Raw genomic sequence first — 230,686 nt, forward strand, 5'->3', positions numbered from 1 at the left:
CTCGCGACTGTTCGACCCGCACACCCGGCGCAGTGCCGTGCTGCTGTATGCCTGGTGTCGGCATTGCGACGACGTCATCGACGGCCAGGAAGCCGGCCATGGCGCGGTGGTGATCGCGGTCGAGGAAGCCCAGCGGCGCCTGGCCGAGCTGCGCCGCCAGACCGATGTCGCCTTGTCGGCCGGTGAATTGCACGACCCAGCCTTCGCCGCCTTGCGGGACGTGGCGCGGCGCCATGGCTTCGACCCGCACGAGCCCTTCGACCTGCTCGAAGGTTTCGATCAGGACGTGCGCGGCCAGCGCTACCGCAGCCTCGACGACCTGCTCGGCTACTGCTATCACGTGGCCGGGGTGGTGGGCCTGATGATGGCCCGGGTGATGGGCGTGCGCGAGGCTGCTGTCCTCGACCGCGCCTGCGACCTGGGCCTGGCCATGCAACTGACCAACATCGCCCGCGATATCGTCGAGGACGCCGGCGTGCAGCGCTGTTACCTGCCCGAAGATTGGTTGCAGGCCCGGGGCATCGCCCCAGGTCAGATCGCCGCGCCCGAGCAGCGCGAGGCGTTAGCGCGTATCGCCGGTGACTTGATCGCGGCAGCCGAACCTTACTACGCCAGCGCCGAAGCCGGGCTCGCCGCCCTGCCCTGGCGCTCGGCCTGGGCCGTGGCCACGGCGGCGCGAGTCTACCGCGGCATCGGCTTGAAGGTACGCGCCCGTGGCCGCCACGCCTGGGACGTGCGCTGCTCGACCGGCAAGGCGGAAAAACTGCTGGCGGTGGCCTCAGGCCTGTGGCTGGCGCTCAGCGCTCGCTGGCGGCGCGATCGACCACGCGATCCGGGGCTGTGGCAGCGTCCACGGCGGGACGCTTCAACGGCCCGCCCTGACGCGTCCGCAGTTGCTCGCGCAGCCGCGCGATAGGCGGGGCATAGAGAAAGCCGAACGACACGCAGCCCTCGCGGCCTTTGACGGCGTGATGCATCAAGTGAGCCTGATACAGGCGCTTGGCGTAGCCACGCCGCGGGACGATACGCAGCGGCCAGCGGTGGTGCACCAGGCCGTCATGGGCGACGAAGTACAGCACGCCATAGGCGGTCATGCCGGCGCCGATCCACTGCAACGGATACCACCCGCCTGTGCCCAGGGCGATCAGCACGATGGCCAGCACGGCGAACACGACCGCGTACAGGTCGTTCTTCTCGAACCAGCCAGTGCGCGGCTCGTGGTGCGAGCGGTGCCAGCCCCAGCCGAAGCCATGCATCACATGCTTGTGCGCGAAGTACGCCACGCCTTCCATGGCGGCCAGAGTGACCAGGAAGGTCAGCAGGCTGGTGAACATCGTCGGGCTCTCCGGGTGGGTGATGGACGCAGCTTGGAGTATGGACCGGCGCGAGGCGTTCCGTGCGCACCTGGGTCAATTGGAATGAACGTCGCGCCGCGAGCATGACCCTAACCGATGACACCCACCCAGGAGGTGCACCATGGCAACGCTCCATCAACCGACCCCCGAGCACCCGCTCGACCCTTACGTCGATCCGATTCCGCACAATCCCGGAGATGAAGTACCCGTGCCGGAGCCTGAGCCGGAGGCGCCAGAATGGCCGGACGGCCAAGTGCCGCCTGAAGAGCAATCGGACGGTTGATCCGGACGCTGTGGCGGGCTCAGCGCCGCCGCCGTAGCGTCTGGCTCGGCAGTTCCTTGAACAACTGGCGATAACTTTCGGAAAACCGCCCCAGGTGCCAGAAGGACCAGCGCATCGCCACCTCTGCCACCGTCACGTCTCCCGCGTCCGGTCGCAGCAGGTCTCGGCGCGCGCCGTTGAGACGGCGCAAGCGCAGCCACTGCGCCGGCGGCATGCCCGTGAAGGCTTTGAAGGCGTGCTGCAACTGGCGCAGCGACACCCCCGCCACCTGCGCCAACCCCAGTAAATTGAGGGTCTCTTCGGGGCAGTCGGCCGCCCAGTCGCCGACCCGCTGCATGATCGCCCGCGCCTGCTCGCGTTGATCCTGCGCCGGGCCCTGCAGCCGTTGGCAGGCGCTGTCGAGGATGAACAGGCAGTCTTCGAGCAGTTGCTCGGCCAGCGCCTGCCCTTGCATGGGACAGTCGGCCTGGGTGAGGCGGGTCAGCGTGGTGCTGAGCCAGCGGCCGAACAGGGCGTTCTGTCCACTGCCCAGCGGCACCATGAACAAGCCCTGCAGATGCTCGAGGTCCAGACCATGCCGTTGCAGGAAGGCCTGGTCGAACACCACGGCGACCTCGCGGTAGTTCTCCGGCGTGATCCACAGGTTGCGGCTGTGTTCGTTGAGCAGGTAGAGGCTGTGCTCGACCTGGTCGAAACAGAAGGTCAGCGAGCCGGGCGGCGCGCGAAAGAACTGCTCGACGCGGGTGTTGAGCGATTCTTCGTAGACCTCCACGCCCTCGAGCGCCAGGCAGCGCAACTGGCCGCTGAAATGCCCGGGCGACATCTGCCGATAGTGCTGCTGCCATCCAGGAGTGGCGCGCACTTGCTCACCGACATCGGAGGTGCTGTAAGCCTGGACCTGCAAGGCGGGTTGCCTGTTCACGCGGCGTCCTTCTTGCACTCTTATGGTGCATTTTCTGACGAACAAAACGGATAGATCGCCCTGACGGGCTGCGCCCAAGATAGTCCCCAGCGTGCCCCGTGGGAAGGGGCTTGGCGATGGACGTTCGGCGTTCCACTGCACAGGCAAGCCCGCACCCACCACCAAAACCCAACCAAGAGGTCTGTATGAACGCCCCTTTCGATCAGCTGTCCGCCTGGCTGAAAGAACACCGCATCACCGAAGTGGAATGCGTGGTCAGCGACCTGACCGGCATCGCCCGTGGCAAGATCGCGCCGACCAACAAGTTCCTAAACGAGCGCGGCATGCGCCTGCCTGAAAGTGTGCTGTTGCAGACGGTCACCGGCGACTTCGTCGACGACGACCTCTACTACGCCCTGCTCGACCCGGCCGACATCGACATGATCTGTCGCCCGGACCCTACGGCGGTGTATCAGATTCCCTGGGCGATCGAGCCGACCGCCATCGTCATTCATGACACCTTCGACAAACACGGCAACCCCATCGAGCTGTCGCCGCGCAACGTCTTGAAGAAGGTGCTCAAACTGTACGCCGACAAGGGCTGGCAGCCGATCGTGGCGCCGGAAATGGAGTTCTACCTGACCCAGCGCTGCGAAGACCCGGACTTGCCCTTGCAGGTGCCCGTGGGACGCTCAGGCCGCGCCGAGAGCGGTCGGCAGTCGTTCTCCATCGATGCCGCCAACGAATTCGACCCGCTGTTCGAGGATGTCTACGACTGGTGCGAAATCCAGTGCCTGGACCTGGACACGCTGATCCACGAGGACGGCCCGGCGCAGATGGAAATCAACTTCCGTCACGGCGATGCGCTGGACCTGGCCGACCAGATCACCGTGTTCAAACGCACCATGCGCGAGGCTGCCCTCAAGCACAACGTCACCGCCACCTTCATGGCCAAGCCGATCACCGACGAGCCGGGCAGTGCCATGCACCTGCACCAGAGCGTGGTCGACATCGCCACCGGCAAACCGGTGTTCGCCAACGAGGATGGCAGCATGAGCGAGCTGTTCCTGCACCACATCGGCGGGCTGCAGAAGTACATCCCTCAGGTGTTGCCGATGTTCGCGCCGAACGTCAATTCGTTCCGCCGCTTTCTGCCGGACACCTCGGCCCCGGTGAACGTCGAGTGGGGCGAGGAAAACCGCACCGCCGGCCTGCGCGTACCCACCTCCAGTCCCGAGGCGATGCGGGTGGAGAACCGCCTGCCAGGCGCTGACGCCAACCCCTACCTGGCCATCGCCGCCAGCTTGCTGTGCGGCTACCTGGGCATGGTCGAGCGCATCGCACCGAGCGCGCCGGTGCAGGGTCGCGCCTACGAGCGGCGCAACCTGCGCCTGCCGATCACCATCGAGGATGCGTTGCAGCACATGGAGGACTGCCAGGTGCTGGAACAGTACCTGGGTCGCCAGTTTGTGCAGGGCTACGTGGCGGTCAAGCGCGCCGAGCACGAAAACTTCAAGCGGGTGATCAGTTCCTGGGAGCGGGAGTTCCTGCTGCTGAGCGTTTGAGCCGGCAGATCCCGCGCTCTCCTCCATTCGAATAACAAGAGGTGTCGACATGCGTCATCTGCAAACCCTGATTCCTACCGCCTTCGCCTTGCTGTTCGGTGCGGCGGCCCAGGCCGAGCCGACGGTCAGCGTCTACAACTGGACCGACTATATCGGTGACACCACCCTGGCCGACTTCCAAGCCAGCACCGGCATCAAGGTGGTCTATGACGTGTTCGACTCCAACGAGACCCTCGAAGGCAAGTTGCTGGCCGGACGCACCGGGTACGACGTGGTGGTGCCCTCGAACCACTTCCTCGCCCGCCAAGCCCAGGCCGGGGCCTTCCTCCCGCTGGACCGCAGCAAGCTGCCGAACTGGAAACACCTGGACCCGAAGCTGCTCAAGCAACTGGAGCAGAACGATCCGGGCAACCGCTATGCGGTGCCTTACCTGTGGGGCACCAACGGCATCGGCTACAACGTGGACAAGGTCAAGGCCGTGCTGGGCATCGACAAGATCGATTCCTGGGCGGTGCTGTTCGAGCCCGAGAACCTGAAGAAGCTCAAGCAGTGCGGCGTGGCGTTCATGGACTCGCCCGACGAACTCTTCCCAGCGGTCCTCAACTACCTGGGCATGAACCCGCGTAGCGAAAACCCCAAGGACTTCGCCAAGGCCGAAGCGCGCCTGCTGCAGTTGCGGCCCTACATCACCTACTTCCATTCCTCCAAGTACGTTTCGGACCTGGCCAATGGCGACGTCTGCGTGGCCTTCGGCTACTCCGGCGACGTGTTCCAGGCTGCCCACCGTGCCGAGGAAGCCCATAACGGGGTGAAGATCGCCTACAGCATTCCCAAGGAAGGCAGCAACCTGTGGTTCGACCTGCTGGCCATTCCCAAGGACGCCAGCAACCCGGAGCAGGCCCTGGCCATCATCAACTACCTGCTCGACCCGCAGGTGATCGCCAAGGTCAGCACCACCGTCGGCTATGCCAACGCCAATCCGCAGGCCAAGGCGTTCATGGACAAGTCGCTGGTCGACAACCCCGAGATCTACCCGCCCCAGGAAGTGCTGGATCGTTTGTACGTGTCCAGCATGCAGAGTCCGCCGATCATGCGGCTCATGACCCGTTCCTGGAGCAAGATCAAGTCCAACCGCTGATTTCGAGTGTCGCCGATGCCCCCTCAAACCGAACACACTGCTTCCTACTACGCGGCCACCGCCCGGGCCAAAACCCACTACCCCACGCTCCAGGGCGATCTGCACGCGGACGTGTGCGTGGTCGGTGGCGGTCTGACCGGCGTCAACACCGCACTGGAGCTGGCCGAGCGCGGTCTCTCGGTGATCCTGCTCGAAGCCCGCCGCATCGGCTGGGGCGCCAGCGGACGCAATGGCGGGCAATTGATCCGTGGCATCGGTCACGACGTATCGGGTTTCGCCCGGCATGTCGGCCAGGACGGTGTGCGCTACCTCAAGCAGGCAGGCTTGGACTCGGTGACGCTGGTGGCCGAGCGCATCGCCCGCTATGGCATCGAGTGCGACCTGCGCTGGGGCTTCTGCGAGCTGGCCAATACCCCGGCGCAGTTCGCCGCGTTCGACGGCGAACTGCGCGACCTCACCGACTTGGAATACGCCCACGAAACCCGCCTGATCGGCCCGCAGGATATCCACGAGATCGTCGCCAGCGACCAGTATGCGGGCGGTCTGGTGGACATGGGCTCAGGCCATCTGCATCCGCTTGACCTGGTCCAAGGCGAGGCGCGTGCGGCCAGCACCCTGGGGGTAAGGGTGTTCGAGCAGAGTCCGGTGCAGCGGATCGAGCACGGCGACACCGTCACCCTGCACTGTTCCGGGGGGACGGTGCGGGCCGAGCGTCTGGTGCTGGGGTGCAATGCGCATCTGGATGAGCTGGAACCGCGGCTCAGCGGCAAGGTGCTGCCAGCCGGCAGCTACGTGGTGGCCACCGAACGGCTATCCGAGGCACGGGCGCGCAGCCTGATCCCGCAGAATATGGCGCTGTGCGACCAGAAGGTCGGCCTGGACTACTACCGCCTCACCGCGGACCGGCGCCTGCTGTTCGGCGGCGCCTGTCACTATTCAGGCCGCGATCCGCAGGACATCGCCGCCTACATGCGTCCGAAGGTGCTCAAGGTGTTCCCGCAGTTGGCCGATGTGCGCCTGGACTTCCAATGGGGCGGCATGATCGGCATCACCGCCAACCGCTTTCCCCAAGTCGGCAGGCTGCGACAGCAGCCGAACGTCTACTACGCCCAGGGCTATTCAGGCCATGGTCTGAACGTCACCCACTGGACCGCGCGCCTGCTGGCCGAAGCCATCGCCACCGGTCACAGCACCGGCCTGGACATCTTCAGCGCCGTGCCGCACCTGACCTTCCCCGGCGGCAAGGCCCTGCGCTCGCCGCTGCTGGCGTTGGGCATGTTGTGGTATCGGATGCGGGAGCGATTGGGGTGATTCACACGAGGTTGCTCAGGCGTTGGCCATGAGTGCCCTCAACACTCGACGAACGCCACCGCCAATCCACCGCGCGAGGTTTCCTTGTAGTTGGCGTGCATATCAGCCCCGGTGTCGCGCATGGTGCGGATGACCCGGTCGAGGGAGATGAAGTGCTCGCCATCGCCACGCAGCGCCATCTGCACGGCGTTGATGGCCTTCACCGCGGCGATGGCATTGCGCTCGATGCACGGCACTTGGACCAGGCCGCCGACCGGGTCGCAGGTCAGGCCGAGGTTGTGTTCCAGGGCGATCTCGGCAGCGTTTTCCAGCTGCGGTGGCGTGGCGCCGAGCACCTCGGCCAAGCCTGCGGCCGCCATCGAGCAGGCCGAGCCGACCTCGCCCTGGCAGCCGACTTCCGCCCCGGAAATCGATGCGTTCTTCTTGCACAGGATGCCGACTGCAGCGGCGGCCAGCAGGAAAGTCACCACGTCGTCATCGCAGACGGTGGGGTTGAATTTCATGTAGTAGTGCAGCACCGCAGGGATGATTCCGGCAGCACCATTGGTGGGCGCAGTGACCATGCGCCCGCCCGCGGCGTTCTCTTCGTTGACCGCCAGGGCGAACAGGTTCACCCACTCCATGGCACTGAGCGTTGAGCCGATCACGTTGGGCTTGCCCAGTTCCTGCAAGCTTCGATGCAGGCGCGCAGCCCGGCGCTTGACCTTCAGGCCGCCCGGCAGGATGCCTTCGTTGCGCAGGCCGTTTTCCACGCACTCACGCATGGCCGCCCAGATGGCCAGCAGACCTGCGCGAATGTCTTCGTCACTGCGCCAGGCACGCTCATTGGCCATCATCAGCTGGCTGACGCTCAGGCCATGGGTCTTGCACAGCGCCAGCAGTTCGGCGCCGGAGGAAAACTCGTAGGGCAGCGTGACCTCGCCCTCGGCGCGGGCCGGTGCATCGATCTCGCGCTGCTCGACGATGAATCCGCCACCGACGGAGTAGTAGGTCTCGGTCAACAGACTGCCCGCCTCGCCCTGGGCCTCCAGGCTCATGGCATTGGGGTGGTAGGCCAGGTTCTCGTCGAGCAGGCGCATGTCGCGCGCATAGTCGAAGGGTATGGGATGCGTGCCATCGAGGATCAAGCACTGCTCCTGCAGCAATTGCTCGATACGCGGCTCGATGCTGTGCGGATCGATCCGGTCCGGCCATTGGCCCATCAACCCAAGCAAACAGGCGCGGTCGGTGGCATGGCCCACGCCGGTGGCCGACAACGAGCCGTACAGGCGCACCTCGACCCGCGTCACCTGGGCCAGCAGACCCGCTTCGCGCAGGTGCTGGGCGAAGGTCGCAGCAGCGCGCATTGGCCCCACGGTGTGGGAGCTGGACGGGCCGATGCCGATCTTGAAGAGGTCGAAAACGCTGATAGCCATACTAATATCTGGCCAGTGCGCGGATAGTCGGCACTGTCCAGTCCTCGCGGGTAATTGGTGAGAATTGCTTGTATGAGCAATACTGACGCGCGGGTCGCAGCATGACCAACGAAACTTTCTACACAAGCCATTAGCAGGACTAAACGATGAAAGGCCAATTGAATGGTCAGGTGTTCGTCTGGCTCCACGTGTTCGCCTGCGCAGCCCGGCACCTGTCGTTCACCCGATGCGCCGAAGAGCTGCACATCACGCCCGGCGCGGTGAGCCAGCAGATGCGCCAGCTCGAGGAGCGCTTGGGGTTTGCGCTGTTCCTGCGGCGCGCCCGGGGGGTGGAGCTGACCGCCGAGGGTCAGCGACTGGCGCTGACGGTTGCCGAGGCCTATGGCAGCATCGAGGCCGAACTGTTGCGCCTGGACGCAGGCGAGATCCGTGGCACCCTGCGCTTGCGCTCGATTCCCTCATTCTTGGCCAAATGGCTCACGCCGCGCCTGCCGCGCTTCCAGCAGCGCTATCCGGACATCGAACTGCGCTTGGTGGCCGAGGACAGTAAACAGGCGCTGAACGAAGGTGACTTCGACCTGGCCATCGACCTCAATGACGGCAGCTACCCAGGCATGCTCTCAACGCCGTTGCTGGACGAGCAGATCTTTCCAGTGTGCTCGCCAAGCCTGCTGCGCGGTCGCCCACCGCTGCACGGGCCGGCGGACCTGGTGCACTATCCGTTGCTGCATGACATCACGGCTTGGCGGGGGAGTTCGGAATACGCGGAGTGGGAGTTCTATCTCGAGGGGATTGGGGCCGGAGGGCTGGATGTGCGGCGGGGGCATACCTTCAATCGCAACCATCTCACCATCGAGGCGGCGATTGCCGGGATTGGGGTGGCGATTGCCAGGCGCACGTTGCTCAACGATGAGCTTGAGCGGGGGGCGTTGATCGTGCCGTTTGGGGTGGCCATTCCTAATCACAAGCGGTATGTGCTGCTGTATCCGCCTGGGGGGTTGACTCAGCCAGGGGCACGGGCGGTGCATGATTGGCTGGTGGAGGAGGCTCGGGTTTTTCGGGGGGGTGGGGTTTTGGGGTGATCTGGTTTTTTTTGAGGGGTGGTTTTGATTTGTGGGCTTATCCGGTGGCTGTGGTGAGGCTGATTCACCTTTTCGCCCTTACGGCGACCCTCTTTTTTTCTAGGAAAAAAGAGGGGCAAAAACCGCTTGCTCCCGCATACGGCCCCTGCGCTGCGCGCAGGGGTTCCCTCGCGCCGGCGTCGCTCCGGGAGGACCGCGCTTAGGGGCCTTCCTGGCCCCAAGCGCTTGACGGGCATCCATGCCCGTCACCTCCCTGCGCAACGCCTCTGCTCGGCCTCCTGAGGTCGCGGTTGGCGGTGTTTGAGCTACCGCGCACTAAGATCAAAAGCAACGGCAACGGCAACGGCAACGGCAACGGCAACGGCAACGGCGATTTGATCGCGCAGCGCTCCAGAACATCTGCCCCACCGCCCCGCTTCTAAGCGCGCAATCGTGCAGACGCCGCCACTCGCGACCTCAGGAGGCCGAGCAGAGGTGGCATGGAGGGGGTTGACGGGCAGGGATGCCCGTCAAGCGCTTGGGGCCATGGATGGCCCCTAAGCGCGGTACCCCCGGAGTGCCACCGGCGCGAGGGAACCCCGCAGCGCAGCGCAGGGGCCGGATGCGGGAGCAAGCGGTTTTTGCCCCCTTTTTTCCAAGAAAAAAGGGGGTCGCCGTAAGGGCGAAAAGGTGAATCAGCCTCACCACAGCCACCGGATATTCACCCAAACCCAGCAGCAGCAGCCCTCCAAAAAAGGCCAAAGCGCCGAGTTAGCACACCCAACCCCACCCAAGATGAATTTTTCTTAAATTCCTGCTTTTCTATTCTTTGGCACAATCCCTCCATCCACCCGCCGATCAGGTTATTAGCATGCCCCGCGTACTGACCATCGAAGACGACGCCGTCACCGCCCAGGAAATCGTCGCCGAGCTCTCCAGCCACGGCCTGGAAGTCGACTGGGCAGACAACGGCCGCGAAGGCCTGGCCAAAGCCATCGCCGGAGGCTACGACATGATCACCGTCGACCGCATGCTCCCGGAGGTCGATGGCCTGACCATCGTCACCACCCTGCGCAGCCTGAAGATCGCCACCCCCATCCTCATGATCAGCGCCCTCTCGGATGTCGACGAACGCGTGCGCGGCCTGCGTGCCGGCGGTGACGACTACCTGACCAAACCCTTCGCCTCCGATGAAATGGCCGCCCGCGTCGAAGTGCTGTTGCGTCGCAACAGCGTGCCCATGACTCAGACCCGCCTGCAGGTCGCCGACTTGGAGCTGGACCTGATCAGCCACGAAGCCCGCCGCGGCGAAAGCAGCCTCAACCTGCTGCCCACCGAATACAAATTGCTCGAGTTTCTCATGCGCCATTCCGGCCAGGTGATCACCCGGATGATGATCTTCGAAGAAGTCTGGGGCTATCACTTCGACCCCGGCACCAACCTGATCGACGTGCACATCGGCCGCCTGCGCAAGAAAATCGATCCCCCCGGCCAGACGCCCCTGATCCGCACCGTACGGGGCTCCGGCTATGCCATTGCCGAACCCGTCTAAAGGCTGGAGTTCCTCCACCAGCCGCCTGCTGGCGCTGTACAGCTTCCTGTTCGTGGCCTGGAGCAGCATCCTCATGGGCGTGCTGTACTTCGAGGTCACCAGCTACCTGAACAAGCTGACCCGCCACTCGATGCTGCAACGTCAGCACCTGTTCGTGCACATGTCCGGCAAGCAACTCGATGACGCCCTTATCGCCAGCCAGGCCTTCGAAGAGCGCAGCTTCGATGCCTATGGCCTGTTCGATGCACAACTCAATCCGCTGGGCGGGCGCATACGCTCGGTCCCGTCCGAGCTCGCCCTCGATGGCAAGGTCCACGAACTCAAGCGCTGCCTGGACGCCGACGATCCGCACCTGCCGCGCGACAGTTGCGATGCCGTGGGCCTGCGGGTGGCCGATGGCCGCTGGTTGGTCCTGGTGCGCGATAACGGCTCGCTGTTCGTGGTCACGCGGATCATCCTGCATGCGCTGCTGTGGGGTATCTCGCTGACGTTGATCCCAGGCTTCGCGGGCTGGTACCTGCTGCGCAGACGGCCGCTCAAGCGCATTCGCGCGGTGCAGGCCAGCGCTGAGCTGATCGTCGCCGGCGACCTCACCCACCGCTTGCCGCTGTCGGCGCGACGCGACGAGCTGGACATGCTGGCCGCCATCGTCAACGCCATGCTCGACCGCATCGAACGACTGATGCACGAGGTCAAGGGCGTGTGCGACAACATCGCTCACGACCTGCGCACCCCGCTGACCCGCCTGCGCGCCCAGCTCTACCGCATCCGCCAGCAAAGCGGTGCCGACTCCGCCCAGGCCGAGGCTCTCGACCAGGCCATCGGTGAGACCGACACGCTCATGGCGCGCTTTCGCGGGCTGCTGCGCATCAGTGAGCTGGAAGACCGCCAACGCCGCGCCGGCTTCGTCGAGCTCGATCCGCACAACCTGCTGGTCGAACTGCACGACTTCTACCTGCCCCTGGCCGAAGACGGCGGTATTCGCCTGACACTGCAACAGCCCGCGCACCTGCCCGCATTGCACGGCGACCGCGAACTGCTGTTCGAGGCCCTGGCCAATCTGGTCGGCAATGCCATCAAGTTCACTCCCGAAGGCGGACAGGTGCGCATCCAGGCCGTGCAGGACGCCGCGGGCGTGCATGTGGCCATCGAGGACAGCGGTCCGGGCATCCCTGAACAGGAACGGACCGCCGTGCTCAAACGCTTCTACCGCAGCGAAGAAGGCCATCGTCATCCAGGCTTCGGCCTCGGGCTGTCGATCGTGGCGGCGATCGTCGACCTGCATGGCTTCACCCTCGAAGTCGGTGGCAGCGAATGGGGCGGCGCACGTCTGGTGCTGCATTGCCTACCCGCCGACGCGCGCGCCTAGACCCAGCGTCGGTCTGATGGCCTCTGGCAAGCCTTGGACCCCTCATCCAGGCTTGCCAGGGGCCAGCCACGCCGCCAGACTTGCCTGCCCAGCCCTAGCAGGAACCCCCATGATCCAGCTCCGCCCCATGACCGCCGAGGACTTCGAGCGCTTCTGGCCGACCTTCCAGCACGTCGTCCACGCGCGCGAAACCTACGCCTACGACCCGCAACTGACCCAGCAGCAGGCTCGCCAGCTTTGGCTCGACCTGCCGCTGCACACCTACGTGGCCGAGGCCGACGGTCAGTTGCTCGGTTCCTACTACCTCAAGGCCAATGCCGCAGGCCCCGGCGCCCATGTGGGCAACTGCGGTTACATGGTCACCGAGCAGGCGCGCAGGCGCGGCGTGGCCCGGGCGATGTGCGAGCACTCGCAGAAGCTGGCGCGCCAGGAAGGATTTCTGGCCTTGCAGTTCAATTCGGTGGTGTCGAGCAACGAGGTGGCGGTGGCGCTGTGGCAAAAGCTGGGCTTCGAGATTGTCGGGCGCCTGCCCAAGGCCTATCGCCATGCCCACCTGGGACTGGTGGACTGCCTGGTGATGTACAAGTGGTTGGCCGATGAGCCGGTCACGGAAAAACCTGCGCTGCTGATCGGACGCAAGAACATCGAGGCAAAAGTGTCGCGGCGACGCGGTCGGTAAGGGCTGTCGCACAGCCCCTACCGATCACGCACATTGCGCCCCTGCCGGACGGCGGGGGCACGCGGGGGTCAGAACGCCAGACCGACCTTCACGCCAAACTCGTCACGCTTGAGCTTGGTGTTGTCGGCAGCCGGCGAATCTTCGTCGATCTTGTATTCGGTGCGGGTGTAGTAGAGGCCGGCCTGAATCGGCATGGCGCCTTGCTGGTTCATCAACAGCGACACTTCGGCGTACGGGTTGGTACGGTCCTTCATGTCGACGCTGTCGCTCTCGAAGTCCTCGACCTTCAGACGCGCGCGGCCGTCGATGCTGCGACGAGCGCCCACTTCCACACGCAGGGTGGAGGCGTCGAACTGGTGGTTGTAACCCAGCGCGGCTTTGGCGAACGGCGACTTGTAGGTCAGCTTGGTGTCCAGATCGTTGATCTCGGGTTCGAAGCGGGTCCAGCTGTAGCCGCCACCGATGATCACGTCGACGAAGTTGCGCGCATCCAGCGCGGCGCGCCAGCCCAGGTCCAGGTCAGCCTGAGCTTCCTTGAGCTTGTCGTCGTTTTTCTTACCGTACTTGGCTTCGGCACCCACTTGGTAGATGAAGCCGGATTCGGCGGTCATCTTGTTGCCAAAGTTGGCGAACACGCCGCCTTGACCCATATGCTCCTTGTCGGAGTCGCTGCCGCCTTCGAATTTGAACTTGTTGTACGAGCCCAGCAGACCGAAGGTGAACAGAGGATCGGTGCTAGGCGCAGCCATCGCTGCCAGAGGCGTGCCGACCAGGGCCAATGCGCAAGCGTGACGCAGCAGTTTTGCAGTAAACATTCGCAGAAGTCTCCATGACTGAATAAATAGGGCGAACGGTCGTTTCGAGACAACGTGCAGCAGAAAAGTTCGAAAAAAATATGAGAAAAAAGCGTGAATTTGCGGTCTGTCACATCGCCATCCCCTCAAACGATTGACTCGCCCACAGGCAGGTGGTCATATGCGCGCCAGTTTCAGGTGTCCTGCGCCGCCGTGCGCAGGGTGAAACGGGAAGCCGGTGCGTCCATGCGGACAAGTCCGGCGCTGCCCCCGCAACGGTAAGCGAGCGAATCCTTCAACACACCACTGTGCATCGGCATTGCACCCGCAATGCATCGGCATGGGAAGGTGAAGGCTTCACGATCCTCGCAAGCCCGGAGACCGGCCTGAAGCTTCAGTTGGCAAACCCGCGGTGGGCGGGCGCAGGCCGGTGTCCCGCGCTTGCGTGCGGGGCCGCGCGTCTTTGCGTTGTTTCCACCGGGATCCATTCATTCCTGCAACAGTGGAACGACATGTCCCGACACTTCACGCTTCACACCCTGGCCGCCTGCATGGCCGTCTCCTTGCCGTCCCTGGCCGAAACCTCCACCAGCGGCGTGCTCGCACTGCCGGCAACGGCCGTCACTGACACGCTGGAAGAGCCGCGCATCGACCTGGCCACCCCGACCCAGGCCGGCTCGCGCCTGAACCTCAGCGCCTTGGACACCCCGGCCAGCACCAGCAGCCTGACCGCCGAGCAGATCCAGCAGCGCGCCAACCGTACCGTACAGGACGCCGTGACCCGCACGCCGGGCATCACCTCGATCGGCACGCCCGGCAACGGTAACACCGCCCTCTCCGCCCGAGGCTTCACCGGCCACAGCTCGGTGATGACCCTGTTCGACGGCTCGCGCCTGTACACCGGTGCCGGCACCCAGAGTTTTCCGGTCGACCCGTGGATGGTCGAGCGCATCGACGTGATTCGTGGTCCGGCCTCGGTGTTGTACGGCGAAGGTGCCACCGGCGCGGTCATCAATGTAATCCCGAAAAAGCCCCTGGCAGGCGAAGTTCGCAACCACCTGCGCCTGGGCTACGGTTCCTGGGACCGCCAACAGATGGGCCTGGACAGCGGCGGTAGCCTGAGCGAGCGGCTCAGCTACCGCCTGATCCTCGATCAGCAGCAGGGCAATGGCTGGGTTGATCGCACCGATTCGCGCAGCCTCGCGGTGAACGCGGCGCTGCGCTTCGACGCCAGCGACGACCTGAGCTTCACCCTCGCCCACGACCGTGGCGATGACCAGCCGGCGAACTATTTCGGCACCCCGCTGATCGACGGCCGCCTGCACGGCAGCCTGCGCGACAAGAACTACAACATCCGCAACGACGTGCAGCGCTACCACGACGAGTGGACGCGACTGAACACCGACTGGACCATCAACGACAGCGTCAGTGCCAGCAACCAGCTGTACTACGTCAAGAGTCGTCGGCACTGGCGCAATGCCGAGGACTACCGCTGGGACCCGGATCGTGACCTGCTGGCCCGGCAGAGCTACCTTGAAATCCGCCACAACCAGGAACAGATAGGCGACCGCCAGAGCTTGAGTTTCGATCACAGCCTGTTCGGTTTGACCAGCAAGACCGTGGTCGGCGCCGAGTACAACCGGATCCGCTTCAACGTCGACAGCAATTCGCCCTACGACGACCTGCAACCCGGCGACTTCATCGACCCCTGGAGTCCAGCGCCGGGACGTTTCCAGAGCGCCAGCGCGACCCGCCCGCAAACCCTGTCCACGACTCGCACCTTCGCCCTGTTCGCCGAAAACCGTACCCAACTCAGCGAGCGCTTGTCGCTGGTCACCGGCATCCGCCGCGACCAGAACCATATCGAGCGCGACAACCTGGTGGACGACAGCCGCGTCGATCGCAGCCTGAACGGCGGCAACTGGCGTGCAGGACTGGTGTTCGCGGTCAGCGACGACCTGTCGCTGTACGGCCAGTTTTCGACCAGCAAGGACGGCGTGGGCGACCTGATCAGCCTCAGTGCCAGCCGTATCGGCTACGACCTCACCGAGTCCAAGCAAACCGAGCTAGGGCTCAAGCAGCGCTTCTGGGAGGGGCGTGGCGAGTGGACCCTGGCGGCGTACCACATCGTCAAGAAGAAGCTGCTGGTGGACGATCCGCTGACCCATGACAAGCAGCAGGCCGGCCAGCAGCGCGCGGACGGGCTGGAAGCCAGCCTGGAACTGGACCTGGGCCAGCAATGGCAACTGTCGGCTAACGCCGCAGTGGTGCGCGCCCGGTACGACGATTTCGATGAAAGCGTCGATGGCGTGTTCCAGGATCGTGCCGGCAATCGACCGGCCAATGTGCCTCGGCGCACCGCCAATCTGTGGCTGAGCAAAGGCTTCGGCGAGCGCGTCGATGCCGGCGTCGGCCTGCGCTATGTCGATCAGCGTTACGCCGACACTGCCAACCTGGCCAGCGTACCGGGCTATACCGTTGTGGACGCCAACCTTGGCTGGCAGGTGCTGCCCGAGGTGCGTCTTGGCCTGCAACTGAACAACCTGTTCGACCGCCAGTATGTGGTCGCGGCCCACAGTGGCGAGCAGTGGCTGCTGGGCACGCCGCGGTCGTATTTCGCGACGCTGGACTACCGCTTCTGAGGTCGTGCCGCTTCGCTGGCAAAAGTCTGCGAAGCGGCAAGACAACGCCACACCGCCAAAAGAAATAAGATAACATCTCGCTTTTTTCAGACTTCCCCCATGCCAACTTCACACATCCCTTCTACTCGCCTGCACAGCATCGACGCCCTGCGTGGCCTGGTCATGCTGTTCATGCTGCTGGACCACGTGCGCGAGACTTTCCTGCTGCACCGCCAGGTCGGCGACCCGATGGACATCGACACCACGGAGCCTGCGCTGTTTTTCAGCCGCACCCTGGCGCACCTGTGCGCGCCGGTGTTCGTGCTGCTGACCGGTCTGAGCGCCTGGCTGTATGGCGAAAAATATCAGGGCCGGGGCGACGTTTCGGCGTTCCTGTTCAAGCGCGGCCTGTTTCTGGTGGTGCTCGAACTGACCTTGGTGAACCTCGCCTGGAGCCTGCAACTGCCGCCCAGCGTGATCTACCTGCAGGTGATCTGGGCCATCGGCCTGAGCATGATCGCCCTGTCGCTGCTGATCTGGCTGCCACGCCCGATGCTGCTGGTACTGGGTGTGCTCATCGTGGCCGGACACAACCTGCTCGACGGCCTGCATGTCGCCCCCGACTCGCTGTGGCATGCACCCTGGGCGGTGCTGCATGAGCGCAGTTGGCTCGAGGTGGCGCCACAACTGCGCCTGCGCGTCACCTACCCGCTGCTGCCCTGGATCGGCGTGATCGCCCTGGGCTACGGCCTCGGCCCCTGGTTCGCGCACGGCAGCGATGCCGCATCGCGCGCCAGCAAATTGCTGATGGCCGGCTGCGGCGCTTTGTTGGGCTTCGTTGTGTTGCGCGCGATCAACGCTTACGGCGAAGCGGCCTGGCGAGTGCATGATGACCTCACGCACACCGTCATGAGCCTGCTCAACATCACCAAGTACCCACCGTCGCTGCTGTTCCTGCTGCTCACCCTCGGCATCGGTCTGCTATTGCTGCGCGCGTTCGAGCGCGTGGGTGATACACGCTGGATAACTGTGCTGACGGTGCTGGGCAGCGCGCCGATGTTCTTCTATCTATTGCACCTTTATGTGCTGAAAGTGCTGTATCTGATCGCCCTCGGCATGTTCGGGCGCAATCACGGCGATTACTTCGGCTTCGATAGCGTCGCAGACGTCTGGGTGATGACGGTGCTGCTGGCCGTGGCCTTGTATCCGCCGGTGCAGCGTTTCGCCCGGTTCAAGGCGCGGCGCCGCGACATTCGCTGGCTCAAGTACTTGTGAGCCGGGGCGACGGCAGACGGGCGATGGGGTTACCATCGCCCTCCCGCAAACAACCGAGGCCGGTCAGATGAGCAGAATGATTCAATTCCTGGTGGTCGTCGTGCTGTGTACGGCCATCGGCGTGCTGTGCGAACGCTTCGCCGTGAACCAGTACCTGAAGTGGCTGCTGATGGCCTTGCCCGCCATCGTCTGGGTGCGCCTGCGCAATCCACTGAAGGAATGAGACGCGCCGCCCGGCGGCATCAGTACGCGGCGCGGTCGTAGCCTGAACCGTTGGTGGCACGCAGGAACGCGTCGTAGTAGCTGGCCAGATTGCTGCCTTTTTCGTACAGGATGGTGGCGAAGTCGGCCGGAACAATGGAGTCCTGTTCCCACAGCCGGTTCATCTGCCCAGAGCGCAGGTACGGCAGGAAGTCCTCGTTGACGCAGTCGCTGCCCAAGTGCGAGCGGCCGAAATACAGGGCCGAGATCAGTGCGATCTGATCGTCAGGCGCCAGGGTCGAGAGAAAGGCTTGCGCGGCCTCCACCGAATGGAAAGGCAGATGCGGGGCAATGGCGTCAATCAGTTCGTCGATGTGCATGAAGCGCTCCTTTTGAAAGTCGAGCTGCATTAATCCGGCGCACCGCTCTGTGCGTCAAAAACGCGGTGTCGAGCAGCACGGCAGCGCTGCCAGTCGATTCTCAAGGACATTTCCCACGCTGTCGTCCGTACTGCCTTGCAGTACACTGTCGAGAACTTAGCCGAGCCTCTTCCATGCCCCGCCTGCCGAAACTGCTGCTGCCCCTGCTGCTGCTCGCCGCCCTCACCGCCTGCGACCAGAAACCCACCCGCGAAGAGCGGATCCTGGCCAACCTGCCGCTGCAGCAAGCCTACGACCACAACATCGAGCGCATGGCCCAATTGCTGGCGATGACCCACCCGTCCGTGCCGCAGGACACCATCAAGCAGGTGCTGCGCAAGCACCTGACTGTCGAAGACCAGCGCAACGACCTGTTCAAGCTCTACAGCGAAAAGAACTTCACCGACGCCGAATTCGACAGCATCGTCGCAGCCACCCAGGACCCGGCCAAGGCACGGGCGCTGGGGGAAAGCGAAGAAGGCAAGCGTCTGAGCGAAAAGCTCACCGCGTTGATGCGCGCCACCGCCCAGGACAAGCAGGTCCAGGCCCTGGCCGCGCAGCGCATGCAACAGGTGCAGGATGAACTGGCGAACCTCGCAGCGCCCGCTACTGAAGATCGCTGAAAGTCGGCGAGGCATTTTCGCGGCCTATTCGCCACGCCCCATAGCTGCCACCGCACATTCCGAGTAAGGTTATTCCGACCACCCAGTCAGCGAGCCTAGGATTGCCAAACGCTAAAAAAGGCCTGCGCATGGATCTGCGCACGCTCATCCTCCTGCTGTCGGCGCTCACCGCCGTTGTGATGCTTCTGAGCAGCTACTTCGCCAGCTACCGAGTGCAGCGCCAGTTGCTCATCGATCACGCGCTGGAGTCCAACCGGGTCTACGCGGCCAAGTTGGCATCGATTACCGAGCTGTTCATGCAGAACGCGCTCAAGCAATTGGCCTTCAGTGCCCGCAACCTACCGCAGGCCCTGAACGACGACACCCCGGTGCGAGCGGAAACCGAACGGCTGCTGGCCCAAAGCAGCGCCTTCAACTCCACCTTCGTCGTCGACAACCAGGGCGTGCTGCGCGCAATCTCACCCGCGCCCCTGCGCAGCATCGTCGGCCAGCGCATCGACAGCCCAGGCACCCTCGAGGCGTTGCGGGTCAAACGGCCGATGGTGTCGTCGCCGTTCGTCTCCGCTGCCAACAACCTCATCGTGGTCGCCTCCCAGCCGATCTTCAGTGAAGACGGCCGTTACCTGGGTTACGTCGGCGGCAGCCTGTACCTGCGCCAGCACAACATTCTCGAGAAACTGCTGGGCGAGCATTTCTACCAGGACGGCTCGTACATCTACGTGGTCGATGCCGAGCGCCGCATGCTCTACCACCCTGACCCCAACCGCGTGGGCATGCTGATCAAGACCAACAGCCTGATCAACGAACTGCACAGCCGCGGCAATGGCGTGCAGCAGGTGACCAACAGTTTCGGCGTGGACATGCTCGCCGGCTTCGCCACAGTGCCCAGCACCGGCTGGGGCATCGTTGCACAGCAGCCGTTGACGCAGACCCTGGCGCCCACCAAGCGCTTGATCCTCGATGTAGTGGAAATCTCCGTGCCTCTGGCCCTGCTTGCCGGTATCGCCCTGTGGTGGCTGGCGCTGACCATCACCCGGCCCCTCTGGGAGCTGGCCGCAGGCGCGCGCGCATTCGACCGACCTGACACCCTGGAACGTATCCATGGCGTGCGCGCCTGGTACTTCGAGGCCGCCGAGCTCAAGCGCGCTCTGCTGTTCAGCCTGAACTTGCTGCAGGAGCGCATCGGTCGTCTCAATCAAGATGTGCAGACCGATCCGCTGACGGGCCTGGGCAACCGCCGTCGACTGGACTTCACCCTGTCGCTGCTGCAGGCCGACGAGCGCCCGTTCTGCGCCATCGTGCTCGACATCGACCATTTCAAGCGGGTCAACGACCAGCACGGCCACGATGTCGGCGACCAGGTGCTGCGCGCACTGGCCGGTCTCATGCGCACCTGCTGCCGCGAAGGCGACGTGCTGTGCCGTACCGGCGGCGAGGAATTTCTCATGCTGCTGCCAGGCGCCAGCCTGGAAGTCGCAGCCGCGGTGGCCGAGCGCCTGCGACTGGTGGTGCAGGACACGCCCATCGAGCCTGTCGGCGCGGTGACCATTTCTCTGGGGGTGGCGCGTTGGAGCGGTGGCGTCGACGATCCCGCGCAAGCCCTGAGCCATGCCGACCGAGCCCTCTACCTGGCCAAGCACAGCGGACGCAATCGCGTGCAGGTCAGCGAGAGTTGACCCGCAATCTCAGTGGATCGACTGACCCCGCTGCGCTGTCCTAGACAAAGACCTCCTCGCCCCGCTCAGGACACAGTTCATGCCGCGCCTCGGTTTTGCCTGCCAGTACCGCCATCCCCACCGCGACCAGTCAATCAAGGTACTGGAAGCCATCGAACGCGCCTTCAACCCGCGCACCACCACCCTGCGCTGGCTGTCAGGCGCCAGCCAGGAGGCGGCGCGGGCCAAATTGCTGGAACTGGTGGAGCACAACCTCGACGCCCAAATGCGCCTGCTGGCCCATGTCGCCGAGTTGCCGCCGATGCTGCACATGCTGCGCCTGTCCAGCGACCTGCTGCCGCTGTACAGCCATCCCGACGTCGCCGCGTTCTATCAGGACGCCGACGTGCAAACGCTGTTGCAGCAACGCTTCGCTGCCCTCGGCGCCTTCGCCCGTGCCCATGACATCCGCCTTTCGTTTCACCCAGGTCAGTACTGCGTGCTCGGCTCGGACCGTCCCGAGGTGGTCGAGAACAGCCTGGCGGAGTTCGAGTACCACGCCGACATGATCCGCTGGATGGGCTACGGCCAGCGTTTCCAGGATTTCAAATGCAACCTCCACATCGCCGGTCGCCTCGGCGCCGACGGCATCCGCGCCGTGTGGCCACGGTTGTCCAGCGAAGCGCGCAACGTCATCACCTTCGAGAACGATGAGAAGACCTACGGCGTCGACGATTGCCTGGGCCTGGCCGACCTCGCGCCGGTGGTGCTCGACATCCATCATTGCTGGATCCACGAGAACGACTACATCGAACCGCACGCGCCCAGGGTCGCGCAGATCATCGACAGTTGGCGCGGCGTGCGGCCGACCATGCACTACTCGCAACCGCCCGAGCGTCTGCAAGCACTGGGCTTCAGCGCCACCGAGAAACTGACCATTCCGGCGTTGCTGGAGCACGTGCCCAAGCGTGACCTGTACCAGCACAGCGAATGCATGTGGAACGACTGGACCAACCGCTATGCACTGCAGTTCATCGATCGATTCGACATCATGTTCGAAGCCAAGCACAAGAACCTTGCCACCCAGGACTTCTTCGAGCGCTACATACAGGCGCCCCAGACACGGCGACCTTCGGTCGATCCGGCAGCACCCCTGGACTGAAGCGCTGCCCGATCAAGGGCATCCCTTCAGCAACAGGAGATCCATCATGATCGGCAAACGCATTCACGCAGGTCTCTTCGTCCTGTGCCTGGCCGCAGGCACACCCTTCGCCATGGCCGCTACGGACATGAATGACCAGCGCACGCCGGGCCAACAGACCCCCGGTATGGGCACCCAGCAAGGGGGCGCCAGCGGCATGGGCACGCCGGGTGACAGCATGGGTTCGGGCAGCGGCACCACCCGCGAAAACGGCACCCATGGCACCGGTGGCGATGGCACCGGAACCGGTAGCATGGGCAACGGCTCAGGCACCACGGGCAATGGCTCGGGCAGCATGGGTAACGGTTCCGGCACCACAGGCAACGGTTCCGGCAGCATGGGCAATGGCTCGGGTTCCACGGGCAATGGCGGCGGCATGGGTGGCGGCACAGGCTCCGGTGGTAGCGGCGCTGGCGGTGGTGGTGCTGGCGGCGGCAGCTAAGGTCGCGCCGCTCAAGGGCCGATACGCGAGCTATCGGCCCAGCGACCAGCGCTCAGCGACACGCGAGGTTTTCTCAGTAGCGTTGTGGTTGTATCCTCTGGGGCTCTGACACGGCACTTCCAGGACAGCGCGCATGACCAGGCCCCTCCTGTTGCTGAGCGCGACGCTGCTTTTCAGCGCCCCTCTCGCGGCCCAGCAGATCCAACGACAACTGGGCGATTTCGACTTCAAGCTTGGCACCACGCCCTCGCGCAGCATGGCCCAGGGGCTGATCTCACCCAGCGCGTCCGGCGCCTTTCATGGCGGCCTGGACCTCACCCACCGCAGCGGCTGGTACGTCGGCCAGTACGCTCCCAGCATGGGCCTGAGTGCGGCCTCGACCTTCAAGCTCGACAGTTACTTGGGTTACAAGCAGCGCTTCACCGACAGCCTCGGCTATGAAGCGGGCCTGATCCGCTACAGCTACCCCACGCTCTCGCGCCCCGACAGCCACGCGCTGTACGGCGGCCTGTCCCTGCTCGGCACGCGCTTGGGCGGCGCGCTGAACGACAACCCGAGCAATCGCACCGGCACCCTGTTCGCCGATTTCGGCCACGTGCCGCTGATCCAGGCAAGCGTCACCCTCAAGGTGGCCCACCATCGCCTGGGCACGCCATACACCATTGGCGACGGCAGCCAGGTCGACAGCTTCAATGATTGGTCGCTGCAACTGTCACGGCCCTGGCTGGGCATGGACCTCGACCTGATCTACAGCAACTCCGACCTCAGTGGCGGCGGCTGTGGGGCGTACTCGGGCATGAATACCTTCTGCGACGGCATGGTCACGCTCAAGGCCCAGCGCAGCTTCTTCTGAACGTCTCTCCGGCGCATGCCTAGCGCAATCCACCTGAATCCTTGCCTGATCCTCTGAACTTGCTGACCGATGGATAGGAAACATCCCTGCCACGGTCTAGAGTTTTCAGGTCAGGAATCCGCCTCGCTGCCCAGCACAGGTCATCCTGCCAGTGCCGCGCCTCGCCGCGCCGTGCTGCCTATAACGACGACACAAGAACCGATGATCAGCGGGTGAACGCCATGGAACTACGCATCAACCAGAAGACCTACCAGGTCGACGCCGACGACGACACGCCCCTGCTGTGGGTGATCCGCGACGACCTCGGCCTGACCGGCACCAAGTACGGCTGCGGCCTGGCGCAATGCGGCGCCTGCTCAGTGCTGGTGGACGGCAATGTGGTGCGCGCCTGCGTCACCCCGGTGGCCGGCGTGGTCGGCCGTGAAGTCACCACCATCGAAGCGATCGAAGCTGACCCAGTCGGCCAGCGCGTGGTCGCCACTTGGGTCGACCAGCAGGTGGCGCAGTGTGGCTACTGCCAGTCCGGCCAGGTCATGGCCGCCACGGCGCTGCTCAAGCACACGCCGGCGCCCAGCGATGAGCAGATCAGCGCGGCGATGGTCAACCTGTGCCGCTGCGGCACCTACAATGCGATCCATGCCGCCGTGCACGCGCTTGCCACCCAGCCCGCCGGGAAGGAGAGCGCCTGATGAATGCCCTGTTCGAACGTCCCCTGGCCCTGCCGGACCTGCCGCTGGATCGTCCACTGAACCTGTCGCGCCGACGCTTCCTGGCCGGCAGCGCCATCGGCGCCTTGGTGCTCGGCTTCGGCCTGCCGCTGGGCTCGGCGCGGGTTCAAGCGGCAACGGCCGCCGCCGATCAACGCGGCACCCAGGTGCCGGCGTTCCTGGAACTGCGCCCCGACGGCAGCGTGCGCCTGCTGTGCCCGTTCATGGAGGGCGGCCAAGGCACCCATACCGCCATGGCGCAGATCGTCGGTGAAGAACTCGACCTGGACCCTGCCCGCTTCGTGGTCCAGAGCGCGCCGCCCGGCGAAGCCTACGTGGTCATGGAAAACGGCATGCGCATCACCGGCGGCAGCATGTCGGTGCGCATGAGCTACCCGACCATGCGCCGCCTCGGTGCCCTGGCCCGCGCCATGCTGCTGCAGGCCGCGGCCGAGAAACTGACGGTGCCGGTCGGCGAGCTCACCACCGAGCCGGGCAAAGTGCTGCACGCCGCCTCGGGGCGCTCGCTGGACTATGGCGAACTGGCCAGCGGTGCCCTGGACCTGCCCGTGCCGGACCCGAGCACCGTCAAGCTGCGCGACCCCAGCCAGTTCCGCTGGATCGGCAAACCCGTGCGGCGTCTGGATGCCTATGACAAATCCACCGGCAAGGCGCAGTACTGCATCGACATCGCCGTCGACGACATGCTCCACGCTGCCGTGCAACACGCCCCGCGCCTGGGCATGAGTGTCGCCAGCCTGCGCAACGAGGCGCAGGTCAAAGCCATGAAAGGCGTGCACTCGGTGCATGTACTGCCCGGCGCCGTGGCCGTGGTGGCCGAGCGTTGGTGGCACGCCAAGCGGGGCGCCGAAGCCGTGCAAGTGGACTGGCAAGAACCTGGCGCCGACGTGAAGGTGCGTACGATGCCGGCCGACTTCTCCAGCGACGCCTGGCGCGATCACCTGGCCGCGCAGACCGGCCCGTCACGCGACGACGAGCATGAAGGCGATGTGGCCGAGGCGCTCAAGGGCGCCAAGACCCAGGTAGAAGCCACCTACCACAATCAATACCTCAACCACGCCCAGCTCGAGCCGCCGTCAGCCCTGGCCCGCTTCAATGCCGACGGCTCGCTGGAGGTGTGGCTGCCGAACCAGGCGCCGGACATGTTCCGCGACGACATCGCCCAGCGCACCGGCCTGACCAAGGAGCAGATCATTCTGCACTCGCCGCTGTTGGGCGGGTTCTTCGGTCGCCACTTCCTCTACGAATCGGCCAACCCTTATCCCCAAGCCATTGCCCTGGCCAAGGCGGTCGGCCGTCCGGTGAAGCTGATCTGGACTCGCGAGGAAGAATTCCTGCGTGACGTGCTGCGCCCGGTGGCAGTGGTTAAATTCCGCGCTGGACTCGACGACAAAGGCCTGCCGGTGGCCATCGAGGCGATCAGTGCCACTGAAGGCCCGACCGAAGCCCTGGCCGGCAAACAGGGTGAAAAGATCGATCCGACCGCGCTGGAAGGGCTGTCGGGCAAAGCCTACGCCATCGCCAACAAACGCATCGCGCAGATCTACGTCAAAGGCCCGGCCATGCTCGGCTACTGGCGCTCGGTGGGCAACTCGCTGAACGACTTCTTCTACGAGTCGTTCCTCGACGAGTTGGCCGACAAAGGCGGCCAGGATCCCTTCGAGTTGCGTTTGCACCTGCTGCGCGACAATGCACGCCTGACCACCCTGCTCAAGGCCGTGGGCGAGCTGTCCGGTGGCTGGAAGCCGGGCCCCTTCACCGCCGAGGACGGCTCCCGACGCGCCCGTGGCGTGGCCATGGCCTCGCCGTTCGGCTCGGAGGCGGCGGTGATCGCCGAGGTGTCGCTGGAGAACGGCCAGGTCAAAGTGCATGACATCTGGCAGGCGATCGACCCAGGCAGCATCGTCAACCCGTCGATCATCGAGCATCAGGTCAACGGCGCCGTGGCCCTGGGCCTTTCGCAGACGCTGGTGGAGGAAGCGGTGTACGTCAATGGCCTGCCGCGCGCGCGCAACTACGATCTGTACCCGATCCTGCCGCCGTCGCGCATGGCCCGGGTGCATGTGCGCATCGTCGAGAGCGGCGCGAAGATGGGCGGCATCGGCGAGCCGCCGTTGCCGGCCGTGGCGCCTGCAGTGGCCAACGCCGTCGCGCGGCTGACCGGCCAGCGCGTACGCAGCCTGCCCCTGAGCCGCCATACCTTCGCCTGACACGGAAGCCGCCATGAACAATCGATTGTCCACCACCCTCCGCTGGTTGGCGCTGCCGTGCCTGGTCGCTGCCGGTTTCACCGCCTGGTACGTCAACCGCGAGATCGCCTCACCGTTCGAGCAGCAGGCGGCCGAGCAGGATCGCGCCTTGGTCAGCCGCGGCGAGTACGTCGCGCGCCTGAGCGACTGCGTGGCCTGCCATAGCCTGCCTGGCCAGGCGCCGTTCGCCGGCGGGCTGGAAATGGCCACCCCACTGGGCGCGATCCATGCCACCAACATCACCCCCGACCGTGACAGCGGTATCGGCGCCTATAGCCTGGCCGACTTCGACCGCGCCGTCCGCCATGGCGTCGCACCCGGTGGGCGGCGGCTGTACCCGGCCATGCCCTACCCGTCTTACGCCAAGCTCAGCGATGACGACGTGCGCGCGCTGTACGCCTTCTTCATGCAAGGTGTACAGCCGGTCCAGCAGGCCAATATCCCCAGCGACATTCCCTGGCCATTGAACATGCGCTGGCCGATCGCCCTGTGGAACGGGCTGTTCGCGGCCGATACGCCGTACGCGCAGCAGGCTACCGAAGACCCGCTGTGGAACCGGGGCGCCTACATCGTCCAGGGTCCAGGGCACTGCGGCAGTTGTCATACGCCGCGGGGCCTGGCGTTCAACGAAAAGGCGCTCGACGAGTCTGGCCAGGCGTTTCTCGCCGGTGCCCTGCTCGACGGCTGGTATGCGCCGAGCCTGCGCCAAGACCCCAACACCGGGTTGGGCCGCTGGAGCGAGGCGGACATGGTGCAGTTCCTCAAAACCGGGCGTAACCAGCACGCGGTGGTCTACGGCTCGATGACCGAGGCCTTCAACAACTCCACGCAGTTCATGAGCGACGACGACCTGAGCGCCATCGCCCGCTACCTCAAGTCGCTGCCAGGCGACCCTGCGCGCGACGGCACGCCCTGGCAGTACCAGGCGGTATCGGCGGCCAGCGAGCTGGACAAGCCCGGCGCGCACAGCTATGTCACCCGCTGTGCGTCGTGCCACGGGCTTCAAGGCCAGGGCCAGGCCGAATGGATTCCGCCGTTGGCCGGCGCCAGCTCGATGCTGGCCAAGGAGAACGCTTCGGCGATCAACATCACCTTGAACGGCTCGCAGCGCATCGTCGCGGCCGGGGTGCCGGACGCCTACCGCATGCCGGCGCTGCGTCAGCAGATGAGCGACGAGGAAATCGCCCAGGTGCTGAGCTACGTGCGCAGCGCCTGGGGGAACCACGGCGGCGCCGTCGATGCCAAAGACGTTGCCAAGCTGCGTGAGCACACCGACCCGGCCAGCAGCAGCCCGATCGTGCTGCACATGCGCTGAAACTCACCCGCTGCGTTAGACGCAGCGGGTCTCGAATCGCTCAAGGAGTGCCCATGGAAAGTATCGACCTGCTGGTGCTGCGCACGGCGCGGGACTGGCTGCAGGCCGGCCACCGCGTGCTGTTGGCCACGGTCGCCCACACCTGGGGTTCCTCGCCGCGCCCGGTGGGCTCGATGATGGCCCTGCGCGCCGACGGCCGGGTGGTTGGCAGCGTCTCCGGCGGCTGCATCGAGGACGACCTGATCCATCGATACACCGACGCCTACGGCGGCCCTGGCTTGCCCGACAGCCCGCCGCAGCAGGTGCGCTATGGCGTCAGCGCCGATGAAGCGCACCGCTTCGGCCTGCCCTGTGGCGGCACGCTGGAACTGATCCTGGAATTCTCGCCCTGCTGGCAGTCGTTGTCCCACCTGCTCGTGCAGCTCGACAGCGGTCACCTAGTGCGCCGCCAAGTGGCCCTGCATGACGGAGAAGCGACGTTGCTGGTCACCGCCACGCCCGAGCAGTTCAGCTGCGATGGCCAGTACCTGGTCAACACCCTCGGTCCCGGGTATCGCCTGCTGTTGATCGGTGCCGGCGCGCTGGCCGAATACCTGGCGACCATGGCCCTGTTCAACGGTTTTCGCGTGTCGGTGTGCGACCCACGGCCGGAGTACATCGCCGGCTGGAACGTGGCCGGGGTGGACTGCCGGGTGGGCATGCCCGACGACGTGGTGCGCGACTTCGCCGCCGACCTGCGCACCTGCATCGTCGCCGTCAGCCACGACCCCAAGCTCGATGACCTGGCCCTGCTCGAAGCCCTGCAGGGCCCGGCATTCTACATCGGCGCCATCGGTTCGCGGCGCAACAGCCAGCAGCGTCGGGCACGGCTGATCGAGCATTTCGAGCAGACCTCGGCAAGCCTCGCCCGCCTGCGCGGGCCCATCGGAATCTACATCGGCAGCAAGACCCCTGCGGAAATCGCTGTGAGCGTGATGGCCGAAATCCTCGCGGCAAAGAATGGTGTGGAGCTGCCGGGGGCGGTCAGCGTGACCAAGGCCAAGCAGGCCCAGGAACTGGCGCAGCCGGCGGCATGACTGGAACTCACCACCGTACGCGCTGCGCCGCGCTGGTACTGGCGGCCGGACAAGGGTCGCGGTTCGGCAGCGACAAGCGCCAGGCGCAGCTCGATGACACGCACACCGTCCTGCAGGCGACGCTGGCGCGGGCGCTGGAAAGCTTCGACAGGGTCTACGTGGTGCTGCGCCCCGGTGACGACCCGTCTACGCTCGGCATCGGGAGTCGGGTACGCACCGTGCACGCCGAACACGCGCTCGACGGCATGGGCGCCAGCCTTGCCGCCGGCATCGACGCCATGGCGGCCAGCGATGCTCACGCCGTCGCCGTGTTGCTCGGCGACATGCCATGGATTGCAACGGCAACGCTGACGACACTGGTCTGCCAGGCCGATCAGCAGTCGATTGTGCTGCCGTGTTATCAAGGCCGACGCGGCCATCCGGTGATCTTCGGCCGACGCTTCTGGCCCGCACTGGCGCGCCTGGACGGCGACCACGGTGGGCGCGCGCTCATCGAGGCCAATCCTCACGCCTGCCAGGTGATCGAGGTCGACGATCCCGGCATCCTGCACGACATCGATACCCCAGGCGACCTTCAGCGCCATTGAAGGCTTGTCATCACCCTTTGCGGCGCCCCCGCGCACAGGTACGCTAGCGGCCTTGCCCACAACCTGGAGCTGCGCCGGTGACCGATACCCAGACCGTCTACTACCTGGAGATGACCTCCCCTGACCAGTTGCGCGCCAAGCCAGCACGCGACGATCTGAACGTGGTCGAGTGCGAAATCGTACAGCCGGCGTTCAATCGCTTTCTCTACCAACTGGTGGGTAGCGACTGGTCGTGGACCGACCTGGATCACTGGACAGACGAACAATGGCAGGCCGAGATCGGTCAGGCGTGCCACCGCACCTGGGTGGCCTACCACCGCGGGGCCATCGCCGGGTATTACGAGCTGCAACGGCCTGATGGCGAGAACGTCGAGATTCGCTATTTCGGCCTGGCGCCGCAGTTCCTCGACCGAGGCTTCGGTGGCCCCCTGTTGAGCCAGGCCCTGCGCGACGCCTGGAGCTGGCCGGGCACTCGACGCGTCTGGCTGCACACCTGCAGCCTCGACCACCCGGCCGCCCTGGCCAACTACCAGGCACGCGGCATGCGCCTGTACAAGCAGGAAGTGGAACCGGTCTAGTCGGTCGATCGCGCCCTGCACGCGCAGGGCGCGCAGCCTCACGCCAACGACGCCTGCCGGGCCACCCGCGCGCCGACCATCCCCGACAGCGACACCAGCAGCAGCACACCGAACACCCCGGCGATCGCCAGGTTGCTTTCCACGTCCAGGCCACTGACGCTGGCCGAGGCCAGCGAGCCGAACACCAGCATCAAACAACCCTGCAGGCTCGCCGCCACTCCAGCGCGGTCGGGAAACAACGCCATCGAGCGGGCCATGGCGTTGGAGAAGATGAAGCCCTGGCCAAAGGCGATGAGCATGATGCCACCGAGCAGCGGCGTCAGGCTCAAGGTCTGGGGCGCGGCGGTGATGCACAGTACGCCGCCGAGGAACAGCGCCAGCCCGCTCCACATCAGGGTGTCCGGCGACAGCCTGCGAATCAGCGCGCGATTGACCAAGGTGCCGGTCAGGTAGCAGCAGCCCACGCCCAGCGCCGTACTGCCGAAGTAGTGGGCATCGTGGCCGAGCACGTCCTGCACGATGTGCGGGCCGAACACATTCCACAGCAGGAACGCGGAAAAGCTCGAGCCCAGCACCACGACGGCGGCGCGAAAGCCTCGGTCGGCCAGAATCACCCGGTAGCCGCCCAGCGTCTGCAACGGACGGCGTCGCGACTCGACGGGCAGCGACTCCTTGAGCCCGGCGACCACGAACGTCAGTACCAGCAGCGCATAGGCGGCGTAGAGCACGAAGTTGTATCGCCAGCCGAAGTGCACTTCGATCAAGCCGCCGATATAGGGCGCGATCACCGGGCCCAGGCCAAAGGCCAGGCTCAGGTAGATGATCGCCACGTAGAAACGCGGCCCCTTGACCACGTCCACCAGCACCGCGCGCGCCACCACCTGGCAGGCGCCAATGGCGAAGCCTTGCAGGGCGCGGGCCAACAGCAGCATCTCGATGGAGGTGGCGGCGGTCGCCAGCAGGCTGCCGACCAGGAACACCCCAAGCCCGAGCAGCACCGCCGGGCGCCGGCCCCGGGCGTCGGCCATGATGCCGAAGAACAACTGCCCCAGCGCATAGAACAGCAAGGTGATGGTGATGGTGTTTTGCATCAGCGCCGGGCCTGCACCCAATTCGCGACCGATGGATGGCAGGCTCGGCGCGTACAGGTCGATGGCGATGCCGCCGAGGCTGTTGACCAGCGGGGCCAGGAACACGATGAAGTTTTCGTAACGCTTGGTGGCGTGCATAAGCTCTCCGACAGACCGGGCACTCCAGCCCGGTCTGCTCATGGGTCAGACAGACGCCGTTGGGGCGTGCTGCGGTGAGGGTGAAAGCAGGGTCGGCGCCTTCAGCCAGGCACTGGGCGAGGACAGGCGCGAAGCCAATACTCGCGGTGCCTGCTGGTAGTAGCGGCCCCAGTTGACGGCGGGATCCTTGACCCGCCGGGGATCGGCCGCGCCCAGGTCGTCGAGGTTATCGACGATGGGCGCCAGCAGTTGGCGCACCTGCGGCGTGGCAGTCAGCACCACCAGGCCGAAATTGCGCAAGGCCAGGGTGCGGATGACGTTGTCCAGCAAGTACTTGCCGGCACCGCTGCCGCTCTGGAACGAGGCGAACGCGCCGATTTCAGCGATACGCCCGCGGTCCAGCGCGTAGCGCTGATCCAGCGACGTATCCAGGTAGTACTCGCTGAACAGCTTGCCGGAATCGCCGTAGCTGATGCCGGCGCAGGCATAGCCCGGCGCACCGCCACTGGAGCCGGTCAGGCAGACGAACAGGTCCGGCTGCGGCTCAGGCGTGGCGTCGTAGTGCTTGAGGTAGTGGGCGCGCACCGCCTCCTGCAGGCAACGGTAGCCGGGACGTCCCTTGTAGAAATTGCGCACGATGTACATGGCTGACGTCCTGTCTTAGGTGTACAAACGGTCGATGAAGTGCGCTTCGATCTCGGCCCGGCGTGGGCGACCGGTCACGGTGTAGAAGCGCTCACGGAACGTGGCGATGTCGTCGATCACACGCAGCCGCCTGACCCGCGCGAAATCAGCCAGGCGTGGCTCCAGACGGGTCATCTCGTTCCGTACGGCCGCCTCGTCGGCAGTGCTCAGCACCAGCGCGCACGGCTCGTCACGGCCCTCGCCCATGACGATCATGTCGTCGATCAGCGGGCTCTCCTTGTAGACGTTCTCCACCCATTCCGGCGAAATGTTGCGCGCCGTCGAGAGGATGATCACGTGCTTCTTGCGCCCGGTGATGTACAGGAAACCCTCGCGCAACTCGGCGATGTCGCCGGTGTGCAAGTAGCCGTCGGACAGGTCGCAGGCGGTGTCGTCGGCGTTGTAGTAGCCGGCGCACAGGGTCGGGGTCTTCACCAGCAACTCGCCATCGACCAGTTTCGGCTCGATGCCGTCGAGCAGCGTGCCGGCCGAGCCGATGCGGCGTTGGGCGGGAGAGTTGAGCGAGATGATCGACGAGTTTTCGCTCAGGCCGTAGGCCTCGAACACCTGAACCCCGTGCGCGTCCAGCGCGTGCAACACACTGGCAGGCATCTTCGCGCCGCCGGTGATGATGTGTGGCGCGCCGGGACCGAACAGTTGCTCGACGCTGGCGCCCTGCTCCAGCAACAGATTGGCCTCCTCCAGCAACTTGGGCGGCAGGTACAGGAAGTTGGGCCGGTTCGGTGCGATCAACTCCAGATAGTGACGGGCATTGCCGCTGGCCGCACCGTACTCGGCCACCCCTTCGGGCATCAGGGTCAGGCTGCCGCCGGAAAGCAGTGGGATGAACACCCCCAATACCTGTTCGATCAACAGGCTCATGGGCACGATGGAAAAGTAGTGCAGCGGCTGCGGCGGTAGGCGCTTGAACACGTTGTCCACCAGCAGACCGACCGCTTCGTCGCGGATCATCACGCCCTTGGGCCGCGAGGTGGTGCCGGAGGTATGAATCACCGAGACGATGCCGGCGGGCAGCAACTCGTCGTCCTGCGTCCAGGGCTCGCCAGGCCCCTGTGCCATCAACTGGCGGGGAATGAAGCTGGGTTTTTCCGGCAGGATGCGTTGCAGGCGCCCGGCAGTGCCCTGGTCGCTGACGAACACCGCCGCTGCTTTGCCGAGCAAGCTGCCGATCTGGTCGTCGGAGAACTCGATTGGCACCGGCAACAGCACACCACCAACTTTCTGAATCGCCAGCAGGGTGTAGACCCACTCATAGCTCGAGCGCATGGCGATGCCGAAGACCTTGCGCTGGCAGTCGCCGACCCGCGCTTGCAGGGCATCGGCCAAGCGCTGCACGTCGTCGCGCAGGCCGTGCAGGGTGTAGCTGCGCCCGTGCATTTCGCGGATCGCCACGCGATCAGGGGTGCTGGCCAGGTAGCGTTGCATCATCTGGCTGATCATTGCTCGGCTCCTGCCAGACGGTAGCTCTGGGCGCCGAAGATGCGCCGGGCAAGATCGTCCAGACGGCGACGGCCATGCATGACCCGGGTGTTGTCGACGACCATGATGTCGCCCTTTTTCCAGAAGTGACTGTAGGTGTTGCGGGCAGTCACTTCCTTGATTTCGTCCCAGATCTCCAATGCGATGGCCTCGCCGTCAGCCCAGGTGATGCGTGGCGGCTCGTAGTTGACGCTGGGGCCGAGCATGGAGTTGCAGAACGCCTGACGGCCGCTGAAGGCGCTGGTTTCCACGGCGCTGATGATCAGTTGCGAGGCGATCAGGTTCTGGTCGATGCGCCGATAGGTCTGGCCGGCCACCTGCTGGTTGACCTGCTCCAGGTGCTCGTCGGTGATGCTCTCCAGCGGCAGTTGCAATTCGATGCTCAGGAACCGTCGCACGTTGTTCCAGGGAATGCGCCGGGCGTAGCGGATGGGCTGGGTCTGGAAGCGCTTGCGGGTACTCGGCGACAGGTCGAACAGCACCCGCTCGCCGTCGCACAGCGTGGTTTCGGAGCCGACGGCGGCCGCCTCCAGGCAGTAGAACCACTGCAGGTCCGGGTTGAACGGCAGGTTGCCGTTCTCCCGGTGCAGACCCATTTCGTGAACGCCGGCGTCGATTTCGGCGGTATTGGTCGTGGCCGCCTGGCGTGCTGGATCGAAGGTCACGCGCGAGGAATGGGCGCTGACGAAGTCGTTGAAGTGCTCGAGCGAATCGGCGAAATCGCGGTAGATCACCGCGCCGCTGTGGGCCAGATCCTCATAGAGGTCCGCCGTGCTCATCGAGTCGAAGACGCGCAGTCCCGGTTCGACGGCATGAATGCACTCGAAGCCGTAGCACGGGGTGGGCTGACGGTAGAAGGGTAGGATTCTCGGTTGTGTATAGGCCAGCATCTGACATCTTCCTTGGGAAATGGATTACAGACAGGCGAGCAATCCGCCGCCTGACCAGACCAAGGTAGGGGAAATGCCGGGTGGGCTGGTTTCAAGAAACCGAAAGCCCTGATCAAAAATTAAAACCCTCTGCGCAACAGGGAACGTGCCTGCGCCGACGGTGGTCGGGGCGCACGACGGGGAGTTGTTCATTTTCGGTTCACTCATCCTGAGCACCTGTAGTCCTTGTTCGTCAGCGCCTCAACTGGCCCGAAGCAACTCGCTCGCCACATCCTGGATCAGGGTGCGCAGGCTGGCGACGTCGCCGCTGAGGCTGCGGTCGCGCGACCAGATCATGTCCACCGTGAACACCGGAAAGCCCATCGGCGGCTGGCATTGCATCACCCCCTCGGGGATACGCAAGTGCGCGAGCAGACGCGCCGGCAGCGACACGGTGGCGGGCACCGCCGCGAGTATGTTGACGCAGGCCTGGTAGCCATTGGCGCGCACCAGCACGTTGCGGGTGCGACCGATCTTCTCCAGCCAGCCATCGACCATGTTTTTTTCCGAGATCCACGGCGTGGGAAAAACGTGCGCCGATTGACAGAATTCGTCCAGGCTCATGACCCCCGGCTGAGCCAGGCCCCGCTCGCTGGTCAAGCAGACGAATCCGTCACTGAGCACCGGCTGCCATTGCAGTTCCGGATGCAACTGGTGGTAGCTGGGGCCAAAGCCGATGGCCAGGTCGATATCACCGGCGATCAGCCGATCCACCGGCAGGTCGCGACTCAGCCGCTCCAGGTGCAGCGAGGTGTTGGCGTGGCTGCGCGACAGGCTGGCCAAGGCCTGTGGCAGAAAGGCCAACTCGAAGTACTCCGGCGCGCACAGACGCCAGATCCGTGGCATGGCCACCCCATCGGCGGATGCATCGGCTTCGGCGCAGCGGTTGACCGATTCGATCACCACGCGCAGGTACGGGGCGATCTTTTCTGCCTTGGCCGTGGGCTGCAGCAAGCCTTGCGACGAGGCGAACAGGGTGTCGTCGAAGCATCCGCGCAGGCGCTTGAGGCAGTAGCTCACGGTCGGTTGGCTGACATTCATCAGTTCGGCCGTGCGCTTGGCGCTGCGGTGTTCCAGCAGGTTGAGAAACACCACGATGTCCTGCAGGTCGAGCTGCTTCAGGTAATTGCTGTGCAGCACGCACAGGTCTCCTCGCCAATGGGATTCATGGGATGGGTTCGCCATCTTCGGGCAGCGCCGCCAGCATGCGCTTGAGCATGCGTGCCAACGCCTCGCGCTCCTCCGGCGCCAGGGAAGAGAGAAACTGGTTCTGCAGCGCGGTATGGCTGCCGACAGCCTGCTCGATGCTGTGCAGGCCCTGGGCGGTGAGCGCCACCTTGTAGCTGCGCTTGTCGGCGGCGTCATGGAGTTGTTCGATCATGCCGGCGTCCTTGAGCCGGTTGAGGCGGTTGGTCATCGCCCCAGAGGTGATCAGCAGTGAGTTGTACAGTTCGGTCGGCGTGAGTTGATAGGGCGCACCGGCACGGCGCAGCGTCGCCATTACATCGAACTCACCCTCCTTGAAACCGTATTGTTCCAGCACCGCGCCGCGCCGGCGCTCCAGGTGCTTCTGCAGGCGCGCCATGCGCCCGAACACCTCCATGGACGAGGCGTCCACCGAGGGCATCGCCTGCGCCCACTGCGCGACGACGAAATCGACATGATCTTTCATTGCGTCACCGTTCGTTCACCCTGAACTGTATGGGCCATATCCCTGCCATCACCTGGCGCTTCCCAAGTATCTTAACGTTAAGTTATCTTGATATGCACGAGTTATGAACCGGGAGAGGACATGGCGTTCTTCGAACACGACCGAAATCGCGATCGCGACATTCACGCCGGGTCCGGCGTCACTGCGCGATTGCCGCGCGGCCGGGGCACTACCGACCGGCCTGGGCGCAATGCGCTGGCGGTGCCGCTGAGCCTGGGGCGCCGCGCAATCGTACCCGACCTGCGCGTCGACAGCGCGCCCATCGCCTCGAAGTACGCTCGACCGCTCTCCCGGGACAGTGCCCACGTACACCTCAATACCCTTGCAGGTCACCCTCATGTCTTCAACGTTTCCCATGCCCCGGCAGTCCACCGGGCACGTTCTGGTTTCCTGCAGGAGTTGCACTGAAATGGGCGATACCCCTTCCAAAGCCTGCGTGGTGGTCCTGGCGCTGCTGGTGGGCATCAACCTGCGGCCGATCATGGCCTCGATCGGACCGTTGCTCGATGTGCTGCAGGCCGACCTGGGCCTGAGCAACCTGCAGGGCGGCCTGCTGACCACGCTGCCGGTGATGATGATGGGCCTGTTCGCCCTCGCCGGTCCGTGGCTGCAACGCCGGGTCGGCGAGGTCAGGGGCGTGGCCATGGGCATGACCCTGATCGCGGCGGCCTGCGCGGTGCGCACCTATGTCGAGTCGTCCGCCGCGCTGATCGCCAGCGCCGCTGTGGGCGGGATTGGCATCGCCGTGATCCAGTCGCTGATGCCGGCCTACATCAAGCGCAATCATCCGCACAGCGCCGGTATGCTCATGGGCCTGTTCACCACGGGCATCATGGCCGGGGCGGCGCTGGCCGCAGCCCTGGCCGCCCCCAGCGCCGGCATGCTGGGCTGGAACCTGACCCTGGGCTATGCCGCGTTGCCGGCGATGATCGCCTTGATCGCCTGGCTGCTGGCGGCCGGCCATGTACATGGCCAGGCGTCGGCCGCTGCACTGCCCTGGCGCAGCGGCCGTGCCTGGTTGCTGTTGGTGTTCTTCGGGATCGGCACCGGGGCCTACACGCTGGTGCTGGCCTGGCTGCCACCGTTCTTCGTCGAGCTGGGCTGGCCGGCGAGAAGCGCCGGTTATCTGCTGGGCGCGCTGACCATCACCGAGGTCATCGCCGGGCTGTTGGTGTCGGCGCTGATTCACCGTTATCCGGATCGCCGCCGGCCTTTGGCACTGGTGATCCTGCTGCTGATCGGCGGCCTGCTGTGCCTGATGACCGCGCCGCTGACGCTGTACCTGCTGGCCGTGCTGTGCCTGGGGCTGGGCATCGGCGCACTGTTCCCACTGTCGCTGATCGTGACCCTCGACCGCGCCCGCTCGCCGGCCGAAGCCGGATCGCTGCTGGCCTTCGTGCAAGGCGGCGGCTACCTCATCGCCGCGAGCATGCCCGTGGTGGCCGGGGTGGTACGCGACCAACTCAGCTCCTTGCATTGGGCCTGGGCAGTGATGGCGATGGCTGCCGGGCTGCTGCTGGTCCTGAGCACCTGGCTACGCCCGGTGAGGCCTGAGCGCACCCTGGCACACGCCTGACGCCGAGCGATCAGGGCCACTCGCGGTCCTGATCGCCTGGCACTGAAATCGCTCACCTGGGCACCCGCGCGGTGCATAGCGTGGAGCCAACCCCGCCACGGCGCCCTCTCCTGCACGCTCGCCACGTCGAATCCTGCCCCATTCGCGAACGTAGCTTTTTTAACGTTCGTAAGCACAAATTTACTAATTTCTCCTTCCCCCTCCGCGCTCCATGATCGCTTCCAACAAGAACGCGCCGCCTTCTGCCGGCGCGCATCCGGGCACCCGTGAAGTGCCCATCCTTGCCTTGGAGTTCCTCATGACCAGCGCAGCGCCTGCGGCCCCCCTCATCGAAAAACACACGATCGGATACGTGCCCCCCGAAGACCGCCATGGAAAGGTCAAGGACCTGTTCACCCTGTGGTTCGGCGGCAACATCGCGCCGCTGCCCATCGTCACCGGCGCCCTGGGCGTGCAGTTGTTCCACCTGAACCTGGTGTGGGGCATCGTCGCCATTCTGGTCGGTCACCTGCTCGGCGGCGTGCTGATGGCGCTGCACTCGGCGCAAGGCCCGCAAATGGGGATTCCGCAGATGATCCAGAGCCGCGCCCAGTTCGGCAGCCTTGGCGCATTGCTGGTGGTGGTGATCGCCGGGGTGATGTACATCGGTTTCTTCGCTTCCAACATCGTGCTGGCGGGCAAGTCGCTGCACGGCGTGGTCGACAGTGTGCCGGTGCCGGTGGGGATCGTCATCGGCGCGCTGGGCTCGGGCATCATCGGCATCATCGGCTACCGCTTCATCCACGTGCTCAATCGCATCGGCACCTGGGTGTTGGGCGCGGGCATCGGGATCGGCTTCGTCTACATCTTCACCCATGTTCAGAGCGACGACTTCCTCACCCGCGGCGGCTTCAACCTCTCCGGCTGGCTGGCCACCGTGTCGCTGGCAGCGCTATGGCAGATCGCCTTCGCGCCCTATGTGTCGGACTACTCGCGCTACCTGCCGGCCGATGTGAAAGTGTCCTCGACCTTCTGGACCACCTACCTGGGCTCGGTCTTGGGCTCGAGCCTGTCGTTCATCTTTGGGGCCGTGGCGGTGCTGGCGATTCCCGCAGGCATGGACACCATGGACGCGGTCAAGCTGGCCACCGGCACCCTCGGTCCACTGATGCTGGTGCTGTTCCTGCTCAGCGTAATCAGCCACAACGCCCTCAACCTGTATGGTGCGGTGCTGTCGATCATCACCCTGGTGCAGACCTTCGCCTACCGCTGGATCCCCACTGCCCGCGCGCGCGCCGTGCTGTCGCTGATGGTGCTGGCGGCGTGCAGCGTGGTGGCGGTGTTCGCCTCCTCGGACTTCATCGGCCACTTCGTCGACATGGTCCTGGTGCTGCTGGTGGTACTGGTGCCGTGGACGGCGATCAACCTCATCGACTTCTACGCGATCCACAAAGGCCAATACGACATCCAGTCGATCTTCCAGGTCGATGGCGGCCGCTATGGGCGCTACAACCCGCAGGCGCTGATTGCCTACACGATTGGCATCCTGGTGCAGATCCCGTTCATGAACACGCCGCTGTACGTCGGCCCGGTCTCGGCGCACATCGACGGCGCCGACCTGTCCTGGCTGGTCGGGCTGGCGGTGACCACACCGCTGTACGCGTGGCTGGCGAGCCGCGACAGTGCCTACCGCCGCCGCCAACGTGGCACCGAGCTGGCCACAGGACACTGAGACTGACCCGTAGCCATCGCGCCTGCTTGGCAGGCGCATCCACCGAAGACTACGGCTCGAACCCTTCCACGATGATGACCTCGGCCATGGCCGCGCCGTGCCGATACTGGCAGGCGTCCTGATAGAGATCCGACCGATAGCAGGCCAACGCCTGCTCGTACGAATCGAACTCGATCACCACGCTGCGTTGCGGCGTGGTCCTTCCCTCCAACGCCTCGCTCTGGCCCCCCCGGGCCAGAAAACGTCCGCCGTAAGCCGCGAACGCCGCAGGCGCGCGCTGGGTGTACTGCTGATACTGCTGCGGGTCGGTGACCTCTACGTGGGCGATCCAATAGGCCTTCATCCAGCGCGCTCCTCTTAGGGTGATTTATGTATTATGGTATACCACAATACTCCACCGATCATCGCGAGCGTGCAACATGGCCTTCAACCGCATCGAAGAACTTCTCGAAGACTACCGCCAGGGCAAGATGGTCCTGCTGGTGGACGATGAAGACCGGGAAAACGAAGGCGACCTGCTGATCGCCGCCGAATGCTGCAGCGCCCAGGTCATCAACTTCATGGCGCGCGAAGCACGCGGGCTGATCTGCCTGACCCTCACCGACGAGCACTGCCAACGCCTGGGCCTGGAGCAGATGGTGCCCAGCAACGCCAGCGCCTTTGGCACGGCGTTCACGGTGTCGATCGAGGCGGCCAACGGCGTCACCACCGGCATCTCCGCCGCCGACCGGGCGCGCACCGTGGCCGCCGCCATGGCCGCCGATGCCCGCCCTGAAGACCTGGTGCAGCCCGGTCATATCTTTCCCCTGCGGGCCCGCGAGGGCGGTGTGCTGACCCGCGCGGGCCACACCGAAGCCGGCTGCGACCTGGCGCGCCTGGCCGGCTTCGCCCCAGCCTCGGTAATCGTCGAAGTGCTCAACGACGACGGCAGCATGGCGCGGCGCCCGGACCTGGAGCGCTTCGCCGCCCAGCACGGCATCAAGATCGGCACCATCGCCGACCTGATCCACTACCGCCTGAGCACCGAGCAGACCGTCAAACGCATCGGCGAACGCGAACTGCCGACCGTGCATGGCACCTTCCGCCTGGTCACCTTCGAGGACCGCATCGAAGGCGGCGTGCACATGGCCATGGTCATGGGCCAGATTCACCGCGAGCAACCGACCCTGGTGCGTGTGCATGTCATCGATCCCCTGCGCGACCTGGTCGGCGCCGAGTATGCCGGCCCTGCCAACTGGACCTTGTGGGCAGCGTTGCAACGGGTGGCCGCCGAAGGCAGCGGTGTGGTGGTGGTGCTGGCCAATCACGAATCGTCCCAGGCCCTGCTCGAACGGGTGCCGCACCTCATCCAGGCGCCGCGGCCGTACCAGCGTGGGCAAACCAAGGTGTACTCGGAGGTCGGCACCGGGGCGCAGATCCTGCAGGACCTGGGCGTGGGCAAGCTGCGCCATCTGGGGCCGCCGCTCAAATATGCCGGGCTGGCCGGGTATGAACTGGAAGTCGTGGAGAGCGTGCCATTCGAGCCCACTGTGCTCGCGTGAGGGGGTGACGCAGTGATGGCCGGTCGCCAACTCCCTCTTGCGAAAAGTTTGGAATACCATAATATGATATCCCGTAGACCTTAATGCTACCGGCCGTGCCTACACTCACACCACGGCCAGATTCCACTCGAAATAGCGGCTCCCGAATACAATGGGCGGGCGCGACACAGCCCCGCCTCGAATAACAAAAGTCACGAGGGCGTAACCATGCTGTTGAGTAAACGCGTCACCGCAGTGCTGTCCGCCAGCCTGCTGTCCCTGGCCTGCCAGACCACCCAGGCCGCCGACAGCCTGAACTTCGTCAGTTGGGGCGGGACCACCCAGGACGCCCAGAAACAGGCATGGGCCGACCCCTTCAGCAAGAGCAGCAACATCAAGGTCGTGCAGGACGGCCCCACCGACTACGGCAAGCTCAAGGCCATGGTCGAAAGCGGCAACGTGCAGTGGGACGTGGTCGATGTGGAAGCGGATTTCGCCTTGCGCGCGGCCAGCGAAGGCCTGCTCGAACCGCTGGACTTCAACACCCTCCAGCGCGACAAGATCGACCCGCGCTTCGTCTCCGACCACGGCGTCGGTTCGTTCTTCTTCTCCTTCGTGCTCGGCTACAACGAAGGCAAGCTCGGCGCCAACAAGCCGGTGGACTGGAGCGCGCTGTTCGACACCCAGACCTATCCAGGCAAACGCGCCCTGTACAAGTGGCCAAGCCCCGGCGTGCTGGAGCTGGCCCTGCTGGCCGATGGCGTCCCGGCCGACAAGCTCTACCCGCTCGATCTGGACCGCGCCTTCAAGAAGCTCGACACCATCAAGAAAGACATCGTCTGGTGGGGCGGCGGTGCCCAGTCACAGCAACTGCTGGCCTCCGGCGAAGCGACCCTGGGGCAGTTCTGGAATGGCCGGCTCTATGCCCTGCAGCAAGACGGCGCGCCGGTGGGCGTGAGCTGGAAACAGAACCTGGTCATGGCCGACTTCCTGGTCATTCCCAAAGGCGCCAAGAACAAGGACGCGGCCATGAAGTTCCTGGCCAACGCCAGCAGTGCCAAAGGCCAGGCCGACTTCGCCAACGCCACCGCCTACGCCCCGGTCAACCTCGACAGCATCCAGCGCCTGGACCCGCAACTGGCACCTAACCTGCCGACCGCCCACGCCCAGGATCAGGTGACCCTCGACTTCGCCTACTGGGCCAAGAACGGCCAGGCCATCGCCGCGCGCTGGAACGAGTGGCTGGTCAAATGAAAGTCGCCATCAATGCCCTGCATAACGCCCAAGGTGCCGACCCCGGCACCCCGCGGGCGGCCTTGCGCCGCGTGCCCCTGAGCCAGCGCTGGCGGGGCAGCGGCAACCTGCTGCCGGCGCTGCTGTTCCTCGGCCTGTTCTTCTTCGTGCCGCTGATCGGCCTGCTGCTGCGCGGCGTGCTGGAGCCGGTGCCGGGGCTGGGCAACTACGAACAACTGTTCGCCAACTCCGCCTACGCACGGGTGCTGTTCAACACCTTCTCAGTGGCCGGCCTGGTGACGTTGATCAGCGTGCTGCTGGGCTTTCCGCTGGCCTGGGCGATCACCCTGGTGCCGCGTGGCTGGGGTCGCTGGCTGCTGAACATCGTGCTGCTGTCGATGTGGACCAGCCTGCTGGCGCGGACCTACTCCTGGCTGGTGCTGCTGCAGGGCTCGGGGGTGGTCAACAAGCTGCTGATGGCCCTGGGCATCATCGACGCCCCGCTGGAGATGGTGCACAACCTCACCGGCGTGGTGATCGGCATGAGCTACATCATGATCCCGTTCATCGTCCTGCCCTTGCAGGCGACCATGCAGGCCTTGGACCCGATGGTGCTGCAGGCCGGTTCGATCTGCGGCGCCAGCCCCTGGACCAACTTCTGGCGGGTGTTCATTCCGCTGTGCCGCTCGGGGCTGTTCTCCGGTGCGCTGATGGTGTTCGTGATGTCGCTCGGTTACTACGTCACCCCGGCCCTGCTGGGCGGTGCGCAGAACATGATGCTGCCTGAGTTCATCATCCAGCAGGTGCAGTCGTTCCTGAACTGGGGCCTGGCCAGCGCCGCGGCGGCACTGCTGGTGGCCATCACCCTGGTGCTCTTCTACCTGTACCTGAAGCTGCAGCCGGAATCCCCGGTCGGCAATGCGAGGTAATCCGTCATGCTCCTGTCCCCCAACGCCATGGGTCGTCCGCTGCGCACGGGCCTGTACCTGACCACCGGGATCATCGCCGCCTTCCTGCTGCTGCCGGTGGTGTTCATCGTGCTGCTGTCGTTCGGTTCCTCGCAGTGGCTGGTGTTCCCGCCGCCCGGCTGGACCGTCAAGTGGTACACCCAGTTCTTCTCCAACCCCGAGTGGATGGACGCCGCCCTGGCCAGCCTCAAGGTCGCCGTGCTCACCACCATCGCCGCCGTGGCCCTGGGCCTGCCCACCGCCTTCGCCTTGGTGCGTGGGCGTTTCCCCGGGCGCGAAATGCTCTACGGTCTGTTCACCCTGCCCATGATCGTGCCTTTGGTGATCATCGCCGTGGCGGTCTACGCGCTGTTTCTCAAGCTCGGCTACACCGGCACGCTGTTCGCCTTCGTGGTCAGCCATGTGATCGTCGCCCTGCCCTTCACCATCATCTCGATCATCAACTCGCTGAAGCTGTTCGATCAGTCGATCGAGGATGCAGCGGTGATCTGTGGCGCCTCGCGACTGCAGGCGGTGTTCAAGGTGACCTTCCCGGCGATTCGCCCCGGCATGATCGCCGGCGGACTGTTCGCCTTCCTGGTGTCCTGGGATGAAGTGGTGCTCAGCGTGATGATGGCCAGCCCTGACCTGCAGACCCTGCCGGTGAAGATGTGGACCACCCTGCGCCAGGACCTGAGCCCGGTGATCGCCGTGGCTTCGACCCTGCTGATCGGCCTGTCGATCCTGGTCATGGTCATCGCCAGCGCCCTGCGCCGTCGCAACGAAATCAACGCCTGAGTGCCGGAGACAACAACCATGAGTGCAGTCATCCAAGACACCGCGCAGGGCAAGACCCTGGTCAGCCTGCGCAACCTGAACAAGCACTACGGCGACTTCGCCGCGGTCGACGACATCAGCCTGGACATCCAGGACGGCGAGTTCCTCACCTTCCTCGGCTCCAGCGGCTCGGGCAAGTCCACCACGCTGTCGATGCTGGCCGGTTTCGAGACGCCCAGCAGCGGGCAGATCCTGGTCGACGGCCAGTCGCTGGTCAACGTGCCGCCGCACAAGCGCGACATCGGCATGGTGTTCCAGCGCTACTCGCTGTTCCCGCACCTGAGCGTGCGCGACAACATCGCGTTCCCGCTGACCATCCGCAAGCTGGCCAGCACCGAGATCGCCAAGCGCGTGGACGCCATGCTCAAGCTGGTGCAATTGGAATCGTTCGCCCATCGGCGCCCGGCGCAACTGTCCGGCGGCCAGCAACAGCGCGTGGCCATTGCTCGGGCGCTGGTGTACGAGCCGCGCATCCTGCTGATGGACGAACCGCTCGGCGCGCTGGACAAGAAACTGCGCGAGGACCTGCAGGACGAGTTGCGCCAGTTGCACCGGCGCCTGGGCATCACCATCGTCTACGTGACCCACGACCAGGAGGAGGCCATGCGCCTGTCCCAGCGCATCGCCATCTTCAGCCACGGCAAGATCGTCGGCCTGGGCAGCGGCTATGACCTCTACCAGAATCCGCCCAATGCGTTCGTTGCGTCGTTCCTGGGCAACTCCAACTTCCTGCGGGTCAGCGCCACCGGTCATGGTGCGGCGACCTTCGAAGGCCAACCCTTGGCGATCCGCCTGACCGCCGGGCTCGCCGCCGGTCAGCCGGCGCTGGTGATGGTGAGGCCGGAGAAGGCGTTGGCACTGAGCAGCGAGCAGGCGAGCCGCGAGCCACTGCCAGCAGGCTGGAACGAGGTCGAGGCCAAGGTCGGCGAACTGCTGTTCCTCGGCGAGAGCCAGACCTGCCATGTGCACACCGACGGTGGTACAGCGATGACGGTCAAGGCGCTGTCGGCGGCCGGCATGCCGATGCGCCCCGGTGACCGGGTGAAGGTGCGCTGGGCGGTGGCCGATGCGTGCGTCTACACCCAATGGGCCGAGAGCGACCTGAGCAAAGCGGCCGGCGCACACTGATCCGCACGAGGCCTGAAGCTGAAAGACGGCGCGCGCGGGTAAGCACCGTCTTTCAGATCACCGCTGCACTGCTACGGCAAGACTTCCCAGCACCGCTCATCCTGCCCTAGTCTTGTGCACCGAACCCTGATCGCATCCGGCGATCGCACAGGGATCGAAGACACTCAGGAGATGAGATCGGATGAGCAAAAGCCCCTACGTTCCCCCGAAGGTGTGGAAGAACGATGCCGCCTCAGGTGGCCAGTTCGCCAGCACCAACCGCCCGATCGCCGGCCCCACCCATGAACGCGAGTTGCCCGTGGGCGAGCAGCCGCTGCAACTGTATTCGTTGGCCACGCCCAATGGCGTGAAGGTCACCATCATGCTCGAAGAGCTGCTGGCTCTAGGGCATGCCGGCGCGGAGTACGACGCCTGGCTGATCCGCATCGGCGAGGGCGATCAGTTCTCCAGCGGCTTCGTGCAGGTCAACCCGAACTCGAAGATCCCCGCCCTGCTCGACCGCAGCGTCGAGCCGCCCGTGCGGGTGTTCGAATCCGGCTCGATCCTGCTGCACCTGGCGGAAAAATTCGGCGCCTTGCTGCCTGCCCACCCGGCAGCGCGCACCGAAACCTTGAACTGGCTGTTCTGGCAGATGGGCTCGGCGCCTTACCTGGGCGGCGGTTTCGGGCATTTCTACGTGTATGCACCGGAGAAGATCGAATACGCCATCAACCGCTTCAGCATGGAAGCCAAGCGTCAGTTGGACGTCCTGGAACGCCGCCTCGCCGAAAGCCCGTTCCTGGGCGGGGAACACTACAGCATCGCCGACATCGCGGTGTGGCCGTGGTACGGGCAATTGGTGCGTGGCAACTTGTATGGCGCGGCCGAATTCCTCTCGGTGCAGGACTACCCCAACGTGCAGCGCTGGGCCGACAGCATCGCCGCACGCCCGGCAGTGCAGCGTGGCACCCGGGTCAATCGCACCTGGGGCGAGCAAGACAGCCAGGTACCGGAGCGCCATTCGGCGGCCGACCTGGACTGAGTCACCCGCCAGGGCCGCACCGGCGGCCCTGGTTGTGTCACTTCACCCCAGGCGGTGCCATTCGCGCTTATCGCGGGTGAGCAATTCGTCACCCGCCTCCGGGCCGTCTTCGCCCGCCGCGTATTCGTGCACCTCACCGCCCTTGGCCCAGGCGTCGAGGAAGGGCTGCACCGCACGCCAACCGTTCTCGATGTTGTCGGCGCGCTGGAACAGCGTCTGGTCACCGGTCAGGCAGTCGTAGATCAGGGTTTCGTAGCCGGTGGCCGGGGTCATCTTGAAGAAATCCTTGTAGGCGAAACCCAGCTCGACGTTCTCCATCACCAGCTCCGGGCCGGGGCGCTTGGCCTGCAGATCGAACCACATGCCCTCGTTCGGCTGGATCTGGATCTTCAGGTAGTTGGGCTTGGGCCGCTCCAGCGCCGACTCGCGGAACTGCGCATACGGGGCCGGCTTGAAGCAGATGGCGATCTCGGTGTCGCGCACGCTCATGCGCTTGCCGGTGCGCAGGTAGAACGGCACGCCGGCCCAGCGCCAGTTGTCGATCATCACCTTCAGCGCCACGTAGGTCTCGGTACGGCTGTCCTTGTCGACGTTGCTTTCCTGGCGGTAACCGGCCAGGCGCTTGCCAGCGCCGTACTGCCCGCGCACCGAGTTCTTCAGGGCCAGCTTCGGCGTCCAGGGTCGGATCGCGCCAATCACCTTGGCCTTTTCACCGCGAACCGCATCGGCGCCAAACGCCGCGGGCGGCTCCATCGCCACCATCGCCAGCAACTGGAACAGGTGGTTGGGCACCATGTCGCGCAACGCGCCGGTGCTGTCATAGAACGCCCCGCGCGTCTCGACGCCAACGGTTTCGGCGGCGGTGATCTGCACATGGTCGATGTAATGGTTGTTCCAGAACGATTCGAACAGCCCGTTGGAGAAGCGGCTGACCAGAATGTTCTGCACCGTTTCCTTGCCCAGGTAATGGTCGATGCGGTAGATCTGCCGCTCGCTCATCACCTTCAGCAGGCACGCGTTGAGCGCCTCGGCGCTGGCCAGGTCGGTGCCGAAGGGTTTTTCCACCACCACCCGGCGGAAACCACCGCCGGACTCGTCGAGCAGCCCCGCTTCGCCCAGGCGCTGCGCCACTTCCGGGAAGAAGCGCGGCGAGGTGGCGAGGTAGAAAATGGCATTGCCGTGGCGGGTCTTGTCGATGCGCTTGCCCAGGGCCTGGTAAGTGGCCGGGTCGAGGAAGTCGCCGGTCTGGTAGTCGAGGCGCTTGGCCAGGCGCGCCCAGAGGTCGGGATCGAGGCTGGGCGGTGCGCCCTCGCCGCCTTTGTCGCGGCCAGCCATGAAGGCATGCAGGCGTTCGGCGAATTGTTCGGCGCTGGCTTCGTTGTGGTCGACGCCGACGATGCGCAGGTTGCGGTCCAACAGGCCGTCGCGGCTGAGGTTGTACAGCGCCGGCATCAACAGGCGCTTGACCAGGTCGCCATTGGCGCCGAAGAGGAACAGCGTGCAGGGCGGTGCAGCGGGCGTGGTTCGTTTGCTCATGGGCGTTTGTTCTCGACGTGGCCACCGAAGCCCAGGCGCATGGCAGACAGCACCTTGTCACCGAAGGTGCCTTGCTGCTGGCGTGAGCGGAAGCGCGCGAACAGCGCGCTGGACAGCACCGGAACCGGCACCGCCTGTTCCACGGCGGCGTCCACCGTCCAGCGACCTTCGCCGCTGTCGGACACCGAGCCGCTGAACTGGGCCAATTGCGGGTCGGCCACCAAGGCGTCGGCGGTCAGGTCCAGCAGCCACGAGGTGACCACGCTGCCGCGCCGCCACACCTCGGCGATCTCGGCCACGTTCAGGTCGAAGCGCTGGTCTTCCGGCAGCTCGTTGCCACCCTTGCTGCGCAGCAGGTCGAAGCCTTCGGCGTAGGCCTGCATCAAGCCGTACTCGATGCCGTTGTGCACCATCTTCACGTAGTGCCCGGCACCAGGTGGACCGGCGTGGATGTAACCATGTTCGGCACGCACCGGCTCGCCGCTGCGCCCGTGAGTGCGGGGAATGTCGCCGACGCCTGGGGCCAAGGCAGCGAACAGCGGCTCCAGACGCTCGAACACCTCACGCTCGCCGCCGATCATCATGCAGTAGCCGCGCTCCAGGCCCCAGACGCCGCCGGAGGTGCCCACGTCCAGGTAATGCAGGCCGCGCGTGGCCAGTTCGGCGGCGCGGCGCATGTCATCTTTGTAGAACGTATTGCCACCGTCGATGATCGCATCGCCCGGCTCGAGCAGGTCGGCCAACTGCGCGATGGTCTGCTCGGTCGGCTCGCCGGCCGGCAGCATCACCCAGACGGCACGCGGCGCCTGCAGCGCCTGGACCATGGCGGCGAGGTCGTCAACGCCTTGCGCGCCGTCGCCGGCCAAGGCCGTGACCGCGTCGCGGTTGCGATCGTGCACCACCGTCTGGTGGCCGGCGCGCATCAGGCGCCTTGCAATGTTGCCGCCCATGCGGCCCAGCCCGACGATTCCCAGTTGCATGTGCCGATGCTCCCTCTTTGCGAATGAATGACAACGCGGTTCGGTGATTCAGGTTAGTCCAGCGCGCCGCCCGAGGGTTCACCGACGAACGGCATGACCACGATAAACAAAAAAGTTCCCATCGCTTGGCAAAGAATTCAAAATGCGCGCCGCACGAAGCGTCTACGCTTACTACCGTCACCAGCCAAACTGCGAGGTGTACTCATGGGTACCGTCATGCCTGCCACCGCCACCCAGACCCTCTACGTCACCGTACGCCGCGACGAACTGCGTCAGCTTCGCGACGAGCGTGATCAATTGCGCGCGCAGGTGGCCCAGCTCAACCTGATGCTCGAAGAAGCTCGCCTGAACGGCAAACTGCCCCAGTTCTGATCCTTACGCACTGTTTCGGGGCCTGATCAGGCCCCATCGCTCGACTTTACGCCCTCCTCCCGCGCCTCGTTCTGCTCCCTTTCCTGGCACCGCCAACGACGCGTGCTCTGCCGCCAACGTTTGCGCAGATCAACGGTCATGGAAAATGTGACCGGCGGGTCACCGCCGCTACCTTTCGTCACCTACACTCAGGCTCGGCCCGTGTTTTGCTGTGTCAGACGGTGAGTGCCACCCCTCGGCCCTCCCTCGACAACCAGTGAAGGCAGCTACTCCAAAATAAGTAGAACTTTCCAAAACATGGGTAGGTCAGCAACTAAGTAGGCCGCGCAAGAGGATCACCTCACGCGCCAGCCCGCCCACCCCAATCAGTCCAAACGCCCGCTCGACCGGACTTTCGAGCGCGCGGCGTTGCTGTGCACGACTCAGGGGCAAGGATCGCATCACGAACACCTGTAACAAAAGGCGAGAACCAATACGAGATAACGCGATGGGTGACGCACCCACCAGCGAAAGGGATGGAGAGAAGTAATGATCAGTGCCGCTGTCGAGCCTCATGTAGAATTGTTCAACCCCGATAATAGCGGGCCCCTGCCACCAGGGTTCGTCACGACAGGCAAGGCACCCGGTATCCAGCGCGGTCAGAACCCGCTCAAGCGCAAGGTGTTGTTCGTCACCTCGGAATTCGCCGACCTGGTCAAGACCGGCGGACTGGGCGATGTGTCCGCTGCCCTGCCCCGCGCCATGGCCCACCTGCACGACGTCCGCGTGCTGATTCCCGGCTATCCGCAAGTGGTCGACAGTGACAACCCCATCCATATCGTTGGCGAACTGGCTGGCCATGCCGCGTTGCCACCGTGCAAGATCGGCCGCATGGACCTGCCCGATGGCCTGGTCATCTATGTGCTGATCTGCCCCGAGTTGTACGAGCGTGAAGGCACCCCCTACGGCGCCAACAACGGTCGCGACTGGCCAGACAACCATATTCGCTTCGCCCGCCTGGGCCTGGCGGCCGCCGATATCGCCGCAGGCGAAGGCATGATGCACTGGCGCCCGGACCTGGTGCACGCCCACGACTGGCCAGCAGGCCTGGCGCCGGCGTACATGCACTGGCGCGGCCTGAATACCGCAACCTTGTTCACCATTCATAACCTGGCCTACCAGGGGGTGTTCAGCCGCGCCTGCAGCCCCGAGCTGGCCATCCCCGACCATGCCATGCAGCAGGAAGGCATGGAGTTCTACGGCAAGCTGTCGTTCCTCAAGGCGGGCCTGGCCTACTCCAGTCACATCACTACCGTGAGCGCCACCTACGCCCAGGAAATCACCACACCCGAGTTCGGCTGCGGCCTGGACGGCTTCCTGGCCAGCAAGGCCCAGCAAGGCTTGCTCGGTGGGATCCCCAACGGTATCGACGAGAGCTGGGATTCGGCCACCGATACTCACCTGGAGCACAATTTCAGCCTCAACGACTGGGAAGGCAAGGCACGCAACGCCGATCAGGTGCGTGAACTGTTCGGCCTCGAACCGTCCGAAGGTCCGCTGTTCGCTGTGGTATCGCGCCTGGTCTACCAGAAAGGTCTGGACCTGACCTTGGGTGTGGCCGAAGACATCGTCCGTCAGGGCGGACAGATCGCGATCATCGGTCGCGGCGAGCCAGAGGAAGAGCAGGCCATGCGCGAGCTGGCTCTGCGTCACCCGGGCCGCATCGGCGTGCGCATCGGCTTCAACGAAACCGACGCCCGTCGCATGTTCGCCGGCAGCGACTTCCTGCTCATGCCGTCGCGCTACGAGCCATGCGGACTCAGCCAAATGTACGCCCAGCGCTTCGGCTCGCTGCCGGTGGCGCGCAACACCGGTGGCCTGGCTGACACCATCGAAGATGGCGTCACGGGCTTCCTGTTCAACGAGTCGACCGTGGACAGCTACCGCGAAGCGCTGAGCCGGGCATTTTACGTGCATGCCCATAAAGACCTGCTCAACGCCATGCGCTGCCTGTCCATGACTCAACCCTTCAATTGGTGCCAGGCGGTGGAACCCTATGCCCGCCTGTACGAGGAACTGGTCTGCCAGGCACACGCCGGCGCCTACTGACAACGAGGTATGAAGATGCACAGGCATGGCGCACATTCAATGGACGCCACGTCGGCGCGCTTCGCCCTCTGGGCGCCGGACGCGCGCAACGTGAGCGTGGAAATCCAAGGGCAGCCAGCGGTCACGCTGCTGCCCGAGCACGATGGCTGGTTCGCCGGCATCGCCCCTTGCACACCGGGTGACCGTTACTTCTTCAAGATCGACGATGAGCTGAAAGTGGCCGATCCGGCCTCTCGCTATCAGCCTGAAGGCGTACACGGCCCCAGTGAAATCGTCGAATTGTCTCACTACTCCTGGGAGCACCCCTGGCAAGGCCGGCCTTGGCACGAGGCAGTGATTCAGGAACTGCACGTGGGCGTGCTGGGTGGGTACAAAGGCGTGGCCCAGCAACTGCCGCGCCTGGCCGAACTGGGTATCACCGCTATTGAGTTAATGCCCGTCAACCAGTTTCCCGGCGAGCGCAACTGGGGTTACGACGGCGCCCTGCCCTTCGCTGCGCAGCATACCTACGGTTCGCCCGCCGAACTCTGCCACTTGGTCGACCAGGCCCACGGCCACGGCCTGATGGTCATGCTCGACGTGGTCTACAACCACTTCGGCCCCGATGGCAATTTCCTGCCCCAGTACGCCAGCACCTTCTTCCGTGAGGATCGTCAGACCCCCTGGGGCGCGGCCATTGATTTCCGCCGCCCAGAAGTGCGCGAATTCTTCATTCAGAACGCGCTGATGTGGCTATGCGACTACCGCATCGATGGTCTACGCCTTGACGCCGTACACGCGATCGACCAACCCGACTTCCTCGTCGAACTGGCCGCGCGCGTGCGCGAAGCGGTCGAACCAGGCCGACAGGTCTGGCTGGTGCTGGAGAACGAACATAATCAGGCAGCGCTACTGGAAAAGGGCTTCGACGCCCAGTGGAACGACGATGGCCACAATGCCTTACATGTGCTGCTCACCGATGAAACCGAGGGCTACTACGAAGACTACAAGGACCAGCCCATCGCCAAGCTCGCGCGCTGCCTGGGCGAAGGCTTCGTGTTCCAGGGCCAGCCCAACCGCAAGGGCGAACCGCGAGGCGAGCCCAGCGGCCATTTGCCACCCAGCGCCTTCGTGCTGTTCCTGCAAAACCACGACCAGATCGGCAACCGGGCGCTGGGCGAGCGCTTGACGCGGCTGTGCCCGCCCCAGGCACTGCGCGCCGCGACAGGGCTGTTGCTGTTGTCGCCGATGATCCCGCTGCTGTTCATGGGCGACGAGGAAGGCAGTTGCCGACCCTTCCTGTTCTTCACCGACTTCCACGACGAACTGGCCGATGCCGTTCGCGAAGGCCGTCGCGCCGAATTCGAACACTTCGCCGCGTTCGCCGACCCGGAAAAACGCGAGCATATTCCCGACCCCAATGCATTGGACACCTTCACCGCCTCGCATCCCGCCGGCATGCAGGTGCTCGCCGGCTGGCATGGTCTGTATCACCAACTGCTGCATATCCGCCAGCGCACGCTGATGCCGCGCCTGGTCGGCAGTCGCGCCCTGGGCGCTGAGGTCATCGGCGAAAAGGCCCTCACAGCGCGCTGGCGCCTGGGCGATGGCAGTGAGCTGCGAATCGATCTGAACCTTGGGCCAGCGGCGCAGCCCATAACCTTACCGGGCGCCGACTCGCGCCTGTTCGACAGCAGCGACAACGCCCACCCGGATTCCACCCTGGCCGCCTATAGCTGTGTGGTCAGTCTGCTTCCCCTTCGCCAGGAGACGCCATGAGCGATACGCCGCTGCACCGCCTCGCCGCCCGCGCAGGCCTGGCCCGTGACTGGACCGATGCCAACGATCGCCCGCAACGCGTTACCGATGAAGCCCTGCGCGGTGTTCTGCAGGGCCTGGGATTGCCTGCCGAAGACGACGCCGCCATCGAGCGCAGCCTGGCTGCGCTGGATGAAGCACATGACAGCGACCATCTCCCGCCCCTGCTGACGGTGGACCTGGAAAAGCCCTTGGCGCTCAAGCGCTGGTTCACGGCCGACAGCGCGGTGCGCTGTTCGCTCGAAGACGGCACCTCGCGCACGCTCACGCTCGACGCCCAGGCGCAGTTGCCTGGCGAGCTGCCGATCGGCTATCACCGTCTCGACATCGACGGGCGCACCTTGACCGTGGCCGTCGCCCCTGCACGCTGCTATAGCCTCACGGACGTGGTCGAGCAACAGCCCCCCCGCTGCTGGGGATTGTCGGCGCAACTCTACAGCTTGCGTCGCCCGGGCGATGGCGGCTTCGGCGACTGCCTGGCACTGGAGCAATTTGCCCGCTGTGCCGCCGAGCGCGGCGCCGATGCCTTGGCGATCAGCCCGATTCACGCCCTGTCGCTGTTCGACCAACAACATTTCAGCCCCTATTCCCCCTCCAGCCGCCTGCTGCTCAACTATCTCTACGCCAGCCCTTCGGTGGTGCTGGGCGAACGTGAGGTGCGCATGGCCGCTGAGATGGCTGGGCTCACCGAAAGTCTGGAAGACCTGGAACAGCAAGCGCTGGTCGATTGGCCGCGTGCCGCCGACGTGCGGCACAAGCTGCTCAGGACGCTCTACGAAGAGTTCAGCAAGGGTAACCATCCCCTGCGTTCGGACTTCGACAGTTTCCGCGAGGCTGCAGGCGATGCCCTGGAGCAGCATTGCCGTTTCGAAGTGCTGCAGGCCGAAGCCGTGGAGCAGGGTCTGGGCGCCGATTGGCGTGAGTGGCCCGATGCCTGGAGTCAGCCCGACGCCGCCGAAGTCGAGGCGATGGCCGCGGCGTATCCTGCGCAAGTGGAATTTCAAGCGTTCTGCCAATGGTTGACCGAGCGCAGCCTGCAACGCGCCCAACAAGCGGCCAACGGCGGTGGCATGCGCGTGGGCCTGATCGCCGATCTGGCGGTCGGTGCCGACGGCGGGGGCAGCCAGGCCTGGAGCCGTCAGGACGAATTGCTCGCCGAGCTCACGGTCGGCGCACCGCCGGACATTCTCAATCGCTCCGGGCAGGACTGGGGCATCAGCGGCTTCTCGCCCGAAGGCCTCAAGCGCAACGGCTTTCGCGCCTTCATCGAAATGCTGCGGGCCAACATGGCCCATGCCGGCGGCCTGCGCATCGATCATGTCATGGGCTTGCGCAGGCTGTGGCTGATCCCCAGAGGCGCCACACCCAAGCAAGGCGCCTACGTCGACTACCCGTTCGACGACATGCTGCGGCTGCTGGCGCTCGAATCGGTGCGCAACCAGACGATCATCCTCGGCGAAGACCTGGGCACCGTGCCTGAAGGCCTGCGCGAGCGCCTGGCCGACAAGGCCGTGCTGGGCATGCGCGTACTGCCCTTCGAGCAGAGTTCCACGGGCCATTTCAAACCGCTGTTGGACTGGCCCGATTCAGCCCTGGCCACCACCGGCACCCACGATCTGTCACCGCTGGCCGGCTGGCTCAAGGCCCGCGACATCGACTGGAATCATCGCCTGGAACTGATCGACGCCGCCACCGAGTCGCATTGGCGGCAGGATCGCGAACAGGAAATTCATGGCCTGCGCCGTACCTTGGAATCCAACTACGGTCACTTGAAGGATAACGACGCCTTGATCGACGCTGCCATCCGCTATGTCGGCCACACCCGCGCCCCGCTGGTGCTGGTTCCGCTCGAAGACCTGCTGGGCTTGGAAGAGCAGCCCAACCTGCCCGGCACCACCGATGGGCACCCTAACTGGCGACGGCGCTTCGAGCGTCCGGTAACCGAATTGCTGGATGACGAACACGCCGCCCGCCGCCTGGAATTGCTGGCCCAAGCGCGGGTCCAGGCCGGGGAGCGCGACCGATGAACGCCTTGACTGCGACCCAACGCCTGCAATTTCACAGCGACTTCACCCTCGACGATGCCGTGCCCTTGGTGCCCTACTTCGCCCGATTGGGCATCAGCCACCTGTACGCCTCGCCCATTCTCAAAGCCCGCGCCGGTTCCCGGCACGGTTACGATGTGGTCGACCCGACCCTGGTCAATCCGGAACTGGGCGGCGAGGCCGCACTGTTGCGCCTGGTGGCTGCCCTGCGCGAGCACGGCATGGGGCTGATCCTCGACACCGTGTCCAACCACATGGCGGTCGGCGGCGCCGACAATCCTTGGTGGCAAGACTTGCTGGCCTGGGGGCGGCGCAGTCCCTACGCCGAGTTCTTCGATATCCAGTGGCATTCAAGCGATCCGCTGCTAGCGGGCCAGTTGCTGCTGCCATTCCTGGGCAGCGACTACGGCGTCGCCCTGCAAAACGGCGAGCTGCCTCTGACCTTCGACGCCGAACGCGGCGTGCTGGAAGTCGAGCATCACGAGCACCGCTTCCCGATCTGCCCACTGGATTACGGACGCGTCCTCGGCCACAGCGACGACGCAGCGCTGCAAGCGCTGGGCAAGCGTTTCGACGCCCTGAACGACTCCACCCAACCGCTGGCCGAGGCAGCGCCTTTGCAAGCCGAGCTGGCCCAGTGCGTCAACCAAGGCGCCAGTCTCGACCGGGCGCTAAAAGCCTTCGACAGTCACACCGAAGACGGTTTCCAGCGCCTGCACTTGCTGCTCGAACGCCAGAGCTATCGCCTGGCTAGCTGGCGCACCGCTGCCGATGACATCAACTGGCGGCGCTTCTTCGACATTAATGAACTGGGCGGCCTGCGCGTGGAGCGCTCGGCGGTGTTCGAAGCCACCCATGCCAAGCTCTTCGAGCTGATCGAACGCGGCTTGGTGGACGGCTTGCGCATCGACCACATCGACGGCCTGGCCGATCCGCGCCGTTATTGCCGCAACCTGCGCCGTCGAGTCGATACCCTGCTGGCCAAGCGCCCTACCGAAGCGACGCTGCAGCACTTCCCGATCTATGTGGAGAAGATCCTCGGCACGGGCGAACACCTGCACCCGGATTGGCTCACCGACGGAACCACCGGCTATGAGTTCATGAACCAGGTGTCGCTGGTACAGCACGATCCGGCGGGCGAAGCGCCCTTGACCGAGCTCTGGCGCAGCGTGGCCGAGCGCCCCGAGTTCGACGAAGAAGTGCGCATTGCCCGGCGCCTGGTACTTAACGCCAGCCTGGCCGGCGACTGCGAGTCGGTGGCCCAGGCCTTGTTGCAGGTGGCGCGCGACGACCTGATGACCCGTGACCTGACCCTGGGCGCGATCCGCCGGGGCGTGCAGGCGCTGGTCGAGCATTACCCGGTCTATCGTACCTACATCAGCGCGTGTGGCCGTCCCGAGCAGGACGAACCCTTCTTCCAGCAGGCCATGGAAGGCGCCCGGCAATCGCTCAGCGAGGCCGATTGGCCGCTGCTGGAGCAGTTGCAACGCTGGCTCGGCGGCCAATCCTGGCGCGAACTGCCCGTTGGCCGTGCGCGCAAGCGCCTGCGTCACGCCTGCGTGCGCTTCCAGCAACTCACCGCCCCCAGCGCGGCCAAGGCCGTGGAGGACACCGCGTTCTACCGCAGCGCACGACTGCTCTCGCGCAACGATGTAGGCTTCGAGGCCGAGCGCTTCAGCGCCTCGCCGGCCGAGTTCCATAACGAGGCGCAGCGCCGCCTGCGCGACTTTCCCGACAATCTGCTGGCCACCGCGACCCACGATCACAAACGCGGCGAAGACTGCCGCGCGCGCCTGGCCGTGCTCAGCGAGCGCGGGCCATGGTTGGCCAGCCGCGTCGAACATTGGCGCGAACTGGCCCATTCGCTGCTGGACGGGCAGGACGACGGTCCGGCGCCGAGCCCTGCCGATGAAATGCTGCTGTTCCAGACGCTACTGGCCAGTTGGCCGCTGACGCTGGACCGCGACGACCGTGCAGGCTTGCAGGCGTTCGCCGAACGGGTCGGCCAGTGGCAGCAGAAAGCGCTGCGCGAAGCCAAGCTGCGCAGCAGTTGGGCCGCGCCGAACGAGGCGTATGAGCAGGCCTGTTCGCGCTATCTCGAAGGCCTGCTGATCAGCGAGGACCATCAACACCTTCGCCATTCGCTGGCCGACGCCGCCGAGCGTATCGCCTGCCCCGGCGCGCTCAACGGCCTGGTGCAGAGCCTGTTGCGCATGACCACGCCGGGCGTGCCCGATCTCTACCAAGGCAATGAATACTGGGACCTGAGCCTGGTCGATCCGGACAACCGTCGGCCGGTGGATTACGCGGCCCGACACGCCAGCCTGGAGCACGAAGCGCCGCTGCACGATCTGCTGACGCACTGGCGTGACGGGCGTCTGAAACAATCGGTGATCGCCCGTGTACTGAACCTGCGCCGCGCCCATCCCGCCCTGTTCCAGCGGGGCGCCTACCTGCCGCTCAATGCCCAAGGTCGCCACGCCGACAAGGTGTTGGCCTTCGCCCGACTCGGCGAAGGAGAACGGGCAATTATCGTCGTGCCGCGTCTGGCCAGCGATCTGCTCGGTGCCGCCAGTATTCCGTTGATTCCGCCGCAGAACTGGGACGACACCCGCGTAATTCTGCCGTTTGCCGTTTCGCCTGTCACTTGCAGTGGACTTTTCCCAAACACCGTTGTCAGCCCTAGTAGGGAGCTGATGCTCAGCGAAGTGCTGTCGGAATGTCCGCTCAACCTGTTGATTGAACAAGCATGAAGATCAGGAGCGTCTAAATGAGTGTCGATGAAAAGCGTGTTCGCGAACTGGCCCACCAGATCTGGGAATCGGAGGGTAAACCCCACGGTCGCGATGAAGAGCATTGGAAAAAGGCGGTGAAGTTGGCCGAGGCGGAAGCAAAAGCACCGGCGCCCAAGTCCAAGAAGGCACCCGCCAAGCCCAAGGCTCCGTCCGAGCCGAAGGCCGCGGCACTGCCGGGCGCCAAGCCAGCCCCACCGAAAAAGCCGCGCGCACCGAAGAAACCCGCAGCGCAGTAACGCAGTCGCGACACCGCGTCGTTGCCGGCCTTCCTACGGCAACGACGCCTAACCCTATTCCATTCGTTTGGCTAGACGAGAGCTGCCATGACCGCACGCACCCCAAAGAAAACCCGTTCCGTCGCGCCAACCCGTATTCGTGAAGGCCTGCCCTTCCCGCTGGGTGCCACCTGGGATGGACTGGGCGTCAACTTCGCCCTGTTCTCGGCCAACGCCACCAAGGTCGAGCTGTGTATTTTCGACGCCAGCGGCGAGAACGAACTCGAGCGCATCGAACTGCCGGAATACACCGACGAGATCTACCACGGCTACCTGCCCGATGCTCACCCAGGACTGGTCTACGGCTACCGCGTTTACGGCCCTTATGAGCCGCAGAACGGCCACCGCTTCAACCACAACAAGCTGCTCATCGACCCCTACGCCAAGCAATTGGTGGGCGATCTGAAATGGTCCGAGGCACTGTTCGGCTACACCCTCGGCCACCCCGACGACGATCTTTCGTTCGACGAGCGCGACAGCGCGCCCTTCGTGCCCAAGTGCAAGGTCGTGGATCCAGCATTCACCTGGGGCCGCGACCAGCGCGTGCAGATTCCTTGGGAACAGACTGTGTTCTACGAGGCTCACGCGCGCGGTATCAGCATGCGTCACCCCGCGGTTGCGGAAAACCTGCGCGGCACCTTCGCGGGCCTGGCCAACGACGAGCTGCTCAAGCACATCAAGGACCTGGGCGTTTCGAGCATCGAGTTGCTGCCGATCCACGCCTTCGTCAACGACCAGCACCTGCTGGACAAAGGCCTGAACAATTACTGGGGTTACAACAGCCTGGCGTTCTTCGCGCCGCACCCCAAGTACCTGGCCAGTGGCAAGATCGCCGAATTCAAGGAGATGGTCGCGCACATTCACGAGAAGGGCCTGGAGGTGATTCTCGACGTGGTCTACAACCACACCGCCGAAGGCAACGAACGTGGCCCGACCCTGTCCATGCGCGGCATCGACAACGCCTCGTATTACCGCCTGATGCCTGACGACAAGCGCTACTACATCAACGATTCGGGCACCGGCAACACCCTGGACCTGAGCCACCCCTGCGTGCTGCAGTTGGTCACCGACTCGCTGCGCTACTGGGCGGGCGAGATGCATGTGGACGGCTTCCGCTTCGATCTGGCGACCATTCTGGGCCGTTACCACGACGGCTACAGCGAGCGTCACAGCTTCCTCGTCACCTGCCGCCAGGACCCGTTGTTGCGCAGCGTCAAGCTGATCGCCGAACCCTGGGACTGTGGCCCAGGCGGCTACCAGGTGGGCAACTTCGCGCCCGGCTGGGCCGAATGGAACGACCGCTTCCGCGACACCGCCCGCGCCTTCTGGAAAGGCGACGAAGGCCAACTGGCCGACTTCGCCGCGCGCCTGACCGGTTCGGGCGATCTGTTCGACAATCGGGGTCGGCGCCCTTATGCGTCGGTCAACTTCATCACCGCCCACGACGGCTTCACGTTGCGCGACCTGGTGTCGTACAACGACAAGCACAATGAGGACAACGAGGAAAACAACCAGGACGGTACCAGCAACAACATCTCCTGGAACTGCGGCGTCGAAGGTCCGACAGAGGATGCCGAGATCAAGGCGTTGCGCATGCGTCAGATGCGTAACTTCTTCGCCACCTTGCTGCTGTCCCAGGGGACGCCGATGATCGTGGCGGGCGATGAGTTCAGCCGCACTCAGCACGGCAACAACAACGCCTACTGCCAAGACAGCGAAATTGGCTGGATCAACTGGGACCTGGACGAGGAAGGCCAGGCCCTGCTGGCCTTCGTCAAGCGCCTGACCAAGTTGCGCCAAGAGTATCCGGTGCTGCGCCGTTCCAACTTCCTGGTGGGCGACTACAACGAAGCGATCGGCGTAAAGGATGTCACTTGGCTAGCCCCCGACGGCAACGAGATGGGCGTGGAGCAATGGGAGGACCCCCATGGCCGATGCCTGGGTATGCTGATCGACGGTCGTGCGCAGGTCAGCGGTATCGCCCGTCCTGGCGACCAGGCCACCGTGCTGCTGATCGTCAATGCCCACCATGACGTAGTGCCGTTCAAACTGCCTAGCGTACCGCAAGGTGAGCATTGGAGCTGTCTGATCGATACTGACCAGCCGGAGCAGCGCAAGGCCAAACCGATGGCGTTCGACAGCACCTTCGATGTCACCGGACGTTCGGTGGTGTTGATGGTGTTGCAGCGAGAGCAGGAGTGATGGCCTCGTCTGCACCGTAGGCCTATCGGCGGTCAGGTGGCCTTGAGCGGCTCGCTGAGGGGCTCTGGCCAGTGACCGCCGACGCTTTTTCTCTGGCGCCGTCGTCGAGGTATTCCAGTCAAATCCCGCTGATTCGACACTTTACTGTGTGGGCATAAAGCATCACGTCGCAACTGAAGTTGAGCGCGCACTCACCTTTTTTGCTGACGTGGCGGGTCTGCCAAAGCAGGCGATCGAATACCAGCGCAACCTGCTCACCCGGCGCCGGCTCTATCACGAAGGAACTCTCGGTCACGGTGCCAGGCACGAAATTCAGGGTAACTAACCTGTCCATTCCCCAGCCCCAATCGAATCGTCTGTGCACGTAGAAGCCAGGATGCGAAACCGTCGCAGTCAAAGCCAGTACGGTGTCGCGACGCGAATCGAATTCGGACTCAGGCGCTGTCACGTAGAACTCATCGTGGAAGTGGTTGGAGTGTAGAACGCATCGCGGCATGGACAAAGGCTCTTCGAAACCCTCGACATGCAGCTGCATACCGAACCCACCGCTGACCTGGTTACCTCCACTCAATGTCCAAAGTTTCTGGCCGTTGGCAAGCGGCTGGGTCGCACCGAAGGCAGGACTGGCTTGCAGATTCTTGGCCTCCAAGGTACCTGCCTGGAACGTCAATCGACAGGGCGGCGACAACACGTGTAAGGGGCTCTGGGGCTTGGCGCTGACAAAAAGCGTTGGGGCAGACCCCATCCCGTCGTCCCACGGCATGAACACCACGGCTGAAACGGGTTTGCCGTTTACGGACACCTCTACTTCATCTTCCAGGCGCGTCGACAGCAATAAAGCTTGGTCAATTTCCAGGGTCGTGGAAAACACGCGACCGGCGACGACCACCCTGATCCCGAAGTCACCGCTGGCCTCGCCCCCTTCCAGCGCCCATTGCAACCCAGACGTTCCGAGCGCACGTCCGACGCCATAATAGGGAGTCGCTGACATATCGGGCGCGCCCAGACTGCGGCCCACGAATTCCAGGTAGACGCTAAGGCCGAGTCCACCTAACGGACTACCCGCCTTGGGTTGCAACGTCAACATCGTCGGCTGTCCACGACGAAAGATCGCAGGATTCGGTACGGCCGCACCTTGTAGTTTCAACTCCGCTTCATCGCTCAAATCTGCCGACAGCAGCACCGCCTTCGACACGCTCAAGGGTTGCTCGAACCCCTCCACCTCTACCGTCAGAGCGAAATCGCCACTGACCTGCTGTCCTTTGAGCGACCATGACAGCCCAGCGGCTCCGAGGTTGCGCTTAGTGAAGTAAGCCGGTGTGGAAGGTACCTTAGCCTCGACCAAGCTACCCGCCTCGAACACCAGCCAGGCCTCGGGCTGCAGGCGGCCCAGCGGACTGCCTGCTCTGGGCACCAGGCTAAGCGTGCGCGGCGCCCCGCGCTGGAACAGCGCGATGGCAGGCACCGCCGCGCCGTCGATCTGCAGTTGAGCCTCATCGCTGAGTTGGCTCGACAGCACCATGGCGTTGTCGAAGCTCAAGGGCTTGGCGAATCCCTCGACATGAACCGCCAAGGCGAAGTCGCCACTGTTCTGGCCTGCGGTCAAGGTCCAGCTCAAGCCGGCGGCAGGCACTTCGCGCTTGGCCTCATAGTCGGGTTGGGCAGGCACATGCCCGGGTTTCAGCGTCCCCTCGGTGAAGCTCAAACGACCCGTTCGGCCAAGCGCCGGCAGCGGACTGCCTGGCTTGATCTGCAGGCGCAAGGTATACGCAGTCCCCCGCCGCAACAGCGCAGTGGAACCCACGGCATCGGCATCGAGCGACAGCTCGACTTCATCGCCGAGTTCGGCAGACAGTTGCGCACCCTTGAGAGAAAACGGTGCCGACAAATCGTCCGTGGCGGTTTCCAACACGAATGTCCCGGAGTCCGTCCCCCCCTTGAGCGTCCAACTGATGCCCTCCGGTGTCATCGTCTGCGCGGCAGTAGGCGTGAACGTGATCCCTCGCTCAGGCTTGCCGTTGGGCCAGCGCAAGAGGATCGGTTTGCCGACGAAAAAGCTGTCCGCTTTTTTCGGTTTCAGGGTCAAATTGACCTCGGTCTGGCGTGTCAACAACAGGGCGATTTTTTCGAAGTCGGCAACAGGTTTGCCCTCGACCAGCACCTCCAGCTCGGCCCCCCACGGCGACACGGCAAACACCGGTAGTTTCTGCACTTGCTCACTGACCTGCTTCAGTTCGTCTTCGTAGACCGCTTTGAACACCGCGTTATTGTCAACGCCTTCGTCGCCGGGCTTGGGCAGATACTCGATGCTCGATAGCCCCTTGGCATCAGTGGGCTGGGTGGCGAACAGCGTGTCGTTCAACAGCCACTTGACCGGCCTGCCGACCGCCGGGCGGTCAGGGACGAACACGTTGTGCAGGATCACGCTCATTTGGGTGCTATTGCCATACTCGACCACCGGGACAACGCCATCCCACTCGATACCCCCAAGGTCATGGCGGAAATCACCGAGCTGCGCCTTCAACTCGAATCGCGGCGCTTGCCAGTAGCTGCCCAGGCCAAGGCCGATCTCACCGGCTTGAGCAGCGGTGGCGCCCGCCTGCAATTGCCATTGGGCACCGTCACCCTCGTCCAGCGGTTGGTAACGATCGTCCTGATCGCCCGCGTTCTGGTTCAAGGGTGGCCTGGCGCTCATTCCGAAGGCACTCGGCGGGTGCTGATTGTCGTCCATCCAGATCAGACTCACAGGCTGACCCGACCAGGCGTCTCCGGCCGCCGACTTGATCTGCAATACATGCTCAGCGCCATGGCACAACAGGAACGGCTGGCGCGTCTGTTCGATCTGATTTTTCCCACCTGGATCAAGGACCAGCTTGACCGTGCTGGCCGAGGACAGCTCAGGCAAGCGTAGCTGCGAGATCACTTGGCGCAGATACAGCCTGGAAGTGATCTTGCCCTCCAGTCGGGTGTCGAACGCGACGCGCAACCGCGTCGCATCGACCGGCAGGGTGACGAGCCGCGGCGTCATGCGATGCCAGGTCGGCGCAGCGCCAGGGGCCAGAGGTTCATCCTCCAGCGTCCCCTGGCCCTGCAAACGCTCGATGAACACCTGCGCCCCTTCCTTGCCGTCTTCGAGCAGATGAACCGTCACCAGGCACTCCTTGAAATTGTTCAAGGCGTAGTCGCAACCCAGCCAGTACTGCGGCCGCGCGTCGTCAGCCTGCGGCGCGACGGGCAGATCGATGTCCTGCCAGACCCGCTCGTTGCGCTGGATACCCAGGTAGGTCGAGCCGTCTCCACCGTCGCTGAAATCGATCAACTGACCCAAGCTGCGCCAGGGGCCATCGGCAGAGAAATCCGCCTGCTGCAGAAACGGCGCCTTCAGCACTGAATGGCCCTGGGTGTCCTGATCAGCATCGCCGGAGACGTCGGGGGTAGCTCCAGCTTGTGTGCGTGGGCTCATGTCATTCTCCCAAATAGATATCGCCCCTGAGGGTCGTCAGTTCATCGAGGATTGCGCCTGACCGGGCACGACAGCCACCAGCGACCAGGCTCACTGCTCTGTGCTACGGGCCCTGAGTCGGGCCTGCTCGATCACCTCCAGCCAGGTGTCGTTCTCGTCTTCGGACACGGTGAACCAGGGGTACTGCTGCACACGGCGTTCGTAGTTCGCCCATTGCCCCTCGACCTCTTCGCCTGCCGCCCGCACCACGCGGTACTCGCGACCCAGCGCGTCGTAATAGTGGGTGTCGGCATAGATGCCCTCTCGGGCGCTGTCGTCGCTGACCCAGCGCCAGTCATCCAAGTAGAACGGCAGCCAGACACGCACGGCCTGGCCCTTGTTGTCATACTCGGTCTTGCCGCTGACCGCCCAGCGCACAGCCGCATCACGACTGACCGCGCCCCCCTGCGCATTGGCGAGCAACGCGCCCTGTTCGGTACGCACGAACGCTTCACCGGGAGGATTGAGCACCGCCGTCTGCAACAACTGCCCTCCCCCCGTCAGGGTCACGGTGACGCGCACCTGCTGTTCGGGGTCATCGTCGTAGCGGTCGCTGAGGATTTGCACGGTATGCGGCGGCGTGCGCCCAACCATGGCAAAGGGTCCCAGGCCGTTGGCGCTTAGCCGGGCTGCCATTCGCCGCCAGGCCAAGGCACCACACCGACGCGCAGGGTCGGTGCTACCGTCGGTGGTGAGCGCCAGCGGCATCCAGCTGTCGGCGACCACGGTGAAGGCGGTATGCACCGGTACGCCTTTGCTGACGTTGAGTGCCAAGGCGTCCGCCACGGTCGGCGGCGGCGTGAACGGACGGCCCGAGCAATAACCGGTCATCACCGCCTCATCGCTGCCCGCTGCGGTTTGCGTGCCGTAGAAGCGGGTATGCAAGACCCTGCCCAAGGCATCCAGGGCCACCTCACTGAGATTGTCGTTGGCATCCTGGACGCGCACCGGTTGCAGAAAACGCCAGTCGTGCGCCTCGATGGTCGATGTCAGTCCGGCGGCATCGCAGACCTTCATCACGACCACATCGTGCGCGCTGTAGCTCAGTTGGCTCGGTCCTGTGACGGTACTGTCCTGCAGACGGTGGGGCTGCCAGAAATGCAGGGCGTCCTGGTAATGACTGATGCCGTGATGACCACAATAGGCCTGCTCGACCAGCGGTTCCCCCGCAATGCAGGGTACGCCAAGCCCATCGGGATCGGCGGCGTCGGCCAATTCCTCGGCATCCAGCGGCCGGTCCATGGCGATATAGCCACCGCGTTTGAGCACTTCAGGCAGCGTCTCTTCCTGCAGCGGACGATCCAGCTCTTGCCGCACTGCCAGTAACCAGGCCTGCTCGGCTGCCGTGCGCGCAGGCGAAGACGGTGGGCGTTGCAACGCGGCCAACAGCGCTCGGCAAAACAGTGCGTCGGCGCTGCTGGCCGACAGCGCGCTGACCAGCGCACCGTGCAGTGTGGCCAAGACAGCGGCGTCTTGCGCGTGCTGTGCATCGAACCAGACCAGCACCGACCCTAGCGCGCCGTCAGGTACACGACTTTCCTTGCGCAACGCGCTGTGAAGGCCCTCAGGCAGCGCCTCGGCGGCTTCGTCCAGCAGCCGATCACGCAGGGCCTGTACTGAAATGACGTGCTTGAGCGCCTGGCGCAGCATCTGCGACGCCGCGCGGTCGTCAGGCGCCTGTTGCAGATAGGACAGCAACAACCCGTAGGTCACGGCGTGGTCGACCACCGGCAGGCGTTTACGCAGGCGCCCCAGCACCGCCGGGTCGCTGGACGGATTGGCCAGCGCATCCTGCAACAGGCCGAGCAGGGTCAGCTCGAACGCCGGACGCAGCACGTCGAGCGAGGCCTTGTCGAGCATCGCGGTGCGGGTGTAGGCCCGCAGTGCCTGGCGCGAAGGCTCGCTGCTGGCGCCGCTGCCATCGGCCTGGCGCCACACCGTTTTTTCATAACTGGCCAGTACGGTGCGCGCCGGATCACTCAGGGGCAGTCCGTGTTCGAGCAGGTACTCGACACTGAAGCCCCCCTCGGGCACTTGGGCCTGGGCGAAATGCACCATATCCCGGCGCATGGCGCCTGGCAGCCCGATCACGAAGTCGTCGTCCTTGACCCGGTTGAGCACCGTGGCGCGGCTGAGGCTCACCCAGCAGTCATATTGCTGCTCGTCGCAACTGGCCTCGATCAGCCCGGTCGGCAGGCTGGCCGGGTAGATCTTGCGCTCGACCTCCTCCTGAGCCAGCGCCGCCGGATCGAGCAGGCGTGGATACTTCACGGTGACGCTCTCAAGCACATTGCCATACCGATCCTGTCGCAAGACGATGGCCTGATCCACCTGGGGATCCTGCGGATAGCGCTCACAGTTCAAGCCCAGATGCTGCACGGCGGTGATCAGAGCGGAGGGATGCAGGTCGTCAGCCGTGGCGCAGGCGCGAATCTGCCAACGCGGGCGCTCGACGCTGTAGGGTTTGTCGGCCTGGGCCTGACCATCCAGGCCGTACACCTCCCGGCGCAGCAACTGCCCCCGCAGCGCGCGGTACAGCCATGTGCGTAGCGCCGGCTCCGGACTGAAGGGGTGCTCACCGTCGCCGGCACCCTGGGTCAAGCGGACCTGACCCTGGGGGAACACAGCGTCCATGTCGGTGAAAGCCTCTTCGGCCAACCCATCGAGCGTCTCGATCCCGCAGTGAAACCAGCTCAGGACCCTCGTCGGCGGTGACAGATGGGTGGCCGATGCATCAACCAGCGCGTGGGTATCGGTCTGGACCAGGCGCCTGAAACCGGCGAACTCGCGCTCGGTGAAGTCCCAGACGCCGCCGAGGTAGCGCATTTCGCTGCCCAGCGTGACACCGGTGATTTCATTCACCGTGGTCACCCGGTTCAGGGTGTGCACGGGAAACGGCAGATGACTGACCGGCGCCGTGCCCGTGCGGTGCGTCACTGCCGCCTTCTCGTCGAGCCAGGCCTGGGCTGAGCTGCGGTAATCCAGCTCGGTGCGGCTGCCAAGATTGTCGACGATGGTGTGCAGCAACCAGGGGCGCCGCTCGTTGAAGCGATACAGCCAACTGCGCGGGGCATTGTCCGCACCGTGGAGGGGTACGGTCAGCAGCAGGTCGGCCGTGCCCTGCCCGCACACATCGGCGACTTGCACCTGGCACGTGTCGTCCAGGACCAGGCCGTCCGGCGCTTTGATGAAAGGGCCTTCCACGAAGCGGTTGCCGCACTGGCTGACGAACACGCGAATCCCATCGGGCTGCAGGTAAAGGATATCGGTGGTGCCCGCGCCGTCGGTGTCGGCCAAAAACACTCGCGAGGGATTGAAGTCGGCCACCTTGAATCCGGGTATCTGCAGCGCATCATCGAACTGGCCGTAGCCCAGCGAGGGCCACAGGGTGACACCCTGGCCGGTGATGCGCACCAGGTGTGCCTGGCCGCTGCCGGCAGGATCGGCGAAGACCACCAATGACTGGTCCAACGAGGGCAGCGGTACGCTGCCGTGGTACTGCTCGGACCGCGCCGCCAGCCAGCCGCGATTGCCCGCCGAGGGGTACAGACGCACGCTGCGCGGCCCCAGCGCGCGCAACATCACCACGTCAGACTGGCCGTCGCCGGTCAGGTCGGCCAAGCGCATCTGTGGATGATCGTATTCGCTGGGCAACGCCGCGATCGGCACCAGGCCGCTCCAGGCGCCGTCCGTACCGAGCGTGAAGCTGCCCTGCAAGCCACCTGCGGTAACCACCCATTCGGGGCGACCATCGCCATCGAGGTCCATCAAGTCGGCGCGGCCAATGGCCGGCACCTGCGGCAGCGGCTCGGGCGGGCCCCAGGTGATGCGGTCTTCGCCATCGCCGCGTTGGGGCGCGCGATAGTGCCAGGCGTGGTCGTCCAGGTACAGCAAGCCCGGCACGCCATCACCGTGAAGATCGGCCAGTTGCCAGGCGTCGGCCCAGAAACCATCCAGCTCAGGCAGCGCCTCCCACTGTGGCACTGCCCGGCCCGGACGGCTCAGCTCGAACTCCAGTGGGGGCAAGCGCAGATCGACATCGGCGCTGAGCTGTGCAGCGGACACCAGAATGCTGGCCACCGGGCTGCTGTCGTATTCCAGGTGCAGGCGTGCAACCAGTTCAGGTGTCGGGTCTGCCTGCCCGTCCAGCCGCGCGGTACGGTGCCACAACAGCACGTCACGGCACAGACGACGAAGACGCACATTGAAGCCGTAACGCCAGAACGAGTGGCAGTCGTCGCGAACCGGCCAGGACTGCGCGGGTTCGAACACCGGAACCTGCTCAGGATCGGCGCCGCGCTCGCCATAATCGAACACGGTGAAGGTCAGGAAGTCATCTTCGTCGAACGCCTGCGCCGGAATGAGCAGCCCCTCGCAGGGCGTGGCATTCATGGCGTACACCGCCTGCGGATAAACGTTGACGACCCGCGGATGGGCTTCGAGCTCCTGCTGCGAACAGCCCTGTTCGTCCTCCGAGCGATAGCGATACACCACATGCTCGCCACGTGCGGACACCTGCTCTTCGAGGTACCAGCACGCGGTATGCCCGGGCTCGCCAGGCGCGAACAGGCGTGCCGAATCCGACCAGCCATACAGCGACAGACTGCCGTCGGCCAGGTACTGCAGCCAAAAACCTGGTCCATCCGGATCCTCTTCGGCCTGCCAATGCTCCAGGCGCGCGTCGAGCCCACCGACACGCTCGGTCCAGGGGGTGACGGTATACGCTGCGGGGGTCGCGCTGAACGGCAGGCGGGTGGCGCGTCGGGGCTCAGCGGCCCTCAGCAGTTCGCCCCCGGACGGACCGACCAGGCGGTCATGACCGTCATAGCGCGGAAAACCGAAGCGTGTCGTGCACGCCACCGCGGGCAGCGCGTACTCCCACCCCGCGCCGAAAGCACTGTTGCCGCCGGCGCTGGAATAGTTCAGCGCCAAGCTGGCCGACAAGGCTCGGCCGCTGGGCGAAGGCAGCGGCAGGTGCCAACCGGCCGCACCGTCTGGTCCGGCGCTGGACAGCATGCCGCCGCCCACCGAGACCGTGCCGCCACCTTTAGGCAGCGCAGGCGGGGTATAGAACGCCGGGCGCTCGGCGGACGCGTCCGGTTGCAGGTCCTGGGGGCTTTGTTCAGTCACGGCCTTTCCCCTGCTGAGCAGCCTCGGGGGCAGCGCCAGAGGCGTCGGCGCACAGCAATTGTTCGACCTGATCCTCGAACGCAGCACCGCCATGCAGGGCGTAGTAGCGGACCTCCAGGACAACGTCGCTCAAGCTCTCGATCATCTCGCTCTGTTGCGCGTGACGCGGAAAGCGCAGCGTCCAGTCGGAAACGGCTCCGGTGCCCTCGAACGGCAGGTAGCGGTCATCGCTATCCGTGCCGCTGACCAGTCCCATGTCCTGCTGCGCCGAGGACAGGCACACCTGCTGCTGGGCGCGCAGGCTCATCATCACGCTTTGCGGCGCCGTCGCCACGTCTGTATCGCCATGGAGGAACTTCACGCCCTCGATGTCGGGCCGGATCAGCAAGCGGCTGCGCTTCTGCGCCAAGGTGGCGCGGATGTTCTGATAAGGCCCCAGCAAGGCAGGCAGCGACAACGCCACGCTGTGCAGACGGCGCAGGTAGTGGCCCGGGTAATCCAGGTCGAACAGGCGCTGCGACAGGGTCAAGCTGATTTCGCCGTCGTCAGTCAGGGCGCTGCGAATCGCGGCCCAGGAGTCCAGGGGGGTACCGGCCTTGTCCATCACCAGATCGAGTTCGAGCAGGGCGTGGAGGGATACGGTCTTGCGCACCTCCAGATGTCGCTCGCCGCGCAGCAGCATCTCCGACTCCAGTCGCATCAGGTCCAGGCGTAACTCCCCGCCAGCGTTGAGCCCATGGCGATCGGCCTGCCACACCGGCGGACGGATCACGCGTTTCTGGTACTGGCCCGTCTCGTACTGCCAGCAGGCTTCGGCACTGTTGCACAGGCTCACCGCCACATCGAACAGCGTCGAGTGCCAGGCGGTGGCTTGCGAACGCAGCCAGCGATACAGCGCCTCGTTACTCGAACGATTCTGGTAGAAGGTGTGAATCTGCTCGGCCTGGGCCAGCAGTTGGCGGCTGTGGGCCAGCGCACGCTCGGCGGCCAACGTGCCGTGCTGCTGGGCCTCGAGCTGCTTGTCGATGACGCGCAGTTCATGCTGCGCCATCTTGCGCTGCAGATCCCATTCCTGGCGACGGCGACGCCAGGTTTCGGTGTCGCGCAGGTTATCACTGGCGGTCAGCGCGATATTGGCGATGACCTCGGTGGTGTAGCCCAGTGCCATCAGCGGGCCTTTGTACTCCATGCCACCGTTGGCCAGGCCGAAGATCTTCGGCACCAGATCGGTGAGGTAGGACGCACCAATGGCGGCACTGGCGACATTGCTGGTAGACCGCCCTGCGGTGTGCAGCCACTGCAAGGCCACCTCGCCGACCGTGACGTTCTCTTCGTAAAGCGCCGAGAAATGATCCACCCGCTGCTCGGCACCGGTGCGCTGCATCTGCAACACCTGCGCGTTGTGCTTTTGCTGCTCGTGCAGTTGCTCCTGAATGGCGATGGCGTACTGGGCGATCTGCGCCGCGTGCCGGAACTGCAGCACCTCCTGCTGGGTGCGCTCCTCCAGTTCCATGTAACTGCGCAGTTGCTCGCCGAACTGGATGAGTGCCGACACCGCTTCGTGGGCCTTGAGTACCAATGTGCGGAAACGATAAGGCGGTACCACCGTGCGGTTACCCACGGGCCGAGACAACCCGGAGCCCCCGCTCATGCGTGCAGCGAGCAGGTCGAATGGATCGGCGGCCGGCGCATAGAGCGGCAGTTCCATGGGCTGTCCATCGAGCGTCAGGAAATGCCTCAGGTTGTACAGGCGCGCGTCCAGCAACTGCCAGGTATCGAGCAGCTTCTGATTGACCGGCAGGCGAAAGGCCGGGTGCACGGCCACGCCGGCCCAGAAGAACGTGTTCAGGTACTTGGGCAGCGCGCTGGGCTCGACGACCGAGGCCAAGGTCAGCAGCCGTTCATCGCCAGGGCTGGCGTCGAGTAACTGCGAAACGCTGGGAGATTGCCAGGTACTCACCGAGCGTGCCTGGGGCGCCTCGCCCATCAGGCTGATAGCCATCCGGTAGAGCAGCCAGGCGTGGGCCAGGCTATCGCGCGTCTGCTGACGATAGAAGCTGTCTGCCTGGTCGATGAGCAGCGTGACGTACTGGATGAAAATCGCCTTACGATAATGCGACGGCGCATGCAGCGCGATCACATGCGGGTCGCTCAGCTCATGCTCGAGTCCCGGCGCTGCCGTGTCCTCGAGCATCAACCAGGCACATTTCCAGTAATCCTGGCCGGGGTGCTCGGTGGCCTCGCGCTTGCGGTAAGGGTCGAAGATCAGGGCCAGCCACCGGCGCGCTTCGTCGTAACGCTCTTCCTCGTGCAGCCGCGAAGCGATCAGGTGCGGCACGTGGAAGAACAGTTCGCGCAGATACATGCCGTTGGCATCGTCGATGCTCATGCCGGGGTCCGTAGCGCTTGGGCGCCACCGCTGGAGTTGACGCGCCTTTGCTTTCGCCACGAAGGCCGGTTCCTGCTGGTGCTGGGCATCCCAGGCGAATACCGACTCGGTAGACGCCTCGGCCCGATTGATCAGGTCAGGCACATGCTGGGAGTTCAGACGTACCGCCAATGGCGCGCCCTTGCCGCCGATACCGGCAAACACCAGGAAATCGGTGCCACTGGACTGCTGATGGATCAACGGGGCCGGCGGCCGGGCAAGCACTTGGGAAGCGGCCAGCGTGACCGTGAAGGTGGACGTTTTACCGCCCGCATCGACGGTAATCTTGACCTCGTCTGCGCTGTCACCCACAGCACTGACGAGCCAACCGCTGGTCGCTGCACCTGTGAGCGACCAGTCGCCTGTCCATAGCTCGGTCTCAGCGGCCTTCACCTTGACCGCCTTCACGGTGACAGGCTCGAACGCGATCGCCACGTGGTTCTGTGGGTCGCTCAGCAGGACAGGCGTTGCTGCATCGATCGCCACCTCGAAGCCTGCGCCGTCACGAACCGCCTGCGGTGCCAGATCGTCCAGGCTCATGGCCTGGTCGAGCTTCACCGATCGACGCGCCACCCATATGAGAAAGCCTGCGCCCTGACTACCGATTTCCGGTTTGAAGTCAGCCCGGGTGAAGGTGGCGGGGTCGCTCAACGACGGATGGCTGAACACCAGTTCGTCGAAGGTCGGTGGCATGACCATGCTGCAGAGCAGATGAGCGTCGAGCGCGTTCTCCATCGACACCTGGCATTTGACGCTCAGCGCATCCGATGTATTGACAAACCGTGAGCAGTACAGCGCATGCAGCCACCCCTGGTTGCGCCGCTCCAGCGAATAGCTCCGCACATGGAGTTGGTACTTGTCGTCCTGCCTGCTCAGTTGCGCATCCAGCCCGACGAACTTGTCGTTGTCCGCAGCGGCTGTGACCTTGCGCACCCACTTGTCGCGTGCACTCAGGCGTCGCTGCAACCTGAGCTTGCCCGGCTCGCTGCGAAAATCGCCGAGCAACGAGCCGGCCATGCGCTCGTCGAACTGTCCACTGGGGCGTTTGAGCACATCGCGCCATACGCTGAAGTGGTGGGTGTAGCTGCCATCGGCCTTGGGGCTGGCGCAGGCCACCAGCAGTTGATCGTCGCTGCCTCTTGCACCGGCAATGGCCAGTGCCAGCAATTCATAGGCCGTTGGATCGAAATTGCCATCTTCGCTGCTGACCTGCGCGCTCCAGAGCAGTTCGGGAGTCGACCAGATGTTGTCCAGGCCCAGGTAAATGATTTCCAGCCTCAGCGGGTAGATCCGGGCGGCGGAATCCTGCTCCACCTCGAGCGGCGGCTGGTGGTGCAGCCATGTCAGGTGCAGTCGCCCGCACAGCAGCACAAGTCGCGCCTGAATCACGTTGTGCCCACTGGGCATGCCGATCAGCTCCCATTCCGACCAGGCATCAGGGGCGATGCGCTGGGACTCCTGGTCCAGCCGGACGCTCACGCGACGATGGTAATACTGGCCCTCTGGATCCCTGCCCAGCAGGTAATAGTCGGAATTGGCGTAGGTGTAGCCTTCGAAGTGATCGCCATCGCGTTGTTCGTCGCGGTAATCGATGTAGCCGGAGACCACGCGGATACTGTTCTGGAATTCGTACTGCCGGAGGAAGGCGAGCACCGCACTGCTGACCGAGGCATCGGAGATGCGCGCCTGCCCCAGGGCATCTTCCAGTGCCTGGAAGGGCTTGGTCTTATCCTGTCGCAGGTCAGCGCGGAGGTAGTTCTCCGGATAGTCCTCCAGCATCTGGTAGGCCGCCCACACCGAGTAGTTGGACATGCCCTGACGCCAGAAGGTGACCAGCTTTTCGTCGAACGTCGCGCGATAGCCAGGCTCGAGGTTGTTGAAGATCGCGTTGACGTAGGTCTGGGTACAGGCGATCGCCTCCGCCAGGTACGAGGTGCTGACCGCCGCGCACACCTGGGTATCGAGCATGAAATAGTGATCCAGATGCTCGGCGCTGATCATGTTCAGCGGGCCGGCATCCAAGCGCTGTGGCATGACGTGATGAATCACATAGGCACTGAGCGCATCACGCCGTTGCTCGATCAAGCGGGCTACCAATTGGGTGTTCATACTCACCTCTGTCATTTGCGTCATCAGGGTCAAGGCTGCGCCGGCTGAACGATCAGATCGAGCCAGACCACGCGGCTTGCCTTACGGTAAGTAATGCCCAACTGCGGCCGGGACTCGTGCGAGAGCCCCGTCGAAACGGCGGTCAGCGTCCAGCTCACCGTGCGCTCCTCGAAGGAGGCGACCTCACCGAGGCCGGGCTCGAAACTCAGCCCCAGCGCCGGTGCGGAATCGCGTCCGTCATACAGCAGTTGCAGCCCTTCCCTGAGCAGGGGGTGGTCGGCGGGCAAGGTGCAACTGAGCGTGTACGTGTCCTGCGCCGCGCCAGGCGCCGGTTGGCGAATGACGACCGGCCCGCCGATCGGCTGGCCGTCGAAGCACACCTGCATGTCCAGCGCAGGCAGAAAGATCACCTCGTCGAATTTCACTGCTTGCGGGTCTTCGCCCCAGGTGGCAACCACGGTGCGCGGTCCGGGAGTGGTCGAGCTGAGGATGAACCGCGCCTTGCCTTGGGCGTCCGTGGTCATAGGCTGCGCCGGGTGGCCGCCTTCCTGCACCGTCCAAGTCACCGGACAGCGCTCGACCGCACGGCCATCGCGGGTGCGGACCTGGATCAGGAAGTCGCTGGCGTCGATACCATCGGCCAGCGGCCAAACGAGCCCTTGCTCGGTCACCACCTCCAACGCGTCCGGCAGGACCTCCAGCGTCAGCTCGCGAGGGTGGAAGCCTGTTTCATCATCGTCCTTCGAGCGCAGGGCCACACGCACCTGCAGCGTCCCGGCCTCGGTGGCATCGATGCGCAGCCGGGCCTCGCCGTGCTCGTCGGTCTGGGCTTCGCCCTCGAAGCTGGGGCCATCTTCGCCATCGCCACGGGTGCACGCCCACACCAGTTTCTGGCCGCTGGCAGGCTCGCCGTTGACGCTGAGCACGGTGGCCTTGACGACGAGTGTGCCGACCACTGCCCAGGAGTCCAGCGCCAGCGCACGAATCGACGGCCGGGTCTTCGAATTCCAGCGCGAGTATCTGGGGATCGTCGGTACTGCCGGCGTACCACATGGCGACCCTGCCCTGGCCGGGATCCATGCTGCGCAGACGTGCCTGGCTCAGGCCTTCATCGTTGGTCAGCGTTTCGCCTGCCGAATCGACGAACTGGCCGATATCGCTCGCCCAGTTGATCAAACGATCGACACCTGGATTGTCGTAGTCGTCGAACAGGCCCGCGACGATGACGTATTCGCCGAGGTTGCCTGCTGCTTGCCACGGCGCCGCAGGCAGCGGGCTCTGGCGAATGAGCGTCAGCGAGTCCTCGTCGCAGTCGATGACGATGGGCGGCGCATAGGCCTCGCTGTCGAGCAAATAGGTGGCCTTGACGTGAGCCACCCCCATCAGTTCTCCGGCGTCGAGCTCGACCGTCACCACGCCGTTGTGGTCGGTATAGCCGAAGCGGCTGAGCAAGGTCCCCAGATCGGTGGTCCAGCTCACGCGAATATCGGCCACCGGCTGGTTGCTCATGTCCAGCAGGGTCAGGCTGATTCGGGTCGATTCGTCCGGCTTGTTGGCGATCAGGCGCGACTGGCTGACCACGCAGCGCGTGGCCAGGCTCTGACGTAGTTCGGCGTCTTCGCCACGGGGCTCGCCGGGGCGGTTGAGGCTGCTGAGCATCTGTTGCGCTGCATCGCGGTGGTCCTGGGTAGAAGCGTGGGAGTCGAGCCGGCTGAGCTTCATCAGCGAGATCGCGCTCAGGCCCGTGCGGTCACTGATGGCCTTGACCTGAGCCAGTACGATCAGATGGTCCAGGTTGCGGACGATACCGTCGGACGTCAGATGGGTGGCGACATCGAGCACCTCGCGAATGCCCCAGCCCATCCAGTTGGCAATCTTTTCCGCTGCGGCGTCCTTGATCAGGCGCCGCTCGTTCTCGCTCATCTCGCCCAAGGCCGCGATCGCCTGCCAGTAACCCAGCAACTGCTCCTCGGACTGACGGGCGCGTTCCACTGCATGGGTGTAACGCTCCAGGCGATACAACGTCGGCAAGGTCAGCTCCAAGTCGCTCAGGCTCAGGCGCGGACGCTGCGTCGTCGACAGCAGCGTGGCCAGTAGCAGCGGTGAGAGCTTCAGTCGCTCGGCCACCCGGGCATGCCGTTGCATGCGCTGAAGCAGCGGCATGATGGCCTTTGCCGTGGGCGATCGATCGTCCAGGGCAGTGAACCTGGCAGCGCTTTCGAGCAGGGCGTGGACCTTGCCCCCCGCCCAGTACACGACCGCGATCACCCGGTCAGCGCTAAGCGCCAACGCTTGCGCCAGACGTTCCTGCACCACGCCCCACTGCTGCGAACGCACGCGCAGCAGCGTGCCCAGGATCAGACTCTTGAGGCGCTGCAACTCGTCCGGGGCGAGCTCGGGCAATTGGGAATCCAGCGACCCGGGCGTAGCGACCAGCGCATCGATCACCACCTGGATCTCGCGCTCCAGGAACTGCTCGTAAAGCGCCGGATCAAAATCCTCTTCCGGCGTGCGCGCCTCGCGAAACAGCCCCAGTTCATCGACGATCTGCTTGAGCTGTTGCTGCCAGCTCGCGGTGCGCAGGGCCATCACGCCCGCTTCGGCCAGGTGCTGGTCGAGGTCCTGGAATGGCAAGAGCTCGCGCTTGATGTCGCCCAGCAAGCTCAGCGTTGCCTGCGGCACCACATCGACGGTTTCGATCGGCAGCAACTGTTGCACCAGCCAACTGATCGGCAAGTCCTGCTGCTGACACCAGAGCACGCAGTGGGCTATCGCGTGGACCACGCTGAGGGTATCGGTCTGGGAAAAATTCCGGTGCATGGCATTGGTCGGTCGCCCGGCAGCCTGCAACGCGTAGAGCCCTTCGGGGCTGAGCGTTTCCAGCAACGACAGCAGTTCGATGGTGCTGATCGACAGCAGCCTTGCCAGCAAGGTCACTCGGTAGAACGCCGAGATCACCGGCAGCGAGCGGCGCAACGTCTCGCTGCCCTGCGCTTGCATGACCGTGCGGGACAGGTAGCGGAAGGTTTCCAGGTTGATCCCCAGGCCATGGCACAGTTGGTCGATGGTACGTTTGCTGTGCGGATCGTCCCCGGAGAGGCTGAACAGCTCGTCGTCGAGCACCAACGGCAAAGCCGCGCCGCTGTTGAACACCCGGTCGAAGTGACTGGGGGTATCGCCAACGCCATGGACACCCATGTTCGACAATAAGGTGGCGAAGTCTTCGGCACTGCAGCCCAGGCGTTTGCGCAGGAACTGGAACACCCCCAGACCGCGCAAGGTGTTGGTGCTCATCCACAGCGGGGAAGCCTCGAGCAGTGGGCGCTTGAGCTCGGAGGCTGCAACCTGCTCGGCATCGATGATCGCGCAGACCACCTGATCGACCTGCACGTAAGGCAACTGCAGGGCATGGGCCAGGCGCATGAAGCGGTTGATGCGATCCAGGCGCACCGGGGTCAGGTTCAGGAAGTAGTGCAGTTGCGGATCGGCGGCACTGCTGTCGACCCCCACAGGCTCACCGACTGCGCTGTTGATGAAGCGTGCACCGAACGCCGCGGCCCCCGAATCCGCCACATCGCTGCGGACATTGTCCGAACGCCGAGGCGCGTGGTCGGCCAAGGCGAACAGCGACTCCATCTGCGTCTGGTCGATCTGCACGACCTGGCAAAACGATACGACTCGGCGCAGCGTCGTCTCCCCTTGAACACCAAAGTTCTCCAGGAAGAACTGCGCGCTGGCGTCTCGCTCCTCGTCGGCATGGGCGGCACTGGTCGGATCGCGCAGTGCCAGCAGCTTGCGATTCTGTGGGTCGACGCGTAGTTGACTGCCGTTACCGAAATAAGGCCGTTCGACCAGGATGGACCGCAGCGCCGGGCCCAGCTCGCTTTCCTGCTGGAGGGCCGAATCGGACCAGTGCGAATGGGCCCCTGGCCGGATGAAATAGGGGTTGTCGAGATCGCCAAGACGCGCCACATCGCCCAGGTGCAGGTCGTTATGTGCAAGCACGGTCAGAATCTGCTGCCAGTAGGTTTCATAGGGGAACAAACGCAGCGGATGACGAACCTGCAGCAGCCTGTCCTCGACGGCAGACGATTCGCCCTTGCGCTGCTGCTCATCGACGATTGCCCGTTCGAGCACCTGGTTGACCACCTCCACCTGCGGCACCTCTCGACTCAGGGTGCGATGGTCGAGGGTCAGTTCGAACAGGTCTGGACGGCGCACCGCCAGTGGCCGTAGGTCGGGGTGCAGATTTTCGCCTTCGATGTACTGCTTGACGAAGCTGAGCATGTCGATCAGATACGCGGCAGGCGAGGTGGTGGCGTCCACGGCTTCGGGGCGGGCGTTGTTGGCCCAAGAGGGCGAGAACTGGTTTTCGTAAGTAGGACCGGTGCTCAGGGCGAGCGGCCCTTTGCGTTCATCCAGTGGCCGTGGCGCAGTGGCGATGAGTCGCTGTTCACGGAACGCGCGCATCATGGCCGCGCTGGCGACGTCCAGACGCCCCTGCAGACGATGGACCTCGCTGGCTTGCAGGGTGGGAAACTGTGCCATCAAGGCCGCCTCACCGCTGCGCTGTAAGGCCATCACCGAGGAGGTTACCTGCAGCGTATCGACCAGCGAAGCGTGAGCAGGCAACTCGCTCGCAAGAATCTTCTTCAGTAAAGCCTGCGTATCACTTGCTTTGCGTTTTGGCATGGCTGTTCCCCGAGCTCCGTCCGAGATGCCCCTGCGCGAGTGACTGGGCAGTCACGGCGCGTGAAGTTCAAGGGATCTTAGGAGCGACGGAAAACTGGGTAAACTGACAAAATCATCAGGTGCGGCGCACTGCCGCTACACAAACGCCTTGGCCGCAGCCAGAACGGGTCGCTGCCAAGGCGCAGACTGCTTCATGCGCTCAGCGGCCGGGTTTCATCACCAGCACGCCCAGTGGCGGCAGGATCAACGCCAGCGACAGCGCCTGGCCGTGGCTGGGCAACGGCTCGGCTTGGACGCCGCCAAAATTGCCCATGTTGCTGCCGGCGTAAAGCTCGGCATCGCTGTTGAGCAACTCTACCCAGTGCCCATCGAACGGCACGCCGACGCGGTAATCCTGGCGCGGCACCGGGGTGAAGTTGGCCACCACCAGCAACGGCTCGCCCGCACTGCTCCAGCGCAGCCAGGCGTAGACGCTGTTCACCGCGTCGTCGCCGATCAGCCATTGGAAGCCCTGGGGCTGGCAGTCCTGCTCGTGCAAGGCGGGGTACTGGCGATACAACCGATTGAGATCGCCCACCAGCTTCTGCACGCCCTGGTGCTCGGAGTACTGCAGCAGGTACCAGTCCAACTGCTGGTCATGGTTCCATTCACGCCACTGGCCGAACTCGCAGCCCATGAACAGCAGCTTCTTGCCGGGGTGCATCCACATGAACGCCAGATAGGCGCGCAGGTTGGCGAACTTCTGCCAGCGGTCGCCCGGCATCTTGTCGATCAGCGAATGCTTGCCGTGCACCACCTCGTCGTGGGAAATCGGCAGGATGAAGCGTTCGGAATAGGCGTAGACCAAGCCAAAGCTCAGTTCGTTGTGGTGATGCGCGCGGTGGATCGGATCGTTCTGGATGTAGTGCAAGGTGTCGTGCATCCAGCCCATGTTCCACTTGTAGGCGAAGCCCAGGCCGCCCTGCTGGGTCGGCTGGCTCACGCCGGGCCAGGCGGTGGATTCCTCAGCAATGATCAAAGCGCCCGGGGCCTCGTGCAGGGCCACATCGTTGAGCTGGCGAATGAACTCGATGGCTTCTAGGTTCTCGCGCCCACCATGACGGTTGGGCACCCACTCCCCCGCTTTGCGCGAATAATCCCGATACAGCATGGATGCCACCGCATCGACACGCAGGCCGTCGATGTGGAAGTGCTTGAGCCAATGCAGTGCCGAGGCCAGCATGAAGCCACGGACTTCGTTGCGGCCCAGGTTATAGATCAGCGTGTTCCAGTCCTGATGGAAGCCTTCGAGCGGGTTGTCGTATTCGTACAGTGCGGTGCCGTCGAAGCGCGCCAGGCCATGCTCATCGGTGGGAAAGTGCGCCGGCACCCAGTCCAGAATCACGCCAATGCCGCCTTGGTGACAGGCGTCGATGAAGGCGGCGAAATCTTCGGCCGTGCCGTAGCGCGAGGTGGGCGCGAACATCGACAGCGGCTGATAGCCCCAGGACCCGCCGAACGGGTGCTCCATGATCGGCAGCAGCTCGATGTGGGTGAAGCCCAGTTCCTGCACATAGGGCACCAGGCGCTCCGCCAGCTCACGCCAGTTGTAGAAACGCGCGACTTCGCCAGCCTCGTTCAGCTCACAGCGCCAGGAGCCGGCGTGCAGTTCGTAGATCGACAGCGGCGCGCTGTAGGCATGGCGTTGGGCGCGCTGCTCCATCCACTGCTGGTCCTGCCACGTATGGCCCAGCGCACCGGCCACCTTGGAGGCCGTGCTGGGCGGCAGTTCCGTGGCCCGAGCCAAGGGGTCGGCCTTGAGCGGCAGCACGCCATCACGGCCCAACACCTCGAATTTGTAGGTCTCGCCTATGGCCAAGCGCGGGATGAACAACTCCCAGACACCGGCATTGTGGCGCAGGCGCATGAGGTGGCGACGGCCATCCCAGTTGTTGAACGCCCCGACCACCGAGACGCGCCGGGCGTTGGGCGCCCACACCGAGAAGCACACCCCGTCCACACCCTCAACCTGCATCGGCTGGGCGCCGAAACGCCCGGAGAGGTCGCGGTGGTTGCCTTCGGCGAACAGGTACAAGTCCATTTCGCCCAGTTGCGGGCCGAAGCTGTAGGGGTCTTCAGTGGTCTGCTCGCCCCCGGCCCAGCCGATCTGCAAGCGGTAAGGGCCGCGCGTATCCACATGTGCAAAGAACAGGCCCGGCAGGCTGCCCTGCTCCATCTGCGCCAGCACTCGATCATCGTCGCGCGCCAGCACCCTTGCACTCAGCGCCCCCGGCAGGAACGTGCGAATGACCTGACCGCCTGCACCGTCATCGTGCGGCCCCAGCACTGCAAAAGGATCGGCATGCTCGGCGCTGGCCAGGGCGTCGAGATCGCGCTGCCGAAGTCCGCCATTGCTGCGCGTGGTTGGATTCATCTGACTCTTCCTTAACAGGTGATTTCGGTAGTGGGCTCAAGCGTAAACGGTGACACCGACAACAGGTCCTTCACGACTCGCCCCACGTGCTGATCAGTCCATGCAAGCCATGCAAAGGCACGGCCAGCCAGCTCGGACGATTCTCCGCTTCATAGGTGATCTCGTACGCGGCTTTCTCCAGGCAGAACAACTCCAGTGCCGCACGCTCGCCGTCGGCCTGCTGCCAGGCATGGGGCATGGCGGCGGTGGCAAGGCCGTAGGCTTGAACGAAGGCATGACGTGACTGGTGCAGGTACTGCCGGGCGATGCGTTGACGGGCCTGACCGGCAGCCTCGGACGAGTCCACCGCCGAGGCACTGCGCAGGATCATCGCAGCAGCATAGTCGAAGGAGCGCAGCACACCGCTGACGTCTTTGTACGGGCTGTGCATGGCACGCCGTTCCTCCAGCGGACGCGAGGGCTCACCTTCGAAATCGATCAGATAGGCATCGCCCTGCACCACCAGCACCTGCCCCAGATGCAGGTCGCCGTGCACGCGCATCAGCAGCCCCCCTTGGGCCTGCTGCGCCAGGTGTTCGATGTGCTGGGCCAAGCCTTCGCGCTGTTGTTGCAGATCGTCGACCAACGCCTGGCTGTCGGCATCCAGTTGCGCGCGGTGCTGGCCCAGCAGGTCCAGCGCGTGGCTCAGTTCGGCGGCGATCTGCGCGCCCCAGCGCGCACTGTCGGTGGCCTCGCTGGGGCGCGGTGCGAAGGCTGAATCATCGGTCGGCGCGCCAAGCAGCAGGTGCATCTCACCCAGGCGTTGGCCCAGCAAGGTGGCAAAACCGGCCAGCTCGGCCAGGGCATCGGTATGCGCCTCGGCGCTGGCATGGTTGGGCTCCATCTCATCGCGGATCGCCCGCTCCAGGGTGTTCTGGGTCCAGGACCAGGCATCACCCTGATTGCTCAAGTACCCTTGGGCGATCATCAACAGGTGCGGTTGCTCCTGCGCATCCACGCGGCTGACCCAGGCCAGTAACGGCGAGATATTGGCGAACCCGGCTGCCGTGAGGTAGGCGCTCATTTCCAACTCGGGGTGAATGCCCGGATTGACCCGGCGGATCAACTTGAGCACGACACGCTCTGCAATCACCACCGAACTGTTGGACTGCTCGGCACTGAGGTAGCGCACCGCGCTGTCTTCGCCCAATTGCAGGGCAGCCAGTTGCTCGGTGCACTCGAAGCGCAGCTCTCCCGCTTCGGTCGGCAGTTGGCTGCCCTCCTGGCAGGCCCGCAGCACGGCGCGGATGAAAGGTTCCTGGACGAAGGCGTCGGTGATCAAGCCGACCTGACGCCCGCGACGCACCCGCGACAGCGCCAGTTGCTGGGGCAAGGCGCTGTTGATCTGCTCTTCGGGCAGCAGACCGAGTGGCAGTTGGTAATGGGTACTCAGGCCGTCGCTGACCACCTCCAACTCGCTGAGCAGCACCGGGTTGCTCGGCGTGCCGAAGCGCACGCCATAACGGAAGCGCACCGCATCGATCGGCGCTTCCTTACCGGCGAACCAGCGGCGCTTGGGCAGGTACTGGGGCAGGATGGCGTCCTGCAGGGTGTCGACGGAGGGCGCTTCGAGCAGTTCCTCCAGGCGCTGGCGCAGCACGAGCGTGGTCAATTCGGGCATTCCTTCGGAGGGTGTGTTGTGCCAGCTGGGCAGGCTGTCGTGGGAGGCCAGCAGGAACCAATAGAAACCATAAGGCGACAGGGTCAGCAGAAACGGCAGTTGTCCGATCGGCGGGAACGCGTTGCCGCCGAGCATTTCCACCGGCACCTTGTCGACATAGGCCGACAGGTCCAACTCGGCGGCCTGGGCGGCGCGCGACACGTTGGCGACACAGAGGATGACTTCGGTACTGCCCTGGCCATCGGTGTACTCGCGCACGTACGCCAAGATGCGGCGGTTACTCGGGCTGAGCATCCTCAAGGTGCCGCGACCGAAAGCCTTCTGCTGATTACGCACCGCCAGCAGGCGGCGGTTCCAGTTGAGCAGCGAATGCGGATCATGACTTTGCGCTTCGACGTTGACGGTCTGGTAGCCGTACAGCGGGTCCATCACCGGCGGCAGCACCAGGCGCTGCGGGTCGGCTTTGGAAAAACCGCCGTTGCGGTCAGGCGACCACTGCATCGGCGTGCGCACGCCATCGCGGTCACCCAGATAAATGTTGTCGCCCATGCCCAGTTCATCGCCGTAGTACAGCGTCGGCGTGCCGGGCATCGACAGCAGCAGGCTGGTGAGCAATTCGATGCGCCGACGGTCGCGTTGCAGCAGCGGCGCCAAGCGTCGGCGGATGCCGAGGTTGATGCGCGCTCGACGGTCTTCGGCGTAGTAGTTCCAGAGGTAGTCGCGCTCGCGATCGGTGACCATCTCCAGCGTCAGCTCATCGTGGTTGCGCAGGAAGATCGCCCACTGGCAGTTGGCGGGAATCTCCGGGGTCTGGCGCAGGATATCGGTGATGGGGAAACGGTCTTCCATGGCCAGGGCCATGTACATGCGCGGCATCAAGGGGAAGTGAAACGCCATGTGGCATTCATCGCCATCGCCTTCGCCGAAATACGGTCGCGTGTCTTCCGGCCACTGGTTGGCCTCGGCCAGCAGCATGCGGTCGGGGTAATTGGCGTCGATCTCGGCGCGAATCGCCTTGAGCACCCGATGGGTCTCGGGCAGGTTCTCGTTGTTAGTGCCGTCGCGTTCGATGAGATAAGGGATCGCATCCAGCCGCAGACCGTCCACGCCCAGGTCGAGCCAGAAGCGCATCACCCCGATGACCGCCTTCATCACCTGCGGGTTGTCGAAGTTCAAATCGGGCTGATGGGAATAGAAACGGTGCCAGAAGTACTGGCCTGCGACCGGGTCCCACGTCCAGTTGGACTTCTCGGTGTCGAGGAAGATGATCCGCGTGCCGTCGTACTTCTGGTCGTCATCGGACCAGACATAGAAGTCGCGGGCCTTGCTGCCGCGCTTGGCACGCCGTGCACGCTGGAACCAGGGATGCTGGTCGGAGGTGTGATTGATGACCAGCTCCGTGATCACCCGCAGCCCACGCCGATGCGCCTCGGCAATGAAGCGTCGGGCGTCGGCGAGGCTGCCGTAGTCCGGATGCACGGACTTGTATTCGGCGATGTCATAGCCATCATCACGCCGTGGCGAGGGGTAGAACGGCAGTAACCAGAGGGTGTTGACGCCCAGCGCGGCGATGTAGTCGAGCTTGCTGATCAGGCCGGCAAAATCACCGATGCCGTCATTGTTGGCATCGAAGAACGACTTGATGTGCAACTGGTAGATCACCGCGTCCTTGTACCACAGCGGGTCGTCGATGAAGGCTGCCGGGCGGGAACGCTTGGCCATGGGGGACTCCTTGGAAGACGACCGTGATCAATCCAGACGGCTGATGCGCCAGATACCGAACGGCTGATACCCAGGATCGATGCGCATCCATTGGGTCTTGCCATGCCAGGTCCAGCGGTGCCCGGTCATCAGATCCTCGCCGTGGGTATCGGCGTGGTCGTCCAGCCCCAACTCCCACAGCGGCAGCTCGAAGTGCGCCTCCTGTGGGTTGTGCGGGTCCAGGCTGATGGCGATCAGGATGTAGTTGTCGCGTTCGGCGGTGCGCTTGGCGAAGTACAGGATCTGGTCGTTCCAGCAATTGAGGAAGGTCACCCCCAGATGCGTCTGCAAGGCGGGGTTTTGCCGGCGGATGCGGTTGAGCTGGGCGATCTCGGCGATGATGTTCCCAGGCGCGGTGAAGTCCCGCGGACGGATCTCGTACTTCTCCGAATTGAGATACTCCTCCTTGCCTGGCAGCGGCGTGCCTTCGCACAGCTCGAAGCCCGAATACATGCCCCACAAGCCCGAACCCATGGTCGCCAACGCGGCGCGGATGAGAAAGCCCGCACGGCCGTTACTCTGCAGGAAGAACGGGTTGATATCCGGTGTGTTGACGAAGAAATTGGGCCGGTAGCACAGGCTCCAGGGCGGCTGGTTCAGCTCTTCGAAATACTCGCGCAGCTCCGGCTTGGTGTTGCGCCAGGTGAAGTAGGTGTAGCTCTGCGCATAACCCACCTTGCCCAGCCGCGCCATCATCGCCGGACGGGTAAAGGCTTCGGCGAGGAACAGCACGTCAGGGTACTGGCTACGCACATTGGCGATCAGCCATTGCCAGAACGGCAGCGGCTTGGTGTGCGGGTTGTCGACCCGGAAGGTACGAACGCCCTCTTGCACCCAACCGATGATGACGTCACGCAACGCCAACCACAGCGACGGCACGGCGTCGGGCGCGTAGAAATCGACGTTGACGATGTCCTGATACTTCTTCGGCGGGTTTTCGGCATAGCGAATGGTGCCGTCCGGGCGCCAGCTGAACCAGCCGGGGTGCTCGGTGAGCCAAGGGTGATCCTGGGAACACTGGATGGCGAAATCCAGGGCGATTTCCAGGCCATGCTCGGCAGCGGCGGCCACCAGGCGGCGGAAGTCTTCACGGCTACCCAGTTGCGGATGGATGGCCTCGTGGCCGCCATCAGGGCTACCAATAGCGTAAGGACTGCCCGGATCGTCGGGACCGGCCTGCAGGGAATTGTTGCGCCCCTTGCGATGCTGCTTGCCGATGGGGTGGATGGGCGGGAAATACAGCACGTCGAAGCCCATGTCGCGGATCATCGGCAGGCGCTGATGCACATCATTGAAGGTGCCGTGACGTTCGGCCTCGTCGGTGATCGAACGGGGGAACAGCTCGTACCAACTGGCGAAAAGCGCTTGTTCTCGATCGACATCCAGCGGTAGTTCGCGGCTGCAGGTCAGGTAGCTGCGGTGCTCAGCCTTGCCCATCAGCTCGGCGCTGTGCGGGTCGAGCAGCAATGCCACCTGCTCATCGGCCGACAGGCTGGGCAGGCGCTGCTGCAACGTCTGCAACTGCTCGCGCAACGCGCCTTCACTGCGGTCCACGCCCTTGCCCAGCAGCAGCCGACCTTCTTCCAACTCCAACGTCACCTCGACCCCGGCGTGGTACTTCTTTTCCAGGTCGTGACAATACGTGGCGTAGGGGTCGATCCAGGCTTCGATGCAGAACAGGTGAAGTCCCAACTCAGCGGGTGTGAATTCGGCAGTCCACAGGTCGTTGCCTTCAGCGAGCATAGGCACTGCGTGCCATTGGCGACTGTGCGCCTGGCGCCAGTGCAGCAGCACCGACAGGCGGTCATGGCCGTCGCTGTAGACCTTGCTGGTCACCGCCACCGGCTGATTGCGGATGGCTTTCACGGCAAACGCCCCACCGTCGAGCACCGGCGTGGTGTCCTCGATGACGATACGCGGCGCCAGCAGCGCCTGGGACAGATTGATGGCCTGGTCGGGATGATCGTTGGCCTTGGGCACTTGCTCGAAAGGCGCTGCTGCAACGGGCTCGTTACCTGACATCGGACCTTGCTCCCCTGGCTGGTGGCGGTAAGGGTTCAGAGCCTGGGGCTAGAGCGGGGTTCCATAAAAATTGAGCGATTGCTGCCCAAATCATGTCGTACCTGTACACCCTTGGAACACCGAAGAGGTCCGGCCATGAACATTCCGACCAATCCTGAAACACCCGATCCGAATATCGACGACCCGACACTGCCGCCGCCGGTGCCGGAAAAGGAGCCGGATCCGTTACCGATAAAGCCGACCGTCCCACCGACGGTGGGTGATCCGCCCAGTGATGAGCCGCCGATCAAGGCGGTGCGAACGTAACCGTCTTCCCTTCCCTGCTCCCTCGCACCTGATATTTCTATCAGGTGCTCCACTCGCCCATCCCGAGTAGCGTCATCCGCTCAGACATCTCCCTTTTTTGCGCCCTCGAGCAAAAGGAAGTTCCCATGAGCGATTTGATTCCCATCAGCAACCTGCCGGCGACTCACCCTGACGCTGCCTCCTACTTGTCGCTGTTCCCCGACGACCAGGCGCGGTGCGCACCCGGCGCCTTGATGGCCAATAACAGTCGCCTGGCGTACTTGGTCCACCTCAAGGAAATGATCCTGGCATTCGAGACCCGGGCCGACGTCAGCGCACCGGTGACGCTCAAGACGCGGCGTGCGGACCTGCTCGACCTGAAGCTGGACGAGCGCACCACGCGCACCGTGCTGCCCAAGCTGCGCATGGTCCTGGACCTGCTCGAGCGCCGTGCCAGAGATGCGGTACCTGCGCATCAGTCGCTACAGGTCGCCGTCGCACAAGGCACCCATCACGCCAATGTACCGTTCAACCACGCCTGGGAGTCGATCAAAGCCGTCCTGGCGATCAAACAGGCGCCCCTGTGGGATGTGTTGTGCCAAGCGCACCTGGACGCTCCGGCCTTCGTGTTCGATCAGCGCTCGGCCGCAGGTATGCGAAGCGCAACACAGATGGCCAGCGGCTTTTCTCCCGAATTGCAACACAGGCTGCTCACAGGCTCGGATGATCAGTCGTTGTCGGTGGCAGCTGTCGGAACCACGCACAAGCTGGTCAAAGCGCTGGGCTTGACCCGTAGGGAGCTGCGCCGACTGCTGGCGGTGGCGAGCGTAGGCGAAGACGGTTCCTCGGTCACCGGCAGCGCCCATGTACCCAGCGCTCCAGCGCCCTCGAGTCAGCACTACGGCGCGGCGTTCATCAACGATGGCGCTACCCCTCTCTACCTGACCGAACAGCGCTCGCGGGCGCCAGGCCCGAAAAAGAAGGTGACCATCACCGGTTTTACACAAGCGCACCTGGACCGACTGCAACACAGCGTCAGACTGCAGCGCGCGCTGGAGCTCGATGCGGCACAGACCGACAGTCTGGTCATGGCCGCGCTGCACGCCGAGGGTCAGCGCAGCGATTATCACCTGACCGCACACACCCTGCGCGCCCTGGGCATGTTCCGTCATCTGCACGCCGAGTATGAGGTCGAGCCCGATCAATACGCTGCTTTTCTGCATCAGATTTCACCCTATGCAACCGAACGCCACCGGCCCTTCTACGACAGGATCTTCGTACCGGAGGTCAAGCAGCAGGACGCCCAGGCACTTCCTGTTCTGACGCTCGATGACAGCGAATTCGACAGCAGCGCGATCGATGGCGTCGACGCCCTGACGCTAAAGCAGCTGGCCTTGGCGCTGAGGGTGGATGACAGTGTGCTGCGCGTAGTGCTGGGCTGGGTCACTGCTGCGCAACAACTGACTAAACCCAAACGCTCATTGGCCGTGGTTTCGGCTTGTTACCGCGTGGTCGCGCTAGCGCGGCTGATGCACCCCTCGACCGTACAAGCGCTGACGCTGCTCGATCTTCTCATGCAGGACCAACCTGTCTATCGACAGCAACTGGCCGGTGTGCCACGCCTGGCAGGGGATGACCAAGCCGATATCGTTGACGTCATCGCAGGTGCACTGCAAGCCGGACGATGGCTGCAGCATGTCGGCCTGGAGCCCATGCAATTAGCAAGCGTACTCAACGCACAGGTCGTGTTGCCTCAAAGCCGATGGGAAAACGCCGTCAGTGTGCACGAAGGAGACGACGACAGTGCGCTCGACCTGACCTTGAGCAAAGCGCTGGGGCTAGAGGGTGCCGATCTGATCGATCCCCTTCTACGCTGGGCCGGTGTGGACCGCCAGCAACTGGGCCAAGCGGTGCGTACGCTCAGCGACGCTGCGCAGGGAGACTCTGTGGAGGGTATGACGTTCACCGACGAGGACCGCAAGCATTTCTCTACGTTGCAGCGCTACAGCGACGCGGTGAAGCTGTTCAAATTCAGTGCCCAGATGCTCGAGCAGTTGGTGCAGCATCCGGCCTGGTTCGACCTGCAAGGTCAGGCGCCAGCGAGCCACCGTGGTCTGGATCTGACCTGTATGTATCAATTGAGCCTCTACAAGGCTCTGATCGCCAGCCTGGCACCGGAGCGTTATGAGCGTGATGTACTGGCGTATCTGGCGGCCGTCAACGACGACCCAGCGCTGCCCACCGACCAGGCCTGGGCTGCACTGGAGCAGTTGCTTGATCGGCCGGCCGGCTCGCTGTCGTGCGTTATCAGCCTGACGCCGCCCACCACCCTGCGTGAACTCGATCACCTGATGCGCACGCTGGATATCGCCAAAAAGCATCACTGGTCACTGGATAGCGTGCTGCAACTGGTGCCGTTGACGCCTAAGGCCGACTACGACGTTTTCGAACAGGCAGCAGTGGCGCTGCGCAAAGGGTGCTCCAGTGAGCAACGCAAAGCCCTGGCCGAGCACATGGGCGTGGCCTGGCGAGACGCGCTGATGCACTGGATGCTCGTGCATTGGGTTCCCCAGGAAGACGCGGGGCGCTGGATCACCAGCCCGCAGGCACTGGCCGATTATCTGCTGATCGATTTGCAGGTGTCCCATGAACCGATGATCACGCGAACACTGTCGGCCATTGCCAGCCTGCAACGCTACCTGCATCAGATTCATTCACGTGTGGAGAATGGCTATCGCCACGCCGCCATCAGCGAAGTCGAGCGTGAAGAGTGGGAAGCGTTCAGCAGCAGCTACGACCGCTGGAAACTGCGCCGTGATGCACAGAACGAGCCGCAGAATTACATCGACCCCACGCGGCGTCAGCGCAAGACCACTGCGTTCAAGGACTTGGAGATGCAACTGGCACAAGGCAAATGCCAGCCCGAGGACATCCAGGCAGCCATGCTGGGCTACCTGAGTGCGTTCGAAAAAGTCAGCAATATTCAGCCGGTTTCAGTCTACGCCGACGGCACATCGCCATTGACTGACATGTACCACTTCATCGGCAAGACCAATGTAGAACCCATTGAGTACTACTGGCGCACCTTGGACATGGCGCAACGGGACCAGGACGGTGCCCCTAGCATGCTGGCGTGGGGCGAGTGGGAAAAGATTACCTTGACCGCACGCGGCCAAATCACTCAGACCCCGCTGCCGGCAGCGTCCGCCACACAGGCAGGCCACAGCCTTCACGCAGTGGATACGGTTCGACCGGTGATCATCGCCGGGCGCCGGTATGTCGTGTGGGTCGAGCGCGATATATCGGGCATCCCGATGGGCGGGGACAACAAACCCAGTGTGTTCCATGCACTGCGGGTGTGCTTCTCGTTCCAGCAGACCGACGGCATCTGGAGCCCACCCAACACCTTCATGACACTGGACGGGCATGACCGAACCGGCAAATTCGACGATGCCAGCGTACCGAATGTCTACCAGCATGGCGCCAAGGGTAATCAGTTTCTCAAGACCCGGGAGTTCATGCCGGGACTGATGGTGATGGTCAACATCAAGGGCGACCGGCTCGATGACCCGTGGCTGACCGTCCTGCTATTCGATGCCGCCGCTGATGCCCCCATGGCCCCCAAACCGGATGTGGACTACTTCATCGCCACCAAAGACTTGTTGTTGATCGAGGACAAACGGCTGGATACCGATGAAAAGACCGATCGGCCCATCGAAGCGCGGCTGGTGAAACAGTGGCTGAAATTCTTCAGGGATCCGCGAGTGGCGCAGCACCCCTATATGGGCGCGGTTTCCACATTGCGCTACGAGGAAGAAGGATCATCGCCGTTCAAATGGTCGTTACCCGCAGACCAAGGCACTGCCAACGCGTCGGCAACACTCGCAGATGACGGCAAGAGCATCGTCGTCAATGTGGATATGAACGCGATCCTGAAGGCAGACAGTCGTTGGAAAATTTATACAGACGTGAAAGTAACGCCTGTCGACCCCGAATCCACACCGAAACTTTTCTTCATACGCAGCGATTGCAACTCCTGCAGCAAGTCAAACATCGATTCCGCCGACACTGTGATCGAAGACACAGCGTCTGAAATCTACAAAAAAAGAATTGCGTTGAACAACACCCTAGTCTCTTTGACGGCCCAACACAAAGCTGCCGAGGATGGTGTTATATACACCAATCTCAGAGAGAAGGAGGACCCCAAGCTTTTCAAAGAAAGACTGACGCGCGCGGAAAATAAGCGAGACAACTTAAAGTCGCAGAAAGAATCCGCTGAGAGCGCATTGGACAGGCACTTGACGGAACACTACCGCGTCGTGAAATTTGACCTATCTGACAAGGAAATATTAGAAGACATCAGCTTTGCAACTCTGAGGATCACATTCACGACGCCTACAAAAAAAACAGCAGTAGCTGAGTACTCGAATGACTCGAACTACTCACCAACCATTGTAGTACAAAATATCTTTACCCCCTCAAGCTGGCAATTCAAGCATTCGGCTGAACAATGGATCATTTCGCTACCGGCGCTCTCAACAGTCATTACCTTATTCCCGCCCTTCGCTAAACTCGCCGTGAGGCTGACTGTTAACACCGTGGGCGACGATTCCCCTACCTGGACTTTGTCATCACAAGATCGCACCCTGCTGAACGGTCCAATCTTGAGCGAGTTCGAGAAGGTTGTCAGTTCAAAATCATCAGAAGCCATTCTGCTCAGGCATCAGCTATTGACCACCCGCTACCTTCCGACGAATTTCTACAACTCGATCGTAGGAAGATCTACCACTGGTGCATCGACCAGCTCTATCTCCGTGACTAACGCTATTCAATCCGCCGTAGCGAATAGAGACTCCGATGCCATTAACCGGTTGATCGAACTCGAGTTCCAAGCCGTTCGACAGGCAGGCGTTAAAACTCAGGACGCAGTGCTCAAAGCGGCGTTGCGCCTTCGTCATTTGCATCCCGACGCCTTCTCCAGAATCGTGCTTTACCTCAACCCTGCCCATACGTTGACGTTCGAAGACAGCGTGATCGCTGATGGCCACGGAGCGCTGAGATTTATTTGCCCGGTCAATCTGGACGTACGCAAATACAGCGCGACATTGGAGGTATTACCAAATTCCGAGGAGTCATCGCAACGATGGGTAATGGGTTCGGCCACCTACATCTACACACTCGAAGAAAAAGACGACGACGCCGTTCCCAGTGTCCACATCAGACGTAACGATGAACAGGCGGTTTACCTGGACTTCATGGAAGCCGCCAGTGGTGCCGAGCCGTCGCTGGCGTTGCCCTACCACGCGGTACGTTTGAATACTTTGTTCGGCAAGCGCTTGGTCGCCTTGGCAACCCAGTCGGTCGAGCAAGCGCTTTCATGGAAAGCCCAGACCTTGCATGAGCCAAGCCTGGACACCCCTGACAGCACTGTCATGGTCGATCTGCGTAGTGCGAATGGTTTGTACTTCTGGGAACTGTTTTTCCACGTGCCGTTCCTGGTCACTTGGTTGCAACGCCAGAACCGTGAATACCGTCAGGCCTGGCGCTGGTGTACCCGCCAGTTATTCGACCCCTACCGGGTCTGGACCCCTGCCGGCAATCATCCGCCGTTGTTCTGGCTGGCGCGCCCTTTGCTCGCCCGCGCGGCGTACATTGCCACGGCCCAGACCAACGATCCGGACCTGCTCGCCTACGCCGAGCCGGAGCGCTATCGCAAGGCACTGCATTTGTTCGTGATCGAATGCTGGCAGCGCCAGGGTGACGATCATTATCGTGCGCTGACCCTGGATTCGCTGGTCGAAGCGGCGCTGTGCTATGACCGCGCGCTGCGCCTGATTGGCGCGCTGCCCGAAGACCTGTCCAGCGCACCGGCGCAAGCCTTGAAGCTGTCCGAGGCCGACCCTGGCGCGTTCACACCACCGCTCAACATCAGGCTCGTCGAGGTCCGCAATCTGCTGCGCAACCGGCTGTTCAACTTGCGCCATGGTCTGACGCTCGATGGCAAGCCCGCTGCGATCCTGCTCGATCCAGACACCTTGGATCAACTCGCCCTCGGGCAGACCGGCCCTGGTCGCGATCAGCCGGACACCTCGCGAGTAGCACGTGCAGTGCCACCGTGTCGCTATGACGAAGTCCGCCAGTGCGCCGGCGAAGCGGTGTTGCAATTGATCGAATTGGGTCAAACACAGTTGCGCTTCTACGAAAGTGAGGCCGCTGTAAAGCTGTCCGTGGCGAGTAAGCAGAACGTCATACGGTTACTGGAGTTTCCGTGCAGGCTTCAGGAACAAGCCCTCGAACTGGCCAGACGCGAGCGGGACACCTTGATGACCAGCCGGCAAATGGTTCAGGGCAAGCATGCCTACTATCAAGGCCTCTACGATGAGGGGATCACCGACCTGGAACATGCCTCACGCGCGTTCGCCTACATGTCACAAGCGGCACTGGGCGTTGCCGAAGCGTTCGAAATCACTGCCAGTGCCGTCGAGTCCACGCTTCCCACGATCTACGGCACGGCCGTTGGCGGCAACAAACCCTCCAAGGGCGTTGAGCAAGGCGCACTCTCCTTCAGGTTGCTCAGCGAGATTCATACCATGACCAAGGACGAACTTCGTCTTCGGGCAGACTACCAACTGCGCTCCGAACAATGGCGGTTCGAAGCCGAGCAGGCCTCGTTCGAATTGGCGATCATCGACAAGCAGCTGCTTGAGCAAGATGTGCACCTGCGGGCAGCGTCGATTGCCCTGGAGGAAGCTCGGGCCAAACTGGCTTCCCACCGTGCCGAATACGAGATCATGACCTCGGTGTTCGCCAGCCAGCCAACCTACCTTTGGCTGATCGGACGGATGTCCGACATTTACACCAGCGCTTACGATGCCACCTTGTCCTTGTGCCTGATGGCAGAAAGCTGCCTGCAGTACGAACTGGGCGATTTCGACAGCACTTGGATCAGGACTGACAACTGGCTGGACAACTGGCGCGGGATGCTTGCCGGCGAGGCGCTGGAGCGAGATCTGATCCAGATGGACGTGGCCGCGATTCGAGACAATCATCGGCCACTGGATATTCGCAAGGACTTCAGTCTGTGCGAGCTCAACGGCTGGACGAAAGAAGATTTGCACGCGCATTTGGCCAACCATGAAATCCACTTTGAACTGGCGCCGTCGCACTTCGATGTGGACTTTCCAGGCCATTACCTGCGCCGCCTGGAGCGCATCGTGGTGGAGTTTCGCGGTAAACAGATCCCCGCCTCCACATCTATTGCGGCGATGCTCTACCAAACCGCGAACAGGGTCTTGCTCAGCGATGACAGCGAAGGCGCCACACACCTGTACTCGGCCAAGCAGGGCAACGCGGCAAACGTGCTGCGCGATTTGCGCCCGAGCCAGCGAGTGGCCCTGTGGTCGGCCAGAGAATTGGTCCGCAACTTCCAACTGCAACCTTCGGTGCCGGACAAGACCCGCTACCAACCGTTCGAGGGTACGGGATTGTTATCGAGTTGGAAGATTGTCTTTGCGGGCGAAGAGGCGCTCAAGGGTCTCAAGAAAGATGGAGCATGGGTGGTCGACGACATCCATGTGCAGGTCAGCTACAGCGCGGTCGAGGGTAGCCCGGCATTCGGCAACCATGTGAAGTCGCTGCTGGCCAAGCCCTCGCAAAAAGGGGGTGAAAACGCGGGAGAGGATTCCATTGACCCCGGCCAACCGACCCCGCCCATGACTGAAGACGATGCCAATGCCATCAAACAGCAGGCCGACCAGGCCGTCGAAAAGGCCAGGAATGCGCTCAGGCAGGCCAAGAGCGATGCAGAAGCCGAGGTGTTGAGTTCGCCCCATGCGCAGTCCCAGAAGCTCAAGGCCTCGACAGCATTGACGGCCACCGAGCAAGCGGTCCAGGTCGCGACCCAGGCCCGCAAGGCGGCCCAAGCGGCAATTGCAGCAGGCACGCTGAGCGCGGCGCGAAGCAACGCGCAACTGGCCAAGCAGGCCGCGACAGAGGCCAGCAACGCCGCGGCTACCGTTGCAATGGCGCGCCAGGAAGCCGAAGCAGCGGTGAGGACTGCAGATTTCAACGCTGCGCGAACGGCGGCTAGGGACGCGCTTGCAGCGGCACAGAAGGCGCTTGATTCAGCCAACAGTTCACTCAAGCAAGCGCAAGTCGATATCGAGTCCTCTGTGCTGAAAAAGCCCGAAGCGGCCGATCTTCTGAAAAAGGCTACCGAGGCGGTGGATGCCGCGCGCAAACTCGCCGAGCCCGTGCCTGCCGATCTTCAAAACATAGGTTCCACGGTGGACTCGCTGAAATCCGACGATCTGGATGCTGCCGAACAGGCCAAGGAATCGGCGCTGGCGGCTCAGAAACGTGCCGAGGCAGCCCTGGCCGCTGCAGTGTCCGCGGCCAAAACCAGCGCGGCGCAACGCGCGACTGCCGAACAACTGATGACGCCCAAGCAAATGGCGGCTGCGGCCAGGAAACTGAAGGACAAAACCGTCATCGTGACGCGCAAGGATGGTAGGCAAGAGCGCGGCGTGGTGATCAGCTCCAACGATTACAACCTGACGTTGAAGCTGGGTAACAACGCCGAGTCGACCCACTATTACTCGCAGATCGTCGAGGTGAAAGCCGGGTGATCACCACCCCGCGCGGGCTGGCGGCAGTCGGTCAAGCGGCTTGAACCCCATAGGAGAAAGCAGAAGGGAGGAAGCCAGTCGCGATCACGTTATTACCACAGGTAGAACCCGCATCATCCATTGACTAATGAGGCACACATCATGGCTACAATGACTGATCTCAAAAAACTGCTCGCCGCTAAGTATGGTAAGACCGAAGCCGATATCGACGACGATGCCCAAGTCAGCGATATCGTCGGAGACGACACCAATCTCCCGGCCTATCTGAAGGAAAAGTTTGGCAAAGAGTACGCCGCCAGCGACTTGGAAGGCGCCCCCTTGGTCAGCGATCTGGTGAAAATCCTTTAGTGCGGCTGGCCGGAAGTGCCCTGACCGGTTGATGACCGATCAGGGCACTAGCTGCGCCATACTCATCTCGCGCATGCGAAACTTCTGAACCTTGCCCGTCACCGTCATGGGGAACTCATCGACGAAGCGGATATGCCGCGGCACCTTGAAGTGTGCGATGCGCGCTTTGCACCAGTCCGACAGCGCCTCGACCGTGACGCTATGCCCGGGATGCAACTTGATCCAGGCCACGATCTGTTCGCCGAAACGCTCACAGGGTATGCCCACCACCTGCGCTTCGGCGACCGCCGGATGGGTGTGGAGAAACTCTTCCAATTCGCGCGGATAAATGTTTTCGCCACCGCGGATGATCATGTCCTTGTTGCGTCCGACGATGCGCACATAGCCCTGCTCGTCCATCACAGCCAGATCGCCGGTGTGCATCCAACCGTCTGCATCGATCGCCCGGTCGGTCGCCTCTGGATCATTCCAATAGCCGAGCATCACGCTGTAACCCCGCGTACACAACTCACCGATCTCACCGCGCGCAACGATCTCGCCCTGCTCGTCCACCAGCTTGGTTTCGAGCTGTGGCTGGGTCCGCCCGACGGTGGTCACGCGTAACTCCAAGTCATCGTTCGGCCCGGTCTGCAACGACACCGGGCTGGTCTCGGTCATGCCATAGGCGATCTGCACCTGGGCCATGTGCATCTGCTCGATCACCTGACGCATCACCTCGATCGGGCACGTGGCACCGGCCATGATGCCGCTGCGCAGGCTCGACAGGTCGAGGCGGTCGCGCAGCGGATGGTCGAGCATGGCGATGAACATGGTCGGCACGCCGTAAAGCAGGGTCGCTCGCTCCTCGGCCACCGTGCGCAGCGTGTGCTCGGGATCGAAAGCGTCGTTGGGATAGATCATGGTACTGCCGTGGACGATACAGCCCAGGTTGCCCATGACCATGCCGAAGCAGTGATAAAGCGGCACCGGGATCACCAGGCGGTCGTGCTCGCTCAATCCGAGGCTGCGACCGACCATGTAGCCGTTGTTGAGGATGTTGCGATGGCTCAAGGTGGCGCCTTTTGGCGCGCCAGTAGTGCCGGAGGTGTACTGGATGTTCACCGCCTGGTCATCGTGCAGTGCGCACTCACGCGCGCGCAAAGCGGCCGCCTCGATTTGCCCCGCGCGCTCGGCCAACACCGTCCAGGGCAGGAAACCTGCCGGCGGTTTGGTCGCCAGGCTGATTACCCCACGCAGGTCAGGCAAGCGTTCGCTGGCCAGGGGATGGCTACCCAGTTCGGGCAACAGCGTCTGCAGCATCGCGTGGTAGTCGGACGACTTGAAGGCATCGGCGCACACCAGCCAACTGCAGCCAGACTGCCGCAGCACATACTCGAGTTCTGCGCTGCGATATGCAGGGTTAATGGTCACCAGGATCGCGCCGACCTTGGCCGTGGCGATTTGCAGGATGCACCACTGGGCGCAGTTCGGCGCCCAGATACCGACCCGCTCGCCGGGAGCGACACCCAATGCCATCAGGCCGCGGGCAGTCGAGTCGACCTGCTCGGCCAGGTCGCGCCAGCGATAGCGCAGGCCCTGATGGCGCACCACCAGCGCCTCTCGCTCCGGCCAGCGGGCGACCGTGGCATCGAATGCCTGACCGAGGGTTTGGTCCAGCAGCGGCGCATCCTGGCGACCTTGGGTATAGCTTGGTTGACTCATGGCTGTCCCTTCTTGTGATTGTTCTGGGCATGACTGAAGCAAGCGAGCGATACTTTGGCGCAGATTGACGTTTACGTAAAGGTGAAAATAGCGTGTCCGTTTGCGCCGAGGCGAGTCGGCCGCCCCCTGCCGTCTGGCGTTCAGGCACAACACACGCGCCGGCGCGCGGACGCGACCGGAGACGTTATGTAAGAAAAGGGAAATAGCGAGGGGTAGTAACGATGCCAGTCTCGTTAGGAGACGCCTGATGACCGTGTAGGCAACGGCCCAACTGACGGGCGGCCTCAGTGCCGTCCGTGCGAACGCACCACCACACCCAACACCTGCAAGTCTTCACCGCACAACAGCTTGGGGTAAGTCGGATTCAGTGGGCTGAGGTAGCGCTGGCCACCGTCCTCGAGCAACTGCCGGAACACCGCCGATGTGCCGTTCTGTCGGGCGATCACCAATTTGCCCGGTGCGGCCTGCACGCCGGGATCGACCAGCACCAGCATACGCTCGGGCACACTGGGACCGGTGGGCGCGCTCATCGCATCGCTTTCCACCGGAAGCCAGAACGCCTTGCCCTGCGCGCAATAATCGGTCTGCTCGTGGACGATGCAATCCTGCGGCAAAGGTCCGTCCAGTTCGGCCCAGGCCAGTACTGGATAGCGGAAGCACATGATGTACTGCAGAAGGTCTTCGTCGTCCGGCGCGTCGCCGGGATAACGGCCGCTTCGCTCGGCCAACTGATCGATGCGCTCCATGCGCAGCGACACGTGAAGATGCGCCAGGCCCAATGCCTGCAGCACATCATTCATCATGGCCACTTTCGGCTGACGCGTGCCGCGCAGCCAATGACCGACGCCACCTTGGGTGACCCCAACGCGTTCGGCGAGTTGCTCCTGCGAAAGCCCAAGCTCCCGCATCCTTTGCTTGACCAGCGCGATCCATTTTTCCATCGCCCGCACGATACGGACTGCCCGTCAGCGCTCAATACACATATTGTATTATTAATTGATCGATAAAAAATACTTTACGTACTAATATCGTGAGTGACTGATTTCCCTACAGCCCTCATAGGTAACAGGATGAAACCAATGACACATCCAGAAAAGGATTTGGACGGCGAAGCGGCACGCCGCGCTCTCGACTACTACCTCAACCCTACCCCGCCCCACGCCAGCATCGACGTGCTGCCCTGGACCGTGCGCGAAGACGTGTCGTCCGAGCAGGCCAGTGCCCATGCCATGGCCCTGTTGCGCTGCGCTGCCGCCACCGCCCAGGAAACCGGCAATCATCAGCAGGGCACCACCCGAGAGGTGTTGTTCGCCCTGATGCATATGCTGAACATGGCCCGGGCGCTGCTGGAACAGCGTCAAGGCTCATCGATCACGTAGGTGACAGGCGAAAAAAATCCCGGATCCTCAGCGCCTTGCAGGATCGCCTCGGAAACCGGGATTTTCTTGGGGAGCAGGCACTGCCTGCTCCTTGAACACGTTACTCAATCGATACGCGGGTGCTGCTGCACCAGTAGCTTGCGCTTGCTCTCGAGTTCGGCGATCTGCTCGTCGATGTCCTCGATCTTCTGCTCGATGGTGTCGTGGTGCTCCTGCAACAGCTCCTTGGCCTCTTCCAGATCCGAAGCGGCAGGTGCAGCGCCGCGCAGCGGCTTGTTGGCGGTTTCCTTCATGGTCAGGCCGGTGATCAGGCCAATCACGGCGATCACCATCAGATAGTACGCCGGCATGTACAGATTGTCGGTGGTCTCCACCAACCAAGCCGCGATGGTCGGCGTCAGGCCGGCGATCAGCACCGAGATGTTGAAGGCACTGGCCAGGGCGCTGTAGCGGATGTGCGTCGGGAACATCGCTGGAAGCGTCGATGCCATCACGCCAATGAAGAAGTTGAGCAGAATCGCCAACATCAACAGACCGGCAAAGATTACCCCGAGGCTGCCGCTGTTGATCAGCGCGAACGCCGGGATGGCCAGCACGAACAGGCCGATGCTGCCCACCAGGATGAAGGGCCGACGACCGACCTTGTCGCTGAGGAAACCGATCACCGGCTGCACGAACAGCATGCCGACCATGATCGCGATGATGATCAACACCCCGTGGTCTTCGCTGTAGTGCAGGTTGTGCGACAGGTAGCTGGGCATGTAGGTGAGCAGCATGTAGTAGGTGACGTTGGTCGCGATCACCACACCGATGCAGGTCAGCAGGCTGCGCCAGTGCTTGGTGGCCACCTCCTTGAACGAAACCTTGGGACCACCGGCCAGGCCTTCGCGGTCACCCTGCTCGAGCTTGTCGACGTGCTGCTGAAACGCTGGCGTTTCTTCCAGCGCATGGCGCAGGTAGAGGCCGATGATGCCCAGCGGCAAGGCCACCAGGAACGGCAGTCGCCAGCCCCAGTCGAGGAATTTCTCCTCGCCGACGATGGCCGAGATCATGACCACCATGCCGGCGCCGAGCACGAAACCGGCAATCGAGCCGAAGTCCAGCCAACTGCCGAGGAATCCGCGCTTGCGATCCGGCGCATACTCGGCGACGAAGATCGAGGCACCGGTATACTCGCCCCCCACGGAGAAACCCTGGGCCATCTTCGCCAGCAACAGGAGTATCGGCGCCCAGATGCCAATGGAGGCATAGGACGGTATGAGGCCGATGGCGAAGGTGCTCAACGACATGATGACGATGGTTGCCGCCAAGACTTTCTGACGGCCATAGCGGTCACCCAGCGCACCGAAGAACAACCCGCCCAGCGGGCGGATCAGGAACGGTACCGAGAAGGTCGCCAGGGCAGCGATCATCTGCACGCTCGGCGAGGCATTGGGGAAGAACACTTTACCCAGTGCATAGGCGACGAAGCCGTAGACACCGAAGTCGAACCACTCCATGGCATTGCCCAGCGCCGCAGCGGTGATGGCCTTGCGCATCTTGGCGTCGTCGACGATGGTGATGTCCTTCAAGCCGATCGGCTTGACTCTCTTGCGTGATTTCATAAGCGAATACTCTGTAGCTGACCTGTCATGACAATCCGCTGTCCCAGGGGGCAGATCGGGCGGGCGAACGGTGATTCGGCCCGCTACCCATGAAGATGGTGGCAACGGGCCCTATGGGGTCAGATACAAATGGACACTAAATAATTCCACGCTTGATGAATTTTTGTCCCCGCCATGAGCAGAAGCAGAAAGGTTTCAGCCATCGGTGGGACGCGCCATCGCTCTCCAGGGATGCAGCTGCAGCAAGCGCTGGGTTCGCGCCAGGATCATCGATCGCTCGCCCTGCGCGCGGGCTTCGGCCAGCGCATCGATGGCCGCGAGCGTGGCCTGCTCCGGTGACTCACCGGCCTGCTCCATCAGGATTTCCAGGCGCTCGTGATAAGGCGCGTTCAGCGCTTCGAACAGTTGCGGTTCGCTGTCGTGCAAGAAGGCCTGCCAGAACGCTCTGTTCACCAGCGAGTCCGCGATCCGCGCATCGCTTTCGGCCGCCAGAATCGTCTGCGCCGCCTGTCGCAGGCGCGTTTCGCTCACGTCGGAGAACAGCCGGTGGTGCATGTAGCGCGACTGCGCTGGCAGGCCCAGCGGGCCGACCAACCCGGCGCGGTAGGCCAGATACGTCTCGACCTCGTCGTGAACGCCGTAGGGATCGCGCGCGCGCGCCGAAACGATGTGCTCGCTGGCCAGACGGTCCACCTCATCCAGGCGATACAATTCACGGCCCAACTGCACCAGCGCGCCGGCCTGCCCGGCAGTGTCCAAGCCGGCAGTGCGCACCGTGACCAACACCCGCACTTCGAGCAGGCTGAGGATCAGCAGCATCTGGTCAGAGCATGTGCGCGGCCCTGCGGCTTGCTGGAACACGGCCTCGCGCACCTCAGCGTCCTCTGCGCAGACGGCAATCATCTGCCACACCCGCCGACGCAGGTCCATGCCTTGAAAATCGTAGTCTTGCGAGCGGCCCAGGTCTTCTAGAAAGCGCATCAGATCGCCACTGCCGGACGCCTGTGCCAGTGCCGACCAGTGTTCCGTGCGCACCTCCCGCTCGGCGTCAGTGGAGCCGTCCAGCCAGCGCTCGAGCGATTCCTGCCCACCGGCGCCGTGACGACGTGTCGGTAACACCCCATGCGCTTCAGGACTCAAGACAGCCCGCGCCGCCGTTTGCGTCGCTTCGGGCAGCGGATTGTCATGCAGGCTCAGATGCGCCAGGCGCCGCCGGGAATGCATCAGCGTCGGGCTCAGCTCGTCGAGGCGATTGTCACGCAGGTCGATGTCTTCCAACGACCAATGCATGTAGGCCTCGACGGGCAACTCGGTAAGGCCGGTGTCGCGCAGCGACAAGCGCCGCAGGTCGGGCATGCAGGCGATCGGCGGCACCCGTGTCAGGGGATTGTGCGCCATCTCCAGTTCACGCAGTCGAGTCAAACGACTGAGTCGAGCCATGCCAGGTTCGTCGAGCACGATGTGGTTGCCCACCAGGTTCAACCGGGTGAGCTGGGTCAGCGACTCTATCCCCTCAGGAATGCACTCCAGCAGGTTGTGACCCAGGTCCAACCTGCGCAGATTGACGAATCGCGGCAGGAAATCGGCGGGCACGCTGCGCAGGTGCAGACGGCGCAAGGTCAATGCGCTGACATGCTCGAAGCTGATCCCTGCCGCAAGCACCGGCAAGCTGTCGAGTCGCTCGCTATCGATGACCAGACGATATTCGCCGTCAGCATCTGCACGCTTGCGCCGCCAGCAATGGCGAATGCGCCGTGCAGCCAGGCGCCGGCGCTCGACCAGTGCCGGTTGAGCGGCCTCGCGGCGCCATGCGACCAGGTGTTCGGTGAGCTGCTCGAGTTGCTCGCTCAACCCTCTCAGGTGCTGCCAAGGCCGCTCGCCACGCCGACGTACGCTGTCCAGGTACGCCTCCACCTGAATGTCGCTCAGGGTTGGAAAGATCTGTTGGTAGCCACGTATCAGCGCGCCACGCGAATGTGGCGCACGCCCGCTCAACGGGTAGCCCAGGCGACCATCACCCAGCCGCCAGGGCGCACGAATACCACGATCTGAAGGCTGCAGGCCGATCAGAGCGGCCGCCAGATCGCGGTCGGCGCAGGCACGATCGGCCAACGCGTTGGCCAGTCCGGCGCCAGACTCACCCGCCAGACCCAGGGAAGATCGCTGGTCTGCATCCATCAACCACAACAGCGCCTGAAACAGATCGTCGCTGGCCTGGGCACCTGGCACTGCGATCCCGCCCTGGCCTACCGCCAGATAGCCTTGTCGCCCTCGCCATAACTGTCGCGTCTCGACCGTTGGACCCTGGCTTGTCTGCGCGCGCAGTAGGCCTGCGGCGTGAGTGTCGCGCACCTCCACCCGTACCCCACTCGGCCAGTTGGACCACTGGCCGATAAGGCCCAGCGCCAGTCGCTCGGTGTCCGCATTTACCGCAGCGGCTTGCTCGAAACCCGCGCACGCCCTGTCCAGCCGACTGTCGCGCAGGTTCCCGCGAGCCCTCTCGGCCAGCGCCAGCGGGACCCGACCCTGTTCGAGCAGAATGTCCACCTGCTCGCCCGTTGCCTCGGCCAGGATCGCGCTCGCCGCTCGACTGGACAGCGTCGGAAAGTCCCGCTGCAATGGCTGCGCAGCGCGGGGGGCGGTGGCCTGGGTCTGCCGGACATGGGCCTCGAAACCCTCGTCGCGCAGTTTCGGATACCACTGATGCAGGCGGTAGCGTTGGGCCGCATCGTAGAGCCGCGCCGGGGCCGGTGCGTTTTCCAGGTGCAAGCGCCGCACCTGCGCTGCGTTCATCCCAAGACTGCGCAGCAGCGCGTCGGCCGTTTCGTCACTGACCTGGCTGAAGCCGGCGCCCAGACGACGCAGCAGTCGACCGGATCCCGACCAATGGGCCACCGGCTCCAGCGCATGGCGCAATCCGCCATCGGCGTTGTCCTCCAGCCTGATCAGCGCAGCCTCAGGCCGCTGCGGGTGGACCAGCACCCGTGCTTCGACACCCCCTTGCAGCCTGAAGGTCTGGCCTTCGATACCCACATGGCCGACACCCTCGACCAGGCTGCGCTGACCGTGCGCGAGGGGGTGTTCGGACACGGCATAGCCCGGCAGACGCGGATCGATCAATCGCCACTGGCCGTCGGACGCCCGGGTCGGTGCCAGATCATCGACCAGGCGGCTGCGGGCGAATCCGCCCACGGCGGCCTCGACACCCGCGCCGAGCGCCAGCCCGGTGACGTTCAGCGCAACACCCAGCACATGCCCCAAGGCCGCCTCACGGTCGCCCAGTTCCCAGTCGCGATAGCCCTCGAAGACCTCGTCGACCATTTGCGCGGCAGCGATGGCCAGCAGCGGCAAGCCCAGTTGGGGCACATAGAAGCTGGCCAATCCCAGCAGGTCCAGGCCCAGCCCCTTGAGCCAGCGCAGACGCCGGTCGCGCTCGGCGCAATCGACCACACTGGTGGGCACGGCCAGCACCTGTGCGTCAGCCAAAAGCGTGTCGACCTGTACCCGGCGCAGGTGTGCGCACAACGCGCCGGTCACCGGTTCGCTTCGCCCGTCGAGCGGCAACGCGTCCTGTGCCGCGGCACCTTCGATGAGTCGGGCCAAGGTCCGGGCGAACGGCACGCGGTCCTGTTCGCTGACGAAACGTTGGAAGAAGCGCTGATAACCGACTTCGCGCAAACGCTGGCCCAAGGTCATGAACAGTGCATCCCAAGAGGCATGCGTGCTCAGTGGCGCCAGGGGATCGTCGGGGATCCATACGACCAGTCCAGGATCCGTCGTGTCCGAAGCACGGCACCTCTGGAACACCACGACGCCCTGCAACCGATGGCCCAGCACACGGATATCCATGGCCGTGATCGGGCTCGGCGTTGAGTCGGCGAGCGCCTGCTGCACCTCGGTGTGGACCGATTCATCAATGTCGCCCTTGAGCCGGGCCACCCACAGTGCCGCCTCCAGGCCAGTACGCCATCCGGTTTCCAGCACGGCCTCGCTGGCTCGCCGCCGAGCGTCGTCTGCCATGAGCACCGTTTTCAGGTGTTGCTGGTAGCGCCCACCCAGATCCAGCGTTCGACAGACGCCGGCGAACGCGCGAGGCTGCAAGGCGATGGCGTTGCCTTGGGCGTCGAGCAGCACCGAGCTGTCCCGCCACGCCGCCTTGGCGGTTTCTTCACGCTCGAAATTGTGCAACGCACAGGCCAACAGGCTTTGGGTGAAAATGCGCGGCACGATGCCGTCCGGCACCCAGCCGACCCCGGAAGGACTGCGGATCAACACCTGCCGACGCAATACGCTGCCTCGTACGTCGAGCGGCTGTTGCAGCAGTGTTTCCAGGGCTTCGCTGAGCAGAGGCGCGGCGAATTGATCCAGCGGTTGGATCTGCGCGAGTAATGTCTGTACCGCGTGTTGGGCACGCTGTTGGGCAACCAACGCCTGATGCACGGCCGGCAATTGCTCGGGGGTCGCGCCCTTGAGCCAGGTGGGTAGACGCTCGGCGATGAGCGTGTCGACCGAGTCGTCGGAAAGGGTATCGAAAGCCATGGGCAGCTCCAGTGCGGGATAGACGTGCATGGAGCCAGCTCCGGTCAGCAGCCGGTGGTACTTATGTCGAGCTCGCGGCCTGGCTGCATGGCTGGTCGCGAGCCAATCTAACGTGAAGCCGAGCGTGTGGACTGGGGCCTGCAGATGCAGATCCATGACCCGTTCGGCAACCGCCTGCGGTTCTGCGAGCAGATCGACGAGCAGCCGTAAAGCGCAATTGGTGACTGAACGTTTCCCATCCCTCGCGGATGTATTATCGTGGCGAGGTGCGCATTCAGAAGCAGCCCGACCGATCGGGCCATTGCAAGACGATAGAGGGTGTCATGAGCAACGAGATCAACTGGGACAAGCTGGGCTTCGACTACATCAAGACCGACAAGCGCTTCCTGTCCGTGTGGCGCGACGGCAAGTGGGACAACGGCACCCTGACCGAAGACAACGTGCTGCACATCAGCGAAGGCTCGACGGCCCTGCACTACGGCCAGCAGTGCTTCGAGGGGTTGAAAGCCTACCGCTGCAAGGACGGCTCGATCAACCTGTTCCGTCCCGACCAGAACGCCGCTCGCATGCAGCGCAGCTGCGCGCGTCTGCTGATGCCGCACGTGCCCACCGACATGTTCATCGAAGCCTGCAAGCAGGTGGTCAAGGCCAACGAGAAATTCATCCCGCCGCACGGCAAAGGTGCGCTGTACCTGCGCCCGTTCGTGATCGGCACCGGTGACAACATTGGCGTGCGCACCGCGCCGGAGTTCATCTTCTCGGTGTTCGCCATCCCGGTTGGCTCCTACTTTAAAGGTGGCATGAAGCCGCACAACTTCCAGATCTCCAGCTTCGACCGCGCGGCCCCGCAAGGCACCGGTGCGGCCAAGGTCGGCGGCAACTACGCGGCCAGCCTGCAGCCAGGTGCCGAGGCCAAGAAGGCCAACTTCGCCGACGCCATCTACCTGGACCCGTTGACCCACAGCAAGATCGAAGAGGTCGGCTCGGCGAACTTCTTCGGCATCACCGCCAACAACGAATTCGTCACGCCCAAATCCGCCTCGGTGCTGCCGGGCATCACCCGCCTGTCCTTGATGGAGTTGGCGCAATCGCGCCTGGGCCTGACTGTCGTCGAAGGCGACGTGGAAATCGCCAAGCTCGATCGCTTCATCGAAGCCGGTGCCTGCGGCACGGCGGCGGTCATCACGCCGATCGGCGGTATCGAGTACAACGGCAAGCTGCACGTCTTCCACGACCTGGAGAAGGTCGGCCCGGTCACCCAGAAGCTGTACCACGAGCTGACCGGCATCCAGAGCGGTGACGTGGAAGCGCCGGCAGGCTGGATCGTCAAGGTCGCCTGACGCTCGGCGGCGCAATGAAAACGGGGCGTCCCATTGGCTGGGACGCCCCGTTTTTTTTACATCGGTCGCAGGCTAAACGCCCGCAGCGCGACTCAGTCGGCCAGGCGCCAGGTGGTGGTGCCCTTGCTGTCTTCCAAAACCACGCCCATGGCGGTGAGCTGGTCGCGAATGCGGTCCGACTCGCCCCAGTTCTTGTCCGTGCGCGCCTGCAGGCGCGCCTGGATCAACGCTTCGACCTCGGCAGCATCGACCTTGCCTTCGGCACCAGCGCGCAGGAAGTCGTCGGCCTCCAGCTGCAACACGCCCAGCACGTCGCCCAGCTCACGCAGACGACCGGCCAGCCCAGCGGCGGCCGCAGGGTCGGCTTCGCGCAGACGGTTGATTTCACGCACCAGGTCGAACAGCACGGCGCAGGCTTCGGGGGTACCGAAGTCGTCGTTCATCGCCACGGCGAAACGCTCGACGAAGGCTTCGCCCCCCTTGGCCTCGACCCGTGGCAGGCCGCGCAAGGCGTTGTAGAAGCGCTCCAATGCACCCTTGGCATCGCGCAGGCTGTCTTCGGAGTAGTTGATGGCGCTGCGGTAATGGCTGGCGACCAGCAGGTAGCGCACCACTTCCGGGTGATACTTGTGCAAGACGTCGCGAATGGTGAAGAAGTTGTTCAACGACTTGGACATCTTCTCGCCATTGATGCGAATCATGCCGCAGTGCATCCACGCCGCCGCATAAGGCTTGCCGGTCGCGGCCTCGCTCTGGGCGATCTCGTTCTCGTGGTGCGGGAACTCCAGGTCGCTGCCGCCACCGTGGATGTCGAAGCTTTCGCCCAGGCAGCAGGTGGACATCACCGAGCACTCGATGTGCCAGCCCGGACGACCTGCCCCCCACGGCGACTCCCAACTCGGCTCGCCGGGCTTGGCGCCCTTCCACAGCACGAAGTCCAGCGGGTCTTGCTTGGCCTCGTCGACTTCGATGCGGGCGCCGATACGCAGGTCTTCGATCTTGCGCCGCGACAGCTTGCCGTAGCCGACGAACTTGCCGACCCGGTAGTACACGTCGCCATTGCCCGGTGCGTAGGCATAGCCCTTGTCGATCAGGGTCTGGATCATCGCGTGCATGCCAGCGATGTGATCGGTGGCGCGCGGTTCCTGATCCGGCGGCAGGATGTTCAGACGACGCTCGTCTTCGTGCATGGCATCGATCATGCGCGCGGTCAGTGCCTCGAACGCCTCGCCGTTTTCATTGGCGCGGTTGATGATCTTGTCGTCGATGTCGGTGATGTTGCGCACGTACGTGAGCGCGTACCCGCTCTTGCGCAGCCAGCGGGTGATCAGGTCGAAGGCCACCATGCTGCGACCGTGACCCAGGTGGCAGTAGTCGTACACGGTCATGCCGCAGACGTACATACGCACGTTGTTGCCGTCCAGGGGTTTGAACGCTTCCTTGGTCTTGCTCAGGGTGTTGTAGATGGTAAGCACGAAGGTTCCTCAGCTGCCCCACGAATCGCGCAGGGTCACAGTGCGGTTGAACACCGGACGTCCTGGCTGGCTGTCTTTCAGGTCGGCGCAGAAGTAGCCTTCGCGCTCGAACTGGAAGCGGTCTTCAGGCTGGGCGTGGCCCAGCGAAGGCTCGGCACGACAACCGGTCAGCACCTGCAGCGATTGCGGATTGATGTTGTCCAGGAAGCTGCCGCCCTCCTCGGTCTTCTCCGGGTTGGGCGAGCGGAACAGGCGGTCGTACAGGCGCACGTCGCACTCCACGCTGCCTTCGACCGGCACCCAGTGGATCACACCCTTGACCTTGCGACCTTCGGGGTTCTTGCCCAGGGTGTCCGGATCGTACGAGCAGCGCAGCTCGACGACGTTGCCGTCGGCGTCCTTGATCGCTTCGTCGGCGCGGATCACGTAGCTGCCGCGCAGACGCACCTCACCGGCCGGTTCCAGGCGCTTGTAGCCTTTGGGCGGCGCTTCCATGAAGTCGTCGCGGTCGATGTACAGCTCTCGGGCGAACGGCAGCACGCGCACGCCCATGTCTTCCTTGGGATGGCGCGGCAGTTCGAGTTGCTCGACCTGGCCCTCGGGGTAGTTGGTGATGACCACCTTGAGCGGACGCAGCACGCACATGGCACGCGGCGCGGCGCGGTCAAGGTCGTCACGGATGCTGAATTCGAGCATCGACATGTCGACCACGCCGTCGGAGCGGTTGGTACCGACCATCTCGCAGAAGTTGCGAATGGATGCGGGGGTGTAGCCACGACGGCGGTAGCCGGACAGCGTGGACATGCGCGGGTCGTCCCAGCCGTCGACGTGCTGCTCGTCCACCAGTTGCTTGAGCTTGCGCTTGGAGGTGATGGTGTAGTTCAGGTTCAGGCGGCTGAACTCGTACTGGCGCGGGTGCGCCGGCACCGGCAGGTTGTCCAGGAACCAGTCGTACAGCGGGCGATGGCCTTCGAATTCGAGGGTGCAGATCGAGTGAGTAATGCCTTCGATGGCATCCGACTGACCGTGGGTGAAGTCGTAGTTGGGGTAGATGCACCAGGTGTCGCCGGTCTGGTGGTGGTGGGCATGACGGATGCGGTACAGGATCGGGTCGCGCAGGTTCATGTTCGGCGACGCCATGTCGATCTTGGCGCGCAGCACACGCTCGCCATCCTTGAACTCGCCCGCCTTCATGCGTGCGAACAGGTCCAGGTTCTCTTCCACGCTGCGCTCGCGGAACGGGCTGTTCTTGCCCGGTTCAGTGAGGTTACCGCGATACTCTTTGGCTTGCTCGGGCGTGAGGTCGCAGACATACGCCTTGCCGCGCTTGATCAGCTCGACCGCCCAGTCGTGCAACTGCTCGAAATAGTCGGAGGCAAAGCGCACCGGACCGGTCCACTCGAAGCCCAGCCACTTGACGTCCCGCTGAATCGCGTCGATGTACTCCTGGTCTTCCTTGGCCGGGTTGGTGTCGTCGAAACGCAAGTGGCAGGCGCCACCGAACTCCTGGGCCAGGCCAAAGTTGACGCAGATCGACTTGGCGTGGCCGATGTGCAGGTAACCGTTGGGCTCCGGCGGGAAGCGGGTGACGATGCTGCTGTGCTTGCCCGAATCCAGATCGGCCTGGACGATCGGTCGCAGGAAGTTCGCAGGGACGGCGGGGGCGCCTTTGGCAGCGGCGTTGGTCGCGTTGTCGGTGGGCTTGCTCATAGGATCCTTGAATGCAGATGTCCGGTCCGGGTAGGCCGATTGAATCAAAACGCCTATCATAGCCGAAGCAGTCAAGCCGCTGACAGCCGGGCACGGACAAACTGGCGCGATTTATCGTGATGCCCGCGCGTCGCCGGCCAGATCGAACCCTGCACACCTTGTGCCGTCACAGCTTCGTGCCGCGTCAGTTCGTGCAAGCACGCTGCATACCCCTATTCCCCAATGCCTTGAAAGAGCGAGTTTCAGCATGACCCAAGTCAAACTGACCACCAACCACGGCGACATCGTCCTGCAACTGAACGCGGAAAAAGCACCGAAGACCACGGAAAACTTCGTTCAGTACGTCAAGGACGGTCACTACGACGGCACCGTCTTCCACCGCGTGATCAACAACTTCATGATCCAGGGCGGCGGTTTCGACACGACCATGAAGCAGAAATCGACCCGTGCTTCGATCCAGAACGAAGCCGACAACGGCCTGAAGAACACCAAGTACAGCATCGCCATGGCCCGCACCATGGAGCCGCATTCGGCTTCCGCGCAGTTCTTCATCAACGTGTCCGACAACGATTTCCTCAACCACAGCGGCAAGAACGTGCAAGGGTGGGGTTACGCGGTGTTCGGTGAAGTGATCGAGGGCCGCGAAGTGGTCGACGCGATCAAAGGCGTGAAAACCGGTTCCAAGGCCGGCCACCAGGACGTCCCGAGCGAGGACGTGATCATCGAGAAAGCCGAGATCGTTGAGTGATCCTGCTGATCTCCGATCTGCACCTGCAAGAAGAACGCCCGGACATTACCCGGGCGTTTCTCGATCTGCTCGACGGTCGCGCACGGCAGGCCCAGGCGCTGTACATCCTGGGCGACTTTTTCGAGGCCTGGATCGGCGACGACGCCATGACGCCCTTCCAGCTTTCGATCTGTCAGGCCCTGCGCACGCTGGCCAACAGCGGCACGGCGATCTACCTCATGCACGGCAACCGCGACTTTCTCATCGGCCAAGCCTTCTGCCGCGCGGCCGGCTGCACATTGCTGGCCGACCCGAGCGTGGTCGAGCTTGACGGCGAACCGGTGCTGCTGATGCATGGCGATACGCTGTGCACGCGGGACGTGGGCTATATGAAGTTGCGCCGCTATCTGCGCAATCCGCTGAGCCTCTGGCTGCTGCGGCACCTGCCACTGACCCTGCGGCAGAAGCTGGCACGCAAGCTTCGCAGCGAGAGCCAGACGCAGACGCGCATGAAGAACACCGAGATCGTCGACGTCACGCCGGAGGAAGTCCCTCGCGTGATGGCCGAGCATGGCGTGCGCACCCTGGTTCACGGCCACACCCACCGCCCTGCCCTGCACAAGTTGCTGGTCGACGGGCAGCCTGCCCGGCGCATCGTGCTCGGCGACTGGGATCGCCGCGGCTGGGCGCTGCAGGTCGATGACCAGGGCATGCAACTGGCCCCGTTCGAGTTCACCTGAGTCGTGAAGACCCTGAGGTACTTGCTCAGGGTCATCGGCTGGGTCTAGCGGGTTGTCGCCTCCGACACAGGCTCATCACGCTCACCTATTCGGTATTCACGGTAGTGCGGATCCGCCTTTATCTGCGCGTCGGTGAACGGTATCGGTGCCAGTTGCCCGGCAGCGAAGGCGTGGGTCTGATCGAATGCGTGCGCTGACGCCGACTCGCTCGATTGCGAAAACACCAGCAAGCCCTCGGCCTGCGGCCCCTGATCGGTGAAGCTGACGACCTGCAGGTAACTGGTGCCGCTGACCACCAGACGCTTGCCCGGGCCCATCGGCACACTGACCATGGCGTTGTACACCCCCAGTGCCTGTGGCCCGCCCGGCACCGGTGTACCGTCCGCCGCCTGCTGCACTTGCCCCCAACGCAGCGTATTGTCCAGCCCTTGTTCGTGCACCTGCGTCATCGATGCCAGCGCCGCGTCATGCAGCAATCTGCGTACCGCCAGTTGCTCGACCGCCAGGCCACGCGGCGTGTGCTGAGGATCGGCAGGATCGAACGCCACGCGCCAGACCTGCGGCTGGTCGGCCAGCGCTTGCAGGATATTGGCGAAATGCACCAGCCCCAAGCCGCTGTCGGCCCTCGCCTTGCCATCCCACGCTCGAAGACTCGTGCACACGGCCTGCACATCGGCTTGCGCGCCTTCGCACCAGCGCAGTAACGCAGGCAATTCCTGAGTGGCCAGGTACACCTCATCGTCGAAAACCAGGCCACGCAACGCCTGCGCATCGAGCTTGCCACGCCCCTGCAGGCGTTCCAGGGCAAATCGGCTGCGCTGACCCAGCGGCTGATCCTGACGACTGATCAGCGGCGAGAACCCGGTCAATGGCTGGGCCGGGTTCACCTGCCAGGCGGAGTCGTTGGAATTCTGCACGAAATCAGCGCGCTCCAGACTCGGTTGCAGGTGCGCGGGGAAAATGCCCGGCTGGGCAGCGGCCGGGTCGATCTTCCAATCGCACGCGCTACGCGAACCGTCCAGTACGACCAGCGGGCCGGCTTGCGCCGCATCGCTGCACTGGGCCAGCAGCGCCTGATCGACATAGGGCACCACCGACTGATTCAAGTACAACGCTCGGCCGCTGCCGTCGACCGCCAGCGTATTGACCCAGGGAATGCCCTGAACAGACGCCACGGAGGTCTTCAGGGCATCGATGCCACTGGCCTTGTTGATGCCGTACCACTGCTCCAGCACGCGCGTGTTGTCGAGGTTGGCATCGCGCAGGGCATAGGCGTGGCGCCCATCCCAGTCCAGGCGCCCGGGCCACTGCACCACCGGACCGAAGCGCGACACATGGATCTGGCGCTGCACCGATTCGAGCGTGCCATCCGCACGCTTGACCACGACCTTGAGCGTGCGCTGCTGCAGGGGCAGCGACTGGCCATCGACCTGATAACGGGTGGCATCCTTGGGGTCGAGTTGCAGCCGGTAGAGGGTGAAATGCTTCGAGGTGTCCACCGTGTGGGTCCACGCCACGTCCCGGTTGAAGCCGATATTGATCACCGGCAAGCCTGGCAGCGCGGCGCCCATGACGTCCAGTTGGCCGGGAATGGTCAGGTGCATCTGGTAGAAGCGCAGCCCGCCGATCCAAGGAAAATGTGGGTTGGCCAGCAGCAAGCCATGACCGTTGGCCGAGCGCTGGGCACCGATGGCAATGGCGTTGCTGCCCCGCTCGCTGGCGAAGGCCTGCTGGCGCGCCAATGCCCAGCCGAAGTCGCGCGTGCTCGAAACGTGCGACACAGAAGGCGGGGTCGCTGCCACCAGGGCTTCGGCGAACTGACCGATGCCCCCTTCGGCCAACAGGCGGCGGGTCAACTTGACCAGGTCCAGCTCGCTGATCGGCCTGAGCCACTCGCCCGTCCCGCATTCCACTGGCAAGCCCTGTTGGCGGCGCTCGGCCAGCGCTCGGTTGTAACCCGCCGCGTAACCTTGCAGACGATCGCGGATGGCGCCGGACTGCGCCTGAAGGAAAGCCTTCACCGTATCGCCGTCATTGAGCCAGGTGAAGAACAGGTCGCTGTCGAGGTTGTCGCGCTGCTCGACGGTCTTGCCTTCGGCACCGAAGAACTTCGAGCGCTCACCATTGACGGTGAGCACTTCATTGGCCAGCAGGCACAGGTTGTCCTGGGCGTAGGCATAGCCGATACCGTAGCCCAGGCCGCGTTCGTCATTGGCCAGAATGTGCGGTACGCCGAAGTTGGTACGGCGGATCTGCGCCGAGGCCTCGCCTGCGCCTTCGCGCGCCAGGGCCACGACTGCCGTACTGCTCAGGGCCAAGGCCACCGCCAGGCACGACAAGGGACGCGATAGTGTGATCACGGACACTCCAGGAAAAATGGGGATCATCCCGATCAGACGAGTCGCTGGATGAAAATTTTACGCAGTACAGGTGTTCGAAGCGTCTTGTAAGACAGGCAAGGTGGCGGAAAGCCATGGGGTCTGCGGCATCTTTTTTAATCTGGATCGTTGCAGATCTGCTTTGCTGGTTCGTCTTAGTAGTCAGGCACCCAAGATCTCAGGACCATCAGGAAAAGGAGCATCCGCATGTACAACCCGCCACTACAGCCGCAGCGACATCGCCCGATGGAGCGCGCGACACCTGAGGCGAGCGCCGATACACCGGAGCGCGTGAGCAACGAGCAGATTCGCGAGCTGTTGCGCGCCTACGGCCTGCGCACCAGCCTGATCCGCCTCAAGGTCATCGACGCCCTGCATGCGGCCGATCGTCATGGGCGCAGCATCGGCGTGCGTGGCGTGCACGCGCAACTGGAGCAGTTGGATATTCCGCTGTCGTTTCTCAGCGTGCGCGAAGTGCTCAAGCGGCTGTGCAGAGAGGGCGTGATCACCCTCGGCGCGGATAAGTGCTACAGCCTGCAGCCCGAGGCACGCGCGGTGCTCGAACAAGGCGCCGGACGCTGAAGGCGACCGGCTAGCGGGCTCAGGTCTTGACCTTGCGCCGCATGATGCCGTTGATCACTACCACCACCACGGCGATGCCGATGGCCAGGTACTGGAACGTCTGCTCGCTGATCGTACCCTGCTTCTGCAAGTGGCTCAGGCCGAACAACGTCGCCATCATCACCGCAATGGTGAGAATCGAATACTTGAAGCGCTGCATGTGTGTCATCGGCAATTCCTTGGGACATCTGGGACAAGAGGCTCCTGGGGAGCCGCGCCTATGATACATCTGCCCCCCTTCAGACGAGACATTTCCTGCTGACCTGCGCGCAGCGTGCCTGAAACCATGGACTCCCGGCTACTTTCACGCCTTGGAGCCCCCATGACGCGCATCCTGCTCCTCAGCACCCTGCTGATCGTTCACCCTCCCGTTCATGCCATCGATACTGCCCTGGTTTCTCGCGAACGCTTGCTCGAACTGGGCGCGCTCCTGGAGGCCGACAGTGGTTCAAGCCAATGGCAAATGCTCTGGCAACGGGTACGCAGCAGCGGTTTTTTCCTCAACCAGCCCGGGCAACTGCATTTCACCGTCAATCCTTCGCAGTTGCCGGCCATGGCACGCCTGACGCTGGCGCGGGCAGACCAGGTCGAACCGTTCGCCGACACTCACGTGCGCTACCGCCGCGGGTTCGCACCGCAAGTGGTCGGCCAGCGGGGCGACCAGGCGCTGGAGGCCTTGTGCGTGGACGTCGACTGGCGAGCCCTACCGCTGAGCAGTACCAGCCTGCCGCATGCCTATCTCAAGCTGATCACGCTTCGCAGGGCCTATCCCTGCGACTAACAGGGTGCACTGCCCTATCGACCCTATTGCCGAGCCCCACTCCAGCAAAACCGGCCCCTGTAGCGCCCAGGGCACGCAACGTCCTACACATGTGGACCTGGATGCCTGCAAGTACCGATCAATTGAAACTACAACCTGCCGGCCGCTTGGCGCCTAGGAATGGTTGACGAGGGTGACTGAAAATCCTCACGACACCACTGCTCGGGCCCAATGGACCCAAGGAAAATGCACATGGAAATGCCAGACCTGACCGCCGTCGACGTCGCCCAACTGCCCCACTCGCTGCAAGCACTGATCGAGTGCATCGGTCTTGAAAACGCCTATCGGTTGACCTGTGCCTACGGCGGACGCCCCAAGTACATTCCCAAACACCGGGATCGCACACGACTGGCCGACGTGCTGCCGGCCGATGCGCTCGACGCGCTGATCAAACGCTATGCCGGTATCGCGCTGGAGATCCCCAAAGCCGATCACTTCCAGCGTCAGCTGCGCAATCTGCAGATCCAGAAAGAGAGCGCCAACGGCCTGTCGCGCAGCCTGCTGGCGGACAAGTACGGCCTGAGCCTGCGTCAGATCGGCAATATCCGGCGCCAGGACAACCATGCCCACTGAGCCCTGTTTTCACCTGAACCCATGAGGTCGCCCACCCATGTCAATCGATAGCAATCTGATAGGCTCGGTCATCAACGCCTTGCCGATGGACCGCATGATCGCCGGCCCGTTGCAGGCGATGATTCAAGCCCAGGTCACAGCAAGCAAGTCATACGCCGACTTCCTGCTGAATGTGTGCATCAAGGACGGCAAAGCCGTGGCCATCCAGTTCGACTACGACGAAACCTTGGTCGGCCAGGATGGCGGCTACCAAGGCACCGTCAAGAAGAGCTTGAGCGTGCCGTTGCTTGCGGCCATCACCCATCCGAACATTGCGATCGAAGAAGGTCGCATCGAATTCGAGATGACCGTGAACCAGATGGCCGAAGACCGCTCCAGCAAGGATATTCAAGGCAGCCTGGAGGCCTCGCTGGGCTGGGGGCCGTTCAAGCTTGATGTCAAAGGCAGCGTGACCCACAAGTCGGAGCAGACTCGCAAGACCGACACGCGCGCCCGCTACGCGTTCAGCACCAGTGTCCGCCGCCAGGCGCCACCCGAGGCGATGATGCGCGTGATCGACTACCTGACCGATGCGGCGACCAAGCCTTCAGTGTTGCCCGGCGCAAAAGTGGATAACCCGGACCAACTGCCCAATGCCCCTGTCACGCCAGTGCCTGGGCAAAAACCCCAGGCTGACCAGGGCGCGCCGCAAACCGATGCCCCTTGATCGCTGCGGGTAATCACGACCGCCGCAGGTACGCTTACCTGCGGCGCTTTGACAGGAGTCCGATGAGTGGACAGTCCAGACGGCCACCAGCCATCACCTATGACCTCGAGCGATCTGCGCGATGTCACTCGCGGCCTTCAAGAAGCGGCCGCCGCAACCAACACACTGATCGCTCAGCAGTACCTGAGGCTGTTCGATCAGTTCTTCGATTTCGATCCGGAACAACCCGGCCTGCCGATGCGCGCCAAGATGGTCGAAGTGGCCATGGACGAGGCCCACCTGCTGCGCATTCCGCTGATCGCGCTGGTGTCACCCAAAGGCCTGGCATTGGAGCGCATGCAGGTTGATCTCTCGGTGCACGTCAAGGACGCCCAGGCCCGTCAGGAGGCACTGCGTCAGGCCAACGACCCCACCTCCTGCTCGCACTTCAAGGTCACTGTCGGCGCCCAGGCGCGTCGCGGCGAAGGGCGCGACCCCGACGAAGTGCAAATTCGCATGCAGTTTCACGCCTGTGAGCCGCCCGAGGCGATCAATCGACTGATCGAGGAATACACCAATCTCATTCAGCCGGTGCGTAAACCGCGTCCACCGACCAGCCCTGAGGCGGACAGCAACGAATTCATCGAGGCGGCCACCGTACGTTGAAGGCTGACGTCGCGGCGCCCCGGCCTGGGGCGCACGATCTTAGAAATCTCGCTTGTAGAAGATGTCCAGCGAGCTGGCCAGTCCACTGGCGGCTTCCACGTACACTTTCTTGCTGAGCTTGTAGCGCAGGGCGATGGTGCTGGCCGGCTCGAACACGCCGACCCCATAGCGCAGGCTCAGGCGCTCGGTCAGGTTGCCGCTGGCGACTACGCTGGTGCTATTGCCCGAGCCTTGGGTATCAAGCTGGAAGTCATCGATGCCCAGCCGCGAGGCCAGGCCACCGGTGAGGCCGGCACTGCCGGCGAGCCCCAGGCCCAACGCCGCCTCCGCGAGCATGTTGTTGTCTTGCCCGGAATTGCCCAACGGACGCCCGAGTACCAGGTAGGACAACGCCTGCTCCTGGCTCATGGCCGGTTCCGAGAACACCGTGGTGGTGGGTTGCTCGGCGCTGCCGCTGAGGCGGATACCGGCAGTGACCTCGTTCACCTGACGGATCGCTTCGATGTCCAGGTAGGGCTGGTCGATGGGCCCGGCGAATAGCAGCCGGGCGCGGCGGATGGTCAGGCGCTGGCCATAGGCACGGTAGCGACCGTCGGCCAGGCTCAGCTCGCCGCGGGTGTCGAGGTTGTCGCCGATGTGTACATGGCCCAGCAGATTGGCGGTCAGGCCGAAACCGCTGAACGACAGCTTGTCGCGACCGACCTCGACGTCGATATCCATGGCCACCGCCATGGGTGCCTCGCCCTGCTCGGTCTGCTGACCGACGATCACCGTGTCATCCGACACCTTGACCGTGGAAGGCGGCAGCTCGCGCACGGTGATCTTGCCTTTGGGCACCTGCACCTTGCCGGTCACCGCCAACTTCTCGCCAGCCAGGCGAATACGCAGGTCGGGCGCGACTTCGAGCGCCGCGTATGGCTCGACGCTGACCGGCAGTTGCTGGCCCTGGAGCCGCAGATCGACGGCCAAAGCCTGACCCCAGGTCATGTCGCCGGTCAATTGCCCGCGACCGGCCTCGCCGCTGCGCCAGTCGCCGTTGATCTGCACCTGCTCACCGGCGATCAGCGCCCGCAGCGACAAGGCTTCCAGGCTGACCGGCAATTCGGCGCCACTGACGTGTCCGCCGCTGAGCTGGACAGTGCCGTTGACCTGCGGCGTCAGCAACGTGCCGGACAGCCGACCCTCGCCATTGAGCTGGCCAGCCAGGCGCTCGACCATCGGCAGGAACGGACGGGCGATCGACAGGTCGACGCCGGAGAGACGGAAATCGCCAGACAACGGTTTGTCGCGCCCCAGCGGATCGATGCGCGTGGACAGGTTCAACTGACCCAGCCGCTCGCCGCGAAACACCAAGGTGGTGTCTACCTGACGCGGCGCCAGGGTGCTGTCCAAGCGCAGCGTCTGATAAGGGAAATCGACCCAGCGACCACTGTCGCGCACGCGCAGCGTGCCGCCACTGGCATCCACGCGCACCGTACCCTTCGGCCCGCTGGCCGGGATATCCAGGTTGATGTCGGCGTTGAGCATGCCTTGCCAGGCGAAGTCCTTGGGTAACCACTGGGCCAGGCTGTCGATGGGGAACTGTTTGAGGTGATAACGCAGTCGCGGCTCCGGCGCCAGGCGCTGGTCGTCGCCGCACAGGCTGGCCTGGCCGGAGCGCCAGCAATGGCTGGCGAAGTCGATCTGACCATTGGCCAGGCGCTGCACGCGCGCCGGGGCCTGTAGTTGCCAGTCCTGGCCACCGGCCTGGACCCGGCCGGTGGCCAGCCTACCGCGCCAGTCGCCCTTGGCCAGTGTGCCGTCGAGCGCAAGGTTCAGCTTGAGTTGCGGGCCGTCGAGCGCAAGGCTCAGCGCCTGCTGACGAATGTCGCCCTTGCCGCTGAGGTCCAGATTACCCAAGGCGGTCTCGCCCAGGCGGATAGCGCCGACCTTGAGCGTGACCACGCCTCGCTGGGCATTGTCCAGGCGCGCGTCCAGGTCCAGCCGTTGAATGCGATTGTCGGCCTGGGCCAATTGCTGACCCTGCAGCGTCAAACTGCCCTGCGGCGCAGCCAGGGTTCCGGCCAGATCGAGGCGACCTTTGGCCTGCCCTTGCAGGCGCGGCCAGAGCTGCCCCAAACGGGGCAGGTCGAGGTCGATGCGCCCGGCCAGGCGCTGCTGCAGGCTGCCGCTGCCGGTAATACGGTTGTCGCCCAACTGGATCGCCAGCGTGCCCAGAGTCCAGGCATCCCCTGCCCCCTTGGCGTCTGCCTTGAGCTGCGCAGGTTGACCACGCAGGCGCCCCTTCAGATCGAGCTCGGCATCGAGCTGCAACCGCTCGTTCTTCAACTCACCCTTGCTGCGCAGCGGCCCTGCCAGCGTACCTGGCAGTTCAGCGACCCAATAGGCCGGGTCGAGTGCCGATACGTTCAGATCGACATCCCACGCCAGGGTATCGGCGAACTGGATGCCGACGCTGCCCGCCGCCCGCCCTTGACCAGCCACCAATTCGAGCTTGGGCAAACGCACCTGGCCCAGATCTCCCGCGAACGGGCTGGCCACACTGAACGCCCCCGCCGGGCCTTCCAGATTGCCGGTGAACTCGCCCTCGTAGCGGCCGTCGCGATACGCCACCTGCGCCTTGAAGCGCTTGAGCGTCACTTCAGGCGCCTCTGGCAGCGGGTACAGGCGCAACCAGGGGAAATCGAGCCAGTCGACAGTGGCATCGGCCTGCACGCCCTGCTCCCAGTCAGCCGTGGCCTGAAGCCGGAGGCGCTGCGTGTCACTGGCGGTCAGGTCCAGGGCATCAAGGCGCGCTCCTTTGGCATCGACCTTGCCGTTCAACGCCAGCGCGATCGGCCCTTGCTCGGCCGGCAGGCTCGCCGTGCCCTCGAGCCGATAACCCTCGAGCAGATCCCCGGTTGCCAACAGTTGAAGTTGGTTCAGTTGCAGCGGTGCGGGCAACGCGGCAGACGGCCGGAACCCATCGGCACGAATGCGCAGCCTTGCGGGCACATGCTCGGCCAGCGCTTGCAGCTCACCGTCGATTTTGGCTTGCAGGTAACCGCTGCTGGTGCCGTCGAGCGCCAGCGTCTTGAGCAGATCGCCTTTGGCGTTGAGCATCAACTGCCACGCCTGACCGTCAACCGCAGGCAGTTGCAGCGTGGCATCGGCATCGAGCGGCCAATCGCCCTCGGGCAACACGGTACCTTGCAGGCTCAGGTGCAGATCGTCGCGCTGCAACTGCAAGTGGTCGATGCGCATGCCCTGTCCGGTCCAGTGCGCCGCCAGTTGCAGATCGCCGAGCAAGTCGCCGCCATCGAGGCGCAGTTGGCCCACCTTTACCTCACCCAACTCGATGGCGATCGGCAAGCGCAGGTCAGGCAGTTTCAGAGGGCCACTGTCGGTCTGCTCGGCGCTGGGGGCAAAGGCCATGTCGATACGCTCGGCCTGCAGGCGCTGGACACACAAGGTGGCGCGCAACAAACAGGCAGGCGACCAGTGCAGTTGCGGCGCCTGCAGTTCGACGCGGCTTGCGTCCTGTGTCCAGACCAGGCGACTGGCCTGCCATTGCCCGCCCAGCGTGCCTTGGAAGTCGTCGACCTGCAGGCCCGGCACCCAACCTAGCACCCAGCGACTGCCCGCCTGGGTGCCGAGCACCAAGGTCAGCGCGAGCACCATCAACAGCAGCAGGCCGAGCAGTCCCAACAGCAGCGGCGTGATCACCCGCCTCACAGTTCAGGCCCCATGGAAAAGTGCACACGGAAACCGCCGTCATCATCGAGCGCACGCGCCAGGTCCAGGCGCAGCGGACCGACTGGCGACACCCAGCGCACGCCGATGCCGACCCCTGTCTTGAGGCTGGGCAGCTCCAGCGAATTGAAGGCGTTGCCTTGGTCGACGAAGGTTGCCACGCGCCATTTCTCCGTGATCGAGTACTGGTATTCGACACTGCCGGCAACCAGGTAACGGCCACCGATGCGGTCGCCCTGGCTGTTCTTCGGCGACAGTGTCTGGTAGTCATAGCCGCGCACGCTCTGGTCACCACCGGCAAAGAAACGCAGCGACGGCGGCATTTTCTTCTCATAGCCGTTGGTGGCGCTGCCGCCGAACTGCACACGCCCGAGCACGCGATGGTTTTGCCCCAAGGTGGTCAGGCCCTTGAGCAGGACGTTGCCATGCACCAGGTTGGTGTCGGACACCAGCCCTTCCTTGGCCACCTGGACGTCGAACTGCAGGCGGTAACCATTGTGCGGGTCGATGCGGTTGTCGCTGCGCAGGTACGAGTAGCTAATGCCAGGCATCAGCAGGTTGCTCAGGCCGGAGTCGTCACCCAGTCGGTATTCCTCGCGCTGATACTTGAGTGAAATCACCCGCTGCCAGCCGCTGGGCAGCTTGCTGTGCCACTCCGGGCCGACCGTCAACAGCTTGCTCAACGTGTCGGTGCCAGAGAGTTCTTCGTTCTGGTAGCCACCGGCAAAGCGCAGTTTGTCGGTCAACGGTGGGTCCAGGGGTACGTCATACCAGAGGCCGACGTTCTGTCGGGGGCCGGAAATCTCGGTTTCCCAGCCATAGCTGTGGCCCTGAGGGTTGACCCAGTGCCGCGTCCAGTTGGCTTTGCCGCGCGGCCCGACGTCGGTGGAAAAACCCAGTCCCAGACCCAAGGTGCGCGGTTTGCGGGTATCGAGTTGCACCGCCACTGGCACCACGTCGTCAACGGCTGCCGTGGGCGCAGCATCCACCCGCACGCCCTCGAAGTAGCCGCTGGACTGCAGGTCGTTGTTCAGCTCGGCGACCAGCTCCGAGTCATAGGGCGTGCCGGGCTTGAAGCCCACCATGCGCTGTAGCAGATCGTCGTCCAGTGGCGCGTCGCCGCCGAATGTGACCTTGCCCAGGCGATAGCGCGGACCGCTCTGATACACCAGTTCAATATCGGCGACGCCGGCGCGGGGATCCACGGCCAGGCGTTGGCGGGCAAACCGACCGTCGAAGAAGCCATAGCGCGAGGCCTGGTTCTGGATCAGGCGCTTGGCGTCCTCGTAGGCACCGTGATTCAGTTGCTCGCCTTGACGCAAGGCCCGGCTGTCCGGGACTCGGAACGCCTTCAGCTCGCTGGCCGGACCTTCGATACGCACTTGCACGTTGCGCAGGCGCACCGGCTCGCCGGGCTCGACCCGGATGATCAATTGCAAAGGCTGATCAGGCTTGCTCGGGGGCTGGACCTGGGCGTCGATCTGCGCCTGGTAGTAGCCCAGCGCCTGGGCCGCCTTGCGCGCCTGTTCCTCGGCTCCGCGACTGAAGCGCAGCAAGGCGTCCTCGTCACGATCGCCGAGGCTGCCGATATAGCCTTCAATGTTCGCCTGCAGCGCCTTGTTGGCCGGTTTCACCCGCACCACCAATTCACTCTGGCCCCATGCTGTACAGCTGGCGGCGAGCAACAGCACGCCCCAGCCAAATCGTCCTGAATACGTCATGGCGGGCATGCTACCAGAGCGAAGCGGCAGCGTAAGCCGCGCCTGTCGCGATCAAGACGCTATCGTTTTGACTGACGACGGATTCGGATTGAAGAACACCCGTTCGTTGACACTGCCGAGTGCAAGCTCTCCAACCTCCTGATACCCCATGCGCTCGCAGAACCCGTAGTAATGCGGGTTGCCGGTGCTGAGCACGACGCCTTGCGTCTCCAGGTCCTTCGCGCACCAGTCATGCACCGCCTGCAAGAGTTGTTCGGCGTAGTGCTGGCCCTGAACCTGTGGATGCACGCCCAGCAACGACAGCACATGCACTTGCTGGGTGGGCAGGCAGGCGGCCAGCGCTGCCTGATACGCCAGGTAGCGACGGGTGCTGCGCCGACCTGCGCCGATCAACATACGCAGGCGCCACATCCAACTGTCGGCCACACCCAGACGGCGCTGGGGCGGCGCGATCAATGCCACGGCGATCAAGCGGTCGTCGACCAGCAAGCCCAGCGCCGGCAGTTGCATATAGAAGTGCTGGCGCACCCAGGCGCGTATCATTGCGCGCAATCGCCGCTGGTAACCGCCGCGTTGGGCGTCGAACAGCCAGGCGAAGGTCGGCTCCGAGGGATAAGCGTCATAGAGCAGCCTGCGCACTTCGCGGCGATAACCATCGTCGAGCAGGCAGAGGCGGGCTGGGGCGGCGGACATGGCGAAGATCCTTCTGGAAGGTGCGGGTCAGAGCTTTTGAGGCACGCCATGGCGCATCGTTCCACCGTCGTTGCGGTACTGGAGAGCCGCCCAGAAGCTCAGGCTGGTGATGACTGCGGATGTCAGCTAGCATCCCTGGCTTTTACCAGGACCGCCTTAGCCATGAAGATCGTCTCGTTCAACATCAACGGCCTGCGCGCCCGCCCGCACCAGTTGGCCGCGCTGATCGAGAAGCATCAGCCGGATGTCATCGGCCTGCAGGAAACCAAGGTCAGCGACGAGCAGTTCCCGCTGGCCGAGGTCCAGGCCCTGGGCTATCACGTGCACTTTCATGGGCAGAAAGGCCACTATGGCGTCGCCCTGCTCTCGCGGCGCGAACCGCTGTCGTTGGTCAAGGGTTTCAGCACCGATGAAGACGATGCCCAGCGTCGTTTCATCTGGGGCACCTTCGCCGATGACAATGGCGCCGCCATCACCATCATGAACGGCTACTTTCCTCAGGGGGAAAGCCGCGACCACCCCACCAAGTTCCCAGCCAAGCAACGCTTCTACAGCGATCTGCAAGCCTTGCTGGAGGGTCAGTTCCACAACGACCAGCCCTTGGTGGTGATGGGCGACGTGAACATCTCCCCCCAGGACTGCGACATCGGCATCGGCGCGGACAACGCCAAGCGTTGGCTCAAGACCGGCAAGTGCAGCTTCCTGCCGGAAGAGCGTGAATGGATGGAACGCCTCAAGGGCTGGGGTCTGGTCGACAGCTTCCGCCACCTGCACCCAGAGGTGGCGGACCGCTTCAGTTGGTTCGATTACCGCAGCCGCGGTTTCGAGGACGAGCCCAAGCGTGGCCTGCGCATCGACCTGATCATGACCTCGCAGGCGTTGCTACCGCGACTCAAGGACGCCGGCGTGGACTACGAACTGCGGGGCATGGAAAAACCGTCCGACCATGCACCGATTTGGCTGGAGTTGGCTTGACCGCCGTGCATCGATGAGTCAACTGCGCAGAAAGGCCTCGACCTGCTGCGCGGCGCTCACCGGATCCTGTTGCATGAAGCAGTGCCCGCCCGCGACCGACTGCTCACTCACATGGCGATTGCGCGCCGCCAGGCGTCGAGCCGACTCGGCAACGAACGGATAGCTCTGTTCGCCGTGCAGGATCCGCGTTGGCGTGACGATCTGCTCCAGGCTCGGCCACAGGCGCGACGGCCAGGAACTGAATACCTCCACCTCGCGGCTGGGCCGACACTTGAGCACCACGGCATTGGAACAATCGCCCAACGCGTGGCCCACATAAGCCTGCAGCGACGCTTCGCTCCACCCTTTGAAGATGCCCCGTCCGTGCAGCGACGCCAGCGCCGCCTCACGGTCCGGCCAGTGACTGCGCCGGGTGGCGGCTTTGCGGGCCAGGCCATGTCGGCGATTCAGGCCCAACAGCGCCAGGATGCGCATGACCGCGATCATGCGTGTGCTGAACAACACCGGGTCGAGTAGCACGGCACGCGCGAACAACTGTGGCTGCCGGGCCAGAATCAATGCGGTCAGCACGCCACCGAAACTGTGCCCGGCGGCATACCGCGGTACCTCGCCGAACATCGACCGCCCCGCCTCGAAGGCTTCTACCACCAACTCCGCTGAGCGGTTCCAACCGCGAAACGCCCCGCCATGATCGCTATCGCCATGCCCCTGGACATCGCACAGCCACAGGTCGAAGTGCTCGCCGAGGCGCATCAGCAACGGCTCGTAAGCCAGGCAACAGAAGCCGTTGCCATGCAGAAAATGCAACAGCGGCTTGCCGCTGGGCGCCGAGTGCCAGCCTCGCAAGGTGAAGCCGTCGGAGCAGTCGTGGGACCAAGGAATCAATTGCATCGGGGGCGGCACTCGTCGAACTACGAAAACGACGATTCTACAAACAGCAGCGGATACAACGAAATCACCAGCAACACGGCCATCAGGACATTGAACAGCACCAGCCAGCGAGGATTGCGCAGCACGTTGCGCAACGCGCTGCCGAACATGACCCAGATGCCGACGCTCGGCAGGTTCACCAACGCGAACAGCACGGCAATCACCACAACGTTCACGGCATAGCCTTGGGCCGGGGTATAGGTGGTGATTGCCCCAACAGCCATCACCCAGGCTTTTGGATTGACCCACTGGAACGCCGCCGCGCCCCAGAAACTCATGGGGCTGCGCGTGCTCTGAGCCTCGCCGGATAGCGGGCCGGAGGTGGCGATTTTCCATGCAAGGTAAAGCAGGTACGCCGCGCCGACATAGCGCAGCACGCTATACAGCGGCGGCCAGGCTTTGAAGAGCTCACCCAGGCCAAAACCCACACCCAGCACCATCAGCATGAAGCCAATGCTGATGCCCATGGCATGGGGAATCGAGCGACGGACACCGAAGTTCACTCCCGAGGCAAGCAACAAGGTGTTATTCGGCCCTGGGGTGATGGATGAAACGAAGGCGAAAAGAATGAAGGCGCTGAGTAGTTCGTAGGAGCCAAGCATGGCGTGCAAGTCCGTCAGAGGATGATTATCGAGTCGCACAACACTATCTATCCTTGATCGACCCCAACCCATACAGTTGTTGAAAATTAGCCCATAACACATAACTGTTCATTCGCTACTGATGCCCCCCGCCCCCCCCAAATCCCGACCAATCTCAGCGACTCGGCAACGCCAGCCTTACCCGCTACGCTAGGCGCTTGTCTTTCAAGGAATGCCCCATGAGCCTGACCATTCGTCCAGCCCAGCGCAGCGACGCCGCACAGATCCTCGATTTCATCACTGAGCTTGCGGACTACGAGCGAGCCCGAGACCAGGTGGTAGCCAGCGTCACCGACATCGAACGCAGCCTGTTCGATGACGGCAGCACCGTACACGGACTGATCTGCGAACGTGACGGTCAGCCCATCGGCTTTGCCGTCTTCTTCTATAGCTACTCCACCTGGTTGGGCCGCAACGGTATCTACCTCGAAGACCTGTACATCACCCCTGAGCACCGTGGTGACGGCGCCGGTCGCCAACTACTGCGCCACATCGCCCGCGAAGCGCTGGCCAAAGGCTGTGCGCGCCTGGAGTGGAGCGTACTGGACTGGAACACGCCAGCCATCGGCTTCTACGAGGCGCTGGACGCACAAGCCCAGTCTGAATGGATTCGCTACCGACTAGAGGGTGAACGTCTGCTTAACTTCGCCGCAGGGTGATGCGCGGAACAGACAAGTGGGCAATGTGTTACCCGCACAGCGTCGGCGGCCGACAAGCGGGTAACACGGAAACAATTTGAGAGGTTCGTGCGCGCTTCCCGCACTGCCTGAAAACGGCAAGCTACTGATTTTAAAGAAAATTAAAAAGTTGGCACGCCACCTGCTATATCTCTGGCACAACAAAAATAAAAAATCGCGACACACCCAATAAAAACAACATGCACCGGCTCTGACATAACAAGAACAACACGGCAGAGGCGCAGCAAGCAGATTTTTTTGGAGTAGGCAGCAATGTGGGGTTCGCCCCCGGTTCGACACAGAACAACAAAACTACCTTCAGGTAGCGACAGTCAGGATCGAATGCAGGCCAGCGCTCAAAAAAATACGTTTGCTCTTGGCCCCAGATAGGGGCCCGGCTACACCGGAACCGGCTGACAAAAACAACAACAGGCCGGTTTTGAATAATAATAAAAGAGCAGGCAACAACACCTAGAGGGGAGCTTCGGCTCCCCTCAGTGTTTCCGACCACCCTCCTCGTCCTTCTTCTCCTCGTTCTCGTCTTCCACCTTGCCCACCAACAGCGGCATGCTGGCCAGTACCAGCAATGCCAGCACGGTGCTCACCAAGGCCGTCGCTTCGCGCCCCATGCCCGCTGCCGTGCCGATGGCGGCAGTCATCCACAGCCCCGCGGCAGTGGTCAGGCCCTTTACATGACTGGTGTCACGTCCATTGCCCTTGAGGATGGTGCCTGCACCGAGAAAACCGATGCCTGCAACGATGCCCTGGATCACTCGACTGAGCGCCTGATCGTCGGCACCGGCCATACCCGGCGCCAATACGAACAACGCCGCGCCCATGGACACCAGCATGTGGGTGCGCACTCCCGCCGATTTCCCACGATGCTCACGTTCGAAGCCCAACACGGCCCCAAGCACTGCGGCCATCATCAGACGCACGACGATCCGCGTGACCTCGCTTTCATCGGTAATGTCGGCGAATTCGGCCACTACGGCCTGCCACACGTTTTCCCAGATCCGCTCCACGCACAGTCCTCAGAAGGCTTCATGGAAGGTGGACCGCACACCCTGCCAGGAGTGCGACGGCGATGCAGAAACCTCGCCACCCACAAGGTCGAAGACTCAAACCACAGGAGAGAAAGGCCATGCCCGTACACATCGACGACCACAAGCGCTGCACCTTGTCCGGTGACACCGTCACCATCGAAGGCCTGGGCCACGAGGTCGAGATCGTCACCGACGCGCACCTGCGCATGTCGGTGGCCATTCTCGCCGGCGAACGCTTCCCGATCACCGAAGCCGAGGCCGATGCGCTCACCGTGGCGGGTGCGGTGGATAGTCGCAGACATCTGAAGAACAGTGGCCCAGGCTCGATAATCTAAGGGTTCGAGTGGGTTACAGCGCATTCTGATATGGTTTTTATCACCCGACCTGAGCCTGTGCTGAAAACAGATCGGGGGCCATAGTGCCCGGGCCTGATAGAGGCCTGATGAGCGAACCACCATGAGCGAGAGAGTGCCCTTCCGAGTCATCCACATCGAACCCGCCGCCACGCCAGCACGACAGAACGCTGACGGGCAGATCCAGACCCGCAGCTTCAAAGGCGTATACCGCAACGTGCGCATCGGTTTCGCCGGCCTGCTGTTCGCGCTGTTCTTCGGTACCGCCTGGCTGAACTGGAACGGGCGCCAGGCCGTGCTGTGGGACTTGGCCGAGAGCAAGTTCCACATCTTCGGCGCCACGTTCTGGCCGCAGGACTTCATCCTGCTCTCTGCGCTGCTGATCATTTGCGCCTTCGGCCTGTTCGCCATCACCGTATTCGCTGGACGGGTCTGGTGCGGTTACAGCTGCCCGCAGAGCGTCTGGACCTGGCTGTTCATGTGGTGCGAGAAAGTTACCGAAGGCGACCGCAACCAGCGCATCCGCCTGGCCGCCGCACCCTGGAGCCTCAACAAACTGGCTCGCCGTGCTTCCAAGCACGGCCTGTGGCTGGCGATCGGGGTGATAACCGGCCTGACCTTCGTTGGCTACTTCACACCCATCCGGGCACTGGCCAGTGAGCTGTTGAGCTTCGAGCTGGGGGGTATCGCACTGTTCTGGATCCTGTTCTTCACCGCTGCCACCTACCTCAATGCCGGTTGGCTGCGCGAAGCGGTATGTATGCACATGTGCCCGTATGCGCGTTTCCAGAGCGTGATGCTCGACAAGGATACCCTGGCCGTGGCCTACGACCCGCGTCGCGGCGAATCGCGCGGCCCACGCAGAAAAGGCAGCGACCCGCGCGCGCAGCAATTGGGCGACTGCATCGATTGCACCTTGTGCGTGCAGGTCTGCCCCACCGGCATCGACATCCGCGACGGTTTGCAGATGGCCTGCATCGGCTGCGCGGCCTGCATCGACGCGTGCGACACGGTCATGGACAAAATGGGTTACCGGCGCGGCCTGATCGGCTACAAGTCCGAGCACAGCCTGCAGGGTGGCACCACCCACTGGCTGCGTCCGCGCCTGCTAGGCTACGCCACGGCCCTGGTGGTGATGATCGGCGCACTGGTGATCGCGCTGCAGATGCGGCCGATGGTGTCCATGGACGTGATCAAGGACCGCGGATTGTTCCGCGAGAACGCCCAAGGCCAGATCGAGAACATCTACCTGCTCAAGATCATCAACAAAACCCAGCAACCGCAGCGTTACGCGCTGAGCCTGGTCGATGCCGACGGTTTCGTCCTGCAGGGCAAACGCGAGCTGTCCATTGCCGCCGGGGAGATGAGCGAATTGCCGGTGTCCGTGGCGATGCTGGCCGAGCGACCTGCCAGCAGTTCGGTGGACCTCACCTTCGAAGTGCAGGACCTCGACCAGCCGCAGGTGTACAGCCGCGCGCGCAGCCGATTCGTCGCGCCCCTGAACCGCTGATCCCTTACACTGCCGCCCACCTTGCGTGCCCAGCCAGAAGTCCAAGAACGATGAAACGCTACGAACGCTTTGCCGACGACATCGCTGAATTGATCCGCTCCGGGGTGCTTGGCCCTGGCCAGCGCGTGCCTTCGGTGCGCTATGCCAGCCAGACCCACGGGGTCAGCCCATCCACCGTGTTTCAGGCCTACTACCTGCTGGAACGCCGCGGGCTGATACGCGCCCGACCGCGTTCGGGCTATTTCGTCAATGCCCATGCGCCCCGTCAGTTCAGCGAGCCGCAGGCGCAGGCGCCGGTCAGCGAGTCCACCGACGTCGACGTCAGCGACCTGGTGTTTTCGATCCTCGACTCGATCAAGGACCCGCACACCGTGCCCTTCGGCTCGGCCTTCCCCAGCCCGACGCTGTTTCCACTGCAACGCCTGTCGCGCTCGCTGGCCAGCGCCAGTCGGGCCATGGATCCGCGCGTCGTGGTCACCGACCTGTCGCCGGGCAATCCGCAACTGCGCCGTCAGATCGCCCTGCGCTACATGGTCGCCGGGCTGATGCTGCCAATGGAGGAGTTGCTGATCACCAACGGGGCGCTCGAAGCGCTCAATCTGTGCCTGCAAGCGGTCACCGAGCCGGGCGACCTGGTCGCCATCGAGGCGCCCGCGTTCTATGTCTGCCTGCAGGTGCTCGAACGTCTGAAGCTCAAGGCGGTGGAAATCCCGGTGCACCCACGTGAAGGTATGGACCTGGACGTATTGGCGCAGACCCTGGAGAAACACCCGATCAAGGCCGTGTGGTCGATGACCACCTTCCAGAACCCGGTCGGCGCGAGCATGCCCGAGGCCAAGAAACAGGCACTGGTGGACCTGCTGCACCGGCATCAGGTGCCGTTGATCGAAGACGATGTCTATGCCGAGTTGTATTACGCACGCCAGGCCCCCAAGCCCGCCAAGGCCTTTGACCGCGACGGTCTGGTAATGCACTGCGGATCGTTTTCCAAGAGCCTGGCGCCCGGCTACCGGGTTGGCTGGGTCGCTGCCGGGCGTTACGCGCAGAAGATCGAACGGCTCAAGTTGATGACCTCGCTGTGCGCCTCGATGCCCGCACAGGCCGCCATCGCCGACTACCTGCAGCATGGCGGCTACGACCGTCACCTGCGCAAGTTGCGCTACGCCCTGGAGGGCCAGCAGTCCAGCATGCTGGCGGCTATCGCTCGACATTTCCCGGCCCAGACCCGCGTCAGCCAACCGTCCGGCGGCTATTTCCTGTGGCTCGAACTGCCTGAGCGAATGGATGCGCTCAAGCTGTTCCACATGGCCCTGGCCCAAGGCATCAGCATCGCGCCAGGGCCGATCTTCTCGCCGACGCGGCGCTTCGGCAACTGCATAAGGCTGAACTACGGCTCGCCTTGGGACACCACCTGCGAACAGGCGATGCAGACCCTGGGGCGCATCGTCAGCTCGTTCTGAGTGCAGCACCAGGGCGGCAGCGATCAGCGTCTATAGTGAGGACTCGCCGCCTGGAGAACTGACGCCATGTCCACCCTGCCCGCACATCCACCTGATCCCTATACGCTGGCGTGGCACCGCCAGCAGGCGCGCGCGGCCATGCTCGAGGAAGGCATGAAGGAGCAGTGCTTCGAGCTGCTCTGTCAGCAGATGAACGAGGGGTTCTGCATTGTCGAAATGATCGACACCCCACGCGGCCCACTCAGCGACTATCGGCACCTCTACCTGAATGCCGCCAGCGTGCGCCACGCGGGTTATCACCGCCACCTGGGCGTAACCGTTCGCGAGCTCATCCCCGATGAGGCCGAGGTGTGGATCGAACGCTTCGCCGAGGTACAACGTACTGGAGTCAGCAGTACCTTCGTTCACGAACTCAAGGAAGCCCGTCGACTGCTGGCCGTTTCCGTCTATCGATTGGAGCCGACGAGCAAGCGTCGCCTGGGCGTGATCTTTCGCGATCAGTCGTCCAGCGACTTGCTGCTCAGCCGTTATGAGCTGCTCGAACAACGCATCGATGCGGCCCAGGCCGAGCGCAAACTGTTCGGCGATGTGCTCGACAGCAGCCTGGCCAACGTGCTGGTGATGGACAACAACCTGATTCTGCGCGCCATCAACCGGACCGCGCGGGCCACGTTCCAGCGCGAGCATCACTACGTCCCGCAGATCGGCGAGACGCTGGAACAGGCCCTCGCCCCTCTGCCAGAGGCCAGCAAGCTGATGCTGCCGCTGTGGCGCCGGGCCCTGAGCGGGGAATCCGTGGTTCACGTCATCAGCATTGGTGATGGGCCCCTCCTGCGCCACTATGAATTGCGCATGAGCTGCCTGCGCAACGATGAGCAGCAGATCATCGGCGCTTATCTGTTCGCCTATAACATCACCGAACGGGTCAACGAACAGGAGCGGCTGCGCGAGGCCGAGCAGGCCCTGCGTCAGTCGCAGAAGATGGAAGCGGTCGGTCAGCTCACCGGCGGTATCGCTCATGACTTCAACAACCTGTTGGGCAGCATACAAGGTGCACTGGAGCTGGCCCGGCAACGCCTGCGCGAATCGCGCGCGGACGATGCCGCGCAGTTGCTCGACAGCGTGCAACAAGACACTGGCCGCGCGGCCTCGCTGGTGCAGCGCTTGCTGGCCTTTTCACGCCAGCAGACCTTGCAACCCCAAGCCATCCATATCCAACACCTGGTCAGCGGGTTGATGCCGCTGATCAAGAGCTCGGTCGGCGGCCGCGTGCAACTGATCGACCGCACCCAGCCTGACCTGTGGCTGACCTGCGTCGACCCCCCGCAACTGGAAAGCGCCCTGCTCAACCTGTGCCTGAATGCCCGCGATGCCATGCCCGAGGGCGGCGCCGTGTCCATTCAGTGCGAAAACATCGACATGGATCCGCAGCTCGCCGCAGGCCTGGACGCTGCACCGGGCGAGTACCTGCACCTGGCCGTGGCCGACCAGGGCGAGGGCATGACGCAGGAGGTGGCCGAGCGAGCCATCGATCCGTTCTTCACCACCAAGCCACTGGGACAGGGCACGGGCCTGGGGCTTTCGATGGTGTACGGCTTCGTGCGCCAGTCAGGCGGGCAGATGCAGATTCAAAGCACGCCGGGACAGGGCACGACCGTGCACCTCTATCTGCCACGCCACCACTCGACACCTCAACGCACCGTGTTGCTGATCGAGGATCAACCGGCAATGCGCCTGGTGATGCAGGAGTACCTGGAGGACGCGGGCCACAGAGTTCACACCAGCCTCTCGGGCAACGAAGCGTTGTGCGCCGTGCAGCAAGGGCTGCGACCGAACCTGCTGATTTGCGACGCACGCGTGCTACGCCATGAAACCGGCTTGCGCTTGCTCCAGGCAGCGCGGCAGGTGAATCCGGCACTCAAGGTGCTGGTTCTGGCCGAGCCGGGTGAAGCCGTCGACCTGCACGGCGATACGCACGTTGAGGTGCTCAACCGGCCGGTCAATGTCGAGGCGTTGGTAGGCCGGACGACGTCAATGCTCGAAGCACTGAAGGTGTCTTGAAACGCACAAGCCGCTGCGTCGGCAGTGAACGCCCGGCCTGCTGAAATCTCGCTTCAATGACCTGCCGAGGCTGGCCCCGCCTTGGCCGTGAACGGCGGCTTGGCCAGCCACACGAGCAGGATCAAGGCGCCGAAGACCCAGGTGAGCAAGGTGAAATAGTCCACCGTGGACATCATGTAGGCTTGACTGTTGAGGATCTGCTCGAGCTGCGCATAGCTCTGCGGGCTCGCCCCGCCCAGCTGAGCCAACGTGTGCCGGGTCGCCGGGTCGTATTGGCTGATGTGCTCGCTCAGGTAAGCATGGTGCTGATCGGCCCGACGAATCCAGATCCAGGTGGTCAGCGATGCGGCGAAGCTGCCGCCCAGGGTGCGCAGGAACGTCGCCAGGCCAGAACCGTCGGCGATCTGCTGGGGAGGCAGGTCCGAGAGCAGAATGCTCAAGGTGGGCATGAAGAACAGTGCGACGCCAATCCCCATGAACAACTGCACCAGGGCGATGTGCAGGAAATCCACTTCGCTGGTGAAACCGGCGCGCATGTAGCAACTGGCGCCGATCGCCAGGAACGCCAGACCGGCCAGTAGGCGCAGGTCGAAGCGATGGGCGTATTTGCCGACGAAGGGCGACATGATCACCGGCAGCAGACCGATGGGCGCGACTGCCAGGCCGGCCCAGGTCGCGGTGTAGCCCATCTGCGTCTGCAGCCACTGGGGCAGGATCAGGTTGATGCCGAAGAACCCCGAGTAGCCACCGACGAGCACCAAGGTGCCGATGCGGAAATTGCGGTGCACGAACAAGCGCAGATTGACCACCGGATGACGATCGGTCAGTTCCCAGATCACGAACACGGCCAGGAACACCGCCGAGATGAGGCTCCCGGCAACGATGAACGATGACTCGAACCAGTCCAGGTCATTGCCCTTGTCGAGCACCACCTGCAAGGCACCCACGCCAACGATCAGCGTCAGCAGCCCGACGTAGTCCATGGGCTGACGACTGGTGGTCACCGGCCGCGCGCTCATCTGCTGGCGCACCACCGCAGCGGCGAACAGGCCGATGGGCACGTTGATGAAGAAGATCCAGGGCCAACTGTAGCTGTCGGTGATCCATCCGCCGAGAATCGGTCCGGCAATCGGCGCCACCACCGTGACCATCGCCAGCAGCGCCAAGGCCATGCCGCGCTTGGCAGGCGGGTAGACCGCGATCAGCAACGTCTGGGTCATCGGGTACAGCGGCCCGGCGACCACCCCCTGCAGGACGCGAAAGCCCACCAGTTCCGGCATGGATTGCGCGATACCGCACAGGAACGAGGCCAGCACGAACAGCAGCGTGGCCCAGATGAACAGCTTGACCTCACCGAAGCGTCGGCTCAGCCAGCCGGTCAGCGGCAAGGCGATAGCATTGCTCACCGCGAATGAAGTGATGACCCAGGTGCCCTGCTCGTAGCTCACCCCCAGGTTGCCGGAAATGGTCGGCAGCGCCACGTTGGCGATGGTGGTATCCAGCACCTGCATGAACGTCGCCAGCGACAACCCGATGGTCGTCAGCAGCAGACTCGGCGGGGTGAACTGAGCGGGGGCGCCGTTGCTCATTGCGACGCCGTCTTGCCGCTGGCGGCGCTGTTGTCATGAATCAGCTTGGCGATCAGGCGGTCGGCCTCGGCCAGTTGGCGGTCGTACACTTCGGTGGCATAGCTGGCCTGCTGCGGCGGTTGCTGGGCCAGGGTCGGACCGCTCTGGTCGTGCAGGTCGACCTCGACCACGGTCGACAAGCCGATACGCAGCGGGTGCGTCTTGAGCTGTTCTGGGTCCAGGTGCACGCGCACGGGTACCCGCTGGACGATCTTGATCCAGTTGCCGGTGGCGTTCTGTGCAGGCAGCAAAGCGAACGCGCTGCCGGTACCGGCGCCGAGGCTGTCGACGGTGCCGCGGTAGATGACGTCGCTGCCGTAGAGGTCGGCAGTGACTTCCACCGGCTGACCGATGCGCATATCCCGCAGTTGGGTTTCCTTGAAGTTGGCGTCGATCCACACCTGATTCAGCGGGATCACCGCCATGGTCGCGGTGCCCGGCTGCAGGCGCTGGCCAAGCTGCACGGTACGCTTGGCGACGTAGCCGGTGACCGGCGCCACCAGCGTGGTACGGGCATTGTCCAGATAGGCCTGACGCAAGTCCGAAGCGGCAGCAAGCACATCCGGGTGCGAAGCGACCACGGTGTCATCGACCAGCGCCGTGCTGGTGTTGAGTTGCTGGCGCGCGCTGTCCAGGGCGCTTTGCGCACTGGACAGGTCATCGCGCGAGTGCGACAGCTCTTCGGCGGAAATCGCCCCGCTGTCGGCAAGCACCTTGCGGCGGTTGTAATTCTCCCGCGCTTTCTTCAATTCGGCCTGGCGCGCCTGCATCTGCGCCTTGAGCGCATCGACGTTGCTGTACAGCCCGCGCACCTGGCGTACGGTGTGCGCCAGCTTGGCCTCGCTGGCCTGCAATGCCACCTCCCCATCGCTCGGATCGAAACGCAGCAGCACCTGCCCGGCCTGGACCAGGTCGCCATCATCGGCACCGATGCTGATGACGGTGCCGGTAATCAGTGGCGTGATCTCCACCACGTTGCCGTTGACGTAGGCATCGTCGGTGCTCTCGTGCCAGCGCCCGACCAGGGCGTACCAGGCCCAGGCGGCAGCACCGGCGAGGACCACCAGCAGCAGCAGGGCCAGTAGCCAGGTCTTGCGCTTGCGATTGGCGCCCGGCTCTTGTGCGGGGGCGGGTGCATCGGAGGGAGTGGCCATGACGTTACCTTCGAATCAAGTCGGATCAGGGGTGCGATCGCCGAAGCGAGCGATCGTCAGGGGGTCGCCGGCAGCCAGAAGCAGCTTGGCCAGCAGGGTCTCGAGCGACTTCAGCTCGGTAGGTTCGAGCGCGCCGACCAGCTCGTTCATGGCCATGGCACCGATCTCCGGCAAGCGATCGGCCAGACGCTGACCGTCTGCCGTCAAGGCCAGGCGCACCTGGCGCCGGTCTTGCGGGCAGCGCGTACGCAGCAGCAAGCCTTTGTGCTCCAGACGATCGAGCATGCGAGTCATCGAGCCGCTGTCCAGACCCAGATAGCGGCACAGGTCGGCCGGCGTATCCACGTGGTACTGGGTGATGATGATCAGCACTTTGAACTGGGCCGCGGTCACGCCGTCACCTTCCAGGTGCCAATCGAGAATACGGTCCTTCAACAGCGCGGCGCGGCCCAGCAGCATGCCGATGGCGCAGGTCTGGAAGTTCTCCGGGGTGAAATGGGCCATCGGAATCGCTCGACATCGCAATAATGTTAGAAAATATTACTGCCTAGGCAGTAAATGTCAAAAACTTTATTAGCTTCCTACCTAAAATCTTATTCATGTGTCCGCCGACACGATAACGCTGCAAAACCCATCAAAAAACGCGCAACTGATAGGTATTCGCCATTATCTCGGTTCTCGCCATGCAGCGCTGACGGTAGAATGCGCAAAACCGGGAGCCACGATGAATCAGGACCGCCTCACATCAACCGACGCCGATGCCGTCACCGATGCCGCCGCGCAGTGGTGCATGCGCCTGCACGCCGAGGATTGCTCGGACGCCGAGCGTGAGGCCTTCGCGCAGTGGTTGGCCGCCGATCCGCAGCACGCCGAGGAATACCAGGCGATGCTGGAAATCTGGCAAACCGCTGACTTGCTGCCCCGCCCACCCGCTACCACCCGCCAAGCCCCCGCTGGCCGTGTGCGCCGCCGCGCATGGCGCCCTGCGGCTTCGGCAGCGATGATCAGCGTGCTCGCGCTGCCCCTGGCGGCCTGGATCGGCTGGGAACTAGGCTGGCTGCCCAACCGCTATCAGCATTTCGACAGCAGCGATCAGGTGCGCGCCGTGCAACTGGCCGATGGCAGCAACGTCGAACTCAACCTGCACAGCGAGATGCGCTTTCTCAACTTCAAGGATCGGCGTCGGGTCGATCTGGTCAAGGGCGAAGCCTTTTTCGACGTCAGCCACGACAGCCAGCACCCCTTCATCGTGCATGCCGGACGTGGCCAGATCCGCGTGACAGGTACGCAATTCAACGTGTGGAAGTACCAGGACCAGGTCAAGGTGACACTGGTCGAAGGCTCGGTGCTGGTCTCCAGCGATGGCAGCGATGGCGGCTATCGCCTCGGCCCAGGCATGCAGGCCAGCTACCGCACCGGCGATTTCGAGCCGCAGTTGGCTCAGAGCGACGACTACGCCAACAGCCTGGCCTGGCGCAGCGGGCGCATGGTGCTGGACAACCTCAGCCTGTCCCAGGCGCTGCCGGTGATCAACCGCTACCTGGACAAGCCGCTGATGCTGGCCGACAACAACGTCGGCAGCATTCGTATCAGCGGCATCTACGACACCCGCGATGTTCGCCAGTTGGTCGACAACCTGCCCAAGGTCCTGCCGATCTATCTCACCCGCAGCAACGACGGCAGTACCGTGCTCAACCGTATCCTGCCCTCCCCCCACAAACGCTGAAGCGCAAGCGCCCGGCATCCGAACGAACTCGGCGAGCGGCGCGTCGGTCACACCTTGGGCATGCACATGGAAATCATCCCAGAAGGAGACGGACATGCCCTACCCATTTGCTCCCCTGCCCAACGCACTGCGCCACATCGTGCTGGCCGGCGCCCTGCTGACCGGCAGCGCACTGGTGCACGCCGATGACGTGCTCCTGGTCGGCAACAAGGCCGACGCCAGCGTGTCGGCGCTCGACACGCGCACCGGCGAGGAGCTGGTGACGCTGAAAGTCGGCACCGGCCCGCACGAAGTCGTGGTCTCGGGCAACAACCTGTTGGCCGTTGCTGGCAACTATGGTGTTCAAGGCACCGCCAACAACACCCTGAGCGTGATCGACTGGCCGACCCGCAGCGTGGTGCGCACCATCGACCTGGGCCAGGATTCGCGTCCGCACGGCATTCGCTTCCTGCCCGACAGCCAGCGGGTGGTGGTGACCACCGAGGACAGCGACCGCCTGCTGGTCGTCGACCTGGTCCAGGGCCAGGTCACCGACCGCATCGACATCGGCGGCGGCAAACCGCACATGGTCGCCCTGGCGCCCGGCGCCGAGCGCGCCTACGTCACCCATGTCGACGGCGGTCAGTTGTCGGTGGTGGACCTGCTGCACAAGAAAAAACTCTATGACATTCCCACCGGCAACGGCAGCGAAGGCGTGGCGGTGACCCCGGATGGCAAGCAGGTGTGGGTCAGCAACCGCGGCGGCAACGAGGTGGTCATCGTCGATCCGCAGCGCCGGGAAGTCACCGATCGCATCCGTACCGGGCTGTTCCCCATCCGCGTGGCCATGACGCCCGACGGCAAGTACGCGCTGGTGACCTGCGCCAAGTCGGCGGAACTGGCGGTCATCGACGTGGCCGCCAAGAAAGAGATCAAGCGCATCGGTCTGGCGCGAGAAGGCGCTGAGTACCGACGCACGCTACTGGGCGAAGAGGCGCTGCCCATCGGCGCGGTGGTCTCCCCTGACGGCAAACAGGTGTACGTGGCCATCAGCGGCGGTGACGAGGTGGCGGTGATCGACACCGCCAACTGGACCGAGAAAGCCCGCTGGAAAACCCGCGCCGAACCGGACGCATTGGCCATCGTGGTGCAGCCCAAGCAGGACGAGTGACGCAGCGACGGTCCTATCCGACTGCGGCCGTGGCATCCACCACGCGCAGACAGTCGCGCCCACCGCGCTTGGACTGGTAGAGCACCGCGTCCCCCTGTTCGATCAACGCCGCCAGGCTCGCTGGCGGCTGATCGAACAGGTGAGCGCCAATGCTCAGGGTGACCGCCATCGGCGTGGCGAAAGACTGTGCCGTGATGTGCTGGAAGCGCTCGCGCAGCAGCGCCCCCAACACCTGGACTTCGTCGCGCCTGGCGTTGCCCAGCAGGATGATGAATTCGTCACCACCCAGACGTGCGGCCAGCGCATGGGGCGGCAACAGCCCCTGGATGGTTTCGCTCAAGGCCACCAGCAGGCGATCACCGGCGGTGTGTCCGTACAAGTCGTTGACCAGTTTGAAATGGTCGATGTCGATCAATAGCGCAGCACTCGGTCGCTCGCCACTGGTCGCCTGCAACAGCCTCGGTGCGCGCATTTCCAGGGCGCGGCGATTGAACAGTGCCGTCAACGGATCACGCGCCGCCAGCAATGCAATGCGCTCCTCGCGACGGTAGCGCTCGGTGCCGGTCATCGACAGCGCAATCAGCATGATCGCCATGGCCCCTTCGATCAGCGAGATCTGGATGATTTCGCCACGAAACGCGGCCAGATCGATCAGCGTCCCGGGAACCACTGCAGTCGCAGCCTTGGCCACATAGAACAGGCCATGACCCAGCAGGATGTAGCGCAGTTGAACGGCACCCACGCTCAGCGACACGCCATGGGGGCGCAGCAGGAAACTGGCGCGCAGCGAAACCCCGGCCACCAGCAGCGATTGCACACCCAGCATGATCTTCGACCACGCCGGCCCTTCTGGCAGCAACAGCATGCCGGCCCACAGCGGGACGATCAGCAACCAGGCCCGTGACAGTCGCACCTCGGTAAAACGGGCGACGCCCAGCAGAAAGCAGAAATGCGCGAAGATCAACAGACCGTTGGCGAACCAGATGCCGACCAGCAAATAACCGTTCATGCGCAACAGCGCCAGCACGCAGCCGATCATGATGGTGGCGAAACCTGCACTCCAGTACAGCAACGACGACTCACGTACGCTGCGCCATTCGATTGCCAGGTAAAGCGCAGCCGCGGCCGCTAGGGCGACACTGAGCGCCAGGAGGGTGGGAGGGTCGAGCGTCATGAACCAGCGAGCCTGTGATGGGGAGCAAACGCGGCGATTGTAAGCGCTTCCACCGCGATTGCAGAGTGCCATCTCATCGGATTGCCGGGGCCGTTGCAGCGACCCCGGACAGTACCGCTATTTCAGGTCGAAACGGTCCAGTTCCATGACCTTGACCCAAGCCGCGACGAAGTCCTTGACGAACTTGTCCCTGCCATCATCGCTGCCGTAGACCTCGCTCAGCGCCCGCAGCTGGGCGTGGGAGCCGAACACCAGATCTACCCGCGTACCGGTCCATTTCACCTGCCCGGTCTTGCGATCACGGCCCTCGAAGGTCTCGTTGTCGCCTGAGGTCGGCTTCCACTGCGTGCCCATGTCCAGCAGGTTGCGGAAGAAGTCGTTGCTGAGAGTGCCCGGCTTGTCAGTGAACACGCCATGCTGACTGCCGCCGTGGTTGGCGCCAAGCACCCGCAGGCCGCCGACCAACACAGTCAGTTCCGGGGCGCTGAGGGTCAGCAGTTGCGCCTTGTCCAGCAACAGTCGCTCGGCCTTGACGCTGTAGCGGGCCTTGCTGAAGTTGCGCAGGCCATCGGCGAGCGGTTCGAGCACGGCGAAGGACTCGACATCGGTCTGTGCCTGAGCGGCATCGGTGCGACCGGGACGGAACGGTACATGGATGGGATGGCCGCCGTCCTTGGCGGCTTTCTCGACCGCCGCGCAGCCGGCCAATACGATCAGATCCGCCAGGGAGACGCGTTTGCCAGTGGCGCTGAACTCGTCTTGGATCTTCTCAAGCGCCTTGAGCACTTTATCCAACTGCTCAGGCTGATTAGCGGCCCATGAGCGTTGCGGCTCGAGACGCAGTCGGCCGCCGTTGGCGCCGCCGCGCTTGTCCGAACCGCGGAAGGTCGAAGCCGATGCCCAAGCGGTGGCCACCAGTTCGCCCACACTCAAGCCTGAGGCCAGCACCTTGGCCTTCAGGTCGGCAATGTCCTGCTCGCCCACCAGCGGATGGTCGACTGCGGGGATCGGGTCTTGCCAGATCAATTCCTCCTGCGGATTTTCCGGCCCCAGGTAACGTGCCAGCGGTCCCATGTCACGGTGGATCAGCTTGTACCAGGCACGGGCGAAGGCATCGGCCAACTGCTCCGGGTGATCCTTGAAACGGCGGGCGATGGGGGCATAGATCGGGTCGAAGCGCAGCGCCAGGTCGGAAGTAAGCATCATCGGCGCATGGCGCTTGCTCGGATCGTGCGCATCAGGCACGGTGTTGGCGCCTTTGCCGTCCTTGGGTCGCCATTGGTGAGCGCCGGCCGGACTCTTGGTCAGTTCCCACTCGAAGTCGAACAGGTTGTTCAGGTATTCGTTGCTCCAGCGGGTCGGGGTCGAAGTCCAGGTCACCTCCAGGCCGCTGGTGATGGCGTCGCCACCCTTGCCGCTGCCGAAGGTGCTGGCCCAGCCCAGGCCCTGCTGCTCCAGCCCGGCAGCTTCGGGTTCAGCGCCTACGTGGTCCGCCGGACCTGCGCCGTGGGTTTTGCCGAAGGCGTGGCCGCCGGCGATCAGGGCAACCGTCTCTTCATCGTTCATGGCCATGCGGCCGAAGGTTTCGCGGATGTCCTTGCCCGAGGCGACGGGGTCGGGATGACCTTCGGGGCCTTCAGGGTTGACGTAGATCAGGCCCATCTGCACGGCGGCCAGCGGGTTCTCCAGATTGCGTGCGCCCGGCTCGGTGCGGCTCTGCTCCTCACCGTGCTTGGCAGGCTCGGCCACCAGATCACCCTGCCCCGGCGCCTGGGCCTTGCCATAACGGGTGTCGCCACCAAGCCAGACCTTTTCCGAGCCCCAGTACACGTCTTCGTCCGGCTCCCAGACATCGGCGCGGCCACCGGAGAAGCCGAAGGTCTTGAAGCCCATGGACTCCAGCGCCACATTGCCAGTGAGCACGATCAGGTCGGCCCAGGAGATGTTGCTGCCGTATTTCTGCTTGATCGGCCAGAGCAGGCGCCGGGCCTTGTCCAGGCTGACGTTGTCTGGCCAGCTGTTGAGCGGGGCGAAACGTTGCTGGCCGGAGCCGGCGCCGCCGCGCCCGTCGGCAATGCGGTAGGTGCCAGCGCTGTGCCAGGCCATGCGCACGAACAGCGGACCGTAGTGACCGAAGTCAGCAGGCCACCAATCCTGGGAGTCGGTCATCAGGTTCGCGATGTCCTGCTTCAAGGCTTGAAAGTCCAGGCGCTTGAAGGCCTTGGCGTAATCGAAGTCCGGGTCCATCGGGTCGGACTGGTCGCCGTGCTGGTGCAGGATCCTCAGGTTCAACTGATCGGGCCACCAGTCGCGGTTGCTGGTGCCCTCCCCGGCCGTGTGATGGAAGGGGCATTTCGATTCGTTCGACATGTGCGCTTACCTTGCAGGTTCGGTTATCCAGATTTTTCCGGTCTGTGCCGGGCGATCCGCGGGCCGAGCCAAGAACTCGACCCATCTGCTCATCAGTGATGGTCGGACAGGAGCCGACGCTGGCTCACCGCGCGTCAGACGCAGGAGGCGAAGCCAGGGGAAAGATTAGCCGAGCTTCGGCAGAGGTCTAATAGAGTGGCTGTTCAGGGGCGATAGCCAGGGTCTTTCAGCACCCTGAGCCCGCTAACGACGGCGTTGCATCCACGCCGCCCCCAGGCCGCTGAGGCAAATAATGGCGATACCGACCACGCTGAGGGTATCCGGCACCTGGCCGAATACCAGCAATCCGAGCAGCCCGGCGAACACGATCTGGCAATAGCTGAACGGCGCCAGCAGCGCAGGGGCGGCGTGGCGAAAGGCTTGGGTCAGCAACAGGTGCGCGGTCATGCCGCAGCCGCCGAGCGCCAGCATCAGCAACACATGGGAGGCTTGCGGGGTTTGCCAGAAGAACGGCACCAGTGCGCTCATGATCAGGGTGTTGCACAGGCCCGCATAGAAGTTGCTGGTGGTGGGGCTGTCGTGTGCGGCCAGAATACGGGTGAGCAACTGGTAGAAGCAGAAGCCCAACGCCGAGCCGAACGGGAACAGGATGGCCGGTGTGAACATCGCGCCGCCCGGATGCACCACCACGAGCACCCCGATAAAGCCCAGCACCACGGCCAGCCATTGACCAGGCGTGACCCGCTCCTTGAGCAGCGGCGCCGACAGCGCAGTGACCAGTACCGGAGCCAGAAAGTTGACCGAGGTCGCTTCGGCCAGTGGCAGGTACTGCAAGCCGGCGGTGAACAGCAGACTGGTACTGAGCAAGCTCAGGGCACGCAGGGTTTGCAGGAGTGGGCGGCGAGTGCGCAGCACGCGCAGCCCCGCCTGAGGCAAGAAGATGCCTGCCATGAGCAAGGTGTGCACCACGTAGCGCGCCCACACCACCATGATGATCGGGTAGAGACCGCCCAGGTACTTGGACAGTCCGTCGTGACTGGCAAACAGGAAGGTCGCCACGACCACCAGGGCGATGCCATGCAGCGGGTGATTGACGCCAGACAACGGGGTGCGGGTGGTCATGCGGATCTCGGGCCGTGGCAAACGCTGGCAGTTTAGAAGAGTTGCACGAGCCGAGGGAAAGACAATGCCCGTCCAAGGGACGGGCAATGGCAACGAGCGTGCGGTTATCGGCCAGACAGGCCGCTCAAGCGTGTCCGTGCGACAGGCGCTCTCACCGTCTCACTTCTCTTCGAGTACCGCCTTGCCCTTGACCGCCCGAGGGCCTCGCCACGCCCAGAACAACAGGCCGGGGAACGGCGCCCACACCACGAACACGACCCAGAGCATCTTGCGCTCGGCACGTCGGTCGCTGCCGATGATGTGCCAAATCGCCCAGACTTGCAGGAGGATCACCACCACCGCGACGACGATCCAGATCGTTCCGATTTCCATGAGCGTTCTCCCGTGTGCATGTACTGTATTGGTTCGCGCCAAGCGGCAAGGGTTCAGTCGGATACGCAGGCGATTGCGCGTGCACCGTGGCCTGTTCAACGATTGTCTTTCCGCGCGACGGGTAGCACACTCGCTGCGCCAGAGAAGCCCATGGAGTCCGCTGTGCCAACGCCCCGCCAGTTCAGCAAGAAGACCAGCACCAGCAACATGCTGCGGCTCAAATCCGGCGCCAGCGACGAGCAGAAGCCCTACCACGTGGGTTTCGTCCTGCTCGAGCACTTCTCCATGGCCAGCTTCACCGTGGCGATGGACGTGCTGGTCACCGCCAACTTGCTGCGCGCCGAGCGCTTCGCCTTCACCGCGCTGTCGTCCAGCGGCGACCGGGTACTCAGCGACCTGGGCCTGGAATTGATCGCCAGCGAGCTCGATCCGTCTGCCCTGAAGACACTCGACCTGCTGGTGATCTGCGGCGGTCTGCGCACCCTGCTCAAGTACCCTGAACTGGACCGTCTGCTGGCCGATTGCGCCGCCCACGGCATGGCCCTCGGCGGCTTGTGGAATGGCGCCTGGTTCCTCGGCCGGGCCGGGGTGCTCGGCGATTACGGCTGCAGCATCCATCCCGAGCAACGCGCCAGCCTGGCCGAGCGCAGCCCGCAGACGCGCATCACCCCGGCCAGCTTTACCCTCGACCGCGACCGCCTCACCGCCGCCAGCCCCAACGGCGCGATGGAGCTGATGCTTGGCCTGGTACGCCGTTTGTACGGCGATGCGCTGGCCGAAGGCGTCGAGGAAATCCTGTCCTTCTCCGGCGCTCGCTATCGTCAGGTCGGGCCCGGCGCGAAGAAATCCATGAGCTTGCAACTGCGCACCATTGTCGAGCTGATGGAAAACAACTTGGAAGAAACCCTCAGCCTCGACCAACTGGCCGCCTACAGCGGTCGCTCGCGGCGCCAGATCGACCGGCTGTTCCAGGCCCAGCTCGGCACCTCGCCACGGCGCTACTATATGGAGTTGCGCATTACCAAGAGCCGGCGCCTGCTGCAGTATTCGGACCTGTCGGTGATGGAGGTGGCGGTCGCTTGCGGTTTCGTCTCGGTATCGCACTTCAGCAAATGCTATGCCGCCTACTTTGGTTACCCGCCGTCGCGCGAGCAACGCCTGGGCGAGTGAGCCGACAACAGTGTTGAACTAATCCAGGCGCGCGGCTCCCTAACCTCTGACACATCCATGGCCACTCACAGGAAGGGTTGATCCATATGAAGCGTGAACAGATCGAAGGCGTCGCGGACAAGGTAATCGGCAAGGCGCAGAGCGCCGCTGGCGAGTTTCTCGAAGACCCGGACCTGGCCGCCGAGGGCGATGCGCGTCAGGCCGTCGGTCAAGTAACCAAAAGCTATGGCGACGCGGTGAACAACGTGTCGAACTTCGTCAAGGAAAAGCCGCTGACCGCCCTGGCAGTCGGCGCGGCGATCGTGCTGGTGGTCAACCGCCTGCTGCGACGCTGATCGCCAGTGGGTGTACTGGGGCCGCTTCTGCGGCCCTTGTGCTTTCTGGACACCCTGGGGAGCGGGCGGTCATGCGCGGATGTAATTGAGTACGGCCTCGCAGAGCATCTGCTTGTGCCGCACCTTGATGGCTTCATCGCTCAGGTCGATCTGGAAGATTTCGCCGAAGGTGTGCCGGTTCGATACCCGGTAGAAACTGAACGAACTCATCAGCATGTGCAGGTCGATGACCTCGATACCGGGGCGAAACACGCCCTCCTCCACGCCCCGGCGCAACACCCGCCCCAACGCCTCGAGCACCAGGCTGCTCATTTCGCCGATCACCGGCGCCTGCTTGACGAACTCGCCGTAGTGGATGTTTTCGGTGCAGACGATGCGCACGAAGTCCACGTTCAGGTCGTGGTGATCGAAGGTGAACTCCACCAGACGGAGGATGGCCTGCTCCGCGGATAGCGACTCAAGGTCCAGGCTGTGTTCGGTCTTGCGAATGTCGCCGTAAAGCTTGATCAAGCACTCCAGGTACAACTGCTCCTTGCTGCCGAAGTAGTAGTAGATCATGCGCTTGGAGGTGGCCGTACGATCGGCGATCGCATCGACCCGCGCCCCGGCGAGGCCCTGCTCGACGAACTCTTGGATCGCCGCCTGGAGAATGTCCTCGCGGGTCTTTTCCGGGTTGTTCTTGCGCGCCTTGCGCACCCGGACCATTGGCTGGTCGGGGCTGACTTGCGGATCACTCATACCGACTCACAGGCTATCTGGTTGTAGTGGGCGGGGATTATCCGTGACCTGACCGGCACTGGGAAGCATGGACATCCCGCAGGGCCCGGTCACTGGCGCAGGTGCTTGAGCGCCGCCAGCACATGCCCGGTAGCCCGATCGCCGTCGCCCTCGCGACACGCGATGCCCAGCGACCGCCACAAGCCCGGCCGTAACGCGCGGCACACGATGCGCCGATCCAGCTCGGGGCCTTCGCCTTCCTGAGGCAGCAAGGTCGCGCCATAGCCCGCCGCCACCAGGCTCTTGATCGCATCGTTGTAGTTCAGCTCGATGCGCGCCTGCGGATAGAGTCCGGCCGCCGCGAACCACTCGGCGGTAACTCGCGACAATTGGGTGCCGCTGTCGTTGAGAATCAACGCGCGCGCGGCCAGCCACGTGGGCGTCAGCCGCGCCGGGGGCTGCCAGTCGGCCGGCACGTAGGCCAGGATCGGGTCGCGCCGCCAGGGCATCAACTTCACACCTTTGCTGGCGGTCTGCGGCAGGGCCACCAGGCCGATATCCAGGCGACCGTCGCGCAACGCGGCCAACGAGGCCTGGGAGGTCAGCACCTGCACCTGCACGTCGATGCCAGGGTGGTCGCGCTGCAGCGCTGCCAGCGCGCTGGGCAGCAGGTGAGCGATGGCGCCGGTGGACGCGCCCAAGCGCACACGCCCGGTCAGCCCGGCCACCTGCCCACGCACCTCTTCCAAGGCCTGCTCGGCGTCCGCCAGCAAACGCCGGGCGCGCTCCAGCAGGGTCTGCCCAACGGCGGTGGCGCGCACCTGGCCGCGGGTCCGAGTCAACAAGGGCGCACCAACCCGCGCCTCTAGTTCGGCCACATGCAGGCTGATGGTCGGCGGCGCCAGGTTGAGCTGACGCGCAGCCTGGGCAAAAGAGCCGAGGTCGGCGATCACCACCAGGGTACGCAGGCGATCGAGGCTGATTTCTCGCACAACAAAACTCCGGTTACACACAAGCTCAATTCAGAAAAACTGAATTTTATGCTCATGATATTCAAATTTTCTTTTATTCAAACCGGCGCGAGGATAGCACCACCTCTTGCGTGAACGGACCTTGCACCATGCACCAGCCCCTGATTTTCATCGACGGCGACCAAGGCACTACCGGCCTGCAGATCCATGCCCGGCTGAAGGGACGCACCGACCTGCGCCTGCTGACCCTGCCTGACGCCGAGCGCAAAGACCCTCGGCGCCGGGCCGAGGCCCTCAACAGCGCCGACATCGCCATTTTGTGCCTGCCTGACGACGCGGCCCGCGATGCCGTGGCGACGCTACGCAATCGGCAGGTGCGGGTCATCGATGCCAGTTCCGCGCACCGTACCGCGCCGGGGTGGGTGTACGGGCTGCCCGAGCTGGACGCCCAGCAGCCCGAGCGCATCACCTGCGCTATGCGGGTCAGCAATCCCGGCTGCTACCCGACCGGCGCCATTGCCCTGCTGCGGCCGCTGGTCGAAGCCGGTCTGCTGCCGGCGGACTATCCGCTCGCCATCCACGCGATTTCCGGCTACTCGGGCGGCGGTCGCGGCGCGGTCGAGCGCCACGAACACGCCGGCGAGCACCGCCTGCCGGCACTGCAACTCTACGGCCTCGAACTGGCCCACAAGCATGTGCCGGAGATCCAGGCCCATGCCGGTCTGAGCGCTCGCCCACTGTTCCTGCCGGGCTACGGCGACTACCGCCAGGGCATTGTGCTGACCACGGCCTTGCACCTGCGCCTGCTGCGCCCAGGCGTCACCGCAGAGCACCTGCAAGCCTGCCTGCACCAGCACTATCATGGCGCCCGTCACGTGCAGCTCATGCCCTTGCATCAGCAAGGACCGGCCACGGCACTGGACCCTGAGGCCCTCAACGGCAGCGACGACCTGCGCCTGGCCTTGTACGCCAATCCCGAGCACGGCCAGGTCCTGCTCAGCGCCGTGTTCGACAACCTCGGCAAGGGCGCTGCTGGCGCCGCGGTACAGAACCTGGACTTGCTGCTCAGCGCCCTGCGGCGCTGAGGCCCTACCGGCGAAAACGGTTAGACTGTGCATCCCGCGTCGCTCGACGCAGGATGCCTTCAACCGCTGGAGCTTGCCCCGATGTACATCCTGAGCCGCCTCGACGGCGTGCCGCCCGAATCCTTCCAGAACCAGATTCGCCAGTTGGTGATCGAGCAGGCCAGCGCGCTGAGCAGCGTCGCCATCGCCGCCGACAACCCGCTGTATCCGCTGTACCAATACAGCGTGGGCCTGGAGGTCCACCAGTACCTGCAAGCGCTGGACGGTCAGCGCGGTCTGGCCGTGGAGCTGATCCTGGCGTTGGACGCCGAGGCGCCCGACCGCCTGCTCGGTTTCGCCCTTGCCCTGCCCGCCCAGGATGACCCACACACCTGCGCCCTGGCCTTCCTGGCGGTGGTGCCCAGCCATCGCCGCGAGGGCATCGCCCGCGGTTTGCTGGCGGACCTGCGCAGTCGCTACGCCTGCGTGGAAATGAGCGCCTTGCCCCATACGGTGCCCTGGTTCGAAGCCATGGGTTTGCAAGTGGTCGGTGCCCAGGCCGCACACGTGCTGATGAGCAGCAGCGGCAAAGCCAGCGACGCGCTGATCGGCCGACTGGACACCGCCACGATCTACCAGACGCTTGAAGTGCGGCAAATTCATGCCTACCTGCTCAAGCAGCACGGTGACGCCGCGATGATCGAGGCCGAACGGGCCCGTAACGAGCGGCTGGACGAGCTCGAACTGCAAGCACAGGCCTGCGCGGCCCTACGCAAACAGGTGCACTGAGGGGGTGAAGCGTGCCATCGATGGCTCGCGCTCGCACCCCCCAGCGCTGAACGACCGACCCGGGCACGTCACGTCATTGCGGAACACGAGATGGAACTGCACATTCACCTGATCGGCGGCAAAGGCCTGGCCGATCAGCTCTACCAGCAATTGCACGAGGCCATTGAGCGTGGACACCTGGCCGTCGGCACGCAGTTGCCGCCCACGCGCCTCCTGGCCGAGCAGTTGCAGGTCTCGCGCAAGACCGTCGCCGAGGCCTACGCGCGCCTGAGCGCTGATGGCCTGCTCAGCGCCGTGGTCGGACGCGGCACCTTCGTCCACGCACACCAGCGGTCGCGTGAGCGTGAACTGCAACCGGTCACCCTGGCCGCCGCCGACACCCTCGAGCGCTGGTATCGACGCGCCCCCCTGCTGGGGCGCTCGGCGCTGCAAGCGCCGTCACGCTACGATTTCGTCGGCGGCCTGTCGGCCAAGGCGCAGTTCCCCTTCGATCAGTGGCGCGCCTGCCTGCATTACGCCCTGCGCCGCAGCCAACACCACAGCGAACGGCAGGTGCCGGCCCAGGGCCTGGGCGAGCCGCGTGCAGCGATCGCCCAGCACGTTGCCTTCGCACGCGGGGTGCAGTGCTCAGCCGCCGACGTCCTGGTGTGCAACGGTGCTCAGCAGGCGCTGGACCTGATTGCCCGGGTGCTGATCGAACCCGGCACCTGCGTGGCCATGGAAGATCCCGGCTATCCACCGGCCCGCCATCTGTTCCAAGCCCTGGGCGCGCGGGTGCAATCGGTGGCGGTGGACGCCGAGGGGCTGTGCGTGGAACAGATCGCCGAGGGCACGCGGCTGATCTATGCCACGCCCTCGCATCAGTTTCCGCTCGGCATGCCGATGAGCCAGACGCGTCGGCACGCCCTGCTCGCCCGCGCGGCCGAGCTCGGCGCCCTGGTGATCGAAGATGACTACGATTGCGAGTTTCGCTATCAAGGCCCGGACAGCGACGCCTTGCAGCGCCTGGATCGGCATGGACTGGTGGCGTACGTCGGCACTTTTTCCAAGACCCTGCTCCCCGAACTGCGCTTGGGCTACGCGGTGCTGCCACCGGCGGTGCTGCGCGCCGCCTGCGTGGCCAAGCACCTGAGCGACTGGCACAGCCCGAGCCTGACGCAGTGGGCACTGGCACGCTTCATCGACGAAGGCCACCTCAGCCGCCATATCCGCCGCTGCCACGCGTTGTACACGGCGCGCCGCGAGCGCCTTCTGGCGCGGCTGGAGGGCGACCTGGCGCCGTGGCTGAGTGCGGTACCGGCCAGCGCCGGCTTGCACCTCAGTGCGCTGGCCGCGCCGGGGGTGGACATCGAGCTGCTGGTACGCCTGGCGCGTCAGGTCGAAGTGGGCCTTTACTCGCTGGCCCCGTTCTTCGTCGAAACGCCGGTGCGCCCTGGCCTGCTGATGGGATTCGGCGCGATCGAACGGCTGGACATCGACCCGGCGCTGGACCGGGTTCGCGACGCGTTGCACTCACTCAGTTGACCGTGGCCGTCTGCACGCTTGAAACGCTACGCCGCATGGCGCTGGCGTAGCCCGCAGGTGCGAAGCGTGCGGTGACCAGCAACATCGCCAGCACCGTCACCGCGAGCAGGCTCCAGGACGCCTGGAAACTACCGGTGGCCTCGCGTAACCAACCGGTCAGGTAAGGCACGGTGCCCGTGACGATGAACCCGACACCTTGCACGAATGCCGCCAAACTCCCCGCTTCGGGCGCGCCACGCAGATGCTCGAGGGTGAGCGTCAGACTCAGGCTGAAGCACGCGCCCAAGCCCAGGCCGATCATCGCCACCCAAGCCATCATGGCCTGACCCGGTGCCAGCAACAGGCCGGCAAAGCCCAGCAGTTGAATAATCAGCGCCAGCCACAGGCCAGGTCTTCTGTCCGGCAGATGCCGCAGCAGCAGCGGCAGACCTAACGCGCCGAGCACCTGGAATACCGTCATCACCCCCACCAGCTCGCCACCGCCCTGGGCCGAGCCGCCCTGTTCCAGATGGAACGCTGGCAGCCAGGCCACCATGCTGGTATAGCCGCCATTGATCAGACCGAAGTACAGCGCCAGCAACCACGCCCGACGATTGCCGAACCAGTGCCCTGCGCCGACTTCGTTCAGCGTCTGCGGCGCCTGGCGCGGGCGCAGGCAGCACCAGGCGAGCACTGCCAACAGTGCAGGCAGCGCCCAGATACCCAAACCGGTTTGCCAACGTCCGCTCAACGCGCTGACATACAACCCCAGCAGCGCCGCCAAGCCGCCGCCGCTCATCAACGCCGCCGAGTACAGGCCCATGCAGACGGCCAGTCGGCTGGCGAACCAGCGGCTGACCAGGCCAGGCATCATGCCCTGCACCAAGGCCACGCCCAGGCCCGCGATCAGCGCACTGCCCACCAGCGCCCACGCGCTGTCCAGGTACAGGCGCCACAGGCATGCGGCAGCGATGGCCAGCAGCCCCAGCAACATCGCACCGTGCTCACTGAGCCAACGCCGCAGCCAGGGTTGCAGCAGTGGGACCAAGCCCATGCACAACACCGGCAGCGCCGTGAGCAGGGCCGCTTGTTGGTAGCCCAGCCCGGTGCCGTGGCGCATGGGTTCGAGCAAAGGCCCGATACTGGTCAGGATCGGTCGCAGATTGAGGGCCAGGAGGATCACCAGCAGCAGGTTCGCGGCACCTCTCAGGTTGATGGGGTTGGACATACCGGGCTCCTGGGACGACGGCCGGCCATTATCCAAGCCGCCAGCCAGCAACAGAAATGAAGAGATTGCATGCAGGTCAGTGGCCGCTCGAATGCCACGCAAGATTGGCCTCCCGATAAAGGTGCGCATTGGCTATCGGTGAGCCTCAGGTGTCTGGGTACGCTGGCCACCTTCACCCCTGAATCGCACTGACCGGAGCATCCTCATGCACGACCGAATCGAATGGGCCAAGCACGCGCCCGAGGCCTACAAGGCCATGGCTGGACTGGAAAAAGTACTGGCCAGTTGCGGCCTGGAGCATTCGCTGCTGGAGCTGGTACGCCTGCGCGCCTCGCAGATCAACGGCTGTGCGTACTGCGTGAACGTACATGCCAACGATGCGCGCAAGGCTGGCGAAAGCGAAGCGCGCTTGCAGACCCTCAGCGTGTGGCAGGACACACGCTTCTTCACCCCCCGTGAGCGGGCGGCGCTGGCCTGGCTGGAAAGCCTGACCCACCTGCCCGAACGTGGCGCGCCACAGGCCGAGTACGCGGCGTTGTTGGCGCATTTCACGCCCGCTGAAGTGGTCAACCTGACCTTGGCGATCGCCAGCATCAATGCCTGGAATCGCTTCGGTGTAGGGTTCGCCATGGTGCCGGCCTGAGCAGGATCGACCCGCCCGAAGTGCCCGCTGTGCAGTGGCCAAAAAGGCCAGAAGGACTGGCCGCTTTCGACATAGGCGCGGGGCCGAACCTTGCCTAGACTCGATCCCCTGGGCAGCGTCGCCCCTGCTCACCGAGCAGGGCGGCGACACGCCTTGGCAATCGGAGCCCGTCATGAGCCGCACAGCATTCGCCGCCATTCATCCGTCACACCCTGCACAGGTATGCCTGCTCGCCTACGGCAGAGGCGGCTGCCGCCCTGCTCGTGCACCGGGCAGTTGCCTGTGAGGGTCGCTGCATCGGCAGAGGCCGACGGGCGTTGCGTGCACTTCGAGGAACGCCGCGAGCGGGCCATGGCGCTGTTCGCCGAAAAGGGTTTCGGCCAGGTCAGCATGCGCGAACTGGCCGCCCATGTAGGTCTGACGGCGGGCTCGCTGTATCACCATTTCCCGAGCAAGCAGGATCTGCTGTACGACTTGATCGAAGAGCTTTACGAGGAGCTATTGGCCACACTCGATCAGGGTCGTCGTGCCCAGGCCGGCGGCAAGCCGGCGCTGCCCCAGTTGATCGCCGCCCACTGGCAATTGCAGGCCGAACGGCCGTTGCAACTGCGCCTGGCCGAACGCGACTTCTGCTGCCTGAGCCCAGCGCAACAGATGCACCTGAAGGCACTGCGTCAGGAATACGAGCGCGGCCTGGTGCAACTGGTCGCACCCGGCGCACGCCAGCGTAGCGAGATACAAGCAGTGGCCGGGCATGTGCTCAGCAGCCTGCTGAACCAGTTGCCCGGCGTCCTTCAGGACCGTGGCGTGCCCGAGCCGCAGGGCGTCGTGCTGGTCGAGCGGCTGCTGGCCGGCGCCTTGGAGCGCGCATTGGTGTAACGCGTGCAAGCGTGCTCCATCCTGTCGCTCAGGAGGCCGCCGGCGCCTCTTGCACGACCTCTTCTCGCGCGGCGTACCGTTGGGCCAGCACAGCACACACCATCAGTTGGATCTGGTGGAACAGCATCAGCGGCAGGATCATCGCGCCGATCCCACTGCCGACGAACAGCACCTGAGCCATGGGTACGCCAGTGGCCAGGCTCTTCTTGGAACCCGCAAACAGGATCGTGATACGGTCTTCGAGGCTGAAGCCAAGAATCCGCCCGAGCAGCCGCGTGGCAATGAGCACAACGGCCAGCAGCACACCGCAGGCGGCGAACAGGCCCGCCAGGTGCTGCGGCGATACGGTGTTCCACAACCCGGTGACCACGGCCTCGCTGAACGCGGTGTAGACCACCAGCAGGATCGAACCCTGGTCGACCAGCTTCAGCCAGCGTGCATTCTTCTTGACCCAGGCACCGATCCAGCGCCGGGCGATCTGTCCGGCCACGAACGGCACCAGCAATTGCAGGGTGATCTTCAGTACGGCATCCAGGCCCGAGCCGGTATCGCCATCGGCGCCGAGCAGCAGCATCACCAGCAGCGGGGTCAGGAAGATGCCCAGCAGGCTCGACGCTGCCGCACTGCAGATCGCCGCAGGCACGTTACCGCGCGCCAGCGAGGTGAAGGCAATGGCCGATTGCACAGTCGCCGGCAGTGCGCACAGGTACAACAGGCCCAGGTACAACTCATTGCCCACCAAGGGCACGAACAGGGGCTTGAGCGCCAGGCCCAGCAGCGGAAACATCACGAAGGTGCAAGAAAACACCAGCAAGTGCAGGCGCCAGTGGCCAGCCCCGGCGACGATCGCTTCGCGCGACAGCTTGGCGCCGTGCAGGAAAAACAGCAGGCCGATGGCCAGGTTGGTCAACCAACCGAAGATCACCGCCCCTTGGCCCGAGCACGGCAGGAAGGTGGCGATCAGGACCACCGTCAGCAACGTCAGGGTGAATTTGTCGAAAAGCATGCGCAGGTACTTCATGGGGCATCCGTCTTGTCATGGTGCAAGGCTCGACGATAAGGTCTGCGCTCGCTCGGCGCTAACGCCGGAACTCCCGCCGGTGTCGCTGAACGGACATCGGCCTGCTTCGATGCAAGGATCTTGACAATGCTAAGCTTGCGACCCTCTGTTCTGGCCCTGGCCATGACCGCTGCCTGCGCGCCCGTACTGGCCGACGACCTGCAACGCCAGGTGGACGCCGTCATCCAGCCGCTGATGCAGGCGCAGCACATACCCGGCATGGTGGTAGCGGTCTACGCCAACGGCCAGGAGCGGTATTTCAGTTATGGCCTGGCCGATCAGGCGCACAAGCGTGCGGTCACCCCAGACACCCTGTTCGAGGTCGGGTCGGTGAGCAAAACGTACACTGCCACCTTGGTTGCCCTGGCCAGTGCCGAAGGCCGGCTCGACCTGGACGCGCCCGCCAGCCGCTATCAGCCCGCACTGGCCGGGACCGCTCTGGGCAAGGCCAGCGTGCGAGCCCTGGGCGCCTACAGCGCCGACTGCCTGCCTCTGCAGTTTCCCGACGAGGTCACCACTGACGAGCAGGCCCTGAACTTCCTGCAACACTGGCAACAGAAAACCACGCCTGAAACCCGGCGCTGCTATTCGAATCCGAGCCTGGGCCTGTTCGGCGACTTGGCGGCGCGCGCGCAGCAGCGGCCCTTCGCTGACCTGATGACCCAGACCTTGCTGCCAGCCCTGGGCCTGAAGCACACCTACCTGCAGGTACCGACCAGCGCCCGCGAGCAGTACGCCCAAGGCTACGACGCGCAGATGCGGCCGGTGCGCGTCGGCCCCGGTCCGTTCGCCGACCAGGCCTACGGCATCAAGACCAGTGCCAGCGACATGCTGCGCTACCTGCGCGCCGAACTGGACCCAAAAGGCTTGCCCGCGGCGCTCAGCCAGGCGATCGGCATCACCCACGGCGGCTACTACCAGGTGGGCGAGATGACCCAGGGCCTGGGCTGGGAACGCTACCCCTACCCGGTCAAGCTCGACACGCTGATCCAGGGCAATGCCGCGCAAATGATCCGGGAGCCTCAAGTCACTCGACGGCTGCAGCCTGCGCAACCGGACGGCGCAGCCTACTGGTACAACAAGACCGGAGCCACCAACGGCTTCGGTGCCTATGTCGCTTTCGTGCCGTCGAAGAACGTGGCGATCGCCCTACTCGCCAACCGTAACTACCCCAACGACGACCGGGTTCGCGCGGCCCACGCGATCCTCGCCTTGGTCTCGCACTGAGGCCACTGCCGCCTTTTTAATCAGGATTGTCCGACAATATGTAGTGCCTGAAAATTTTCACTACAAAACCATTGACGACATTCTTCAGCCTTGGGCATGATGAGGCCGTCTCCCTGATCGGGAGCGGTGGCAAGGGTGTTCCAGACGGCCTGCGCGGTAACGCAGGCCGTTCGTGGAGAGGGAATCTGTCCAAAAGGCAGCGTGAGAAAGCCCCTGTTGCGATGCTGCTGTAGCAGCCTAGGTAGTGCGCTACATCGTGGTAGCGCCCACTGTGAAAATCACCAACGAATGGGAAATGGGGGCTTTATGATGAACCTGAACAACAATCCGACGATCGACCAATTGGCCCGGCTGTTCGCAGCGCGAAAGGACAGCCACGACGACCACCTGCTGTGGGTCAGCCAGACCGGCGAGGTTCGCCTCGATCGTCTGCCGGCCAACACTGTCGAGGCCGAATCCGACCGGCACATGCCTGAAAGCATGTGCGCCCGCTTCAAGGTCTACCGCCGCGGCCAAGGCTACGTCGGCAAGAAGGCGGCAGCCGATACCGGTTTTGTCGAGCGTGTGCTGATGACCCTGCAACAGGAATGGCCTGCCGCCCGTGAGCAGCAGTCCGTCAAGGTGATCGACCCACTCGACTGAGTGGCTGCCACTGTTTGAGCCCGGCCCACAAGGCCGGGCTTTTTCATGCCTGGCGTCGCGCCAAGGGTGGTGTCACCAGAGCGCCGGTGGCCAAGGCTCGGGCGCGGTCCACACCCCACACCAGCGCGCGGGTCATGGTCTGTCCGGGCAATGAGCGGTGATACTCCTCGCACAGCGCCTTGCCGCCTTGGGCATACACGCCCAAGAACAACTGAGTGGCGCCAAGGCGCGACAGACGAACCTGCACGTCGATGCTGGTGCCGTCACTCAACTCTTCGTCATGGCAGCGACTGTGCAGTTGGCTATCCGCCCATTTCCAATAGGTCTCATCCCTGACTCTCATGGAAGTCCATCCTCCTTTTCCCAAATGCCGCGTCAGAAAACCACAGTAACGCCTCTACGGCGAGCGTTAGCCGCCGTTCCACTGCGCCGGATCAAGACATCAGGAGATACACGCACCGTTCGGCTAAAAGTTAAGCGACGCCGGCCATTCAATAACCTGAAAGAGCGCAGCGCGCGAGTTGAGCCTAGCCGGTGGAACGCTAACCGCCGGGACAAATGGGATTTGCCCGACAAGTGGCACATTGCCGCTACTTAGCGCGTCATCCATGACGCCTACAGGTTTACTGGGCATTCACCGCCCGTAGACGCTGGACCACACGCGGTCCGAACACGTTGATCAGCAGCCCCGCCATCACCAACAACGCGCCCCAGCCTTGGACGCTGCTCAAGCGTTCGCCCAGCAGCCATGCCGAGGAACTCAGGCCAATCACCGGCACCAGCAGCGAGAACGGTGCCACCTTGCCTGCCGGATGACGCGACAGCAATGTGCTCCACAGGCTGTAACCGAGCATGGTGGCCACCAACGCCAGGTACAGCAGCGCCAACACCGAACTCATGCCGATATTGGTCAGCGCATGCCCCATGCGCTCAGGACCTTCAAGCCACCAGGACAGGGCCAGGAACGGCAGTGGCGGAATCAGTCCGCCCCAGATCACCAGCGCCACCAGATCGACCGAGCCGAATCGCCGCGTGATGATGTTGCCCATGCCCCACATGGCGCCCGCGCACAGGGTCAGCAGCAGCGCCACCAACGGAACATGGCCGCTGTCCTCACTGCCGATCAGCGCCAGCCCGCCCGCCGCGACGAGTAGCCCGAGCATGCTGGCAGGTCGCAGCCGCTCACCGAGAAACAGCGCGGCGAAACCCAAGGTGAAGAAGGCCTGCGATTGCAGGACCAGTGACGCCAGACCTGGGGGCATGCCGCTGTACATGGCCTGGAACAGGAAGGCGAACTGCCCTAGGGAGATGGTGGCGCCATAGGCGATCAGCCAGCGCCACGGCAGCTTGGGTCGTTTGATGAACAATACGGCGGGAAAGGCCACGAGCAGGAAGCGCAAGGCCCCCAGCAACATGGGCGGCAAGCCGTCGAGTCCGACCTTGATCACCACGAAGTTGACGCCCCAGGCGATGATGACCACCAGAGCGATCAGCAGGTCCTTGAATGGCATTGCACGGTTCCTTGTTCAGGCTTTTATAGACATATTTCGTTACAGCATAAGGCTATTCCCGTTGCAGCGACCAGCACAGTTAAAGCCAAGGGTTGCACAACAGTAGGCTGTGACGACACGCGCCGCGGGCCTGACCGATCCCGACTCGCTTCCTCTGCACGCCGAAAGTTGGGTCACGCGAACGGATTGACCATCTTGTATATACATGCTCATATGACATGCATTGCCTCACCCGCCCATAACAACAACCACGCGGAGTCCAGCATGTCCAGCACGCCTGTAATCGAGCGCCGCTCGATCGACTATATCCCTCCCGCCGAACGCCACGGACGCGTCTACAGCCAGTTCACCCTGTGGCTGGGCGCCAACCTGCAGATCACGGCCATCGTCACCGGCGCACTGGCCGTGGTGCTGGGTGGCGATGTGTTCTGGTCGCTGATCGGCCTGCTGCTGGGCCAGCTCATCGGCGGCACGGTGATGGCCCTGCACGCCGCCCAAGGCCCGCGCTTGGGACTGCCGCAGATGATCTCCAGCCGCGTGCAGTTCGGGGTCTATGGCGCGGCCATTCCCATGCTGCTGGTGTGCCTGATGTACCTGGGTTTCACCGCCACGGGCACCGTGCTATCGGGCCAGGCCATCGGCCAGTTGCTCGGCGTCAGCGACAGCCTCGGCATCCTGATCTTCGCCGGCGTCATCGTTCTGGCCACCCTCGCCGGCTATCGAGTGATTCACTGGATCGGCCGCGTGGCCAGCGTGCTGGGCATCATCGCGTTCGTTTATCTGTTCAGTCGCATCCTGATGCTCGCCGACATCGGCCAGTTGCTGGACAACCGCCACTTCAGGTGGGCCTCGTTTCTGCTGGCGGTGTCGCTGGCCGCCTCCTGGCAGATCGCCTTCGGTCCGTATGTCGCCGACTACTCCCGTTACCTGCCACGCAGTTCCTCGGCGCTGAAGACCTTCTTCGCCGCCGGCCTGGGCTCGGTGATCGGCGCACAGGCGTCGATGGTGCTGGGGGTATTCGCCGCCGCCATCGCCGGCAGCCAGTTCTCCGGGCACGAGGTGGCGTACATCGTCGGCCTCGGCGGCGCCGGCGGTGCAGCGGCGTTGCTGTATTTCGCCATCGCCTTCGGCAAAGTGACCATTTCCACCCTCAACAGCTATGGCAGCTTCATGTGTATCGCCACCATCATCAGCGGCTTTCGCGGCAGCGTGCAGATCAGCCGGGGCCAGCGCCTGCTGTTCGTGCTCGGCATCGTCGGCGCGGCGACGCTGGTGGCGTTGCTGGGCCAACATGCGTTTCTCACCGCGTTCAAGTCGTTCATCCTGTTCCTGCTGACCTTCTTCGTGCCATGGAGCGCGGTGAATCTGGTGGACTACTACTTCATCACCCGCGAACGCTACGACATCCCGGCGCTGGCCGATCCGAACGGGCGCTACGGCCGCTGGAACTGGCCAGGCATCGGCGTGTACAGCCTCGGCGTGCTGATCCAGATGCCTTTCATCGACACCAAGCTCTACACAGGTCCCATGGTCGCGCACCTGGGCGGGGTCGACGTGTCCTGGCTGATCGGCCTGGTGGTGCCGAGTCTGCTGTATTACTGGATTGCACGGGGCAAGGTCAGGCAGGCACCGGCCGAACTGATCGAGCCGCCGGCGCACTAGCGCGCACGGGCGCCGTCACTTTTCAGTCACACGCCTGTCGTAATCTGCCGGACACTCCTATGCCCAAGGACTCCGGCATGCGTCGCCCACTCGCCCTGCTGCTCTGCCTGCTACCCCTGCTGGTCCGCGCAGAGCCGGCCTGGCTGAGTATTCAAGGCTCGAACACCATTGGCGCAGCGCTGGCACCGGCGCTGGTGCGCGGATTCCTGCAAGGCCAAGGCGCACAGGCTATCCGCAGCCAGTCTGGCGGGCAGGCCAACGAGGTCGAGGTCAGCGCCATTAATGCCCACGGCGCGCACCTGCGGATCAGTATCGCTGCCCACGGCACCCGCACCGGTTTCAGCGCCCTGGCGCAGGGCGAGGCCGATCTAGCGGCCGCCTCGCGACCGATCAGCGACGAGGAGGCCCGCGAGCTCGCGCACCTGGGCGACCTGCGCAGCGCCTCCAGCGAGCAGGTGATCGGCCTCGATGGCGTGGCCGTGGTCGTGCATCCCGATAACCCTTTGCAGGCATTGACCATCGCCGAACTGGCCAAGGTCTTCTCCGGGCAGATCCAGCGCTGGGAGCAATTGGGCGGGCACGCTGGCCCAATCCACCTGTACGCGCGCGACGATCGCTCCGGCACCTTCGACACCTTTCGCACCCTGGTACTGCGCCCGCTGGGCCAGGAGCTGTCACCCCAGGCCGCCCGCTTCGAATCCGGCGAAACCTTGGCGGCACAGGTGAAGGCCGATCCGGCGGCCATCGGCTTCAGCAGCCTGACCACCGTGCACGAAGGCAAAGCGCTGGCAATCGCCGAGGGCGACGCGCCGGCCCTGCTGCCCACCTCGGCCAACGTGGCCAGCGAAGACTATCCACTGTCGCGAAGGCTGTTCTTCTATTTGCCCACAAACCCCAGCGCACCCGCCAAGGCCCTTGCCGAGTTCAGCCAGAGCCCAACCGGTCAGGCGATCGTCGCCGCCCAGGGTTTCGTCTCCCAAGGCATCACGCCACTGACCATCGCCGCGCAGCCACGGATGCCCGCGCCGTATCGCGCCCTGGCGAACGAAGCGCAGCGCCTGAGTGTCAATTTCCGCTTTCAGGAGGGCAGCGCCAGCCTGGATAACAAAGCGCTGCGCGATGTACAACGCCTGGGCGATTACCTGCGTCAAGTCGGCAAGCTGCAGGACCAGGCGGTACTGGTCGGCTTCAGCGACCCCAAGGAAACCCCTGGTCGCGCCGCCCTGCTCTCACGCCTGCGGGCCATGGCGGTGCGCCGCGAACTGGCGCGCGACGGGGTGCAGGTGAAGGATGTGCTAGGCATGGGCGATGAGCTGCCCGTGGCCGGAAACGAGCAGGAACACGGACGCCTGCGCAATCGCCGGGTGGAGGTGTGGGTCTACTGAGCGCAAACACGCGTTTCCTCCGCCCGCGCGGCTGGGTACTCTGTGCCGGTACCCGACCTCGGATCCGTGCTCATGCTGCCCCTGCTACTCACCACGCTCGTGCCCATCATCCTGCTCATCGCCCTAGGCACCGTGCTGCGCGTACGCGGCTTTCTCGCCGACAGCTTCTGGCCAGGCGCCGAGCGATTGAGCTACTACGTGCTGCTGCCTTCGCTGTTCCTGCATGGCCTGGCCACCGCCAATCTGAATGGCGTACCCGTGCTGGGCATGGTCGCCGTGCTGATGCTCTCGACCCTCGTCGGCGGCGTGCTGCTGGTGCTCTACCAAGGACTGGCGCAGCACGATGGCGCCGACTTCACCTCGGTATTCCAAGGCGGAGTCCGCTTCAACAATTACATCGGCGCGACGCTGGCGGCGGGTATCTATGGCAGCGCCGGCATCGCCCTGGCGGCCGTGGCCAATGCCTCGATCGTGCCGCTGGTCAACTTGCTCTGCGTGCTGGTGTTCGCCCGCTTCAGCGCCCGGCACAGCTCGCCGTTCACGGTGTTCAAGGCAATCTTCGCCAACCCGCTGATCATCGGCTGCGCCGGGGGTCTGTTGCTGCGCGTCACCGGCATCGGCTTGCCCGCCGGATTGGAACCAACGATCAAGGCCTTGGGCCAGGCGGCACTGCCCCTTGGGCTACTGTGCGTGGGCGCGGCATTGGGCGGCGCGCGCATGGGCCAGCAGGTCAAGCCGCTGGCGGCCGCCTCGGTCTTCAAGTTCCTGGTCATGCCGCTGACCACTTTCGGCCTGTGTCGCCTGTTCGGGCTCGGCGGTCAGGCGGCCGTGGTGGCGGTGCTGTTCCAGGCGCTGCCGACGGCATCGTCCTCCTACGTAATGGCCCGGCAGATGGGCGGCAACGCGCCGCTGATGGCGACCATCATCGCCTTGCAGACCGTGGCGGCGGCCGTGACGTTGCCGTTGATGCTGAGCCTTACCCTGGGTTGAAGCCGCGTGGTTAGAATGCTCGGATCCCAGTCACACGGACATCCGATCATGCGCCACCGGTGGATTGCGTTCAGCCTGCTCATCGCCCTGCCCTTCACACAGGTGCACGCCGCCGACAGCAACACAGCCGCCATCGCCGAAGACAAGGCCCAGGCGCTCGAGCAGAAGGTGATCGACGACGCGCCACCGCCCAAGCCCCCGGAAAAGATCACCGCTGCCGAGGTCAAGGCCGTCGACCCCGCCGGCCAGGCGCCGCTGGACGACAGCATCACCTGTCTGGCACGCACCCTTTACTGGGAAGCCAAGGGCGCCGACGAAAAGGACATGCGCGGCGTCGCCAATGTGGTGCTCAATCGCCTGGGCAAACCGGGCTTCCCCGACTCCATCTGCGGCGTCGTCAAGCAGGGTGTGGAAAACCGCAGTTGCCAGTTTTCCTGGTGGTGCGACGGGCGTCCGGATCAAGTCGAGGAGCCGCTGCGCTATGACATCGCCAAGGAAATCGCGCGCAAGGCGCTCAACCAGCAACTGCCGGACAGCACCGCCGGCGCGCTGTTTTTCCACGACCGCCACGTGCGACCGAGCTGGGCGAAGACGTATCGGCGCACCGCCCAGACCCGCCATTTCTTCTTTTACCGCCCCAGCACAGCGCTGGCACGCTGAGCCCGGCTCGCTGACACGTCAACGTCAGAAGTCGACCGTGCCGGAGAGCTTGACCAGGCGCGGATCGCCCTGGGTCAGGTAGCCGCCGTTGGCCGACGCCCAGTATGACTTGTCGGCCACGTTCTCCACGTTCATGCGAAGGGTGATGTCTTTGTCCTGAACCTTGAAGCGGTAGCGTGCGCCTAGGTCGAAGCGATTCCAGGTCGGCAGGCTGAGGGTATTGGCCGGGTTGGCGTACTGCCCACCCGTGCGCAGCATGCGCGCATTGAGCGCTACGCCGGGAAGACCGGGAACGTCCCAATCGACGCTGGCATTGAGCTGGAACGTCGGCACACCCACGGCATGATTGCCATCGTTGCTGCCGTTCTGGGTGTTCTTGAGCTCGGTGTCCATGCGTGTGCCGCCCGCCATGAGACGCAGCCCCTGAAGCGGCTCACCGAACACGCTGAGTTCGACGCCTTTGTTGATCTGCTGGCCGTCCTGCACGAAGACGTTGCCTTCGCGGTAGCCGTCAGTGGGCCGCTCGATACGATAGACCGCCAGGTTGGCGCCATAGCGCTGCTGGTCGAGTTTGATGCCGGCCTCGACCTGCTTGGTCTTGGCCGGCGGGAATACCTGGCCGACGTTGACCACTTCGCCACTGGCCGTGGCGCCTTGGGCCAAGCCCTGGATGCTGTTGGCGTACAACGACAGTGCTGGCGTGAGCTTGTAGACGATGCCATACACCGGCGTGGTGACCGCCTCGTCATAGAACGCGGTGCGCCCCCCGTCGACGCCCGTGCCGCGATAGGCGTAGCCCTCCACCCGCAGTTGCTGACGACGAAGGCCAGCGGTGAGCAGCAAGGTGTCGTCGAACAGACCGAGCGTATCGGACAGGGCCACGCTGCGGTTGCGCGTCTTGCCCGTGACTCCCGGGTCGCTCAGGAGGCCCGCGCTCGCGCTCACGCTGGCAGGACGCGGAACCGGCAAGGTGTCGTAGATATTGGTCGGCTGAGACTTATAGAAAACGTAGGCATTTTCCTGTTCGGTCCAGATGCTCGCCGCGCCCAGGTTCAGTTGGTGGCTGACCGGGCCGGTCTGGAAGCGACCGTTGAGCCCGGTCATGAAACTCGCGTTGTCTTCATTGTGCGGAATTTGCGAACCGGCGATGGTCGCAGCGCCGGTGGCGGCGTTGGTCAGCACGGGCGTGCCGTAGAAGCCGGTTTCGCGGGTGTGCTTGATGCCGCCAGCCAGGTAACCGCTCCAATGCTCGTTGAAGTCGTAGTCGCCACGCAGCATGCCGAAGGTATCTTCGGTCTCGGTCCAGGACCAGTCCTGGCCATAGTTGTGGTCAGCACTGGGCGCATGCGGGATATCCGTGACACCCGCGCCCAGTCGCACGGAGTTACGCAAGTGGTTGACGCGTTGCTTCTGGTAGCCGAAGTCGCTCGAGACACGCAGTTGATTGCCGCGGTAGTCCAAGCCTGCAACGAACAGCTTGCTGCGCTGATTCTGATCGTCGACCGCCGTGTCGCCCTCGCGCTGGGACAGGTTCAAGCGTGCACCGAAACGGTTGTCTTCGCCAAAGCGCTGGCCAATGTCCAGATGCTCGCCAATACGCCCGTCAGTGGTGATGTCCTGGGTGTAGCGGCGGGTCGGGATGTCGTCAGCGCGCTTGGGCTGCAGGTTGACGTTGCCACCCAGCCCCGTGCCGGTGGGGCTGGCGCCGTTGAGAAAAGCGTTGGGCCCTTTGAACAGTTCCACCCGCTCTACCGCATCGGTTGAAATCATTTGCCTGGGCAGTACGCCATACAAGCCATTGAAGGCCACATCGTCGCCGCTGAGCGGCAGCCCGCGGATCACGAAGACCTGCGACTGATTGCCGAAACCAAAGGACTGGCGCACCGAGGGGTCGTTGAGCAGCACATCGCCGATGTCTTCGGCCTGCTGATCCTCGATCAGTTGCGCGGTATAGCTGGTCAGGGTGAACGGCACGTCCATCATGTCCTGATTACCCAGCACGCCCATCTGCCCGCCCCGTGCCACTTGCCCACCGGCGAACGTTTCAGGCAAAGGGCTGGAGGCCGGTTTGAAGGCGTCGGCATTGACGGCAGTGGCGTCAAGTACGAGGGGGCCGTCCGCCGCTTGGGCGCTCAGACCGACGGAACAGCAAAGCGCGATCAAGGTCGGACGCATCGGACAGGTGTAGGCCATGAAAGGCTCCTGAATAGGTGATTGGAGAGCCATCCTGGCCAGCATTATTGCAAGTGAGTCGCGTTTATAATAGATGTTGCGAATTATTTCCAATAAATCGCACTTTTTCGCGCGCGGCCTGTCTACTGCCTCTTTTGCCGCCATCGGGTTACCGATGGCTCACCGCAACACACAAGCCAGGCCAAAAACCGGTGGCTTGTGTAGGATGGGCAGCGCCCCCACCAGGCCACTGCCAGTCATAGGGAGATTCTTGATGCGCGTCCTGTCATCCCTCGCCTGCCTTGGCGCCCTGTCGCTGGGTTTGCTGAACCCGATCAACGTCCAGGCGTCGAGCGGCGATGAAGCGCAACTGATCGAAGCGATCAACCTCTACCGCAGCCAGACCCAACGTTGCGGTGGCGAGGCGTCGCTCGAGCTGCCGCCGCTCAACAGTGACACCCGCCTGGCCCTGTCGCCGGAAGGCACCCGCGACCTGCAGCAGGCCATGACGCGCGCCGCCTACCCCATGGTCAATGTCCAGGCCATCAGCCTGTCTGGCCCACGGGACGCAAAAGCGGCCATGGGCGCCATCGAGGAGAGTTTCTGCCAGGTGGTGCTCGATCCGCAGTTCGTCGATATCGGCGTCAGCCAGGAAGGCCGCGACTGGCGCATCGTGCTGGCGCGCCCGCTGCTCAGCGGTCGCCTCGGTGACTGGCAGGCCGAGGGTCAAAAATTGCTGCAGGAAGTCAATGCCGCGCGCAAGCTGCCGCGCCAGTGCGGCGGCCAGCCCTTCGCCGCAGCGCAGCCCTTGAACTGGAATGCCACCCTGGCCGATGTCGCGGCCAATCACACCCGCGCCATGGCCAACCAGAACTTCTTCGACCATATCGACCACGACGGGCGTACCCCTGGCGATCGCGCAGAACTTGCGGGTTATCTGTACCAGCAGATTGGCGAGAACATCGCCGCAGGGCGCGACACGCCGCGCAAGGTGGTCGATGGCTGGCTGGCCAGCCCTGGCCACTGCGCTACCCTGATGAACCCCGACTACCGTGACTTGGGCGCGGCCTATGCGGTGGATCCGAAGAGCGATGCCGGCATCTACTGGACCGGCGTGTTCGGCTCGCCGCAGTGAAGGCTGGTCAAATGCAGCGCAGCGTCTTTACTTAGGGCTATGCCCCTCAGCAGCGAAGCCGCCTATGAAGATCGTGGTCACCCGCATCCTTGTCGACGACCAGGCCAAGGCCCTGGCCTTCTACCACTACATACTGGGTTTCCAGCCCAAGGACGACATCCCCATGGGCCGGCACCGCCGGCTCACCTTGACGTCGCCGAACGATCCGAACGGAGTGGAACTGCTGCTTGAGCCGGATACCCACCCCGCCGCCCAGGCTTACAAGGCTGCGCTCAAGGCCGAGGGCATTCCCGCCACCTCCTTCGCGGTGCGGGATATCCAGGCCGAGTACACGCGCTTGTGCGCCAGTGGCGTGCAGTTCGCCCAGCCGCCCACTGTGACCGGGTCAACGACCGTGGCGCTGTTCGACGACACCTGCGGCAACCTGATCCAGCTCAGCCAGCGTCATTGACGCCGCGCCCAAGGAGCCGAACCGATGCGCCACGAATTCAGCGAAGTGCTCAACGATCTGATCGACTATTTCCTGCTCGCCGACATTCAGCGTCTGGCGCGTTTCAAGGAGGAGAACGACCTGCCGGACGATCTGGCGCACGCGTTCACCTCCGGCGACAGTGGCGATCGTGCGGTGCTCGAAGGCGTGGTCGTGCCCATGGCGGGGGTCGACAACCTGCCCTACCGCATCATCTTCAGCCTGGACGAACCCATCCCCGCCCTGCTGGAACCCGGCAATCGCGTCGCACACCGCCGCGCGGGTTATGCACTGCAGGTTGAACATCGCGCCTTGATGCTGTTCACCTGGCGCATCCTGCAGCATTTCACCCACAAGACCCTGGGCGATCTATTGGCCCGCTATCAAGTGCCTGGCCGTCCGATCATCGAACTGGACAACGGCTGGTATCACGTGGAGGTGCTGGCCGGTGCAGTGTTGCGAGAGGACTTCTATGAGCCAGCATTCGAGTTCGTGCTCAGGCGCACGCACTGCCAGCGTCCCACGGACGACATCGATGTGAGCTACCGCTTCAGCTTGGAAGAAAACCTCCTGCCCTCCACACTTGCCCGCTGACACTTCTCTGCCGCGAACTCAGTAATCGAATCGCTCAACCGCCCGCCGCCGCTCGTTGTCGTCGCGGCGGTCGTAGCCTGCGGTGGTCTGAATGTTGACGTGGTGCGCCAGCTTCTGGGCAATGGACAGGTCATGCTCCTCGATCACCCGCGTGATGAATGCACGCCGAAAATCGTGTGGCATGATCTTCACGCCCACCTGCGCGCCGCGCTGCCGAGCGATGTAGTAGATGGCATGCTTGGTGATACGTGCCCGAGTAATGTGATTGCCACGACGGATGCGGTTGAACAGGAAGCTGTCGTCCGTCACGCCGGTCGGCAGGTGCTCACGACGCAACGCCAGCCAGGCGCCAAGCTTCTCGAACGCCCACGGCGGGGCATATTTGATCAACTGCCGATTGCCCTTGCCCACGACCCGCAGGCTGCGCTCCTGGAAGTCGACATCGGCCAGGTCGATATCGACCGACTCGGACTTGCGCATGCCGGTGCCGTACAGCAAGGCGATGATGGCCGCATCGCGCACGCCCTGCGGTCGCGGGTCGGCAGCACAGACGTCCATCAGTTCGCGAATCAAGCTGCGCTTCAGGTTGCGTCCTGGCGGCAGGCGCGTGCCACTGGCGGGCTTGACCTCGCGAATGCGCAGCAGGTGTTCGTGGTCGATCAGTCCCTGGCGCCAGGCCTCGTTCATCACCCCGCGCACAGCGTTGACGTACAGCGATGACGTATTAGGGGCATAGCCATCGGTACGCAGCGCCGCCACCAGCGCAATGATGTGGCCCGCCTCGAGCCCGTGCCAAGGCACCGTGGCGATATCGTGATCGGCAAAGCCCAGGCGGTCGGCGGCATCCTGAAGGATGTAACGCAGGGTCATCTGGCTGGACGGCGCCAGACGCGCCAGGTACTGCAGCACCGGATTTTGCACGGGGTGGGTCAAAACATGGATCCTGTCGCCGGCGACGGCGGTCTCAGCGCCATCAAATTGAAATCAAAGCACTTTTTGAGTGCCTGCGACGTGATGGTAACTGATCGATGGCCAGGGATCGAACGCCGACGGCACTGTGATCCAGACGCTGAAATTGACTGAGGCCCTGAACAGGGCCTCGATTCGAGGGGTGGGCGCTGGCGAGCCTGAGGCTTGCCGCGTTCAGTTGCGCGGCTTCATTCCGCCCCTGGCGGGATGGCGTCCTTATGCTTGTCCTTCAGTCGCGCCCTCTCCGCCTCAGTGGAGTGAGCGGGTACCTGGTCCTGCTTGGGGTCTTGCTGCTGATCGGTCATGTGCAGTGCTCCGTGGCTGTCAAAGGTTGGGCATCCTCGCGCAGATGCAGTTCAAGCTCATCCTCACACCCCGCCTGGAGAATCCAGCACCTGACGCACCTTGCGCGCCAGTTCCTGTGGCAGGTAAGGCTTGGAAATGACCTCGAACTCCGCGCCTCCGATATCGGTGCGCTCGATGGAGCTCTTGGCGTAACCGGTGGTCAACAGCACCTTGATGGCGGGTCGCTGCGACTGCACCCTGCGCGCCAGGGTCACGCCATTGATGCCGCCTGGCATGATCAGGTCGGTAAACAGCAGGTCGAATGCGTCATCGCCCTCGAAGAGTTCCAGCGCTTGCTGGGCATCCTTGGCCACCAGGGTCTTGTAGCCATGCTCCTGCAGGATCACCTGGGCCAGCTCGGCGACGTCCAGACGGTCCTCGACGATGAGGATGCGCTCGTGCCCTGCTTTGGCGTAGCTGGCCGAGCGCTGCTCGATGGGCTGGAGCTCGCTGGCGTCGGCGGGGAAGTAGAAACGCAGTGTGGTACCCACGTGTTCTTCGGAGTAGATCTTCACCGCCCCGCCCGACTGCTTGGCGAACCCGTAGACCATGGACAGGCCGAGGCCGGTGCCCTTGCCTTCATCCTTGGTAGTGAAGAACGGGTCCATGGCGCGATCGCGTACCAGTTCCGACATTCCACCGCCGTTGTCGGTCACGGCCATGCAGACATAACTACCCGCCAGCAAGCCCTCGTAAGAGGCGCGCGCGTCCGGGGTGACGATCACATTGCGGGTCTCGATGTTCAAAGCGGGATCGTCATCCCCCGCCATCGCATCCCTGGCATTGATGACCACATTGAGCAAGGCGATCTGTGCCTGGGCGGGGTCGATACGGCAATTGTGCAGATTCGGATCCAGGTCCAACGTGACGTTGACCCCGTCCCCCAATGTCTGGTTGATCAGCACCTTCGCGTCGGTGACGATCTGATTGATATTGATCACCCGTCCCTGAAGCGACTGCTTTCGAGAGAACGCCAGCAACTGCCGAGTCAGGGTATTGGCCTTGTCCACGGCGTTGCTGGCATAAGTGAGGTTTCTCACGATCTTGGCGAAATCGGGTTGTTCCTTCTCGGCCGCCGCCTTGGACAGCGAAACGTAGCCGCCAATCACTTGAAGCAAGTTGTTGAAGTCGTGGGCGATGCCACCGGTCAGTTGCCCCAGCGCCTCCATCTTCTGCGACTGCCGCAGCGCCTCCTCGACATCCCGGCGTCTGCTGACATCCAGTTGTGAGGCGAAGAAGTAGGTCAGTTTACCGGCGTCGTTGTAGATCGGAGAAATGAACAGTGCATTCCAGAACGAACTGCCATCCTTACGGTAGTTGAGCACTTCGGTGGAAAAATCGTAACGCTGCTCGACTGCCTGGCGAATGGCGGCAACCACCTCCGGATCGGTGTCCTTGCCTTGGAGAAACCGGCAGTTGCTGCCCAGCAGTTCCTCCAGCCCATAACCCGTCATTTCCTGAAAGGCGTGGTTGGCAAAGATGATCGGGTTATCGGGTTGATTGGGATCGGTGACGATCATCGGCATGCGGGTGCTTTCAACCGCCGCGAAGAAGATATCCTTGGGATGACCAAGGACCTCGGCAGTGAATCGATTGTCAACTCTGAGATCGCTGTTGGGCACTGCGCTTTCCTCACACTAAATGCGGCTTCGGCAACTTCCCACACGCACTATCACTGTGCAGGAAACTTCAGCGCCATCGGTAATCTTGGCCATGTTGGCTTGGATACCGGGGAAGCCGCTACGTTCGGATTTTTTCCAGACCCAGCGCACGTTCTCGATAACGACCGGGGAGCGGCCGGCAACAGCGCAGACACCGGCCGCGCAAACGTGGTCAGGACACGGCGAAGTGGCTCATGAATGTCAGGCCTTCGATGGCGTGCGCGTACTCAGCGAATCGTGCATCACCTTCACGGAACGCTTTCGCCACGTCTTGGGCATATTCAAGACTTTCCCACATCGCTAGATCCACGAACACGCGGTCATCGCCCAGCGGCGCATAGGCGTGGTAATCGATCAGGCCGGGAAAGCACTTCAAGGTTTCCCGAAGTCCGGAGCGCAATGCCGGCATCTGCGCCACGCATTCCTGCTTGACTTTGAAAATAGCCAACTCGAGTACCTGAGCGGTGTGTTGCAAGGGGATGACCTCCAGTGTGTAGGGAAGGCCCCATTGTCAGAGACTCATACTGACACCGTATTGTCAGTGCCCGTGATGGCACGCCACTGACTCGCCTGATGATTCATGTACAGGCGAAGATCGACAGCAGGATTATCAGGGAACGTTTGAGTTGCCACCGCGACCGCGATAATGCGATCGACACGAAAATCGCGATACGCCGCTCGCGCTTCGCACCAACTTCCGACCGTCCATTTTCCTCCCCAATAAAACAGGCCAAGGGGGCGAATCAGGCGCTGGGAAAGCTCGCCGTCCATACGGCGATAGCTGATCTTCAGCGCCGCCCGCTGTTCGATGGCCCTTCGCAGCACGCCCAGATGGCGACGTGATGAGTCCGGAAGGTTGCCAAGGGCTCTGAGCGTCGCCGCGCCCGCCTCTTTCGGCGGCTGCTTGAGAGCGACTGAAATCTTGCTCAACACGGTGCGCGCTGCACTGCCGAGGTCATCATCGGCAGCCGCCATGAGCATTTCCACGCCCAGTATCAGCGCGTCCAACTCGAGCGTGTTCAACGTCAGCGGCGGCAGTTCGAAGTCAGCCTCCCGGCCATACCCCAAACAGGATCGGACCGCGCATGGCCCTGTGAATGGCCGTCATTCGAGAACTACTTCGCTGATTGCGCGTCAACTCATGCGACTCGCTTACTTTAGGCGATAGTATCCTCCGGCTGGCGCGGGCAAATCGCATCGAAGTGCAAGCACGTGAAGCCTCAACGCCAGCTGCCGCCAAATCAAACAACGCCGCCTTGGCAGGCGTACAAGGATGGACATGTTCAACTTCTTGACTCGGTTATTCAAACGCAGACGGAACAGCCCAACCCGCAACGCAGGCCTGGAGGGTGTTCGACAGGGCCAGTGGGTCGATCCGATGATCACCCTGGGTACACTCGGCACGCTGCACAGCCTGCAATCATCGGACTGTTCGACATCCGATCGCTCCCACAACCACTGCTACGGGTCGGACCACAGCACGCATTCGTCCGGCGACGGCGGCAGTTCCAGTGATAGCGGCGGTGACTCTGGCTCCAGTAGCTGCGACTGAGACCGCGCTGTGTCAGGCACCGATTTCGCCATTACGTATGGCGAGGCGTATCGCCTCGGCCGTGGTCTTGACCTCGAGCCGTTTGCGAATACGCCTAAGGTGGTTTTCCACCGTGCGCTCAGACAGCGCCAAAGTCGCCGCGATATCGCCCTGTCGCCGCCCTGCAGCAATCCAGGCCAACACCTCGCGCTCACGCGTGGATAACTGACCCGGCGCGACCTCCGGGGGTGGTGCCAGCAATCGACGCGCGGCCAGAAACGCGGCCTCGGCCACGACCTTCACGGCCCAGCGCGCTTGGACGCTGGCGTCGATGCTCGCGCCCCCCCAAGCTCATCGCGCCTTCCAACCCCAAGGGCCCGAACAATGGCACTTGCAGCCCATGGATGCCGGGGCCGCGGGGCGTGGTCACGATTCGATACAGTTCACCGTCGGCCGAGCGCCGTGTCTTGGTCCAGAAAAATGGCTCGCGTGCAGTCACAACATGGCGCGTGACCGGGCAGCGCTGCATGTAGGTCTTGGCGTCAACCGCCTCACCCGTCCCGAACCAGTCCCCTTCCAGCCAATAGATACGCTCCACCGGCTCGCTCTGCGCAGCCGACGTCGAAAACAGCATGAAGCGGTCATAACCCAGGCCCGCACAGAAGCGTCGAACGTCGTCACGGACCTGATCGAGCGACTCGGCTACCTCGACGGTCGCCGCGCAGCGTAACACCGCCTCCAGGGCGCTAGCGCCGGACACTACGCCGTCACTTCCTTGAGCAGGACTTCAGCCGCCAGTTTGCCCAGATTGTTTCCCGCGAGCGGACTGTCGCCGGTAATCAGGGTGCGGTCGCGATGGACGGCTCCGCTGATATCGTCATTGACGATCTCGAAGCCTAGTGACTTGAGTCGTTCGCCAAACTTCCATGTCAAATGGCCGGGCATATAGCCGATTTCCGGCGTTTTCGCATCAAGTGCATCGGGAAACGCACAGATCTTGTAGCCGCGGTACAGGTCGCTCTCACCCACGGCGAGGAACCCTGCCGGCCCATGACACAGCGAGATGACGAAGCGCTCATGTGCGGCGGCCCACTTCAGCACCTCACCCACCTCGGCGCTTTCGGGAATGCCGATCAGCGCACCGTGCCCCCCAGGAATGAAGATGGCCGCATACGTGTCCAGGCCCGCCGCCAGCACGTCAGCCAGACGCTGGGGTTGCTGGAATTGACCGTGGTACTTGTCGAAAAAGCCTGCCACGGCCTGATCTTCGCCTGGCATGGCCCAGAACTCGAACTTGACCGGATTGCCGGAAACGGTCGCGATATCGAACGCGAAACCGGCGGCATCAAGGTGATACATCGGTAACAGGGTTTCTACCGGATGATTGCCCGTGGAAAAAAAACTACCGTTATCGGTCAGCAAATAGCGCTCGTCGGCGCCAATCATGAGAATTCTCTTTGTCCCGGTATAGGGTGCTGGATAGTTGGCGCCGTTGAGGTCCGACGTGGGCGAGGTGAATTGCTGCAGGGAGTAGTCGGACGGGAAAAAGGCGTTTTTCTCCGCAGGATCAGGTCTGGGGGCCTTACTGACGTGTGCGTTATCGGACATGTTCCACCTCCATCGATTGATTGACCAACGAGCCCGAGCATGCGCAACGCCGATGAATCGTGCAATGAGGGATTTCCGCTGAGAACTGTGTTGGCTCGTCGCAGCCCCTGGTATGCCCCGTGCGCTTGATCAATCGGCAAAAGCCACTTTTACTGATGCTATTGAACTCAGAGGACTGCACCATGAGTATTCGCAGCCTGGCAAGAAACCTACCTGCCGATCCTGCCAAAAAGGGATGTGTGCTGGGGTGGGGGGTGCTGAAGGACCGACATCCCTGGCATTTCGTTGACGTGTACGCCGATCGGTCAACCGCCCAGGCAGAGGCGCAGCGGCGAGGCACTGGCTACGTGGTGGAATATGGTTCGCATCGGCTTGGAAGTGATACGTTCATTTGCGGTGTCGGGCTGCCGGAGGGATAGGCATGCACCACCAGATAAGCGGCGAGATGCGAAGCTCAACGGTTGATCATGGCGATCAGGAGCGGACTCTTCTCACCCACACTCATGATGACAAGGCTGCTAGATCAATGGATGCCACCGCAAGGCGACCGAAAGCTCCGGCTGAACTTCTGCTACTGCACATCGAACTGAGCGACATCGAGCCTACGGTCTGGCGTCGCTTTCTAGTTCCTGAAACCATCACGTTGGGCAAACTGCACCGGGTGATCCAAGCCGTGATGGGCTGGACTGACAGCCATCTGCACGAATTCGATATTGCCGGTGAGAAATATGGCACTCCCAGCTCCGATGATTGGGGGGCGCCGGTGAACTCAGAAACGCGCAAGACACTGGTCAATGCCCTACAGGGCAAAAAGAGGTTTGGGTATCTTTACGATTTCGGTGATAGCTGGGAACACCGAATCACGGTTGAAAAGCGCTTGCCGATGATCTCGGCACCTCAGGAGCATTATTGCATCGAGGGAGAGAATGCTTGCCCACCGGAAGATGTCGGTGGAGCGCCTGGCTATCAGGACTTCCTCGACGCCATGGCCAATCCTGCTCATCCTGACCATGACGATAGGGTGGAATGGTATGGGGGCGTCTTCGAGGCTTCGGTATACGACTGCAAGCCGGTCAATCAGTGGCTTGCACGCAAGAAGATTTGAAAGGTGCCAATGCTGCCCAGCCTCGATAGACAGCACCCCATTGCGCAAAAGCAATGCGATAGAGGGCAGCGTTACGGGGAGTCCTTCATACCCTTACACAAGCCTCATCAAGAGCCTATACACTTCTCAATCGGTCCGCCGGCCTTTTGGAAGGCTAATTCTGACGGCGCGACGTTTATATAAAGGGTTGAACCGTCGTTGAATTGACGTTCGATCCTTAGCACGCGTTCGGGGAAGTAGCGGAAATGTTCGCCTACTGAAGTCAATTTCTGCCCGTCTGATGTCTGCACTACCAGGACACCATCAATCTTGGTAATCGTAGCTGCCGAGCCACAATGCAGTGGGCGCCCCTCGGCCTTGGCCATTGCACCCATCCCTGCCAAGCAGATTCCAAGTCCATAAACACCGCATGCTTTTAACACTGCAACTCCATTCCTAATCAATGCCTGCTATCCCTCTCACAGGCGCGTCAGCTGTTGAGTTGTTCGCGAGAATGGATCACCCGCTGGGTCCACCGTCGAACCGACTCGATCTCCAATCACACGATACACTAAAGTTCGAGCTCTGGGGTTTTTCTGCAAATTCCCGGTCGATCATAGGATTAGCGTTGAGTAGAGCAACACGGACGCTTGACTAAAACTTGCGTCAAGAGTATGTGCTTAGCACCTCGACACAATTCACAGGCGGGATCAGAAACTAGGAGCAGCCCTATGACGCCATCTAAAATCAGCAATATCGTATTCAGTTGTGTTGCGCTTTACGGCTGTGTTGGTTCTCAACCTGCGAGCGAGAATCAGGTACAGGTCGCTGCACAAAAATTGGTTGGCCAACCTGCCAGTAAAGCTTTTGAAATTTTTGGTCAGCCAGATCATTGAATAGGTCCATCTTCCTATGGAAGTGGTGGTTTCTATGCATGGAATCGAATTCAGACCCATACAACGCCCGAGCAGGTTTTCATCAAGACAGGCAGTGAGTATGTTGGCGAGCAACAGACGTGGGTAGGGGTTGGTAGTGGAGGAGTTAAAGGCATAATGCCTGTCAATAGTCAGCCAGTTTATAGGGACACTGGATATTATGAAAACAAAACTGTGCTCGACTATTTTTGCAATATTACGTTGCTTACAGATGCTCGCGACATAATCACAGATGCTGACGTTATCGATTATAACGAGAAAAAATAATCTTATATTCAGGGGCCGATGGAAAACGCACGCTAACCATTCGGAGGTTCAAGTTGAAGTCATAGAGACTGACCGCGTGGTGTCAGCAAATGCTGAAACTCCCTGCCTGTCCGTCAATGGGCTTGCAGCGCTGGCACCCCACTGAACCAGTCTCGCCGCACGTCCAGCGCATCTCCCGAAGGTCCAGCCTGACTGTGGCGAGCCTGAATCAGAAGTGAAAAAGCCCAGCGCGACGGCTGGGCTCTGTTACGCAAGGAGATTGAAGATCACGGAGTCCAGTAAGCAATCTTGCCGCTTGCACCAACAGCTACAAAATTACCGTTGCCGTAGGCGACGCTCCGGATATCGGTTCCTGCGAAAGTGTTGGCTTGCTGAACCCAGCCGATCCCATCCTCGGAAACGGCTGTCTTGCCGCCGTCGCCGACAGCTACATACTTGCCATTACCGTAAGCGATGTCGCGGATGATGGTTCCGCCGAAACTGGTATCTGCAACAGCAGTCCAGTTAAGCCCATCGGCTGAATATGCCATCTTGCCATCAGCACCAACGATAAACATTTTCCCGTTGCAAAGCTTCATGGAAAGGATGGTGCTAGTGCCGAAGGTGCTGTTCACGGTGCCGAATGACTGCGAATCATTCGTCGCCATCTTCACCGCGCTAAGCAGCTTGCCATTCGATCCCGCAACCAACACAAAAACGCCCATGACGTTGACGCAGTACACAGTCTCGCTAGAAGTGAAGGTCGTAGTGCGCTCAACCTGGCCTGACCAATCGCCATAGCGGGAAAAGACTTTACCGTTAGACCCCACCAGTATCCAAGTCGTGTTGTTGCCGTGAATTGGCTGATAATACACAATGCCATACAAGTCTCCGGACGCGCGTACAGTTGCCGTAAGGTCTGTCCAATCCCTCAAAGGGCGCGCTGTGCTGCCCCAGCTCACATTGCCGGATTGAGAAAGGGCTTGAAGCGTTGTCCCAATACCGTTCCAGTACAGCTCGTTGATAACTTTCCCGCTATCGGACGTGACGGCGCCCTTGAGCTTGGTCCATACCGTACCAGTCGCGTTTCCGCTGATAATCTGAGTGGTTGTGGGAAGACCGTTGCCACCCGCCGCATAAAACTTGCCATCCGCAAAAACCACGCGCCTAAGCATGCCGGTGTTAGCCACCGGTTCTACTTGAGTCCAAAGATCTTGCATGGTTTGAGACGCCGAGTTTGCCTTTTCCATTTTATACTCCGTTACTGAGCTGATTTAAGTTCAGGCCTCTGTATTGGGCGTATGGCGCTCATGGGCGATGGCTCGAGACTCGAGGTCTTCACGCTAAGGTCAGGGGTGACGAGGTTTCACCGACCCCAGACCTGTCACTGATGGAGGGAATCATGCCACATCAATACTGTATATTCAACCAGTATTTTGAGGGCTTTATTCAGCGAACTTCGGCTTATTCACCGCGTTTGAGTGGATGGCTGATCGCATGTTCCGGTGATGCCCGGCTTCGCGGGGGTCGTATCGCCCTGGAAGTCGGTGCATGCTTTGCTTTGGGAAGAAGCCTACGGCCAAATCCCGCTGGGCCCTCTAGTGGTTTTCGAGGATCGTAATCCCCAGCACATCGAGATCGGCAGTCTTGAATTGGTCAGCCGCGCGGAGAACATGCGCCGCAAAACCATCCACAGATATCCACTAGAACTCAAAACCACTATCCGCCAGTTGAGCAAGCTGAAGCGTGCAATCAGCGAGGCCTCTGGTGAAAAAAAAGATGACTGACCTACGTAATCACCTGTTCGCAACCCTAGAGGCATTGCAAGACAAAGATGATCCTATGGACATTGACAGAGCGAAAGCAATCGCAGAAGTGGGAAAGGTACTGGTGGATTCCGCCAAGGTGGAAGTAGCGTTCATCAGCGCCACGGAAGTTCGACTGGTCGGTGATCTGCATAGGATGCATCTCCAGATGTCGAGATGAAGGGGCGCAAGTAGACCCGATGTGTCTTCCGGGCGGATTGGACGTCAAACCGGTAACCAATGAGGAAGGGTGTGATGAGAAAAGGAATTTGCTTGATCGTGATCGCGGCATGTCTAGCATCAGGGTGCTCGCATTACTTCAACAGCCCATATGGCGGTCGAAACCAGGCACACAGCATTGCGTGTGACGGCGACCCTCCTAACCAGCCAGGCTGCTACGACCGTAACGAAAAGCGTCTGGATCAGATCTATCAGGACGTCATGGACAGCCGCTGAGTAGCCACATGCGAAAAGTCCGGCTGGCCAGTCGATCGTGCCGGGGTAGCCTGGCTGTTTGGGCAGGCGGTCGAGCGCAACGCGATACCGCTTCCACTGTTTTAGCAACACGCCCTCGGCGTCGGTTGCGTCGTCCAGATCAACCGCATCCTGTTGCGGAACAATGGCCGTATCAACGTCCCGACGGCGCAGAAAGCTTTCAGCCTGAACTTGAGACAGCAGGTCCACCGGCTCGGGTTCCAAGATAACGGGCAAGGCTGGCGGGGTAGCTCATGGACAGGGCTCTGAGCTGCTGAATTTTCTGCTCCTAAGCCGTGATGGCCTTGGCTCTCGCCGGAGTTACGCCTTGGCGTTCCTGGCGCAACTGGTCTATCCAGCGACGCGGAGCAGAGGACCAATGTCAAAGATGGCACAAATCTCAGAAACCGATAGAACTTCGTCCAGCACCATGGCAGCGGCCTTGAACTTGAATTCATTCGAACAAGATATACGCATGTCCCACAAAGTGATGATGTTTCGGAACTCCTGCCCAAAAGTTTCGGAACTCCACCCTTTTTTGAAGGCAAAAGAAAAACCCCGCAGACGCTAATCTGCGGGGCTTTCGAATGGTGGAGGCCGAGGTCGGAATCGAACCGGCGTAGACGGATTTGCAATCCGGTAGGAGGCTCAGGTTTTTCGGGGTTTTCAGCCTGCAGACCACGGAATCACTGGCTTCTGCCTTAGTTGCTGGTGCTGGTAATTCATGACCATTTGGGACATCCAGTGTCCCAGGATTGTCCCCCGCTTTTCTCCCTTTATATGCCTAGCCTCCGAATTCGCCCAAACGCGCCTGAGCTGCGTCCTCATCATCAGGTATAGCCGCTCGATTGCCTGGGTCGGGATGGCCTTCAAGGTTTCCATCGACTCCATCAAGCCCCCGGCCCGTGCTTGGGCGACCAGGCAGTTCACCGCGCTGTCGCACAGGTCGATCTCTGTCAGACGCTTGCGCGGCAGGCCGTGGATCTCCTGCGACATGACGATGCCCGGCATGAACTCACCGGCCTGGGCGTTGCCGTAGCGATTACTCAGTGGACCCCTCTCCTCTACAGAGAGGCCATTGTAGATCGACTCGCACGCCAGCCCAGCTATTCGGCTGCGCTCAAGCGCAACTGACTGTCCTTTCCTTCCATCATCTGGCTATCGAAATCCAACACAGGAGCCTCGCCAATAAAACGAGGGAATCTATGGTAGTTTTGCAGACCCAAGACAAGACCCTAACAAAATGGATACCTCCGTACTGAGCATTTCTGCAAACAGCAGCCGTTCACAGAATATTGATACCCTTCGATTACTGCTCGCCGTCTTGGTGGTGGTGACGCACTTGGCGCCGTGGGCCTTTGCCGTACAGGGGCCGTCCGCAATACCCGAGAGCATTCTCTTGCTCACCCAATGGCTGGAAGGTGTATTCCAGGGGAATGGCGAAACGCATCCGGCGGTTCTAGGCTTCATCGTCCTGAGTGGATACTGCATACACCGTAACGGCTTGAGATCGCACCGCGACGGTGTCGCCGCCTATGCGATCCGCCGGTTCTTCCGCATCTACCCGGTTTTCCTCCTGGCATCTTTATTCGGATTCGGGATGTTCTATATCGCCTCTCGGATCAACCCGGAAGCCGCACCAATGGTTTCGGGCACGCATGAGTTGACCATTGAGAGCATGCTAAGGAAGCTGCTGACCACCGAGGCCGTAAACCCTGGCGACTACTTCCCCTCGATCCAAGGCAATGGGCCGCTGCAAACCGTGGCCGTCGAGATGTGGCTCTACGCGGTCTATCCTCTCGCACTGCTGATTATCGGTCGGCTTTCCGATCGGGCTTGGTGGGCGGTTGTGGCCGCCTGCTGGATTGCAAGCGTTGGCATCAACACGTTTATACCTGAATGGCGCTACTGGTCCTACAACGCCAGCTTGATCGCATTCGTCCCTTTCTGGTGGATAGGACTTAAGTTCACCGACCCTAATTTCGCCCGTGTCATGGGCCGCATCGTGATTCTGCCGGCATCTGCCTGGCTGATTGTCACTGTCTTTCAGAAAGATCTCGGGGCTTACACCCAGTTGTTCGCCGGCATTCGCCAGGTCATGTTCGCCCTATGCTTCGGCTGCCTGATCTCGTTCATCGACAAAGCTCGCAGCACTTCGGGCACTGCCCTTGGGGTGGTTGGATCTGCTGGCTACAGCATCTATGCCTTCCACGCGCCAGTCGTCTATGTGTTGGTTATTTGCGGTGTGCCATGGTGGCTGATTGGGCTTACAGCCATTGCAGTAGGCGTTGCCGCCTTCCAGTTTATCGAGAAGCCATTCATGAAGATTGGCCGGCGCTTGGCCGCCCATCATGTAGGGCTTCGCTCCGCATGATGTGAACGCTTGGCCAGCTGCGGGATCATCGGCCTATCGTAGAGGACTGTCTAATTCTCATGAAATCCTTGAAAGCGATGATCTCGCCTATCCAGTTAGAAATCATGGTAGTGGTTGCCTTGTGTGCAGCGCCACTCCCCCAGGTGTTGCCAAACTCTGTTGCCGCCGATGCCTCTGGAACGAAGTACAACTTGAACCCTCTGTGGAACATGGGAATCATTCCAGTCGGCATGCCTATCACACAAACATTCGAAGAAAACCCCGTATAAATCAAAGTATCGACACCGGCGCTTTTTAAGTATTCCTCAAACTTTCTATCGTCCATATTCGAATGATAGACAATGTCTGCACTACCTGAGTCAACAACAGCCTGTAATGCTGGATCTATCCTGGCGGCATATCCCAAGTTGATCGTGGCTGGATCGTTTGTCACGATGACTACCTTCAGCCCTAAGGTGACAGCATGCTTTACCAAAGGCACCAACCTTTTTGAATACACGTTCTTGAAGTGTAGATTCATGACGGGCGAACCGCTGTCCTCCCAGGGATCCATCACCACCACAGCCGTCTTATGTTTCATCAGCGTTCGGGTGAAGACATATTTACCTTCTTTCACTTTGAAGAAGGCCTCGCCTTTACGCTGCTCTGGAATCAGGTTCCCAGCCGGATCAAGTGCAAAATGTGAGTGTCGCCAAGTTTTTATCTGGTACTCAGACGATTTTTCATCTGTCTCAGCATGCACAACAGACGATAGGACCAAGCTAACTACAAACAGACAGGCAAATTTAAACTTATTCAAAATACAGTACCGTGTCCCGACGATCTCAGATTGACATACAGGCGATGATATCTCAGTAATGCCCTGAGCGCGCGCCGTCGATCACTGCCTCGCACGCAGGCCCAGGCGTACCGTCGGAGCATCGACTGCGTGCGGTGCCGGGTGATGCTCGCCACCTCCATCAGCGATACACAATTATGCCGAAACGATACGGGTTTCCAGCGCACAAAGAAAACTCCCGCAGACGCTAATCTGCGGGGCTTTCGAATGGTGGAGGCCCAAGTCGGAATCGAACCGGCTTAGACGGATTTTCAATCTGGTTTGCGTCCCTTGATTTGTCTGGCCTCCGGGCCGTAAGCCCCGGATTTGCTTGCAAAGCCCTTCATTCCTGATGTTGGCAGTTCATGCCTATTTGGGACAACCAGTATTCCAGGATTGTCCCTGTGTTCGCCCCCTTCAACTTGATATGTCATCAGTGTGAGTCTATGGGTTGATATCCCGAGGCGCTCAGTTGATAGGCCGAAGCGGCTCTGATCTGCGCATCCGCGATCAGACGAAGCCGCTCGACCTCATGCGCCGCCGCGCCGGACTCTTTGGCTTGCAAGTACTGACTCATTGCCTCGGCTGCGTCCTGGTACACAGGGTGATCAGGTGTGGGTACGTCGGTCTTGTCCATGCCAACCTCCTCAGTGAATCAGGTGTGGGAGCAAACCGGCTTCGATCAGCCGGTGCTCGGTCACTTGCCTGTAGAGCAGATCCGCTAGCAGGCGATGCTGTTCAATCTCATCTATGGAGGCACCTGCCTCCTCGGCATGGCGCAGGCGCCGGTCCGCATCCAGGGCTCGCTGGAGCAGATCTTCGCCCGCAGCAGCCATTCCTTCGAGCGTACGTCTCATCTGATGCCCCCAATTACCTCATCGGGGCATTATAGGCCGCCTCAAAGGTAATGCCCGCCTCGAGCCTAATCCTAATACTTCGCTAGCTTTCCCGCTCATTCGTCAGACAGCCTGAGCAGGTCAGATAGCAGCATGCCGGTGCTGCGGCTGCCCGACCTCTGACGACACCAGCCGCCTTCGGGCCGGAGCAACTGATGCCGCCAGATTGTGGTGGAGTAGCGAGGAGAGAGTCGCGTGAGTAAGCCGGCCGAGAGGATCAGGCCGATGATGGATTGGGGCTACGTCTCCTGAAAGCCTCTATCTATGCGTTCTCCAGAGATCAGCTCTGCAGGCTGTACCATTTTTGTACCAACAGGTCGCTCACACCTGAAGGCATTGAATGACATGGATTGGCAAACGGTTTTCGCTTTTTTGCCCAACCCCATTAGCGGCGTCTGGCTCAGAAAAGGCCAGCCTGCCGCTCGCATGACGGTAGCACCGATGATGGCATCCATACCTCCAAGCATATAAATTACAAAGTCTGCACAGCATCAGCTCCGATTACGTACCAATTTTTACCTAGCTTCCTCCCACCGCAGCACCTTGTCGGCGAGCCTCGCCTAGTGCCATCATCGTGCCTGCCATGACTAGCATTCTTACAGCTAGCTATCACGGATGAACGCTGCATGCCAGTATCGAACGTGCTGGCATACATAAACCCCTAACCCTTCATATACGCCAACATCCATGTATTACAAGTACAGAGCTTGTGCCCAACGAACGTGGGAAATACTTATTAATAGAGAGTTATATTTCTCCCTGCCATGTAATCTTAATGACCCCCTTGACGTCTCAATTGACCTCAACGCCGAGTATGAGCGAACCAAAGCTATAATTCGAGATAGCGACCCAAACCCAGATGGCAGACGTTCTTTTCTTCTGATGCTCCTCGACGACCACAAAAGGATTAGTAAAAAAACAGGGAACGAAGTCAGCTTAAATCAAGCAATATACGAATATATACAGACTAGGGGCGTACTCTCACTATCAATGAATCCGCATGACGCATTATTATGGGCGCATTATGCGGACGGCCACAAAGGCGTCACCTTAGGATTTAATGACACCCTTCTTGACATTGAGCATACTGGACATGGCAAAGTAACATACCATGCCAGCCCACCTTATGTAGAGAAATTTATTGAATTAGTTGACGAATTCGAAACTTTCTGCCGCCCATGGGATGGAGCCACCTACTCAGACGAACGAGGAAAAGAGTTTTACAACAAACAACTAGACACCATGTTCCAAGCTGGACTTTACTCAAAATCTGAAAAATGGAAGTATGAAGAAGAGTTTAGGATTATTGCCGAACCCGGAAACCATCCGTATCACCCCAAGGCGCTAGCCGAGATAATCCTCGGGGCGAAAACTTCTCCAGCCGATGAGAAAACAATAAAAAAAATCCTTGACCATCCAGATTACTCCCATGTCAAACTTAAAAAAGTATTCAACCCGCCAGGAACTTTTGACTTCCTTAGCCGCGAATTAACGGAGGACGTATCGGCCGACTAGTTGATCCACTCGACTATCAGCAGCGCTGAGGCGATCACAAAGTACGACTACACACCCCGATTGTGCTGGAGTACTGACGAGAAAAAAAGCGCTCAAACCCTACACGCAAAGGTCTTGAGCGCTTGTTTGCACCTAATTGCGACAAACTCAAATGGCATCGAGGGGCTTGGAATGGCGATCGGCTTGCCCCATTTTTGCCCCAGGCAGTGAAGTGCAATTGGTGCGCCGAGCTGTTGCTACAGTCACCGTGCTAAGGGATAGTGATTGGACCAGTCCGACCTGCTCACAAGACCTAAAGACTCCGGCGATACCAACTGTGACCTCGTCAACAATAGGGCTGACGCGAACTAAATGCGCTGAAATAATGCCCTAACCCGACCTAAAAATCTCAGTAATGGATCTTGCCCATGGAAGAAAAGGCCGCCCTAACCGCTGACACTCTTGAGCTTTTACATCTGAACCAGATCGCTATAAGGGCTGCAATTGAGGAGCTATCGTTATGGATTAGCGAGAGGGGATCAGTACAAACCCACGATAACGTCATGGGCGCCCTACGAGCTTTAGACGTGAATGCTGATGCGATCTGGACCAGTATAGCGGAGTTGCGTAAGTAAGCCAGCCGACTGATAAGATCTTTCTGTACCGGCATGTCTTACAAGAACTTCATGAGGCACAAGCAATTCAGCGCAAAAACTTTTACACTTTAATATTATCAAATAAATCGACACCCACTAACCACACACCACGCAACTTTCAACCGCAGCCTTATAGCTTGACGTTTGTAATGCAGGATCGGAAGCCACAATAGCAACTTCAACATCAACACACCCAAACCAAAATACCAACTCAGCGAAGCCCTGATACATCAGAGTCAAAATAGCAGCATGGAGATTCGATAAATAACATGTGAAAATTTTGAACCTTACCCGCCGCTTATTGTCCTTCCGCGCACTCAAATCCATCATCTCCCGAACGGAAAACCATGCAAAAGTTATGGCTTTGAAAAATAAATCTATATTCGCTAATAAAGCTTTGCCGCTCGCTGCCGAAAACATCTCAACGGATTGAGTTTCCTGGCTATGGCAGGCTGCTAAAAATTATCCTTGGCCCAAAAACGTACAATTTTATACGTGCGCCCGAGGTAGCTGTACCCACCGTGAGAGATTGACGAGGCCTGCCGTGCTGAAGAACGCCCCTTTGAGTACAAAGCTAATACTGATTCTGATGTTTCCACTATTGGGATTCCTAGCCTTCGCCGGAATCTACGTAGCGGATAAACGCGAAACCCTGAGCGAGATGAATCGCGCAGTCACCGCCACTACTACGGCTAGGAAGCTCAGCGATGTGATCACTGCCATCCAACGTGAGCGCGGCGCCAGTGGCGTGTTTCTTGGGAGTGGCGGCAAAACAATGCAGGACAAGCTTCACAGTCTGCGTCTAGAGACGGACGCAGCGGTTGGTGCGATGCGAAACCAATCGCTGGAAGACCTAACCTCCCCTGATAAAATGCTGCGAGCTTTGAATGATATAGCCGAACTACGTAGCAGCGTGGACAGGCTGGCGATAAACAACGTGGAGTCCGGTGCGAGATTCACCGACCTTATTAGGAATTTAGTTAGCTTCTCCTATACTCTAGAAACTAGTATCGAAGACCCAGAAATCCTAAGAGCGCTGAGCTCACTCAATCAGTTCGCAGACATGAAAGAACGCGCTGGTAGAGAACGTGTGCTGCTCGGCCTGGCATTCAACCAAAACCGCTTCGATGCATCGCTGCTCTCACGCTTCAGCCGCAACATGGGTGAGTTTTCGGGCTATTTCGAAGCCTTCCAGCGCTGGGCGCCTACGGAATATAAAGATAAGTTAGATAGGGTGTTGCAACAACCAGCCTCACTTGAGGTAGCGCGCCTGCAAAAACTTGGCTTCGACACCCCGCTGGGCGAGCCGTTGAACTTCAAACCTGAAGACTGGTTCAACTTGTCGACAACCCGTATTGATATGATGGCCAAAGTTGAGACCGAGCTTGCTCAAGCGGTTGTTGGCCTCACCGACGCCCAGCGCAATGAAGCAGAGAGCAGTCTTTATGTTGCCAGCGCGACCGTAGTTCTGATGCTGGCGGCGGTCCTCTGGCTCGCGTGGATTATTATTCACAACATCCGTGTCGCCGTGGTGGATGTCAACCGTACCCTAGTTTCGCTCGCCACTCGGGACATGACGGCCCGCACCAGCTATTTAGGCAAGGACGAGTTCGGCGAGATCGCCCGTAACTTGGATAACATGGCTCTGCAGATTAGTGAAGTAATTAGCGAGATTGGCAGCGCCACCGCACAAGTTGCTACTGCGGCCGAGCAGTCTTCGGCGGTGGCGCTGCAAACCAGTAATAGCGTCGCTCAACAGCGCCAGGGCACAGATCAAGTGGTCACGGCCATCAGTGAGATGAGTTCCACTGTCAAGGACGTGGCGAGGAGCACCACCGAAGCGGCGGAGATGTCACATCAGGTAAATACCAGCACAATCCAAGGCAAGACGGAAATCGAGAACACCATTAACCTGATCAAGGGACTTGAGCTTCAGGCCGAACAGACGGCCACAATCATTCAGGAGCTCAAGGGCGAAAGCGACTCCATCTCGTCAGTGCTAGATGTCATTCGTGGAGTCGCCGAGCAAACAAACTTGCTGGCATTGAACGCCGCAATTGAAGCGGCTCGGGCTGGCGAGCAGGGCCGTGGCTTTGCTGTGGTCGCGGATGAAGTTCGGAATTTGGCGCAGAAGACACAGGATTCCACAGTCAGTATTCAGAACATGATTTCCAACCTGCAATCAGGCTCCGAGCGAGCGGCCTCCTCAATGCAGGAAACACTGGGCAAGGCACAGGAAGGCGCGAGAAATGTTGTACGCGCAGGTGAGTTGCTTGAAGAAATCACTGAAGGGATGGCAAAGATGAGTGATAGCAACATTCAAGTAGCATCAGCTGCTGAACAGCAGAGCCAAGTGGCCGAAGAAATTCATCGTAACGTCTCCGATATCAATATGCTGGTGATCCAAGTAAGTGCAGGGGCCGAACAGACCGCATCTACGAGCAGCGAACTGGCGCGTCTGGCTGAACATCAGCAAAGGCTTGTGGAGCGGTTCAAAGTAAGTTGAGGGAGGAAGAGGGCGGGCTCGGGTGGATGTTGAGACATCCACCCGGCTCGCCTGTTTGCTAGTTACTGCAGTGTCACTTGCCGCACGTAGGCCTGACAGGCCTTCAAGGCGATGATGGCTCGGTCGCCTTCGTCGGTGATGGCGACAATTCGTTGAGCATGCGCTGGGTCAAGGTAGGCGCGTACGGGGCCATGTACCACGCCTCCGGTGGCGGGGGCTTCTGGCAGCCCACAGCCACGATCCGGGGTTGAGGTGGCGTCGAGTAAGACTGACAGCCGCTGATCAGCAGTAGCGAGCCGGTCACGCAGACGAGCCTGAGCGCTCTGTGCATCATTCATCTCCTTCCAGTGAGTTTGTGCCGAAGTGGCCAGGCGCGCTTCCAATGCTTCACGCTGGTCCTGATGAACCTGCAGCTGCGCGATCACCGCCGCCGCTGCCGCTTCACGTTCAGCCTTATAGCTGCCGGCCTGCTCGGCCAGTTGCTGGCCGTAGCGCCAGTCCTGCCAGGTCCAGCCTGCCCAAGCACCTACGCAGGCGCCCAGCAGCAGCGCAAGGATTGCCAGGCGAACACCCGGCGAAATCACTGCAGCACCTCAAGCGCTCGCGCATACAACGCTTTGCGGTCATCAAAGCCGCTGGTACCGCCGTTGATGCGTTTGGTGATGGTGAGCAGATCGCCTAGGTCCGCCAGGGTGTTCAGGCCGGCTTTCTGCCAGAACCAGCCCGCCGACATCGCCGCATACACTGGATGCTCTAGCAGTTCCGGTGTGCTCAGCAGGCGGCTGTCACCGAATAGCGCCTCGCTGCAGGCGGCATAGTTGTCACGGCCGGTGACTTGAATCAGCCCCCGCCCGCGATACCGCCAGCCATCAGCCGTGACTTCGGGTCCGTTGCCCATTCGTCCGCTATACACCGCATTGGCCAAGCGCTCCGGGTTGCCGGCCAGTTCATCGGCGCGTGGTACCAGGGATCGCCACCGGCTGCCGGCAGGCGAGCTCTGCCCGATCTGGCGGATGCGGTCGGCGCGGTAGTTGAGGTTTTCACTCAGGGTCCGCAGTTGGCCCGACTCGTGACCGATCTGCGCGAGGAATGCGGCCATGCGCAGGCGGCTGACGATGCCGTACTTGCCCATGGTCGCATTGAGCCCAGGAACAAAAACGCCGGCTTGGCGGCCGGCGTTCGGGAGGATCTGCTGCAGTTGCTGTTCTGTGACTGCCATCGTGTGTATCTCCTTTATGAATCAGTTGGGTTTAACGTCCACCGTGCGCATGGGCTTGGTCGCTTTTTTCTTCTTGCCCTTGGCCTTCGATTTGCCCTTCTTGCCGCCATTGCACTCGACGACCGTCGTCCATCCGGAGCCGTTGAAGGTGTGCTCGACGCCGTCGACCAGGTACTCACCATCCAGCCCATTCTTGAAGCCCTGGGCGTTGATCGAGCGCTCGGCAAACAGGTCGGTACGCCCCATCATCTCCAGCCGCACACCGGCCGTGCTGCGGTTGAATGCAGCCAGCCGCGCCCGGGCGGCCTGCTCGGCAGCCTTCTGATCGGGATAGACGTGCCGGTCGGTGTGCACCGCTGGAACGCCGGCAGGCGCGTCGTCGTTGTTCAGTTCCACCGTCTTGAGCACGCCGGTCTTCTTGTTCTGGTGCTTGGTCTTCACCGCCTTCTGCGAGCTACGGTCACCCAGGTGGAACGAGTAGCGCGCCACGTCTTCACGCCGGATCACCACCGCCCCGAAAGACTTGCCTCCAGGGGTTGTGCCCCCTTGGCGGGGCATCACCAGCAGCTGGCCGTTGGCGACCTTGGCCGTGCAGTCGTACTGCTTGGCCAAGCGGGTCAGGAAATTGAAGTCCGACTCGTTGCGCTGATCGACGCGCGGCACCTTCGTCTGCACGTTGCAGCCAGGCTTCCAGCCGTTGCGTGCCGCCACGTCGCTGACGATCTGCGAGAGCGGCACGTTCTCCCAGCTGCCGCTGCGCGTAGTCTTGCCGCTGCCGCGCATGTCGCTCGCCTTGCCGCGCAGAGTCAGGGTGTCGGGCGGGCCGGTCAGCTCGAGCTCGTCGACGGCATAGCTGCCCAAGCGCGCCAGAGTGCGACCTTCGTAGCCGAGGAAGATCTCGATCTTGGCGCCGCGCCGGGGCAGCGTGACCGCCTGTTCGCGATCATCGATGTGCAGCTCGAACTCGTCCGATTCCATGCCAGGTTTGTCTTTCGTGCGCAGCAACAGCAGTCGGTCGTTGATCAGCGCCGTAATGTCCCGGCCATCCGCGACGATGCGAAACATCGGTTTCATTGGCCCTCCAGTAACGAAAAGCCCCGCATCAGCGGGGCTCGGTGAATGGGTACAGGGTCAGTCCCACAGCGTGATTTCTTCGGCATCGGGCTCTGCCAGGTCAGGCAGGGTGATCAAAACCCCGGCGCGGTACGGCTGCGGCTCATCGCCCAGCCCTTGGTTGGCCTGCAGCACCGCTTCCACGGTGCCGCGCAAGTGGCCGTAGTGCGCCTGGCACAGGCTGTCGAGCAGATCCCCGTCAGACGTTCTGCATGTCAACGCCATACTTCACGAACTCCAGCGAGAAGGTTTGTTTGCGCGGGATGCCGCCAGCCAGCAGCGACGACTGCTCTTCGTCAACGCTGATCAGGCACCAACTGCCCAGCACCGAGCCGTAGCCGGTAGTGAGCATCATCGGCTTGAGCTCGCGCGCGATACCCCGCAACGCATCGAGCTGGCCGATCCCGCCTTTGAACGTCGGGAAGATCGCCCCCTTGATCGTCAGACGATCCTCACCCTGCCCGATTCCCTGTTGCGCAATATCGCGCGACAGCCGCTCCTGACCCTGCCAACGGTACGCAGTTTTGCGACTGAGCTCGTCGAATGCCGCCGTGTCGAGGTTGAAGTAAAACGTGCGGCCACCGGGCTTCATGGGCTGCATCACCAGCAGGTGAGCGAACGGCTTCACCGCTGCAGATGCAGACGAGCCTGCCGGCTTGATCGCACCCGTCGGCAGGATACCGGGCGTCCTACCCAACTGCCCCGCGATGCGATTGGCGGCCGAGCTGGCTCGTCCCGTCTGCGAGCCCAGCACCGTGAGCACTCCCTGCACCGCCGTCGTGCCTGGGGTAGACGGCCCGCCCTTGTTCGCCACCTGAGTCGCAACTCCTTGCGCGGCGCGGATCGCCCGCAAGCCGCGCTGCAGCTTCGCCCCCCTCTGCGGATCCAGTGACGCACGCCGCTCCAGCTCGTCAGCAGCGAGCGTCATGCCCATTACGGCCAAGTTCAGCGGGTCGAGCATCCCGCCCGGCCCATTGCGACCGGCCTCACCGGCCGCGACGATCGAGGACAGCACCCGCGTCAGTTGTTCTTCATATGCCATTGCGCCTCCTATGCAACATCAGGTGAGTCATACAGTCGGCCCGAGGCCATTCGCGCACCTGCGTCCCGCTGCCAGCCATCCCACATGCTGCGCAGGGTGGCCTCGGCCGAACGCACGACTGCCGCGGGATCCTTGACATCCCCTTGCACCGTCAGCGTCACGGACGGCGAGAAGGTGAACGCTTGATCAACCTGCGGTGCAGCTGGCTTGGCCGGCGCCGCTACGCTGGCCAACTGCTCGGCACTCGGCACAGGCGGCGCTGCTGCTGCCAGGTCGCGGGCAACCTCGCCGGGCGCCTTGGCCACCGCCTGCGGCTTGTCTTCACCGAACAGCTTCAGACCCAGCCAGCCACCGACCGAGTCGCCGCCCATACTGCCCAGGGCAGCACCAATCGCCCCGCCGATGGCCGTGCCGATGATCGGTACAACCGAGCCAATGGCCGCACCGGCAGCGCCACCAGCCAAAGCACCGGCCAAGCCACCAGCGGCTGAGCCGTAGCCCTCCGCCTTCTCGTCCTGAGTGTCTGCCGTCAGCGCTGTGTCGAGCACTTTCATGCCCGATTCGAGCACCGCGCCGCCTGGGACCAGCTTCGACGCCTTACCAGCCATGCCCAGCACTTTGCCGAACCGGCCCAGCTGTGCAGCCCCTGCAAGCGGTGCAGCCGTAGTCACTGCTGGAACGGCTGGCATTGGCGAACGCGCTACTGCACGCCCAGCCCCGCGCCGCCCCGACCGGGCGAGCCGGCCATCACGACCCCGCCGCGCGGCACGACCACTGCGCCGGGACCGCCCTGGGCCATCACCGCCTGGGCCGCCTCCTATTCCCCCCAGCGCGCCGGCATTAACCACGAACACCTTTAGGGGCTCGCCACCCGATGGCGAGACTGGATCGTTGCTGGCCGGGGCGCCGAGCACTTTGCCCAGCGCCCCGAGCCCGGCGTCGACCACTGAGTTTCCAGTGCTGGGGATTGCATCCGCACCGGCACCGGCACGACCTGCTGTGCGCTCCATCACGCGGCCGCGAGCCAGGTTCCATACACCACGCCCGATCTTCAACGCGCTGCGCGCCGTGACCAGAGCTGCGATACTCGCTGTCACTGCCGCGATGCCCTGAACAACCATCGGGAAACCGTCGCTCAGCCACGTCAAGGCTTGAGCCACAGCTTTGGCGCCCTTGGCAAACGCATCAGTCGCAGGCCGGATCGCATCCCCCACGCTACGCATGCCGTCATCAACCGCCTGCAGCGTTTCGGACCAGATCTGCGCGGAGGTCTCGCGCCGCTCGGCCAGGTTCTTGTCCAGAATGCCCGTGGCTTTCTGCGAGTCAGCCTTGAGCTCGTTGTACAACCCACGGTTCTGACCGTAGGCGGTGAGCGCCGCCTTGACCTGCATGTCCGCGAACAGATCACCCGTGCGCAGGGTCTTCTCCAGCGCCTCAAGCGCCGCCTTGGCTTTCTCCGGGTCGACCTCCTTGTCGATCTTGGCTTGAGCGTCCTTGAGCTTTTTCGCCTTGGCCGGATCGGTTGCTTGGACGTACTGCATGGCCAGAGCCATGGACGCCTCGATGACGTTCATGCCCTTCTGCAGGCCGGTGTTGAGCGATGCTTGATAGTCGATGCCGGCATCCTTGTACGCCTTAACCACGTCACCGGCGCCGATCTTCTCGATCCAGTTCTTGAAGTTGTTCGCTGCCTCATCCGAACTGCCGGCAGTCTTCATCTGCACCTGCAGCATCGAGCCGAGCGAGGTGACCGCCTCCAGGCCGGTGATCCCGTTCTTCTCCATACCCGCCAGCAGCTGCGGGAACCACTTAGCCATGTCGTTGGCCTCAAAGCTCCCCGCCTGGCCCTGGAACGCGATAGCCTCCAGCGCCTGCTGCATCATCTTGGGGTCGGTGATCTTGGCGTTTTGCTGCAGCGCCATGATCATGCTCGCCGTGTCGACGCCCGAGGCCCCCTGCCCCACAGCGAACTTGGACGCGACCTTGGCATACGACATGGCCTGATCCAGCTCCATGCCGGCACCGACCAATTGGTTGATCAGATCCGCCACATCGTTGCGCGACATGCCGGTATCGCTCGAGGTCTGGATCACAGCACGGCTGAGCTCCACCTCTTTGGGCGTGTTCGCCGCGTCAGACTTGATCGCGATGTCACGGATGATCGCTTGATAGTCCGCGCTGATCTTCGTCGGTACCGCCGCCAGGCCAACGCCGACCGCCGTCGCACCCACGGCGGTTTTCAGCGACGACCGACCCGCTGCGATCTGCTGATGACCTTTCACCTGCAGATCTGCAGCTTTCGCCTCACGGCCCAGGCGCTGGTACTCATGCCCGAGCCGGCCAACTTCTACGCCTTGCTTGCGCAGCGCATCGAGGTTGGTGTTCAACTTGCGCAGCAGCTTGTCAGCCGAGGCAGCACCTGTATCGTGCGCCCGCTTCCACTCCGTCTGCAGCTTCATCGTTTCGCCGATGGTGCTCTTGAGTACCTTGGCCTTGTCGCCTTTCTTCGCCAGCTTGTCGATGCCGCCTTCCACTGTACGGAACGCATTACCGACAGAGGCCGCTACGGCGCCGCCAAGCACCAGCGACAACGAAACCTTGTTCGTCATCTGTTACCTCCCGTGCGGCTCAATCCGTGAGCCACCAGACCATGTCCGACCAGGACATGGTCTGTATTTCTGCAGGCGAAAACCCGAACTCACGGGCCAGCCGCTTGGCCAGCCCCTTCTGCAGGGCAGCGTTAAAGCTCGTCTTCCTGCACCAGGCGAAAGTAGCCAGCCTGCAGGCGCGTGTAGTCCTTCAGGGCCAAACCTTCCAGATCCTTGACGCCGACCTGGGCCAGCGAGGCGAACAGGTTCAGCTCGGTCTGCTCTTCGTCGCCGCTGGCTGTCGCCTGTGCAGCGCGAATGTCGCGCACCGTCGGGGCGCGCAGTGTGATCTTGTCGGCGGTAATGCCGTTGAGTTCGGTTGGCTTGCTCAGCGTCACGATCACGCTGTCAGCGCCGAGATTGAGATAAGCGGGCAATGGCTTGGCCATGTGTCAGTTCCTTGTAATGGGTTGGGTTAGAGGCCGAGGGCCTGACGCTGGGCAGCGAGCTGATCGACGCCGTCGATTACGCGCTTCATGCCGAGCGCGTCGATCTCGTAGATCACGCGGCCGTCGACTTCGAGCTTGTAGTACGTCACACCGACCGAGTGCTTGATCTCAGCCTTGTCGCCCGGCTTCCAGTCGCCCAGGTCCACTTCCTTGAGCGAGCCGCGCAAAGTGACCACCACGGGCTTGATCACACCCTTGAGCCCCTTGAAGGCGCCCCGGAACGTGCCGTTGAACGCGGTACCGTCGGCCAGGCCGAAGAACTTCAGCGACTCTCGGCGGACTCCGGTGGTGGTGAAAGCCGCCTCTTGCTTCTCCATGCCTTGGTCGAGCTCGACCGGCATATCCATGCCGCCCGCGTGATGCTCTTCGGTCTTGAGCGTCAGCTTGGGCAAAGTCAGGCTCGGCACATCGCCTTGGAAACTGACGCCGTCGACGAACAGATTCAGGTTGGCCAGGGTTTCGGGAATCATTGCCATCTCAGTTGCTCCTTAAGCGCGGCCGTCGAGGACTTCGGTCAACCACTGGTTGGTGACCTCGACGCGGAAGTTGGGGTTTTCGGCAGGCGGTACGTCAGTGAACCGGATGTTCCAGTACACCTTGCCCTGCTCCAGCTGGCTGGCCGTGTTCAGCTCGGCGTCGGCGTACACCTCGAAGTTGATGACTGCGCCCTGGGCCTTCAGGTCGCGCATGAACGCCTGCAGACCCTCGGTCACGTCCTTGACGTAGGTGGCCGTGATCGAGCGGTCCACCGCCCACTTGTGGCCGTAGAGGATGGCGTCCATCACGATGTCCATGGTGCGCACGCGGGTGACGAAGGCCCACTTCGGATCGCTCGACAGCGTGCGGTTGCCCCACAGGCGGAAGCCGTCATCGCGGATGATGGTGGTCACCTTCGCGTTGTTCAGCAGGTTCGCCCGGCAGCTTTCATCGCCATCAAGGAACTCGACAGGCCGACCGGTACCGGTGATGCCGACGAACTCCTTGTTCGATGGCGACGCCCAAAAGCCATACTCACGATCAGTCCAGGCGAACAGGCCGGCCACCCAGGCCGAGCTGGGCGCGTTGACGGTCGCGCTGGCCTCGGTGTCCCACAGCTGGACGCCGGGGTCGACCATATAGGCGCGCTTCGCGCCAAAGGCACCCGCGTAGGCTATCGCCGCTTCGTCTGTCGTGTTCGGCCCGTCGATGATCGCGACACCGCGTAACTTGTCGGCCAGCGCAACCAGCGCGGTACCCACTGCCTGGGTTGCGCTGTGCTTGGGGGTGACCAGTAGCCGGGGTTGGGCGTTGAACCGGCTTTTGCCGTCGAGCAGCGCCTGCAGGCCGGTCCGCTTGCCGTCGGCTTGAACGCCTCCGATGATCGCCGAGATCTGCTCGGCAGGTGCGTCGACCTTGGCCACACCGCACGCGACGATCACTGCCTTGGCGCGGGTGAACACCGCCCGGCACGCCTGGGTGATCGGCGCATTCGGTCCGAACGCAGCGACAGCTTCGCGCTCGCTGGTGATCAGCACCAGGTCGTTGGCCTTGGCCGACGCATCAGCGCCGGGTGTGAAAGTGTCGACCAAGCCGATGATCGAGGACGACGGCAGCGCAATGGTGCGCGCTCCGGTGTCGACGTTAGTGACGGTAACACCGTGAAAGAATCCAGCCATGTTTGCTCCAGAGAGTAAAAGGCCCCGCGAAATTGCGAGGCCCAAGTGCTGCAGAAAAGAAAACGCCCCGTCAGTGCGGGGCGTTTCAGGTGTGCTTAGCAAGCCAGGCCGGCGGCTTCGGCCGTTGCGTTGCGTCGGGGAAGTCAGTCGACTGTGGCCAGTCGCGCAGCGCCTGCATGTATGTCAGTAGCTCGGTGAACTGCTCACCCGTCAACGTTGTGTCGGCGCCTATTTCGGTCTGGTCGCGGTGTCGGTCCCGCAAGCTCAGCAACACAGCCAACACTCCATCACGCCAACCACGCTCCAGATTCGCAAGCGCGGCCGGGTCGGCGGGCGGCTCGAACAGTTCGCATGCACCCGCCTTGTTGACCCGCACCAACAACCCCTGCGACATGCCGGTGATGATGGCCCTGCGCCGGTCTTCGTCGACCTCCACCGCATCAGCGGGTATCTGATCTTTGCTGTGAAACCGTGTATCGAAAAAACCCTGTTCAGACGGACTATAAAATGCGGTCATGCCCTACCCTCATCGACCAAACGCGATCCAAGCAATATCGCCCGCAGACGACACATAGTTGTTTTGCACGCGAACCATCGACCTCGACACGAAGCCGGCGCCCGGCGCAAATGCCGACGTCGTGTTCATCGTGGTGAAAAACATGCTGCTGATAACCCACATCTCTTCATTCGGAAACGTGACGTACAGCGGAACGTCACGCGTCGGGCCGATTGAGCTTGCCGAGTTCGTTGCCTGGGGCACACCCATGGCAATGCCCCACTGCATGATCCAGCCGCCCAGCCAGGTCGGAAGCGCGACATAGCCGTTCTTGCCAAACGCCCAGGACACGCCGGCGCGCAGCTTCCTTGCCGTCACGGCTTTGGAGTTATCGAAACCCTCGTTGACCTCAGCCTGGGTGGCCAGTTGGATGACCCCGGCCACACCTTCCTGCGCGCCTTGCCACCAGGCGCGCAGGCGTGCAGCGAGCGTCTTCGGCGTCACGATAGAGCTGTCATCTGCACCACTGTCGACAGCGTTCTGAGACGCGATCGCCGCGATGCCTGAACGACTGACGGTCGCAGGCAGAACCTTGGCAGCAATGGCTTGAAACACGCGAAGCGCCGTCATTGGCTTGTTTGTATCGGCCCCCGTCTCAGCATCGACCTGGCTGGCCGGGGCAATGCCGTCCCCGGCCAAGGTGTTCGGCACTCCGGTCAGCGCAGCGAACGGCACTGCCGACAGACCGGCACCACTACCGGTTAGCGTGCCGGTTACTTCGACAGTGCCGTCGAGCTTCACGCGGATACCTGGCCCGAGATACCAAGGGTCAGTTCCCAGTCCGAGGAACGCAGTTCTGACTACGCCGTCTTCACCGCCCCAGAAACCGAGGCCGGCCTTCACATCCTTCGGGGTGCCAGCGAACAAGCCATAAGCCCAGTAGCCCACCGAACCTGGGGACAGGTAAAGACGGCAAGTGTCTGTCATCTGCACATTGCCGGTCAGCGTGCCTCCTTTAGTCGACAGCGCATCCGTGATGCCATAGCCGGCCAGAGTCGTGGGGTTCTCACCAGCCACAACAATGCCGCGCTGGTTGATTGTGACCTGTGTGTACGTGCCTGGCTTCTTGTCCTGCGGCAGGACTTCCAGAATCCTCCTGTCAACGTATTCGCGTGTGGCGAGCACGACTGATGGATCAATTTTCAGTTCGACGCTCGATGAGCTGCTAACGAGCAGATTCATACGCACAACCTGGGTACGGCCCGAACCTTGATTGAGCAGCGGCTTGAAAGTCGGCGGACAGTTCGCGATAGCGATCATGTCGCCGTCGGCGTCATACAGCGCGATCTCTCTGATCCACTTCCCACCTACCTCGGCGGGGATGACTTGCTCGGCAACGATGATGGCCGGGTTCTTGTCGTCGACTTTCAACTGATTGAGCGGCGCACGGCGCCATTCGTTGATCAGCCGCGTCTGTGTTGCGTTGGGCGTAGGCTCAGCCCCATTGCCATCACCAACGCCCATCTGAGTGATTTTCCACGGGATACCGAGCGCATCCGCGTTTGCCTGCTTCGCCGCTCCCACATTCGTGAGAATGGCGTAGAACTGCGAGTTTTGATCAGCCATGTGAGATTTCCAGAGTGTCTATTGTGTGATCGCGGCCACCACGGCCCACTGCGCCTGTGACCTGAATGTCGCGCTGCGCGGGCGGGTAAACGTCCAGCTCGTCGCCCTGATCGAGCAACAGCGCAACATGAAAACGGCCGCTGGCTTCAAGGCTGATTGCCAGCCCCGTCATGTGCCGACTGACTGGCCGCGCGTCGTCTATCAGCGCGGTCAACTCCAGATAGGTTTCTTCGCTGATGCCCTCATCAGCTATGCCAACCTTGAGCGCGAACGTGCCGGGCACGCCTTGGGGTACCGTCTGCCACCATTCCAGCACCTCGATCAAATACCCAAAGGGCTCGACGACACGCCGCAGCGCCCCGATCGTGCCCTTATGGGCATGCACGGAGAACGACGAGCGGATGACCGAGCGCTTGACCGGTTCCGGCCAACGATCGTCCCAGCGGTCCACCGACCAGGCCCAGGCCAGCAGGTACAGCAGCTCGGACGGGCAGGTGTCCGGGTCATAAAGACGGCGCAGCATGATCGCCGGCTCTTCAGCCCCAGCAGCCTCTACAGAGCGCTCGAGGCGTGTGCGGTTGAGTGGCAGCAGGCTCGTCATCTGTCACCCCCGCTCCACGACAAACGTCGTGCACCACGCCGCCTGCGAACGGGTCGGCCGTATGTCGGTCCAGCCCTTCAGCTCTACGCGGCTCACCCCAGGAATGTGCAACTGCGCATCAATCGCCGAGCGGGCCACCTCCACACCCAGGCGGCGCCTGGGGTTGATCCACGCCGCCAGGCGCGAACGGCACTGAGCAAGCACCCCTTCGCTTTCCGGTCCCGTTCCCGACATGAATAACTTGGCGTTGATCTGATACGGCAGAATCTGAGCGCTCTGGACAATCAACCGATCACCGACGGGACGGACATCGTCCGCACTCAGATAAGACTCCACCGTGGACAGCAGCTCGGCCGGGGCAGTGCCGTCGTTCTCCAGGGCCAGTACGGTCACTTCGACTACCGCTGGCGATGGGCTCTCGGCTGTCGCATCTGCTACCCGGCCCGAAGCGTTGCGCGCATGCAGGATGTAGCTGTTTCGCGGACCCGCTGTGGTGAGCCCCTCGTACACCAGTTGCACGCGCTCGCGCAGCGCCTCGTCATCCTCGAAAATCGCCGGCACCGGGGGCACCGCTACCAGATCTTCGGCTTGAACCAACAGGCGCTGCAGGCTGACGTTGGCAGCGAGGTGATCCAGATCGCTGCCCTGGGCGTAAGCCAACAACAAGGACTTGGCCGCATCGTTGATCCGCGCTCGTGTCGTCAGCTTGCGATACGCGCCGACTTCGAGCAGCTTGGTCACCGGATCGCTTTCAAGCTGTGCCGTCCAGTCTTCGCCCATATGCGCGCGGAACACGTTGACGTCAGCTTCGTACTGCTCTTCAAAATCCAGACTCTCAAGCACCTGCGGCGCGGGCAGCGCCGTCAAATCGATCATGCTCACGCGCTGACCTCCACAATCATGCTGTCGCCCAGGTACACCCCGGCGAGCTCCAAGGTGATCTGTCCGCCCACAACGGCCGTGACGCGTACCCGTTCAAGCTGCAGGCGTGGCTCCCAGCGCCCAAGCGAGCGCGCAACCTCGGCCTGCACGGCGCTCTTCCAGCCGTCGTTCACCGGCAGGTCGACATAGCGACGCAGGTCGCTGCCATACTCCGGCCGCATACGACGGCTGCCGACGGGGGTCGTCAGGATGTCTTCGATGGACTGCCGCAGGTGCGCCACACCCGACAGCGGCAGCCCAGTGCGGCGATCCAATCCGATCATGGCTCTACTCCAGCCGCTCGAAATCGGGGTGCCGCTCAAGGCACGCGACAGCGTCGGTATCGCTCGTTGACACTTCTATGCGTCCCACCGCCACCAGCAGCGGCCGCAGATCCGCCGTGAAGATCTGCCGCGAGGTGAAGCGGGTATCACGAAACGCCGCCACAGCCACGGGCTGATGTGGATCGTCTGATTGTTTGTTCGCCATGGGATCTCCGGGCAAAAAAAGGCCCGCACGAGGCGGGCTGTCAGTGTTTGTGATTCGGTGTGTTCCCGGCTGTGTCGATGATTCGAGCGCCGCCAAGAATGTCCCCAGTGACCTGCAGTGTGCCGTTGATGACCACCGGCCCGGTGATCGTTACGGCACCGGCCGTGGCCGTGATCGCGTCGTCGGTCACCACCACCTCGCTACCCCCGACCTTCACCGTCGCGGTGCCGCTGGGCAGCGTGATGGTGTAGGACTTCGCCTGCCAGTCGTATACCAGCGAGCCCCCATCATCGAATCGCCAGACCTCGACGTGATCGCGGTTATCCGGGGGACCGCCCGCATTGCCATACAGGCCTGGCACGAATGTACCCTGCGCCGGCTCGCCGCTAGGACTCACCAGCACGCCCTGCTCGCCCAGGCTCGGCGCGCGCCAGTGGCGGGCCTTGCCGGCCGCGACGGCATGCCAGCGCACCCAAGCACTGGTCCAGTCATCGCCATCGGAAACGCGCACCATGGCTGCAGCCAGGTCCACCGCCACAACGCGGCAAGGGATCAGCAGGCCGGCCAGCATCCGGTCGTGTTGCGCTGACACATAGCTCATGTCAGCTCACCTGCAGGTGTGTAATCACCTTCATGGCCAGGGCCGACTTGCGGAGCAAAGCCCCACAGCAGCGTGCTGGCCGGTTGATTCGGCCAGGGCCATTCTTCAACGCCCAGGTAAATCACCTGTGTCCACTCGACGACCCATACGGCATAGCCGTCGAGCTCCGGGCGAGTCCAGTCCTGCTCGGCCCTCACGAAGACAGCATTCTCGATGGCAAGGCCCCACGTCTGCATACGCAGCAGCACCGTCAGCTGCGCGCCGGCAAAGGCGGCAACCTTCAGCGCATCTTCGACTTCACTGCCGACGATCACACGCGCCTCGAAGCGGGCCTCAATGCCGGTTTCGCCAGTGCCAGGATCCGGGCCTGGCTCCCAGCCGGCCAGCTCGATGACAACCGCAGGCAAAGCCAGTGACTGCATCGGATCGGGCATCGCCGACACCAGTGCCAGCCCTGGGATCGCAGCGCTGATCTGAGCCTCCATCGCCGCGTACAGCTCGGCAAGGGGAATCGGTGAATCATCCATTGCCTGATTTCCTCAGATATTTCTGCAGTTCAAAGTTCAGCTCCTGCTCCAGCACTTCCAGCAGCCGCTCGTGCGCCCGACTGGTCCAGGCCTCGAAGTGCGGCCGCACGCCTTCAAGCGAGATCTTGGCCTTGGCCAGCGGGAAGCGGCTATCGTTCTCGGCGATCCAGCCGGAGCTCACGCCACCCCCGCCCGAGGCTTCGGTATCGGGGTAGTCGCTGGCCTTGAAGTGCTTACTCGCTGTGCGGATCCAGATGTCGGGCTTGTTGCCGTAGACCTTTTTGAAGAAGGCCCCCGCATAACGGCGCCCAGCGACTGACACGCCCGACTGGGTCTGCCGGGCTCTCCCTGCCCGGCTGGCCTCGATCGCGTTGATGCCGAACCAGAGCTTGCCCTGCCCGTTGCTGTTGATCGGGTAGGCCCGCAAGCGTTGCCGCACTGCAGCGATAGCAATCCGCTGTTCCCGACCTACCGCGCGAGCGATGTGCGTCTGTAGCCAGCGCAGACTCTTGTTCAGCGCACGGCGCTGGGCAGCCGCTGCGGCCTTCGGCACCAGGGCGGCGAAGTCCTTAAAGGCTTCGATCTGGCTGGGATCGATCTGCAGGGTGATCAATCCGGTGCTGGCCGACAGCTTGTGGTAGCTATCGACCATCACCGCACCTCCCGTAACGCAAAGTTGATCCAGCCTGTCCCGTCCGGCTCTCGCTTGACGATGATGTAACGACCGCCGCCGTCAGCAGGGGGTAAGTCGCACACCAGGTGCAGCCCCTCCTTGATACCGCTCGCTTCGGCGACCCTGACTGAGAAGGTCGGTTGCCGTAGGCCAGTATTCAAAGTGCCGATTTTGGGCTGCTGCCAGGGCACGGACAGGAAGCCCTTGACCAGGTCGACAAAACCCTCGATGGCGACTTCATCACCCAATTCGTCCAGCAGCGCGACGTCCATGTCAGCAACCGACTCACGAAACGTCATGGTCAGTCACCCTCGTCAGGATCCTCGTCAGGGTCGCCATCACCGTCCCCTTCTCCAGATCCGCCTTCAGGGTTCGGCACTGGCCCGCCAGCGCCACTTTGCCGGCGGGGGCTGCGTCCGCCCTGCTCCAACTTGCCGCGTGCCGCGATCACCCCCTCTGCGAGTAACGCATCACGCAGCGCGATTGAAGGGGGGACGAATACATCGCCCTCACGTACCACCTGGCTACCGTTTTGGATACAACCGCTGACAACTACGTATTCGACCTTGGCCATATCACACCACCTTGGCGAACAGGAAAGCATTGGGCTCCAGCATCCCCGCCAGCGGCGCCGACTGAACCTTCAGCCAGCGCTGGCTCGGCTCTTGGGTGACCCAGCTTTTAGGGAAACGCGCCGCTTCGACCAAGCCGCTTTCAATGGCCTCCATGTCCTGAATGGCCGCATACAGCATCGCGTTGCGAGTCCCGGAAGAACCGAGGATCAAGCCGCCTGACGGCACCAAGGGCTTCTCACCGCCTTCGTCGTCCAGATACCACTCGTCGTAGGCGTACAGGTCAATACCGGGATCGTTGAGGTAACCGAGGTAAGTGACCCCATCCGGCAGCAACTCCGGCTTGATCAGACCCAGGTCGACGCGACGATTGTTCAGTTGCTTGAGCACCGACTCGTTGCTGTGGAAGGCGTCCTGCGCTTCCGCACTCAGCACCGCGATGTTTGCAGAGCGCCCCGAATCCTTGGCGACCAGGCGCCGCCACTGGCGAAGGTTGGCGATCGGATCGGAGTCGGAGGTATTCCAGCGACCCGCTGCCAACGTGACCTTGTGGGTGTCCTCCATGCGGAAATCGATGGTGTCGTCCACCCCTTCGCCGATAACGCGAAGGCGCCCAGTAGTCAGCGCCTGGGCGCACATCCATTCCTCGCGCCGCGTGATCTCGCTATCGAGGTCGACCAGATCCCGCCCGAGACGCTCAGCGGCGCGCTCCAGCGGAGTTCGAGTCGAAAATGGGCTCTCCCCTGCACCACGCTTGAGGATCAGCCCCGCGCTCGTGACACGCTTGGGCTGAATGTATGGCGGTTTGTAGGTAGAGGACGCCATACCGGTGCGCTGCGAAACGCTGCCAGGCAAGGTAGGGTGAACGAACGGCGCCATTTTGCGCTGCCCTTTGATGATGTCGATGGTCACCGTTTCGGTGCCAAAGGTCTCAGGCATGGCGCCGTTGAAGAAGGTGTCCATCAGGAAGCGACGCGGCGTTGGCATCTGCTCGATGGCTTCCATCATGGTCAGGGTGTCAAAGATATCCATTGGAGCTCCGTTATCGAATGAAGAGGCAGAGAGGACGCAGCGCCGCCTTCACGGCAGCCAAGGTCCAGCCTTCGCCGAGGATGAGGTGTTTGCCCAGCACTTGGCCGGTCAGGCGCACAGGGACGCTCTTGGGGCCGTCGGTGGTGTCGACGTCCTGATCCAGAATCGCCATCGGGACTTGCGAGCCGTCTTCAGCGACTGCCTTGCTGAGCAGACATTCATGGCTGGCCTTGATCTGGCCAAGCACCGCGCCACGGGCCAGCTTCTGGCCGGCAGCAATCACTGCGGTATCCATGACGATGGGGAAGTCACCCGCCGAAAGCTCGATGGGCTGGTAGGAACTGGTTACAGGGTTTGGCACGGGAACCTCCTAATTAACGGCGCGAAGCGCCTGCCACGATTGCGCTGACAACACTTTTGCGCTCACCTTCTTTGCCGCCTGCAGGTGCAGCGGCACCCGTGACGCCTTGGGCATCACTCTTGATACCGGCCAGCGAAATGCCACGGTCCTGCGAGGCTTTGAACAACGTCAGGGCAGTAGCCTCCACCGAGCTGCCATCATCGATGGCGGCGTCGATCTCCTTCTCGAAACCCTTGACCGACAGGGCATTGATCCCCTTTATACGGTCACGCTCGGCCAGGGCGCCCTCGGTACGGATCGCAGCAGTGTCGACCGCCTCGGCCGGGGCGATCTCGATGGTGTTTGGATCGGTACCGGCCGCGATGGCGGTACGCAGTTCAGCCGTGGTCTTGACGGTGGTCATGTTGTGTATCCTCGGGGAGTTGATGGCCGGTTTGGCCAGTTCGGTAATCAGGGTTTCCAGCGAACCCGTGCGATGGGCCAGGCCGTGCTTGACGGCGTCTGCACCCACGCGGATGCCGCCGTGATCGCCCATCTCGGGCACCTTCTCAGCAGCCACCCCGAGGTTGCGGGCAACCTTGCTCACGAAGACCTCGGCCATGGCGTCGATGGTTTCGCCCAGCTTGGCGCGGCCTTCCTCGGTGCCCAGGTCGGGCCGCTTGTTCGGTGCGTTGCGGCTCACGATCTGGTAACGGGCTCGGCCTGCCTTCTTGTCGTCCTCGACAACGGCCTCGACCACTACACCGATGCTGCCGGCCAGACTGGCCTCATCGATGACGATCTCGCCCGCTGCCGAAGCGATCCAATAGGCGGCGCTGGCTCCGATGCCCCCGATGTAGGCGACTATTCGCTTACGCGATCGGCCGGCATAGATCATCTCGGCCAGTTCGTTGATGCCGGAGGCCACGCCACCAGGGCTGTCGATGTTGAGCACGATGGACTTGACCTTGGGGTCGTCCAGCGCGCGCTGCAGGTCCGTGGCCAACACTTGGGTGCTGGTAGCGCCGCTGATCTCGGTAAACAGGTTGGCGTAGCGGAAAATCGGCCCGATAACAGGGACCACAGCGACGTTCCCGCGCATGGTCACTCGCCGCGTTTCTTCCAGCCGCTCGCCACGCTTGGTTGCCAGCGCTGCCGGATCACCCATGCGGTCAGAGATCGTCAGCAGGTTATCCAAGGCGTCAGGCAGCATCAGCCAGGGCTGCGAAGCAGCCAGCTCGAGTGCTCGAGACATTGCTATTCCTCTTCGGGTTTGGGATCGGGCGGGTTCTCCAGGCCACCTTTGGGCAATGCCTGAATGTTGTGCTCCCGCCGATACGTGACTTCGCGTGTGCGCTGACGAATCACCTGCTGCCAGGGCTCTCCGGTCATGGCGGCCGTCTCGAGCGTTTCGTTACTCACGCCGATCTCGATGCGCTTGCCAGCGGCATTGGCTTCCTTGAGCTCATCGATTGCCCCTCGCGCAGGGCCGATCCAAAGTGCCTGGCAGTAGGCTTTGCGTCTGCCGGGATCGGCGTATCCAGGGAGATCGATAAGTCCCCTGGCAACGGCTTCGTCGATGATCAGTTCGCGGCTCGGCTGGCAAAAATCACACGCCAGCCACCAGCGCCGCAGGCTGTAAAAGCGCCAGGCCTGAAGCATGGCAGCGCGGGCCGCGCTGTAGCTGCTGCTGTAGTGCAACAGCAGCTCTTCAAGCGGTAGCTCAAGAGCAGCACCGATCTCCTTCACGACCGCTGTGAAGAACGGATCGAACTGGGCATTGGGTCGGCCAGGATTGGCCACCATGGGTTCTTCGCCAGGCCCAAGGTCAACGATTGCCCCCTCCCCCAGCGCGATAGCACCGTCGGAAGTGTCGTCTCCACCTTGCTGCTCCTCGGAGAGCGCTGACATGGGTAGGTTGGAGGTGTTGAAGTTGTCACCCTTTTTGATGAACACGGTGAACATCGCTGAGATCACCGCAGCCATCAGCTCTGCGCTGCTGTAGCGCTCCAGCTTCTGCAGCGGCTCCAGCACCGGCGACAGGTAGGGCGCACCGCGCTTCTGCCCAGGCCGCTCTTTATCCGCCATCACATGCAGCACCCGGCGACGGCCAGTTTCAGCGCCAAACACCGGCAGGCGCTCCCACTGCAAGGTCTTGCCCATCAAGTGCTCACCGGGGTATCCAGTGCACACGTGGTAGGCGATGGGCGCACCCAATCCATCGAACTCGACGCCCTCTACTTGATCAACCCGATCCATTCCGTTGTTGGGGTTGCCAACGCGGTCCGACTCGATCAGTTGCAGCCGGGTACTGAACAGGCAGCCGGGCCGCTCTTGGTCAGGACTGGCGACGAACACATCGCCCGCCACCAGCGACGACACCAAGACAAGCGCCTGGAGTTGGTAGTGATTGAGCGTCGCTTCCGCATCGCACTCACGTGGATCATCGGCATACAGCGACCAGAGACGGTCGAGCTGGCTGTTTAACTGCTCGGCCTGCTCTTCAGTGATGCTGAGCGCCTCATGATCCACTTGAGCCCTACAGACCAGGCCGGTGCCCACCACATTGGTACGCAGTCGGGTGATCGCTGCGCGGGCCACCAGATGATTGCGCATTGCATCGCGCGACCGCGCCAGCAGCATCCGCCGCTCACCCTGATTGAAGTCCCGGCGAGGGCTGCCAAGCCCAGGCAGCCAACTGGCAACGCTGCGCAATACGCGCGAAGCGCCGCGCCAGCGGGTTTCGACGCCACCACCACCTCCCTGAGCCGATATCGGTTGATGGTCAACCGACGCTCGGGCGACCCGGATGGCCTCGGCCATCAACTGCTCGGCAGCCGACTCCCGTTTCTTGAAGGGCCACATGGTTACAGCCCCACGTAGGAAATGCGGTTGCGGCTTCGGCCCTGCAGTGCTGCCTTCTCTTGCGCGACCTCCTGGGCGTATTGCTTTTCCAGAAGACGCAGGCTGTTCAGCTCAGCCAGCTGGACCTCACGATCTTGCCGACGCATGCGCTGGCCATTCTTGAGGACGCGCGAGATCGCCGCCCGGACCTCGTCAAGGCGTTGTTGTGCATCAGTCATGATGACCTCGGTTATTGGACGCGGCTCCGCGTACCCCGACCGCGCGTGACAGCTCGGCGAGGAACCGGCGCCACCGCCTGTTCAGTAGTGAAGAGGGTGGGCTGCAGCAGTTGCTGCTCCAGCTGATCCCACTCATGGTCCCGCAGCAGGTGCGTCTTGAGGCTGCGAGCGGCATGCAAGGCGTACACCTCGCAGTCCAGCGCTTCGTTGCGGCGTCCGGCCTTCTTCTGCCAGACCATCTTGCTGGGGGTGCGTGGATGTGGAGCCAGCACTTCGTTAGTGACCTGCTCGTAGTAGTCAGCGCGAATCTCGCTGTACCAGTGCATGCGTCCAGGGCCGGCGCCTTTGAGCTTCATTCGGCCATCGATCAAGGTCTTGGCCTTGTGAGTTCCGACGATGAAAACCCGAAGGCCATACTTCGCGGCCTTGGTGTTGTCTTGGCTGGTATCGGCAGACTGCGCCGGCTTGGTGAAGATCTCCCGATCTCGGCTGTCGATCGACGCACCTTTGATGGCCATGATGTTGAAGCGCTGACGATCTCGCACATAGGTGTACACCGCATCGCTGGTGTTGCCGTCCGAACTGTCAATGCTGACCGCCGATACCGCGATCTGTGCGCCGCTCTCCGTGGGAATGGCCGTGGCGATCATCTTGTCCAGTTCGGTCCAGACCGGATCGTGAGGATCGATCGGATTTCCGGGGAGCTCACCCCAGTAGAGACGCCACGATTCCTCGCCCCTCCCCCAGCCGATGAAAATCACGGCAAGTCGATCACCCTGCACGTCAACACCGACCGTCACCAGCAGCACTCCTTTCGGCGCCGTCAGTTCAGCGTATGGCTCGGCTCGCTTTTCGAGTTCGTCGGTCTTGGGCGCATCGCTCTTGTACTCGTAGCTTTCGCCCATGGAGCTGTTGGTAAAGGCAATCATCGGCCCGATGTTGCCTTGGCGCGCAGCGTGTTCAGCCTGCAGTTTTTTCTCCATCAACACTTCAAAACGGGAGCCATGGAACGTGGCATACAACTCATTGAGGATGTACCCGGCGATCCCACGGAACTCGGCGGTAGCCTCCCAGCGACAGCGAGGGTCGGCGAGGTTGGCGTTCTTTTGTCGATCGTCCCAAATCTCGCCGCAGTGTGGGCAGGCATAGTGCGCCGTTTCAGGACGCCGCTTGCCATACACCTCGTGGAAGTAGTGCTGATCCTCGTCGCAGTGAAGATGGTCAAAGCTCAACGCATGCGACTGGCCGCAGCCGTGGCAGGGAACCAGGCCGACTCGCTTATCGGACAGTTCAAGCTCTGCATCGATGGCCGACAGTCCTTTGATCGTAGGCGTGCCGCCGATGATGATCTTGGAGCGCCTGAAGGTCTTCAATCGCTCCTTGGCCAGCTTGATACTGTCCCCCTGCCCCCGCAGGTTGAGGTTGCAGTCGTCAGGCTCTTCAATAGCCACGCGAGGAACGGGCGTGGACTTCACACTGGCCGGGCTGTTGGAGCCGACCATTTTCAAGAACCCACCAGGGAAGCGCTTGAAGTCTTGGCGCTGCTGTAGCTTGCGGCTTCGCAGATCAACCTTCTTACGCAGCCGCTTGGTGGCCCCGATCATCGGCTCCAGCTTTTCAGCCACGTACTGCTTGGCTGCCTCGGCCTTGGGAAACAAGATCAGAATCGGTGATGGGTCTAGATCAATCCACTTGCCGATGGCGTTGCCCAGCACCCCAGACGTCCATGCTACCTGCGCCGACTTCCGACCAACAATCTCATGGATATTCGGATCGTCCAAAGCCTCCAGCGGGCCACCTGGCCACACCAGGTGAGGCGTTACATCGAATCGATACTTGCCCGCCCGGTCTGCCTCCTCTGTCGAAAGGTAGCGATACTTGTCGGCCCACTCGATGATGGTCATGCGTGGTGGCGGCGCCCATTTGCGACACGCCCGGCGAACACCTTTACTCGCTGTTTTCTTAAGAGCCCTCCTCATCGTCCGGCTCGTCAAGATCCCACTCGGGATCGTCGTCCTCACCATACGCGGACAACCTCCTCAGTATTGCTTCAATGGGCTCGCGGATCAGTTGGTCATCGACTTCGATGCCGTACTGCGCGGACAGGGTGGCGGCCAACTCATCGGGCAGGATATTCAGCAGTTCGATCTTGGCGGTTGTGATGACGCCCTCGAATCGCTGCACCATTTCCGCCTCAATCACAACCTCGCCTAAGTCCTTGGCTAACGCCAGTTCCTCGCGGTAGCCACGCACCCTGTCAAGTTTGTCTCGCGCAGACTCTTTCTTACCGTTGAGCGCGGCCTGCTGCATGAGCCACTCGACCACCGCCTGGGTGTCGTATTGGTTTTCGTTGCCACGACCCACACCGAACTCGATTACTGGCATTCCTGCGTTTTGCCACCGGCTCAAAGTGCGCTCGTCTCGCCCGACGATCTCGCTCAGTTCAAGCTTGCTGACTGTCTTGCCCATCGCTAAGTCCTTGAAAAGACGGACATCCCTGCGGAAATTACAGCTGCAGAGAAATCGCGAGTCTGCGCACCCGTGTAGGGGGCGGGCCGGGGGGAGGACCCAAAATGGGGCCCCGGCACCGGCCAAGTCACTGGGCTGCCCCGCCGCTGCCGGGCGGCGCCGCCTCGACGCCCAGCCGCTTCGCCGCCCAGCGCTCGTACAGGCCGATGGCGACGTCAGCCCCTGCCGTTGCCGTGAGGCAGCCAAACGCCGCCGCCGCCCAAATCGAAACGCCCATCGAGTACAACAGCATGATGGTCGCCATCCCGCACACAACGCATGCGCCAGAGCGCAACGCGATGCGCCGCACCAACCCCCAGCCGCGTGCACCCGCCCGGTCTGCCCGCCACATCTCGCCCGACACACCACCGACCAGGGACAGCACGATCACCATCCAGATCGGCATCTCGACTAACGCCTGTTGTTCGTTTGTCATTCGGGGCTCCTTGACCAAAGCAGTTCGCTTGTCTTGACCCTCAGTAGAATATCCATCACGCCTCCAGACGCCGGAAATAGAAAACCCCGCCAGTTGGCAGGGTTCTCGGGGTGCAGTTCGGTAATTGGGAAGCGCCTGAGCGCAGCTGTCATATCGTGGGGACTTTTTACCGGTCAACTGCAAAACCGAAAAGAGGCAATTTTCGGTTAGCCAACTCGGCGCTACTTCGGCGCAGGTTCGGAACACACTCGGCGCATTCCAACCCGACGAACGGTATTAGCTCGATTAGGCCCCACACGGTTCACCAAGATTCTGGCCACCTGCAGATGCAAGGCGGTGACCCAGTTCCAGTAGGTTCGCTGAGCATGTTCTTCCAGTCCCACCTCTCTCATTTGCTCGCGAATGGTCGCCTCATGAACGTAGCGAAACAGGGCAAGCCTGGCTAACACGCGACCCCGAGCATCACGCCGATCAAGCTCGGCCACTGCCGCGTCAATCTCAGCGGCCGCATGGTCCATCCCTGCTCCTGCAATCAGGATCCGAGAGCCCGATGCGCCCGTGCGAGGGGCAAGTCCCTTCCATTCCATGATGCTACCCATCTGGCTGCCCAAGCCGGATGGCCCCCGGCGCCGCTGCTCAGCCCAGTGCCGCATCAGAGAGTCAATGTCCTTCATCATTGCCAGCGCCCTCCGATGGCAACCCTACACATTTCCAACCAACCCAACACAGACCCTACACAGCGGGATATGAACAAAATCAATGCCTTAAAGGCATGTGTGTAAGGTGTGTAAGGTTGGTAAGGTTTTTTCGTCCTCGCGTAAGGAAAAAAGGAAGCCGCAGCAATGCGAATGGTGAGAAAGTTTTTCTGACGCGCACGCGCGTGCGCGCGAACCTTACACACCTTACACAGGTGTCCCGCAGCCCTTGAGATACGCGGCTTAGCGCTGTGTAAGGTTGAGCAGCCGACCCGACACACACCCAACACACCCAACACACCCGACACACCCGACACACTTGTTGGCGTAGTCATGCAGCAGCCCCCTTGACGTGGTCCCAGCCGTCAACATTCCAACCCGCAAGTTTTGCCTTGCTTCGCCAGGCTAGGACATGGGCACCCAGCTCGGCACTCTTCATGGATGGTGGCAGGAAGGCTTGATCATCCTTTGGGAAGAACCAGGCGCTGAACCGCCTAGTGTTTCCCTCCGTCCAGGGGATAGCCCGCGTTTTCTCCACACCCACCGTCTCGATGAACAAGCTGAATTTCGTCTGGCTCATCGAGTGTTCCTTGAACCGTTGGCACCACTCCAGAAACAACGAATACAGGTCGGACGAAAGGCACGCACCCCACAGCCCATTGCCGAGCTGAGCGGTGCGCCACAGATGCACGAAGGTCTGCCAACTAGCCCTGCTCAATGCAACGAGGCGCTCGCGCGCGGGCGTACTGGGCGGTTTGGTCTGCGGGTCGAAGTCACCCAGTTCCTGGGCGAGCAACCAACCATACAGCGCCTCGACACCGCCGTTTAGCAGCTCCTGTTTGATCGCCAACTGCCTCTCAGGCGGCAGCTTGTGTTCGGGCCACATCACCAAGAATCGCCGGTCAGCCTCTCCGATCGGCCAGGGCATGATCTCGTTCGACAAAAACACCGCGTTCATATGGCTGGACTCTTCCCAGCCGTTGACGAACTTACTTTCGATCCGAATCGTCTGGCCTGTGATCAACTGCTTGATCTTGCCGACTTGGTTGTAACGCTGATCGCGGCTGACAACTTCCTCGAACACCGCCCACAGCTTGCCACTTTGCCAGGCGTTGAAGTTCCCCTCTAACTGCGTCTGGCCAACTGTCGCCGAATAGATGCCATAGAGCTGCCCCATCACGACCGAGAACAGCAGGCTCTTACCCGAGCCCTCCATCGTCGAGTGCATCAGTACCGCAGTGTCCATCTTGGCCCCGGAATGCTGGAGCGGGTACGCAAGCCAGCACGTCAGCCAGCGCGCTGATACCTCATCTTCATTGCACAAGAAATTAATCAGCCATCTCAGGTTCTCGCAGGCGGCGTCATTCCGAACCGGCTCCAGCGGCAACCCTTCAAAAGTGTTGATGTAAACCTGAGGGTCGTGCTTCATGCAGGGGTCAAAGACGATGTGATTCATGTCCACGACGCGCCGATCAGGGTTGTTCAACCACAGACTGTAGGCATCGCCCAAGGCCATCTTCACCGCGCCCTCGGCAACACGTCGTTTCTTGGCGTAGTCCCACACGTCCTTGGTCCCATCGATGTAGACATACCGCGTCATCATCGGCATGGAGAAGTCACCCAACGCCTTGCCGGCCAGCGCCTGAGTGCGTTCGTTGTCCTTCACCCACTCTTCGCTGACGCGCTTCTTGCGAGATGGATCCGTGACCGCCTCCCACTCTTTGAACGCGTCTTTACCAATGTGGGCAATGAAGCCGGCCTTCTTGACCTTCTTTGCCGCGTCAATGTCCCAAACCTGCGTGGTGCCTTCGATCAGCGCATAGCGACGTAGCAGCGCCTTCAAGTTGAACGCGCCCCCGCCCCCCTCGCCATCGGAGGAGCTGGCCGGGCTGGATTCGGCGGGTTCACGGTCGGCGTCAGGCGCAACTTCTGTGTCCGCCGCTCGGGGCGGTTCTTGATCGGCCTGCTCGTTGACCAATGGGGCGCGGGGAAGCTCGCCCAATGGAGGCGGCGCGGGTGCGCGGGACTTGGCATCGATGCCGAGGATCTCGGCAGCAGCTTTGATTGCGGCCCGCTGATCTCCACCATGGACAAGGATGCAGAACACGTCGAACGCGTCGTTCTTGTGACCATTGGCCAAGGGATCGGAACTGTGATGGGAATAGAGCTTGCCTTCACTGATCGACACGCCCGCCATACCGCTGCTGCTTTGCGGGCACAGCCACTTGTCACCACGACGCTCGTAGCCATGGCCCTCAATCAGCGAGGCGATGTCATGCGCCTGATTGAACAGTGGAATCACGTCTGGCAGATCACGTCCGCTGCGAGGCTGCGCAGGTCGCGGTTTGGCTGCAGTAGGCCGTGGCGCTAGCTTCGGTTTTGGCTGCCATGGACAGATGCTCTCGGCCTTGGGTTTGAAGTTCTCCCAGTCCTGCCAGATCGCCAACAGTTTGGCAGGTAGCTCGGGCAGGCCTTGCGGGTCAGGCGGGGTGCGCCAGGTGTAGGGGCGGCCGGTGCCAGGATGTATCGATGGCGGCAACACGTCTTGCACAAGGCCGGCGCGCAGCTCGAACACTGGGATTTTCTTGAAGGGCTCTGCGGCGACCTTCAGTGCATTTACTCGGTCGATGTCCTTGGCGTCCCGCGCCGCTTTGACCTGGGTCATCAGCGCTTTATGGATCGAGCCATCCGGGTCCGCCTGGCTAGGCCACGTCAACGGGTGCCAGGACAGATCGACGCCTTCCGGCATCTTGAACATGATGCGAAAGCGCGCAGGATTGCCCACGGACGTCGGATAGGCGTCGGCGAGCGAGTCGAGGTCCATGCCCAACAGCTCCTGCAGGATCTGCCGCGTGCACTGCACATCATCTACGTCCAACGAGCAGACACGGCTAGGCCCGAGCACAACACCCAGGTTGTGGCTCGGGTGCGTGCTCCAGAAGGTTGCCGCGTCATCCGATGCAGTGAAGTAGCCACCTGGCTGATTCCACCCGCTACCCTTCGGCCCCTTTTCGCCTGGGTCGATTGGGACCAGGGCCAGACCGAAAGTATCGATGTAACGCCGCGCCCAATCAGCTGTTGTAGGAGTTGGGCGCTCGCTCATCGGCGGCGCTCCCGCAGCTCCTGACAACTCACGCAGGTCTGGCAGCCAATCACCAGTTGCTGACGCTCTGAGGGGATGGGCTCGCCGCAATCCTCGCAATGCTCGGCGCTGGGTTGCACGGGAAGTCGGGCTAGGCGCTGTAGCGACAACTGTAAGAAGTACTCGACGTGGTCATTGGCGAAGTCGACGGCGTCAGCCATGGGACTGATCCTCCATGGCCTGACGTGCTCCCGCCGTAATGGCCAGCACCTGTCGAATGACGTCCAGACCACGCGCTTCCAAGGTCAGGACTTCATGTGGTTCCCAAACGTTATCCGCCGCCCCTTCGTGCATGGTGCGCACGAACTGTGCAGATTCCTCCAGCAAGTGGGCCACCGCTTTGAGCTGCTGATTGGTGGCAGGCACCGGTTCCGGGCGATACCAGACCACTCCCGCTGCCCTACCCAACGCATCGAGCACGCGCTTGTCGCAGGTCCACTGCAACACCTCTTCAAGCTCGTCGGGGTTGAGCCAACGCCTCTCTTCGTCGTGCTTGAGCTTCTTCTGCAGGGCATCCAGATCCATCCCCATGTCGAATGCCAGGGAAGTGATGCCACCTTTGTACTCGCGGCCAGCGCGCCAAAGCGCGTGGCGTAATGAAAGAGCCGGACCAGTGTCCGGCAAATTGTCGATGCGGCTCATAACCGTTAATCCTCGTTCAACGGTGTAGCCACGAGATAAGGTAAGACCTATCCTAGGACCACGACCGTCGTGCTGTGGGTTAGTCGTCGCGCTGAGCTGTGCGACCACTGCATGCGGTAACAGTCAGCCGGTTGAACTTGTGAGAGAGAGCACCGGTTGACGAGAGTGATGGTGATAGCCGTCATAGCTGAGCTGGGAGGTGAGAGCCCTAGCTCAGCGTTCTTCCAATTCACCTCCATCTGAAACCTGCTCCTTACAGAACAGCTCAATAGCTTTGCCTAGCTCATAGCGAACCGAGGCCCCCTGTGTAGCCCTGTAGATCGTCGGTTGCGTCGTTCCAACGCGTTCCGCTATTGCTCGCTGAGAAAAACCCAAATCAACCAGTTCTCGAAGCATTTCTTGGACAGTCATTGCACGCACCAATGCGTTAACGAATTGGCCGGAGGATACCCAATCGAATTGGCCGGCGCAATACAATTCCAATACGTTAACGAATCAGAGTCCCGATCGTGATAGGAAAACGCCTTGCGCAACGCATGCTGGAATTGAGCTGGTCAGAAGGCGAATTAGGTAGGAAGTCTGGCGTCCCTCAGCCAACCATTCACCGGATCCTGACGGGAGTTTCCGCAAGCCCGCGACAAGCGAACGTTGAAAAGCTGGCCAAGGCATTGGGCGTTACGACCGAATGGCTTTGGAAAGGCGGTGACACACCGTCGGTCCCAACCGGGCCGAACTCTAACGTCGAGCTTGGGCCGAGAGTTAGGGGCTTTGTACCTCTGATTTCGTGGGTACAAGCTGGCGCTTGGTGCGAGATGCAGGACGATATCGAGCTATCGAGCGTTGAGGGCTGGCTGCCCTGCGCTGTTTCTCATAGCAGCTCGACCTTCGCGCTAAGAGTGCGTGGACTATCAATGTTCAACCCCCACGAGAGACGCTCATTTAGGGACGGGGACATCATTTTCGTGGACCCCGCGAGAGAGTACGAGAACGGCTCGCTAGTCATCGCCAAGCTTCCAGGCAGCAAAGAAGCTACTTTCAAGCAACTAGTCATCGAAGGTCAGAGACAGTTTCTCAAGCCTCTAAACCCGGCATGGCCAGACCCTATTATTGAGTTGCCAGATGATGCAATGATCTGTGGCGTCGTCGTGTCCAAAGTCGAAATCTTCTGAAAATCCACACAATCAATACGAATACGCATTGACCATATCAATTCGCTTGAGTATTGTCTGAGCCGCACCCTCTCTCTCACATGAGGCTCAGACGTGAAATCCGTACAAGATAATCTGACCTGCAAGATCTACTTGCATCCCATGACCTGCTGCCGCCCTTCGTCGCTGGCAGCATTCCAACTCCGCACCGGTCTTCAGATCATCGCAACCCCGAAAGGAAACGCTCAGGCGATCCCTCAATTAGGGGGTGTCGCATGAGTGAGTTCACCGTTCCGCTACGCCGCGTCATGTTGCTCCAGCACACGCTTGAGGCTGGTGGTAAAGCCGTTTGCCAGGTGCTCCGACCAGAGCGAATCTTCGACGCCCAATTGGAAATCGAGAACGACCTGCGCAGCCATCACATCAAAGCGAGCTTCGGCCCTCTCACCGCCTCCCTCACGCTGCTCAGGGGCGACGCCTCGAAATATCACGCGCTGAGAGACTTCTTGCAGGATCTGGCCAACGGCCGCACCGAGTCCGGCCGACAGTCAGCAGAAGCCATTGCAATGCGCGAAGCGTTGGAGGCGGTTAACTCGGTCATCGGCTACACCCGCGAGGCCTACATCAGCCCAACGAACGATCCTGAGCGGCCGTTCCGAGTGATCGTACTGGACCAGCTTGGTGACATCTGCGCCCTGACCAAAGGGTACAGCCAGGACGAGTTGGTCGAGACAGTGCGTAGCCAGATCCGACGCGTCGACGAGAGGCTAGAGGGTCTGGCATGACGAGCACGCTGGAGCAATTGCGAGCCCAGTGGACAACCCCCTGTCCGACGCTGACAGCCGTGCGCGAGCAGTATTTCTCGCACATCAAGACAGATCGCAGATTCAGGGAGCTGATCCACAAGGGTGAGATCAAGCTGAAGCTCAAGAAGCTTCACAGATCGACGAGAGCGCAGTACGTCATCTACCTGCATGACCTCGCTGAATACCTCGATCAACAGCACATACAACCTGCATAACTCGGCGGCCCCGGCCACCGGGGGCATCCGCCCGCCATCAGCTCTCACATCACTGATGGCGGACAAATTGGAGCGAACTCCATGCAACTACATCATTATGTACTCGCCATCTCTATCGGCTGGATGGTGACACTGATCATTCTCCCCTTCTTGATCGCCAAGACACGCCGCTTCGCCTACAACCGAGGCTTTGAAGCCGGCAAAGCCTTCCACGACCAGACCCTGGCCCTTCAACTGCAAGAAGCGAAACAAGCCCGTGATGACCTGCGCACCGAGCTGCAGCGGACTCGGCAAGCCTGCGAGCAGCAGCTCGCCGCACGTCAAGCCAACATCACGGCGCTCAAGACAAGTATCAGCGAGCTTGAAGCACGAATCATGTCGTACACCGGGCTCGCGGTGACCAAAGCCGACTACGACTTGCTTACAGCGACGGCTGAAACGCTGGGGCTCACCGAACGAACCCTGAGCGCGCTGAAAGCAGGACAGCAAGCATCGAAGGCTCGGAACCAGATTGAACACCTGACGCGCCTCGCCAAGCGCATGCACGCACATCTTCGCGAAACTCCATCCAGCGCAGGAGCTGCAGCATGACCCTGCGCAAGCATGTCCTGAAACACTTCCATATGTGCTGCGGCCTGGGCGGAGGTGCTAAAGGCTTCAATCGCTCCAAGCCAATCGTGGGCAACCTGCAGGCTGATTGGCAGTGCCTCGGCGGCGTTGACGTGGATCCGGCCGGCCTGGCTGATTTCGAGCGACTTTCCGGCGTGAAAGGCACGCTGATCGATCTCTTCACGCGCGAACAGTACATCCGTTTCCACGGTAAAGAGCCGCCACCGGACTGGCGGGAGGCAACCCCGGAAGACATCCGTCGAGCAGCTGGCGGACAGCGGCCGGACGCAGTGTTCATCAGTTCACCCTGCAAAGGTGCAAGTGGCTTGCTGTCTGAGACTATGAGCCAGACGCCCCGGTACCAGGCCCTGAATGAGCTGACCCTACGCTGCATCTGGCTGTTCTGCGAGGCATGGGCTGACGATCCCGTCCCGCTGCTGGTGTTCGAGAACGTTCCGCGCCTCGCCAGCCGTGGCCGGCATCTGCTCGACCAGATCAACAGCCTTCTCTCAAGCTTTGGCTACGCCGTCGCCGAGACCACACACGACTGCGGGCGCATCGGAAACCTTGCGCAAAGCCGAAAACGCTTCCTGCTGGTCGGGCGTCATGTCGAGAAGGTTCCACCGTTCCTTTACGAGCCTGAGCAGAAATCGCTTCGTGCAGTTGGCGACATCCTCGGGCGCATGCCACTGGCCGGCGACATTGAGGCTGCCGGCCCAATGCACCGGGTTCCGGCGCTTCAATGGAAGACGTGGGTGCGACTCGCACTCGTTGAGGCGGGCAAGGACTGGCGTAGCCTGAATGATCTCGCGATCAAGGACGGATACCTACGCGACTTCGTGATCGTCCCACAAGCATATGCGGGGTACCTGGGCGTCAATGACTGGTCAGGATCCGTTGGCACCGTCGCAGGCAAGTCCAATCCAACGAATGGCGCATTCTCGGTTGCAGACCCTCGAGCACAGGCCGGCGCCCTGCAGTATCAGCAATACGGCGTGCGCCGCTGGCAGGACACAAGCGGGGCAGTGATCGGCGTTAAAAGCCCTGGCCAAGGCACATTTAGTGTGGCAGACCCACGCCGCGCAGGTAGCGGTTTCGGTAAGTACCAGGTTACCCCTTACACCAGCTCGGCGGGCACTGTCATCGCGGGCAGCACTACAGGCCAGGGCGCCTTTGCTGTGCAGGATCCGCGCTACCACAACTGGCACCCAGGAGCATCGAGCCGAAAACTCAACGTGGTTGCAATGACCCAAACCGCCGGCACCGTCACAGGATCACAGCAGGTGGCCAGCGGCGCACTATCGATCGCAGATCCGCGCCCAGGCATGCGCCGCAGCAAGGGCGATGCCTACCTCACTGGTGGCCACTATGGCGTGGTGCCTTGGAATGGCCAGGCCGGAGCCGTTTCCGCAAGTGCCATGCACGACAATGGGCGCTGGAGCGTTGCAGATCCGCGCATGCCGGAACCTAACGTCCGACTCGCCTGCGTCATCGAATCACTCGACGGCACCTGGCACCGCCCTTTCACCACTCTCGAATTAGCCGCCCTGCAGAGCTTGGTGGACCCCGAGGAACAACTGGAACTCGACGGTCTCAGCGATCAGGCGTGGCGCGAGCGCATCGGCAATGCCGTACCACCAGCTGCTGCCCAAGCGGTGGCTGATGTGATGGGGACGACGTTGCTACTGGTCGCGCAGGGCGAAACCTTCGTCCTCAGCAGTATGCCGATATGGGTTAGGCCAATCGCCGTCGGCCTCAGCGTCGCGCAAAGGGAGGCAGCATGAGCACCCATCGCCACATCTGGTACACATCCGAGGGCTACGACGGTGGACTGCATCACTGCAGGAAGTGCGGCCGTGACCACCAAGGCCCGCGACCTGAAGCCCACGACTGCCCCGTGTCAGACGCCGAGCACAAAGCCGTCGCTTGGCTCGGCTCGGCCGGGCTCTACCGCACTCGTCTGGAGGCTGTGCAGAACGGGGAGCAGCGCGTCGAGCCTGTTTCTGCAGACCAATTGTTCACCTATGCGCGAGCACTCGTCTGTATGCAGATCGATGAGCGACGCAAGGCTAAGTCCGCAGTCTCCCGTACCGATGAGGGGGCCTCGCTATGAGCGTCACTGCCACCTACCAACCCGAAGTCAGGACGAGCAAAGGCATGCAGCCCTTGCTTCGCCCTGCGATGTCAGCCATCTGCGACGTGTGCGGCAAGTCTCGCACTCGCCCAGGTGGCCACGATAAATGCTCCAAGATCCGCCAGGCGGCGGGCTTCATCATCAAGCAGGGGACCACGGCATGAGCGTTGATTTTTTGAAACTGACAGCGCTCGCCACCGCAGCCATCCGATTCATCTTTTGAGGGGGTTACATGGAACAAGAAGTAATCCACGTGCCCGAGCTTGCCAAGATGCTCGGGCGCACGGAGTCGTCGATTCGTAGCGCGCGCCAAGACGGCGCCAACTGGCTACCGCCGTTCTTCAAGCAAGGTAAGCGCGTCTGTTGGCGTGTCGCGACAGTACGCAAGTTTTTAGAAGAGTTTGAGCAGGGGCTGCACGCGCCTGCCAGACCAGGGCGGAAGCGCCAGGCCCCACCGACGCTCGCCAAGATTCGCTAGCCCAGCTTGTCGGCCAGTGAGTCGGGGCATAGGTGCGTGTATCGCCGGAGCATCGCCAGCGTGCGGTGCCCTGTGATGCTCGCCACCTCCATCAGCGACAGGCCTTTCTCGAACAGCCGCGACGTGCCCTCATGCCGAAGATCGTGGAAGTGCAGATCTTTCACGGCGGCTGCCTTGCAGGCGCGGTTGAAGTACTGACTCACCGAGTGCGGCGCCAAGGAGAACACCTTGCCATCCATGCGCGCCGGCAGGCCGTCGAGCAGCGCCCGCGCCTTGGATGACAACGGGACCAGCCGACGGCTGCCATTCTTGGTGTCTTCCAGCAGCGCGTGCTTACCCTTCACATTTTCCCGGCGCAGGCCCAGCAGTTCGCTGCGGCGCATAGCCGTCTCTACCGCAATCTGGATGATCGCGGGCATTTCGGCGTGAATCTCTCCCGCCTTCTCTATCACGGCAGCGAGCTCGAAACTCGATGGCCTGCGATCTCTCTCTTTCGCCCCCTTGGGCATCCTCAGCTTCATCACCGGGTTGCTCAACCCCTGAATGCCCCAGTCCTTGATCGCCACCGTAAACAGGTGGCTAATGATCGCAAGGTCAAGCCGAACTGTGGCCGTAGACTTCCCCTGCTTGAGCTCACCATCCCTGTACAGCGCAAAGTCACTGGACTTCAACACGGCAAGCACCCTGTCAGCCAGCGCGTGCTTTTTCCACTTGTTGATGCGGGTAAGTTCCTGCTTCGCGCCCTTCTTCGATGAGGTTATCTCCCGCGCGTAGCGGTCTAGTGCCTCGGCCAACGTCGTGCGCTCGGCTTCCCGCATATCGACGAAGCGCGCCCGCGACATATCGCCTTCGATCTCAGCTGCCCAGCGCTGGGCCTCGGCTTTGGTGTCGAAGGTGGCAGACAGTGAAGGGAATCCTTTGCGGCGGATCTTCGCCCGCCATGCGCCGCCTGGGCGCTGTTCATAAGTAGCCATGAGCCGGATTTTGCCGGGGACGGATGGGACGCGCAAATTCCTTTGCTGTCCCAAATTTGTCCCAAATGCTACGGGGATGCACAACCCGTGGGCATTAAAAAAGCCCCGCAACCTCAATGGGTGCGGGGCTTTCGAATGGTGGAGGCCGAGGTCGGAATCGAACCGGCGTAGACGGATTTGCAATCCGGAGCATAACCACTTTGCTACTCGGCCTCAAAGCTGGAGTCAGCTTTCGCTATCTCCTTGAAACTGCTTAACTTTTTCAAGCAAGCTGCGTTTCGATGGACGCCATTATGTCGGCATTCCCTGCCCCTTGCAACCCCTTGGATGAAAAAAATCTTCAAGGGGCTCAAGGTGTTAGCGCAGACGGCCGAGCTTGCTCAAAAGACCGATCAGCGCCTTCTCAACAGCGCCGCTGGCCGCCACACCGATACGCTCCTGCAGCGACTTGCGCTCGGCAAAATGCACGTGGAACAGATTGGCTTCCCGAGCGCGCGTGCTCAGGTACTCATCGCTGGTGCTCAACTCATCCACCAGCTTGCGATTCAGTGCGGCAACGCCCAGCCACACTTCGCCGGTGGCCACCTCATCGATGTGCAACTGGGGGCGGTAACGGGCGACGAAGTCCTTGAACAACTGATGGGTGACATCCAGGTCCTCCTGAAACTTTTCGCGTCCCTTCTCGGTGTTTTCACCGAAGACCGTCAGGGTACGTTTGTACTCGCCGGCGGTGAGGACTTCGAAGTCGATGTCATGCTTCTTGAGCAAGCGGTTGACGTTGGGGAGTTGGGCGACGACGCCGATGGAGCCGAGTACAGCGAAGGGCGCGCTGACGATCTTGTCGCCGATACAGGCCATCATGTAACCGCCGCTAGCAGCGACCTTGTCGATGCAGACGGTCAGTGGGATGCCCGCCTGGCGGATGCGGGCCAATTGAGAAGCGGCGAGACCGTAGCTGTGGACCAGACCACCGCCGCTTTCAAGACGCAACACGACCTCGTCCTGGGGCGTGGCGAGGGTGAGTAACGCAGTAATTTCATTGCGCAGGCTCTCGGTCGCCGAGGCCTTGATGTCGCCATCGAAATCCAGCACATAGACACGGCCTTTTTCCTGCGATTTGGCCTTGCCCTTCTTGACCTGTTTTTCAGCTTTGGCCTGCTGCTTGCGCAACGCCTTGAGCTCAGCCTTTTCGAACAGACCCGCTTCCAAGCGCTCGCGCAAGTCTTTGTAGAACGTGTTCAGGCGCGTGACCTGCAATTGCCCACCCGGTTTGCGCCGACCTTTACCGCGCAGATTGGCGATCCCCGAGAGAATGACCAGGATGGCAATGACCAGCGTGGCCGTTTTGGCGAGAAAGCTTGCGTATTCGGCAAGAAACTCCACAGTGACTCCTTAATGAACCTACGCCCCAGGGCGCGAAACTGTTGCAAGCATACCGGTGCGCTTGGGCGGCTACCAGCGTGGGAAAATGCTGGCAACACAGTTCAAACAACCTTTTCAAACGCTTGTATGTTTTTCCATTGACAGCCTCCACAGGCCGCCCTAACCTCGCAACAACTTCATCATCCAGCCGGACAATGCAGTGGGCGACATCTACCTGATCCGACATGGCCAAGCCTCCTTCGGTGCCGACGACTATGACGTCCTTTCGCCCGTGGGCATCCGCCAGAGCCAGGCGCTGGGCGATCACCTCGGCCTGCTCGGTGTGGATCTGGACCGCTGCCTATCAGGTAACTTGCGCCGCCAGCAAGACACCGCACGCCTGACGCTGGAGGCAATGACCGGCGCAGGACGCCAGGTCGCGGCTCTGGAGAACGACGCGGCATTCAACGAATTCGATGCCGAGGGTGTGATCCGCGCCCTGCTCCCGGCCTTGCTGCCAAACGAGCCTGAAGCGCTGCATGTTCTGCGCAATGCTGCGCAGCACCCATCCGAGTTTCAGCGCCTGTTCGCACTGATGGTCCAGCGCTGGCACGACGACGAGCACGACGCGCACGACGGCCTGGAAACCTGGGGCAACTTCCTCGATCGTGTCGCAGGCGCTCTGGATCGCGTACTGGCCACAGCCGGCAGTGGCGACTCCATCGCTATCTTCACCTCTGGCGGCACCATCGCCGCCCTGCTCCATCTGCTGACCGGCATCCCGCCAGCCCAGGCCTTCGCGCTGAACTGGCAGATCATCAACACCTCGCTGAGCCACCTGAAGTTCCGTGGCAGCGACGTGACCCTGGCCACCTTCAACAGTCAGGCACATGTACGGCTGCTGAAGACACCCGAGCTCCTCACCTACCGTTAGAGCCCGGTACATCCCGTCCCTATGCGGACCTGACTATCTCTCAATAAGGAATGCACAATGACCTCCGTAGCCGATGCCGTGAAGACGATGCAAAAGAAGTTCAACCCAGCTGCGGCCGCCGGCCTGGACCTGGTGTTCGGCTTCAACATCACCGACGAAGACAAGCACTACGCGCTGATCGTCAAAGATGGCACCTGCGCGCTGCAGGAAGGTGAGAATCCGGACGCCAACTGCACCTTGGTAATGGACAGCGAGACACTCAAAGGCATCGTCAGCGGCGATACCGACGGCATGCAGGCTTTCATGGGTGGCAAGCTGCGCGTTGAAGGCGACATGATGCTGTCGATGAAGTTGAGCGAGCTGTTCCCCTCCTGAGTGGCGTGCCGCGCTGATCGAAAAGAACCGAAGCTGTAGCCGCTTCGGTTTTTTTTCGCCCACGCCTTCGCATGGGTCTATCAGGGACAGTGATCGACCGGCAACACCCGCGTCGATAGGCCATCTGGCACGCTTGTCCCATACCGGCCAGGCCATTAGATTAGCCAATCATCCTTGCCAACCGGAATAAGGAAAAGGCATGTCGCTCACCGATCAGCCCACCGAGGCACGCCGCGGCGAAGAACTCGACGCCGCTCGCATCGACCCGTATCTCAAAGCGCATGTGCCCGGCCTCGACGGCCATCCGATCATCAGCCAGTTTCCGGGTGGCGCGTCCAATCTGACTTACCTGATTGCCTATCCTCAGCGCGAGCTGGTACTGCGCCGGCCACCGTTCGGGCAAAAGGCCAAGTCGGCGCATGACATGGGCCGCGAGTTCCGCATTCTCAACCAGCTCCACGCCGGTTTCCCCTATTGCCCAAAAGCCTATGCGCACTGCACCGATGAATCGCTGATTGGCGGCGAGTTCTATGTGATGGAACGGGTCAAGGGCATCATCCTGCGTTCGGACCTGCCGCCCCAGTTGGGCCTCGATGCCCGTCGCACCGAAGCCCTGTGCAAGAGTTTCATCGATCGCCTGGTCGAACTGCACCAGGTGGACTACACCCACTGCGGGCTGGCAGACCTGGGCAAGCCCGACGGCTATGCACAACGCCAGGTCGAAGGCTGGGCGAGCCGCTACGAAAAAGCCCTTACCCCCGATGCCCCGCGCTGGGAAACGGTGGTCGCCTGGCTACGCGAGAAGATGCCTGAAGACCACCCACGGCCAGGCATCATCCACAACGACTACCGCTTCGACAACGTGATCCTCGACGAACAAAATCCCATGCACATCATCGGCGTACTGGACTGGGAGATGGCCACCCTCGGTGATCCGCTGATGGATCTGGGCAACAGCCTGGCCTACTGGATCGAAGCGGACGATCCCGCCGCCGTGCAACTGATGCGCCGCCAGCCCAGCAATGCACCCGGCATGCTCACGCGCAGACAATTCGTCGACTACTACGCCGAGCGCGCCGGCATTCGCATCGACAATTTCGACTTTTACTACTGCTATGGCCTGTTCCGCCTCGCCGGCATCGTCCAGCAGATCTACTACCGTTTCCACCACGGCCAGACCCAGGACAAGCGCTTCGCCCAGTTCATCCACATGAACCGTCTGCTGGAGCACATGGCGCTGCAGGTGATCGACGCGTCTTCTCTCTGAACTGCGCAGGCCCTGAACTTCACCACAAGGAACCCCGGCATGTCCAAGACCTCCCTGTTCGACCTCGATGGCAAGATCGCCTTCGTGTCCGGCGCCAGCCGCGGCATCGGCGAGGCCATCGCCCACTTGCTGGCCCAGCAAGGCGCCCATGTGATCGTTTCCAGCCGCAAACTGGACGGCTGCCAACAGGTCGCCGACGCGATTATCGCGGCCGGCGGCAAGGCCACGCCCGTGGCCTGCCATATCGGCGAGCTGGAGCAGATCCAGCAGGTCTTTGCCGGTATCCGCGAGCAGTTCGGACGCCTGGACATCCTGGTCAACAACGCCGCCACCAACCCGCAGTTCTGCAATGTGCTGGACACCGATGCCGGCGCCTTCCAGAAGACCGTGGACGTCAATATCCGCGGCTACTTTTTCATGTCGGTGGAAGCGGGCAAGCTGATGCGCGAACACGGCGGCGGCAGCATCATCAACGTGGCTTCGATCAATGGCGTCACACCCGGGCTGTTCCAGGGCATCTATTCGGTGACCAAGGCGGCGGTGATCAACATGACCAAGGTGTTCGCCAAGGAATGCGCGCAGTTCGGCATCCGCTGCAATGCCCTGCTGCCGGGCCTGACCGACACCAAGTTCGCCTCGGCGCTGGTGAAGAACGACGCCATCCTCAAGGCCGCCTTGCAGCAGATTCCACTCAAGCGTGTTGCCGACCCCAGCGAAATGGCCGGCGCAGTGCTGTACCTGGCCAGCGACGCCTCCAGCTACACCACGGGCACCGCCCTCAACGTCGACGGCGGTTTCCTGTCCTGATCGACACCAGCAGCGGCAAGCTGCCGTTGGTCAGTATCGCGCTGCCATCCTCGGATATACTCCGCCAGCCGCAACCGCCGGGCCACTGACGCCCGGCCAGACTGGAGGAACCCCGCGATGCTGCCCCGCAGTCCGTCACCCAACAGCCACCGCCAACGTCATCTGCAGCGCCGTGGCACGGTGGGGCTGTACTTCGTCGCCGCCTTGTCGGTACTGGCCGGCATGACCGACGCCATCGGCTTTTTGGCCACCGGCGACTTCGTCTCGTTCATGAGCGGCAATACCACGCGCCTAGCGGTATCCCTAGGCAATGCCGAGTGGGGGCCCATCGTGCGCCTGGCCTTGGTGATTGGCGCCTTCATCCTGGGCAACGCGCTCGGTGTGATCGTCGCGGCCCGCAGTGGCCGGCGCCACTGGCCCTTGCTGGGATTGATCGGCTTGTTGCTTGCATTGGCCGGGCTGCTGCCCGAAGCGCTGCAACTGGCCGCACTGCTGGCGGCGGTCACAGCGATGGGCATGATCAACGCCGTGGTCGAAGAAGTGAACGGCTTGCCGATCGGACTCACCTATGTGACGGGCGCTCTTTCGCGCTTTGGCCGAGGCCTGGGTCGTACGTTGCTGGGTCAACAGCGCCTGGGCTGGCGTGTGCAACTGGTGCCCTGGAGCGGCATGTTCATCGGTGCCGTGCTCGGCGTACTGCTCGAGCAACGCTTCGAACGCGCCGCACTGCTGGCCAGCGCGCTAGTGGCCGTGATGCTGGCGCTGGCCTCGTGGAAAATTCCGCGGCGCTGGCAACTGCGCTACATGCCGCGATGACTTACAGGCAGGTCGCAGCCGCAGCCTTGCGCTGCAGCGCGATCATGTCGCTCTTTTGCGCGTAGTAGTCGACCCGCGTCCCGCCGGCCTGCGGGTAGACGTCGACGAACGATTCCGCCTCGCGCGTGTAGACGGTGAAGCCACCGGCCTTGCGCGGCTCCAGATAGCCACTGGCGTCGACGCCGAAGTGCGCCTCCTCCTGCCAACTGAACTGTATGCATTGGGCGACTATCTCCGGCGCCTTCTGCGAATCCAGGCGCGCGCCGGGCTGACCGGTACGTGCAGCCTCCATGGTCGACGACGCACAACCGATCATCAGCAGCGCCGCGGCCAGCGGCAATAGTGCTCGCATGTTGCATCCTCGGTAGAAAAAAGAAGCGACTGTAGCACTGCGCTTCGCATGGAGTGAATTGTCACGCACAGGTCGCTGTCGTATTTACAGAATGTCCATGAGGAAAGCCTGCATGAAAACCCGTTCCCTGATGTGCGCCCTGCTCTTCACGTTGCCCCTGACCCAACTGCCACTGAGCGCGCAGGCGGCCGAGTCCAACGTCGAGAGCGTCAAGGCGCCCGAGTCGCATAACCGTGAACTCAAAGTCGGCGACAAGGCGCCCGACCAGTACAAGCGTGACGACGAAGCCGTGCGCGACTGGAAGGCCAAAGGCCTGCCAGCACCGGAGAAAGAAAGTCACTGGGTGAAGATGGCCAACAACTATGTCCTGGTGCAGACCACCAATGGTGTCGTGCTGGCGATCCAGGCGGCCAAACACTGAGGCGTGTTCTACTTCAGCCCTGCCAATTGAAACGGGCCGCATCTGCGGCCCGTTTCGTTTGCGACTCACCCCACCAAATGCAGGTAATGCAGGTGACGTTCGTAGTGATCGAGAATGTCGCCGATCACCTCGTCTTTCGACCAGCCCATCACATCGTGATCCTGCCCACCCTCGCGCAAATGCACTTCGGCGCGGAAATACTTGCGCTCCTCCCCGGCCATGTCGCTGAGCACGAAGCTGGGCATGGCATAGGCGCGCGGACGAATCTCGTAGATGAAGAGGTCGTCGCTGGGGCCGAGCTTGAGCGTTACGCGCCCGCCTTCACCCTCTTCGACACTGCAGTCATAGCCCTGTCGGCGCCATTCTTCGACCAACGACTGGCAAGCCGGCAACGCCACTTCCGAGATGAAACGCTGCACGTGCGAACGGCGCGGGAACATCGCCAAGGTGCGCAGGCGCCGCTGCCAATTCCCAGCCGCGCGCGATGCCGTCGGCGAAATCGCCAGCGCCTGGTAGCGCAAGTCGCGCTTGGTGGCATCGAGCTTGAGCGCCTTGAGCAGCCCGCGCATGCTCAGGAGCAGTGCCACGGTGAACGGCAGCGCACTGGCGATGGTCGCGGTCTGCAGTGCCTTGAGACCGTCAGCAAGCAACAGGGCAATGGCCACGATGCCCATGGTCGAGGCCCAGAAAATTCGCTGGCGCATCGGCGTGCCTTCCTGGCCGCCGGAGGCCAGCATGTCCACCACCATCGCGCCGGTGTCGGCCGAGGTGACGAAGAACACCACCACCATCACCACTGCCAAGGTGCTGATCACGCTGGCGAACGGGAAGTGCTCGAGGAAGGCGAACAGCGCCAGCGAGGTGTCCTTCTCCACGGCGGCCGCCAGATCGGTGAGGCCTTGGTCGAGGATCATGTGGATGGCCGTGTTACCGAACACCGTCATCCACAGCAGGGTGAACGCGGTCGGTACCAGCAACACGCCGGTGACGAATTCGCGGATGGTCCGACCGCGCGAGATGCGTGCGATGAACAGCCCGACGAAGGGCGACCAGGCCAGCCACCAACCCCAGTAGAACAGCGTCCAGCCACCGATCCAGTCGGTCGGTTGATAGGCGTACAGGTTCAGGGTACGGCTGACGATTTCACTGAGGTAACCGCCGGTGTTCTGCACGAAGGTCTGCAGAATGAGCACGGTCGGCCCCAGCAGCATCACGCCCAGCAGCAGCAACACGGCCAGGCCCAGGTTGAGCTCCGACAGACGACGGATGCCCTTGTCCAGACCCGACATGACCGACAGCGTGGCCAGGAACGTAGTACCGATGATCAAGGCGATCTGCACCGGTATCGATACCGGCACACCGAACAGCGCATTGAGCCCAGTGTTGATCTGCGACACGCCAAAGCCCAGCGAGGTCGCCACACCGAACACCGTGCCGATGATGGCGAAAATGTCCACCGCATGGCCCAGCGGGCCATGGATACGCTCGCCGATCAAGGGATACAGCGCAGATCGCAGGGTCAACGGCAAGCCGTGGCGATAACTGAAGTAGGCCAGGATCAACGCCACCACCGCGTAGATGGCCCAGGCGTGCAGGCCCCAGTGGAAGAAGGTGATGCGCATCGCTTCGCCCGCAGCCATCACCGTTCCACCCTCACCCAGCGGCGGCTTGAGGAAGTGCATCACCGGCTCGGCGACGCCGAAGAACATTAGGCCGATGCCCATCCCGGCGGAGAACAGCATGGCGAACCAGGTGGCATTGTTGTAGTCGGGGGTGCTGTGGTCCGGCCCCAGCTTGATGTCGCCGTAGCGGCTAATCCCCAGGAACACCACCGTGCCCAGGATCAGCGCCACCGCGAGAATGTAGAACCAGCTGACATTACCGATGATCCAGCCCTGAATGTGGGCGAACAATTCTTGGGCGTGATCGCGGAATACGCTGGCGTAGAGCACCAGCAGCAACAATATGACGGCAGAGATCCAGAAGACCGGTGGATTGATGGTGGGACTGCGCGGGGGTTCGGGGGATCTTGCCATGTACGATTACTCTCCAGCTTGGCGCTTCATGCGCACGGTTACCTACGACAAACGGTAGACGCTGAAGGTTTTATCGGACAAGAAATATCAGACATTCTTTATTCTTACCCAGGGCTTTTTCCTACAGCGCTCGGTGGTATCGCCATGCCTTCGCTGCACTGCCGTGCCCCGCTGCAAACGGGTTTTTCCCCTGCGCAAACCTGCGTCTGCGCAGGGCTTCTTGTACACTCGCCGGCATGAAATCCACCTGTACAGTTTGGTGACAGCATGATCGAGGTAACCGAGGTTTCCATTGCCGAGCTGCGCGATGCGCTCGAATCAGGTCGCACCACAGCGGTCGAGCTGGTCCAGGCCTACCTGGCCCGGATCGATGCCTATGACGGCGCCGATACGCCGACCGCGCTCAATGCCGTGGTGGTGCGCAATCCCCAGGCCTTCGAGGAAGCGGCGGCCTCCGATGCACGACGCGCTGCGGGGAAAACCCTCGGCCCGCTGGACGGCATTCCCTACACCGCCAAGGACAGCTACCTGGTCAAGGGCCTGACCGCCGCCTCCGGCAGTCCGGCATTCAAGCACCTGGTCGCCCAACGCGACGCCTTCACCGTCGAGCGCCTGCGCGCAGCCGGCGCCATTTGCCTGGGCAAGACCAACATGCCGCCCATGGCCAACGGCGGCATGCAGCGAGGCGTGTACGGCCGCGCCGAGAGTCCGTACAACGCGGCCTTCCTCACCGCACCGTTCGCCTCTGGCTCCTCCAATGGCGCCGGCACCGCCACGGCGGCCAGCTACAGCGCGTTCGGCCTGGCCGAGGAGACTTGGTCGAGCGGACGCGGCCCGGCCTCGAACAACGGGCTGTGCGCCTACACCCCCTCGCGCGGGGTGATCTCGGTGCGCGGCAACTGGCCACTGACACCGACCATGGACGTGGTAGTGCCATATGCACGGACCATGGCTGACTTGCTGGAGATCCTCGATGTGGTGGTGGCCGACGACGCCGATACCCGTGGCGACCTGTGGCGCATGCAGCCCTGGGTGCCGATTCCCCCTGCCTCCAGCGTTCGCCCGCAGAGCTATCTGGCACTGGCCACCGGCAGCGCCGCGCTCAAGGGCAAGCGCTTCGCAGTGCCGCGCATGTACATCAATGCCGATGCCGACGCTGGCACTTCGGAGAAGCCCGGGATCGGCGGGCCGACCGGCCAGCGCATCCATACCCGCGCCAGCGTGATCGACCTGTGGCAACAGGCTCGGCAGGCCCTCGAAGCCGCAGGCGCCGAAGTGGTGGAAACCGATTTTCCACTGGTTTCCAATTGCGAAGGCGACCGCCCGGGTGCCCCGACCGTGTACAACCGCGGCATCGTCACACGGGAATTCCTGCATGACGAACTCTGGGAGCTTTCAGGCTGGGCGTTCGACGATTTCCTGCGCGCTAACGGCGACCCTCAGCTCAACCGTCTGGCCGACGTCGACGGACCGCAAATCTTCCCCCACGACCCTGGCACCCTGCCCAACCGCGAAGACGATCTCGCGGCCGGCATGGACGAGTACGTGAACATGGCCAAACGTGGCCTCAAGGCCTGGGACCAGATCGCCAGCGTCCCGGAAGGTCTGCGCGGCCTGGAACAGACCCGCAAGATGGATCTGGAAGCGTGGATGGATCAGCAGGGTGTGGACGCTGTGATCTTTCCCACCGTCGCCGATGTCGGCCCCGCCGACGCCGACGTCAACCCTGCATCGGCGGACATCGCCTGGAGCAATGGTGTCTGGGTCGCCAATGGCAACCTGGCGATCCGTCACCTGGGTGTACCCACTGTCACCGTGCCGATGGGTGTAATGGCCGACATCGGCATGCCTGTGGGCCTGACCTTCGCCGGACGTGCCTATGACGACAATGCGCTGCTGCGTTTCGCTGCGGGGTTCGAGGCGACTGGATCGCGGCGCATGATTCCACCGCGCACACCCGCGCTGAACCGTTAACCCTGGAAACTCACGCACGACTCGCCAAATTCAACCAATTGTGTAAAATTCAACATAATTGTGAATTTGGCGAGCCCCCATGCCACCCCTATCTCTCCAACAAGAGCGCCAGCTCACACTCACCGTGCTCAAAGCTGCCCTACAAGCCTTGGGCAGCGTCGCGCCGGGCAACCTGGAAATCCTCCTGCACGACCTTGATCGACCGGAGCACTCGGTGATCGCCATCGTCAACGGTCATCTCTCGGGCCGACGTGTAGGCAGTCCGATTCTGGCCGCTCCTGAACAGGACCAAGGCTTCAAGGCACTGATGCAAGCCAGCCGCGATCAACAGGGTTGCGACCCGGTGGTGTTGAACGATTACCCCACCTCACTCAAAGGCCGCAGCCTGCGCAGCGCCACCGCAATCTTTCGCGACAGCGGCGGGCATCCTTTCGCAAGCCTCTGCGTTAACACTGACCTGACCGGCCTCGACGCGGCGATGACTTTCCTTCGCCACTTCCAGTCATTAGGCGCTGGAGGTGTTGAGCAAACGCCTGGGGATGCCGCCGACCTGCCGCAACTGATGGCCGAGATCATCGAAGACGCCCTGCAGCGTAGTGGCCAAGGTCGTCTGAACAAGCAGGCCAAGGTCGAGGCAGTGCGCCTGATGCAGGAACGTGGATTGTTCATCGTCAAAGGCGGCGTGGAAAAAGCCGCCGACGCCTTGGGCGTGACCCGCTACACCATCTACAACTACCTTGAGCAGTTGCGAGGCGACGCCACGCCCACTGCCCGCCAACGCTGAACGTGGAGCGCCCATGACCTTGCACATCGCTACCCCCCTGATCGAATCCCGTCCGCTGTCACTGGCAGCGGGACGCGCCGTGTGGCTCAAGCTCGAAGCCCTGCAGCCGCCCGGCTCGTTCAAGTTGCGCGGCGTGGGACATGCCTGCGAGGTGCATCATGCCCGAGGCGCCCGTCATTTCATTTCGTCGTCGGGCGGCAATGCCGGCCTGGCCGTGGCCTATGCCGGACGCGCGCTCGGTGTGCCGGTGACGGTGGTGGTGCCTGAAACCACCAGCGCCCGAGCCATCGAACTGCTCACGCTCGAACAGGCCGAAGTGGTGATCACCGGCAGTTCCTGGCAGGAAGCCAACCAGCATGCCCAAGGCTTGCTGCAGCCAAGCGATGCGTTCATCCACCCGTTCGATGACCCACTGCTGTGGACGGGTCATGCCAGCATGATCGACGAAGTCGCCCAGAGCGGCGTGAAGCCCGACGCGGTGGTGCTGTCGGTAGGCGGTGGCGGGCTGCTCAGCGGCGTGGTCGAGGGCTTGCAGCGCAACGGTTGGCACGATGTGCCGGTACTGGCAGTGGAAACCGAGGGGGCCGCGTCGCTGCAGGCGGCCATGGTCGCCGGCGGCCCCGTCGAGCTGACAGCGCTCAGTTCGGTAGCGACCTCTCTGGGGGCCAAACGGGTGGCCGATCAGGCGTTCGCGTGTACACAGCAGCATCCCGTGTTCAGTGAACAGGTCACCGACCGTGCCGCGCTGCAAGCCTGCGAGGATTTCCTGCGCGATCACCGACTGCTGGTCGAGCCAGCCTGCGGTGCAGCATTGGCGCTGGCCTACGAGCCTGGACGACTTGCAGGCTATGAGCGTGTCTTGATGATCGTCTGCGGCGGGGCCACCGCGACGCTCGAGCAGATTCGGGACTGGCTGAACAAACAACCGTACTGAGCAAGCACCGCCTCCCGGAAACTTGAACGCGGCGGCATTCACCGAGGCGTGCGTGATAGGCAAAAAAAACCGCGCCGAGGCGCGGTTCAAGGGAGGGATAAGGTAGGCGGGACCGTCACAATGGTCCATTTCGTCCTCGGTGATCTTGCCGCTGTGCGGCTTGGCCCGTTTCAGTTCCTATGCAAGGCCGACTCCTTGTGCATCGCCAGATGCCCGGTCTTGTCGCTCTTGACTTCGTACTGCGGCTCCTCTTTCGAACAATGCCGCTGGCGCCCCATGAACGCCACATCGCGGGTATGCACCTTGACCACCGAGCCGTGGATGATCCCGGCCTCGGAATTCCAATGCACCTTGTCGCCCGCCTTGTATTTGGAACTCATGGGTTTCTCCTTCGCCAACCTGTTCGGTTGATTCAGATGGTCACAATCCTCTGTTCAACTGAGTGGACGTCGACAGAAAAGATTCAATCCAGATGAACGCGCACCCGCACAGGGCATACACCACGCGAAATCCGTCTCGTGCCCTTTCGATCTACGGCGAGGGCAGGCACAATGCGTGTCCTTTTTTTGGCCGGCCTGGCCGGGGGCCTTTGAAATGATCAAGACGCCGTACTACCTCATCGACAAAACCAAGCTGCTGGGCAACCTGGAGAAGATCGCCTATGTGCGCGAGCACTCCGGCGCCAAGGCCCTGCTCGCCCTCAAGTGCTTCGCCACCTGGTCGGTGTTCGACCTGATGGAACAGTACATGGACGGCACCACCTCGTCTTCGCTCTACGAGCTCAAGCTCGGCCGTCAGAAGTTCGCCGGCGAGACCCACGCCTACAGCGTGGCCTGGGCCGATGATGAAGTGCCGGAGATGCTGGAAAACTGCGACAAGATCATCTTCAACTCCATCGGCCAGCTCGAGCGATTCGCCGAGCAATCCGAAGGCAAGACCCGCGGCCTGCGCGTCAATCCGCAGGTGAGCAGTTCCGACTATCTGCTGGCCGACCCGGCGCGTCCTTTCAGCCGTCTCGGCGAATGGGACCCGGAAAAGATCGAGAAGGTGATCGGGCAGATTTCCGGTTTCATGTTCCACAACAACTGCGAGAACGGCGATTTCGCCCTGTTCGACAAGATGCTGTCGCACATCGAGGAGCGCTTCGGTCACCTGCTGCACAAGGTGCAGTGGGTGAGCCTCGGCGGTGGCATCCACTTCACTGGCGAAGGTTATGCGCTCGAAGCGTTCTGCGCACGCCTCAAAGGCTTCTCCGAACAGTACGGTGTGCAGGTGTATCTGGAGCCAGGCGAAGCGGCCATCACCAACAGCGCTTCGCTGGAAGTCACCGTGCTCGACACGCTCTACAACGGCAAGCACTTGGCCGTGGTCGACAGCTCGATCGAAGCACACATGCTCGACCTGCTGATCTACCGCCTCAATGCCAAGATGGCGCCCAATGACGGTGAGCACACCTATATGGTCTGTGGCAAATCGTGCCTGGCCGGCGATATCTTCGGCGAATATCAGTTCGAGCGGCCGCTGGCCATCGGTGACCGTTTGTCCTTCGTCGATGCGGCGGGTTACACCATGGTCAAGAAGAATTGGTTCAATGGCCTGAAGATGCCGGCGATCGTCGTCAAGCAGCTCGACGGCAGCATCGAGGTCAAACGCGAGTTCGGGTTCCACGACTACGTTTCCAGCCTGTCGTGACGACAGGCCTTTTCAACAAGGAGCATCGAGTAAATTGAAGAAGAACGTTCTTATCATTG

201 protein-coding genes, 1 tRNA gene, 2 pseudogenes and 1 riboswitch (2 of these 205 running past the window's edge) are annotated in these 230,686 nt (G+C 62.8%); of the genes and pseudogenes, 103 read left to right on the forward strand and 101 right to left on the reverse strand.

Features of this window, described 5'->3' with window-relative positions:
- Positions 1-916: the 3' portion of a phytoene/squalene synthase family protein gene (locus ACK2SD_RS14195; RefSeq protein WP_412460090.1), read on the forward strand. The gene continues 71 nt to the left of window position 1, outside the view; only the last 916 of its 987 coding nucleotides appear in the window; its start codon lies off the left edge, out of view; its stop codon occupies positions 914-916.
- Here the strand turns inward: ACK2SD_RS14195 and ACK2SD_RS14200 are convergent.
- Entirely contained in the window at positions 798-1,334 is a 537-nt protein-coding gene (locus ACK2SD_RS14200; RefSeq protein ID WP_412460091.1) for a sterol desaturase family protein, read from the reverse strand. The two genes, ACK2SD_RS14195 and ACK2SD_RS14200, sit on opposite strands and share 119 nt — an antisense overlap.
- A gap of 142 nt (positions 1,335-1,476) precedes the next feature.
- Here ACK2SD_RS14200 and ACK2SD_RS14205 point away from each other — a divergent pair, with 142 nt between their 5' ends.
- A complete protein-coding gene (locus ACK2SD_RS14205) occupies positions 1,477-1,638 on the forward strand; it encodes a hypothetical protein (protein WP_412460092.1) in 162 nt (53 codons plus the stop codon).
- Positions 1,639-1,657: 19 nt separating this feature from the next.
- On the opposite strand, the gene ACK2SD_RS14210 is transcribed toward ACK2SD_RS14205, so the two are convergent.
- The gene (locus ACK2SD_RS14210) at positions 1,658-2,560 is read right to left on the reverse strand and encodes a helix-turn-helix domain-containing protein (RefSeq protein ID WP_412460093.1); all 903 of its coding nucleotides are present in this window, start codon (positions 2,558-2,560) and stop codon (positions 1,658-1,660) included.
- A gap of 185 nt (positions 2,561-2,745) precedes the next feature.
- Here ACK2SD_RS14210 and ACK2SD_RS14215 point away from each other — a divergent pair, with 185 nt between their 5' ends.
- From ACK2SD_RS14215 to ACK2SD_RS14225, 3 genes are read left to right on the forward strand one after another with little or no spacing between them, the layout of a single operon-like run.
- Positions 2,746-4,104 carry a glutamine synthetase family protein gene (locus tag ACK2SD_RS14215; protein ID WP_039577339.1) on the forward strand — a complete coding sequence of 453 codons (1,359 nt, stop codon included), beginning with the start codon at positions 2,746-2,748 and terminating at the stop codon, positions 4,102-4,104.
- Positions 4,105-4,153: 49 nt separating this feature from the next.
- Positions 4,154-5,242, forward strand: coding sequence for a polyamine ABC transporter substrate-binding protein (locus ACK2SD_RS14220; protein WP_412460094.1), 1,089 nt, complete (start codon positions 4,154-4,156; stop codon positions 5,240-5,242).
- A 15-nt stretch (positions 5,243-5,257) separates the two neighbouring features.
- A complete protein-coding gene (locus ACK2SD_RS14225; RefSeq protein WP_412460095.1) occupies positions 5,258-6,553 on the forward strand; it encodes an NAD(P)/FAD-dependent oxidoreductase in 1,296 nt (431 codons plus the stop codon).
- A gap of 38 nt (positions 6,554-6,591) precedes the next feature.
- Here the strand turns inward: ACK2SD_RS14225 and ACK2SD_RS14230 are convergent, their stop codons facing one another.
- Complete coding sequence (locus ACK2SD_RS14230) at positions 6,592-7,968, reverse strand: L-serine ammonia-lyase (protein WP_412460096.1); 1,377 nt, start codon at positions 7,966-7,968, stop codon at positions 6,592-6,594.
- Positions 7,969-8,114: 146 nt separating this feature from the next.
- On the opposite strand from ACK2SD_RS14230, the gene ACK2SD_RS14235 reads away from it, so the two are divergent.
- From ACK2SD_RS14235 to ACK2SD_RS14250, 4 genes are all read left to right on the forward strand, one after another.
- Entirely contained in the window at positions 8,115-9,050 is a 936-nt protein-coding gene (locus tag ACK2SD_RS14235; protein WP_116888088.1) for a LysR substrate-binding domain-containing protein, read from the forward strand.
- A gap of 850 nt (positions 9,051-9,900) precedes the next feature.
- Positions 9,901-10,581 carry a response regulator transcription factor gene (locus ACK2SD_RS14240; RefSeq protein ID WP_039577318.1) on the forward strand — a complete coding sequence of 227 codons (681 nt, stop codon included), beginning with the start codon at positions 9,901-9,903 and terminating at the stop codon, positions 10,579-10,581.
- Complete coding sequence (locus tag ACK2SD_RS14245; protein ID WP_116888084.1) at positions 10,559-11,950, forward strand: sensor histidine kinase; 1,392 nt, start codon at positions 10,559-10,561, stop codon at positions 11,948-11,950. Before ACK2SD_RS14240 ends, ACK2SD_RS14245 begins: the two co-directional genes overlap by 23 nt.
- 109 nt (positions 11,951-12,059) lie before the next feature.
- Positions 12,060-12,629: an N-acetyltransferase family protein gene (locus tag ACK2SD_RS14250; RefSeq protein ID WP_412460097.1), complete on the forward strand. Its 570-nt coding sequence runs from the start codon at positions 12,060-12,062 to the stop codon at positions 12,627-12,629.
- A gap of 68 nt (positions 12,630-12,697) precedes the next feature.
- Here the strand turns inward: ACK2SD_RS14250 and ACK2SD_RS14255 are convergent, their stop codons facing one another.
- Positions 12,698-13,444, reverse strand: a complete 747-nt coding sequence (locus ACK2SD_RS14255; RefSeq protein ID WP_029614050.1) for an outer membrane beta-barrel protein — start codon at positions 13,442-13,444, stop codon at positions 12,698-12,700.
- 158 nt (positions 13,445-13,602) lie between these two features.
- Positions 13,603-13,828: riboswitch (cobalamin riboswitch) on the forward strand.
- A gap of 107 nt (positions 13,829-13,935) precedes the next feature.
- Here ACK2SD_RS14255 and ACK2SD_RS14260 point away from each other — a divergent pair.
- From ACK2SD_RS14260 to ACK2SD_RS14270, 3 genes are all read left to right on the forward strand, one after another.
- Positions 13,936-16,065 (forward strand): TonB-dependent receptor, encoded by a 2,130-nt coding sequence (locus ACK2SD_RS14260; protein ID WP_412460098.1) that lies wholly within the window; start codon positions 13,936-13,938, stop codon positions 16,063-16,065.
- 99 nt (positions 16,066-16,164) lie between these two features.
- On the forward strand, positions 16,165-17,319 hold the full coding sequence (locus tag ACK2SD_RS14265; protein WP_412460099.1) for a DUF1624 domain-containing protein: 1,155 nt from the start codon (positions 16,165-16,167) through the stop codon (positions 17,317-17,319).
- 67 nt (positions 17,320-17,386) lie between these two features.
- A complete protein-coding gene (locus tag ACK2SD_RS14270; RefSeq protein WP_155290521.1) occupies positions 17,387-17,542 on the forward strand; it encodes a hypothetical protein in 156 nt (51 codons plus the stop codon).
- A 19-nt stretch (positions 17,543-17,561) separates the two neighbouring features.
- Here the strand turns inward: ACK2SD_RS14270 and ACK2SD_RS14275 are convergent, their stop codons facing one another.
- Positions 17,562-17,900 carry a hypothetical protein gene (locus tag ACK2SD_RS14275; protein WP_412460100.1) on the reverse strand — a complete coding sequence of 113 codons (339 nt, stop codon included), beginning with the start codon at positions 17,898-17,900 and terminating at the stop codon, positions 17,562-17,564.
- Positions 17,901-18,073: 173 nt separating this feature from the next.
- Here ACK2SD_RS14275 and ACK2SD_RS14280 point away from each other — a divergent pair, with 173 nt between their 5' ends.
- The 11 genes from ACK2SD_RS14280 to ACK2SD_RS14330 all read left to right on the forward strand — a co-directional run bounded on the left by ACK2SD_RS14280 (position 18,074) and on the right by ACK2SD_RS14330 (position 29,246).
- Positions 18,074-18,562, forward strand: a complete 489-nt coding sequence (locus ACK2SD_RS14280) for a hypothetical protein (RefSeq protein WP_412460101.1) — start codon at positions 18,074-18,076, stop codon at positions 18,560-18,562.
- Positions 18,563-18,663: 101 nt separating this feature from the next.
- Entirely contained in the window at positions 18,664-20,238 is a 1,575-nt protein-coding gene (locus ACK2SD_RS14285) for a diguanylate cyclase (RefSeq protein ID WP_412460102.1), read from the forward strand.
- A gap of 79 nt (positions 20,239-20,317) precedes the next feature.
- Positions 20,318-21,379, forward strand: a complete 1,062-nt coding sequence (locus ACK2SD_RS14290; protein ID WP_412460103.1) for a UV damage endonuclease UvsE — start codon at positions 20,318-20,320, stop codon at positions 21,377-21,379.
- Positions 21,380-21,425: 46 nt separating this feature from the next.
- Positions 21,426-21,860, forward strand: coding sequence for a hypothetical protein (locus tag ACK2SD_RS14295; RefSeq protein WP_412460104.1), 435 nt, complete (start codon positions 21,426-21,428; stop codon positions 21,858-21,860).
- A 133-nt stretch (positions 21,861-21,993) separates the two neighbouring features.
- Positions 21,994-22,713 carry a TorF family putative porin gene (locus ACK2SD_RS14300; RefSeq protein WP_029614056.1) on the forward strand — a complete coding sequence of 240 codons (720 nt, stop codon included), beginning with the start codon at positions 21,994-21,996 and terminating at the stop codon, positions 22,711-22,713.
- Positions 22,714-22,934: 221 nt separating this feature from the next.
- A complete protein-coding gene (locus ACK2SD_RS14305; protein ID WP_039577293.1) occupies positions 22,935-23,402 on the forward strand; it encodes a (2Fe-2S)-binding protein in 468 nt (155 codons plus the stop codon).
- Positions 23,402-25,651 (forward strand): molybdopterin cofactor-binding domain-containing protein, encoded by a 2,250-nt coding sequence (locus ACK2SD_RS14310; protein ID WP_412460105.1) that lies wholly within the window; start codon positions 23,402-23,404, stop codon positions 25,649-25,651. Before ACK2SD_RS14305 ends, ACK2SD_RS14310 begins: the two co-directional genes overlap by 1 nt.
- 13 nt (positions 25,652-25,664) lie before the next feature.
- Positions 25,665-27,005, forward strand: coding sequence for a c-type cytochrome (locus ACK2SD_RS14315; protein ID WP_412460106.1), 1,341 nt, complete (start codon positions 25,665-25,667; stop codon positions 27,003-27,005).
- A gap of 53 nt (positions 27,006-27,058) precedes the next feature.
- On the forward strand, positions 27,059-28,081 hold the full coding sequence (locus ACK2SD_RS14320; RefSeq protein ID WP_412460107.1) for an XdhC family protein: 1,023 nt from the start codon (positions 27,059-27,061) through the stop codon (positions 28,079-28,081).
- The gene (locus tag ACK2SD_RS14325) at positions 28,078-28,668 is read left to right on the forward strand and encodes an NTP transferase domain-containing protein (protein WP_412460108.1); all 591 of its coding nucleotides are present in this window, start codon (positions 28,078-28,080) and stop codon (positions 28,666-28,668) included. Before ACK2SD_RS14320 ends, ACK2SD_RS14325 begins: the two co-directional genes overlap by 4 nt.
- A 77-nt stretch (positions 28,669-28,745) precedes the next feature.
- Positions 28,746-29,246, forward strand: a complete 501-nt coding sequence (locus tag ACK2SD_RS14330) for a GNAT family N-acetyltransferase (protein ID WP_304484384.1) — start codon at positions 28,746-28,748, stop codon at positions 29,244-29,246.
- 38 nt (positions 29,247-29,284) lie between these two features.
- On the opposite strand, the gene ACK2SD_RS14335 is transcribed toward ACK2SD_RS14330, so the two are convergent.
- From ACK2SD_RS14335 to ACK2SD_RS14360, 6 genes are all read right to left on the reverse strand, one after another.
- Complete coding sequence (locus ACK2SD_RS14335) at positions 29,285-30,475, reverse strand: multidrug effflux MFS transporter (RefSeq protein WP_317871553.1); 1,191 nt, start codon at positions 30,473-30,475, stop codon at positions 29,285-29,287.
- Between the two features lie 45 nt (positions 30,476-30,520).
- Entirely contained in the window at positions 30,521-31,120 is a 600-nt protein-coding gene (locus ACK2SD_RS14340) for a thermostable hemolysin (RefSeq protein WP_412460109.1), read from the reverse strand.
- A 15-nt stretch (positions 31,121-31,135) separates the two neighbouring features.
- Positions 31,136-32,620 carry an AMP-binding protein gene (locus ACK2SD_RS14345; protein ID WP_412460110.1) on the reverse strand — a complete coding sequence of 495 codons (1,485 nt, stop codon included), beginning with the start codon at positions 32,618-32,620 and terminating at the stop codon, positions 31,136-31,138.
- Entirely contained in the window at positions 32,617-33,549 is a 933-nt protein-coding gene (locus ACK2SD_RS14350; RefSeq protein ID WP_412460111.1) for a TauD/TfdA family dioxygenase, read from the reverse strand. The genes ACK2SD_RS14345 and ACK2SD_RS14350 overlap by 4 nt, the downstream gene beginning before the upstream one ends.
- A gap of 240 nt (positions 33,550-33,789) precedes the next feature.
- Positions 33,790-34,728 carry a LysR family transcriptional regulator gene (locus ACK2SD_RS14355; protein ID WP_116888067.1) on the reverse strand — a complete coding sequence of 313 codons (939 nt, stop codon included), beginning with the start codon at positions 34,726-34,728 and terminating at the stop codon, positions 33,790-33,792.
- Positions 34,729-34,753: 25 nt separating this feature from the next.
- A complete protein-coding gene (locus ACK2SD_RS14360; RefSeq protein ID WP_029614061.1) occupies positions 34,754-35,260 on the reverse strand; it encodes a MarR family winged helix-turn-helix transcriptional regulator in 507 nt (168 codons plus the stop codon).
- Positions 35,261-35,380: 120 nt separating this feature from the next.
- Between ACK2SD_RS14360 and ACK2SD_RS14365 the strand changes: the two genes are divergently transcribed.
- From ACK2SD_RS14365 to ACK2SD_RS14375, 3 genes are all read left to right on the forward strand, one after another.
- Positions 35,381-35,707, forward strand: a complete 327-nt coding sequence (locus ACK2SD_RS14365; RefSeq protein WP_162889513.1) for a hypothetical protein — start codon at positions 35,381-35,383, stop codon at positions 35,705-35,707.
- 1 nt (position 35,708) lies between these two features.
- Entirely contained in the window at positions 35,709-36,875 is a 1,167-nt protein-coding gene (locus tag ACK2SD_RS14370) for an MFS transporter (RefSeq protein ID WP_412460112.1), read from the forward strand.
- A 298-nt stretch (positions 36,876-37,173) separates the two neighbouring features.
- Positions 37,174-38,586: a purine-cytosine permease family protein gene (locus tag ACK2SD_RS14375; RefSeq protein WP_412462318.1), complete on the forward strand. Its 1,413-nt coding sequence runs from the start codon at positions 37,174-37,176 to the stop codon at positions 38,584-38,586.
- 49 nt (positions 38,587-38,635) lie between these two features.
- On the opposite strand, the gene ACK2SD_RS14380 is transcribed toward ACK2SD_RS14375, so the two are convergent.
- Positions 38,636-38,929: a DUF1330 domain-containing protein gene (locus ACK2SD_RS14380; RefSeq protein ID WP_029614062.1), complete on the reverse strand. Its 294-nt coding sequence runs from the start codon at positions 38,927-38,929 to the stop codon at positions 38,636-38,638.
- 76 nt (positions 38,930-39,005) lie between these two features.
- Here ACK2SD_RS14380 and ribBA point away from each other — a divergent pair, with 76 nt between their 5' ends.
- From ribBA to yghU, 6 genes are all read left to right on the forward strand, one after another.
- The gene (gene ribBA, locus ACK2SD_RS14385) at positions 39,006-40,127 is read left to right on the forward strand and encodes a bifunctional 3,4-dihydroxy-2-butanone-4-phosphate synthase/GTP cyclohydrolase II (protein ID WP_412460113.1); all 1,122 of its coding nucleotides are present in this window, start codon (positions 39,006-39,008) and stop codon (positions 40,125-40,127) included.
- Positions 40,128-40,334: 207 nt separating this feature from the next.
- Entirely contained in the window at positions 40,335-41,360 is a 1,026-nt protein-coding gene (locus ACK2SD_RS14390) for a polyamine ABC transporter substrate-binding protein (protein WP_039577262.1), read from the forward strand.
- The gene (locus ACK2SD_RS14395; protein ID WP_029614065.1) at positions 41,357-42,268 is read left to right on the forward strand and encodes an ABC transporter permease; all 912 of its coding nucleotides are present in this window, start codon (positions 41,357-41,359) and stop codon (positions 42,266-42,268) included. The genes ACK2SD_RS14390 and ACK2SD_RS14395 overlap by 4 nt, the downstream gene beginning before the upstream one ends.
- Positions 42,269-42,274: 6 nt before the next feature.
- On the forward strand, positions 42,275-43,084 hold the full coding sequence (locus tag ACK2SD_RS14400; RefSeq protein WP_029614066.1) for an ABC transporter permease: 810 nt from the start codon (positions 42,275-42,277) through the stop codon (positions 43,082-43,084).
- An 18-nt stretch (positions 43,085-43,102) separates the two neighbouring features.
- Positions 43,103-44,251 (forward strand): ABC transporter ATP-binding protein, encoded by a 1,149-nt coding sequence (locus ACK2SD_RS14405; RefSeq protein ID WP_412460114.1) that lies wholly within the window; start codon positions 43,103-43,105, stop codon positions 44,249-44,251.
- Positions 44,252-44,432: 181 nt separating this feature from the next.
- Positions 44,433-45,272 carry a glutathione-dependent disulfide-bond oxidoreductase gene (gene yghU, locus ACK2SD_RS14410; RefSeq protein WP_412460115.1) on the forward strand — a complete coding sequence of 280 codons (840 nt, stop codon included), beginning with the start codon at positions 44,433-44,435 and terminating at the stop codon, positions 45,270-45,272.
- A gap of 42 nt (positions 45,273-45,314) precedes the next feature.
- Here the strand turns inward: yghU and zwf are convergent, their stop codons facing one another.
- Together zwf and gnd are read right to left on the reverse strand one after the other, a co-directional pair.
- Positions 45,315-46,808 (reverse strand): glucose-6-phosphate dehydrogenase, encoded by a 1,494-nt coding sequence (zwf, locus tag ACK2SD_RS14415; protein ID WP_029614068.1) that lies wholly within the window; start codon positions 46,806-46,808, stop codon positions 45,315-45,317.
- Positions 46,805-47,788, reverse strand: a complete 984-nt coding sequence (gene gnd / locus ACK2SD_RS14420) for a phosphogluconate dehydrogenase (NAD(+)-dependent, decarboxylating) (protein WP_039577253.1) — start codon at positions 47,786-47,788, stop codon at positions 46,805-46,807. The genes zwf and gnd overlap by 4 nt, the downstream gene beginning before the upstream one ends.
- 204 nt (positions 47,789-47,992) lie before the next feature.
- On the opposite strand from gnd, the gene ACK2SD_RS14425 reads away from it, so the two are divergent.
- From ACK2SD_RS14425 to glgX, 7 genes are all read left to right on the forward strand, one after another.
- Positions 47,993-48,160 carry a DUF6026 family protein gene (locus ACK2SD_RS14425; protein WP_162889512.1) on the forward strand — a complete coding sequence of 56 codons (168 nt, stop codon included), beginning with the start codon at positions 47,993-47,995 and terminating at the stop codon, positions 48,158-48,160.
- A 528-nt stretch (positions 48,161-48,688) separates the two neighbouring features.
- On the forward strand, positions 48,689-50,248 hold the full coding sequence (glgA, locus tag ACK2SD_RS14430; protein WP_039577250.1) for a glycogen synthase GlgA: 1,560 nt from the start codon (positions 48,689-48,691) through the stop codon (positions 50,246-50,248).
- A 15-nt stretch (positions 50,249-50,263) separates the two neighbouring features.
- Complete coding sequence (gene treZ / locus ACK2SD_RS14435; protein ID WP_412460116.1) at positions 50,264-52,006, forward strand: malto-oligosyltrehalose trehalohydrolase; 1,743 nt, start codon at positions 50,264-50,266, stop codon at positions 52,004-52,006.
- On the forward strand, positions 52,003-54,072 hold the full coding sequence (gene malQ, locus ACK2SD_RS14440) for a 4-alpha-glucanotransferase (RefSeq protein WP_412460117.1): 2,070 nt from the start codon (positions 52,003-52,005) through the stop codon (positions 54,070-54,072). Before treZ ends, malQ begins: the two co-directional genes overlap by 4 nt.
- A complete protein-coding gene (locus ACK2SD_RS14445) occupies positions 54,069-56,843 on the forward strand; it encodes a malto-oligosyltrehalose synthase (protein WP_412460118.1) in 2,775 nt (924 codons plus the stop codon). The genes malQ and ACK2SD_RS14445 overlap by 4 nt, the downstream gene beginning before the upstream one ends.
- A 17-nt stretch (positions 56,844-56,860) precedes the next feature.
- Positions 56,861-57,121, forward strand: a complete 261-nt coding sequence (locus tag ACK2SD_RS14450; RefSeq protein WP_029614074.1) for a DUF2934 domain-containing protein — start codon at positions 56,861-56,863, stop codon at positions 57,119-57,121.
- Between the two features lie 87 nt (positions 57,122-57,208).
- Positions 57,209-59,362, forward strand: coding sequence for a glycogen debranching protein GlgX (glgX, locus tag ACK2SD_RS14455; RefSeq protein WP_412460119.1), 2,154 nt, complete (start codon positions 57,209-57,211; stop codon positions 59,360-59,362).
- Positions 59,363-59,480: 118 nt separating this feature from the next.
- Here the strand turns inward: glgX and ACK2SD_RS14460 are convergent, their stop codons facing one another.
- A complete protein-coding gene (locus ACK2SD_RS14460) occupies positions 59,481-62,471 on the reverse strand; it encodes a hypothetical protein (RefSeq protein WP_412460120.1) in 2,991 nt (996 codons plus the stop codon).
- 30 nt (positions 62,472-62,501) lie between these two features.
- On the opposite strand from ACK2SD_RS14460, the gene ACK2SD_RS14465 reads away from it, so the two are divergent.
- A complete protein-coding gene (locus tag ACK2SD_RS14465) occupies positions 62,502-62,753 on the forward strand; it encodes a hypothetical protein (protein WP_412460121.1) in 252 nt (83 codons plus the stop codon).
- 162 nt (positions 62,754-62,915) lie between these two features.
- Here ACK2SD_RS14465 and ACK2SD_RS14470 read toward each other — a convergent pair whose 3' ends face one another.
- The 7 genes from ACK2SD_RS14470 to ACK2SD_RS14500 form a co-directional block, all read right to left on the reverse strand.
- The gene (locus tag ACK2SD_RS14470; RefSeq protein ID WP_412460122.1) at positions 62,916-67,994 is read right to left on the reverse strand and encodes a SpvB/TcaC N-terminal domain-containing protein; all 5,079 of its coding nucleotides are present in this window, start codon (positions 67,992-67,994) and stop codon (positions 62,916-62,918) included.
- Entirely contained in the window at positions 67,987-72,531 is a 4,545-nt protein-coding gene (locus tag ACK2SD_RS14475) for a neuraminidase-like domain-containing protein (RefSeq protein ID WP_412460123.1), read from the reverse strand. Before ACK2SD_RS14475 ends, ACK2SD_RS14470 begins: the two co-directional genes overlap by 8 nt.
- A gap of 29 nt (positions 72,532-72,560) precedes the next feature.
- The gene (locus ACK2SD_RS14480; protein WP_412462319.1) at positions 72,561-73,295 is read right to left on the reverse strand and encodes an Ig-like domain-containing protein; all 735 of its coding nucleotides are present in this window, start codon (positions 73,293-73,295) and stop codon (positions 72,561-72,563) included.
- A complete protein-coding gene (locus tag ACK2SD_RS14485; protein ID WP_412460124.1) occupies positions 73,264-77,223 on the reverse strand; it encodes a Tc toxin subunit A in 3,960 nt (1,319 codons plus the stop codon). Before ACK2SD_RS14485 ends, ACK2SD_RS14480 begins: the two co-directional genes overlap by 32 nt.
- Positions 77,224-77,422: 199 nt before the next feature.
- Positions 77,423-79,636: a 1,4-alpha-glucan branching protein GlgB gene (glgB, locus tag ACK2SD_RS14490; RefSeq protein WP_412460125.1), complete on the reverse strand. Its 2,214-nt coding sequence runs from the start codon at positions 79,634-79,636 to the stop codon at positions 77,423-77,425.
- Between the two features lie 70 nt (positions 79,637-79,706).
- On the reverse strand, positions 79,707-83,018 hold the full coding sequence (gene treS / locus ACK2SD_RS14495; RefSeq protein WP_412460126.1) for a maltose alpha-D-glucosyltransferase: 3,312 nt from the start codon (positions 83,016-83,018) through the stop codon (positions 79,707-79,709).
- A 27-nt stretch (positions 83,019-83,045) separates the two neighbouring features.
- On the reverse strand, positions 83,046-85,079 hold the full coding sequence (locus ACK2SD_RS14500) for an alpha-1,4-glucan--maltose-1-phosphate maltosyltransferase (RefSeq protein WP_412460127.1): 2,034 nt from the start codon (positions 85,077-85,079) through the stop codon (positions 83,046-83,048).
- A gap of 135 nt (positions 85,080-85,214) precedes the next feature.
- On the opposite strand from ACK2SD_RS14500, the gene ACK2SD_RS14505 reads away from it, so the two are divergent.
- From ACK2SD_RS14505 to ACK2SD_RS14515, 3 genes are all read left to right on the forward strand, one after another.
- Positions 85,215-85,385, forward strand: a complete 171-nt coding sequence (locus tag ACK2SD_RS14505) for a hypothetical protein (RefSeq protein ID WP_412460128.1) — start codon at positions 85,215-85,217, stop codon at positions 85,383-85,385.
- A gap of 125 nt (positions 85,386-85,510) precedes the next feature.
- On the forward strand, positions 85,511-93,991 hold the full coding sequence (locus ACK2SD_RS14510) for a neuraminidase-like domain-containing protein (protein WP_412460129.1): 8,481 nt from the start codon (positions 85,511-85,513) through the stop codon (positions 93,989-93,991).
- A gap of 141 nt (positions 93,992-94,132) precedes the next feature.
- Complete coding sequence (locus tag ACK2SD_RS14515) at positions 94,133-94,339, forward strand: hypothetical protein (RefSeq protein WP_412460130.1); 207 nt, start codon at positions 94,133-94,135, stop codon at positions 94,337-94,339.
- A 39-nt stretch (positions 94,340-94,378) separates the two neighbouring features.
- On the opposite strand, the gene ACK2SD_RS14520 is transcribed toward ACK2SD_RS14515, so the two are convergent.
- A complete protein-coding gene (locus ACK2SD_RS14520; protein ID WP_412460131.1) occupies positions 94,379-96,040 on the reverse strand; it encodes an AMP-binding protein in 1,662 nt (553 codons plus the stop codon).
- A gap of 284 nt (positions 96,041-96,324) precedes the next feature.
- Positions 96,325-96,981: a LexA family protein gene (locus ACK2SD_RS14525; protein ID WP_295488210.1), complete on the reverse strand. Its 657-nt coding sequence runs from the start codon at positions 96,979-96,981 to the stop codon at positions 96,325-96,327.
- Between the two features lie 129 nt (positions 96,982-97,110).
- Here ACK2SD_RS14525 and ACK2SD_RS14530 point away from each other — a divergent pair, with 129 nt between their 5' ends.
- Positions 97,111-97,419, forward strand: a complete 309-nt coding sequence (locus ACK2SD_RS14530) for a DUF6124 family protein (protein WP_029614090.1) — start codon at positions 97,111-97,113, stop codon at positions 97,417-97,419.
- Between the two features lie 104 nt (positions 97,420-97,523).
- On the opposite strand, the gene proP is transcribed toward ACK2SD_RS14530, so the two are convergent.
- A complete protein-coding gene (gene proP / locus ACK2SD_RS14535; protein WP_295488206.1) occupies positions 97,524-99,023 on the reverse strand; it encodes a glycine betaine/L-proline transporter ProP in 1,500 nt (499 codons plus the stop codon).
- A gap of 195 nt (positions 99,024-99,218) precedes the next feature.
- Entirely contained in the window at positions 99,219-103,592 is a 4,374-nt protein-coding gene (locus ACK2SD_RS14540) for an NEL-type E3 ubiquitin ligase domain-containing protein (RefSeq protein ID WP_412460132.1), read from the reverse strand.
- An 84-nt stretch (positions 103,593-103,676) separates the two neighbouring features.
- Here ACK2SD_RS14540 and ACK2SD_RS14545 point away from each other — a divergent pair.
- Positions 103,677-103,772: pseudogene (locus ACK2SD_RS14545) on the forward strand (glyoxalase superfamily protein); the annotation flags it as partial.
- Between the two features lie 113 nt (positions 103,773-103,885).
- Positions 103,886-104,902 carry a branched-chain amino acid aminotransferase gene (locus tag ACK2SD_RS14550; RefSeq protein WP_029614697.1) on the forward strand — a complete coding sequence of 339 codons (1,017 nt, stop codon included), beginning with the start codon at positions 103,886-103,888 and terminating at the stop codon, positions 104,900-104,902.
- 92 nt (positions 104,903-104,994) lie between these two features.
- Here the strand turns inward: ACK2SD_RS14550 and cysS are convergent, their stop codons facing one another.
- Together cysS and ACK2SD_RS14560 are read right to left on the reverse strand one after the other, a co-directional pair.
- A complete protein-coding gene (gene cysS / locus ACK2SD_RS14555) occupies positions 104,995-106,377 on the reverse strand; it encodes a cysteine--tRNA ligase (RefSeq protein ID WP_412460133.1) in 1,383 nt (460 codons plus the stop codon).
- 9 nt (positions 106,378-106,386) lie between these two features.
- Complete coding sequence (locus ACK2SD_RS14560) at positions 106,387-108,087, reverse strand: glutamine--tRNA ligase/YqeY domain fusion protein (RefSeq protein WP_039577206.1); 1,701 nt, start codon at positions 108,085-108,087, stop codon at positions 106,387-106,389.
- Positions 108,088-108,334: 247 nt separating this feature from the next.
- Here ACK2SD_RS14560 and ACK2SD_RS14565 point away from each other — a divergent pair, with 247 nt between their 5' ends.
- Together ACK2SD_RS14565 and lpxH are read left to right on the forward strand one after the other, a co-directional pair.
- Complete coding sequence (locus ACK2SD_RS14565; RefSeq protein WP_412460134.1) at positions 108,335-108,835, forward strand: peptidylprolyl isomerase; 501 nt, start codon at positions 108,335-108,337, stop codon at positions 108,833-108,835.
- Positions 108,832-109,554, forward strand: a complete 723-nt coding sequence (lpxH, locus tag ACK2SD_RS14570) for a UDP-2,3-diacylglucosamine diphosphatase (RefSeq protein WP_039577204.1) — start codon at positions 108,832-108,834, stop codon at positions 109,552-109,554. The genes ACK2SD_RS14565 and lpxH overlap by 4 nt, the downstream gene beginning before the upstream one ends.
- A gap of 44 nt (positions 109,555-109,598) precedes the next feature.
- Here the strand turns inward: lpxH and ACK2SD_RS14575 are convergent, their stop codons facing one another.
- Complete coding sequence (locus ACK2SD_RS14575; RefSeq protein ID WP_412460135.1) at positions 109,599-111,941, reverse strand: acylase; 2,343 nt, start codon at positions 111,939-111,941, stop codon at positions 109,599-109,601.
- A 237-nt stretch (positions 111,942-112,178) separates the two neighbouring features.
- Between ACK2SD_RS14575 and ACK2SD_RS14580 the strand changes: the two genes are divergently transcribed.
- A complete protein-coding gene (locus tag ACK2SD_RS14580; RefSeq protein ID WP_412462320.1) occupies positions 112,179-112,514 on the forward strand; it encodes a fe2+ zn2+ uptake regulation protein in 336 nt (111 codons plus the stop codon).
- A 19-nt stretch (positions 112,515-112,533) separates the two neighbouring features.
- Here the strand turns inward: ACK2SD_RS14580 and ACK2SD_RS14585 are convergent, their stop codons facing one another.
- A complete protein-coding gene (locus ACK2SD_RS14585; RefSeq protein WP_029614693.1) occupies positions 112,534-112,722 on the reverse strand; it encodes a hypothetical protein in 189 nt (62 codons plus the stop codon).
- A gap of 153 nt (positions 112,723-112,875) precedes the next feature.
- Here ACK2SD_RS14585 and ACK2SD_RS14590 point away from each other — a divergent pair, with 153 nt between their 5' ends.
- From ACK2SD_RS14590 to ACK2SD_RS14605, 4 genes are all read left to right on the forward strand, one after another.
- Positions 112,876-113,334 carry a hypothetical protein gene (locus ACK2SD_RS14590; RefSeq protein WP_412460136.1) on the forward strand — a complete coding sequence of 153 codons (459 nt, stop codon included), beginning with the start codon at positions 112,876-112,878 and terminating at the stop codon, positions 113,332-113,334.
- Positions 113,335-113,565: 231 nt separating this feature from the next.
- On the forward strand, positions 113,566-113,946 hold the full coding sequence (locus ACK2SD_RS14595; protein WP_412460137.1) for a Mor transcription activator family protein: 381 nt from the start codon (positions 113,566-113,568) through the stop codon (positions 113,944-113,946).
- A 37-nt stretch (positions 113,947-113,983) separates the two neighbouring features.
- Positions 113,984-114,652 carry a DUF2589 domain-containing protein gene (locus ACK2SD_RS14600; protein ID WP_412460138.1) on the forward strand — a complete coding sequence of 223 codons (669 nt, stop codon included), beginning with the start codon at positions 113,984-113,986 and terminating at the stop codon, positions 114,650-114,652.
- A gap of 99 nt (positions 114,653-114,751) precedes the next feature.
- Positions 114,752-115,297, forward strand: a complete 546-nt coding sequence (locus ACK2SD_RS14605; RefSeq protein ID WP_412462321.1) for a DUF2589 domain-containing protein — start codon at positions 114,752-114,754, stop codon at positions 115,295-115,297.
- 39 nt (positions 115,298-115,336) lie between these two features.
- Here the strand turns inward: ACK2SD_RS14605 and ACK2SD_RS14610 are convergent, their stop codons facing one another.
- From ACK2SD_RS14610 to ACK2SD_RS14620, 3 genes are read right to left on the reverse strand one after another with little or no spacing between them, the layout of a single operon-like run.
- The gene (locus tag ACK2SD_RS14610) at positions 115,337-119,011 is read right to left on the reverse strand and encodes a translocation/assembly module TamB domain-containing protein (protein WP_412460139.1); all 3,675 of its coding nucleotides are present in this window, start codon (positions 119,009-119,011) and stop codon (positions 115,337-115,339) included.
- Complete coding sequence (locus ACK2SD_RS14615) at positions 119,008-120,750, reverse strand: autotransporter assembly complex protein TamA (RefSeq protein ID WP_412460140.1); 1,743 nt, start codon at positions 120,748-120,750, stop codon at positions 119,008-119,010. The genes ACK2SD_RS14610 and ACK2SD_RS14615 overlap by 4 nt, the downstream gene beginning before the upstream one ends.
- A gap of 51 nt (positions 120,751-120,801) precedes the next feature.
- Positions 120,802-121,443, reverse strand: a complete 642-nt coding sequence (locus ACK2SD_RS14620; RefSeq protein ID WP_039577189.1) for a GNAT family N-acetyltransferase — start codon at positions 121,441-121,443, stop codon at positions 120,802-120,804.
- 162 nt (positions 121,444-121,605) lie between these two features.
- Between ACK2SD_RS14620 and xthA the strand changes: the two genes are divergently transcribed.
- Positions 121,606-122,418: an exodeoxyribonuclease III gene (gene xthA, locus ACK2SD_RS14625; RefSeq protein WP_304484354.1), complete on the forward strand. Its 813-nt coding sequence runs from the start codon at positions 121,606-121,608 to the stop codon at positions 122,416-122,418.
- A gap of 18 nt (positions 122,419-122,436) precedes the next feature.
- Here xthA and ACK2SD_RS14630 read toward each other — a convergent pair whose 3' ends face one another.
- Both ACK2SD_RS14630 and ACK2SD_RS14635 read right to left on the reverse strand, forming a co-directional pair.
- Positions 122,437-123,309: an alpha/beta fold hydrolase gene (locus ACK2SD_RS14630; RefSeq protein ID WP_295488182.1), complete on the reverse strand. Its 873-nt coding sequence runs from the start codon at positions 123,307-123,309 to the stop codon at positions 122,437-122,439.
- A gap of 20 nt (positions 123,310-123,329) precedes the next feature.
- Entirely contained in the window at positions 123,330-123,950 is a 621-nt protein-coding gene (locus tag ACK2SD_RS14635) for a LysE family translocator (protein ID WP_304484393.1), read from the reverse strand.
- Positions 123,951-124,168: 218 nt separating this feature from the next.
- Here ACK2SD_RS14635 and ACK2SD_RS14640 point away from each other — a divergent pair, with 218 nt between their 5' ends.
- On the forward strand, positions 124,169-124,648 hold the full coding sequence (locus ACK2SD_RS14640) for an N-acetyltransferase family protein (protein WP_412460141.1): 480 nt from the start codon (positions 124,169-124,171) through the stop codon (positions 124,646-124,648).
- A 512-nt stretch (positions 124,649-125,160) separates the two neighbouring features.
- Here the strand turns inward: ACK2SD_RS14640 and ACK2SD_RS14645 are convergent.
- Entirely contained in the window at positions 125,161-125,682 is a 522-nt protein-coding gene (locus ACK2SD_RS14645; protein WP_037027819.1) for an MgtC/SapB family protein, read from the reverse strand.
- A gap of 128 nt (positions 125,683-125,810) precedes the next feature.
- Between ACK2SD_RS14645 and ACK2SD_RS14650 the strand changes: the two genes are divergently transcribed.
- The 4 genes from ACK2SD_RS14650 (at position 125,811) to ACK2SD_RS14665 (ending at position 131,096) form a co-directional block, all read left to right on the forward strand.
- A complete protein-coding gene (locus tag ACK2SD_RS14650; protein WP_029613288.1) occupies positions 125,811-126,047 on the forward strand; it encodes a DUF3203 family protein in 237 nt (78 codons plus the stop codon).
- A gap of 121 nt (positions 126,048-126,168) precedes the next feature.
- Entirely contained in the window at positions 126,169-127,575 is a 1,407-nt protein-coding gene (ccoG, locus tag ACK2SD_RS14655) for a cytochrome c oxidase accessory protein CcoG (RefSeq protein WP_412460142.1), read from the forward strand.
- Positions 127,576-127,625: 50 nt separating this feature from the next.
- Positions 127,626-129,035, forward strand: a complete 1,410-nt coding sequence (gene mapR / locus ACK2SD_RS14660; RefSeq protein ID WP_412460143.1) for a GntR family transcriptional regulator MpaR — start codon at positions 127,626-127,628, stop codon at positions 129,033-129,035.
- A gap of 66 nt (positions 129,036-129,101) precedes the next feature.
- Positions 129,102-131,096: an ATP-binding protein gene (locus tag ACK2SD_RS14665; RefSeq protein WP_412460144.1), complete on the forward strand. Its 1,995-nt coding sequence runs from the start codon at positions 129,102-129,104 to the stop codon at positions 131,094-131,096.
- Between the two features lie 53 nt (positions 131,097-131,149).
- On the opposite strand, the gene ACK2SD_RS14670 is transcribed toward ACK2SD_RS14665, so the two are convergent.
- Genes ACK2SD_RS14670 through ACK2SD_RS14680 form a run of 3 tightly spaced genes read right to left on the reverse strand, consistent with a single transcriptional unit; the run spans position 131,150 to position 134,382 of the window.
- Positions 131,150-132,685, reverse strand: coding sequence for a DHA2 family efflux MFS transporter permease subunit (locus ACK2SD_RS14670; protein ID WP_412460145.1), 1,536 nt, complete (start codon positions 132,683-132,685; stop codon positions 131,150-131,152).
- On the reverse strand, positions 132,682-133,878 hold the full coding sequence (locus ACK2SD_RS14675) for an HlyD family efflux transporter periplasmic adaptor subunit (protein ID WP_029613285.1): 1,197 nt from the start codon (positions 133,876-133,878) through the stop codon (positions 132,682-132,684). Before ACK2SD_RS14675 ends, ACK2SD_RS14670 begins: the two co-directional genes overlap by 4 nt.
- A gap of 15 nt (positions 133,879-133,893) precedes the next feature.
- A complete protein-coding gene (locus tag ACK2SD_RS14680) occupies positions 133,894-134,382 on the reverse strand; it encodes a MarR family winged helix-turn-helix transcriptional regulator (protein ID WP_029613284.1) in 489 nt (162 codons plus the stop codon).
- A gap of 220 nt (positions 134,383-134,602) precedes the next feature.
- Between ACK2SD_RS14680 and ACK2SD_RS14685 the strand changes: the two genes are divergently transcribed.
- Together ACK2SD_RS14685 and ACK2SD_RS14690 are read left to right on the forward strand one after the other, a co-directional pair.
- Positions 134,603-135,604, forward strand: coding sequence for a FecR family protein (locus ACK2SD_RS14685; RefSeq protein ID WP_412460146.1), 1,002 nt, complete (start codon positions 134,603-134,605; stop codon positions 135,602-135,604).
- 94 nt (positions 135,605-135,698) lie between these two features.
- Positions 135,699-136,754 carry a cytochrome D1 domain-containing protein gene (locus ACK2SD_RS14690; protein WP_412460147.1) on the forward strand — a complete coding sequence of 352 codons (1,056 nt, stop codon included), beginning with the start codon at positions 135,699-135,701 and terminating at the stop codon, positions 136,752-136,754.
- A 13-nt stretch (positions 136,755-136,767) separates the two neighbouring features.
- Here ACK2SD_RS14690 and ACK2SD_RS14695 read toward each other — a convergent pair whose 3' ends face one another.
- The 4 genes from ACK2SD_RS14695 to ACK2SD_RS14710 all read right to left on the reverse strand — a co-directional run bounded on the left by ACK2SD_RS14695 (position 136,768) and on the right by ACK2SD_RS14710 (position 141,792).
- Positions 136,768-137,928: a GGDEF domain-containing protein gene (locus ACK2SD_RS14695; protein WP_412460148.1), complete on the reverse strand. Its 1,161-nt coding sequence runs from the start codon at positions 137,926-137,928 to the stop codon at positions 136,768-136,770.
- A 117-nt stretch (positions 137,929-138,045) separates the two neighbouring features.
- On the reverse strand, positions 138,046-140,298 hold the full coding sequence (gene katG / locus ACK2SD_RS14700) for a catalase/peroxidase HPI (protein WP_412460149.1): 2,253 nt from the start codon (positions 140,296-140,298) through the stop codon (positions 138,046-138,048).
- Positions 140,299-140,541: 243 nt separating this feature from the next.
- A complete protein-coding gene (locus ACK2SD_RS14705) occupies positions 140,542-141,420 on the reverse strand; it encodes a DMT family transporter (RefSeq protein ID WP_295488159.1) in 879 nt (292 codons plus the stop codon).
- Between the two features lie 159 nt (positions 141,421-141,579).
- On the reverse strand, positions 141,580-141,792 hold the full coding sequence (locus ACK2SD_RS14710) for a PLD nuclease N-terminal domain-containing protein (protein ID WP_039577161.1): 213 nt from the start codon (positions 141,790-141,792) through the stop codon (positions 141,580-141,582).
- A gap of 162 nt (positions 141,793-141,954) precedes the next feature.
- Between ACK2SD_RS14710 and ACK2SD_RS14715 the strand changes: the two genes are divergently transcribed.
- The gene (locus ACK2SD_RS14715; RefSeq protein WP_295488156.1) at positions 141,955-142,962 is read left to right on the forward strand and encodes a GlxA family transcriptional regulator; all 1,008 of its coding nucleotides are present in this window, start codon (positions 141,955-141,957) and stop codon (positions 142,960-142,962) included.
- 86 nt (positions 142,963-143,048) lie between these two features.
- Positions 143,049-143,297, forward strand: a complete 249-nt coding sequence (locus ACK2SD_RS14720) for a CsbD family protein (protein ID WP_029613276.1) — start codon at positions 143,049-143,051, stop codon at positions 143,295-143,297.
- A gap of 69 nt (positions 143,298-143,366) precedes the next feature.
- Here ACK2SD_RS14720 and ACK2SD_RS14725 read toward each other — a convergent pair whose 3' ends face one another.
- Both ACK2SD_RS14725 and ACK2SD_RS14730 read right to left on the reverse strand, forming a co-directional pair.
- On the reverse strand, positions 143,367-144,035 hold the full coding sequence (locus ACK2SD_RS14725; RefSeq protein WP_295488153.1) for a TetR/AcrR family transcriptional regulator: 669 nt from the start codon (positions 144,033-144,035) through the stop codon (positions 143,367-143,369).
- A gap of 89 nt (positions 144,036-144,124) precedes the next feature.
- Positions 144,125-145,006 (reverse strand): LysR family transcriptional regulator, encoded by an 882-nt coding sequence (locus ACK2SD_RS14730; RefSeq protein WP_295488151.1) that lies wholly within the window; start codon positions 145,004-145,006, stop codon positions 144,125-144,127.
- Positions 145,007-145,134: 128 nt separating this feature from the next.
- Between ACK2SD_RS14730 and argC the strand changes: the two genes are divergently transcribed.
- The 3 genes from argC to ACK2SD_RS14745 all read left to right on the forward strand — a co-directional run bounded on the left by argC (position 145,135) and on the right by ACK2SD_RS14745 (position 148,362).
- Entirely contained in the window at positions 145,135-146,070 is a 936-nt protein-coding gene (gene argC, locus ACK2SD_RS14735; protein WP_412460150.1) for an N-acetyl-gamma-glutamyl-phosphate reductase, read from the forward strand.
- Positions 146,071-146,151: 81 nt separating this feature from the next.
- Entirely contained in the window at positions 146,152-146,838 is a 687-nt protein-coding gene (locus ACK2SD_RS14740) for a GNAT family N-acetyltransferase (protein ID WP_039577147.1), read from the forward strand.
- A gap of 90 nt (positions 146,839-146,928) precedes the next feature.
- The gene (locus ACK2SD_RS14745; RefSeq protein WP_412460151.1) at positions 146,929-148,362 is read left to right on the forward strand and encodes a PLP-dependent aminotransferase family protein; all 1,434 of its coding nucleotides are present in this window, start codon (positions 146,929-146,931) and stop codon (positions 148,360-148,362) included.
- Here ACK2SD_RS14745 and ACK2SD_RS14750 read toward each other — a convergent pair.
- Positions 148,355-149,551 carry a cyanate transporter gene (locus ACK2SD_RS14750; protein ID WP_412462322.1) on the reverse strand — a complete coding sequence of 399 codons (1,197 nt, stop codon included), beginning with the start codon at positions 149,549-149,551 and terminating at the stop codon, positions 148,355-148,357. The two genes, ACK2SD_RS14745 and ACK2SD_RS14750, sit on opposite strands and share 8 nt — an antisense overlap.
- 223 nt (positions 149,552-149,774) lie before the next feature.
- Here ACK2SD_RS14750 and ACK2SD_RS14755 point away from each other — a divergent pair, with 223 nt between their 5' ends.
- The gene (locus ACK2SD_RS14755; RefSeq protein ID WP_039577145.1) at positions 149,775-150,212 is read left to right on the forward strand and encodes a carboxymuconolactone decarboxylase family protein; all 438 of its coding nucleotides are present in this window, start codon (positions 149,775-149,777) and stop codon (positions 150,210-150,212) included.
- A 351-nt stretch (positions 150,213-150,563) separates the two neighbouring features.
- Entirely contained in the window at positions 150,564-151,091 is a 528-nt protein-coding gene (locus ACK2SD_RS14760; protein ID WP_412462323.1) for a TetR/AcrR family transcriptional regulator, read from the forward strand.
- A gap of 28 nt (positions 151,092-151,119) precedes the next feature.
- On the opposite strand, the gene ACK2SD_RS14765 is transcribed toward ACK2SD_RS14760, so the two are convergent.
- On the reverse strand, positions 151,120-152,112 hold the full coding sequence (locus tag ACK2SD_RS14765; RefSeq protein ID WP_116888027.1) for a bile acid:sodium symporter family protein: 993 nt from the start codon (positions 152,110-152,112) through the stop codon (positions 151,120-151,122).
- A 126-nt stretch (positions 152,113-152,238) separates the two neighbouring features.
- Between ACK2SD_RS14765 and ampC the strand changes: the two genes are divergently transcribed.
- The gene (gene ampC, locus ACK2SD_RS14770) at positions 152,239-153,378 is read left to right on the forward strand and encodes a class C beta-lactamase (protein ID WP_116888026.1); all 1,140 of its coding nucleotides are present in this window, start codon (positions 152,239-152,241) and stop codon (positions 153,376-153,378) included.
- 306 nt (positions 153,379-153,684) lie between these two features.
- Positions 153,685-154,020: a hypothetical protein gene (locus ACK2SD_RS14775; protein WP_412460152.1), complete on the forward strand. Its 336-nt coding sequence runs from the start codon at positions 153,685-153,687 to the stop codon at positions 154,018-154,020.
- Positions 154,021-154,063: 43 nt separating this feature from the next.
- Here ACK2SD_RS14775 and ACK2SD_RS14780 read toward each other — a convergent pair whose 3' ends face one another.
- A complete protein-coding gene (locus ACK2SD_RS14780) occupies positions 154,064-154,363 on the reverse strand; it encodes a hypothetical protein (RefSeq protein ID WP_029613269.1) in 300 nt (99 codons plus the stop codon).
- A gap of 280 nt (positions 154,364-154,643) precedes the next feature.
- Positions 154,644-155,531 (reverse strand): EamA family transporter, encoded by an 888-nt coding sequence (locus ACK2SD_RS14785; RefSeq protein ID WP_412460153.1) that lies wholly within the window; start codon positions 155,529-155,531, stop codon positions 154,644-154,646.
- Positions 155,532-155,795: 264 nt separating this feature from the next.
- On the opposite strand from ACK2SD_RS14785, the gene ACK2SD_RS14790 reads away from it, so the two are divergent.
- The 4 genes from ACK2SD_RS14790 (at position 155,796) to ACK2SD_RS14805 (ending at position 160,228) form a co-directional block, all read left to right on the forward strand.
- Positions 155,796-157,193, forward strand: a complete 1,398-nt coding sequence (locus ACK2SD_RS14790) for a purine-cytosine permease family protein (RefSeq protein ID WP_412460154.1) — start codon at positions 155,796-155,798, stop codon at positions 157,191-157,193.
- 77 nt (positions 157,194-157,270) lie between these two features.
- The gene (locus ACK2SD_RS14795) at positions 157,271-158,578 is read left to right on the forward strand and encodes a substrate-binding domain-containing protein (RefSeq protein ID WP_412460155.1); all 1,308 of its coding nucleotides are present in this window, start codon (positions 157,271-157,273) and stop codon (positions 158,576-158,578) included.
- A gap of 72 nt (positions 158,579-158,650) precedes the next feature.
- Positions 158,651-159,568 (forward strand): AEC family transporter, encoded by a 918-nt coding sequence (locus tag ACK2SD_RS14800; RefSeq protein ID WP_412460156.1) that lies wholly within the window; start codon positions 158,651-158,653, stop codon positions 159,566-159,568.
- 48 nt (positions 159,569-159,616) lie between these two features.
- On the forward strand, positions 159,617-160,228 hold the full coding sequence (locus tag ACK2SD_RS14805) for a cell wall hydrolase (protein WP_295488128.1): 612 nt from the start codon (positions 159,617-159,619) through the stop codon (positions 160,226-160,228).
- 24 nt (positions 160,229-160,252) lie between these two features.
- On the opposite strand, the gene ACK2SD_RS14810 is transcribed toward ACK2SD_RS14805, so the two are convergent.
- The gene (locus tag ACK2SD_RS14810) at positions 160,253-162,421 is read right to left on the reverse strand and encodes a TonB-dependent receptor (protein WP_412460157.1); all 2,169 of its coding nucleotides are present in this window, start codon (positions 162,419-162,421) and stop codon (positions 160,253-160,255) included.
- A gap of 253 nt (positions 162,422-162,674) precedes the next feature.
- Here ACK2SD_RS14810 and ACK2SD_RS14815 point away from each other — a divergent pair, with 253 nt between their 5' ends.
- From ACK2SD_RS14815 to ACK2SD_RS14825, 3 genes are all read left to right on the forward strand, one after another.
- Positions 162,675-163,535 (forward strand): CAP domain-containing protein, encoded by an 861-nt coding sequence (locus tag ACK2SD_RS14815; protein ID WP_039577118.1) that lies wholly within the window; start codon positions 162,675-162,677, stop codon positions 163,533-163,535.
- 64 nt (positions 163,536-163,599) lie between these two features.
- Positions 163,600-163,986, forward strand: a complete 387-nt coding sequence (locus ACK2SD_RS14820; protein ID WP_039577115.1) for a VOC family protein — start codon at positions 163,600-163,602, stop codon at positions 163,984-163,986.
- 24 nt (positions 163,987-164,010) lie between these two features.
- Positions 164,011-164,598: a hypothetical protein gene (locus ACK2SD_RS14825; protein ID WP_412460158.1), complete on the forward strand. Its 588-nt coding sequence runs from the start codon at positions 164,011-164,013 to the stop codon at positions 164,596-164,598.
- 18 nt (positions 164,599-164,616) lie between these two features.
- Here ACK2SD_RS14825 and xerC read toward each other — a convergent pair whose 3' ends face one another.
- From xerC to hchA, 7 genes are all read right to left on the reverse strand, one after another.
- Complete coding sequence (gene xerC, locus ACK2SD_RS14830) at positions 164,617-165,468, reverse strand: tyrosine-type recombinase/integrase (protein ID WP_080754801.1); 852 nt, start codon at positions 165,466-165,468, stop codon at positions 164,617-164,619.
- 467 nt (positions 165,469-165,935) lie between these two features.
- Positions 165,936-167,534, reverse strand: a complete 1,599-nt coding sequence (locus ACK2SD_RS14835; RefSeq protein ID WP_412460159.1) for a histidine kinase famiy protein — start codon at positions 167,532-167,534, stop codon at positions 165,936-165,938.
- A gap of 211 nt (positions 167,535-167,745) precedes the next feature.
- On the reverse strand, positions 167,746-168,048 hold the full coding sequence (locus tag ACK2SD_RS14840) for a hypothetical protein (RefSeq protein ID WP_412460160.1): 303 nt from the start codon (positions 168,046-168,048) through the stop codon (positions 167,746-167,748).
- Between the two features lie 44 nt (positions 168,049-168,092).
- Positions 168,093-168,548, reverse strand: coding sequence for a helix-turn-helix transcriptional regulator (locus ACK2SD_RS14845; RefSeq protein WP_412460161.1), 456 nt, complete (start codon positions 168,546-168,548; stop codon positions 168,093-168,095).
- Between the two features lie 589 nt (positions 168,549-169,137).
- Positions 169,138-169,308: a LuxR C-terminal-related transcriptional regulator gene (locus ACK2SD_RS14850; RefSeq protein ID WP_412460162.1), complete on the reverse strand. Its 171-nt coding sequence runs from the start codon at positions 169,306-169,308 to the stop codon at positions 169,138-169,140.
- A 7-nt stretch (positions 169,309-169,315) separates the two neighbouring features.
- Positions 169,316-169,864, reverse strand: a complete 549-nt coding sequence (locus ACK2SD_RS14855; protein ID WP_412460163.1) for an autoinducer binding domain-containing protein — start codon at positions 169,862-169,864, stop codon at positions 169,316-169,318.
- Positions 169,864-170,712 (reverse strand): glyoxalase III HchA, encoded by an 849-nt coding sequence (gene hchA / locus ACK2SD_RS14860; protein WP_412460164.1) that lies wholly within the window; start codon positions 170,710-170,712, stop codon positions 169,864-169,866. Before hchA ends, ACK2SD_RS14855 begins: the two co-directional genes overlap by 1 nt.
- A gap of 182 nt (positions 170,713-170,894) precedes the next feature.
- Between hchA and ACK2SD_RS14865 the strand changes: the two genes are divergently transcribed.
- Entirely contained in the window at positions 170,895-171,131 is a 237-nt protein-coding gene (locus ACK2SD_RS14865) for a hypothetical protein (protein WP_412460165.1), read from the forward strand.
- A 107-nt stretch (positions 171,132-171,238) separates the two neighbouring features.
- On the forward strand, positions 171,239-171,817 hold the full coding sequence (locus ACK2SD_RS14870; RefSeq protein ID WP_412462324.1) for a plasmid pRiA4b ORF-3 family protein: 579 nt from the start codon (positions 171,239-171,241) through the stop codon (positions 171,815-171,817).
- A gap of 107 nt (positions 171,818-171,924) precedes the next feature.
- On the opposite strand, the gene ACK2SD_RS14875 is transcribed toward ACK2SD_RS14870, so the two are convergent.
- Entirely contained in the window at positions 171,925-172,182 is a 258-nt protein-coding gene (locus ACK2SD_RS14875) for a hypothetical protein (protein ID WP_412460166.1), read from the reverse strand.
- A gap of 426 nt (positions 172,183-172,608) precedes the next feature.
- Between ACK2SD_RS14875 and ACK2SD_RS14880 the strand changes: the two are divergent.
- Positions 172,609-172,998 (forward strand): annotated as a pseudogene (locus ACK2SD_RS14880) (hypothetical protein); the annotation flags it as partial.
- A gap of 266 nt (positions 172,999-173,264) precedes the next feature.
- Here ACK2SD_RS14880 and ACK2SD_RS14885 read toward each other — a convergent pair.
- On the reverse strand, positions 173,265-174,227 hold the full coding sequence (locus ACK2SD_RS14885; RefSeq protein WP_412460167.1) for a hypothetical protein: 963 nt from the start codon (positions 174,225-174,227) through the stop codon (positions 173,265-173,267).
- A gap of 258 nt (positions 174,228-174,485) precedes the next feature.
- Here ACK2SD_RS14885 and ACK2SD_RS14890 point away from each other — a divergent pair, with 258 nt between their 5' ends.
- Positions 174,486-174,764, forward strand: coding sequence for an HNH endonuclease (locus tag ACK2SD_RS14890; RefSeq protein WP_412460168.1), 279 nt, complete (start codon positions 174,486-174,488; stop codon positions 174,762-174,764).
- Positions 174,745-174,963, forward strand: a complete 219-nt coding sequence (locus ACK2SD_RS14895; protein WP_412460169.1) for a hypothetical protein — start codon at positions 174,745-174,747, stop codon at positions 174,961-174,963. Before ACK2SD_RS14890 ends, ACK2SD_RS14895 begins: the two co-directional genes overlap by 20 nt.
- Positions 174,964-175,082: 119 nt before the next feature.
- Here the strand turns inward: ACK2SD_RS14895 and ACK2SD_RS14900 are convergent, their stop codons facing one another.
- Positions 175,083-175,466, reverse strand: coding sequence for a tail fiber assembly protein (locus ACK2SD_RS14900; protein WP_412460170.1), 384 nt, complete (start codon positions 175,464-175,466; stop codon positions 175,083-175,085).
- 456 nt (positions 175,467-175,922) lie between these two features.
- Positions 175,923-176,267 (reverse strand): hypothetical protein, encoded by a 345-nt coding sequence (locus tag ACK2SD_RS14905; protein ID WP_412460171.1) that lies wholly within the window; start codon positions 176,265-176,267, stop codon positions 175,923-175,925.
- Between the two features lie 232 nt (positions 176,268-176,499).
- Here ACK2SD_RS14905 and ACK2SD_RS14910 point away from each other — a divergent pair, with 232 nt between their 5' ends.
- The gene (locus ACK2SD_RS14910) at positions 176,500-177,630 is read left to right on the forward strand and encodes an acyltransferase family protein (RefSeq protein ID WP_412460172.1); all 1,131 of its coding nucleotides are present in this window, start codon (positions 176,500-176,502) and stop codon (positions 177,628-177,630) included.
- A gap of 25 nt (positions 177,631-177,655) precedes the next feature.
- Here the strand turns inward: ACK2SD_RS14910 and ACK2SD_RS14915 are convergent, their stop codons facing one another.
- The 3 genes from ACK2SD_RS14915 to ACK2SD_RS14925 all read right to left on the reverse strand — a co-directional run bounded on the left by ACK2SD_RS14915 (position 177,656) and on the right by ACK2SD_RS14925 (position 179,304).
- Positions 177,656-178,429: an isochorismatase family protein gene (locus ACK2SD_RS14915; protein WP_412460173.1), complete on the reverse strand. Its 774-nt coding sequence runs from the start codon at positions 178,427-178,429 to the stop codon at positions 177,656-177,658.
- Between the two features lie 451 nt (positions 178,430-178,880).
- A complete protein-coding gene (locus ACK2SD_RS14920; RefSeq protein ID WP_412460174.1) occupies positions 178,881-179,084 on the reverse strand; it encodes a hypothetical protein in 204 nt (67 codons plus the stop codon).
- Between the two features lie 10 nt (positions 179,085-179,094).
- A complete protein-coding gene (locus tag ACK2SD_RS14925) occupies positions 179,095-179,304 on the reverse strand; it encodes a hypothetical protein (RefSeq protein ID WP_412460175.1) in 210 nt (69 codons plus the stop codon).
- Positions 179,305-180,225: 921 nt separating this feature from the next.
- On the opposite strand from ACK2SD_RS14925, the gene ACK2SD_RS14930 reads away from it, so the two are divergent.
- Together ACK2SD_RS14930 and ACK2SD_RS14935 are read left to right on the forward strand one after the other, a co-directional pair.
- Positions 180,226-180,858, forward strand: coding sequence for a DUF2971 domain-containing protein (locus ACK2SD_RS14930; protein ID WP_412460176.1), 633 nt, complete (start codon positions 180,226-180,228; stop codon positions 180,856-180,858).
- 1,224 nt (positions 180,859-182,082) lie between these two features.
- Positions 182,083-183,999: a methyl-accepting chemotaxis protein gene (locus tag ACK2SD_RS14935; RefSeq protein ID WP_412462325.1), complete on the forward strand. Its 1,917-nt coding sequence runs from the start codon at positions 182,083-182,085 to the stop codon at positions 183,997-183,999.
- A 62-nt stretch (positions 184,000-184,061) separates the two neighbouring features.
- On the opposite strand, the gene ACK2SD_RS14940 is transcribed toward ACK2SD_RS14935, so the two are convergent.
- From ACK2SD_RS14940 to ACK2SD_RS15090, 31 genes are all read right to left on the reverse strand, one after another.
- The gene (locus ACK2SD_RS14940; protein ID WP_412460177.1) at positions 184,062-184,583 is read right to left on the reverse strand and encodes a lysis protein; all 522 of its coding nucleotides are present in this window, start codon (positions 184,581-184,583) and stop codon (positions 184,062-184,064) included.
- On the reverse strand, positions 184,580-185,218 hold the full coding sequence (locus ACK2SD_RS14945) for a glycoside hydrolase family 19 protein (RefSeq protein ID WP_412460178.1): 639 nt from the start codon (positions 185,216-185,218) through the stop codon (positions 184,580-184,582). The genes ACK2SD_RS14940 and ACK2SD_RS14945 overlap by 4 nt, the downstream gene beginning before the upstream one ends.
- 21 nt (positions 185,219-185,239) lie before the next feature.
- Positions 185,240-186,292, reverse strand: coding sequence for a phage late control D family protein (locus tag ACK2SD_RS14950; protein WP_200138234.1), 1,053 nt, complete (start codon positions 186,290-186,292; stop codon positions 185,240-185,242).
- 57 nt (positions 186,293-186,349) lie between these two features.
- Positions 186,350-186,556, reverse strand: coding sequence for a tail protein X (locus tag ACK2SD_RS14955; RefSeq protein WP_304482691.1), 207 nt, complete (start codon positions 186,554-186,556; stop codon positions 186,350-186,352).
- Positions 186,531-187,373, reverse strand: a complete 843-nt coding sequence (locus ACK2SD_RS14960; protein WP_412460179.1) for a phage tail protein — start codon at positions 187,371-187,373, stop codon at positions 186,531-186,533. The genes ACK2SD_RS14955 and ACK2SD_RS14960 overlap by 26 nt, the downstream gene beginning before the upstream one ends.
- 8 nt (positions 187,374-187,381) lie before the next feature.
- A complete protein-coding gene (locus ACK2SD_RS14965) occupies positions 187,382-189,982 on the reverse strand; it encodes a phage tail tape measure protein (RefSeq protein WP_412460180.1) in 2,601 nt (866 codons plus the stop codon).
- A gap of 131 nt (positions 189,983-190,113) precedes the next feature.
- On the reverse strand, positions 190,114-190,410 hold the full coding sequence (locus tag ACK2SD_RS14970; protein ID WP_412460181.1) for a phage tail assembly protein: 297 nt from the start codon (positions 190,408-190,410) through the stop codon (positions 190,114-190,116).
- Between the two features lie 26 nt (positions 190,411-190,436).
- A complete protein-coding gene (locus tag ACK2SD_RS14975; RefSeq protein ID WP_412460182.1) occupies positions 190,437-190,946 on the reverse strand; it encodes a phage major tail tube protein in 510 nt (169 codons plus the stop codon).
- A gap of 12 nt (positions 190,947-190,958) precedes the next feature.
- On the reverse strand, positions 190,959-192,125 hold the full coding sequence (locus ACK2SD_RS14980; protein WP_412460183.1) for a phage tail sheath subtilisin-like domain-containing protein: 1,167 nt from the start codon (positions 192,123-192,125) through the stop codon (positions 190,959-190,961).
- A gap of 85 nt (positions 192,126-192,210) precedes the next feature.
- Complete coding sequence (locus ACK2SD_RS14985) at positions 192,211-192,642, reverse strand: phage tail assembly chaperone (protein WP_412460184.1); 432 nt, start codon at positions 192,640-192,642, stop codon at positions 192,211-192,213.
- 9 nt (positions 192,643-192,651) lie between these two features.
- Positions 192,652-194,247, reverse strand: coding sequence for a phage tail protein (locus tag ACK2SD_RS14990; RefSeq protein ID WP_412460185.1), 1,596 nt, complete (start codon positions 194,245-194,247; stop codon positions 192,652-192,654).
- A complete protein-coding gene (locus ACK2SD_RS14995; RefSeq protein WP_200138240.1) occupies positions 194,240-194,848 on the reverse strand; it encodes a phage tail protein I in 609 nt (202 codons plus the stop codon). The genes ACK2SD_RS14990 and ACK2SD_RS14995 overlap by 8 nt, the downstream gene beginning before the upstream one ends.
- Positions 194,849-194,851: 3 nt before the next feature.
- On the reverse strand, positions 194,852-195,730 hold the full coding sequence (locus ACK2SD_RS15000) for a baseplate J/gp47 family protein (RefSeq protein ID WP_412460186.1): 879 nt from the start codon (positions 195,728-195,730) through the stop codon (positions 194,852-194,854).
- A complete protein-coding gene (locus tag ACK2SD_RS15005) occupies positions 195,727-196,053 on the reverse strand; it encodes a GPW/gp25 family protein (RefSeq protein WP_200138242.1) in 327 nt (108 codons plus the stop codon). The genes ACK2SD_RS15000 and ACK2SD_RS15005 overlap by 4 nt, the downstream gene beginning before the upstream one ends.
- Positions 196,054-196,057: 4 nt before the next feature.
- Positions 196,058-196,258 carry a hypothetical protein gene (locus tag ACK2SD_RS15010; RefSeq protein ID WP_412460187.1) on the reverse strand — a complete coding sequence of 67 codons (201 nt, stop codon included), beginning with the start codon at positions 196,256-196,258 and terminating at the stop codon, positions 196,058-196,060.
- 40 nt (positions 196,259-196,298) lie between these two features.
- The gene (locus tag ACK2SD_RS15015; RefSeq protein ID WP_412460188.1) at positions 196,299-196,859 is read right to left on the reverse strand and encodes a phage baseplate assembly protein V; all 561 of its coding nucleotides are present in this window, start codon (positions 196,857-196,859) and stop codon (positions 196,299-196,301) included.
- Positions 196,856-197,386, reverse strand: a complete 531-nt coding sequence (locus ACK2SD_RS15020; RefSeq protein WP_412460189.1) for a hypothetical protein — start codon at positions 197,384-197,386, stop codon at positions 196,856-196,858. The genes ACK2SD_RS15015 and ACK2SD_RS15020 overlap by 4 nt, the downstream gene beginning before the upstream one ends.
- Positions 197,379-198,041 (reverse strand): hypothetical protein, encoded by a 663-nt coding sequence (locus tag ACK2SD_RS15025; RefSeq protein ID WP_412460190.1) that lies wholly within the window; start codon positions 198,039-198,041, stop codon positions 197,379-197,381. Before ACK2SD_RS15025 ends, ACK2SD_RS15020 begins: the two co-directional genes overlap by 8 nt.
- The gene (locus ACK2SD_RS15030; RefSeq protein WP_304482712.1) at positions 198,038-198,358 is read right to left on the reverse strand and encodes a hypothetical protein; all 321 of its coding nucleotides are present in this window, start codon (positions 198,356-198,358) and stop codon (positions 198,038-198,040) included. Before ACK2SD_RS15030 ends, ACK2SD_RS15025 begins: the two co-directional genes overlap by 4 nt.
- Positions 198,359-198,360: 2 nt before the next feature.
- Entirely contained in the window at positions 198,361-198,633 is a 273-nt protein-coding gene (locus ACK2SD_RS15035; protein ID WP_412460191.1) for a hypothetical protein, read from the reverse strand.
- A 1-nt stretch (position 198,634) separates the two neighbouring features.
- Positions 198,635-199,663, reverse strand: coding sequence for a major capsid protein (locus ACK2SD_RS15040; RefSeq protein WP_412460192.1), 1,029 nt, complete (start codon positions 199,661-199,663; stop codon positions 198,635-198,637).
- Positions 199,664-199,673: 10 nt separating this feature from the next.
- Complete coding sequence (locus ACK2SD_RS15045; RefSeq protein WP_412460193.1) at positions 199,674-200,024, reverse strand: head decoration protein; 351 nt, start codon at positions 200,022-200,024, stop codon at positions 199,674-199,676.
- A gap of 13 nt (positions 200,025-200,037) precedes the next feature.
- Positions 200,038-201,258: a S49 family peptidase gene (locus ACK2SD_RS15050; RefSeq protein WP_412460194.1), complete on the reverse strand. Its 1,221-nt coding sequence runs from the start codon at positions 201,256-201,258 to the stop codon at positions 200,038-200,040.
- 2 nt (positions 201,259-201,260) lie between these two features.
- Entirely contained in the window at positions 201,261-202,868 is a 1,608-nt protein-coding gene (locus ACK2SD_RS15055) for a phage portal protein (protein WP_412460195.1), read from the reverse strand.
- A gap of 2 nt (positions 202,869-202,870) precedes the next feature.
- Positions 202,871-203,086: a hypothetical protein gene (locus tag ACK2SD_RS15060; protein WP_412460196.1), complete on the reverse strand. Its 216-nt coding sequence runs from the start codon at positions 203,084-203,086 to the stop codon at positions 202,871-202,873.
- Positions 203,087-203,097: 11 nt separating this feature from the next.
- A complete protein-coding gene (locus tag ACK2SD_RS15065; RefSeq protein ID WP_304482719.1) occupies positions 203,098-204,990 on the reverse strand; it encodes a phage terminase large subunit family protein in 1,893 nt (630 codons plus the stop codon).
- Positions 204,991-205,048: 58 nt separating this feature from the next.
- On the reverse strand, positions 205,049-205,555 hold the full coding sequence (locus ACK2SD_RS15070) for a terminase small subunit (protein WP_412460197.1): 507 nt from the start codon (positions 205,553-205,555) through the stop codon (positions 205,049-205,051).
- A 127-nt stretch (positions 205,556-205,682) separates the two neighbouring features.
- Positions 205,683-206,030, reverse strand: a complete 348-nt coding sequence (locus ACK2SD_RS15075) for a phage holin family protein (RefSeq protein ID WP_412460198.1) — start codon at positions 206,028-206,030, stop codon at positions 205,683-205,685.
- A 1,026-nt stretch (positions 206,031-207,056) separates the two neighbouring features.
- On the reverse strand, positions 207,057-209,828 hold the full coding sequence (locus ACK2SD_RS15080) for a bifunctional DNA primase/polymerase (RefSeq protein ID WP_412460199.1): 2,772 nt from the start codon (positions 209,826-209,828) through the stop codon (positions 207,057-207,059).
- Positions 209,825-210,028: a TraR/DksA C4-type zinc finger protein gene (locus tag ACK2SD_RS15085; protein WP_116888602.1), complete on the reverse strand. Its 204-nt coding sequence runs from the start codon at positions 210,026-210,028 to the stop codon at positions 209,825-209,827. Before ACK2SD_RS15085 ends, ACK2SD_RS15080 begins: the two co-directional genes overlap by 4 nt.
- Positions 210,021-210,509, reverse strand: a complete 489-nt coding sequence (locus tag ACK2SD_RS15090) for a phage regulatory CII family protein (protein ID WP_116888603.1) — start codon at positions 210,507-210,509, stop codon at positions 210,021-210,023. The genes ACK2SD_RS15085 and ACK2SD_RS15090 overlap by 8 nt, the downstream gene beginning before the upstream one ends.
- 536 nt (positions 210,510-211,045) lie before the next feature.
- Between ACK2SD_RS15090 and ACK2SD_RS15095 the strand changes: the two genes are divergently transcribed.
- From ACK2SD_RS15095 to ACK2SD_RS15125, 7 genes are all read left to right on the forward strand, one after another.
- A complete protein-coding gene (locus ACK2SD_RS15095) occupies positions 211,046-211,678 on the forward strand; it encodes a LexA family protein (protein ID WP_412460200.1) in 633 nt (210 codons plus the stop codon).
- A 254-nt stretch (positions 211,679-211,932) separates the two neighbouring features.
- Positions 211,933-212,442, forward strand: a complete 510-nt coding sequence (locus ACK2SD_RS15100; protein WP_304482723.1) for a hypothetical protein — start codon at positions 211,933-211,935, stop codon at positions 212,440-212,442.
- A complete protein-coding gene (locus tag ACK2SD_RS15105; protein ID WP_412460201.1) occupies positions 212,439-212,678 on the forward strand; it encodes a pyocin activator PrtN family protein in 240 nt (79 codons plus the stop codon). The genes ACK2SD_RS15100 and ACK2SD_RS15105 overlap by 4 nt, the downstream gene beginning before the upstream one ends.
- Before the next feature lie 81 nt (positions 212,679-212,759).
- Positions 212,760-213,269: a hypothetical protein gene (locus ACK2SD_RS15110; protein WP_412460202.1), complete on the forward strand. Its 510-nt coding sequence runs from the start codon at positions 212,760-212,762 to the stop codon at positions 213,267-213,269.
- The gene (locus ACK2SD_RS15115; RefSeq protein WP_412460203.1) at positions 213,266-215,071 is read left to right on the forward strand and encodes a DNA cytosine methyltransferase; all 1,806 of its coding nucleotides are present in this window, start codon (positions 213,266-213,268) and stop codon (positions 215,069-215,071) included. The genes ACK2SD_RS15110 and ACK2SD_RS15115 overlap by 4 nt, the downstream gene beginning before the upstream one ends.
- Positions 215,068-215,400, forward strand: a complete 333-nt coding sequence (locus ACK2SD_RS15120) for a hypothetical protein (protein WP_412460204.1) — start codon at positions 215,068-215,070, stop codon at positions 215,398-215,400. Before ACK2SD_RS15115 ends, ACK2SD_RS15120 begins: the two co-directional genes overlap by 4 nt.
- A 253-nt stretch (positions 215,401-215,653) precedes the next feature.
- Positions 215,654-215,899 (forward strand): hypothetical protein, encoded by a 246-nt coding sequence (locus ACK2SD_RS15125; RefSeq protein ID WP_412460205.1) that lies wholly within the window; start codon positions 215,654-215,656, stop codon positions 215,897-215,899.
- Here ACK2SD_RS15125 and ACK2SD_RS15130 read toward each other — a convergent pair.
- From ACK2SD_RS15130 to sohB, 3 genes are all read right to left on the reverse strand, one after another.
- Positions 215,896-216,873 (reverse strand): tyrosine-type recombinase/integrase, encoded by a 978-nt coding sequence (locus ACK2SD_RS15130; protein WP_412460206.1) that lies wholly within the window; start codon positions 216,871-216,873, stop codon positions 215,896-215,898. The two genes, ACK2SD_RS15125 and ACK2SD_RS15130, sit on opposite strands and share 4 nt — an antisense overlap.
- A gap of 139 nt (positions 216,874-217,012) precedes the next feature.
- Positions 217,013-217,086: transfer RNA gene (locus ACK2SD_RS15135), tRNA-Cys, on the reverse strand.
- A gap of 144 nt (positions 217,087-217,230) precedes the next feature.
- Positions 217,231-218,256 carry a protease SohB gene (gene sohB / locus ACK2SD_RS15140; protein ID WP_412460207.1) on the reverse strand — a complete coding sequence of 342 codons (1,026 nt, stop codon included), beginning with the start codon at positions 218,254-218,256 and terminating at the stop codon, positions 217,231-217,233.
- A gap of 199 nt (positions 218,257-218,455) precedes the next feature.
- Between sohB and ACK2SD_RS15145 the strand changes: the two genes are divergently transcribed.
- The 5 genes from ACK2SD_RS15145 to ACK2SD_RS15165 all read left to right on the forward strand — a co-directional run bounded on the left by ACK2SD_RS15145 (position 218,456) and on the right by ACK2SD_RS15165 (position 222,434).
- Complete coding sequence (locus tag ACK2SD_RS15145; RefSeq protein WP_412460208.1) at positions 218,456-219,169, forward strand: histidine phosphatase family protein; 714 nt, start codon at positions 218,456-218,458, stop codon at positions 219,167-219,169.
- Between the two features lie 57 nt (positions 219,170-219,226).
- On the forward strand, positions 219,227-219,544 hold the full coding sequence (locus ACK2SD_RS15150; RefSeq protein WP_412460209.1) for an SCP2 sterol-binding domain-containing protein: 318 nt from the start codon (positions 219,227-219,229) through the stop codon (positions 219,542-219,544).
- 199 nt (positions 219,545-219,743) lie between these two features.
- Positions 219,744-220,811 carry a phosphotransferase family protein gene (locus tag ACK2SD_RS15155; protein ID WP_412460210.1) on the forward strand — a complete coding sequence of 356 codons (1,068 nt, stop codon included), beginning with the start codon at positions 219,744-219,746 and terminating at the stop codon, positions 220,809-220,811.
- Between the two features lie 39 nt (positions 220,812-220,850).
- Positions 220,851-221,618, forward strand: a complete 768-nt coding sequence (locus tag ACK2SD_RS15160; protein ID WP_039577094.1) for an SDR family oxidoreductase — start codon at positions 220,851-220,853, stop codon at positions 221,616-221,618.
- A 117-nt stretch (positions 221,619-221,735) separates the two neighbouring features.
- Positions 221,736-222,434 carry a YoaK family protein gene (locus tag ACK2SD_RS15165; protein WP_029613247.1) on the forward strand — a complete coding sequence of 233 codons (699 nt, stop codon included), beginning with the start codon at positions 221,736-221,738 and terminating at the stop codon, positions 222,432-222,434.
- 1 nt (position 222,435) lies between these two features.
- On the opposite strand, the gene ACK2SD_RS15170 is transcribed toward ACK2SD_RS15165, so the two are convergent.
- Positions 222,436-222,786: a hypothetical protein gene (locus ACK2SD_RS15170; RefSeq protein ID WP_412460211.1), complete on the reverse strand. Its 351-nt coding sequence runs from the start codon at positions 222,784-222,786 to the stop codon at positions 222,436-222,438.
- Positions 222,787-222,898: 112 nt separating this feature from the next.
- On the opposite strand from ACK2SD_RS15170, the gene ACK2SD_RS15175 reads away from it, so the two are divergent.
- Positions 222,899-223,207 (forward strand): RcnB family protein, encoded by a 309-nt coding sequence (locus tag ACK2SD_RS15175; protein ID WP_029613245.1) that lies wholly within the window; start codon positions 222,899-222,901, stop codon positions 223,205-223,207.
- A 65-nt stretch (positions 223,208-223,272) separates the two neighbouring features.
- Here the strand turns inward: ACK2SD_RS15175 and ACK2SD_RS15180 are convergent, their stop codons facing one another.
- A complete protein-coding gene (locus ACK2SD_RS15180; protein ID WP_029613244.1) occupies positions 223,273-225,243 on the reverse strand; it encodes a BCCT family transporter in 1,971 nt (656 codons plus the stop codon).
- A gap of 267 nt (positions 225,244-225,510) precedes the next feature.
- On the opposite strand from ACK2SD_RS15180, the gene ACK2SD_RS15185 reads away from it, so the two are divergent.
- From ACK2SD_RS15185 to ACK2SD_RS15195, 3 genes are all read left to right on the forward strand, one after another.
- Positions 225,511-227,217, forward strand: a complete 1,707-nt coding sequence (locus ACK2SD_RS15185) for an amidase (RefSeq protein WP_412460212.1) — start codon at positions 225,511-225,513, stop codon at positions 227,215-227,217.
- A 79-nt stretch (positions 227,218-227,296) separates the two neighbouring features.
- A complete protein-coding gene (locus tag ACK2SD_RS15190) occupies positions 227,297-228,001 on the forward strand; it encodes a transcriptional regulator (RefSeq protein WP_412460213.1) in 705 nt (234 codons plus the stop codon).
- Between the two features lie 13 nt (positions 228,002-228,014).
- On the forward strand, positions 228,015-228,935 hold the full coding sequence (locus ACK2SD_RS15195) for a pyridoxal-phosphate dependent enzyme (RefSeq protein ID WP_412460214.1): 921 nt from the start codon (positions 228,015-228,017) through the stop codon (positions 228,933-228,935).
- Between the two features lie 170 nt (positions 228,936-229,105).
- Here the strand turns inward: ACK2SD_RS15195 and ACK2SD_RS15200 are convergent, their stop codons facing one another.
- Positions 229,106-229,315, reverse strand: a complete 210-nt coding sequence (locus ACK2SD_RS15200) for a DUF2945 domain-containing protein (RefSeq protein WP_029614859.1) — start codon at positions 229,313-229,315, stop codon at positions 229,106-229,108.
- A gap of 214 nt (positions 229,316-229,529) precedes the next feature.
- Here ACK2SD_RS15200 and ACK2SD_RS15205 point away from each other — a divergent pair, with 214 nt between their 5' ends.
- Entirely contained in the window at positions 229,530-230,627 is a 1,098-nt protein-coding gene (locus ACK2SD_RS15205; protein ID WP_412460215.1) for a carboxynorspermidine decarboxylase, read from the forward strand.
- Between the two features lie 34 nt (positions 230,628-230,661).
- Positions 230,662-230,686: the 5' end (the start) of a saccharopine dehydrogenase family protein gene (locus ACK2SD_RS15210; protein WP_029614857.1), read on the forward strand. 1,220 nt of this gene lie beyond the right edge of the window; the window shows 25 of its 1,245 coding nt (coding positions 1-25); it begins with the start codon at positions 230,662-230,664; its stop codon lies beyond the right edge, outside the window.

The sequence above is a fragment of the Pseudomonas sp. SC11 genome, from assembly GCF_047039205.1.
GTDB lineage: Bacteria > Pseudomonadota > Gammaproteobacteria > Pseudomonadales > Pseudomonadaceae > Aquipseudomonas > Aquipseudomonas boreofloridensis.

Coding starts and splice junctions, on each gene's coding strand:
- ACK2SD_RS14200 (WP_412460091.1), bottom strand. CDS start 1,334: ATGTTCACCAGCCTGCTGACCTTCCTGGTCACTCTGGCCGCCATGGAA.
- ACK2SD_RS14205 (WP_412460092.1), top strand. CDS start 1,477: ATGGCAACGCTCCATCAACCGACCCCCGAGCACCCGCTCGACCCTTAC.
- ACK2SD_RS14215 (WP_039577339.1), top strand. CDS start 2,746: ATGAACGCCCCTTTCGATCAGCTGTCCGCCTGGCTGAAAGAACACCGC.
- ACK2SD_RS14220 (WP_412460094.1), top strand. CDS start 4,154: ATGCGTCATCTGCAAACCCTGATTCCTACCGCCTTCGCCTTGCTGTTC.
- ACK2SD_RS14225 (WP_412460095.1), top strand. CDS start 5,258: ATGCCCCCTCAAACCGAACACACTGCTTCCTACTACGCGGCCACCGCC.
- ACK2SD_RS14230 (WP_412460096.1), bottom strand. CDS start 7,968: ATGGCTATCAGCGTTTTCGACCTCTTCAAGATCGGCATCGGCCCGTCC.
- ACK2SD_RS14235 (WP_116888088.1), top strand. CDS start 8,115: ATGAAAGGCCAATTGAATGGTCAGGTGTTCGTCTGGCTCCACGTGTTC.
- ACK2SD_RS14240 (WP_039577318.1), top strand. CDS start 9,901: ATGCCCCGCGTACTGACCATCGAAGACGACGCCGTCACCGCCCAGGAA.
- ACK2SD_RS14245 (WP_116888084.1), top strand. CDS start 10,559: ATGCCATTGCCGAACCCGTCTAAAGGCTGGAGTTCCTCCACCAGCCGC.
- ACK2SD_RS14250 (WP_412460097.1), top strand. CDS start 12,060: ATGATCCAGCTCCGCCCCATGACCGCCGAGGACTTCGAGCGCTTCTGG.
- ACK2SD_RS14255 (WP_029614050.1), bottom strand. CDS start 13,444: ATGTTTACTGCAAAACTGCTGCGTCACGCTTGCGCATTGGCCCTGGTC.
- ACK2SD_RS14260 (WP_412460098.1), top strand. CDS start 13,936: ATGTCCCGACACTTCACGCTTCACACCCTGGCCGCCTGCATGGCCGTC.
- ACK2SD_RS14265 (WP_412460099.1), top strand. CDS start 16,165: ATGCCAACTTCACACATCCCTTCTACTCGCCTGCACAGCATCGACGCC.
- ACK2SD_RS14270 (WP_155290521.1), top strand. CDS start 17,387: ATGAGCAGAATGATTCAATTCCTGGTGGTCGTCGTGCTGTGTACGGCC.
- ACK2SD_RS14275 (WP_412460100.1), bottom strand. CDS start 17,900: ATGCACATCGACGAACTGATTGACGCCATTGCCCCGCATCTGCCTTTC.
- ACK2SD_RS14280 (WP_412460101.1), top strand. CDS start 18,074: ATGCCCCGCCTGCCGAAACTGCTGCTGCCCCTGCTGCTGCTCGCCGCC.
- ACK2SD_RS14290 (WP_412460103.1), top strand. CDS start 20,318: ATGCCGCGCCTCGGTTTTGCCTGCCAGTACCGCCATCCCCACCGCGAC.
- ACK2SD_RS14295 (WP_412460104.1), top strand. CDS start 21,426: ATGATCGGCAAACGCATTCACGCAGGTCTCTTCGTCCTGTGCCTGGCC.
- ACK2SD_RS14300 (WP_029614056.1), top strand. CDS start 21,994: ATGACCAGGCCCCTCCTGTTGCTGAGCGCGACGCTGCTTTTCAGCGCC.
- ACK2SD_RS14305 (WP_039577293.1), top strand. CDS start 22,935: ATGGAACTACGCATCAACCAGAAGACCTACCAGGTCGACGCCGACGAC.
- ACK2SD_RS14310 (WP_412460105.1), top strand. CDS start 23,402: ATGAATGCCCTGTTCGAACGTCCCCTGGCCCTGCCGGACCTGCCGCTG.
- ACK2SD_RS14315 (WP_412460106.1), top strand. CDS start 25,665: ATGAACAATCGATTGTCCACCACCCTCCGCTGGTTGGCGCTGCCGTGC.
- ACK2SD_RS14320 (WP_412460107.1), top strand. CDS start 27,059: ATGGAAAGTATCGACCTGCTGGTGCTGCGCACGGCGCGGGACTGGCTG.
- ACK2SD_RS14325 (WP_412460108.1), top strand. CDS start 28,078: ATGACTGGAACTCACCACCGTACGCGCTGCGCCGCGCTGGTACTGGCG.
- ACK2SD_RS14335 (WP_317871553.1), bottom strand. CDS start 30,475: ATGCACGCCACCAAGCGTTACGAAAACTTCATCGTGTTCCTGGCCCCG.
- ACK2SD_RS14340 (WP_412460109.1), bottom strand. CDS start 31,120: ATGTACATCGTGCGCAATTTCTACAAGGGACGTCCCGGCTACCGTTGC.
- ACK2SD_RS14345 (WP_412460110.1), bottom strand. CDS start 32,620: ATGATCAGCCAGATGATGCAACGCTACCTGGCCAGCACCCCTGATCGC.
- ACK2SD_RS14350 (WP_412460111.1), bottom strand. CDS start 33,549: ATGCTGGCCTATACACAACCGAGAATCCTACCCTTCTACCGTCAGCCC.
- ACK2SD_RS14360 (WP_029614061.1), bottom strand. CDS start 35,260: ATGAAAGATCATGTCGATTTCGTCGTCGCGCAGTGGGCGCAGGCGATG.
- ACK2SD_RS14365 (WP_162889513.1), top strand. CDS start 35,381: ATGGCGTTCTTCGAACACGACCGAAATCGCGATCGCGACATTCACGCC.
- ACK2SD_RS14370 (WP_412460112.1), top strand. CDS start 35,709: ATGGGCGATACCCCTTCCAAAGCCTGCGTGGTGGTCCTGGCGCTGCTG.
- ACK2SD_RS14375 (WP_412462318.1), top strand. CDS start 37,174: ATGACCAGCGCAGCGCCTGCGGCCCCCCTCATCGAAAAACACACGATC.
- ACK2SD_RS14380 (WP_029614062.1), bottom strand. CDS start 38,929: ATGAAGGCCTATTGGATCGCCCACGTAGAGGTCACCGACCCGCAGCAG.
- ribBA (WP_412460113.1), top strand. CDS start 39,006: ATGGCCTTCAACCGCATCGAAGAACTTCTCGAAGACTACCGCCAGGGC.
- ACK2SD_RS14390 (WP_039577262.1), top strand. CDS start 40,335: ATGCTGTTGAGTAAACGCGTCACCGCAGTGCTGTCCGCCAGCCTGCTG.
- ACK2SD_RS14395 (WP_029614065.1), top strand. CDS start 41,357: ATGAAAGTCGCCATCAATGCCCTGCATAACGCCCAAGGTGCCGACCCC.
- ACK2SD_RS14400 (WP_029614066.1), top strand. CDS start 42,275: ATGCTCCTGTCCCCCAACGCCATGGGTCGTCCGCTGCGCACGGGCCTG.
- ACK2SD_RS14405 (WP_412460114.1), top strand. CDS start 43,103: ATGAGTGCAGTCATCCAAGACACCGCGCAGGGCAAGACCCTGGTCAGC.
- yghU (WP_412460115.1), top strand. CDS start 44,433: ATGAGCAAAAGCCCCTACGTTCCCCCGAAGGTGTGGAAGAACGATGCC.
- zwf (WP_029614068.1), bottom strand. CDS start 46,808: ATGAGCAAACGAACCACGCCCGCTGCACCGCCCTGCACGCTGTTCCTC.
- gnd (WP_039577253.1), bottom strand. CDS start 47,788: ATGCAACTGGGAATCGTCGGGCTGGGCCGCATGGGCGGCAACATTGCA.
- ACK2SD_RS14425 (WP_162889512.1), top strand. CDS start 47,993: ATGGGTACCGTCATGCCTGCCACCGCCACCCAGACCCTCTACGTCACC.
- glgA (WP_039577250.1), top strand. CDS start 48,689: ATGATCAGTGCCGCTGTCGAGCCTCATGTAGAATTGTTCAACCCCGAT.
- treZ (WP_412460116.1), top strand. CDS start 50,264: ATGCACAGGCATGGCGCACATTCAATGGACGCCACGTCGGCGCGCTTC.
- malQ (WP_412460117.1), top strand. CDS start 52,003: ATGAGCGATACGCCGCTGCACCGCCTCGCCGCCCGCGCAGGCCTGGCC.
- ACK2SD_RS14445 (WP_412460118.1), top strand. CDS start 54,069: ATGAACGCCTTGACTGCGACCCAACGCCTGCAATTTCACAGCGACTTC.
- ACK2SD_RS14450 (WP_029614074.1), top strand. CDS start 56,861: ATGAGTGTCGATGAAAAGCGTGTTCGCGAACTGGCCCACCAGATCTGG.
- glgX (WP_412460119.1), top strand. CDS start 57,209: ATGACCGCACGCACCCCAAAGAAAACCCGTTCCGTCGCGCCAACCCGT.
- ACK2SD_RS14465 (WP_412460121.1), top strand. CDS start 62,502: ATGAACCGTCACCAGGCACTCCTTGAAATTGTTCAAGGCGTAGTCGCA.
- ACK2SD_RS14475 (WP_412460123.1), bottom strand. CDS start 72,531: ATGAACACCCAATTGGTAGCCCGCTTGATCGAGCAACGGCGTGATGCG.
- ACK2SD_RS14485 (WP_412460124.1), bottom strand. CDS start 77,223: ATGCCAAAACGCAAAGCAAGTGATACGCAGGCTTTACTGAAGAAGATT.
- glgB (WP_412460125.1), bottom strand. CDS start 79,636: ATGAATCCAACCACGCGCAGCAATGGCGGACTTCGGCAGCGCGATCTC.
- treS (WP_412460126.1), bottom strand. CDS start 83,018: ATGGCCAAGCGTTCCCGCCCGGCAGCCTTCATCGACGACCCGCTGTGG.
- ACK2SD_RS14500 (WP_412460127.1), bottom strand. CDS start 85,079: ATGTCAGGTAACGAGCCCGTTGCAGCAGCGCCTTTCGAGCAAGTGCCC.
- ACK2SD_RS14505 (WP_412460128.1), top strand. CDS start 85,215: ATGAACATTCCGACCAATCCTGAAACACCCGATCCGAATATCGACGAC.
- ACK2SD_RS14510 (WP_412460129.1), top strand. CDS start 85,511: ATGAGCGATTTGATTCCCATCAGCAACCTGCCGGCGACTCACCCTGAC.
- ACK2SD_RS14515 (WP_412460130.1), top strand. CDS start 94,133: ATGGCTACAATGACTGATCTCAAAAAACTGCTCGCCGCTAAGTATGGT.
- ACK2SD_RS14520 (WP_412460131.1), bottom strand. CDS start 96,040: ATGAGTCAACCAAGCTATACCCAAGGTCGCCAGGATGCGCCGCTGCTG.
- ACK2SD_RS14525 (WP_295488210.1), bottom strand. CDS start 96,981: ATGGAAAAATGGATCGCGCTGGTCAAGCAAAGGATGCGGGAGCTTGGG.
- ACK2SD_RS14530 (WP_029614090.1), top strand. CDS start 97,111: ATGAAACCAATGACACATCCAGAAAAGGATTTGGACGGCGAAGCGGCA.
- proP (WP_295488206.1), bottom strand. CDS start 99,023: ATGAAATCACGCAAGAGAGTCAAGCCGATCGGCTTGAAGGACATCACC.
- ACK2SD_RS14540 (WP_412460132.1), bottom strand. CDS start 103,592: ATGCACGTCTATCCCGCACTGGAGCTGCCCATGGCTTTCGATACCCTT.
- ACK2SD_RS14550 (WP_029614697.1), top strand. CDS start 103,886: ATGAGCAACGAGATCAACTGGGACAAGCTGGGCTTCGACTACATCAAG.
- ACK2SD_RS14560 (WP_039577206.1), bottom strand. CDS start 108,087: ATGAGCAAGCCCACCGACAACGCGACCAACGCCGCTGCCAAAGGCGCC.
- ACK2SD_RS14565 (WP_412460134.1), top strand. CDS start 108,335: ATGACCCAAGTCAAACTGACCACCAACCACGGCGACATCGTCCTGCAA.
- ACK2SD_RS14575 (WP_412460135.1), bottom strand. CDS start 111,941: ATGATCCCCATTTTTCCTGGAGTGTCCGTGATCACACTATCGCGTCCC.
- ACK2SD_RS14580 (WP_412462320.1), top strand. CDS start 112,179: ATGGAGCGCGCGACACCTGAGGCGAGCGCCGATACACCGGAGCGCGTG.
- ACK2SD_RS14585 (WP_029614693.1), bottom strand. CDS start 112,722: ATGACACACATGCAGCGCTTCAAGTATTCGATTCTCACCATTGCGGTG.
- ACK2SD_RS14590 (WP_412460136.1), top strand. CDS start 112,876: ATGACGCGCATCCTGCTCCTCAGCACCCTGCTGATCGTTCACCCTCCC.
- ACK2SD_RS14595 (WP_412460137.1), top strand. CDS start 113,566: ATGGAAATGCCAGACCTGACCGCCGTCGACGTCGCCCAACTGCCCCAC.
- ACK2SD_RS14600 (WP_412460138.1), top strand. CDS start 113,984: ATGTCAATCGATAGCAATCTGATAGGCTCGGTCATCAACGCCTTGCCG.
- ACK2SD_RS14605 (WP_412462321.1), top strand. CDS start 114,752: ATGACCTCGAGCGATCTGCGCGATGTCACTCGCGGCCTTCAAGAAGCG.
- ACK2SD_RS14615 (WP_412460140.1), bottom strand. CDS start 120,750: ATGACGTATTCAGGACGATTTGGCTGGGGCGTGCTGTTGCTCGCCGCC.
- ACK2SD_RS14620 (WP_039577189.1), bottom strand. CDS start 121,443: ATGTCCGCCGCCCCAGCCCGCCTCTGCCTGCTCGACGATGGTTATCGC.
- xthA (WP_304484354.1), top strand. CDS start 121,606: ATGAAGATCGTCTCGTTCAACATCAACGGCCTGCGCGCCCGCCCGCAC.
- ACK2SD_RS14630 (WP_295488182.1), bottom strand. CDS start 123,309: ATGCAATTGATTCCTTGGTCCCACGACTGCTCCGACGGCTTCACCTTG.
- ACK2SD_RS14635 (WP_304484393.1), bottom strand. CDS start 123,950: ATGCTTGGCTCCTACGAACTACTCAGCGCCTTCATTCTTTTCGCCTTC.
- ACK2SD_RS14640 (WP_412460141.1), top strand. CDS start 124,169: ATGAGCCTGACCATTCGTCCAGCCCAGCGCAGCGACGCCGCACAGATC.
- ACK2SD_RS14650 (WP_029613288.1), top strand. CDS start 125,811: ATGCCCGTACACATCGACGACCACAAGCGCTGCACCTTGTCCGGTGAC.
- ccoG (WP_412460142.1), top strand. CDS start 126,169: ATGAGCGAGAGAGTGCCCTTCCGAGTCATCCACATCGAACCCGCCGCC.
- mapR (WP_412460143.1), top strand. CDS start 127,626: ATGAAACGCTACGAACGCTTTGCCGACGACATCGCTGAATTGATCCGC.
- ACK2SD_RS14665 (WP_412460144.1), top strand. CDS start 129,102: ATGTCCACCCTGCCCGCACATCCACCTGATCCCTATACGCTGGCGTGG.
- ACK2SD_RS14670 (WP_412460145.1), bottom strand. CDS start 132,685: ATGAGCAACGGCGCCCCCGCTCAGTTCACCCCGCCGAGTCTGCTGCTG.
- ACK2SD_RS14675 (WP_029613285.1), bottom strand. CDS start 133,878: ATGGCCACTCCCTCCGATGCACCCGCCCCCGCACAAGAGCCGGGCGCC.
- ACK2SD_RS14680 (WP_029613284.1), bottom strand. CDS start 134,382: ATGGCCCATTTCACCCCGGAGAACTTCCAGACCTGCGCCATCGGCATG.
- ACK2SD_RS14685 (WP_412460146.1), top strand. CDS start 134,603: ATGAATCAGGACCGCCTCACATCAACCGACGCCGATGCCGTCACCGAT.
- ACK2SD_RS14690 (WP_412460147.1), top strand. CDS start 135,699: ATGCCCTACCCATTTGCTCCCCTGCCCAACGCACTGCGCCACATCGTG.
- ACK2SD_RS14695 (WP_412460148.1), bottom strand. CDS start 137,928: ATGACGCTCGACCCTCCCACCCTCCTGGCGCTCAGTGTCGCCCTAGCG.
- katG (WP_412460149.1), bottom strand. CDS start 140,298: ATGTCGAACGAATCGAAATGCCCCTTCCATCACACGGCCGGGGAGGGC.
- ACK2SD_RS14705 (WP_295488159.1), bottom strand. CDS start 141,420: ATGACCACCCGCACCCCGTTGTCTGGCGTCAATCACCCGCTGCATGGC.
- ACK2SD_RS14710 (WP_039577161.1), bottom strand. CDS start 141,792: ATGGAAATCGGAACGATCTGGATCGTCGTCGCGGTGGTGGTGATCCTC.
- ACK2SD_RS14720 (WP_029613276.1), top strand. CDS start 143,049: ATGAAGCGTGAACAGATCGAAGGCGTCGCGGACAAGGTAATCGGCAAG.
- ACK2SD_RS14725 (WP_295488153.1), bottom strand. CDS start 144,035: ATGAGTGATCCGCAAGTCAGCCCCGACCAGCCAATGGTCCGGGTGCGC.
- argC (WP_412460150.1), top strand. CDS start 145,135: ATGCACCAGCCCCTGATTTTCATCGACGGCGACCAAGGCACTACCGGC.
- ACK2SD_RS14740 (WP_039577147.1), top strand. CDS start 146,152: ATGTACATCCTGAGCCGCCTCGACGGCGTGCCGCCCGAATCCTTCCAG.
- ACK2SD_RS14745 (WP_412460151.1), top strand. CDS start 146,929: ATGGAACTGCACATTCACCTGATCGGCGGCAAAGGCCTGGCCGATCAG.
- ACK2SD_RS14755 (WP_039577145.1), top strand. CDS start 149,775: ATGCACGACCGAATCGAATGGGCCAAGCACGCGCCCGAGGCCTACAAG.
- ACK2SD_RS14760 (WP_412462323.1), top strand. CDS start 150,564: ATGGCGCTGTTCGCCGAAAAGGGTTTCGGCCAGGTCAGCATGCGCGAA.
- ACK2SD_RS14765 (WP_116888027.1), bottom strand. CDS start 152,112: ATGAAGTACCTGCGCATGCTTTTCGACAAATTCACCCTGACGTTGCTG.
- ampC (WP_116888026.1), top strand. CDS start 152,239: ATGCTAAGCTTGCGACCCTCTGTTCTGGCCCTGGCCATGACCGCTGCC.
- ACK2SD_RS14775 (WP_412460152.1), top strand. CDS start 153,685: ATGATGAACCTGAACAACAATCCGACGATCGACCAATTGGCCCGGCTG.
- ACK2SD_RS14780 (WP_029613269.1), bottom strand. CDS start 154,363: ATGAGAGTCAGGGATGAGACCTATTGGAAATGGGCGGATAGCCAACTG.
- ACK2SD_RS14785 (WP_412460153.1), bottom strand. CDS start 155,531: ATGCCATTCAAGGACCTGCTGATCGCTCTGGTGGTCATCATCGCCTGG.
- ACK2SD_RS14790 (WP_412460154.1), top strand. CDS start 155,796: ATGTCCAGCACGCCTGTAATCGAGCGCCGCTCGATCGACTATATCCCT.
- ACK2SD_RS14795 (WP_412460155.1), top strand. CDS start 157,271: ATGCGTCGCCCACTCGCCCTGCTGCTCTGCCTGCTACCCCTGCTGGTC.
- ACK2SD_RS14800 (WP_412460156.1), top strand. CDS start 158,651: ATGCTGCCCCTGCTACTCACCACGCTCGTGCCCATCATCCTGCTCATC.
- ACK2SD_RS14805 (WP_295488128.1), top strand. CDS start 159,617: ATGCGCCACCGGTGGATTGCGTTCAGCCTGCTCATCGCCCTGCCCTTC.
- ACK2SD_RS14810 (WP_412460157.1), bottom strand. CDS start 162,421: ATGGCCTACACCTGTCCGATGCGTCCGACCTTGATCGCGCTTTGCTGT.
- ACK2SD_RS14815 (WP_039577118.1), top strand. CDS start 162,675: ATGCGCGTCCTGTCATCCCTCGCCTGCCTTGGCGCCCTGTCGCTGGGT.
- ACK2SD_RS14820 (WP_039577115.1), top strand. CDS start 163,600: ATGAAGATCGTGGTCACCCGCATCCTTGTCGACGACCAGGCCAAGGCC.
- ACK2SD_RS14825 (WP_412460158.1), top strand. CDS start 164,011: ATGCGCCACGAATTCAGCGAAGTGCTCAACGATCTGATCGACTATTTC.
- xerC (WP_080754801.1), bottom strand. CDS start 165,468: ATGACCCTGCGTTACATCCTTCAGGATGCCGCCGACCGCCTGGGCTTT.
- ACK2SD_RS14845 (WP_412460161.1), bottom strand. CDS start 168,548: ATGGCGGCTGCCGATGATGACCTCGGCAGTGCAGCGCGCACCGTGTTG.
- hchA (WP_412460164.1), bottom strand. CDS start 170,712: ATGTCCGATAACGCACACGTCAGTAAGGCCCCCAGACCTGATCCTGCG.
- ACK2SD_RS14865 (WP_412460165.1), top strand. CDS start 170,895: ATGAGTATTCGCAGCCTGGCAAGAAACCTACCTGCCGATCCTGCCAAA.
- ACK2SD_RS14870 (WP_412462324.1), top strand. CDS start 171,239: ATGGATGCCACCGCAAGGCGACCGAAAGCTCCGGCTGAACTTCTGCTA.
- ACK2SD_RS14875 (WP_412460166.1), bottom strand. CDS start 172,182: ATGGCCAAGGCCGAGGGGCGCCCACTGCATTGTGGCTCGGCAGCTACG.
- ACK2SD_RS14885 (WP_412460167.1), bottom strand. CDS start 174,227: ATGGAAAAGGCAAACTCGGCGTCTCAAACCATGCAAGATCTTTGGACT.
- ACK2SD_RS14890 (WP_412460168.1), top strand. CDS start 174,486: ATGCCCGGCTTCGCGGGGGTCGTATCGCCCTGGAAGTCGGTGCATGCT.
- ACK2SD_RS14905 (WP_412460171.1), bottom strand. CDS start 176,267: ATGCCGGGCATCGTCATGTCGCAGGAGATCCACGGCCTGCCGCGCAAG.
- ACK2SD_RS14910 (WP_412460172.1), top strand. CDS start 176,500: ATGGATACCTCCGTACTGAGCATTTCTGCAAACAGCAGCCGTTCACAG.
- ACK2SD_RS14920 (WP_412460174.1), bottom strand. CDS start 179,084: ATGGACAAGACCGACGTACCCACACCTGATCACCCTGTGTACCAGGAC.
- ACK2SD_RS14925 (WP_412460175.1), bottom strand. CDS start 179,304: ATGAGACGTACGCTCGAAGGAATGGCTGCTGCGGGCGAAGATCTGCTC.
- ACK2SD_RS14930 (WP_412460176.1), top strand. CDS start 180,226: ATGCTCCTCGACGACCACAAAAGGATTAGTAAAAAAACAGGGAACGAA.
- ACK2SD_RS14935 (WP_412462325.1), top strand. CDS start 182,083: ATGTTTCCACTATTGGGATTCCTAGCCTTCGCCGGAATCTACGTAGCG.
- ACK2SD_RS14945 (WP_412460178.1), bottom strand. CDS start 185,218: ATGGCAGTCACAGAACAGCAACTGCAGCAGATCCTCCCGAACGCCGGC.
- ACK2SD_RS14950 (WP_200138234.1), bottom strand. CDS start 186,292: ATGAAACCGATGTTTCGCATCGTCGCGGATGGCCGGGACATTACGGCG.
- ACK2SD_RS14955 (WP_304482691.1), bottom strand. CDS start 186,556: ATGGCGTTGACATGCAGAACGTCTGACGGGGATCTGCTCGACAGCCTG.
- ACK2SD_RS14960 (WP_412460179.1), bottom strand. CDS start 187,373: ATGGCATATGAAGAACAACTGACGCGGGTGCTGTCCTCGATCGTCGCG.
- ACK2SD_RS14965 (WP_412460180.1), bottom strand. CDS start 189,982: ATGACGAACAAGGTTTCGTTGTCGCTGGTGCTTGGCGGCGCCGTAGCG.
- ACK2SD_RS14970 (WP_412460181.1), bottom strand. CDS start 190,410: ATGGCCAAGCCATTGCCCGCTTATCTCAATCTCGGCGCTGACAGCGTG.
- ACK2SD_RS14975 (WP_412460182.1), bottom strand. CDS start 190,946: ATGGCAATGATTCCCGAAACCCTGGCCAACCTGAATCTGTTCGTCGAC.
- ACK2SD_RS14980 (WP_412460183.1), bottom strand. CDS start 192,125: ATGGCTGGATTCTTTCACGGTGTTACCGTCACTAACGTCGACACCGGA.
- ACK2SD_RS14985 (WP_412460184.1), bottom strand. CDS start 192,642: ATGACCGCATTTTATAGTCCGTCTGAACAGGGTTTTTTCGATACACGG.
- ACK2SD_RS14990 (WP_412460185.1), bottom strand. CDS start 194,247: ATGGCTGATCAAAACTCGCAGTTCTACGCCATTCTCACGAATGTGGGA.
- ACK2SD_RS14995 (WP_200138240.1), bottom strand. CDS start 194,848: ATGACGAGCCTGCTGCCACTCAACCGCACACGCCTCGAGCGCTCTGTA.
- ACK2SD_RS15005 (WP_200138242.1), bottom strand. CDS start 196,053: ATGATCGGATTGGATCGCCGCACTGGGCTGCCGCTGTCGGGTGTGGCG.
- ACK2SD_RS15010 (WP_412460187.1), bottom strand. CDS start 196,258: ATGGCGAACAAACAATCAGACGATCCACATCAGCCCGTGGCTGTGGCG.
- ACK2SD_RS15015 (WP_412460188.1), bottom strand. CDS start 196,859: ATGAGCTATGTGTCAGCGCAACACGACCGGATGCTGGCCGGCCTGCTG.
- ACK2SD_RS15020 (WP_412460189.1), bottom strand. CDS start 197,386: ATGGATGATTCACCGATTCCCCTTGCCGAGCTGTACGCGGCGATGGAG.
- ACK2SD_RS15030 (WP_304482712.1), bottom strand. CDS start 198,358: ATGACGTTTCGTGAGTCGGTTGCTGACATGGACGTCGCGCTGCTGGAC.
- ACK2SD_RS15035 (WP_412460191.1), bottom strand. CDS start 198,633: ATGGCCAAGGTCGAATACGTAGTTGTCAGCGGTTGTATCCAAAACGGT.
- ACK2SD_RS15040 (WP_412460192.1), bottom strand. CDS start 199,663: ATGGATATCTTTGACACCCTGACCATGATGGAAGCCATCGAGCAGATG.
- ACK2SD_RS15050 (WP_412460194.1), bottom strand. CDS start 201,258: ATGTCTCGAGCACTCGAGCTGGCTGCTTCGCAGCCCTGGCTGATGCTG.
- ACK2SD_RS15055 (WP_412460195.1), bottom strand. CDS start 202,868: ATGTGGCCCTTCAAGAAACGGGAGTCGGCTGCCGAGCAGTTGATGGCC.
- ACK2SD_RS15060 (WP_412460196.1), bottom strand. CDS start 203,086: ATGACTGATGCACAACAACGCCTTGACGAGGTCCGGGCGGCGATCTCG.
- ACK2SD_RS15065 (WP_304482719.1), bottom strand. CDS start 204,990: ATGACCATCATCGAGTGGGCCGACAAGTATCGCTACCTTTCGACAGAG.
- ACK2SD_RS15070 (WP_412460197.1), bottom strand. CDS start 205,555: ATGGGCAAGACAGTCAGCAAGCTTGAACTGAGCGAGATCGTCGGGCGA.
- ACK2SD_RS15075 (WP_412460198.1), bottom strand. CDS start 206,030: ATGACAAACGAACAACAGGCGTTAGTCGAGATGCCGATCTGGATGGTG.
- ACK2SD_RS15080 (WP_412460199.1), bottom strand. CDS start 209,828: ATGAGCGAGCGCCCAACTCCTACAACAGCTGATTGGGCGCGGCGTTAC.
- ACK2SD_RS15085 (WP_116888602.1), bottom strand. CDS start 210,028: ATGGCTGACGCCGTCGACTTCGCCAATGACCACGTCGAGTACTTCTTA.
- ACK2SD_RS15090 (WP_116888603.1), bottom strand. CDS start 210,509: ATGAGCCGCATCGACAATTTGCCGGACACTGGTCCGGCTCTTTCATTA.
- ACK2SD_RS15095 (WP_412460200.1), top strand. CDS start 211,046: ATGCTGGAATTGAGCTGGTCAGAAGGCGAATTAGGTAGGAAGTCTGGC.
- ACK2SD_RS15100 (WP_304482723.1), top strand. CDS start 211,933: ATGAGTGAGTTCACCGTTCCGCTACGCCGCGTCATGTTGCTCCAGCAC.
- ACK2SD_RS15105 (WP_412460201.1), top strand. CDS start 212,439: ATGACGAGCACGCTGGAGCAATTGCGAGCCCAGTGGACAACCCCCTGT.
- ACK2SD_RS15110 (WP_412460202.1), top strand. CDS start 212,760: ATGCAACTACATCATTATGTACTCGCCATCTCTATCGGCTGGATGGTG.
- ACK2SD_RS15115 (WP_412460203.1), top strand. CDS start 213,266: ATGACCCTGCGCAAGCATGTCCTGAAACACTTCCATATGTGCTGCGGC.
- ACK2SD_RS15120 (WP_412460204.1), top strand. CDS start 215,068: ATGAGCACCCATCGCCACATCTGGTACACATCCGAGGGCTACGACGGT.
- ACK2SD_RS15125 (WP_412460205.1), top strand. CDS start 215,654: ATGGAACAAGAAGTAATCCACGTGCCCGAGCTTGCCAAGATGCTCGGG.
- ACK2SD_RS15130 (WP_412460206.1), bottom strand. CDS start 216,873: ATGGCTACTTATGAACAGCGCCCAGGCGGCGCATGGCGGGCGAAGATC.
- ACK2SD_RS15150 (WP_412460209.1), top strand. CDS start 219,227: ATGACCTCCGTAGCCGATGCCGTGAAGACGATGCAAAAGAAGTTCAAC.
- ACK2SD_RS15155 (WP_412460210.1), top strand. CDS start 219,744: ATGTCGCTCACCGATCAGCCCACCGAGGCACGCCGCGGCGAAGAACTC.
- ACK2SD_RS15160 (WP_039577094.1), top strand. CDS start 220,851: ATGTCCAAGACCTCCCTGTTCGACCTCGATGGCAAGATCGCCTTCGTG.
- ACK2SD_RS15165 (WP_029613247.1), top strand. CDS start 221,736: ATGCTGCCCCGCAGTCCGTCACCCAACAGCCACCGCCAACGTCATCTG.
- ACK2SD_RS15170 (WP_412460211.1), bottom strand. CDS start 222,786: ATGCGAGCACTATTGCCGCTGGCCGCGGCGCTGCTGATGATCGGTTGT.
- ACK2SD_RS15175 (WP_029613245.1), top strand. CDS start 222,899: ATGAAAACCCGTTCCCTGATGTGCGCCCTGCTCTTCACGTTGCCCCTG.
- ACK2SD_RS15180 (WP_029613244.1), bottom strand. CDS start 225,243: ATGGCAAGATCCCCCGAACCCCCGCGCAGTCCCACCATCAATCCACCG.
- ACK2SD_RS15185 (WP_412460212.1), top strand. CDS start 225,511: ATGATCGAGGTAACCGAGGTTTCCATTGCCGAGCTGCGCGATGCGCTC.
- ACK2SD_RS15190 (WP_412460213.1), top strand. CDS start 227,297: ATGCCACCCCTATCTCTCCAACAAGAGCGCCAGCTCACACTCACCGTG.
- ACK2SD_RS15195 (WP_412460214.1), top strand. CDS start 228,015: ATGACCTTGCACATCGCTACCCCCCTGATCGAATCCCGTCCGCTGTCA.
- ACK2SD_RS15200 (WP_029614859.1), bottom strand. CDS start 229,315: ATGAGTTCCAAATACAAGGCGGGCGACAAGGTGCATTGGAATTCCGAG.
- ACK2SD_RS15205 (WP_412460215.1), top strand. CDS start 229,530: ATGATCAAGACGCCGTACTACCTCATCGACAAAACCAAGCTGCTGGGC.